Consider the following 224643-nt stretch of genomic DNA (forward strand, 5'->3'; position numbering starts at 1 on the left):
GGCTCTTCGAGGCTCTTGAGCAAGGCGTTGGCAGCGTTGATGTTCATTGCCTCGACCGGCTCGATGAGAATCACCTTGCGTCCGCCCATCTGCGCGGTCTGCACCACGAAGCTGACCAGGTCGCGCACCTGGTCGACCTTGATCGGCTTGTCGGCCTCTTCAGGCTCCAGGATGTAGTTGTCCGGGTGACTGCCCGCCTTCAGCAACTGGCACGACTTGCAGTGCCCGCACGCCTCAAGCCCCTCGGGCTGGCGGCACAGCAGAAACGCCATCAGGCGCTCGGCCAGCGCCCGCTTGCCGATGCCTTGCGGGCCGTGCAACAGGTACGCATGAGCATGCTGTGTGCGCCCGGCCAGTTGCTGCCAGAGCGTCGCCTGCCACGGGTAGGCCTCAGCCACGGCAACGCTCCAGTATCTGCGGCAGCAACGCATCCAGGGCGAGTTGAACCCGGGCCAGCGGTTGCGCGGCATCGACCAGGTGATAGCGCGCCGGGTCGGCGGCTGCGCGGGCCAGGTAGGCCTGGCGAACAGCCTGGAAAAACGCCTGGCCTTCCTGCTCGAAGCGATCCAGCCGCCCGCGCGCCGCTGCGCGCGAAAGGCCGACCTCCACCGGCAGGTCGAACACCAGGGTCAGGTCGGGGCGCAGGTCGCCCTGGACGAAGGTTTCAAGGGTGGCAATGCGCTCGACCGACAGCCCGCGGCCACCGCCCTGGTAGGCATAGGTGGCATCGGTGAAACGGTCGCACAGGACGATGGCGCCCCGCGCAAGCGCCGGGCGGATCACCTGGGCCAGGTGCTGGGCGCGCGCGGCGAACACCAGCAACAGCTCGGTGTCGGCATCCATCGTCTCATCGCTGGGGGCCAGCAACAGTTCGCGGATGCGCTCGGCCAGCGGGGTGCCGCCCGGCTCGCGGGTCAGCACCACATCCAGCCCGTGGGCGCGCAGGTGCTCGGCCAGGTACTCGCGATTGGTGCTCTTGCCCGCGCCTTCGGGACCTTCCAGGGTGATAAACAAGCCGCTCACAGGCAGTCCTTAATCAGGGTCATTGCGGGGTAGGTTCGCTGGCCGGGGGAACATCCGGCTGCACCGAGGGCTCGGCAGGCTGCGGTGCAGCCTGGGGCGCCTCGGACGCAGGAACCTCGTTCGGGGTGTCGCCGGCGCTTGGCGCCGGGCTTGAACGGTAGTCGGCACGCCGCTTGATCTGGTACTCGCGCACGGCAGAATTGTGCGCCCCCAGGTCGTCGGAGAACACATGACTGCCATCGCCCCGCGCGACGAAGTACAGGCTGCTGCCCGGCTCCGGGTTCAAGGCCGCGTGAATGGCTTCACGCCCGACCATGGCAATCGGCGTGGGCGGCAGGCCGGCGATCACGTAGGTGTTGTAGGGCGTGGGCTCACGCAGGTCGGCGCGGGTGATCTTGCCGTTGTAGCGTTCGCCCATGCCATAGATCACGGTAGGGTCGGTCTGCAGCAGCATGCCGATCTGCAGGCGACGCACGAAGACGCCGGCGATCTGACCACGCTCCTGTGGCACGCCGGTTTCCTTCTCGACCAGCGAGGCCATGATCAGCGCCTGGTAAGGGTCGCGATAGGGCGCAGCCGGGGAGCGCTCGTTCCACTCCTTGGCCAGCACCTCCTCCAGGCGCGCGTACGCCTGCTGCAGGAACTCGACATCGCTCATGCCGCGCACGAACCGATAGGTGTCAGGGAAGAAGCGCCCCTCGGGGAACACGCCCGGGTGCCCGAGCTTGTCCATGACCTCGCTGTCGCTCAGGCCATCCAGGGTCTGGCGGATCTTTTCATGTCTGGCCAGTGCCGAGCGCACCTGGCGGAAATTCCAGCCCTCGACCAGGGTCAGGCTGTACTGCACCACGTCACCACGCCGCCACGCCTCGAACAGGTCGCGCACGTTCATGCCGGGGGTCATGCGGTACTCGCCGGTATGCAAAGCCACGCTCGGCATGTTGAAGCGCCAGTAAAGGCGTAGCCAGAAGGCGTCGCGAATCACGCCGTCCTGCTGCATGCGATAGAACATGCGGTTGGGCGTGGTGCCGGTAGGAACATCGAGCAACCGCTCGCCGGTCAGGTGCAGCGGCTGCTCCAGCGCCGAGTGCACCTTCCAGGCCGAGAAGCCCAATAGCAGGCCGGCCAGGATCAACCCGGTCTCCAGCAGCACCAACAATTTACGTCTCACGAATCAAGCATCCAGTAGCGTACGGGCAATGGCCTGCAGTTTACGGGTGAGCGGCCCCGGCGACCAGTTCAGCGATGCAAATGCACGCACCGGCCATACGCCATACACGCTGTTGCACAGCAACACTTCGTCGGCCTGCTCGAGATCGGCCAGCGCCAGGTCGACCACACGGGCCGTGATACCGTGGCGCGGCGCCTCGTCCAGCAAGGCAGCGCGCATTACCCCAGCCACGCCGCAACGCGCCAGGTCGGCGGTGTACAGCACGCCATCGCGCACCACGAACAGGTTGCTGTAGACACCTTCGATCACACGCCCGGAAACATCACGCATCAAACCTTCAGCGTACTCGGCGCCCTGCCACTCGGCCCGTGCCAGTACCTGCTCCAGGCGATTGAGGTGCTTGAGCCCGGCAAGCAAGGGTTGCTCGGCCAGGCGGGTCTGGCAGGCAAACAGCCTTATCCCCTGCTCGGCGTTCTGCGGCGGGTAGCTGGCGGCGGGGCTGGCCTGAAGAATGCGACGCGGCGGTGCACCGGCAGCCGGGGCATAGCCGCGCTGACTGTCGCCACGGGTGAGAATGAGCTTGAGCACGCCATCACCCAGCAAGCCGGCATAACGGCATACCTCGTCGCGGATGAGCGGATGATCGGCGTCGATCGCCAGGCGCTGGCAACCCAGCGCCAGGCGGTCGAGGTGATACGTCAGCAGCGAGGGCTGCCCGGCCCGCACGGCGATGGTCTCGAACAGACCATCGCCATAGGCCAGCCCGCGGCTGCTCAACGTCAGGGCGTCAGCCGGCAGGCCATCGACCCAGCTGTGCATCACTCGGCGAACCGGCGGAACACCAGCGAGCCATTGGTACCGCCAAAACCGAAGGAGTTCGACAGCACGACCTCGATCGGCATGTTGCGCGGCTGGTGCGGCACGAAGTCCAGGTCGCAGCCTTCATCCGGCTCATCGAGGTTGATGGTCGGCGGCGCCACTTGCCCATTGATGGACAGCACGCTGAAAATCGCCTCTACCGCGCCGGCAGCCCCCAGCAGGTGACCGGTCATCGACTTGGTCGAGCTTACGGCCAGCTTGTAGGCGTGCTCGCCGAACACCGACTTGATCGCTGCCACTTCGGCCAGGTCGCCGGCAGGCGTCGAGGTACCGTGGGCGTTGATGTAGCCGACTTCGCTGGGGTTCACGCCCGCATCGCGCAAGGCGTTGGCCATGCAGCGGGCCGCACCGGCGCCGTTGTCGGGCGGCGAAGTCATGTGGTAGGCGTCGCCGCTCATGCCAAAACCAACCAGTTCGGCATAGATGGTCGCGCCCCGCGCCTTGGCGTGCTCGAGCTCTTCGAGCACCAGCGCACCGGCACCGTCGGACAGCACGAAACCGTCACGGCCCTTGTCCCACGGCCGGCTGGCACGGGTTGGCTCGTCGTTGCGCGTCGACAGCGCACGCGAAGCGCCAAAACCGCCCATACCCAGGCCACAGGCCGCCATCTCTGCGCCACCGGCGATCATCACGTCGGCTTCGCCGTAGGCGATATTGCGCGCCGCCATGCCGATGCAGTGCGTGCCCGTGGTGCAGGCAGTGGCAATGGCGTAGTTGGGCCCCTGTACACCCAGGTGGATCGACAGGAAACCGGAAATCATGTTGATGATCGAGCCTGGCACGAAGAACGGCGAAATGCGCCGCGGGCCTTGCTCGTGCAAGGTCCGGCTGGTTTCTTCGATATTGGTCAGGCCGCCGATGCCCGAACCCATGGCCACGCCGATACGCTCACGGTTGGCATCGGTAACTTCCAGCCCGGCATTGCGCACCGCCTGGAACCCGGCCGCCAGGCCGTATTGAATGAACAGATCGAGCTTGCGGGCTTCCTTGACCGACAGGTACTGCTCGACTTCAAAGCCCTTTACCGAGCCGCCAAAACGGGTGGAGTAGGCAGACAGGTCAGTATGCTCGATCAGACCTATGCCACTGCGGCCAGCCAGAATGCCTTGCCAACTGCTTGGCACATCCGTGCCCAGTGGCGACAGCATACCCATACCGGTGACCACGACGCGTCTACGCGACACAGCACTCTCCTTATTCTATGGTCTACATCTCATGCAAAGAAAAAACCGCACGCCAGTAACGGCAGTGCGGTTTTTCCATGACAAGAAGCGACGACTACAAAGTCTTAAGCCTGGTGGCTGGTGACGTAGTCGATGGCTGCTTGAACAGTAGTGATCTTCTCGGCTTCTTCGTCAGGGATTTCGGTCTCGAATTCCTCTTCCAGAGCCATCACCAGCTCAACGGTGTCAAGGGAATCGGCACCCAGATCTTCTACGAAGGAAGCGGTGTTGACCACTTCTTCTTCTTTAACGCCCAGTTGCTCGGCGACGATTTTCTTGACGCGTTCTTCGATGGTGCTCATACCTAGTTTTCACTCCTAATGGATATATGTCAGGCAGCTGGCCGGTGTGTAAGTTTATAGAAAGACGCCCGCTTTTCAAGCGTAATGCATCCCTCGAACCTCACACCCACCTGCCGCCTAGAATTTGGTTGCAGCTTTATAACGGATTTTAGACAGCTCGTATGACATTTTTTTGAAGCAATCCGTCACATTTAACTACATGTACATCCCGCCGTTGACCGGGACAGTCGCACCGGTCACGTAAGCTGCGCCGTCAGAGGCCAGGAACGCAACCACTTTCGCGATTTCGTCGACCTGGCCCAGACGACCCAGCGGAATCTGGTTTTGCAGCGCTTCACGCTGCGCCTCTGGCAGTTCGCGGGTCATGTCGGTATCGATGAAACCCGGCGCTACCGAGTTCACGGTGATCGCACGGGAGCCGACTTCACGCGCCAGAGCGCGGCTGAAGCCTTCCAGGCCGGCCTTGGCGGCGGCGTAGTTGACCTGGCCGACGTTACCCATGGCCCCAACGACCGAACCGATGCTGATGATACGACCCCAGCGCGCCTTGGTCATGCCGCGCAGCACGCCCTTGGACAGACGGTAGAGGCTGTTGAGGTTGGTATCGATGACGTCGAACCACTCGTCGTCTTTCATGCGCAGCATCAGGTTGTCGCGGGTGATGCCGGCGTTGTTGACCAGGATGGTCGGCGCACCGAACTGCACCTGGATAGATGCCAGGGTAGCGGTGACCGACTCGTCGCTGGTCACGTTCAGCTCCAGCCCGGTACCGGCGATGCCGTGCTCCTTGAGGGTCGCGGCAATACGCTCGGCGCCGGAGGCGGACGTGGCGGTACCGATGACGGTGGCGCCCAGACGCCCCAGTTCCAGGGCGATCGCCTGGCCAATGCCACGGCTGGCGCCGGTGACCAGTGCAACTTTACCTTGCAGGCTCATGCAAGTTTCTCCTAAATCAGGCCAGCGCCGCACGGGTGGCGGCGAAAGCATCCGGGGTATTGAGGTTGAAGGTGTTCACGCCGTCGGCGCAGCGCTTGTTCAAGCCGGCCAGCACTTTGCCGGGGCCGCACTCGACCAGTTGCACCGCGCCATTGGCAGCCAGGGTCTGCACGCATTCGACCCAGCGTACCGGCTTGTACAGCTGCTCCAGCAGGTCGCGTTTGAGGGTATCGAGATCGCCAGCCACGCCCGCACTGACGTTCTGCACCAGCGGGATCTGCGGGGCCTGCCAGTCGATGGCGTTCACCGATTCGGCAAACCGCTCGGCGGCCGGGCGCATCAGCTCGCAGTGCGACGGCACGCTGACCGGCAGCGGCAGCGCACGTTTGGCGCCGGCGGCCTTGCAGGCTTCCATGGCGCGCTCTACAGCAGCCTTGGCACCGGCAATGACAACCTGGCCCGGGGAGTTGAAGTTGACCGCACTGACCACCTCACCCTGCGCAGCCTGAGCACACAGGTCCACGACCACGGCGTCATCCAGGCCCAGAATCGCAGCCATGGCGCCCTGCCCGGCCGGCACGGCCTCCTGCATGAGCTCGCCGCGACGCTTGACCAGCTTGACCGCGTCACCCAGGCTCAGGCTGCCGGCAGCCACCAGCGCACTGTATTCACCCAGGCTGTGCCCGGAAACGAATGCAGGGCGCGCGCCACCTTCGGCCAGCCACAGGCGCCACAGGGCGATCGAGGCGGTCAGGATGGCCGGCTGGGTTTTGTCCGTCTGGTTGAGTTGTTCTTCCGGGCCCTGCTGGGTCAGTGCCCACAGGTCGTAACCGAGAGCCTCGGAGGCCTCACGGAAGGTATCGATGACCAGCGGGTACTGGGCGCCCAGCTCGGCAAGCATGCCGAGCGACTGCGAACCTTGGCCAGGAAAGACGAATGCGAGGGATGCAGACATTGAACAAGCCCCTAATGATCTTGTCGTCGAAAATAGCGCCCAGCCGGGGCTGAGCGCGAGAAAACTGACAATTGGATGGTAACGAGAACCAAGCGGTCACATTTATGCACGTCGTTGTGCCGATGCCTAAGGCAGCAGATCCTCCAGACGGCCGTGCAAGCGCTGCGGCAAGTTCTCCTGGATCTCGATCAGCGCCCGCTGTATCGCGCTCTGGAAACCCTGCACACCCGCCGAGCCATGACTCTTGATGACGATGCCCTGCAGGCCGAGAAAACTCGCGCCATTGTGGCGCGCCGGCGCAAGGTCGGCCTTCAGGCGACTGAGCAGCGGCATCGCCAGGGCCCCCACCGCCCGCGCCATCAGGCCACGCTTGAACAGCGCCTCGATGCGCCCACCGATCATGGTGGCCAAGCCTTCGCTGGACTTGAGCAGGATATTGCCGACAAAGCCGTCGCACACCACCACATCCGCTTCGCCACGGTACAGGCCATCGCCTTCGACAAAGCCGATGTAGTTGAGGCCGCGGGCATTTTGCAGCAGCGTCGCAGCCAGCTTGACCTGCTGGTTGCCCTTGATGTCTTCGGTACCGATGTTGAGCAGCGCCACACGCGGCCGGGAAATGCCCAGCGCTTGCGCCGCCACCGAGCCCATCACGGCGAACTGGAACAGGTGCTCGGCGCTGCAGTCGACGTTGGCCCCCAGGTCAAGCAGCTGGCAATAGCCGGTCTGGGTCGGTATGGCCGCCACCATCGCCGGCCGATCGATGCCGGGCAGGGTCTTGAGCACATAGCGCGACAACGCCATCAGCGCGCCGGTGTTGCCGGCGCTCACGCAGGCCTGCACCTTGCCATCACGCAATAGTTCGAGGGCCACGCGCATCGACGAGTCGGGCTTGCCACGCAGCGCCTGGGACGGCCGCTCGTCCATGCCGATCACTTCGCTGGCCGGCACAATATGCAGGCGCGCGCGATCCGCTGCCGACTGGCCAGCGATCAGATCTTCAAGGAGGGAGGGTTGACCGACGAGGGTCAGGTGCAGCGAGGGAGTAGCCGACAGGCAAGCAATGCTGGCCTGAACAATGCTGCGGGGACCGAAGTCCCCGCCCATTGCGTCAATCGCGATCTGAGCGGACAAGGATTACTCGTCAGCGCCCTTGTCGATCACTTTGCGACCACGGTATACGCCTTCTGGCGATACGTGGTGACGCAGGTGCACTTCACCAGTGGTTTTCTCTACGGACAGAGCGTTTTCCGAGAGAGCGTCGTGCGAACGGCGCATGTCACGGGCAGAGCGGGATTTTTTGTTCTGCTGAACAGCCATAATTGATTAACTCCTAAACGTTTGGGTCACGCTTTAACTGCGCCAATACACTGAACGGGTTGGACCGCGTTACCTCGTCCTTGCTCGGTTCGGGCTCATCGGCGCCCGCCGGCTGCTGGCATTCTTCCGGATGATGAGCAGGCACGATGGGCAAGGCGAGCAGAAGCTCTTCCTCGACCAATGCTTGCAGATCCAAAGGATCTTCGCCCAGTTCCAGCACGTCATAACCTTTCGGTAACGACTGGGTATTCGCACCCTCTTTCACCACAGCATATGTAGATTCGCTGTGGATCGGCAGGGTGACCAGCTCAAGACAACGCTGGCAAACCATCTTGACCTCGACGGTCAGAGCACTGTGGATAACCACGGTTTTCTGTTCGTCTCGCTCAAAATCGAATTTAGCCTGCACCGTACCGACATCGTCGGAAAGCGGGTCGCAGAGTCTCTCCAAATCGGCGAGTAGCAGCGTTCCTTCGAGAGAAACACCACGATCGGCCAATTTGCGCGGGTCAACGTGAGGTGGAATCGGGTCATTCAACATAGGCGCAGCATTCTAGGGATGCCCCCCGCCCCTGTCAAAGGAAATTCGGCCCCGTTCAACATGTTAGAATCGGCGCACCTGCTCAGGAGTTCATCATGCTGCCCTTGTTACTGGCTTCCAGCTCACCCTACCGGCGCGAATTGCTGGCGCGACTGCAACTGCCCTTTGCCTGGGCAGCGCCCGATATCGACGAACAGCGCATCGGCGAAGAGCCCGCCCCAGAGCTGGTCAAGCGCCTGGCCAGGCACAAGGCCGAGGCATTGGCTGCCAGCCATCCGGGGCATCTTATCATCGGCTCCGACCAGGTTGCCGTGCTGGGCGAACAGATTCTGGGCAAGCCACACACCTTCGAAAAGGCCTGCGAGCAATTGCTGGCTGCGAGCGGCAATCACGTCACCTTCCTGACCGGCGTGGCGCTGCTCAATACCCAGAGCGGCCATTGCGAGGTCGATTGCGTGCCATTTACCGTGCACATGCGCGAACTGGACCTGCCACGCATCGAACGCTACCTGCGCGCGGAACAACCCTACGACTGCGCCGGCAGCTTCAAGTGCGAAGGGCTGGGGGTGAGCCTGTTCCAAAGCACCCACGGCTGCGATGCCACCAGCCTGGTGGGACTGCCGCTGATCCGACTGGTCGACATGCTGCTCAAGGAAGGGGTGAGCATACCGTGAGGGCAAGCCAATACCAGCAATAAAAAACCGGCCATCTGGCCGGTTTTTCATTAATCAGCACACTCAGCGCAGTGCCGGCCCCTGAAAGCCCATCCACATGGCAAGGTGCTCGGCGACGCTGGCACCCAGGCGTTTGGAGAAGCGATCAAACGGCGACTCTTCGACGGTGAAATCAACCAGGGTCTTCTCCCCCACCACCTCACGCGCCACATAATCGGCATTGCCCAGGGCGTCCACCAGCCCCAGCTGCACGGCCTGCTCACCCGACCAGATCAGCCCGCTGAACAGCTCGGGATGCTCCTTGTCCTTGAGCCGCTCGCCGCGCCCCTGCTTCACACTGGCAATGAACTGCTTGTGGGTGGTGTCCAGCACACCCTGCCAGAAGGCCGTTTCGTCCGGTTTCTGCGGCTGGAATGGATCAAGGAAGGCCTTGTGCTCACCCGCCGTATAGGTACGACGCTCGACACCCAGCTTCTCCATGGTGCCGACAAAGCCGTAGCCAGCTGCCGTCACACCAATCGAGCCCACCAGGCTGGCCTTGTCGGCATAGATCTGGTCAGCCGCACTGGCGATATAGTAGGCACCCGACGCACCCAGGTCGCTGATGACCGCGTACACCTTGAGCGACGGCTTGGCGGCCTGCAGACGACGAATCTCGTCATAGATGTAGCCAGACTGCACCGGGCTGCCGCCCGGGCTGTTGATACGCAGCACCACCGCCTTGGTCTTGGCGTCGTCGAAGGCCGCACGCAGGCTGGCTATCACGTTGTCGGCGCTGGCCGGCTCCTTGTCCGCAATGATCCCGCGCACCTCGATCAGCGCCGTATGGCTCGCGCCACGGGCGGCGGTCTTGTCGATATCCATCAGCGGCGAAAACAGGGCCAGGATGCCGAACAGGTACACGAACGTCAGCAGCTTGAAAAAAATACCCCAGCGCCGGGCCCGACGCTGCTCCTGCACGCCCGCCAGCAAGGTCTTCTCGAGCAGCTTCCAGCTGGTGCGCTCTTCGTTCTTTTCGGCGTCAGGCGCCTTCCACTCGTCAGTCATGCTCACCTACCCTGGAAATTCGATTGCAGCGGTTCGGCCTAGCCACGCCTGCAATTGTGAAAAGTGCTGTATGGACAACTGCGGCTCGTAAACGCTCAATGCCTCGAGCGACAGCGCCCCATGCCCCACCGCCACCGAATGCATGCCGGCATTGCGCGCCATCAGCAGGTCGAACGACGAATCGCCCACCATCAACGCACGGCTCGCCGGCACCTGGCAATGGGCCAGGATCTCCTCGAGCATGCGCGGGTGCGGCTTGCCCATGGTTTCGTCGGCAGCCCGGGTAATGTCGAAGAACGTTTCCCAGCCATTGGCCACCAGCACCCGGTCCAGGCCGCGACGCGCCTTGCCGGTAGCGACTGCCAGGCGATAGCCATCGGCCCTGAACGACTCGAGGGCCTCGACCACGCCGGGATACAACGGCGACGGCTGGGTATCCAGGGCCATATAGATGTCGGCGTAATGCTGACGAAACGCCATGACTTCAGGCTGATCCAGATGCGGGTACAGCGTACTGATCGCCTCGGGCAGCGCCAGGCCGATGATGCCCTTGACCGCCTCGTCCGAGCACAGCGCATAGCCGGCACGCTCGGCCGAGCGATGCATCGCTTCGACGATGCGCCCGATCGAATCGGCCAGCGTGCCGTCCCAATCGAAGATCAGCAGGTCGTAATCACGGCGCACTCAAACGCTCCACGGTCTTGGCCCACATGTCGTCCACCGGCGCCTCCAGCTTCAGCTCGCCGCCATCGGGCAACGGCACGGTCAGCGCATAGGCATGCAGGAACAGGCGCTTGCCGCCCAGCTCGCGGATCTCGCGAGTGAAATCCTCGTCGCCATACTTGCTGTCGCCGGCGATGCAATGCCCGGCATGCAGGGTATGCACGCGAATCTGGTGGGTACGGCCAGTAATCGGGCGTGCCTCGACCATGGTCGCGAAATCGCCGAAACGGCGCAGCACGCGAAACAGGGTGAGCGCCTCCTTGCCTTCGTCGTTGATTTCCACCATCCGCTCGCCGGAACGCAGGTTGCTCTTGAGCAGCGGCGCATTGACCTGCTTCTTGGCCGTGGCCCAGTGACCACGCACCAGCGCCATGTAGCGCTTGTCGACGCCGTCACCGCGCAACGCGGCATGCAGATGGCGCAACATGCTGCGCTTCTTGGCGATCATCAGCAGACCGGAGGTATCGCGATCGAGCCGATGCACCAGCTCCAGCTCCTTGGTATCCGGGCGCAACTGACGAAAGGCTTCGATCACACCGTAGTTCAGCCCGCTGCCGCCGTGCACGGCGATGCCAGCAGGCTTGTTGAGCACGATCAGGGCCTTGTCTTCGTACACGATGGCCGCTTCGAGTCGCTGAAGCAGGCCCTGTGCCAGCGGCACCGGCTCGTCACGCTCAGGCAGACGAACGGGCGGCACGCGCACGATATCGCCGGCCTGCAATTTGTACTCTGGCTTGATCCGTCCCTTGTTCACCCGCACTTCGCCTTTGCGCAAAATGCGATAAATCAAGGTCTTGGGAACGCCCTTGAGTGCAGTGATCAGGAAGTTGTCGATCCGTTGGCCGGCAAGTTCCGGCGCGACCTCGATCAGCTGGACGCCGGAGGTCGGAGGGGTAGTAGTCGTCATTTGCGAATCATAACAATTTTTTATGGATTTGAAGCACTTAATGATTGCTGCTATAGTCGCGAACGCCGCCAAAAGCGGCTGGCCAGCGGACCAATGGCTTTGAGCCGGCCCTGACCTACGCAATTCTCGAGGACGCGAGGCCGTCCGACGGGGCTTTCGCCAGTTTACAGAAGTGCCTGGAATCGCTACCAGCGCCGATGAGAGAAGACCGATAAAAAACAACAAGAGCGGTGTTTGACCCTCCTGCACGTTTTTTTCGATGCCCACTCCTTCAGTGCAGTCGCTTTCACGCAGTCACGGCGAATGCTTCGGAAATACCAGCCTTAGCCATAGAAAGCGCGGGCTCCCGTATGGAGCTGGCGATAACTGCAACCCGTTGCGGATTCAGCGCGCGGCAGCACCCGAATTATCAGGGATACGTGTAGGGTGGAGATGCACAACCGTCGGACCGTGTAGCACTGCGTCCAGTCCACAGGCCCTCTGGCCCGCGACCGGACCCGGTCTTGATCAAGATGCCCCAGGGTGTCCACGGCCGAAGGCTGATTCCTCCTCCTGACTGAGTGCATTTGACACCACAGCTAGCAGGACGCGTCGTCGCGACTTCGGCAGCACTGGGCGACCAGTCCGACCGCAAGCCGCTGGACACGGGATGGTCCGCCACCCCTGACGCACCCTGACACCGACCGTGAGAAGTCGTGTGTGCCGAACGCCGTTTCCGGCAGCCCGGAAACCGACGGTACTACATGAAAAGAATGCTGATTAACGCGACTCAACCCGAAGAGTTGCGTGTTGCTCTGGTAGACGGCCAGCGCCTATACGATCTGGACATCGAGTCCGGTGCACGCGAGCAGAAAAAAGCCAACATCTACAAGGGCAAGATCACCCGCATCGAGCCCAGCCTTGAAGCCGCCTTCGTCGATTTCGGCTCCGAGCGCCACGGCTTTCTGCCCCTCAAGGAAATCTCCCGCGAATACTTCAAGAAGTCGCCCGAAGGCCGGGTGAACATCAAGGAAGTGCTGAGCGAAGGCCAGGAAGTCATCGTCCAGGTCGAGAAGGAAGAGCGCGGCAACAAGGGCGCCGCCCTGACCACCTTCATCAGCCTGGCCGGTCGTTACCTGGTCCTGATGCCTAACAACCCGCGTGCCGGCGGCATCTCCCGTCGCATCGAAGGCGAAGAGCGCAACGAACTGCGCGAAGCGCTCAACGGCCTGGTTGCCCCTGCCGACATGGGCCTGATCGTTCGCACTGCCGGCCTGGGCCGCAGCAGCGAAGAGATGCAGTGGGACCTGGACTACCTGCTGCAACTGTGGACCGCCATCAAGGAAGCGTCCCTCGACCGCGCAGCGCCGTTCCTGATCTACCAGGAAAGCAACGTCATCATCCGCGCCATCCGCGACTACCTGCGCCAGGACATCGGCGAAGTGCTGATCGACAGCGTCGATGCCCAGGAAGAAGCCCTGACCTTCATCCGCCAGGTGATGCCGCAGTACGCCAGCAAGATCAAGCTGTACGAAGACAGCGTGCCGCTGTTCAACCGCTTCCAGATCGAAAGCCAGATCGAGACCGCCTTCCAGCGCGTCGTCGACCTGCCATCGGGCGGCTCGATCGTGATCGACCCGACCGAAGCACTGGTGTCCATCGACATCAACTCGGCGCGCGCCACCAAAGGCAGCGACATCGAGGAAACCGCCCTGCAGACCAACCTGGAAGCGGCCGAGGAAATCGCCCGCCAACTGCGTCTGCGTGACATCGGCGGCCTGATCGTCATCGACTTCATCGACATGACCCCGGCCAAGAACCAGCGCGCCGTCGAAGAAAAGGTGCGCGAGTGCCTGGAAGCCGACCGTGCCCGCGTACAGGTCGGCCGAATTTCGCGCTTCGGCCTGCTGGAAATGTCCCGCCAGCGCCTGCGCCCTTCCCTGGGCGAAAGCAGCGGCATCGTCTGCCCGCGCTGCAGCGGCACCGGCATCATCCGTGACGTCGAATCGCTGTCGCTGGCAATCCTGCGCCTGATCGAGGAAGAAGCCCTGAAGGATCGCACTGCCGAGGTGCGTGCCCAGGTGCCGATCCCGGTCGCCGCGTTCCTGCTCAACGAAAAACGCAACTCGATCACCAAGATCGAACTGCGCACCCGGGCGCGTATCGTCATTCTGCCGAACGACCACCTGGAAACCCCGCATTTCGAAGTGCAGCGCCTGCGCGACGACAGCCCGGAAGCCCTGAACAACCAGTCCAGCTACGAAATCGCTGCGACCGAAACCGAAGAAGTGCAACCGGCTGCCGCCACCCGCACCCTGGTTCGCCAGGAAGCCGCGGTCAAGACTGCACCGGCCCGCGCCAATGCTCCGGTACCGGCTCCGGAAGCCCCTGCTGCCCCAGCCGCCCCGGTACACGCCCTGCCAGAGCCAAGCCTGTTCAAGGGCCTGGTCAAGTCGCTGGTCAGCCTGTTCGCCGGCAAGGAAGAACCTGTGGCCGCCGCACCGGTGGTAACCGAGAAGCCTGCCACCGAGCGTCCTCAGCGCAACGAGGAGCGTCGCAACGGTCGCCAGCAGAGCCGCAACCGCAACGGTCGTCGCGATGAAGAGCGCAAGCCACGCGAAGAGCGTGCCGAGCGCGCGCCACGTGAGCCGCGTGAAGAACGCCAGCCTCGCGAAGCCCGTGAAGAGACCTCGACCCGCGAAGAACGCGCACCACGCGCCCCGCGTGAAGAACGTCAGCCTCGTGCCCCACGCGAAGACCGTCGCCCACGCGAAGATCGCCCGGTACGCGAACTGCGTGAGCCTCTGGATGCCACCCCGGCCCCGGCCGTCCGCGAAGAACGTCCTGAGCGCGCCCCGCGCGAAGAGCGTCAGCCACGTGAAGAGCGTGCACCGCGTGAAGAGCGCGCACCACGTGAAGAACGTGCCCCTCGCGAGGAGCGCGCACCGCGTCCGCCACGCGAAGAGCGTCAGCCACGCCCGGCCGAGCCGGTCGAGGATGCGGCCGAAGAGCAACTGCCAAACGAAGAGCTGCTGCAGGATGACAACCAGGAAGGCGCCGAAGGCGATCGTCCACGTCGTCGCTCGCGCGGTCAGCGTCGTCGCAGCAACCGTCGTGAGCGTCAGCGTGATGCCAACGGCAATGTGGTCGAAGGCAGCGAAGACGGCACCGAAGAAGGCGCCGAACAAGCTGGCGAACAACCTGCTGCTGCGGAAAAACGCAGCGAAGGCAATGCGCAGCCTTCGGGCGTGGAACTGGCTGCCGGCCTGGCCGTGACTGCCGCCGTTGCCACCAGCAACATCAGTGCCGACGCCGAGGCCCAGGCCAACGCTCAGGCCGAGCGTGCAACTGCTGCTGTCGATGACACCCCAGCCGTCGTGGCCGAAACGCCTTTCGAGGCCGGCACCGTCGAACCAGTGGTTGTCGAAACCAGCACCGAGTCGAACGAAACAGCTCGACAGCCCGCTGCCGAAGAAGCTGTTGCTGAACAAGCGGCCATCGCCCCTGTGATCGAACAACCGTTCGAAGCACCGGTGCAGGCAGTCGAGTCGAGCATCGAGCCTGTCGTCGAAGTTGCTCCGCAACCAGTCGAGGCCCAGATCGAGGCCGAGGCCAAGGTAGAGGCTCTGGTGGAAGCACCGGCTCAAGCCCCTGAGCAGGCGCCAGCTGTCGAAGCGCCCGTCGAGGCACCTGTAGCTGCCGAGCCGGTCATCGCCCTGCCGAGCGAGCCTGAAGCGCCGGCTGCAGTCGAAGCCGAGCCGGTCATTGCCGCTGAGCCAGCACCGGTCGCCGAGGCACAGGCACCGATCGCCGAGCCTGCCGAGGTTGAGGCACCGGTCGTCACGCTGGCCAACGGCCGTGCACCGAACGACCCGCGTGAAGTGCGTCGCCGCAAGCGCGAAGCTGAAGCCGCAGCGGCCGCCGCTGCTGCCGAGCAGTCGCAGGAAGCTGCAGAAGAGCATAAACCGCTCGTCTGACGGCCATTAAAAAGCCCCGCCAGTGCAAACTGGCGGGGCTTTTTATTGCCTGATGCCTGGTGGTGGATGTGTCACCAACAACGCCGAACCCGCAGGAATCGGCGCTGCCAGCGAACAAGTCGCCCAGTCAATACAAGTTGGGTTCCATCTCCAGCGCGACGCCGAAGCGCGCCAGCACATCAGCCTGAATCCGCTGCGCCAGCGCATGCAACTGCTTGCCACTGGCCTGCCCGTAGTTCACCAGCACCAGCGACTGCAAACGGTGCACCCCGGCATCGCCCTCGCGAAACCCCTTCCAGCCCGCCTGCTCGATCAACCACCCCGCCGCCAGCTTTACCTGACCATCGGCCTGTGGATAACCTACCGCATCCGGATACGCCTCGCGCACGCGCTGCGCCAGTTCAGCGCTCACCACCGGGTTCTTGAAGAAGCTTCCGGCATTGCCCAGCTCGGCCGGGTCTGGCAGTTTTTCGCGACGAATGCTGCAGATGGCATCGCTGACATTCTGTGCGGTCGGCTGACCGATGCCCTGCTCACTCAGCCGCTGGCGTACCGGGCCGTAGTCCAGGTGCAGGTGCTCGGCGCGATTGAGCACGAAGCGAACCCGCAGGATCAGCCAGCGCCCGGGATTACGCTTGAACACACTGTCACGGTAGGCAAAATCACACTGTTCCAGCGCAAACTCGTGCAACTGGCCGGTTTCCCGATCCAGTGCCGTAAGCCCGGCAAACACGTCCTTGATCTCCACGCCATAGGCGCCGATGTTCTGCATCGGCGCCGCCCCGACGGTACCGGGGATCAGGCTGAGGTTTTCCAGCCCCGACAGTCCCTGGGCCAGGGTCCACTGCACGAAGGGATGCCAGGGCTCACCCGCCTCTGCCTCGACCACCACGCGCTGGCCATCATCCGACAGTATCCGCACACCGACACTGGCCATGCGCAGCACCAGCGCCTGGATATCGGCAGTCAGCAGCAGGTTGCTGCCGCCACCGATCACCAGCACCGGCAGGTGCTGTTCGGCTGCGTGCGCCAGCAGCTGGCGCACTTCGTCATCGTTGTGTGCCTGGGCGAAATACTGCGCCTTCACCTCGATTCCGAAGGTGTTGTAAGGCTTGAGTGAAACCTGCGATTGCACCTGCACGCTCATAGCCGGCCCTTCAGCTCGACCACCAGCTTGCTACAAGCCAGCTCAATGAGATCAAGCACCTGTTCGAAGCCCTCTTCGCCGCCGTAGTAAGGGTCGGGCACTTCATCCAGCTCACCCTCGTAGCGGCGCAGGAACAGGTCCAGTTCGGCGGTACCGGCAGACGGTTGCAGCGCCTTGAGGTGGCCGAGATTGCTGGTGTCCATAGCCAGGATCAGGTCGTACCGGCTGAAGTCCTGCGCGCTCACCTGCTGTGCACGCTGTGCGGACAGGTCGTAGCCGCGCGCCAGCGCAGCGCGGCGGGTTCGGCTGTCGGGCGGCTTGCCCACATGCCAGTCTCCCGTACCCGCCGAGGCCACTTCGACCTGATCCTCGAGGCCTGCCAGCTTCAACTGATGGCGCAACACGCCCTCGGCCGTCGGCGAGCGGCAGATGTTGCCCAGGCATACGAACAGGACGCGCATCAGGCCTCCAGCAAGCGCCGAACGCGCTCCAGGTCTTCAGGTGTGTCGACGCCCACAGGCGGCGCCTGCAAGGCATCGGCCACGTGGATGCGCACGCCATTCCACAGCGCACGCAACTGCTCCAGCGACTCGGTCTGCTCCAGGCCGCACGGGCCCCAGGCGACGAAGTCCTGCAACAGGCCTGCGCGATAGGCGTACATGCCGATATGCCGGCGATAAGGCACACTCGCCGGCAATTGCTCGCGGCTCTGGGCAAACGCATCACGCGCCCACGGCAAGGGCGCACGGCTGAAGGTCAGGGCCAGGCCGTTGCGGTCGGTGCTCACCTTGACCGCATTGGGGTTGAACAGCACTTCGACGTCTTCGATCGGCTCGGCCAGCGTGGCAATGCCCGCTTCAGGATGCGCCGCCAGGTTGGCCGCCACCTGGTCGATGATCGCCGGGGGAATCAACGGCTCGTCACCCTGCACATTGACCACGATCGCATCTGCCGACAGGCCCAGCTGGGTGGCGACTTCGGCCAGGCGGTCGGTGCCCGACTGGTGGTCCTCACGGGTCAGCAGCACCTCGGCGCCAAACCCCTGGCATGCAGCGACGATGCTCGGGTCATCGGTGGCAATCACCACGCGGGTGGCGCTGCTTCTGCGCGCCTGCTCCCAGACGTGCTGCACCATCGGCTTGCCGGCAATCGACAGCAATGGCTTGCCCGGCAGACGGGTGGAGCGCAGGCGCGCTGGAATCACAACGGTGAAATCCAGGCTCATTTGTCCAGGCGCTCGTCATCGGTCAGGGTTCGGGCTTCGCTCTCGAGCATCACCGGGATACCGTCACGAATCGGGTACGCCAGGCCGGCCCCCTTGCTGATCAGCTCGGTCTTGTCGGCGCTGAGCTTGAGCGGGCCTTTGGTGATCGGGCAAGCAAGGATGTCGAGCAATTTGGTGTCCATGGATATTCCTCAGGCCTGTGGCCGGAAAAAGAAAATGTCAGGGCTGGCGAGGCCCGGGCAGCAGACGCGCCAGCTGCGCGTCGAGCCAGGCCACGAAGGCCGGCGAAGGCAGTGCGTCGACCGCAAGATACCACCAGTCATCGGCGGCGAAAGCACGGCATTTCACCGCATCCTTCTCAGTCATGACCAGCGGCAATGACGGGGTGAAGCTCAGGGCCTGGGCGTTGTACGCCGCATGGTCGGCAAACGCATGCGGCACAGGCTGCCAGCCCAGCCCCTGCAGGGTGTTGAAAAATCGCTGAGGGTTGCCGATGCCGGCCACAGCGTGCAATGCCTGGCCCGGCGCAAAATGCTCAAGGCCTCGTCGCTCGCCGCTGCGCAGGTTGACCAGTGCCGTAGGGGCCAGGGTGAAGGCAAAGCCATCATCACGGTCGCTGAGGGCGCCGTTGTAGAGCACGGCGTCCACTTCATCCAGGCGCTCCACCGGCTCACGCAGCGGCCCGGCAGGCAGGCAGCGGCGATTGCCGAGGCCGCGGGCCGCGTCGATCAGCACCAGCTCGAGATCACGCGCCAGGCGGTAGTGCTGCATGCCGTCGTCGCACAGGATCAGGTCCAGCGGCTCGGCGTCGAGCAAGGCCCGCACGGCCTGGCTGCGATCGGGGTCGATCATCAGCGGCACGCCGGTGCGCTGCACGATCAGCAAGGGTTCGTCACCGGCCTGTTCGGCCGGTTGATCGGCACGCACGCGCCACGGCAGTTGCGGCGCAGTGGCCCCATAGCCTCGGCTGACCACCCCCACGCGCAGGCCGCGCTGGCGACAGTGCTCGATCAGAAACAGGATAAGCGGGGTCTTGCCGGTGCCACCCACGGTGATGTTGCCCACCACCAGCACCGGCACCGGTGCGCGATAGATGTCGCCCTGCCCGGCCAGAAAACGCTCGCGCTTGCCCCGCACCACCCGACGGTACAGGGCCTCGAGCGGGCGCAACAATACCAATGCCGGGTGGCCGGCATACCAGGCATGCAACAGGCGATCGGCAAGCGCCATCAAGGTGTCCCCTGGGCGGCCTCGACCGTGGTCATGCGCAACTGGCTGAAGCCGAGCTTGCCAGCGGCATCCATGGCGGTGACCACGGCCTGGTGCGGAGTCTTGCCGTCAGCGCTGATCGACAGCGGCATCTTGGTGTCGCCCTGTGATTCCTTCTGCAGGGCCTCGGTCAGGGTGCCCAGGTCGCTCTTGGGCAACAGGTGGTTGTTGACCGAGTACACGCCTTCGGCGCTGATGGTGATTTCCAGCTGCTTGGCCTCGGTGTCGGGCGCCGGAGCGCCGCTGACCGCCTCGGGCAGTTCGACACGCAACTGGGTTTCACGGGTGAAGGTGGTGGTCACCACGAAAAACAGCAGCAGGATGAACACCACGTCGATCAGCGAAGCGAGGTTGATGTCCACGGTCTCCCGTGGCTTGCGCCGGAATTTCACGCCTTGCCCTCGCTCAGGTCGACATCACGGTCCCCCTGGACCACTTCCACCAGCTTGATGGCCTCCTGCTCCATGCCCACCACCAGCTCATCGATGCGCCGTTGCAGGAAACGATGGAAGAATACCGCCGGGATACCCACCATCAGGCCGGCTGCGGTGGTGATCAACGCCTTGGAGATCCCCCCCGCCAATACCGAGGCATTGGTGGTCATGCCGGACCCGGTGAAGGCACTGAAGATATCGATCATGCCCAGCACGGTGCCCAGCAGGCCCAGCAGCGGCGCCATGGCCGCGATGGTGCCCAGTGCGTTGATGTAGCGCTCCAGCTCGTGGATGACACGGGCGGCGGCTTCCTCGATGCACTCCTTCATGATTTCGCGACCATGGCGGGAGTTGGCCAGGCCTGCGGCCAGGATCTCGCCCAGCGGCGAGTCGGCGCGCAGGGTCTTGAGCTTCTCGCTGGTGAGCTGTTTGTCCTTGATCCAGCGCCACACCTGGCCGAGCAGGTGCGGCGGGGTGACACGACTGGCGCGCAGGGTCCACAGGCGTTCGGCGACGATAGCCATGGCAGCGATGGAACTCAGAATGATCGGCAGCATCATCCAGCCACCGGACTTGACCAATTCCCACACAGTAGCGACCCCCTCGAAAAAGTCCGCCACTTTACCATAGGGGGCCACGGGGCCGAACAGCGTCATGTCGGCTCCCGCCAGAAGCGCCGCTGGCTGCGTTGCCCGACCGCCTGGCCAAAGCTGCCCAGCACCAGGCGCACCGCCCCGTGCAGGGCGCTGTCGTGCACGGTGATACCCAGCGCCTGGTAACGCGCCATCACCTGTGCGTGCGGATGCCCGAATGCATTGTGGCGCCCTCGCGAAATCAGCACGCCCCGTGGCCGGGTTCGCTCGAGAAAGGCCTGGCTCGACGAGGTGCGGCTGCCATGATGGGGCGCCTGCAACCAGTCGACCGGGTCGGCTGTCGACTCGCGCAGCCAGGCGCGCTCGGCCTGGGCATCGATGTCACCGGTAAGCAGCAGGGTTTCCCCGCCGGCATCCACGTGCAACACACAGGAGCGCTGATTGCTGTCGCCGGCCTGCTGCCAGCGCCACAGGCTGAAGAGCACGCCATCCCACTGCCATTGCTCGCCACTGGCGCAGGCCTGGGCCTGCAGTTGCCCGGGCAGCTCATCCGGGTCGCCGCCCACCACACGCACCAGCGGCACGCTGCGCTGCACCGCCAGGGCGCCGCCGGCATGGTCGGCATGGGCATGGCTGATCAGCGCCAGGTCCAGCTCGCGCACCCCCAGCTTGCGCAGAGTCGGCACGACCACCCGCTCACCCAGGTCGCTGCCACGGGTGGCCGGGCCTGCGTCATACAGCATCGCATGGTGACGGGTACGCAGCACAAACGCCTGGCCCTGGCCGACATCCAGCTGCCACACCTCCAGTTGCCCATGGGCGATCTCGTTGCGAGGCGCACAGCCGGCCAGCAGCAGCAAGGGCCAGCCCAGCACCCGCATCGGCAGCCCGCCCGGCAACAGCAGCAGTACCGCGCCACCGCCCACCATCAACCATGCCCATATCGGCAAGGCGACCGGTGTCCAGGCCGGTTGCCAATGTGCCACCTGTGCCAGTGTCCAGAACAAGGCTGCCAGCGATCCTCCAGCCAGCCACAACAGGGCCTCCCCCAGCAACGGGAGCCCCTGCAGCAGTGTGCCGGCCAGCGCCAGGGGCAACACCGCGATACTGACCCAGGGCACCGCAACCAGATTGGCCAGCGGTGCCGAGAGACTGATCGGCAGCCCCAGCGCCAGCAGCACCGGCAACAGGCCGATCGCGATCAGCCATTGGGCCCGGCACCATGCCAGCCAGGGGTTCCAGGCCCCCAGCCGGCCGCCGAACACATACACCAGCACCGCCACCGCTGCGAACGACAGCCAGAACCCCGGCTGCAGGCTGGCCAATGGCTCCACCAGCAATACACCGTTGAGGGCAAGCAGCAAGGGAATCCAGGCCCCAAGGTGGCGAAAACGCAGGCGCCACAACAGCACCACCGCCAGCATGATGCAGGCGCGTCGTACCGGTACCTGAAAGCCCGCCATCAAGCCGTACGCCAGGGCCGCCGCAAACGCCAGGCCGCACGCCCAGGGTAGCCAGGGCAGCGCCCTGGGCCATGCCCCCACACGTGCCAACCCGGCCACCAGGCCGTACACCAGACCGGCCAGCAAGCCGATGTGCTGACCGGAAATCACCAGCAGGTGCACCGTGCCGGTTGCCTGGAGCACCTGCCAGTCCTCCTGTGCCAGCGCCCCGCCGTCACCCAGCACCAGCGCCGCCAGCGCACCTTCGCGCCCATGGGCCTGAGCCCCGAGCAGGCGCTGGCGCACCGAATCACGCCACGCATGGCTGGCCGGGGCCAGTCGTTCACCTGCCCTTACGCGGCCGGTGGCACCGATTCGCCGAGCCAGCATGGCCGCTTCCTGGTCAGGCCCATGGGGGTTGAGCAGGCCGGAGGGGCGCTGCAGCTGCACCGCCAGGCGCCAACGCTCGCCACTGTTGACCGGCGGCCCGCCAAACCAGCTCAGGCTCAGCCGCTGCGGCAACTGGGCGCGGCGCGAGGAGGCTTCGGCCAGCTCGAAACGCACCGAATGTGGGCCCTGCTGCGCCAGGCCCACTACCCGACCTTCCAGCCACAGGGTGCGCCCCTCCAGCTCGGGCCGCAGTCGATCGTCCAGCGCCCATTGCGCCGAGCAACAGGCCCAGGCAAAACCAAGCAGGAACAGACCGGGCACTGCCCATCGACACACCAGGCATAACATTCCCGTTATGCCGATGCCCCAGAGCCAGCCGACCGACGGCAAGGCAGGTAGCACGTTGAGCGCCAACAGCCCCAAGGCCAGCGCCAACATCCTTGTGCGCATGGGTAAAGCTCCTGAGCAGATCTCACCCCAGAGGCTTAGATCACCCAGGCCCGCACCTTGCTTATTAATTGTCACAAAGTCTGAATTGGCGCTGTTTACAATCCGTGCATACTGGCCACTTCAGAACGCCGAGAGCCCACATGCCGCGTCGACTTTTCAAACGCTACATGCCAGATCCGACGAGCATTCGGGAACATAAATCCTTACGCTTTCTCGGCCGGCTGCTGCACGACCCCAACCTCTGGCACCTGAATCGCCATTCGGTGGCACGGGCCATGGCCGTAGGCCTTTTCGCAGCCTTCATCCCTATCCCGATGCAGATGCTGCTGGCCGCCAGCCTGGCGGTTCTGGTGCGTGGCAACATGCCCATCGCCGTCAGCCTGGTGTGGCTGACCAACCCCATCACCATGCCGCCGGTGTTCTACTGCACCTACCAGGTGGGGGCATGGCTGATGCAGATACCGCCACGCACGCTGCCTGAGGAACTCACCTTCGAATGGATCACCGACCAGCTGTCGACGCTGTGGCAGCCCTTTCTGCTGGGCTCGGTGGTGTGCGGCGTGCTGCTGGGGGCGCTGGCCTACTGCCTGACCATGCTCTACTGGCGCTGGTGGGTGGGCAGGCAGTGGCGCAGGCGCAAGCAGAAATCAGCTGCGCATTCCTCGCCCGCTGACCAGTAGGCGCACGCAGCCGATGTACAGCACCGCGGTGGCCACCAGCATGAAGGTGATGGCCACGCCGATGCGGATGTCCGAGACGCCCAGGATGCCGTAGCGGAACGAGTTGACCATGTGCAGCACCGGGTTGGCCAGCGACACGGTCTGCCAGAATGGCGGCAGCAGGGTGATGGAGTAGAACACCCCACCCAGGTACGTCAGCGGCGTGAGCACGAAGGTCGGGATGATCGAGATGTCATCGAAGTTGCGCGCAAACACTGCGTTGATGAAGCCCAGCAGCGAGAAGATCGTCGCGGTCAGCACCACCACCAGCACCGTCACGCCCAGGTGATGCACCTGCAGATGGGTGAAGAACAGCGACAGCAGGGTCACGATCACTCCCACCGCCAACCCGCGCAGCACGCCGCCCAGGGTGTAGCCGATGAGGATGGTGTGCGGCGACACCGGCGACACCATCAGCTCCTCGATCGAACGCTGAAACTTGCTGCCGAAGAAACTCGACACCACGTTGCCGTAGGAGTTGGTGATCACCGACATCATGATCAGGCCCGGCACGATGTACTCCATATAGGTGAAGCCACCCATGTCGCCGATCTGCCGGCCGATGAGGTTCCCGAAGATCACGAAGTACAGCACCATGGTGATCGCCGGGGGCAGCAGGGTCTGCGGCCAGATCCGCGTGAACCGCCGCACTTCTCGATAGACGATGGTATTGAGGGCAACCAGGTTGGCGCGCAGTTCCGAACTCATACCGCCACCTTCGCCAGGTTTTTTTCCACCAGGGACACGAACAGCTCCTCGAGACGATTGGTCTTGTTGCGCAGGCTCAGCACCTCGATGTTCTGCAGGGCCAACTGGCCGAACAGCGCGGTGATGCCCACGTCCTTGTCCACCTGCACTTCCAGGGTGTGCGGGGTGATCAGCCGGCACGGGTAGCCGGCCAGTTGCGGCGCCTGGGCCAGGTCATGCTTGAGGTCGAGCAGGAAGGTCTCCACATGCAACGTGCCCAGCAACTGACGCATGCTGGTGTTCTGCACGATGGTGCCGTGGTCGATGATGCCGATGTTGCGGCACAGCTGCTCGGCCTCTTCCAGGTAGTGGGTGGTCAGGATGATGGTGATGCCCTTCTGGTTGAGCTCGGTCAGAAAGCTCCACATCGAACGGCGCAGCTCGATGTCAACGCCAGCGGTAGGCTCGTCGAGGATCAGCAGGCGCGGTTCGTGGATCAGCGCGCGGGCAATCATCAGGCGGCGCTTCATGCCGCCGGACAGCGAGCGCGATGGCACGTCACGCTTGTCCCACAGGCCCAGCTGGGTCAGGTACTGCTCGGCGCGCTCCCTGGCCACCTTCATCGGGATGCCGTAGTAACCCGCCTGGGTCACGACGATATCGAAGGTCTTTTCGAACTGATTGAAGTTGAACTCCTGGGGCACCACGCCGATGCAGCGCTTGAGCGCGGCTGGCTCTCGGTCCAGGTCATGGCCGAACACATTCACCGTGCCGCTGGTCTTGTTGACCAGGGTCGAGAGAATGCCGATGGTGGTGGATTTGCCGGCGCCATTGGGGCCGAGCAAGGCGAAGAAATCACCTTCGGCGACATCCAGGTCGATGCCCTTGAGGGCCTGGAAGCCATTGCCGTAGGTCTTGGTTAGCTGCCGAATGGACAGAGCAGAACTCATAGCAGGTCTACACACCAGGTTGAAGGGTTCACAAGGCAGGCGGTCAGACAGGGCCGACCGCGACGAATGTGGCCATGGTGCTTGCCCAGGCCACGCAAGTACAGTGAAGTGTATCGATATTGACTATCAGGGTAATCGACAGGTTCAGGTCAGCGCGGTCATTACCGCCGCCTGGTAGGCCGGCCGTTGCCTGAGGCGCTCGTACCACGCACGCAGGTGCTTCATTTCCGGACGCTCGATGGGCATCTCGAACCAGGCATACACGAAGCAGCCCAGCGGGATGTCGCCCATGCCGATCGCTTCCCCCGACAGGTAGGGTTGCATGGCCAGGGCCTGATCGGCGATCGACAGCAGTTCGGCGCATTGCTTGTGCGCGGCGTTGATCTGCACCCAGTCCTGCTGGTCAGACGGGGTACGCAGGATGCCCCAGAACAACGGGCGGAATGGCGTAGCCAGCGATGACGTGGTCCAGTCCATCCACTTGTCTGCGCTGGCCCGGGCCGCCGGGTCGGCGGGGTACCAGTCAGTGTTTGGGGCATACCGGCCACACAGGTAGCGAACGATGGTATTGGATTCCCACAGCACCAGCTCGCCATCCTCGATCATCGGCACCCGGCCGTTGGGGTTGAGGGCACGGTAGTGGGGCTCGTCGACCACGCCGAACTCGCCACCGGCATCGATCGACTGGTAACCCAGGCCCAGCTCCTGGGCGCACCACAGCGCCTTCCTGACGTTTGACGAGTTCTTGCGTCCCCAGATCTTCAGCATGACGACTCCTGACATAGGCGGTGGGCACTCAGTCTACCCGAGCTGGCGAGGCTGACAATCGCTGGCCCGCGGCCCGAAACCGCGAACTTCCACAGGTCACGTCCTGTCACTGTTCTGACGGGTTGTTTGGCACAGGCGGTCTAAGCTCTGTCGGATAGCTATTTCTGGAGCTCACGGAGGAAAGCATATGTTGCTGTTGTGGTTAGTGGTGCTGGTGGTCGGTATTGCCTATCTGGCGCACCGGCGGGTTGCCCCCCTGCCCGTACTGGGCGTGGTTGCCGTCTACCTGGTGGCGATGGGCGCATTCAGCCATGCCCCCGGCTGGCTGTTGACGATCTTCTGGCTGCTGCTGGTGGCCACTGCCGTGCCCCTGGTGCTGCCCGATCTGCGCCGCAAATGGCTGACTGCCCCGCTGTTCGGCTGGTTTCGCAAAACCTTGCCGCCGATGTCGCAGACCGAGCGCGAGGCCATCGATGCCGGCACGGTCTGGTGGGACGGCGAGCTCTTCAGTGGCCGCCCCGACTGGAACACCCTGCTGGCCTATCCCAAGGTGCAACTGAGCGCAGAAGAGCAAGCCTTCATCGACGGGCCCACCGAGGAGCTCTGCGCCATGGTCAGCGACTGGCAGATCGGCCAGGACATGGACCTTCCCGCCGAAGCCTGGGCGCACATCAAGACCCATGGCTTCTTTGCCCTGATCATTCCCAAGGAATACGGCGGCAAGGGCTTTTCCGCCTTCGCTCATTCACAGGTCGCGATGAAACTGGCCACCCGCAGCGGCGACCTGGCCTCCACCGTGATGGTGCCCAACTCGCTCGGCCCGGCCGAACTGCTGCTGCACTACGGCACCGACGAGCAACGCAACCATTACCTGCCCCGCCTGGCCCGCGGTGACGACATCCCGTGCTTCGCCCTCACCGGTCCGCTGGCCGGCTCCGACGCCGGCGCCATGCCCGACACCGGGGTCATCTGCAAGGGCCAGTGGCAGGGCGAGGAAGTACTGGGCCTGCGCCTGAACTGGGAGAAGCGCTATATCACCCTGGGCCCGGTGGCGACGCTGCTGGGTCTAGCGTTCAAGGCCTACGACCCCGATCACCTGCTGGGTGACAAGGAGGAGCTGGGTATCAGCCTGGCTCTCATCCCGACCGACACCCCAGGTGTCGAGATCGGTCAGCGCCATCTGCCGCTGGGCGCCGCGTTCATGAACGGCCCCAACAGCGGCAAGGACGTGTTCGTCCCGCTGAGTTTTCTGATTGGCGGGCAGGAGATGCTCGGCAAGGGCTGGATGATGCTGATGAACTGCCTGTCGGTGGGACGCTCGATCTCCTTGCCGGCAGTCGGTACCGGTGCCGCCAAGTACACCAGCCTGGTAACGGGCCAGTACGCACAGGTGCGCGAGCAGTTCAACGTACCGCTGGCCGCATTCGAGGGCATTCAGGAGGCTCTGGCCCGCATCGGCGGCAATGCCTGGCTGATGGACAGCGCACGCATGCTCACCGCCAACGCGGTGGACCTGGGTGAAAAACCCTCGGTGCTGTCGGCGATCCTCAAGTACCACCTCACCGAACGGGGGCGCGAATGCATCCAGCACGCCATGGACGTGCACGGGGGCAAGGGCATCATCATGGGCCCGAACAACTACCTGGGTCGCAGCTGGCAGGGGGCACCGATCTTCATCACCGTCGAGGGCGCCAACATCCTCTCGCGCAACCTGATGATCTTTGGCCAGGGGGCGATTCGCTGCCACCCGTTCGTGCTCAAGGAGATGGCCCTGGCAGCACGTGAAGACCACGACCAGGCGCTCAAGGAGTTCGACGCCCTGCTGCTCAGGCATGTGGGCTTCGCGGTGGGTAACGCGGCCAGCACGCTGGTCCTTGGGTTGGGCCTGGGGCGCTTTGAAAAGGCACCCGGCGATGCATTGAGCCAGGGATACTTTCGCGCACTCGATCGCCAGGCGGCGGCCTTCGCCCTGCTGGCCGACCTGTGCATGATGCTGCTCGGTGGCGAGCTGAAACGCCGTGAGCGCCTGTCGGCGCGCCTTGGCGACGTATTGAGCAACCTGTACCTGGGTTCGGCAGCCCTCAAGCGCTACCACGATCTCGATTCGCCCGAGTACCTGCGGCCGCTGTTGCGCTGGGCCATGGAAGAAAGCCTGGGCCAGGCCGAAAAAGCCCTGGACCGCCTGCTCGACAACTTCCCCAATCGGTTCCTCGGTGGCGCGCTGCGCCTGGTGGTGTTCCCGTTCGGGCGCCGTCATACCGGCCCGTCGGACGAACTGGATGCCGAGGTTGCTGCGCTGCTGGGTCGCGCCAAGGGTGATCCGGCACTCGAACAACTGCTGGCTGGCTGCTATCGCCCCACCGATGCAAGCGACCCGGTGGGCGCGTTGCAACAGGCCAGCGACCTGCTAAGGGCCAGCGCCCCGCTGCACAAGAAGCTGCACCAGGCCCACAAGGGCGGCCAATTGGCGCCGGCTCCCGGCGAATCGCTGATCGACGCAGCCTTGCACGCCAACACCTTGCAGGCCGGCGAAGCTCAAAGCCTGCACGAGGCCGAAGCCGCACGGCGCCGTGTGATCGACGTGGATGCGTTCAGCAAGGACGAGCTGCTGCCCACCGAGGGCAAGGTGCGCTGAGCATCACTCCAACGGGACATCGGGCGCGGGGAGCCTTATACTCCCGCGCCCGATTTTGCTCTAGAGGATCGCCCGCATGGCCAACGCCACTGCTCAACTGGAATACCACCTCGCCCTGCTCACCCACCTGCGCACCATCCTTGCAGCCCTGGGTGAGGCCGAACAGGTACCGGAAGAAAGCCACGCGCTGTTTCTGGAGCGTTTCGACGACCTGATGCAACAGTTGCCGGTCGACCCGGAGAGCACCTACCTGGGTCAGGACCTCATCTGCCAGGTCATCCAGCGCTACCCGCAGATCGCGCACCTTATCCCCCGCGACCTGCTGTGGTTCTTTGGCGGCGATTGCCTGCACTACATGCCGGAAGAAGAACTGGCCATGTACCAGGAGCTGGAAGAACGCCGCTACGAAGCCGAGCAGAACGACGAACCGTTCGACTGGAACCAGGAGAAGCAGTTGTTGAGCATGTCGGGCGACGACAGCAAGCACTGATGCGCAAGCTACCTGTCAGCGCGGCCAGCAGAACTGGCAGGTAGCCCCCATGACCACGTCCCGCACAAAGCGCATTCACATGACTGCGTGTGCTTGAACGGGCTCAGAAGAAAAAGTACACGCCGGTATCGAGCTCGAGTGCGGTTCGCACCTGCGCCTCCACCTTCAGCAGTGCACCTACCTCGGGGCAGGCTTCGATACAGGCCGACACCAACGCACTGAATGCCGCCAACTGCACAGTACCTAGAATCCTTTCATCTTCGTACTCATCGATGTTCAGCGCCAGCGCTCGATTGGCCTGCGTGAAAAGCCCCGATCGCCACACGGCTTCGAACTCCTCTGCATCCAGCTGAACATCTAGCAGGTCTGCATCCGTACAGGTATCGGTATCCAGCCGCGACATGGCGCCTCGGCTCAACGGCACACAGATTATTTTCATGCTGCCCCCTGCCATCGCGCGGCGTTTTTTACGCAAAAAAAAACGCCGTTCATACGAACGGCGTTTTCTTTGAATTTGGAGCGGGAAACGAGACTCGAACTCGCGACCCCGACCTTGGCAAGGTCGTGCTCTACCAACTGAGCTATTCCCGCAAATGGCGTCCCCTAGGGGACTCGAACCCCTGTTACCGCCGTGAAAGGGCGGTGTCCTAGGCCACTAGACGAAGGGGACACTGCCTGAAACACCATGGTGTAGTGTTTCAGCTCCAGAAATACACCCGAAGATGCCTTCTGGTTTCACTCAGCCCTGCCGTGAAGCAAAGCTGCTTAAAATTGGAGCGGGAAACGAGACTCGAACTCGCGACCCCGACCTTGGCAAGGTCGTGCTCTACCAACTGAGCTATTCCCGCAATGGCGTCCCCTAGGGGACTCGAACCCCTGTTACCGCCGTGAAAGGGCGGTGTCCTAGGCCACTAGACGAAGGGGACACGCTACAACATTCACTCCCTGCCGCGTTTCGCTGTGTGCTTTACGCTGCAAGTGGCGCGCATTCTAGGGGTGCTTTGAGAAGTCGTCAACCCCTAGATATAAATTTATTTAAATCAATGACTTCGCCCTGCTTTACGCTGCCACGGGGGCCGCAGCGCGCCTGAGCCTTGACGATTATTTTCTGACGCACATACGCGACGCGGCCCAGTGCTGGCGGCACCTCAAGGCAAAATGCCAGCAATCCGCCCTGCTCAACTGCCAAACAGCTCTATCCGGGCAAAAGCGAAGCCACTACACTCAAACGGCAAACCTTCCTGTATGAGGCGTTAACGGTGACACCACTTCTGATCACCCTGCTTATAGTAGCGGGTATCGCACTCTTGATCGTGATTGGCTACCTGAACAATGTAGTCGAGAGCAACAAGCTGGAACGAGCCCGTCTCAAGATCGAGCTGGCCGACCGCTTGCGTCGTTGTGGCGAAATCACCGAAACCTTCCCCGGCCAGTTGATGACCCCGGCACTCAAGCTGCTGCTGACCCGCCTCGAACTGAACCTGAACCAGCGCCGCCTGGCCCTGGACAAGCACAACCGTGAAATCCAGGCACGCATCAGCGAGCTCCAGGGCCTGATTGCACTGGGCGATGGCATACCGGTGAACAACCCTCCCGGCCCGATCCAGACCGAAGCCCGTGCCAAGGATGTACGCTTTCTGCTCGAAGCCCTGCACAGCCAGGTGGTGCGCGCCTCCCAGGAAGGCTTCCTGCCGACCAACGAAGCCAAGTACTGGGTAAAGGAAATTCGCCATATCCTGGTGCTGCTGCACATCGAGTTCTTCAACAACCTGGGGCAGCATGCGCTGCAGCAGAACCAGCCGGGGCAGGCCCGCCTGGCGTTCGAACGGGGCGTGCAGTACCTGCGCAAGCAACCTGATCCGGTGCTCTACCGCGAGCAGCTCGACTATATGGACAAACTGCTGGCACGCGCCAACGCCATGGTACTGAGCCAGAACCAGCCAACCGAAGACGAGGTCAACCCACTGACCGAAGGGCTGAAGTCCGACACCGAAGAAGACTGGAAGAAGAAAGTCATCTACGACTGATTGCAACACAACCCATTCGCCAGCAGCCCCCGACAGGAGCCTTGCTGGCGAATGGGCGCAACGCCTCTACCCGCCTCAGCAGTCCGTCGAATCCAGGAAAATCCGCGCCAGACGCTCCAGCCCGGCCTGATCCTGCTCACCAAAGCGTGCAAGTACAGGGCTGTCCAGGTCCAGCACGCCGATCAGCGCACCGTCCTTGACCAGAGGGATCACCAACTCGCTGTTGGAGGCGCTGTCACAGGCAATATGCCCCGGGAAGGCATGCACATCCTCCACACGCTGGGTCTGGCGTGTAGCCGCCGCAGCCCCGCACACCCCGCGCCCGAACGGGATGCGTACACACGCAACCTGCCCCTGAAACGGCCCCAGCACCAGCTCTTCACCGCGCGCCAGGTAGAAACCTGCCCAGTTCAGGTCTTCGACCTGGCTGTACAGAAAGGCGGAAAGCTGCGCAGCGTTGGCAATGAAATCCCGCTCCCCGTCCAGTAGTGCCTCCAGCTGCGCCGCCAGCAGGTCATAGCCGCACTGGCCGCCCCCCACTGCATTCAAATCGATCATTACTGTTGCTCCAGCAGTTTCAGGCCCACCCAATAGCGGGCAAATTGATAGGCGCAGCGGCCATTGCGATTGCCGCGGCCGGTTGCCCAGCGGATCGCGGCCTTGTCCAGCTCTTCATCCCGCGCCCAGACCAGACCTGGCGCCAGCGCCAACTGGGTGATCCAGTGCTCGACCACATCAAGGAAGTGCTCTTGGGTGAACGGGTAGAACGACAGCCACAGACCGAAGCGGTCCGACAGGGCAATCTTGTCCTCGACGGCCTCGCTGGGGTGCAGCTCGCCGTCGACCATCTTCCAGTTCTCGTTGTCGCTCTGCTTTTCCGGCACCAGGTGCCGACGGTTGGAGGTGGCATACAGCAGAACGTTGTCCGGCGCCTGCTCGAGAGAGCCGTCCAGCACGCTCTTGAGCACGCGGTAGTCGCCCTCCCCGGCCTCGAACGACAGGTCATCGCAGAACAGCACGAAACGCTGTGGCAGTTTGTGCAGTTGTTCCACCACCCGCGGCAGGTCCGCCAGGTGGTCACGCTCGATCTCGATCAGGCGCAGCCCCTGTGGGGCGTACTCTGCCAGCAAGGCACGCACCAGCGACGACTTGCCGGTGCCGCGCGAGCCCCACAGCAGCGCGTGATTGGCCGGCATGCCGTCGATGAACTGGCGGGTATTGCGGCCCAGTTGTTCACGCTGCCTGTCGACACCGATCAGGTCGGTCAGGCGCATGTCCAGGCTGACCTCGAGCGGCAGCAGAAAACCGCTGCGCCCTTCGCGCTGCCAACGGGCAGCCAGGCACTGGGTCCAATCGATGCTGGGGCGCAATGCCGGCAGCAGCGGTTCCAGACGCGCCAATACCGATTCGGCGCGCTCCAGGAAAGCATTCAAGCGAGAGTCCACGTTATGTCCTCGACACAGATTCTTGGGGAAGCCTGAATGTGCGACAGTACCTGCCAGCTACCGGGGGTGATCGGCTATGCTTGCGCAGCGCACGGAAAGTGGAACTGGCTCGGGATACATGGATATCAAGTTCACCAATCGCCTGTCTTACAAGCAAGCCCGGCTGACGGTCCTGGTCGGTTTCATCCTGGGAACATTGCTCAGTCTCATCCAGATCGGCATCGATTATGCCAGCGAAGACGCCTCTATCAATCGCGAGATGCAGGCACTGCTGCAAATCAGCCACAACCCCGCCTCGCGCATTGCCTACAACCTCGATGCGGAACTGGCCAACGAACTGACCCTGGGCCTGCTCAAATCCCCCGCCATCACCCGTGCGCGCCTGATCGACAACACCGACAGCGTGTTGTCCGATGTGCAGCGCCCGCGCGAACAAAGCAGCTATCGGGTAGTGAGTGATTTTCTCTTCGGCCAGAGCCGGCAGTTCCAGGATCGCCTGATGCTCGACCAGATGCCCAGCGAATACCTCGGCACCCTGTATCTTGAAGTCGACACCTTCGCCTTCGGCAGCCGCTTTCTGAAGCGGGCCGAAGTAACGCTGCTCAACGGGTTCGTGCGCAGCCTGGTGCTGACCGGCATCCTGCTGGCACTGTTCTATTTCATGTTGACCAAGCCGCTGGTGCGGGTGATCAGCGCCCTGAGCAACAGCAATGCGCGCGCGCCCAACCAGAACAAGCTGGCCTTCCCGCCCGGTCACGAACAGGACGAGATCGGCGTGCTGGTCAAGGTCGCCAACCAGCAGTTCGTGAGCATGGCCACCGAGATCCAGCAGCGGCGCAACGCCGAAAACCGCCTGACCGACTACCTCAACGAGCTGGAAAACATCGTTTCGGCCCGTACCAACGAACTCAAGTCCAGCAACACCCGCCTGAGCCAGTCCAACGAGGAACTGGAGCAGGCGCGACGCCGAGCACTGGACATGGCCCAGGCCCGTGCCGCATTCCTGGCCAACATGAGCCACGAGATCCGCACCCCGCTCAATGGCCTGCTGGGCATGATCGCGCTGTCGCTGGACAGCCCGCTCAACGCCGAACAACGCCAGCAGCTGTCCATCGCCCACGACTCGGGCAAGGTACTGGTGGAACTGCTCAACGATATTCTCGACCTGTCCAAGTTCGACGCCGGCCAGCTGGAGCTGGAGCGCATCCCCTTCGACCTCGGCGCCCTGGTGGAAGACACCGCCAACCTGCTGTCGCAGAACGCGGCGCCCAGCGTGGAGCTGACCTGCCTGATCGATCCGCAGTTTCCCAGCAGCGTGCTGGGTGACCCCACGCGGGTGCGCCAGATCGTCAGCAACCTGCTGTCCAATGCGCTCAAGTTCACCCGTTTCGGGCGTGTCGACGTTCGCCTGGGCACCTACCCCGGCGGCGTGCGCCTGGAAGTCTGCGACACGGGCATCGGCATCCCGCTGGAAGCCCAGGTCAGGATCTTTCAGCCTTTCACCCAGGCCGGTGCCGGTATTACCCGCCAGTATGGCGGCACCGGCCTGGGCCTGGCGCTGACCCGCAACCTTTGCGAAGCCATGCAGGGGCGCCTGAGCATCAGTTCGGAAGCTGGCTTCGGCAGCCAGTTCAGTGTCGAGCTGCCGCTGGCCTCCCACACCCCGGCGATTGCACCCGCTCCCCTGCGCGGCAAGGTGGTGGCGATCAGCAGCGCCAGCAGCGGCCTTGCCGAACTGCTGCAGAGCCTGCTGCCACGTTGGGGGCTGACGTACTCGCGCCATGACAGCATCGACAGCCTGGTCGACCTGGAGCCCGACCTGCTGGTCACCGACAACCTGGATGGCCTGTTCGGCCTGCGTCCGTCACTCAAGGCGCCAATCCTGCTGGTGACCGCCTATGGCAACTTCCTGCCGGGGGAAGAAGCCGCCCAGCTGGCGCCGCTGCAGCAGCAGGCCCGCCCGCTGGCCCGCAACGCCCTGTACCAGACCTTGCAGCGCATTCTGCAGGGCAGTGACGATGCAGGCCCGGTCGCCCAGGCGGGCACCCAGACCAGCGAGCGACGTGCCCGCATCCTGCTGGTGGAAGACAACCCGGTGAACCAGCTGGTCGCCAAGGGCATGCTGGGCAAGCTGGGCTGCGAGGTGATCGTGGCCGCCCACGGCGGGGAGGCCCTGGAGCAGTTGGAGCAAGCCGCCTTCGACCTGGTGCTGATGGACTGCAACATGCCGGTGATGGACGGCTACGAGGCCAGCCGGCGCATACGCCAGAGCGGACGCTGGCCCGACCTGCCCATCGTGGCACTTACCGCCAACGCCATGCCCGAGGAGCGCGAACGCTGCCGGGCGGCAGGCATGAACGACTACCTGGCCAAACCCTTTCGCCGCGAAGAGTTGCTGGCGCTGATCGATCACTGGGTGCCGCCAACAACCCCTGAAACCTAGCGCAGCAGCTTTTCGATATCGCCCGCCAGCGCCTCGGGCTTGGTGCTGGGCGCATAACGGCTCACGGCACCCGACTGCGGATCGACCAGGAACTTGGTGAAATTCCACTTGATCGCCTGCGAACCGAACAGGCCGGGAGCCCTCTGCTTGAGCGCGGCGAACAGGGGATGCGCGCCCGCCCCATTGACCTCGACCTTTCTGAACAGGGGAAAGCTCACGCCAAAGTTGGCTTCACAGAACTGCGATATCGCCAGCTCATCGCCCGGCTCCTGCTTGCCGAACTGGTTGCAGGGAAAGCCCAACACCACCAGGCCGCGCTCGCGATAGCGCTGCCATAGCGACTCCAGGCCCTTGTACTGTGGCGTGAACCCGCACTGGCTGGCGGTATTGACCACCAGCACCGCCCTTGCCGGGTAATCCGCCAGGGTTTTCTGCTCGCCCCGCAGGGTGGTGCAGGGAATATTGAGCAAACTGTTGTCGGCCATGACCGCGTCTCCTGCGTTCGGGTGGGTTACTGTCGCGGCACCAGGTCAAGGCACACCGAGTTGATGCAGTAGCGCAGACCGGTGGGCGGCGGGCCGTCGGGAAACACATGGCCCAGATGGGCATCGCAAGTGGCGCAGGTGACTTCGGTGCGAATCATGCCATGTGAGGTATCGCGGATCTCGACCATCGCGTTGTCGGCGATAGGCTCGTAGAAGCTGGGCCAGCCGCAGCCGGAGTCGAACTTGGCTCTGGAATCGAACAGCGGCTTGTTGCAGCAGATGCAATGGTAGACGCCATCGGTGCGGGTGCTGTTGTACTTGCCGCTGAACGGGCGCTCGGTGCCCTTCAGGCGGCACACGTTGTACTGCTCGGGGTCGAGCATCGCACGCCATTCTTCCAGGGTTTTCTCGATCTTTTCCATCACCAGGCCTCGCTGAATTAAAAACCCCGCACTGCGTCTTTTCGACAACGCGGGTGGCACGTATTATTGCGCCTCATCAGACGTCAGTCTGGCACCCGCGTTACACGCATTTCAAACGTTTTCACAGCGCAATGCGCGGCGATCTTTTCTAATCGGGATCACATCATGCAGGTCAGCAAATCGAACAAGCTCGCCAATGTCTGCTACGACATTCGCGGCCCGGTGCTCAAGCACGCCAAACGCCTGGAGGAGGAAGGCCACCGCATCCTCAAGCTGAACATCGGCAACCCGGCGCCCTTTGGTTTCGAGGCGCCCGACGAGATCCTCCAGGATGTGATCCGCAACCTGCCCACCGCCCAGGGCTACAGCGACTCCAAGGGCCTGTTCAGCGCGCGCAAGGCGGTGATGCAGTACTACCAGCAGAAGCAGGTCGAAGGTGTCGGCATCGAGGACATCTACCTGGGCAACGGCGTGTCCGAGCTGATCGTGATGTCGATGCAGGCCCTGCTCAACAACGGCGACGAGGTGCTGATCCCGGCCCCGGACTACCCGCTGTGGACCGCTGCGGTGAGCCTGGCCGGCGGCAACCCGGTGCACTACCTGTGCGACGAGCAGGCCGACTGGTTCCCCGACCTTGCCGACATCAAGGCCAAGATCACCCCCAACACCAAGGCCATGGTGATCATCAACCCGAACAACCCCACTGGCGCGGTGTACTCGCGCGAGCTGCTGCTGGGCATGCTGGAAATCGCCCGCCAACACAACCTGGTGGTGTTCTCCGACGAGATCTACGACAAGATCCTGTACGACGATGCCGTGCACATCTGCACCGCCTCGCTGGCCCCCGACCTGCTCTGCCTGACCTTCAACGGCCTGTCCAAGTCGTACCGGGTGGCGGGCTTCCGCTCCGGCTGGCTGGCGTTGTCCGGGCCCAAGCAGCACGCCCAGAGCTATATCGAAGGCATCGACATGCTGGCCAACATGCGCCTGTGCGCCAACGTGCCGAGCCAGCACGCCATCCAGACCGCACTGGGCGGCTACCAGAGCATCAATGACCTGGTGCTGCCGCCAGGTCGCCTGCTGGAGCAGCGCAACCGCACCTGGGAGCTGCTCAACGACATTCCAGGGGTCAGCTGCGTCAAGCCGATGGGCGCCCTGTATGCCTTCCCGCGCATCGACCCGAAGGTCTGCCCGATCTTCAACGACGAAAAGTTCGCCCTTGACCTGCTGCTGTCGGAAAAACTGCTGATCGTGCAAGGCACCGCCTTCAACTGGCCGTGGCCCGACCACTTCCGCGTCGTCACCCTGCCACGTGTCGATGACCTGGAGCAGGCGATCGGTCGCATCGGCAATTTCCTCAAGACCTACCAGCAGTAAGCCCGAATGCCTGCCTGCGCCAGCCCTGGCGCAGGCCACGGGCCAACCTCAAGCCTGCCGCTCTGGCTCGCGCACCTGGCATTCTCCGCGCCTGCCCGCACAAGTACACAGTTTGAAATAGTCGCCCGGTTGAATACACGGAGCGCGCACCTTATATACCCCGCATACGCAAGCTTTCTATCCGTCAGGAGAACGTAACAACCATGATGCGCATTTTGCTGTTTGTGGCCACCAACCTTGCGGTCGTGCTGATTGCCAGCATCACCCTGAGCCTGTTCGGCTTCAACGGGTTCATGGCGGCAAACGGGGTTGACCTCAAGCTCGACCAGTTGCTGATTTTCTGCGCTGTGTTCGGCTTTGCCGGCTCGCTGATCTCGCTGTTCATCTCCAAGTGGATGGCGAAGATGAGCACCGGTACCCAGATCATCACCCAGCCGCGCACCCACCATGAGCAATGGCTGCTGCAGACCGTCGAAGAGCTTTCCCGCCAGGCAGGCATCAAGATGCCCGAGGTGGGCGTCTTCCCGGCCTACGAGGCCAACGCCTTCGCTACCGGCTGGAATCGCAACGATGCGCTGGTCGCGGTAAGCCAGGGCCTGCTCGAGCGTTTCTCGCGTGATGAAGTCCGCGCCGTGCTGGCCCACGAGATCGGCCACGTCGCCAACGGCGACATGGTGACCCTCGCGCTGGTACAGGGTGTGGTCAACACCTTCGTGATGTTCTTCGCACGCATCATCGGCAACTTCGTCGACAAGGTGATCTTCAAGAACGAAGAAGGCCAGGGCATTGCCTACTACATCGCGACCATCGTTGCCGAACTGGTCCTGGGTATCCTGGCCAGCATCATCGTCATGTGGTTCTCGCGCAAACGCGAGTTCCGCGCCGACGAAGCCGGCGCCCGCCTGGCCGGCACCAACGCGATGATCGGCGCGCTGCAGCGCCTGCGTTCTGAACAGGGCGTGCCTGTGCACATGCCTGACACCCTGAATGCCTTCGGCATCAATGGTGGCCTCAAGCAGGGCCTGGCAGGTCTGCTGATGAGCCACCCGCCGCTGGAAGATCGTATCGAAGCCCTGCGTCGTCGCGGCTAAGCGAGCAGCAGGCAAACAGGAAGGGCGACCCACGGGTCGCCCTTTTTCATTTCAGCGTTGCAGACGGTACACCCGCTCCAGCAGCCGATCAGCACCCGCCTTGATGAACCTGGGGCTCTGCGCCAACACGTCGTCCTGCGCGGCGATCGCCAACTGCCAATGCTCGCCGAACAGGCGCTCGACCTCTTCATCGGGCACGGCAAAGGGCGGACCGTCAGTAACCGCCTGATCGTAGTCCAGAGTAATCAACAGGCCCTTGCAAGGCGACGGCAGGAGCTGCTGCAGACGCGCCACATACCGCTCGCGCATGGCAGGCGGCAAGGCGATGATCGCGGCACGGTCGTAAAGGCCCGTACAGCCCCGCACGTCACCCGCGGTCAGTGCGAAGAAATCGCCACACCACAACTCGATGCCCTCGCTGCGGTAGACCGTGAAGGCCCCCTGCTGCGAAACCTGCGGCTCCCGCTCATGCTCGGAAAAAAAGTCCTTCACCGCCCGCTCGGACAACTCCACCCCAAGCACGTCGTGGCCTTGCGCGGCCAGCCACGCCATGTCCAGGCTCTTGCCGCACAGCGGCACCAGTACACGGGCACCAGGCGCAATGCCCAGTGCGGGCCAATGCTGCTGCAGATACGGGTTGACCTGCTGCTGGTGAAAGCCGATCAGATCGTTCTCCCAGCGGTTGTGCCAGAACGCGGGCTGCATAACCTTACCTCGATAAATTCGATTAAATACCGCAAAAACTTATATTAGATTTAGATCAATGATCTGCCTGAAGATGGCTGCATATTAACCTTCAGGACCACCCCGATGCTGCCCAGCCTGTTTATCTCCCACGGCTCTCCCATGCTGGCACTGGAACCGGGTGCCAGCGGCCCGGCACTTGCGCGCCTGGCGGCGCAACTGCCGCGCCCCAGAGCGATCGTCGTGATGTCTGCGCACTGGGAAACCACCGAACTGCGCGTGACAAGCAACCCGTACCCACCCACCTGGCACGACTTCGGCGGCTTTCCGGCCGCCTTGTATGCCGTGCAGTACCCTGCCCCCGGCGACCCACAGCTCGCCGAACAGGTAAGGCAACGGCTCAATGAAGCCGGGCTGCCCACAACACTCGACGCCAAGCGGCCTTTCGACCATGGCGCGTGGGTGCCCCTGTCGCTGATGTACCCGGCGGCGGACATACCGGTGGTGCAGGTATCACTGCCCAGCCAGCACGGCCCGGCGTACCAGCAACAGGTAGGCCAGGCACTGGCGGCCCTGCGCGAAGAAGGCGTGCTGCTGATCGGCTCCGGCAGCATTACCCACAACCTGCGCGAACTCGACTGGCATGCCGGCCCCGAGAGCGTAGAGCCCTGGGCACTGGCGTTTCGCGACTGGATAATCGACAAGCTGGCTGCGGGCGACACGCCGGCCCTGCATGACTATCGCCGGCAGGCGCCGTTTGCGGTGCGCAACCACCCGAGCGACGAGCACCTGCTGCCGCTGTACTTTGCCCGCGGCGCGGGCGAGCGGTTCGCGATCGAGCACCAGGGCTTTACCCTGGGAGCACTGGGAATGGATATCTATCGGTTCGACTGAGGCGGCAGCCCTTTCCCCGGCAAGGCCGGCCCCTACAAGCGAAACAGGCCGCCCAGGCAAAAAAAATCCCCGAACCAGTCGGGGATTTTTCATTTCACTCGAAGATCAATCTTCGCGATAACGACGCAGCTTCAGCTGCTTGCCGGCAACGCGAGTGTCCTTGAGCTTGGTCAGCAGCTTCTCGAGGCCATCTTCCGGCAGCTCGACCAGGCTGAAGCTGTCGCGCACCTGGATGCGACCGATCGCTTCGCGGGCCAGGCCGCCTTCGTTGAGGATCGCACCCAGCAGGTTCTTGGCCGCGATACCGTCACGCGCACCCAGCGCGGTACGGCAACGTGCACGACCTTCACCCAGTGGCATCGGCGCGCGACGCTCACGCTCGCCACGCTCGGAGCGCTCACCGGCAGGACGATCACCACGCGGGGCCGAAGTCGGCACCAGCGGCTGCTCTTTCTCGACGGCTTCCAGGGTCAGCGCCTGGCCATTGGTGGCCTTGCGCAGCAGGGCCGCGGCCAGGGCACGCGGGCTGCAACCGATGTCGGCAGTCAGGCGGTCGAGCAGATCACCGTGGGTAGCTTCTGCATCGGCAACCAGCGGCGCGAGGCTGTTGGTGAGCTTCTTGATGCGCGCGTCCAGTACGGCCTGGGCGTTGGGCAGACGAACTTCGGCAACCTTCTGGCCGGTCACACGCTCGATCACCTGCAGCATGCGGCGCTCACGCGGGGTGACCAGCAGCAGTGCACGACCTTCGCGACCGGCACGGCCGGTACGGCCGATACGGTGAACGTAGGACTCCGGATCGTACGGCATGTCGACGTTGAACACGTGGGTGATGCGCGGTACGTCCAGACCACGGGCAGCGACGTCGGTAGCGACGACGATGTCCAGGCGACCATCCTTGAGCGAGTCGATGACGCGCTCACGCTGGTTCTGGGCGATGTCACCGTTGAGCGCGGCAGCCTTGTAGCCTTTGGCTTCCAGGGCGCTGGCCAGGTCCAGGGTGGCTTGCTTGGTACGTACGAAGGCGATCAGTGCATCGAACTCTTCGACTTCCAGCAGGCGCAGTACCGCCGAGACCTTCTGGTCGGCGTGGACCATCAGGTGTGCCTGCTCGATGGCAGTCACGGTCTGGGTCTTGGTCTGGATCTTGACGTGTTTCGGGTCACGCAGGTGACGCTCGGCGATCGCACGGATCGACTGCGGCAGGGTGGCCGAGAACAGTACGGTCTGGCGGGTTTCCGGCATGGCCTTGAAGATGACTTCCAGGTCGTCCATGAAGCCCAGCTTGAGCATTTCGTCAGCTTCGTCGAGCACCAGGTGATTGACGGTAGCCAGCACCTTCTCGTCGCGACGCAGGTGGTCGCACAGACGGCCAGGGGTAGCGACGACGATCTGCGCGCCGTTACGGATTGCTTTGAGTTGTGGGCCCATCGGGGCACCACCGTATACCGCTACCACGGTAACGCCCGGCATCTGCTTGGCGTAGGTTTCGAATGCGGTAGCTACTTGCAGCGCCAACTCACGGGTTGGCGCCAGGATCAGGGCTTGCGGCTCGCGCTTGCTCGGGTCGATGCGGTGCAGGATTGGCAGAGCGAAGGCAGCGGTTTTACCGGTACCTGTCTGCGCCTGACCGATCATGTCATGACCGGCAAGAATAATCGGGATCGATTGCTGCTGAATGGCCGATGGCTCTTCGTAGCCAGTGGCGATAACGGCGGCAACAATACTTGGATGAAGATCGAGAGCGGCGAAGCCGCCGGTTTCCTGGGTCATGGGTCTGCCTCTAAGTGCATCCGCAAAGACCCATGCTCCAAAGCTGCACATGCCTTGTAAGACCCGAAGGTCACCCTGGCAGCTTTGTCGGCGGGGATTTGCGAAAACGATTGAAGAAAAAAAGGAACGTCAAGGCAGAGTCCGCGGTGCGGACGCGCAGCCGAAGCTGGCTTCGGGGAATTGCACTACCTGAACGAGGTCCGGTAAAAGACCGGCGCGTACTATACCCGATTTCCTGCATCGCGTGAGACTTTTTTACAGGGAAGAGAAGCCCGGAGGCCTCGAATCGACAGCCCTTGCCGATGATCGAGGCCCACGCGTCTGTTGGCGGCGCGGCCGGAGCTGAAACGATTTATTCAAGATGCCGGTCGGATCACCTCGATCAGGCGCTGCAGGGAGTAGCCCAGGCGCGGTTCAAGAGCCCGGGCGCGCGCGGTGAGCGCCTCCCGGTCGAGGGTCTGGTCGAGGTCGGCGGGCACCAGCAGGATGACGTTGCCCTCCTTCACCGGCAGCTCCCAGTAATGGCGGTGATACAGCCCGCGCAACAGCGCAGCGCCCAGCGGCTTGCCGTCATCGGTGGCCCACTGGTTGATGACCAGCCAGCCGCCGGGGTTCAGGCGCTTCTGGCAGTCCTCGAGAAACTTCCAGGCCAGGTGGCCGACGCCGGGCCCGTGGTCGGTGTAGAGGTCGACGAAGATCAGGTCGGCAGGCTCGGCCGTCTCCAGCAGCTCGACCGCATCACCCACGCGGATGTACAGGCGCGGATCATCGTCCAGCCCCAGGTACTCGATGGCCAGGCGCGGCACCTCGGGACGCAGCTCGATGGCCTCCACGTCCTCCAGGGGCAGGAACTTCAGGCAGGCCTGGGTCAGGGTACCGGCACCCAGGCCGAGAAACAGCGCGCTTTCAGGCTCGCAGTGGCACAGCGCGCCCACCAGCATGGCGCGGGTATAGTCGTACTCCAGCCAGCTCGGGTCGGCAGTGAATACGCAGCTCTGCTCGATGGCCTCGCCAAACTCGAGAAAGCGGTAGTCCTCGACTTCCAGCACGCTGATGGTGCCGAACTCGTCGTGCACCTGCGCCAGCAGCCGCTCTACCCGTTCCTCTGTCATGCTCTCTCCCGACACCTGCATGTGCCCAAGCAAAAACGACCATTGTCCGTCAATACAGGCGATGCAACAAGGCAGGGTCCAGGTGTTAGCATGTTCACAGCCCTTTTCCGATAGAAACCGAGCCTGTGATGAGCCAACCCTGGAGTCCCGATAGCTGGCGTGCCCTGCCGATCCAGCAGCAACCGCACTACCCCGATGCAGCGCACCTGCTCAAGGTCGAGCAGACCCTGGCCAGCTACCCGCCGCTGGTGTTCGCCGGCGAGGCGCGCGAGCTGCGCCGCCAGTTCGCCGAAGTGACCGAAGGCCGTGCCTTCCTGCTGCAGGGCGGCGATTGCGCCGAAAGCTTTGCCGAGTTCTCGGCAGCGAAAATCCGCGACACCTTCAAGGTGCTGCTGCAGATGGCCATCGTCATGACCTTTGCCGCCGGCTGCCCGGTGGTCAAGGTGGGGCGCATGGCCGGGCAGTTCGCCAAGCCGCGCTCGTCCAATGACGAAACCATCGGCGAGGTGACCCTGCCGGCCTACCGGGGCGACATCGTCAACGGCATCGGCTTCGACCCTGCCAGCCGCGTGCCCGACCCGGAGCGCCTGCTGCAGGCCTATCACCAGTCCACCGCCAGCCTCAACCTGCTGCGCGCCTTCGCCCAGGGTGGTTTCGCCGACCTGCACCAGGTGCACAAGTGGAACCTGGACTTCATCGCCAACTCGGCGCTGGCCGAAAAGTACAGCCAGCTGGCCGACCGCATCGACGAAACCCTGGCCTTCATGCGCGCCTGCGGCATGGACAGCTCGCCGCAACTGCGCGAAACCAGCTTTTTCACCGCGCACGAGGCGCTGCTGCTCAACTACGAGGAAGCCTTCGTGCGGCGCGACAGCCTGACCGGCGACTACTTCGACTGCTCGGCGCACATGCTCTGGATCGGTGATCGCACCCGTCAGCTGGACGGCGCCCACGTGGAGTTCCTGCGCGGGGTGAACAACCCGATCGGGGTCAAGGTGGGCTCGAGCATGAACACCGAGGAGCTGATCCGCCTGATCGACATCCTCAACCCGGCCAACGACCCGGGCCGGCTCAACCTGATCGTGCGCATGGGGGCCAACAAGGTCGGCGAGCACCTGCCGGGGCTGATCCGCAGCGTCGAGCGCGAGGGGCGCAAGGTGCTGTGGAGCTCCGACCCGATGCACGGCAATACCATCAAGGCCAGCAGCGGCTACAAGACCCGCGATTTCGCGCAGATCCTGGGCGAGGTCAAGCAGTTCTTCCAGGTGCACCAGGCCGAAGGCAGCCATGCCGGTGGCATTCACATCGAGATGACCGGTCAGAACGTCACCGAATGCATCGGCGGCGCCCGGCCGATCACCGAAGACGCGCTGTCCGACCGTTACCACACCCACTGCGACCCGCGCATGAACGCCGACCAGTCGCTGGAGCTGGCGTTCCTGATCGCCGAAACGCTCAAGCAGGTACGGCGCTGACACCTGCACGGCCCTCGACGGCCGTGCCGGCTCGACCCGCGGCGGGCTTCAGACCCTGAAGCCCAGCATCAACGCACACACCACCAGAAACACACAGAACAACGAGCGCAGGACCTTTTCCGGCAGCGCATGGGCCAGCTTCACGCCCCAGCTGATACTCAGCAAGCCGCCCAGTGCCAGCGCGATGCCCATGTTCCAGTCCACATGCTGGTGCAGCCCGTAGGTCAGCAGCGTGACCGAGGTACTGGGCGCCGCCAGTGCCAGCGACAGGCCCTGGGCAACCACCTGGGTGGTGCCGAACACACTGGTCAGCACCGGTGTGGCGACCACCGCGCCCCCTACACCGAACAGCCCGCCGACCACACCGGCACCCCCGCCCAGCACACCCAGCCAGGGCCAGGGCTGGCGCAACTCGGTCGAAGGCGGCGCGTTGCGAGTGAACATGCGCACCAGGTTCCACACCGTCAGCGCCACCAGAAACACCACGAAGCCGACGCGCATGGCCTGTGCATCCAACCCCACTGCCCAGATCGAGCCGAGCCAGGCGAACACGAAGCCGGCCAGCGACAAGGGCAATGCATGACGCAGCTCGATGCGATTGCGCTGGTGATAGCGCCACAGCGCCAGCAACACGTTCGGCACCACCATCACCAGCGCGGTGCCCTGGGCCAGTTGCTGGTCAAGGCCGAACAGCACGCCCAGCACGGGGATCGCGATCAGGCCGCCGCCGATCCCGAACAGCCCGCCCAGGGTACCCAGCCCTGCTCCCAATACGATGTACATCAACCACTCGACCATGTTCGCCTCTCTGCTCTGCAATAGCGCCATGCTACCGATGGCGGGCTAGCGGGGAAACGCACAGCAACGCACAATGGCTGTGCCCAATTCGCACAAGCAATTACCATGACCCCGGACGCCCTCACCCAACACCTGAGCCTGTTTCTCGATGTGCTCGAAAGCGGCAGCTTTTCTGCCGCAGCGCGACGCCACCCGCTGACCCCTTCGGCGGTGGCCCGACGCATCGATACCCTGGAGGCCGCCGTGGGCAGCCGCCTGTTCGTGCGCAGCACCCATGCGGTACGCCCCACGCCCGCCGGCAATGCATTCGCCGAACGCGCCCGGCGTATCGTCGAAGAGCTGCGTCTGGCCCGCGCCGAGGCCGTGTCGCTGAGCAATGCACCGGAGGGCCTGATCCGCATCGATGCGCCTTCGGCGTTCGGCCGCCGCCACCTGGCACCGGCCATCGCCGATTTTCTGGTGGCGTACCCGGGCCTGGATGTACAACTGCGCCTGATCGACAGCTTCGTCGACCTGCAGGGCGCGCACCTGGGCGAAGTCGACCTGGTGCTGCGTGCAGGCCCTCTGGCCGATACCCGGCTGGTGGCAACACCGCTGGCGTACATGGTGCGCATTGCCTGCGCCAGCCCCGCCTACCTGCAGGCCCGCGGCGTGCCTGCCAGCCCCTGCGACCTGCCAGAGCACGACGGGCTGGACTGGGATGGCCTGGCCCCACCCTTCGCCTGGCGCTTCGCGGTGGACGGGCAGATGCGTCTGCTGCGCCCCTCGCGCATGCGCATGAGCGCCAACAACGCCGAGACCCTGCTGTTCGGCGCCCTGGCGGGCCTGGGCATCGCGCACCTGCCCACCTGGCTGATCAGCGAGTACCTGCTGCGCGGCGACCTGCTGCCGCTGTTCTGCGAGAACGGGCTGCCCCCGGCCGAAACCAGCGGTGTCTATGCATTGCGCCTTGAACATGAAACGAACTCTCGCAGCCGTTTGCTGCTCGAATTCCTCAAGAGCCGCTTCAGCCCCATCCCCCCCTGGGACCTGGCACTGCAGAGCGAGCTGCGCTGGCAATAGCGCGCATAGCATGCGCGCCACCATTTCAAGGACCAGATAGAAAGGAGCCGCATGAACGCCACCTCCAAAGCGCCCGTTTACGATGAGCTGCTGCTCGACAATCAGGTGTGCTTCGCCCTGCACTCCACGTCACTGCTCATGACCAAGGTGTACAAGCCACTGCTGCAGGCACTGGGCCTGACCTACCCGCAGTACCTGGCCATGCTGGTGCTATGGGAGCAGGACGGGCTGACCGTCGGCGAAATCAGCCATCGCCTGCTGACCGACCCCGGCTCGCTCACACCCCTGCTCAAGCGCCTGGAAGCCGAAGGCCTGCTCAAGCGCACCCGCAGCCGCGAGGACGAGCGCGTGGTGATCGTGCAACTGACTGCCCAGGGGCGTGCCCTGCAAGCGCAGGCACGCTCGATCCCGCCGTGCATCCTGGGCGCCAGCGGCCACTCGCTGGAGCGCCTGCAACGCTTGCAGGCCGAGCTGCTGGCGCTGCGCGACAACCTGCAGAACAGCCTCTGACGGCGCCGCAGCCGCGCACGCAGGGCATAAAAAAACCCGGCCTTGGCCGGGTTTTCGTGTTCGCGCAGATCGCCAGGTTTAAACCTTGGCGCGGCCCTTGTAGGAGCCACCTTCGCGGGTGTCGATCTCGATCCAGTCACCGATCTCGATGAAGTCGGCAACCGACAGCTCGGTACCGTTCTTCAGTTTGGCAGGCTTCATGACCTTGCCGGAGGTATCGCCACGGGCGGAACCTTCGGTGTAGTCGACCTGACGCACGATAGTGGTCGGCAGCTCTACGGAAACCAGGCGGTCTTCGAAGAATACGGCTTCGCACACATCGGTCATGCCTTCTTCAACGAAAGGCAGAACGCTTTCGATGTCTTCGGCGTTCAGCTCGTACATGGTGTAGTCGGTGGTGTCCATGAACGTGTAGGTGTCGCCGCTGATGAAGGACAGGGTCGCTTCTTTGCGGTCGAGGATCACGTCGTCCAGCTTGTCGTCGGCGCTGTAGACGGTTTCGGTCTTGTAGCCGGTCAGCAGGTTTTTCAGCTTGGTCTTCATGATCGCGCTGTTACGGCCCGATTTGGTGAATTCAGCTTTCTGAACCAGCCAAGGGTCGTTGTCGATACGGATCACGGTACCGGGTTTCAGCTCTTTACCAGTTTTCATTGCGAGATATCCGAATTTGGATGGATTTACAAAAATCGAGGCCGCATATCATAGCGAATTTCGACAAAACTGTACCAGCGCCGTGGCAAGGTCCGGCTGAGCGGCCTGCGCGGCGCACCAGCGCTCGGCGTGGGCGCTCAGTTCCGGCCAGTGCGCCAGCAGCTCGCGCCACGCCTGGCCCATGTCGCGATCCATGTTCCAGGCCCGCCACAGCGCCACCAGCGCGGCGGCTGCCGGGGCCGACAGGCCCTGGGTGTAATGGTCCAGAAAGGCCTCGAGCTTTTCCCAGTGGGCGTACTCTTCCTGCACATAGATATGCCACAGCAGTGGCCGCCCGGCCCACTGAGCACGCACGAACGAGTCCTCGCCGCGCACCGCATTGAACTCGCAGCACCACAGCAGCCGATCATAGTCATCCTGGCTGACGAAGGGCAGGATCTGCACCGTCAGCGCCCCACGCTGCGTCACACTGCCCACCCCCAGCCCGCTCTCGCCCAGCCAGGCCTGCACATCCCCCAGGATGCGCCCCTCGGGCACCAGCAGGTGACTGGGGCGGGTGTCGGCGGCCAGCACATCGAGCCAACTGGCCAGGCCCGGGTTCTCATAGGCGAACAACGAGATCAGCCGTGCACCCTCATGCACCCTCACGCCCAGGCCGCGCAGGAATGCCTGACGGGCCTGCGGGTCGTCTTCGAACGCCTTGCGCCGCGTCAGCAACGTGGCTTCGCGCAGCAACCCGCCGGTACCGGGCGTGAACCCCGGAAAGAAGAACACCTTGCGCAGACCATTGGCCTGGGGCGACGGCAGGCCGTGGCAGCCTTCCACCCAGCCCTCGGCGCTCAGGTACTCCAGGTTCAGCCACACTGCCGGCACGGTGCGGTCCTGCATGGCCTGGACATAGGCCGCTGGCAAGTGGCAGCCGAAGGCGCCGATCACCACGTCCGGCACTGCCGTCGGCTGCCAGTCGGCCGGCCACAGGCACACCTCGACGCCTTGCTGCCATTGCTGCCGGGCCTGGGCGTCCGCCTCGGGGCACAGGCGCACGAAGGCCGCCAGTTCATCCACCCACAGGCGCACCGCCACGTCGTGTTCGGCCACCAGTTGCCGGGCCAGGCGCCAGGTGACGCCGATGTCGCCATAGTTGTCGACGACGCAACAGAAGATATCCCAGGTCGGTTTCATGGCAGGCACCTCACGTTGAGCCGGAAACAAAAAGCGCCGATTGTCCGGGTTAATCATTGCAGACAACAGTAGCGAGGCTGAATAAAACCCGCGCTGCATGCGACAATCGCCGCCATTGTCCTGGCCAGGAGGCTGCCATGTCGTACCGTGCGCGTCGCCGTGAACTGAAAATTTCGCAAAACCCGCTGCAACTGATCCTGTGCGTGGCCATCGGCCTGTGGCTGGGCTTCGTTGCCATCATGCTGACCCTGTGGCTGGGCTGGCAGTACCTGCCCGACCTGCGCCAGCCCCTGCACGAGGTGATCGCCCCGCCCGCGCCGGCCGTGGCGCCGCAGCAGTCGCCGGAGCAGAACCGCATGTTCGAGCAGTACAAGCAGATCCTGCACGATCAGGCGGTGCAGCAGGCCGAGGAGCAGGCCCAGGGCAGCCCGCGCAACCTGTCCAACCCCAGATGCCAGTTCTGGCTGCAACAGAACCGTACCGCCCCCACCGAGAAAAGCCGCGCCAATGTCCTTGAGTTCTGCAACTGAGATGAACAAGACCGACCTGCTGGCGCGCATCATCGAGCGCCTGGGCGTCGACCTCGACGTGGCGCAACGTGCTGCGCAGACCGCGTATGAGGCGGCCACTGCCGAGGAGAACATCGCCGAGAACAAGTACGACACCCTCGGCCTGGAAGCCTCGTACCTGGCCACCGGGCAGGCCCGGCGCATGGAGGAGATTCGCCAGGCACGGCTGGCGTACCAGCAACTGACCCTGCGCGACTACGACCCCGAGGCCGGCGTGCAACTGAGCAACCTGGTGCTGCTGGCCGACGAACAGGATCGCCAGCAGCGCGTGTTCCTGGGGCCGGAAGCGGCAGGGCTGAAAATCGGCGAAGGGCAGGCGCTGATCACGGTGATCACCCCGCGCTCACCTTTGGGGCAAAGCCTGATGGGCAAGCTCGAGGGCGACGAGGTGGTGCTGGTACTGGGCAATGGGCGCCAGGTCTACGAACTGGTGGAAGTGCTCTGAAGCACTTCGCTGGCTTGCCAGCGAAGTGGCCTCCACGGCTAACAGCTTGCCCTTGCCGCCAGGTTCTGCTCCAGCAACTGGACGAAGGCCCGCGCCGCCGGCGTCGGGGTGGTCGACCAGATCGCGTACAGGTGGCGCACCGGGGCATCGCACACCGGTACTGCGGCAACGCCCTTGAAGCCTGCGGCGATCCTTGCCGGTACCAGCCCCAGGGCCAGGCCACGCTGCACGAACTTCTCGATCAGGCCGATACTGCCCACCTCGAACTGCACCCGATGACGCACCCCTGCGGCGGCAAATGCCTCGTCGGTCTGTCGACGCGCGCCGCTGCCAGCCTGGAAGTCCACCAGGGGCTGGTCTTCCAGTTGCTCCAGCGCCAGACGCCCGATGCCTGCCAGCGGGTGCTGCAGCGGCAGCACCGCCACCAGCTCCTCGGCCGCCAGCAGGCGCGACGCCACCCCCGCCAGCGGCTCCCCCGGCCAGACGCCGATGAACGCCACATCCAGGCGCCGTTCGCGCACATCGGCAATCAGCAGCTCGCTCTTGCCGATCAGCCAGCGAATGTCCACCTGCGGGTACTGCCCGTGAAAACCGGCCAGCAGGTCCACCAGGTCCAGCTCGGTCAGCGAGCTGATCTCGCCGATGGACAAGCGCCCGCGCACTTCGCCACAGGCTGCGGCCACGTCCTCGGCGATGCGCCGGGTGGCCTCCAGCGCCGTGCGTGCGCTGAGCACGAAGGCTTCGCCGGCAGGTGTAAGGCGCACCCGGCGCGAGCTGCGCTCGAACAGCAAGGTGCCCAGTTGCGACTCCAGGCGCGCCACCTGATGACTCAAAGCCGACTGCACCACATGACAACGTTCGGCCGCACGGGTGAAACTACCGGTATCGGCCACCGCCAGCGCGTATTCGATCTGCTTGAGGTTCATCTTTCCATCTGTACAAGAGATTGATGGGATCTAAACGATTCATTGGCGTCATGCTAGCGCATTTTTGATAATGCACTCCCCTTCCCCCCTGACAACGAGACGGTCCATGGCCCCCGCCACAACTCACCTGAGCCGCGCCCTGATTCTGCTGATGGCCACCGCCACCGGCCTGGCCGTGGCCAGCAACTACTATGCGCAGCCCTTGCTGCACAGCATCGCTCAGCATTTCGGCCTGACCACCGCCACCGCCGGCAGCATCGTGATTGCCGCCCAGCTGAGCTACGGCGCCGGCCTGCTGCTGCTGGCGCCGCTGGGTGACCTGTTCGAACAACGCCGCCTGATCGTCAGCATGATCGCCATCGCCACGGTCGGCCTGCTGATCAGCGCCTTCGCCCCCAGCCTGATGTGGCTGCTGATCGGCACCACCCTGACCGGACTGTTCTCGGTGGTGGCGCAGGTACTGGTGCCGATGGCCGCCGGCCTGAGCGACCCGTCCGAGCGCGGGCGAGTGGTCGGCACGCTGATGAGCGGCCTGCTGCTGGGCATTCTGCTGGCGCGCACCGCTGCCGGGTTCATGGCGACCCTGGGTGACTGGCGCAGCATCTACCTGCTGGCCGCTGCGCTCATGGCCCTGAGCGCCATCGCCCTGGCCAGGGCCCTGCCCGAGCGCCACCAGCACGCCGGGCTCAAGTACCCCGCACTGATCGGTTCGGTGTTCCGCCTGTTCGTGGATGAGCCGGTGCTGCGCCTGCGCTCGTTGCTGGGGCTGCTGTCGTTCTGCCTGTTCGCGCTGTTCTGGACACCCCTGGCGTTTCTGCTGGCAGCCGAGCCTTACCACTACTCCGATGCGGTGATCGGGCTGTTCGGCCTGGCCGGTGCTGCCGGCGCCCTGGCCGCCAACTGGGCCGGGCGCCTGGCCGACCGCGGCAAGGGCTCGCTGGGCACCACCGTGGGGCTGCTGGCCCTGGTGCTGGCCTGGGTACCGCTGGCCTTCGCCCAGGTGTCGCTCGCCGCCCTGCTGATTGGCGTGCTGGTGCTCGACCTGGCGGTACAGCTGGTGCACGTGAGCAACCAGAACGCGGTGATCGCCCTGCGCCCCGAGGCGCGCAACCGACTCAATGCCGGGTACATCACCTGCTACTTCATCGGTGGCGCACTGGGCTCGCTGCTGGGTACGCAGTTGTTCCAGGCCCACGGCTGGAACGGCATCGTGGTGGCGGGGCTGGTGATCGGCGGCGTGGCGCTGGTGGTGTGGCTGTGGGTGGAGCGCCGCTCGGCTCAGGTGAAGGCCGCGTAACGGCGTTCGCCAGCAAGGCTGGCTCCTACCCGCAGGCCCCCTTCAGGTAACATGGCGCCCCGCCTGCCGGCGCGCCTGTTGCTGGCCCTCAAGGAACCTGCGCATGACCCTGCACCACCCTCGCCTGCCCCTGGGGCTGCTGAGCCTCGGCCTGGCCCTGAGCTCGTCCACCACCCTGGCCGACAGCGGCATCACCCTCGCGCCCCTGAACGTGTCCGATGTGCTCGAGGACGGCTACCAGCCGCGCCAGGCCTCGGTGGCCGGCTTTGGCGCGGCGCCGCTGCTCGACACCCCCGCCTCGGTGTCGGTGTTCACCGAACAGTTGCTGCAGGACCGCCAGGTGCACCTGCTCAGCGAGGTGCTGCAAAGCGATGCCTCGGTCGGCGAGAGCTATGCGCCCATCGGCTACTACGAGAACTTCAACGTGCGCGGCTTCGAACTGGACGCCGCCCACAGCTACACCATCAACGGCCAGACCATCGCCGGCGAGCAGAACGTGGCGCTGGAGAACAAGCAGCAGGTCGAGTTGCTCAAGGGGCTGTCGGGCCTGCAAAGCGGAGCAGCCGAACCCGGCGGGCTGATCAACTATGTGACCAAGCGCCCGCAGGACATCCGTTCGCTCACGGTATCGAGCACGGCCCTGGGCGAGCGCTACATCGCCACCGACCTGGGCGGCTGGTTTGGCAGCGAACGCCAGTTCGGCCTGCGCGCAAACCTGGCCCATGAAGATATCCGCTCCTACGTCGACCATGCCGACGGCCAGCGCGACTTCGCTTCGCTGGCCTTCGACTGGCAAGTGAACCCGGATGCGCTGCTGCAACTGGATGTCGAGTACCAGCAGCGCGAGCAGCGCTCGGTGCCCGGCTACCAGTTGCTCGGCGGCAACCGCCTGCCCCACGGCATCGACCCCGACGATCGCCTGGCCTATCAGCACTGGGCCAAGCCGGTGCAGATCGACTCGCTGAACCTCGGCGGTCGCTTCGAATACCGCTTCAGCGACACCTGGACCGGCAGCGTGAGCGCTTCGCGCAGCCGCGTGGTGATCGACGACTACAGCGCGTTCGCCTGGGGTTGCTACGGCGCCGCCAGCTGCGCAGGCTCGAAGGTGCCGAACTACTTCAGCCCCGAGGGCGACTACGACATCTACGACTACCGCAGCCCGGACGATACCCGGCGCACCGACGAGGCACAGGTCACCCTCAACGGCCAGTTTGCCCTGGCGGGCCTGGAGCACGAGCTGACGGTCGGCAGCAGCGCGCAACGGCGCACTGTCGACCAGCGACCGACGTTCAACGAGTGGATCGGCAGCGGCAACATCTACCAGCCTACGCCGGCACTGGAGCCCTTCGACGGCAGCCCGGGCCACCGCGAACGCCGCCTCGACAGCCGCCAGTACGGCCTGTTCGCCAGCGACCGGATCAGCTTCGACGAACACTGGCAGACGGTACTCGGTGCGCGCGTTGTACGCCTGGACGAGCAGGCCTTTGGTGAAGATGGGAACCTGCGCCGGCATACCCGGCAATATGAACTGCTGCCCAACGCCGCGCTGATCTACAAGCCGCGCGCGGACATTTCGCTGTACGCCAGCTACAGCAAGGGGTTGTCGTCGGGCAATGCCGCGCCGTGGTTCGCGCTCAACAGCCAGGACATCCTGGCCCCCACCACGTCACGCCAGCTCGAACTGGGTATCAAGCGTGAATGGCAGCGCATGAGCCTGAGCGCGGCGCTGTTCCAGCTGCGCCAGGGGTATCAGTATGCCCAGCCGGACGGCAGCGGTGACTTCACCTACGTGCAGCAGGGGCAGCAGAAGAACACCGGCCTGGAGCTGGCGGCCAGCGGCTGGGTAACGTCGAACCTGCAGATCAACGCCAGTGCCGCGGCCATTCGTGCACGGGTCGGCGGCAGCGGCACGCGGGCGTACGACGACCATCAGGCGCTGAACGTGCCGAATCTGCGCGCGGCGCTGCAGGCCGACTACAGCCTCCCGGGAGTACCGGGGTTGGCGCTGCTGGGTGGGGCGCGCTACAGCGCGAGCAAGTATGCCAACCAGGCAGGTACGGTGGCGGTGGGTGGCTATGCGGTGTTCGACATTGGCAGCCGCTATCGCACGCGCATCGGCGGGTATGACACGGTGCTGCGCCTGACAGTGGATAACGTGTTCGATCGGCGCTACTGGAGGGACGCGGGGGAGTATCTGGGCGACGGCTACCTGTTTCAGGGCGCGCCGCGAACTGCGCGGGTGTCGGCTGCTGTGAGCTTCTGAGAATGCGTTCGCCGGCAAGGCCGGCTCCTGCACAGGCGTTCGCGTTGCCTGCAGAAGCCAGCCTGGCTGGCGAACAGCGCGCAGCCGATCAGAACGGCTCGCTACCCTCGCGGAACTGCACTTCCAGTATCCCGGCGATTTCGCTCAGGTCGGCCGCCGCGGCCGGGGTGGTGATGAAGCCGCTGTAGCAGTCCTCCAGCGTCGACCAGTTCCACAGCACCAGGCCCTGCTTCTGAAGCTCGGCATGGACCAGCACCATCAGTTGCGACACGCTGTGGTTTTCCAGGAAGTCTTCATCTTCCGGGTCATCCACGCCAAAGGTCACCTGGGCGTCACGTGCTTCTGCCAGTTGCTGGACGCTTTGCACGAACGACTCGGTGTCCTTCCAGTCGACGTAGAACACCGACTCCCAGTCGGCGATGTCCTTGACCATCCACATCAGTTGCTTGGGATCATCCTCGAACTCTTCGATGTCATCCTCGTCCAGCTCCAGCTCGCGAAACGCCTGAAGATGCTCGGCGGCCATTTCGGGCGTGGGGCTGACAAGAGCAATCAATTGCTCGGCGGCAAGAATCTGCTGTTCGGAAAAGCACTCTGCAAGCATCTGAAACTTCCTTTTCAATGGCCCAACAAAAAGCCCCCGGACTCTTTCAAGTTCGGGGGCTCTTCGCGTATCTGAATATGGCGGTGAAGAAGGGATTCGAACCCTTGATACAGTTTCCTGTATACACACTTTCCAGGCGTGCTCCTTCAGCCACTCGGACACTTCACCGGTTCTCGCCAAGCTGTTCAGCCTGTCGAGGCGCGCTAATGTAGTCGAAAGCACTTTGAATGGCAAAGGTTTTTTTCAGAATATTCATGCGCTTAAGCCAGCAGTGGCAAAGCTGCCAATCTCTGGCGTGGTTCGGCTGTGGTCCATGCACGAAGCCCGTGGTGCCGGGGCCGGCGTGCTGCGCCTGACTCATCGGTCAGCCTTGGTGCTTTACCTGACCGCGGCAGCTGGGTAACGTCAGCCCCACTCCACCTAAAGGAACTCTGTCATGAGTGAGCTGGTTACCTACCAACTGGAAGACGGCATCGCGACGCTGACCCTGAACAACGGCAAGGTCAACGCCATTTCACCGGACGTGATCGCAGCCTTCAACGATGCACTGGACCGTGCCGTGCAGGATCGCGCCGTCGTCATCCTCACCGGCCAGCCGGGCATCCTCTCCGGTGGCTACGACCTCAAGGTGATGACCTCTGGGCCACAGGCCTCCATCGCGCTGGTGACCGCCGGCTCGACGCTCTCCCGGCGCCTGCTGTCGCATCCGTTCCCGGTGATCGTCGCCTGCCCTGGCCACGCCGTGGCCAAGGGTGCATTCCTGCTTCTGTCGGCCGACTACCGCATCGGCGTCGAAGGCCCGTTCCGCATCGGCCTGAATGAAGTGCAGATCGGCATGACCATGCACCACGCCGGCATCGAGCTGGCGCGTGATCGCCTGCGTCGCTCGGCCTTCCACCGCTCGGTCATCAATGCCGAGATGTTCGACCCGGCCAGTGCCGTGGATGCCGGCTTCCTCGACAAGGTGGTGCCGGTGGAGCAGTTGCACGCAACCGCCCTGGCAGCGGCGCAGCAACTCAAGACCATCAACATGAACGCGCACAAGAAGACCAAGCTTAAGGTGCGCAAGGCGCTGCTGGACCTGCTGGACGACGCGATCATTCGCGACCAGGAACACCCGGTCTGATAGCGGGTCGCGTCATTCGCCGGCAAGGCCAGCTCCTGCAGGGGACGCAACCGTTGCAGGAGCCGGCCTTGCCGGCGAAGCTTTAAGTTTGCCCCGGGCTGTGCACAACCGTACACTGCGCCGCGTTTTGTCCGGGGTTAACCACAATGCTGTTTCTGATCCGCATGCCCCTCCTGGGCCTGCATTTTGTTCTGGTAGGCATACTGGGTGTGCTCATCGGCCTGTGTCGGCCTTTCAACCCCGACAACAGCCGCGTGTTCGCGCGCCTGTATGGCTGGCCCGCCACCTGGCTGATGCGCCTGCAGGTACAGGCCGAAGTCGGCCCGCTGTTCGACCAGCCCCCGGGCTGCGTGATCGTAGCCAACCACCAATCCAACCATGACCTGTTCGTGCTCGGTCACGTGGTGCCGCCGCGCACGGTGTGCATCGGCAAGAAGAGCCTCAAATGGATCCCCCTGTTCGGCCAACTGTTCTGGCTGGGCGGCAATGTGCTGGTCGATCGCAGCAACGCCTACCAGGCCCGACGCGCCATGCAGACCACCACCCGCACCCTGCAGGAACAGGACACCTCGATCTGGGTATTCCCAGAGGGCACGCGCAACGCCGGCGATCGGTTGCTGGCCTTCAAGAAGGGCGCGTTCCACATGGCCATCGAAGCCGGCGTGCCCATCGTGCCGGTGTGCGTGAGCCGCTACGCCAGGCGCCTGAACCTCAACGGCTGGCGCAAGCAGAAGGTGATCATCCGCTCGCTGGCGCCGATCTCCACCACCGGCATGACCCACCAGGATGTTCCCGCCCTGGCCGAGCAGTGCCGCGAACAGATGCAACGCTGCATCGACCTGATGGAAAAAGAACTGCAGGCCAGCCGCGCAGTTGCCGATTTGTCGTAGTCATACCAAGCTAGGGGCATGACAACGGGGGAAAGGCACAACCATGGGTCGAGTCGTAGCGGCAGCGGTCTACAGCGCCGGTAGAAAAGTCACCAACATCAGCCTCGACGAGGGCGCCGAGTGGGCCAGCAAACCGGGGCACTTCGTGTGGATCGGGCTGGAAGAGCCCTCCGCGCAGGAACTGGCCAATCTGCAGCGCCAGTTCAACCTGCATGAACTGGCAATCGAGGATGCGCTGGAAAAGCACAGCCGGCCGAAGCTTGAAACCTTCGGCGATGCCTTGTTCATCGTGACCTATTCGCCGGTACGCCAGGACGGCAGGCTGGAGTTCATCGAAACGCATATCTTTGCCGGCAACGGCTACATCATCACCTGCCGCAACGGCCACTCCAAATCCTATGCCCTGGTACGCCAGCGCTGCGAGGCCCGGCCGCTGCTGCTCGAGCACGGCGAAGACTTCGTGCTGTATGCACTGCTCGACTTCGTCACTGAAAACTACCAGCCGGTGAGCGAGGCGATTCACAGCGAGATCGAAGAGCTGGAAAACAACGTACTCAGCAGTTCGCTGCAGGAAGACGATATCCGCCGCCTGCACGGCCTGCGTCGCGACATCCTGCGCCTGCGCCGCTATGTGGCACCGATGGTCGAGATCAGCGAAGAGCTGCAGCGCCTGGCCTTCCCCTTCATCGACAAGAACATGCGCCCGTATTTTCGCGACGTGCAGATCCACGTGACGCGGCAGATGGAAGACCTGTCGAGCATCCGCGACATCGCCAGCCAGACCATCGAGATCGGCATGCTGCTGGAGTCGTCACGCCAGAGCATCACCCAGCGCAAGTTCGCCGCCTGGGCGGCGATCCTGGCCTTCCCCACCGCCGTGGCGGGTATCTACGGGATGAACTTTCAGAACATGCCGGAGCTGAGCTGGCACTACGGCTACTTCACCGTGCTGGGGGTCATCGCCCTGGGCTGCACGGCACTGTTCGCCAGCTTCAAGCGCTCCGGCTGGCTGTAGGCCTCAGGCCGCGCTGCCCTGTGGCTTGTGCGCGACAAAGCGCATCATCCACTCGGCCACCGTGGTGCCCTGGTGCTGCTGGTCGAGGCTGGCCACGCCCTTGCTGTAGACCTCCGGGCCCAGGTGCTGCTGGCGCAGCTCGAGCAAGGCACGGGAATAGTCGTGGATGAACTCGGGGTGGCCCTGGAAGCACAGCACCTGGTCGCCAATGTGATAGGCGGCATAGGGGCAGAAGTCGCTGGAGGCGATCACCGTGGCGTTTTCGGGCAACTGGGTAACCTGGTCCTGGTGGCTGATCAGCAGGGTCAGTTCCTCCACCTGCGGGCTCATCCACGGCGCCTTGGCCGCCATCACGTAGCGGTGGGTTCCCACCCCCCAGCCCTGGTGCGCGCGCTCGCTGCGCCCGCCCAGCAACAGGGCCAGCAACTGGTGGCCGAAGCATACGCCCAGCAGCTTGTCGCCGCGCTTGTAGCGGTCCAGCAGAAAGGTCTTGAGCCTGGCGATCCACGGGTCGTCGCCAAACGAGTCGGCCTTGCTGCCGGTCACCAGGTAGGCGTCGAACACCTCGTCGTCGTCGGGGTATTCACCGTTCATCACGTTGTACACGCGAAATTCGGCGGCAATCGGCTGATGGGTGAACAGGTGCTCGAACATCCGTCCGTAGCCCTGATACTGATCGACCAGCTCGGGTCGCAGGACATCGGTTTCCAGGATGCAGATGCGTAACGACATAGATTTAGTCCCGAACGACATGAGGCACAAAGTGTCGCTAGAGCCTGCCGCGAATGGCGCTCGGAGGCAAGTGTTCACTCGGACGAACGGTCACACTGTGCAGGCCATGCCCCGGAGCGCACGCACGTGTCTAGCTGAAGGGATGGTCGCCGGATGGCCCTTGGCCTCATAGCCGTAGTGCCTTAGAACCCACCATTTAATACGAAAGCGTTCTAAAACACGGGTGACGTTGACCCTAAGGTTAGTTGTATATCGAAGCAAAGCAGGTCCGATGCGGGGGCAACGCGGACATTTCGACAGCGCTCGCGGGTTATCACGGACCCTGGCCAAGGACGCCACACGGCATTCAGGAATAACAACAAAAAGGCAGACCGCCATGTTCAAGCACTCCAAAGTACGTCAAGCCGGCCTCATCCTCTTCGCCACGACGCTGCTGCTGATCGTGCCCAACCTCACACGACTGTTCGGCTGAAGCCCACCCGTTCTGTAACCAGGCATCATCGCAACGCTGGTGTATCCTGCCGGCCTGAATGGTTGGAGAGCACCCGATGCGTCATTGCCTTGCCCTGATCCTGCTGTTGAGCCTGCCCCTGCACGCCGCACAGCTGACCCTGAACCTGGGCGGCGCCGAGCGCCAGTGGAGCACCGCTCAACTGCTGGCTCACCCGCAGGCGCGGGATATCCGCATCGACGGTGACGTTTCCTACAAGAAGACCATGCACTACCGCGCCGTGCCCATGGTGGCGCTGCTGGAGGGCGTAGCCCCCGGCGATCATCTGCAGGCCGTGGCGCTGGATGGCTTTGCCGCCGAACTGCCCGCTGCCCCGTTGCTCGGCAACGGCCCGGCACGCGCCTGGCTGGCCATAGAGGACCCCGCCCACCCATGGCCAGCCCTGAGCAAGGGCAAAGGCAGCGCCGGGCCCTTCTACCTGGTGTGGACCCAACCGCAGGCAGGCCGGATCAGCCCCGAACAATGGCCTTTCCAGCTTGCCACCATGCGCCGCCTGGCCCCTGTGGCATCGCGCTTCCCGGCACTGCTGCCAGACCCGCAACTGCGTGAGAACGACCCGGTCAACCTGGGCTTTGCCGTGTTTCAGAAAAACTGCCTGGCCTGCCACCGACTCAACGGTGCCGGCGATGCGCAGTTCGGGCCCGACCTGAACATGCCCTTCAACCCCACCGAGTACTTCCAGCCGGCGTTCTTGCGCCGATACATCCGCAACCCGCAAAGCCTGCGCCAGTGGCCACAGGCGCGCATGCCCGGCTTTGCCGAAACGGTGATCAGCGACGCAGAACTGGACCAGTTGCTGGGGTATCTGGCGCACATGGCCAGCCGCAAGCGGTCCGGGGTGGAAGTACCCTGAAAATGGATGGGGGCGGCATGGCCGCCCCGCGGATACACAGGCTCAGGCCAGCAGTCGCTCCTGCTTGACGCCCCAGCCCTGTATCTGGCCGCCCAAAGGGGAAACTGCCAGCTCGAAGTCATGCTCGAACTCGCCGATGCCGCCATAGGTGGCGAACATCAGTTTGCTCAACTCCAGCTGCCACCCCTCGTCGCTTTCGCGTACCTGGGTGTTGATCGATTCACCACGAAACTTGCCTGCGGCCCTGCGCGCCCGCTCCTCGTCCGGGAACACCGCATAGAACTCGATGGGATGGATCTGGGCAAAATCGAAACCGCCTTCTTTCATGCGGCGTAGAACCGTGCTGCTGATGTCCTCATACGGGCTGCTCATGAATCGTCCTCCTCGTCGCGATGGATAGACTTTCAGTGCATTACGCACTGACCCACCCTGCCAAACGTGGGTGGGCAACTCGAGCGGATGTAGCGGATGCAGCGATGGTTTAAGGGAAAAGGGCCGGCTGGGTAAATAACCCGTGACCCTGGCTGCAGACTAGCGCCAATCATAAGGGTATGCCAGTAGCGCGAGCGCTCAGGGCTGTTCTTTGATTTCCTTGATCTCCACGCCGCTGTCCTGCTTCAGCCATTCGGCAGTGGGCATCGACACGCGGCCCTCGAAATCATTGAGGTCCGCCTTGTCCACGACAGGATAGAGGTGGGCGCGAATCACCCGAGCCGCCTCTTCGATACTGGGCTGCTGCTCGGCGTCAAACGACAGCGAGGTCCTTTCGCCTTTCTGGTCAACAAAGGTAATTACCCACGCTTTCATTGGATTCTCCTCAGTAACGCGACTCAGGGTGAATCAGCCTTACCTTCCGTTGACCCCGCGCCTGGGCGGTTGTTCAGTCGGCCTGCGGCGCAAAACGATGGCCGCCCGGCAGCGCCCGGATGCTTTTCAGGGTCTGCAGCATATCGACGCGGGTGCGCTCGAACGCAAGCTGCGGCTGGGAATGATCATCGAGCACTGTCAGCCCCACGCCAGGCTGGTATCCAGTGGGCGGAGCGTCGCCGTCGAGCGTGAACGTTTCGTAATCCACCGGCTTGTGGTACGCATCATAGGCCTTGTAGCGCGCACCGCGAAGGTTGCCGTCGAGGGCGCCGACAAGCACGCGCAGCGGGCCGAAGATGTCGGTCTGGACGAGCGTCGGAAACCGCCTGGAAATCACCTGCTCCAACAGCTTCGGCATGAAATCGGCGTCTTTCCTGATCTCGCGCCCCATGCTCAGGCGGTGCAGCAGGTTCGGGTTGCCCACGGGGTTGAAGCCCAGCGTTATCGAATGATGCGGGGCGCCATCGTCGGCAATGAACCCGAACGGCAGGCAAAAGCCGCGCTGCTGCGGGATTTCGTATTGCTCGCGGGTTCGAAAGGCCGCCAGCAAGGCACGTGCCCTGGGCTCGACACGTTCCAGTGAGACCGGTACGCCGGCAGCGTCCGACCCTGCATGAAATACAAAGCGATAGATGCGCTGGTTACGCCAGAGATGGGCCGTCATCTCACCCGGCACCCAGTCGGCGAACGTATCTGCAATCCCCAGGTCCAGAAAGCGCTCTTGCTCGAACAATGCGTCGGTCGGCCACTTGGCCTGTTCCTCGAGATAAGCTGCGCGTTCAGCCTCCAGTTTGACGGTGGGGCGCCCCGTGGCCGAGAACTCGCGGATCATGTCGTTGAGTACGAACAACTCGGTGCTCACCCAGTTGATTCGCGTAATGGTGTCGTCCAGGGCGCGATGCTGTTCAAGCAACGCGGAATAGTCTTCGTCGTCAGCCTTTTTTGCATCGATCTGGGCTTGCAGCGCGTCGATCTGCGCACGTACCACGCGTGTTTGCGCCGAACCGCGATTAGGCCCGTGGATAAGCTGCAGGCGATCGAAGACATTGCGATCCGTCACGGGGCTGACTTCGATCTTCACCAGGTAGGTCTGCTCGGGTGTCACGCCCTCGCCATACATGATCTGCTGGCCACCCGGGGCGATGGTTGGGCGCACGGGGTCGAAGTCCGGCTTTTGCCAGTAGCCCCCGGCAAGGTGCCAGGCAATCTCCTTGGGCACATCGAACTGCACCCGCCCCATGCACTCGGTACGCCAACCCGGCGGCGTCTGGTAATCCGGCTCACCCAGCGCCGACAGGGGCGCTGCCAGCAACGCCAGCCACATCCAGCTCATGTGTAACGACTTCATGTACGTTTCCTTTTCTGTGCCACTTGCGGTGCGTTCGGCAGGGCCTGCACCTGCCCCAGTATCTCGACGGCTTCTGTCTCCAACAGCTTCAGGCTCAGGCCGTCGCGGCTGTGCAACTGGTCCACTTGCAGGATCATCGAAGGAACGGGCGTGGCGCCCAGGTGCGCTGCGCGCAGCTGGAATGTTTCGCGGCGATCCGTTTCGTGTTCGAGGTACCACTTGGTCAGCGTGGTGGTTTGCAGGATGGTCATCTGCCCCAGCCGGAACTGGCGTTCCGGCAGTTGCTCAAGTACGGGGAAATCAGCGCGATCGAGCGACAGGTCGGCGGCCCGCCGGGCCTCGAACTGCTCGCGCAGCGACTGGCTGGCCACCTGAAGGTCGTAGCGGACCGCCTCCTGGTGCCGCCCGAACCACGCGGCGCGCACCACATAGGGGGCTGTGCCGTCATCGGCCAGAAAGCCGAACGGCAGGCATATACCCGGTTGCCGAGGCACTTCGAAGGCGGCGCGGGGACGCAAGGCGGCGAGCACACGGCGCACATGCGGGTCCAGCCGCTGCAGCACCTGCTCGTTGCTCACTCCACGTTCGATGTAACCGAAGTTGAGCTTGTAGACGCGCGACTGGCGCCACAGCACCACGGTCAACCCATGCTCGTTGTACACCGCATAGCCATCCTCCAGGGCAAAGTCCGGCAGGACTTGCCACTTGAAGCGATCGGAGACGGGGTACCCCGCGTCTTCACGGTTGAGCCGCTCAAGCCGCGCCTGCAGCGTGTCCACTGGCCAGCCCTTGCCCGCGAAGTCGGCGATCATCGCCTCGAGCGACGCCCGCTCACCGGGGATCTTGTCGATGCGCTCGAAGGTGCGCGCTAGTGCCTTGTACCGTTCGTTCAAGGCGTAGTACTCGCTCGGCTTCTGGGCCTTTAGGTACGGGGTCATCAGGTTCCCGATGCGTGTCTGCTCGGCCATGATGTACTCGCCCTGCGCATTGGCCCGGCTCAGGACCAGACGATCCTTGAGGCGGTCGTACAGCTCACGGGTAGTGAGCGGGCTCACATCGATGGTGACCAGGTGCGATTCCCCGGAGAACACCGGCGCGCCATAGTCGGCCTGCCACGTATCGCCACCAGGCATGAAGCGGGCGAACGGCTCGCCCAGGCGAAGACCGCTCATTTGCCACTCCAGGCTGGCCGGTACCACAATGCGCGAGCGCCCTACACATTCCTGAGCCATCTGGGGCGCAGGCGATACGGCATCAGCCACCGCCTGGATCGAATGGCACAGGCAAACCAGCAACACGAACACACGCACGCAAACATCCTTTTTGCGGGACCGCTGTCGGCCCCTCTTGCTGAGGCGCGTGATTTGAGCACCCACAGCCCGAAAAGCCAAGACCCCGGCAAGCCGGGGTCCTGGTCAGTGCAACAGCCCGTGCGTCATTGCGGCGTGCTGTGAGTCACGCCGGCAGTGTTGTCCAGCAGGCTCTTGGTCGCGGTCTGGATGTAGGACTCCAGCTTGCGGCTCAATTGTGCCTGGTCCGGGCTTTCGATCACCTCGGCCTTGAAGTTGGCCCCAAGCTGGTAACGGTACATGCGCGGCGACATGTCCTTGGACTGGATCAGAATGCGATCGCCCTGCACCAGGCCGACGATCTGCTCACTGCCCGATGGCTTGATCATGCCGATGCCTTCATCACCGGCCGGCAGGTTGAGCAGGTCACGCCCCCAGCACTGATGACGGGTTTCGCCCCCCAGTCGGCCCATGATGGTCGGCACGATGTCGACCTGGGTGCCCACGGTGTGGCTGACCGCACCGAACTTTTCCTGGATGCCCGGCGCAATCAGCAGCAGCGGCACGTTGAAGCGGCCCAGGTCCAGTTCGGTGACCTGCTGGGCATTGCCGAAGCCGTGGTCGCCGACGATCACGAACAGGGTTTCCTTGAAGTACGGCTCCTTGCGCGCCTTCTCGAAGAACTGGCCCAGCGCCCAGTCCGAGTAGCGCATGGCGGTCAGGTGCTCGTTCAGGCGGCCCTGGTCGGTCACCGGCTGCACCGGCAGGTCCTTGGGCAACGCATACGGAGTGTGGTTGGACAGGGTCTGCAGCAGGGCATAGAACGGCTTCTTGCCATAGTTGTGCGCAAGCTCCTGTGCGCCGCGGTCGAACATGTCCTGGTCGGACACCCCCCACGTCGGGTCGGAGAACACCGGGTTGACGAAGTCATTGCGGCCGATGAAGGTGGTCATGCCCTGGTTGCCGAAGAACCCGGACTGGTTGTCCCAGGCGAAGTCGCCGTTGTAGACGTACACGTCGTCATAGTCGCGGGCGCTGAGCAGCGCCGGCAGGCCGGACAGCTTGTGGCCGCCTTCCGGCGTCTGCATCAGGTATTCGAAGCCTGGCAGGTTCGGGAAGCAGGCCATGGTGGCGAACATGCCCTGGTGGGTATGGGTGCCGTTGGAGAAGAAACGGTCGAACAGCAGACCTTCCTTGGCCAGCTTGTCGAAGTACGGGGTGATGTTGGTGGTACTGCCCAGCGCGCCCACCGAGTGGCCGGCGAAGCTCTCCATCAGGATTACCACGACGTTCTTGATCGGCAGGCTGTTGGCCGCAGGCGGGGTGAAGTCACGGCGGATCGCCGCACTGTCGGCATCCACCAGCTGGTCGTGCTCGGTCAGGATCATGTCGCGCACGGTCTGCTGGGCCTGGCTCTGGTCGAGGGTAGCCTTCCAGATGTTGCCGCGGTCTTCGCCAAAACGGCTGTGGGCGGCGTCGATCAGGGTCAGGGTGCCGTTAAGGCCCAACTGGTTGACGAAATTGGAGTCGGTAGTGAACGCGTCACCCCAACGCATCGGCGGGCCCTGGCGCAAGGTGCCACGGGCGGCGATCACGGCCACCAGCAGGATCACCACGAATACCGCGCCACGCAGGTACCAGGGCGCCACGCTGCGCAGGCCGGCGACGTTGCTGGAGTACTCGCCGCGCGGGCGGGTAAGACGGTCGATGCCCTTGAACAGCAGGCTCAGCACCCAGGTGCCAAAGGCCCAGGCCAGCAGGTAGCGCACCACCGGAAAACCGTACCAGAGCATGCTCAGAACGGTCTTGGGGTCTTCCTTCACATACTGGAACACCAGGCCGTTGAGGCGCTGGTGAAACTCGCGGTAGAAGTCCATCTCCATCAGGCCGAGGAACATCACCACGCTGGAAGCCAGGGTCAGCCATACGCGAAACAGGCCACGGGCGGCCATGGCGCGAGCGCTGAGGATCGCCAGCAGCAGCGGAATGCTCAGGTACACCACCACGCGCAGGTCGAAGCGCAGGCCGTTGAAAAAGCCTTCAGCGACGGTCGAGAGCGGGGTGTCACCGATCATGTCGCTGTTGTAGAGCAGCAGCGCCAGGCGCACGAGGCTCAGCATCAGCATGATCACCAGGCCGCACAGCAAGGTATAGGCGAGGTGTGATTTGAGCGTTGGTTGCAGCAACGGGCGCGAAGCGGCTCGCTGATGACTCAAGGCATCCGTGTTAGCCATGGACAGGAAGATCCCTAGGGTTCAGATTTTTATGAGGGCCGGGACATTGCGTGGCCCTTGGACGAACGGAAATTCGCGCGCGGATTGTCAGCAATCGAATGTGAAAATTATGTTGAAAACCGCGCCTCGAACAATAGCTCAGTGTTCGGGTATCGTGTGGGCCAGACATGCCCGGAGCCACTCACCATGTACTTTCGCTACCACCCCAGCCCTATCGGCCAGTTGCTGCTGGCCGGTGATGAACAAGGTCTGCACCTGCTGCACATGGACAGCGCCCACCCCTGGCAACTGGCCGAAAGCTGGCAGCCGGCGGGCGCGCAGCTGGATACGGTAGCGCGACAGCTCGATGAGTATTTCGAAGGCCGGCGCCAGCGTTTCGAGCTACCCCTGGCACCACGGGGTACCGAATTCCAACGTGCAGTGTGGTGGGCGCTGCAGCAGATTCCGTATGGCACCACCACCAGCTATGCACAACTGGCGCAGCGCGTCGGGCGGCCGAAGGCGATACGCGCGGTAGGCACGGCCAACGGCGCCAACCCGGTGGCGGTGATCGTGCCGTGCCACCGGGTGATTGGCAGCGACGGCAGCCTGACCGGGTTTTCAGGTGGCCTGGAGCGCAAGCAGCAGTTGTTGCAGCTTGAGGGCGCCTGGTTGATCTGAGCCGCCGCATCGCCGGGAGGCCCACGCCCGAGCCTGGACTGGCGCTACAGCCTAACGTTGCCCCGTGGCCCGGCAATCGCCCAGATGATAAGGCCCAGCACCGGCAGCAGCAGGATCAGCAGGATCCACAGCACCTTGGCCCCGCCACTGGCGCCGCTCTTGATCACGTTGATGATCGCCCAGATATCCAGCGCCAGAATGACCAGCCCCACCAACCCGTTGAACGTCGACCCCATGGTGATACTCCCATGATTGAACCTGCCTTCAGCGTAGCTGGCTATCGGCCCCATAGCGGCGAACCGCTCGTCGCACACGCCGCGCAGTGATTACACTCGATTGATCGACTCCGTACCACAGAGGCCTCCATGCCACCCGCCCAAAGCTCCGCCAACGCCAACCCGACCTCCCTGCGCAGCGCCTGGCTGCACCAGGTTCAGGCCACCCCATGGCTCAGTGCCGGCCTGGCCCTGAGCCTGCTCGCCGTGCTCGGCCTGCTGGTCGCCAGTGCCTGGAACGCGGTGCATGGCGACAACAAGGACAACCTGCACATGGCCCTGCTCGGCGGCCTGGCAGGGTTTGGCGCCACGGCGCTGGGCGCGGTACTGGCGGTGGTGCTGCGCGACGTCAGCGCCCGCTCGCAGGATGTGATGCTCGGCTTCGCCGCCGGCATGATGCTCGCCGCCAGTTCGTTTTCGCTGATTCTGCCGGGCCTGGAGGCTGCGCGTGAAATCACCGGCAACGGGCCTTTCGCGGCCTTGACCGTGGTGGTCGGCATGGGTCTGGGGGTGCTGCTGATGCTGGGCCTGGACCGCTTCACGCCCCATGAGCACGAAAGCACCGGCCCCTGCGGCCCACAGTCGGAACGCATCAACCGGGTGTGGCTGTTCGTGCTGGCGATCACCCTGCACAACCTGCCCGAGGGCATGGCCATCGGCGTGGGCTTTGCCAACGGCGACCTCAACGTGGGCCTGCCGCTGACCACCGCCATCGCCATCCAGGACATTCCCGAAGGCCTGGCCGTGGCACTGGCGTTGCGCGCCACCGGCCTGTCCAACCTCAAGGCTGCGCTGGTAGCGGTCGGCTCGGGGCTGATGGAGCCGATCGGGGCAGTGATCGGCCTGGGCATTTCCACCGGTTTCGCCATCGCCTACCCGGTGAGCATGGGCCTGGCGGCCGGGGCGATGATTTTCGTGGTATCCCACGAGGTGATCCCCGAAACCCACCGCAATGGCCACCAGACCTCGGCCACCCTGGGCCTGATGGGCGGCTTCGCGGTGATGATGTTCCTGGATACCGCGCTGGGCTAGACGTGTACCGCGACCCGCAGCGCCTCCAGGGCAGGCGCCGCGGCGATGCCGACCTCGGCGCACAGCTCCAGCACCCGCGGCACGTCGTTGCCGTACACCAGCACCATCTGCAATTCGTCGTCCAGCAACTGGCTGAGGTTGACCAGGGTGTAGCCGCCGTTTTCCTTATTCATGCTGCCCATCTGCACCTGGATGCGGTTGAGTGCCGTGAGCGGCTCAACCTTGACCAGTTGCTTGGGCTTGATGTTGAAGGCAACGTCCTTGCCGAACGAGTCGGTGATCTGCTGGAACAGGTCACTGTAGGTGTCGGCCTGGAACAGCACGGTATCGGGCAGGCTGCCGATCACCACCCACTCCCCCAGCGGGATCGGGAAGGTGTCGTCGTAGTTGATGTCGGGGTTGGCCGCCAGGAACGCCTGCGGGTCGGCATAGGCCTGCGCCGCTTCGTCGGCGATGCGCTCGATTTCGGCGTCCGGAAGGCAGCCGGAGCTGATTTTGCCGATGAGTTCGACCAGTTGGTTTTTCATGCGGGGGCCCTGCGAGGCGAAAAAAGTCGCCAAGGATAGCCGCAAAAGCCCCCTGGCAGTTAGCCGGCCAGCGCCTGCAACTGGGCGACGGTGTCGGGTGCGCCCATGGTTTGCGCGGCAACCAGTGCGGTGGCGCCCTGCGCGTCGCGGTGATTGGGGTTCGCGCCCTTGCCGAGCAGGTAGGTGACGATGGAGGTGCGGTTGAACATCGCGGCCAGCATCAGCGCGGTACGGCCATCGGCAGACGCTCCATCGATCAGCGCGCCCTTCTCCACCAGCAGCTCGATCATCGCCTGGTTGCCCTTGAAAGCGGCACCGGCAATCGGCAACTGGCCCTTGTCATTGGCAATCTGCGGGTCTGCGCCGTGCTCAAGCAGCACCCTTACCGCCTCAAGGTGGCCGTGGTAGCTGGCAAGCATCAGCAGCGTGTCGCCGTTACCATTGCGAAGGTTGACCGGCAGGCCTTTCTCCAGCAGACGGCCAAGCATGTCGGCGTCCCCCTTGCGCGCCCGATCGAACACTTCTTCGGCAAAGGCTGCGGCTTCATCGTCGTTCATCGGGGTGGGGGTTGGGTGGTCGGTCATCGGGAACCTCCTGGCTGCGGTAGATCCCAAGTCTTTGCCAGGGAAGGCTTTGGGTCAACCTCGCAGATCCCATGAGGACGACAGAGCGAATCTATTGGCCGCAGGGCACTGCAAAATGCACTGTGCAAATTGCACGACCATGCAGAATGCACGGCACCCATTGCGCACGACAACTTTAAGTCATTGTTTTATAAGCTTTTTTCAATCAAGGAAAACTGGCACGGTCGCTGCACCTATCACTTCATGTCTGCCACACAACAGTCAGGAGCTGATATGGACCTCATCCAGCAAAAATTCGCCTCGGTATTTTCCGCCTACGACGTCACCACCCAGGCTCGCCCTGATGGCGGTGTACTGCTGACGTTGCGCGCCGCCGACGGCAAACAGGTCAAGCGCTCGATTTCGTATGGCCAGCTGCACAGTGCCGAGCAACTGTCGTGGGCGATCAGCGCGATCCGCCGCGACCTGGCCGAGCAGGCCAGCGAGCTGCCGGTGATCTCGATGCTGCAAAGCCAACAGCGGTTCGCACTACCGACCTATCGCTGAATCGCGTAGCGGCCTTTGCTGGCAAGCCAGTGCCCACAGGATCACCTTGGTTCCTGTGAGCGCTGGCTTGCAAGCCAGTGGCCTCGGCGTGATCAATCGTCCAATCGCGCGTAGCGCTCGGCCAGCTTCTCCCCCGTGAACTGCGCCACCACCCCTTCAGGCTGATTGAACAGTCGCACCGCCACGAAGTGCGGGTTGTCCCCGCCATCGATCCATACCCGCAACCCCGCCGGCACCACGATCAGATCCCCCTTCTCGCACACCACCGCATGCACGTACTCCCCTGCCCGCACGCTGACCAGGCTGCGCCCGGCTGCGAAGAAACGCACCAGGTCATCCGAATACACATGCTCGTCCAGCAGTTCGCTCATCGGATCGCCACTGGCGCTGATCACGTCGACGGCGCGGTAACCGCCTTCGTGTTGCAGCCGGTCGATCTGCACCTGGTAGGCGGCCAGCACACCGGCCTGGCCAGTATCGGCCTGCACAGGCGACTGCGCCGTCCAGCGCTCGAACCTTATCCCCTGCTCGGCCAGTGTCGCGGCGATGTCTTCAAGGTGGGTCAGCACCTTGTTGGGAATGTCCGGGGTGGACTGGTGAAACACGCTCAGGCTGCTCATGGGGCCTTTCCTCTTTCATTCGAAACGCAATGATAACGGCTGCGACCAGCGCCGCGACGCTGGCAATACTAAAGGTGATGGTGGCGCCCAGGGCGTTCCAGCTGTAGCCCGAATACAGGGCACCCAGCGCACCGCCGGTACCCGCCAGGGCCGCATACAGCGCCTGCCCCTGGCCCTGCTGGCGAGCGCCGAAGCTGCGCTGCACGAAGGCGATGGCGGCCGCGTGAAAACTGCCGAACGTGGCGGCGTGCAGCAACTGGGCGAACAGCAGCACGCCCGGATACTCGGCAAAGGTCCCCAGCAGCCACCAGCGTAAGGCCGCCAGTAAGAGGCTCGCCAACAGCACCCGACGCAACGAGAACCGCGCCAGGATCCAGCTCATGGCCAGGAACATCAGCACCTCGGCCACCACCCCCAGCGCCCACACCATGCCGATGGTGCCGCGGGCATAGCCCAGGCGCTCCAGGTGCAGGGTGAGAAAGGTGTAATACGGGCCGTGACTCAACTGCATCAATGCCACGCACACGTAGAACGCGGCCACGCCAGGGCTGGCCAGTTGCCTGAGAAAGCCGCCACCATCGCTGCGCTCGTGCTGGCCTGGCGGCTGGGCATTGGGCACCCACAGGCTGGCCAGCACGATGCCGGCCATGATCGCCACCAGCGCCACCGGGTAGATGTCCAGGCTCAACCATTCGAACAATCGCCCCAGGGCCACCACGGTGAGGATGAAACCGATCGACCCCCACAGCCGCACCTGGCTGTAGCGCGCAGTCTGACCTTGCAGGTGGGCCAGGGTGATGACCTCGAACTGCGGCAGTACCGCATGCCAGAAGAACGCGTGCAGGGCCATTACCAGCGCCAGCCAGGCGTAGCTCTTGGCCACGAAGATCAACGAAAAGCTGGCCAGGGTGCACAAGGCCCCCAGACGCACGATCAGCAGGCGCTGGCCGCTGCGATCGCCCAACCAGCCCCACAGGTTCGGTGCCACGCAGCGCATCAGCATGGGGATGGCCACCAACTCGCCGATGCGCGCGCTGGAAAACCCCAGGTGATCGAAATACAGCGCCAGAAACGGCGCTGTCGAACCCAGCAAGGCGAAATAGAACAGGTAGAAGCTGGACAGCCGCCAGTAGGGAATCGGCGCCACGGCTCAGCGGGCCGTGGCGTCGACGTCGGGCAGGTGCACTACAGCTGGCCCAGCACCGGGGTGGCTACCCGCACATCGGCGTTCTGGCCGCGGTGGCGCAGCAGGTGATCCATCAGCACGATGGCCATCATCGCCTCGGCGATAGGGGTGGCACGGATGCCGACGCAGGGGTCGTGACGGCCCTTGGTGATGACCTCCACCGGGTTGCCATCCACATCGATGGAACGGCCCGGGGTGGTGATGCTGGAGGTTGGCTTGAGTGCCAGGTGCGCAATGATCGGCTGCCCCGAGGAGATGCCCCCCAGGATGCCGCCGGCATTGTTGCTGAGGAACCCTTCGGGGGTGAGTTCGTCACGGTGTTCGGTGCCGCGCTGGGCCACGCTGTCGAAGCCGGCACCGATCTCCACGCCCTTGACCGCGTTGATGCTCATCAGCGCATGGGCCAGCTCGGCGTCGAGGCGGTCGAAGATCGGCTCGCCCAGGCCGGGCATCACGCCTTCGGCGACCACGGTGATCTTGGCACCCACCGAGTCCTGGTCACGGCGCAGCTGGTCCATGTAGGCCTCCAGCTCCGGCACCTTGTCCGGGTCGGGGCTGAAGAAGGCGTTGTGCTCCACCGACTCCCAGGTCTTGAACGGGATTTCGATAGGGCCCAGTTGGCTCATGTAGCCGCGGATGCGGATGCCCTGGGTGGCCAGGTACTTCTTCGCGATGGCACCGGCAGCCACGCGCATCGCGGTTTCGCGGGCCGAGCTGCGGCCGCCGCCACGGTAGTCGCGCTCGCCGTACTTGTGGTGATAGGTGTAGTCGGCGTGGGCCGGGCGGAACAGGTCCTTGATCGCCGAGTAGTCCTTGGACTTCTGGTCGGTGTTGCGAATCAGCAGGCCGATGGCGCAGCCGGTGGTACGGCCCTCGAACACGCCAGAGAGAATCTCGACCTCGTCGGGCTCCTGGCGCTGAGTGGTGTGCCGGCTGGTACCGGGCTTGCGCCGGTCCAGGTCGTGCTGAAGATCGGCCAGCGAAAGCTCCAGGCCCGGAGGGCAGCCATCGACAATGGCGACCAGCGCCGGACCATGGCTTTCGCCAGCGGTGGTGACAGTGAACAGCTTGCCGTAGGTATTGCCGGACATGCAGGGCGCTCCGCGTTCAGCCTGATTTTTAACTGGATGGTAACAAGGCCAACCAGTATACGCAGGGTATACCCTTAGATCACCTCCGGGCGCGAACCTAATGCCGCCGGACGAGTCAAAACGCCACCTCCTCGCTAATGGCCTGATGATGCTGCGCACGTTCGCCCTGTTGTTCCTCCTGTTTACCGGCCTGGCCCAGGCCGCGGCCCCCACGGTACTGCAACGACCGATCAGCCTGGTGACCGACGACGGCACCCTGCAGGGCAGCCTGCTGTTGCCGCGCAGCGACACGCCGCCACCGGTGGTACTGATCATCGCCGGCTCCGGCCCCACCGACCGTGACGGCAACAATCCCGCCGGCGGACGTATCGACAACCTCAAGCGCCTGGCCCTGCTGCTGGCCAACAACCGCATTGCCAGCGTGCGCTACGACAAGCGCGGGGTGGCCGCCAGCCGCGCGGCAACCCCCGACGAACGCAACCTCAGCGTCGAGCGCTATGTGGCCGATGCCGTTGCCTGGGGCCATCTGCTCAAGGCCGACCCGCGCTTCGGCCCGCTGATCGTGCTGGGTCACAGCGAGGGCGCACTGATCGCCAGCCTCGCGGCCGAACAGGCCGGCGCCAGCGCGGTAATTTCAGTGGCAGGCAGCGGGCGCCCGGTCGATCAGGTACTGCGCGAGCAACTGGGTGAACGCCTGCCGGCGACCGAGCGGGCCCAGGCCGTACGCCTGATCGAGCAGCTCAAGGCCGGCCAGCCCAGCACCCAGGTACCGCTGCACCTGCGCGACGTGTTTCGCCCCAGCGTGCAGCCGTACCTGATCTCGCTGTTTCGCCAGGACCCGGCCGCCGCCTTCGCCCGCCTCCACTTGCCGGCGTTGATCGTGCAGGGGCGCAACGACGTCCAGGTCGAGGTCAAGGATGCCGAGAGACTGCACGCTGCCAAGCCCGACGCCGAACTGGCACTGATCGACGGCATGAACCACATGCTGCGCATCAGCCCGCGTGCCATGAGCCAGCAGCGCGACAGCTACAACAACCCCGAGCTGCCCCTGGCCAGTGCCCTGGGCGAGCGGATCGTCGAGTTCATTCGTCGATTGCCGGCGGCATGAAGCGAATTGGCGCAAATTGTGTCTCCAGTCTTGCGCAAAGCGGCCGATAAGCCGGTGCAGGCGTCGCCCTTGCGACCCGCCTGCTGTGCACAAAAGGACCGCCGTGATGACTGAAGCCACCCCCCAGGACGCCCCAGACGCGACCGACGAATCGCCAGCCCCGGAAGCGGCCCCGCTGCCCTGGGCGGACGTTGTGCCCGAGCATTTCCAGATGCTGCGCCTGTCCCCGCAGCCCACCGACCGCAACACTGGCGCGCGGCCGCTGCGCTTCGTGCAGTACGGTTATGCCGAACGGCACAACAAGACCCACAGCCTGCTGCGCATGGAAGTGCGCCTGCCTGGGCAGAAGGTGCGCAAGGAGCAGAATCGCCTGGATATCTGGGTGGACCACGAGTTGCACCAGATCAAGATCGGCCCCGACAGTGGCTTGCAGATCGAGCCGGTCAGCCGTGGCCTGGGGCGCTTCCTGTTGTCGCAGGCGGTGCACTGGGTACAGCGCAAGTGGTCGCACTACCGGGTCGAGGGCATGGCCCTGGCCAACAAGGACGCACTCAACGAAGACACACGCCTGCGCCGCGACCAGGTGCTGCGCAGTCATGGCCTGGAGGTCGAGTACGCCGATGCGCAGCACCTGAAGGGGCGCTGCGTGGAAGTCCAGGCAGGTCAGCTCAAGGGTGGCTGGAATACCGACAAGGTACAGAAGGTAGACATCCTGGATGCTGCGGGCATGCTGCAGCAGGCCGAGCAGAACCTGCAGGAGAAGGAAGCACAACTGCGCGAGCGCGATGAGCGGGTCAACAAGTACCGCCGCGAAGACAGCGGGTTGCGCTTCACCATCACCTGCCTGGTGGCCTTTGCGGTGTTCCAGGCCGGGCTGCTGATCTGGATTGCCACCAACCGCTGAAAGCGTTGCGGGTCAAGCCCGCCCCAACACGGCAATGCGGCCCTGTTGGGGCGGGCTTGACCCGCGACAGGCTTGAAATCTGTATCCCTTACACCCGCGAAGCAAACAGCGCCTGATGCTGCCGGCATTGTTCGGCCGTGAGCATGAACACCCCGTGCCCGCCACGTTCGAACTCCAGCCAGGCGAAATCCACCTCCGGGTACAACTGCTCGACATGCACCTGGCTGTTGCCGACCTCGACGATCAGCAGGCCCTTCTCGGTCAGGTGATCCGCCGCCTCGGCCAGCATGCGCCGTACCAGGTCCAGCCCGTCATTGCCGCAGGCCAGGCCCAGCTCCGGCTCGTGGTGGTACTCCTGGGGCATGTCGGCGAAATCCTCGGCATCGACATACGGCGGGTTCGACAGGATCAGGTCGAAACGCTGCCCCGGCAACCCCTCGAACCCATCGCCCTGCACGGTGAACACACGTTCCTCAAGACCATGGCGCTCGATGTTCTGGTTGGCCACTTCCAACGCCTCGAACGACAGGTCGGCCAGCACCACCTCGGCCTCGGGGAACACGTCGGCGCTGACGATGCCGATGCAGCCGGAACCGGTACACAGGTCGAGAATGCGCGCGGGTTCGGCAGCCAGCCATGGCTCGAAGCGTTTTTCGATCAGTTCGCCGACGGGGGAGCGCGGGATCAGCACGCGCTCGTCGACGATGAACGACATGCCACAGAACCACGCCTCGCCAAGCAGGTACGCGGTCGGCACGCGTTCTTCGATACGTCGCTTGAGCAGGCGCTGCAGCTTGACCAGCTCGTCGTCTTCAAGACGGCAATCGAGATAGGCGTCGGCCACTTCCCATGGCAGATGCACCGAACCCAGCACCAGCAGGCGTGCCTCGTCCCAGGCGTTGTCGGCGCCATGCCCGAAAAACAGCCCCTGCTCATGAAAACGGCTGACAGCCCAACGGATGTGGTCGCGCAGGGTGCGCAGGCGGGAAGTGATCACGGGCAGACTCCTTTAAAGACGACCGGCAATTCTAACAGCCTGGAACACAAATGGGCCCGCCAATACGCCTCTGGCCGCAATTGTGCTCATGCCTGCAGGCCGCTATCCACGCCGCATGCACGCTAAGCCATTCACATAAGTCGCCAAGCAGGGGACAATAGGTGAAAAGCCCTATCCAAAGGAGCCCCTGATGTCCGTTCCAACGACGATGTTCCACCTCAGCGGTCGCGGTTATCCGCCGGCCAAGCTGAGCAACGCCAGCCTGGTGATTATCGATGCGCAAAAGGAGTACCTGAGCGGGCCCCTGGCGCTGTCGGGCATGGACGAAGCGGTGGCCAACATCGGCAAACTGCTCGAGGCTGCACGCAAGGCCGGCCGGCCCGTGGTGCATGTGCGCCACCTGGGCACCGTGGGTGGCCTGTTCGACCCACAGGGCTCGCGCGGCGAGTGGATTCCGGGCCTGGAGCCGCAGGGCGATGAAGTCGTCATCGAAAAACGCATGCCCAACGCCTTCAAGAACACCACCCTGCACGAGACGCTGCAGAAGTACGGCCACCTGGACCTGATCGTGTGCGGCTTCATGAGCCACTCCAGCGTCAGCACCACCGTGCGCCGCGCCAAGGACTACGGCTATCGCTGCACCCTGGTCGAAGACGGCTGCGCCACCCGCGACCTGCCGTTCAAGGACGGCGTGATCCCGGCCGCACAGATCCAGCAGAGCGAAATGGCGATCATGGCCGACAACTTTGCTTGTGTCGCACCCGTCAACAGCCTGATCTGACCACCCGACAGGCAAGTGGAACCACTCTGGGGCGTTCGGGTCCAACCCCGGATACCCTTTGAGGAAAGTCGGAATGAAGTTATCCAGTTTCGACGCCAGGCGCCTGCGTCCCCGCGAACAACGCAATTGGGGCGCACGCCTGGCCACGGCGTTCTCGGCACTGCTGGCGATACTCGGCGTGCTCCTGACCATGGCCGGCGTCGCTGGCCTGCTGGGCCATGCCGAGGCGCTGGGCGAGCTCAACAACAACCGCCCCGGCGCTGCCGTGGTGCTGGGCCTGGGCTTGCTGTCGCTGTACCTGGGCGTCTGGTCCTGGCGCCGCAGCCGGCTGCGCCTGCGCCGTGCCAGGGGGCTGAACCTGTCGCCGCACCTGATGAAGAAACACGATTGACTGCAACCCTGTGGGGAGTCGCGTAAACTGCGCCGCCCAGGCGGAGGCTTACATGCAAGACGACGATTTTTCCCTGTTCAAGAGCCAGATGCACGGCGTCAAGCCGATCCGGCATGATCGCGCCGACACCGGCAAACCCAAGGCCGACCGCAAGCAGCTGGCCAGCCTGCGCCAGGCCGCGACCGTGCGCAGCGACCAGACGGTGATCGACGGCCTGTCCGATCAGTTCGTCATCGACGTGGGCCCGGAAGACGACCTGCACTGGAGCCGCGATGGCGTGCAGGAAAGCCAGATGCGCAAGCTCAAGCTTGGCCAGATCGGTTTCGAAGGCAGCCTGGACCTGCACGGCATGACCGTGGAGAAAGCCCGCGAGACCCTCTGGGCATTCCTGGCAGAGGCCACGCGCTTCGAGGTGCGCTGCGTGCGAGTCACCCACGGCAAGGCGGTGCGGCTCGATGGCAAGCGTCCGATGATCAAGAGCCACGTCAACACCTGGCTGCGCCAGCATGCCCAGGTACTGGGTTTTACCTCGTGCCAGGCGCGTCACGGCGGCACCGGCGCGGTGTATGTCATGCTCAAGCGGACCATGCTTGAAGGGCGTGACGAGTAACGCCGCGCTTGCAGCGCCGTCACAGCCGCCGTACCCTTCGCTTTTGCGATAAATCCCACAGGTAGATCCATGTCCCTGGAACAGCACTACACCGCGATTCTCGGCCAACTCGGCGAGGATGTTTCCCGCGAGGGCCTGCTCGATACGCCCAAGCGGGCTGCGAAGGCCATGAAGTACCTTTGCCGCGGCTACGACCAAACCCTGGAAGAGGTGACCAACGGCGCCTTGTTCAGCTCCGACAACAGTGAAATGGTCCTGGTCAAGGACATCGAGCTGTACTCGCTGTGCGAACACCACATGCTGCCGTTCATTGGCAAGGCGCATGTCGCCTATATCCCGAGCGGCAAGGTGCTGGGCCTGTCCAAGGTGGCGCGCATCGTCGACATGTACGCTCGCCGCCTGCAGATCCAGGAAAACCTCAGCCGCGAGATCGCCGAGGCGGTTCAGCAGGTGACCGGCGCGCTGGGCGTGGCCGTGGTGATCGAAGCCAAGCACATGTGCATGATGATGCGCGGTGTGGAAAAACAGAATTCGTCGATGATCACCTCGGTGATGCTCGGCGCCTTCCGCGACAATGCTGCCACCCGCAGCGAGTTCCTCAGCCTGATCAAGTAATCGGCCGAGGTTCTGCGAGCCGACCTGCCCAGGTCGGCTTTTTTCATTGTGAGGAGTTGCCATGATCGTCAAAGCACTGCGGGTTGGCCTTGGCCAGCTGATCGTCTTCCTCGACTGGGTCAGCCGCCCGAGCAAGCTCAAGCGTGATGCGGCCGCCCAGGCGAATGTCGAGCAGCAGGCCAAGGGGCTGAGCCTGTATCAGTTTCACGCTTGCCCCTTCTGCGTGAAGACCCGCCGTACACTGCACCGCCTGAACGTGCCGGTGGCACTGCGTGACGCGAAGAACAACGAACAGGATCGCCAGGCCCTGCTGGAGCAAGGCGGCAAGATCAAGGTGCCGTGCCTGCGCATCGAGGAAGACGGCAAGACCACCTGGATGTACGAGTCCAAGGTGATCATCGACTACCTGAACCAGCGGTTCTCGGCGGTCTGACAGCGCTTGGCCGGCAGGGCTGCTCCCTGCCGGCAAAACACCATCAATCGATCATGGGCACATGCCGCGGATGCGAGGCCACGCGTTCCAGCCAGGCGCGAATCTTCGGGTAATCATTCAGCAGGAAGCCGGCTTCGTGGGCCACATGGGTGTAGGCATACAACGCCACATCGGCAATCGAGTACTGGTCACCGACCAGGTAAGGTGTTTCCTGCAACTGTTTCTCCATCACCTTCAGCGCCTTGTGCCCGCCCTTCTGCAACGACTTGTATTCATCGACACGATCTTCGGGCATGCCCAGATAGAACTGGATGAAACGTGCCACGGCAATGTAGGGCTCATGGCTGTACTGCTCGAAGAACTGCCACTGCAGCACTTGCGTACGTAAACGCGGCTCACTCGGCAGGAACAGGCTACCTTCGGCGAGGTAGTTCAGAATGGCGTTGGACTCCCACAGATAACTGCCGTCCTCCAACTCCAGCACCGGCACTTTGCCGTTAGGGTTCTTGACCAGAAACTCAGGGCGCTCGGTCTCGCCATTGAGGATGTTCACGGGACACCATGTGTACGGAATATCAAGCAAGTGCAACATCAGCTTGACCTTGTAGCAGTTGCCCGACTGGTAATCCCCGTAGACCTTGTACATTGTTCCCCCCTCTCCAAAGCTGAAACGAAACCGCCGTCCATAGTTGGCGACTGTACGGTTAAATGCAATGGTTGCTGTATGGCAAAACTCGCCCTATCGCAGCGTAGTCTGAAAAACCCGCTTACACCCGCACAAGGATTACTGCATGCCTGACGCCACCTCTGCGCCAATGCGTCCGCTGGCCGACACCTCCCCCTCGGCGGTGGTCGCCGGTTTCATTGCCATGCTCACGGGCTATACCAGCTCGCTGGTGCTGATGTTCCAGGCGGGCCAGGCGGCCGGCCTGACCACCGCGCAGATTTCCTCGTGGATCTGGGCGCTGTCGATCGGCATGGCGGTATGCAGCATTGGCCTTTCACTGCGTTATCGCACGCCCATCACGGTCGCCTGGTCGACCCCCGGCGCAGCCTTGCTGATCACCAGCCTGGGCGGCGTGAGCTATGGCGAGGCAATCGGCGCCTACATCACCTGCGCCGTACTGGTGGTGATCTGCGGGCTCACAGGCAGTTTCGAACGCCTGGTACGGCGCATTCCGGCATCGCTGGCCGCGGCCCTGCTGGCCGGCATTCTGTTCAAGATCGGCAGCGAGATCTTTGTTGCGGCCCAGCATCGGACCGCCCTGGTGCTGGGGATGTTCTTCAGCTACCTGCTGATCAAGCGGTTGTCGCCGCGCTATGCGGTACTGACCGCGCTGGTGGTGGGCACCGCGATCGCCGCAGTGATGGGGTTGCTGGACTTCAGCGGCTTCCACCTGGAGGTGGCGACACCGGTATGGACCACGCCGTCGTTCTCGCTGGCCGCGACCATCAGCATCGGCATCCCCCTGTTCGTGGTGGCGATGACTTCACAGAACATGCCGGGTGTGGCGGTGCTGCGTGCGGACGGGTACCAGGTACCTGCCTCGCCGCTGATTTCAGTGACGGGCCTGGCCTCGCTGCTGCTGGCCCCGTTCGGCTCGCACGGCATCAACCTGGCGGCCATCAGCGCCGCGATCTGTACCGGGCCGCATGCCCATGAAGATCCGAGCAAGCGGTACACCGCGGCGGTCTGGTGCGGGATTTTCTATGGCATTGCCGGCGTGTTCGGCGCCACCCTGGCGGCACTGTTCGCCGCGTTGCCCAAGGAGCTGGTGCTGTCGATTGCCGCACTGGCGCTGTTCGGCTCGATCATGAACGGCCTGACGGTCGCGATGAGCGAGGCCAGGGAGCGCGAGGCGGCCTTGATCACATTCATGGTCACGGCCTCGGGCTTTACCCTGTTCTCGATCGGCTCGGCGTTCTGGGGGATTGTGGCGGGGGTACTGACGCTGATGATCCTGAACTGGCGCAAGCCTGCCTGATCGACACGGGAGGGCCTGGCCCTCCCCTGCCCCACCCGCTAGATAGCGGTGGCACCACCATCGATTGCCAGAGCCTGGCCAGTGGTGAATGCCGCACCGTCGCTGCACAGGTACAGGACCGCTGCAGCGACTTCCTCGACCTTGCCCACGCGGCCGACCGGGTGCATGGCGGCGGCGTATTCAGCCTTGCGTGGATCGGCCTCGTAGGCACGGCGGAACATGTCGGTGTCGATCACCGCCGGGCACACCGCATTCACCCGGATCAGTTTCTTGGCGTACTCGATGGCGGCCGACTTGGTGAGCCCGATCACGGCATGCTTGGATGCGCTGTAGATGCTCATCTTGGGCGCAGCCCCCAGGCCGGCGACCGATGCGGTGTTGACGATCGCACCGCCGCCCTGGGCGAGCATCAGCGGCAACTGGTGCTTCATGCACAGCCACACGCCCTTGACGTTGACGCCCATGATCGCATCGAATTCGGCTTCGCTGCCGTCGGCCAGGCGCCCCTGCTCGATTTCTATACCGGCATTGTTGAAGGCGTAGTCCAGACGACCGTATGCCTCGACAGTGCGCGCCATCAACTGCTGCACGTCCTGCTCGCGGGTAACGTTGCAAGGTACGAACAGTGCCTGGCCGCCGGCGGCCTGAATCAACCCGACCGTGTGTTCGCCACCGGCGACGTCCAGGTCTGCCACCACGACCTTCAGGCCTTGTGCGGCGAATGCCAGCGCCGTGGCCCGGCCGATGCCGGCGCCGGCCCCGGTGACCAGGGCAACCTGGCCGGAAAAAGTCATGCTCATCGATAACTCCCGCAACGTAGTGAGGACAATGGCGGGAGTCTAGTCATCGGCGGTGGCTCCTGGGCAGCATCATCAGGCACGCAGTGAACACACCATCGAACCGGGTGATTTTAGCTGCTAGGCTCAATCATCCAGATGGATCAATCACCATTCGCCACAAGGCTGGACCTTGCCGATTTGCCGATGCAGGCCTATCAACAGGGTTTGCCTTCCAGAGAGAACCTTGCCATGACTGACAGGACCAACCGCCGATTCCTGCTTGCCAAGCGCCCCACCGGGGCAGTGACACGTGATGACTTTACCTTTGAAACCGTGCCTGTGAGCGAGCCTGTCGAGGGACAGGTAGTGGTGAAGAACCTGTACCTGTCGCTGGACCCGGCCATGCGCGGGTGGATGAACGAGGGCAAGTCCTACATTGCGCCTGTAGGTATCGGCGAGGTCATGCGAGCACTGGGTGTCGGTGAAGTGGTGGCGTCCAGGCACCCTGACTATGCCGTGGGTGATACGGTGAGCGGAGCCCTTGGTGTACAGGATTACTTCATTGGCGAGCCCAAGGGCCTGCATAAGGTCGACCCTAGGCTGGTACCGTTGCCACGCTATCTCTCCGCCCTGGGCATGACCGGAATGACGGCCTACTTTGCCCTGCTGGAAGTGGGTGAGCCCAAGACGGGCGAAACCGTGGTGATCTCGGGTGCAGCGGGAGCGGTCGGCAGCATTGCCGGGCAGATCGCCAAGCTCAAGGGCTGTCGTGTGGTCGGGATTGCCGGCGGCGAGCAGAAATGCCGCTACCTGGTCGATGAACTGGGCTTTGACGGGGTTATCGACTACAAGGCCGAAGACGTACTGGAGGGACTCAAGCGCGAGTGCCCAAAAGGGGTGGATGTGTACTTCGACAACGTCGGCGGGGACATCCTCGATGCAGTGCTCAGTCGCCTGAATTTCAAGGCGCGGGTGGTGATCTGTGGTGCCATCAGCCAGTACAACAACAAGCAGGCGGTCAAGGGCCCGGCCAACTACCTGTCGCTGCTGGTAAACCGCGCGCGCATGGAAGGTTTCGTGGTGATGGACCATGTGGCCAAGTACGGCACCGCAGGCAACGAAATTGCCGGCTGGCTGGCCAGCGGCAAGCTCAAGAGCAAGGAGGATGTTGTCGAGGGGCTGGAGACCTTTCCCGAAGCGCTGCTGAAGCTGTTCAGCGGGGAAAACTTTGGCAAGCTGGTGTTGAAGGTATAAGGGGAACGACTTCGCCAGCAAGGCCGGCTCCTCCTTGTAGGAGCCAGCCTTGCTGGCGAAAAACCGGGTCGCTTAGCCGCGAATTTCGGCTACCACTGCAGCCAGCGCTTGAGCAGGGTCAGCCGCCTGGCTGATCGGGCGACCGATTACCAGGTAGTCGGAGCCGGCGTCCAGCGCCTGGCGCGGGGTAAGGATACGACGCTGATCGTCCAGGGCGCTGCCGGCAGGACGAATGCCCGGAGTCACCAGCTGCAACGACGGGTGCGCGGCCTTCAGGGCCGGGGCTTCCAGGGCGGAGCACACCAGGCCGTCCATGCCGGCCTTCTCGGCCAGGGCGGCCAGTCGCAGCACCTGCTCCTGCGGCTCGATGTCCAGGCCAATACCGGCGAGGTCTTCACGCTCCATGCTGGTCAGCACGGTCACACCGATCAACAGCGGCTGTGGCCCGCTGCGCTGGTCCAGCACGTCGCGACAGGCCGCCATCATGCGCAGGCCGCCAGAGCAGTGCACGTTGACCATCCACACGCCCATTTCGGCTGCGGCCTTCACGGCCATGGCGGTGGTGTTGGGGATATCGTGGAACTTGAGGTCCAGGAACACTTCGAAGCCCTTTTCACACAGGGTTTCAACGATGCCCGACGCACTGCTGGTGAACAGCTCCTTGCCGACCTTGACCCGACACAGCGCGGGGTCCAGCTGATCGGCCAGTTTCAGGGCGGCGTCACGGGTAGGGAAATCCAGGGCGACGATGATAGGCGTCTGACAGGCGGACATGGGCAGGCTCTCTGGGCAAGTCGAAATCGGCGCGCATTGTAGCCGATGCGCAGTGCCAATGGGGGCCGGTGATCGCGAATTCGCCCCCAGGTGGTGGGCCTCTTATACTTGAACCATCGACGCTCGTGTCGAGTCCAACATCACAGAGGCGGCGCCATTCGCCGTCGATAAGGAGAAGCTCATGCCCTGGTATGCCTGGTTGATCTTGCTGGTTGCCATCGGCTCGATTGTCGGTGGCTTGATGATGCTGCGTGATACGGCGAAGAAGCTGCCCTTGACCGAAGAGCAACTCAAGCGCGTGCATGAGCGCAATGCCGAAGCCGATGCCAAGGACGCGCAAGACCGATAAGCGTGGCGCTTCCCCGCCTTCTGCAGGCGCCGGCATTGCCGGCGATGAGCCCATGCCATTTGATGATAAAAACGGATCGAGCATTGCCCGACCCGCCCCTCCTCAGGTCACTTGACCGCCAGTTTGTCCCGGTTGCGCTCGATCAGCGCCTGGCCGATCCCCTTCACCTCCAGCAACTCATCCACTGACTCGAACGCGCCGTTGGCTTCGCGGTAGGCCACGATCGCTTCAGCCTTGGCCTTGCCGATACCTGCGAGCGACGACTGCAGTGTCGCCGCATCGGCAGTGTTCAGGTTGACGGTGGTTGAGGCGAGCGCTGCGCTGACTGTAGTGACTGGCAAGTCGCCCGCGGCCTTGGTGGCCGCCGCAAACGACGGCAGCGAGAGCGCGCTGAGCAGCGCGAGCAGCAGAGAAACAAGAAAGGTATTGCGCATAACGGTGGCACTCCTTGGTGTGTGAGCTTGCTAAGGCAGCGATTCCTTGGCTGCCTGTAAAACCTAGCGGCTCAAGAACAACTGATCCACAGTCAAGGTCAAAAGGATTCAAACAAGATGTGAAAGAAATGTAAAAATGTGTAGGAAATGTTACCGTTTTGGCCGTCGAAAAACTCTTACACGGGATGTGCAGCGGTGCGCGAAGGGAAGAACAAGCTGGTTGATGGATTTCCGTTTACATTCAAGCATCATCGCTCGACAGTTCATCTGAACGCGCCTGTGAGCACTGCGCTGGCGGCAACGCTTACGCTGTTGCTTGGCCAGGAACGCCCGTCAAACCGGACAAGCGCGCCACTATCTACAGGCGATAGCCCATTGTTTGCCAAGCGCCAAGCGATTGAGACCCTCCCAAAGAGGATCCGCTTTACGCGCGGTACCCGCAAAAGCTGTGGCATGTTCGACTGGCCAATCGAAGAGCTGATAAACACTGCGGAAGCGCACCGCCGCGGCGCGAGTGTGCCCGGCGTGGTTGGCTATGGGTATACCAGGTCACGCATGGGGTTGATGAATGACTTCGTCATCATCACAGAACTGTTGCAGAACTACACAGACGGCTATCAGTGGATACTCGCCAAGCCTGAAGAAGTGGAGCGGGTGATCGGTGCGGCGTTCGAGTTGTTGCTTTCGCTGAACAGCAGCGGGATCTATCACATGGATCTATGGGCGGCGAATGTAATGATGTGTAACGACGGGGTGGGGGCAACGCATGCGATCGATTTAGAGAATTGCTTTGCCGCCGCACCACGGTTTTTGAGTGAAACCCTGGGCTTTCAACTGGGGTTCTTCTATCGCAGAGAGGTAGGGGGGCTGGTTGGGGAGTCGGCGTACGACGCTTTAGTAGCGCGAGCCCTGGAAACCTGCGAGGGGATTAATCGGGAACGATTTCATGCTGTGTACCAAATGGCCAAGCACCATCATATTGGTCGCAAGGAACGACGGGATATTTTTTTGAGTGGGCGAGTGGTATTGGGGTGACGACGGGGCGCAGCCCCGCGTGACCATTCTTTTTGCGCGATCAAATCTTTATAGAGCCGGAGAGCGGAGATGGCATAATTCAGGAATACGGTAATAGTCGGTGAGTGGGTGACTTATGAGCAATCTGACGGAATTTAGGCCACTACCCGTCTCGGAGCTATAGCGGTAGCTCGAATATTAATTGAATCAATAAATTCTACCTCCTTACATCACTAATACCCCCAATGGGGATACCCTATACAAACGCCCGTCAAAAGACGGGCATTTGTTTGAGCCATTTGTTACACCATCCTTCTCTACAATTAGGGGTTGTGATTGTGCATCGTCGAGCGCCACGAGACCGCTAACAAAATTGCAATCGGAAGCCAGAATACGGTCCAGTAATCTCCTGGGCGAGTAAAGACTCGTTCGACATCTGTCATCATGGAAATCAGCGCGAAAATCAACGCAGGTGTCGCTAGACGCACCCACTTATCTTTGCGTAACTTCAACGCTTTGTAGGCGACTCCTAACAGTCCGGCAGCCATCAAAGCAAGCGAAATCAGACCACTATCATATACCTGTTGAAAATAAAGACTGTGTGCATGGGGAGAAATCAAATCCCGGTCAGGCCAAACATAATTAAATGGTGTTCCCAAACCATGCCCCACCAACCAATGTCCCGGCATGGTTGAAAAAAAGTAATCCCATATCGGGCCACGGCCAGACAACTGACGTTTAGTGACCTCAAATATTAAATTATCCCACCACATAAACGTCGCTATCGCCGCAAGAATTGCACTTCCCACAAAGAACAACCAGCCACGGCGAGAGTTTTGCAATATTACAACAGCTAGGCAGCTCGCGGCCACGCCGAACCATGCCCCGCGGGTATAGGTCAACAACACATAAATCACAAGTATGCAAAAAGCTAACAGCCAAAAAGCACAGGAAAGTATATTCCTTCTTCTATCTAATGCAAAACCCAATGCCCACGTTGCTGCCGCACCATGAAAAATACCTGCTGCTACGGGCCAGCCATAATTTGCAAAGTCCCGTATCCCCGACCGGTCGATTCGGAATGCCCGATAGGCAAGCGGTTGCTCCAATACCAAAAACTGATAAATTAAACTAACCAATGCTCCAAGCGTGATCATGGCGACACCTGCCATCAATACACGCAGTAACGTCGACTCATCACGGCGCATGAACAGTAGAATCGATACCAAATAAAGGGCAATGAATAAGCCACGCTTCATCAAGGAAAATGCTGGGTCTTCTGAACCCGTTGACCAGAGAACGCTAATCGCTCCCCAGAGCAAAAAGCACATCCAAGGAAGATACTCCCAACTGAAAGCAGAAAACGCCCTTCGAAAAGCAATGTCCAAGAAAAAAATGGCGGCAGGCAACAGCAGCCAGATGTAAACCTGAGTATTTTGAGCACTGTTTGACTCTAGCCAAACCTTTCCGCTCAGCTGAACAAACAAACCAATTGCTAATATCCAAACAACACTTCGCGACCAAAACGAACTGCCTCTATTCTGTTTCAAATCCATGCTGCCGCCTTCCCAAAGTTCCCGATAAACCGCTATCAAAAAGCATTCTTATTGATAAAACCCTTGAGCGCCGTGAGAAATATTATTCTTACATCCAACGAAAGCGACCAATTGTCAATATACCAGAGGTCAAACTCCACGCGCTTCTGCATTTTCTCCAGCGTATCAGTCTCCCCTCTATATCCGCTTACCTGTGCCCACCCGGTAATGCCTGGCTTGACTTTGTGTCTCTGCATGTAAGACTCAACCAGATCTTTATAATATTCATTGTGCGCCAGCGCATGTGGGCGCGGACCGACAATCGACATGCGCCCCTGCAGGACGTTGAAGAATTGAGGCAGTTCATCAAGGCTGGTACGGCGCAAGAACGCACCCACACGGGTCACTCGCGCGTCATTACGCTTAGCTTGGGTCAATGTTCCGCTATTTTCGTCGTGCACAACCATGGAACGAAACTTGTAAACCTTGAATCGTTTACCGTTGATCCCCATCCGCATCTGTTTGAACAGAACGGGACCTGGAGAGGTAACCTTTATTACCAGTCCAATGATCATACATAGCGGCAGAATCATCAGACTGATCAGGCCACCAATCAGGACGTCTTCCAATCTTTTAATAACTCGTGCAGGGCCATCCATCGGGCTGCAACTTAAGTCTAAAGAGTAAACACCTGCAATGCGGCTGACCTTGTGATTCAGCAAGGGTATATCACCCCACTCGGGTATAAATCGCACAGCAACGGTGTAGTGGCGCAGTGCATAGAGAATAGAGCGCACAGCACCGCCTTCGCTCAGCGGCAAGCACAACCAAACTTCATGAACGCCATGCTCATTAACTTTTTCGACTAATGTCTCCAGCCATTGACCGCCAGCATTGTACGTCAAGTTTTTCTCAACTTTGAATCCGTACTCCCCCAGAGCTTGACCTGCATTCAGTTGCCCTGCAGACTCGCCCCCCGAGTCCACCAGCAATACTGACTTGAGATTCATTCCGGATGAACGCAACTGCCTAAGAAGGAAAAAAACAAAGACTCTTAACAAGAGACACAGCGAACCACCAATAACCAATATCGCAGTGAACCAGATACGAGAATAGTTTTCGGACAACTTCAAAAAAAAGGTAAGGGATAAAATAATTCCAGTAGCGGCTAGCCAGCACATTAATAAGACACTAAACTGCCGGGCGAAGGAATACCCCCTTTGCGATCCATACACACCACCAAACGACATACATAACACCACGACAACACTGGTAACCAGGGTCGCCGTACTGTATCGACCGCTCATTTCAAATGAGTTATAACGATACCAATAGGCCAGCACGCCAGCTATTACAACCACACCCAAGTCAAGCAGAGCGACAAATAAGGGTACAGGATAGCGCTCTGCAAATGTTGGATGGTAACGCTGAATGACTTGCATGTTATCTTATAACCCTAAGATATAGATTTTTTATAAAAAAATAAAAAATACAAATTCTATAAATTACAAACGCTCGCTGACTACCTAGCTGTCCAAATGCCCTAAGGATTCAGGCACACCCAGCCTTGTACGGAAACGTCGCGAGTAGATCATGTTCACCATGAATCTAACGACGGTATCCGTTAGGGTTATTTTTTTGCCACCTCCATGCATCTTTCATCATTTCCTCTAAGCCTCGTTCCGCTCGCCAGCCTAGCTCATTTTCCGCCTTCGAGACATCTGCCCAACATTCTGCGATGTCACCGGGGCGGCGAGCCGTCACACTATAGGGTATTACCAGACCACTGGCAGCCTGAAATGCATCGAGCAGCTCAAGGACGCTGTAGCCTTTGCCCGAGCCAAAATTCCAAATATGAAAACCTGCACGCAACTCAATGGCTTGAAGTGCCTTGAGGTGGCCATTCGCAAGGTCTACAACATGCACATAGTCACGCACCCCAGTGCCGTCGCGGGTCGGGTAATCGTTGCCAAATACTTTCAGCTCAGCAAGCTTGCCAATAGCCACTTGGCCAAGGTAGGGCACGAGATTATTGGGAATACCCAAAGGGTCCTCACCAATCAACCCGCTAGTGTGTGCACCGACAGGATTAAAGTAACGAACAGTGGCGATACTCCATCGACTGTCGGCCTTGGCCATATCCGACAATATCTCCTCGACCATCAGTTTTGATCGACCATATGGATTGGTAGGGGTAGCGATGGGAGTAAGCTCACTCAGTGGCATGCGCCCTGAATCCCCATAAACCGTGGCAGATGAACTGAAGACCAGACGAAAAACGCCCGCTTTATACATGGAGTTGAATAAACTCACACTCCCAGAGACATTATTAGAAAAGTACTTAATCGGTGATTTTACGCTTTCACCTACCGATTTTACTCCGGCACAGTGAATCACTGATTCAATCTGATACGTTGCGAAGAGACGATCCAAAACCTTGGCATCACAGATGTCACCTTTTACAAAAAAAGGTGCTGCACCCGTATAGCTCCCCACACGCTCTATTGACTCGACAGAAGCGTTTGAAAGATCATCCAACACCACAACATTCAAACCACTTTCCAGCAGCGACAGGACAATATGAGAGCCTATGTAACCAGCTCCGCCGGTTACTAGAATATATTTCCCCACGCCTGTCTCCCTACCTTTTTTCATAGTTTTATCTTGATGGCTCTCTACGCAGCATGATACGTATATCACTATACGCGACCATACTTGTCTTCAAATCGCACGATGTCATTTTCACCCAAATAAGAGCCCGATTGAACCTCAATCAACTCCAGCGGAATGACGCCTGGATTCTCCAAGGCATGGACCTGGCCAATGGGTATGAAAGTCGATTGATTTTCGGTCACAAGGTACACTTTTTCGCCATTCGTGACTTTAGCTGTGCCACTGACAACAATCCAATGTTCCGCACGGTGATGATGCATCTGAACCGAAAGCTTGGCGCCCGGCTTGACGGTAATCCGCTTGACCTGATACCTGTGGCCTGCGTCAACGGAGTCATACACGCCCCAAGGGCGGTACACCTCACGATGATTGACGTGTTCATTGCGGCCCGACGACTTTAATCTGGAAATCAGGGTTTTAACATCTTGCGCACAAGACTTATCAGCGATCAGTACCGCATCCTTGGTCTCAACGATAACTAAATCCTTGACACCAAGCGTCGCGACTAGCCGATGGTCAGAGTGAATATAGCTGTCGGACGTCGCCTCGCAAATAACGTCACCCTTGCTCACATTCCCCCATTCATCTTTGCTCCCCAACTCCCAAAGTGCGGACCACGACCCGACATCACACCAGCCTGCGTCCAATGTAACCATCACGGCTTGATCAGTATGTTCCATAACAGCGTAGTCAATGGACTCATCAGGGCATTCCAGGAACGCTTCTTTGTCTACCCGTGTAAAATATAGATCCTGCGCACCTTTCGACAGCGATAAACGACAGGCTTCAAGAATATCTGGTCTGAATATTTCGAGCTCTTCCAGGTAACGTTTTGCTCGGAACATGAACATTCCACTGTTCCAATAATGCAAGCCTCCCGCCACATAGGTCTCTGCTGTTGAGATATCTGGTTTCTCTACAAACGCGTCGACAAGGAACCCACTTTCCCCAATGGACTTCCCCTGCTTGATATAACCATATCCCGTTTCCGGCTTGATCGGGACAATTCCAAACGTCACCAACTTTCCCGCCACCGCATGAGCAACAGCAGTGTTCAAAGCACCTTGGAAAGCGTTTATATCTTGAATAAAGTGATCTGCTGCCAACACCAGCAGTATGGGATCTTCTTCCTGATTGCATAAGTTCAAGGCGGCAAGCGCTATAGCGGGAGCTGTATTACGACCTTCTGGCTCAAGAATTATATTTGATTGTTCCAAGCCAATTTGGCGTAACTGTTCTGCCGCCAGAAACCGATGCTGTTCATTGCATATAATTAACGGCGGTGCCATCTCCACGCCTTTCAATCGCTGACACGTATCCTGCAGCATTGAAATGTTCTCTTTCACCAACGGTATAAACTGTTTTGGGTGAAGCTCACGTGACAATGGCCACAACCTGGACCCGTAACCACCCGCTATAACGACAGCATGTAACATAATAGATTCCTACGCTATGAAATCAAACTAGAAGCATAAACCTCTGTCATCCTACATAGTCATCAGAAACTCATAAAATAGCCCGCGCCTTCCAGCGCGGGGACATCGAAAATCCCCTCAACCCCTCACGGAGTCAATATTTTCCACGTACCATCTGTAAGCATCACGCAATCCATCTTCCAACGTGATTCGAGCTTTCCACCCCAACGATTGTATTCGTTGAACATCGAGCAACTTTCTGGGCGCACCATCTGGCTTAGAGGTATCAAACACAAGCCTGCCAGAGAAGCCCGTCACTTTGGCAAGTGTCTGCGCAAGCTCACGTATTGTGCAATCGACGCCTGTTCCAACGTTGATATGAGACAGCATATCCTGTGTTGCACCTTGATACTGCTGCCTGTCTAACTCCATCACATGCACACATGCTGCTGCCATGTCATCAACGTGTAAAAATTCCCGCATCGGACTACCACTTCCCCAGATGGAGATTTCGTCGTCCTGTCGCACTACAGCCTCGTGATAACGTCGAAGCAAGGCGGGAATCACGTGGCTATTCAGCGGGTGATAGTTATCATTAGGACCATATAGATTTGTCGGCATGACGCTGCGATAGTTTCTACCGTGTTGACGATTGTAACTTTCGCATAACTTTATTCCCGCAATCTTTGAAATAGCATAAGGCTCATTCGTCGACTCTAACGCACCGGCTAACAATGCCTCTTCGTTCATCGGCTGCGGCGCATGCTTTGGATAGATGCATGAGGAGCCTAAAAACAACAGGTTCTGCACATTATTATCATGCGCCGCACTTATAACATTCGCCTCGATCATTAAATTATCGTATATAAAATCAGCAGGGTATGTGTTGTTAGCGTGAATACCGCCAACTTTAGCTGCTGCAAGATAAACCTGATCAATTTGGTTTTCCGCGAAAAACTGTTGAACTGCGCGCTGGTCAACCAAATTCAGTTCATCTTTCGTTGCAGTCAGTATGTTGACGTAGCCTCGTTCAACCAACTGTCTTACGATCGCTGCGCCCACCATACCCCGATGACCAGCAACAAATATTTTCTGATCGAAATTCTGCATTATTTCTAGTTCTCCACTGCCACAGAAACGTCATATCCGTGCTGTTTCAGCAGCGCGTGCCGTTGGGCAATCTTCAAATCTTCCGAAACCATCTCCGCGCACATCTCTTGCACCGTTATTTCTGGAACCCATCCCAGCTTCTCTTTGGCCTTGGTAGGGTCCCCGAGAAGCGTTTCAACTTCGGTCGGCCGGAAATAACGAGGGTCCACACGCACAATGATATCCCCCACCTTGAGAGCCGGGGAGTGAGTACCATCAATTTTTTCGACAATCGCACGCTCCTCAATGCCTTCCCCTTCAAACCTGAGGGTCACACCGAGCTCTTCTGCCGACCATCGAATGAAATCTCGCACCGAATACTGAACACCGGTAGCAATTACAAAATCATCAGCTACATCCTGTTGCAACATCATCCATTGCATACGCACGTAATCCTTGGCATGCCCCCAATCGCGCAAGGCGTTGAGATTACCGAGGAACAAACATTGCTCCAATCCCAATGCGATATTCGCCAAGGCTCTGGTAATCTTGCGTGTCACGAAAGTTTCACCACGCCGGGGAGACTCATGATTGAACAGGATACCGTTACATGCGTACATACCATAGGCTTCACGATAGTTTACCGTTGCCCAGTAGGCGTACAGTTTGGCCACTGCGTAGGGGGAGCGTGGGTAAAAAGGCGTTGTTTCCTTCTGCGGTGTTTCTTGCACCAGCCCGTACAGCTCAGACGTCGACGCCTGGTAGAAACGTGTCTTCTTTTCGAGCCCCAAAAGTCGGATGGCTTCAAGAATACGCAATGTTCCTATAGCATCGACGTCAGCTGTATACTCTGGAGACTCAAAGCTAACCGCCACATGTGATTGCGCACCGAGGTTGTATACTTCGTCAGGCTGAATATCTTGAATGATACGGGTTAGGTTAGACGAATCCGTCAAGTCGCCATAGTGCAGTACAAAGTTTCGGTTATCGACATGCGGATCTTGATAGATATGATCAATACGTTGCGTGTTAAAAGAAGAGGCACGACGCTTCAGGCCATGAACTTCATAGCCTTTTTCGAGCAAGAACTCAGCGAGGTACGATCCATCTTGCCCCGTTACACCGGTAATAAGCGCCTTCTTTTTGTTCATTTTTCCATCCTGATCAATCATCAAAAATTCTATTAAGAGTGTGCTTTACTTCTTCAATAGCTGACGGACTGCGTAATAGATAAACCAGCTATTTGTCGACAGATAACGCTTAAATAAACGTTTTGGCTCACTACTAAGGCGGTGTAGCCACTCCAACCCCGAATGCTGCATCCACAGCGGCGCGCGCTTTATGACCCCTGCGTGGTAATCAAATGCCGCCCCTACTCCAATCATCACGGCATTGACTCTGTCGCGATGCTCGGCCATCCACAGCTCCTGTTTGGGGCAGCCCAAGCTAACCCAAACAGTTTTCGCACCAGATGTGTTGATAGCCTCGACGATCTGTTCATCCTCCTGCGCTGTCAGCTGACGGAACGGCGGCGAATAAGCGCCCGCGATCACCAAGCCAGGCATGCGCTCAGGCAGCACCTTGGTAAGAATGTCCAACGTTGACTGTGCACCGCCGTACAAATAGACCGGTTCACCACACGTAGCCGCTTCAGACAGGTACTTCCACATTAAATCCGGACCATTGATGCGCGCCTGCCCCTCAACGCCTAACCGACGCATCAGCCAAGCCACCGGAGCGCCGTCGGGAGTGGCCAAGTCAGCGTTGCGCACGACGTCGCCAAACTCTCGATCTTGCGTGGCCGTTACCACGGAATGCACGTTGCAAATACAGACGTAATAGCCTTTCCCCGTCTGTGCCATTTCGGCAACACTATCGAGGACGCTGGGCCAGCTCAGTACATCAATAGGCACGCCAATGACAGAGCTTGTAGTACGTTGCCTGCATCCCAATTGTTCACTCATTGCGCGAAACCCTAATTGCCTGCGTATAGATGTCCATCAACATTGAATAGTTGGCGTCTTCAGTATAATTGCTTTCAAATGCCCGCCTGGCGCCTTTACCCAAACGCTCCAATAATGTCGGCGTCGACCAGGCCTCACGTACAACCTGCAGCAGTGACTGGGGGGTCGCGGGGCGGAATACCACGCCATTGTCGCCGTCTTGTACGATAGAAGCCAGCGGTCCTATATCCGATACGGCTGCTGGTGTACCAAACGCAAAGGCCTCTCGGATCACCATCGGGAAACCTTCGAACCACTCCGACGGTAAAATTTGTAGGCACGCATGGGCAATCTGATATTCGGCTTCCTGTGACGATACTTGCCCAAGAAATCGAATGGGCAGGCCACGTGCCATCAGCTCAAGCTCGGGTCTTAGCGCTCCGTCCCCCACAATACGAAGCTCAGGTGCCGAAGCCCCCCATTCCTGCCATGCCCGCAGCAGAGAAACGACCCCTTTTTCAGCCGTCAAGCGACCGACGAATACGACATAAGGCTGGCGCTGCTCCCACGATACAACCTTAGGATTACCCGGGTAAAAGTTGGGTTTCACGTGCACTTTTTCACGTGGCAACCCTGCCGTTATCATCAGCTCTTTTTGAAACTCCGACAGCGCAATGAATGCATCTACCTGATGTGTCCAGGTACCTAAAGCACGATGCAGTTCGACGTTTATTGCCATGGGAATCGTCGCGACACGGCTATTTCGATAGCATCCGTGAAGCAGAGACGGTAACGCCGAGTGCCTATCAATGCACTCTGTACATACACGCCCCTCGCGCATCGGTATCGCAGCCGGACAAAACAATCGATAGTTGTGCAAAGTAAGGACACGAGCAGCGCGTTTGCCTATCGCATGGAAGACAGCCGGGGACAGCAAAGGAAAGGTATTGTGAACGTGCACAATATCAGGCTTGAAGGAATTAACAGCACTGCAAATGTCACGCTTTATACCAAGGCTCCAAGGTGTACCCAGTGCGGCCTTGACTACGCCAATCTTACCCTGTGCTGTAATTGCATCACTGTGCTTAGTAAAAAGTCGCACATCATCACCCCGACTAGCTAACAACATTTTCTCAGCCTCGAAAACCTGGTTTTCGCCCGAGGGAGTTGCTGAACTGTAGAAGTTATGCGTTAGAAGAACTCGCAACGTGCTGGCCCCTTATTAATTTTTCGCAAATAAAAATGGTGATAGCGCTGCCTGACTGCGTAAAAAACACTCAGCAGGCATCGTATACCACCACCTACAGCACAACCTTAACTAAACCTCACCCAGCCATCCGCGAATTGTGGGTTCATCCAACTCGCTCACATTGCTCACGTTGGTGCTGCCAAGGCTGTCAAATAGACCAGCCACCTTTCCGCGTCCACCTACCTGATAGTCAATCCCATAAACATCCAAACCACTCGACAAACCAAATATGCAGGCATGAAACCTCATCGCGAGTAAATGAGTACATTGACCCAGCATATCAAGCATGATCGGAACACCGGGCTCATACTCGACGACATAATAATCGCGACTTGGCAGGACACCCTTGACCACTTGGTAAAAGGAACTAAAGTCAGAAAAACCGTAAGTGTCTGGGTTGAACGGAATGAACACCACCGCCCACTCGGCGCCCAGTTGGTTGATCACAGAAGTCACGTTCCGGGTCATACTGTCCACTATGCGACCCACACTGCCTTCGCTACCTTTTGTAGCGTAAGCACTCCAAATAGGCCGTAAATTGACGAACAATACTTTCTCACGCCCGGCGATATAATCTTTCAGCGAAGAAAGCTCTGTTCTTTCACGAGCACTGTAATTGATCTGGGGAAGCATAAACCTGTAGTAGTGAAGGTAATCAAACGCAGGATCCTGATCAACCTTTAAAACTTCAATTTTATTGTAAAATGGCAAACTTTCAAAATTGCTCTTGCTACGCAATGTAATTTGCTTGGCAAGCAGCAACATCAAAGAAGCAAAATATTTGCTTACTGTTCTTTTGTACGGCCCTAGACCGACCCCCTCGACAACAAAAGGAATCTTTTTCCACGTAGCCAGAAGAGAGGCATAAAGATAGAAACTCAAATTAACAGGTATATCCATGATTGGCCCGCCTGCGTACACCAGACCATCGCTTTGACCCAATGCAGTTCGTAAACTGCTACGCGAAAGCTTTACCACGGAAAAATCCACGCCATCAATTTTCAACGACTGAACCCACTTTTGAGTTCGGTCGGGCCTGAAGCTGAGAATGAAAAACTTTTGAGTCTGAAATTGTTTTTTCAGCCTCAATATCACACCACCAAGAATAGCGGCATCACCAACGTGCTCCCCACCGTAGGCACCCATAATGGTGACTACCGGCATCGCGTCCAGCGCTAAACCTTTAGGTGCTTTGATTTTTCTCAGCAGTGCAAAGGGGGCAATGGCCACAGCATTAAGAAGATTATCCGCCAACCGCAAAACCTTCCTAACAACAACGGTACCTTTCCACTGATTAATTTTATAGGCGAGGATAGAAAAGGGGCTCCAGGCACCGCTTTGATCATGGATACAGCTATCACAGTATTTATTTTTTGTAACTTCTCTAGCGACTTCAATCCCCTTCTCCGAAATACTGAAGTCGGATGCTCGCAGATCCTCAACTACTGCCGTTTTAGCAACCGAACAGGGGTAGAGCGCCAATTTCGATGTTAGCAACATGCCTTGATCTTTAAAGTAGCAGGGCATGGCTCTTGCGCCACCACCGGATGAAAGCCATCGCTGCATCCGACTATAGTAAAGCTTCCTCGACAGCGACCTGGTTTGAGCTAGCAATTCGCCAGAAGAAAAGAAGTCCGCGACAAAGGAGCGCTCTTCATTATCAATGAATACTTCAGAGCGATCAGCATTGTAGAGACGCTCAATATTTGTTGCTAATCTAAAGATTATTTCTATATTTTTATCACGCGCATAATCCAATGCAAGTTGCATCGAATAAACGTTCATTGTTGAGATCGTGTACTGAAGCTGAAGCTTCACATTCAACGCTTGTGCTATCTCGATAGTTTTAGTGGCCTTTGAAAATGCACCACTGATGCCTCTAATCAGGTCATGACGCTCACCGTACCCATCAATGGATATGTTCAAACTAAACGAAATACCTCTGCGCTGAACAATCTCCTTAATCAAGGGAAGAAATCGTCTCCATCGCGAGTTACTGTAGCCGTGCGAAGTAATAGAAAGTGTTTCGAGTAATGGGAGAGCATCTACGATAGCACCGACACACCTGACGAGGTCTTTGCGTAACGTCGGCTCACCGCCTGATATCCCTAGATGCTTAACTTTCGAAAACCTTGAATGAGACAACACTTTTGTTATCTCTTCCGGGCTTATTTCGTCCACAATATTGTTCTTCCAGATGTTACACATCGTGCATCTGGAATTACAGTTGTCCGTGATAGGAAAATTAACGACCCTTACATCCCGATTCAAACCAGCATAATCCTTCAGGTATTCTAAAACCTTCAAAACTTTCAACGGGTCCACCTCGAAATTCTTTTATCGTTAACAAAAAATATATATAGGAAGAGCGCACTCAGCGCATAGGCAGCAGCCATTGAGACCAAACTATCGGTCACACCAACGCCACCCTCACCAAAGCTATAGAAGCCAAACAGAAATGATAATTTCACTGCGACCGCGACCGCCAAAGATGCGATAACACTGGCTTGCTTTCCCAGCACACGTAAATTTGACTGCAGTAAAGAAATCACAATCATTGCGAATACGATTAGCGCGAAAGCAGCCCACATGAAAATCCCCTCAGATGTACCATGCAACAATGTACCATAAAGGATAGCAGCCACCGGGGTGACAATCAGGGTAATGGTCAAAGGCGCAACCCATACTTCGAGATAAGTCACTTTATAGCCCCCCCCCTTTGAAAATACGAAATTAATCATCGCACCAGATATCTGCTGTATTGGCGACAATAGCATTAGCAGTTTTCGTACCTCCACAATCGCAGCAGGGCTTCCCAGGCTTGCAAGAAACAGGTAGATGCCGTTTGATGGAAACCATAGCAACGGCACAAGCATGACTGATTTGGCCAACGCTGGTGGGTCAGCAAATATACTGAAAACATTATCCTTGAACGATTCATTTTTTTTCTTGATCGTGAGTAGTGACAAGTAAATGAGCGCCATGCAGTTAACCAGACAAACCAGCATCAACACGTCAACATAGACATTACACACGTATGCACTTAACGATGCGAGCGTCCCGACCACCAACGTTGCAGCGACGGAATATTTAACGCGCTTACTATCAAGGACACAAACACGCCTAATGACCCATAGCACACTGCTCGTAAACATGACCATGGCAAGCCAAAATCCACCTGCATAGGTGAACCACAATAAAAAATACAGAACCACACTGGCTATAAACAGCAACATACAAAGCACAAAAAAATCATTCGCGCTAAATAAGCGATCACTGGAAAACAGCAAGCGCTCCACCTTAATAGCGAAACCGAAATTCAATAAAAACGCTGCCGCTGAGATCATGATCGCGTACTGAGCAACATCATCTACATCAAATCTATAATCAAGAACGATAAATACAATAAAATTGACCGCCGAAAATAAAAATTGATCAACTATATACAGAATCTTTTCTTTCATTTTTTGACCACGAGAACAAAGCAAGAGAAAAGAACCAAAATGTCAGCACCGTATAAACGCCTCCAAATATAGTCATTGTTACACAACCAAGAATCAACGGTAAAGACAGAGCGGCAAGGTAGATATCTGGACTATTCTGCCTGCAGGCGAGATTCCTTAGAATAAGCTTCACTGCCTTGTAGAAAACAACAGACATCAGCAGAAGTGAAAGCACACCACCGGAAAGAAAGCTTTCGATTAGCGCATTGTGAGTATGCGGGGGCAGCCAGTAACTCTGAGTGAAATTGAGTCTGTAATACTCTTTGACACCCTCAACAAAACCGACACCTAGATACCAATGATCTAACGCGCCTTGCAGACCGACCTCCGCGACAACGCTTCGATTATTAAGCGTCAGAAGGTCATACAGCGGCCGCTCACCCTTCCCAATCAATGGCAATAAACGCTCAACAAAAAACTCATAGAAAAGTAATAATAAAGGGGTGACAAATATCATACAAACCGCGCAAAGCAACGCTCTATCCATGACATTAAAGTTTAATAAAACCCATAGACAAATGGCAATTGCAACGGAAAACTGGGCCGTTCTGCTTCCTGTAAAATACAATGCCACGCCAAAAAACAAGCAACACATTAGAATCAAAAACTTTTTCAGCGTGGTGCGAGCCCTGCCCATCAAGTAGAGACTGGACAACATTCCAGAGGCGAATACCATCCCGATAAAATTTGGGCTGTATGCGTTTCCTCCAAGGCGAAAACGACCTTGCGTTTCCAAGGCATAAAAGTGATTCGGGGAAATGACTAGTCCGATGGCTATCATTATCACGATAGCAACGGCTGCCATTTGCACCCAACCAGCGAAAACTCTAACCGCCGCGTCCCGACCTTCAAGCCTGATTGTTTTATCAACTATATCTAATGCAAACAAAAGCAAAATATATTCGCACAACCGATAGAAACCTGTGACTCCAACGCCGTTCACTACGAGGCTCAACGTCAGAATAATCATGTAACAGAACAAAAGCTTCATGAGAGGAGACGGATGAGCAAACACTCGGCGAAACAATCTAGGCTTCAACAAACATACCGTAAGAATGCAAAATAAAAACCAAGCGACTCTGACCACCTTGTCAAGCGTGTTGTCAATCCCGGTGTCCAGGCCTGTCTTATCAACAACTGATAAATTGAAAGGCGTCAGCGAAATGAGAAGCACTATTAGTGTATCGACTTTCAGCTTCCATCCAGCAGTGCTGCTTTCCAGTTTTTTATCTAGATTCTCATCCACCGCACTGTCACTCACCTAGTAAATCAATCCACTGTCGTTCAACACCACGAAACGGAACAAGCAATCCAGTTTCCTAATGATTAATCGATGAAAAGTACGCCACACTGCAGGGCGTTCAAATTTTCTCCCCTGCTCCGCACCTTGGCTACTTGAGCACGCCTCTGACACTGCTCCAGAAAGCCAGTGAGCGTCACCCAGCGGCTCATCCGTCCGTTCTCCACTCGCCCATAACAAGAGGAGTGTTAACAACGGCCCAATTCCCTCCCGAGGTATACATGGCAGAACGTACCCTGGTTACTTGATCATTTGGTCGTCAAACCTAGCCAGTATGCCAACGAACGAAGCGGAAGGTGATGACTTGCTGGATACGCGGAGGACCACTGCAAAAATTCTACACCAGCTACTCGTGATGCCCTAGCCAAACAGTGTTGCCCAACGCTATCGCCATCATTATGGCATCACCTATAGAGACGGCAGTGCTAGTCTCAGCCATTGAAGCATTACAGGCTTGCGCCCTCGTCGCCTCAATGACGTTAATCTCTACAGTGCGGGTAAAGAGGAGCGAGCATCGGCAGCTACACTATGTGGCTTAGCGGCCGACTGCGTCTGACTGCCGCGGCGAGTATGGACGGCATTGCGTAGAATCGCGAGGAATAGACCTATACCCGCCCCCAGTATCAGCCCTAATGCTATCCATAAAAGTTTTTGGGGGGCGACCGGATTAACCGGTTCGACGGCAAATCGATCAATGCTCACCAAGCGTAACTGGCTCAGGTCCGTGGAAATATTTTCCAGTCGAATACGTTCAGCACGCAGGGGCTCTACCCCTTTCAGAAATATTTCTTCATTTTCACGCTTGCGCAACACTTCAACCTGCCGATTGCTGATCAACAGCGAAAGCTCTCTACGGATTTGCGCAATTCGTGGATCAGCAAAGTCATCTGACCGGCGCTTACGTAATACCTGACGCTCCGCTTCAAGCGCATCGGTACCCATGAAGTAAAGTGGTATTTGCTGGTTGTTGACCTCAGTGCGAATTACATTGCCTGATGCTTCACTATCAGCCATAGATGATGGGGTCGACGGCTTCTTCAGTCCGAGCGAGCGCGCAATATTGATGGCTTCGTCAAGCACAGAAATTCGGTCTTCCCGGCGCTGCTTAAGTTGTACACGCAGCGCCTTAAGTTCATCTTGCAACAAGGCACGACTGAGGCTGTCGCTCTCTAGCAGCTCTGCGATATTGCTTTCTTTGGTAGCATCATAATCTGCGCGCGCTGCTACCAACTTGGCATCCACTTCCTTAAGCCGATTACCGATGATAATTTTCAAGTCATCTGACACTTGACGACGCTCGTTTTCGATTGCGTAGTTGACGAGTTCGTTCAATACGTCATGCCCGCGCACCCCTTCTGGATATCGCATTTGGAAACCGATATATGCACTGAGCAAGTCTGCTTTCTTTGGATCCGGCTGTACCAACTTTAATGCATTGCGATTAAAGTCTTCAAATGCCTGCTCTGCGGTATATCCTGGTCGGGTGAACGCAGCCTGCAAATCGGGGTTAGATCGAAAATAACCAAGACGTGTTTCGTACGAGTCGAGCGCCGCTCCGACACGAATCAATGCGGTGCTTGGAGGCAAAGAGTAAATTTCAGAACGGTTCAGTGCGTCCAACTCATTCAGCGCAGCAGGACGCAATATAGTACTGACTTCATACTCAGGCGTGACGGTATAAGCGAACAGCGCTCCAATCACGCCAAAGAATAGTGAGCAGATCACAATGAGCTTTCTTTGGCGCCATACCGCTTGCAACAGGGTCAGAATATCAAATTCGTCGCTAGTCACTACTGAGGGGATACGAGAAATACTTGCCAAACGAAGGTCCGCCTGAATAAAAAGAGACATTCGCCCAGAAACAGGCACGCAACTCTTCGCTATCGACACCTTCGCCGAACTAAGCACTCGAAATCATCCCTGTCGCTAAGCGACGAGAGTATTGTGCCAGCTAACTGCGCACGTTGCCACCTGACAGTCGGCAATCAGGAATGATTTACATTAGCGGTTGCTTGTCATTTTTTTGGGGTGCTCGACCAGACGCGACGGAAAAGCGCCAATGTGATTCCTAGCCCAGCACCTGCCAACACGCCTAAAAACACGACAATAAATCTTTTGGGTTTGATGGGGCTATCAGGTAAATCGAGTGCGCCGTCCTGGCGGTACACCCCCACTACGCTAGGGTCGACTTCCAGAGAGCGATAGAACGATTCCTGAGATTGCTGCTCACGGAGGTTGCTGATAAAAGGGTCATCCGAGCCACGCTTCTGCAGATTCTCAATTTCAGCCTGTAGTGCTTTACTGCCTCGCATGTAGGTCAGGGCCCCATCCATCCCGGCGGAGACCTCAGTTGAGAGGTTCCCAGAAATGATGGGCGGTCGTTCCAGGTTAATCGATTTGGCAATCGTCAACGCTTCCTCCAGTTGCGCAATCTGGTCGTCGCGTAGTCTCTTCGCATTTTCCCTCGCCGTTGTTATCTGACGCTCAAGGTTGTTCGCTTTGACTGAAGCATCTGCCTTGAGATCCTTTAGGATTTCGAGCTTTGCTCGATACCCTGCCATTTCCCCATATTGCACCGCCCAGCTAACAGCTAGATTTGGGTCTGGCATATTGACAGTAATAGCGAAACGCGTCGGAATTTCCTTGTTCGCAATAGTCACTTTCAGCACTTTGCTCAGATCCTCATACAGCTCATCTTGGGAGCCTAGGCGCTCTTGAGCGCTCAGTGCCGGCAGGTAGACGTCCTGAAAAAACCTACGACGCAACGACTCCGACTGCAAATTACGTACATACACATCATAGACGTCCTTCACCGTCAGCATTCCCAGCTCGGAATCTCCCCCACGTCCGTAATTCAGATGCGCAATGTCATTCTGCGATGGCGGCTGCACGAACACCTTGGCCTCGTACACCGGCGTCGCCAGCAGCGCATAAGCTACAGCCGCCCCACCGACAACCAATGTCGTCAGAATGATGAGCAGCTTTTGTTGCCAGAGCCCACGGATCAGCTCAATCAAGTCGATCTCGTCATCTCTTACGACACGTTCACGGTGGTTGGACATTTATTATGTAATTCCTTAAACCCAAATTTTCGTTTGAGACCGGTGCAAGCTAAAAAGCAAGTCGTGAAAGCCTGATATCAATTGCACATCAACTTGGTTTATTTCGTTACCAAACCATAGCTTAGTGCCGTTTATCAAACCTGCACGCCCATCTGACGTATTTTCGTACGCAGCCAGCCCGATGCGGCACATCGAAATACGAGCGCGCAATCAGCCAAGAAGTTCCCTTCAACTCCTCGTCAAGTTCTCACCTACTACAACCTCGACCACCCCGCACTCATGCTATCAAAGTCTTGCAAAAAGCCTGCTCTGCGCGTGTACCCCCACGCACCAACCGAACCTGCTCAGGCCACACCTACATGCCCGTAACAAACTCGACCAACCCTGCATGCACGGAATATCCACTCAGGGTCGCCACCTTCGCCCTTTGTTTCATGCATTTCGCAATCCAGATTTACCGTTACGACACCTTGCGCATCTTCGCTGGCTTGAATCAACGCCTCTGGTTCACCCTTGCCCTGATACCCCAAAAAAACTCCTAGTGCCGCGAATCGCCAAGCATAGCTTTGAGGTAATTCACGATGTGCTCACCCTTACATATGCTATTGCCCAAGGCAGGCCCGTGATGGCCAGGTGGCTCGCACCCTGACATGCTTCGATCGTGATCAACTGACGAGAATGCAAGGGCCGCCTGCCCTACTCCAGTTGCTGGCCACGCATCGTCACCCCAGAATTCATTGAGCTCGCGATAATCCTAGGTAAAGAAGCTGGCTAGTGGCGACTCGAGATTGATCGGTAACTGCGGCCAATCTACCGCCTGCCGGTTACAGCGCAGTCGCTCATCTGCACTCAATGACCTAGATGCAGGACGACCTCGATCTCGTACAGCTGCTTCTGGGTGCGCTCTGCACTGAGAGCTGGTATGAGCAAAGTGCCGTGCCCACCATAGCCCGTTCGATCATGCGTTCAATGCGCTGACTGCGCGCTCCACATCGCGCTTGACCGAGGCAGCACCAAAGACCAACGCATCCTCTGGGACCAACGGCAGCAACTTTGCGGTAGGGTGGTTGAAATTAATCGGGCAACTGAAACCCGCAGACAGCAAATCCGGAGTAGGCCTACATTATCGAGGTGATTGCGAGTAAGCAGCGGCGCCTTAATGCCACCTATAGGAAGGTCAATGCATGCAGCTTCCGCCTGGAACAGGCTGCAGTCGATCAATATGCTGCAGTTGGCGTTTAGGTGCAGTTGATGGCAAGAGCCTGTGGCACCTTGAGTGGCGCCGTGTTCGGTGGCTGTAGGATGTATCATTAGGGCACGTTGTCCGGTGTGTTTTATGGAGGGCCATTACTCCATAAAACACGGGCACTGCCCCGTGGGCAATTCAGTCAGTAGCTGTAGGAAGGCTCTACTTTGGATAATAGATGGATGCACGCGGGCCCGATTTACTGATCACTGCGTCGCATGCGACCTCTGGCACGCACTGCAACATATGCCCCCATCACCGGCCCAACCAGCAACCCACCCACCAAGGCAACCAGCACCACAACCGACAACGGCAACGCCGGCGCAGCCCACCCAAACAGCACCAATGCCACCGACTGCTGGTTCTCCAGCACAAACAGCAGCACCACCGCCGCAACGGCCAGCACCACCAGCGCCAGCACTACACGCTTGAGGTTACGCATGACTTGCTCCTTGCTCAGCGGCCATCATGCGCCCTCCTCCTCATCGTTGACCCGATCACGCAACTCTTTACCGGGCTTGAAATGCGGCACGAACTTGCCGTCCAGACTCACCGACTGCCCCGTCTTCGGGTTACGACCCAGGCGCGGCGCCCGGTAATGCAGCGAGAAGCTGCCAAAGCCGCGGATCTCGATTCGATCCCCTGTAGCCAGGCACTGGGACATCTGCTCAAGCATGGTCTTGATGGCCAGCTCCACATCCTTCGATGAAAGCAGCCCTTGATGGGTGACAATACGTTCGATCAGCTCCGACTTCGTCATATTTTTCCCTTCTTTATCAAGCAGCTAGATCATTGCTTACTCTGTTTGTAGCACGCCCTAGCTGATTTGAACAGGGTGGTTCTTGACTTAATAAAATTTTCAAGATTTGCACACAAGGGTGACAAGTGAGTGCCGCTGCCCGCAGGTGAGGCGGGGCAAGGGATTGGCGCATTTGCTTCGCCCTGACGTGGACGAATCCGCCCTGGCGGAACACAGGAAGGCATGGGACCCCCTGCAGACTCATCCGCAAACAGACATGAATCGCAGGCACAAAAAAGGGCGACCGAAGTCGCCCTTTTTAATGATCAAGCAGAACTCAGTTCTGTTTGGCCATTGCTTCGCGCAGCAGTGCAGCCATGGTGGTATCGGCAGCAGCTTCCGGAGCGGCTTTCAGGCTCTGGATTGCTTCTTTCTCTTCAGCATCGTCTTTCGACTTGATGGAGAGGTTGATTACGCGGCTCTTGCGGTCAACGCTGATGATCTTGGCTTCAACTTCTTCGCCTTCCTTCAGGACGTTACGCGCGTCTTCAACGCGGTCACGGCTGATTTCGGAAGCTTTCAGAGTGGCTTCGATATCGTCGGCCAGGGTGATGATAGCGCCCTTGGCGTCAACTTCTTTAACGATACCTTTTACGATAGCGCCTTTGTCGTTGACAGCAACGTAGTTGGAGAACGGATCGTCTTCCAGCTGCTTGATACCCAGGGAGATACGCTCGCGCTCTGGGTCAACCGACAGGATGACGGTGTCCAGCTCGTCGCCCTTCTTGAAGCGACGTACGGCTTCTTCGCCCACTTCGTTCCAGGAGATGTCGGACAGGTGAACCAGACCGTCGATGCCGCCGTCCAGACCAATGAAGATACCGAAATCGGTGATCGACTTGATGGTGCCGGAGATCTTGTCGCCCTTGTTGAACTGGCCAGAGAAGTCTTCCCATGGGTTCGACTTGCACTGCTTGATGCCCAGGGAGATACGACGACGCTCTTCGTCGATGTCCAGAACCATGACTTCCACTTCGTCGCCGACTTGTACGACTTTCGAAGGGTGGATGTTCTTGTTGGTCCAGTCCATTTCGGAAACGTGTACCAGGCCTTCCACGCCTTCTTCCAGCTCTGCGAAGCAGCCGTAGTCGGTCAGGTTGGTGACGCGCGCCATGACGCGGGTGCTTTCTGGGTAACGTGCCTTGATAGCAACCCATGGGTCTTCGCCCAGTTGCTTCAGGCCCAGCGAAACGCGGTTACGCTCACGATCGTACTTCAGTACCTTGACGTCGATCTCGTCGCCAACGTTGACGATTTCCGACGGGTGCTTGATACGCTTCCAGGCCATGTCGGTGATGTGCAGCAGGCCATCAACGCCGCCCAGGTCAACGAATGCGCCGTAGTCGGTGAGGTTCTTGACGATACCTTTGACTTGCTGGCCTTCCTGCAGCGATTCCAGCAGAGCTTCGCGCTCGGCGCTGTTTTCGGCTTCCAGGACACTGCGACGGGAAACGACAACGTTGTTGCGCTTCTGGTCCAGCTTGATGACCTTGAATTCCAGCTCTTTGCCTTCGAGGTGGGTGGTGTCACGCACAGGGCGGACATCAACCAGGGAGCCCGGCAGGAACGCACGGATACCGTTAACGTCGACAGTGAAGCCGCCTTTAACCTTACCGTTGATAACGCCCTTGACCACTTCTTCGGCGGCGAAAGCTGCTTCCAGAACAATCCAGCACTCGGCGCGCTTGGCTTTTTCACGGGACAGCTTGGTTTCGCCAAAGCCGTCTTCGACCGCGTCCAGCGCAACGTGAACTTCGTCACCGACCTTGATGGTCAGCTCGCCAGCTTCGTTGTAGAACTGCTCGAGCGGGATGACGCCCTCGGACTTCAGACCGGCGTGGACAGTAACCCAGTCACCGTCGATATCGACAACGATACCGGTGATGATCGCACCTGGTTGAAGGTTGAGGGTTTTCAGGCTTTCTTCAAAGAGTTCTGCAAAGCTTTCGCTCATTTTAATTCCTGTAGATTAGGGCGAGACATACGCCCATCAGCCACATTCCAGACAATGTGGGTTTCGTTCATATAAAGGGAAAGCCTGCAGGACGTTGACTGGTGCCCCTGCATGCCGCCCTGTATCAGGCGATATCGCGAAGTGCGATCTCGCTTCTGATGCGTTGCAACACCTGTTCGATGGACAATTCCGTGGAATCCAGCTGGATTGCATCGGCCGCCGGCTTGAGCGGGGCCACTGCGCGCTGGGTGTCGCGCTCATCACGCGCACGTATCTCATCTAGCAGACTCGACAGACTAACATCATCGCCCTTGCCCTTCAACTGCAAGTAACGACGACGCGCCCGCTCCTCGGCGCTGGCCGTGAGGAAAATCTTCAAGGGCGCGTCTGGAAACACCACCGTCCCCATGTCGCGCCCATCGGCGATCAGGCCGGGCGACTCCTGAAACGCCCGCTGGCGCTGCAGCAGCGCATCACGCACCGCCGGCAGCGAAGCCACCATCGATGCGCCAGCGCCCACGGTTTCGGTACGGATCACATTGCTCACATCATCCCCCTCGAGGATGATCTGCTGCAACTTGCCCGGCTCGGCGGCGATGAATTGCACGTCCAGATGGGCGGCCAGCTTGACCAGCAGTTCTTCATTGGTCAGGTCGACACCGTGGTTGCCGGCGGCGAATGCCAGGAGGCGGTACAGAGCACCGGAATCCAGCAGCTTCCAGCCCAGCTCGCGGGCCAGCATGCCGGCAACGGTACCCTTGCCAGAACCGCTAGGCCCGTCGATGGTGATGACCGGTGCCAGCGCGTTCACGACTTGCCCTCTTCAGCTACGCGGATGCCGACTTCGGCACACAGCGCGAGGAAGTTGGGGAACGAGGTGGCAACGTTGGCACAGTCATGGATGCGAATCGGCGCGCAAGCGCGCAGCGAGGCGACACTGAAGGCCATGGAGATACGGTGGTCGCCATGCCCATGCACTTCGCCACCACCGATGCTGCCGCCGTCGATGATGATGCCGTCCGGGGTAGGTTCGCACTTCACGCCCAGCGCCAGCAGGCCGTCGGCCATGACCTGGATGCGATCCGACTCCTTCACCCGCAGCTCTTCGGCGCCGCGCAGCACGGTACGCCCTTCGGCACAGGCCGCAGCCACGAACAGCACCGGGAACTCGTCGATCGCCAGGGGCACCAGGTGCTCCGGAATCTCGATACCCTTGAGCCTGGCGCCGCGCACTCGCAGGTCGGCTACCGGCTCGCCGCCGACTTCACGCTGGTTTTCCAGGGTGATATCGCCGCCCATCAGTTGCAGAATGTCGATGACACCGGTGCGGGTCGGGTTGATGCCGACGTGCTCCAGTACCAGCTCCGAACCCTCGGCAATCGAGGCCGCGACCAGGAAGAAGGCCGCCGAGGAGATATCGGCCGGCACCTCGATGTGGGTGGCGGTCAGCTTGCCACCGGACTCCAGCGAGGCGGTAGGGCCATCGACGCTCACGCTGTAGCCAAAACCGCGCAGCATGCGCTCGGTATGGTCACGGGTAGGCGCAGGCTCGGTGACGGTAGTCTTGCCCTGGGCATACAGGCCGGCCAGCAACAGGCAGGATTTGACCTGGGCACTGGCCATCGGCAGTTTGTAATCCAGCGCCTTGAGCGTATGGCCACCGCGGATGGTCATCGGCGGGCGCCCCTCGGCGGCGGTCTCGATGACCGCACCCATTTCGCGCAGCGGGTTGGCCACACGGTTCATCGGGCGCTTGGACAGCGAAGCATCGCCGGTCAGCACGGTGTCGAACGGCTGCGCGGCCAGCAGGCCGGACAGCAGGCGCATCGAGGTACCCGAGTTGCCCAGGTAGATCGGGCCAGGCGGCGGCTTGAGGCCATTGAGCCCCACCCCGTGAATGGTCACGCGACCATGGTGCGGGCCTTCGATGACCACGCCCATGTCGCGGAACGCCTGCAGGGTCGCCAGCGCATCCTCACCCTCGAGGAAGCCTTCCACCTCGGTGGTGCCTTCGGCCAGGGAGCCGAGCATGATCGAGCGGTGAGAAATCGATTTGTCGCCTGGTACGCGAATACGGCCGGACAGGCGGCCACCAGGTTGTGCCAGGAAAATCAGGTCGTTGGAGTTCATAGCGTCCACATAGGCCCGACGGGCCAGGATTTTACTGAAATGCTCGCGGGCAACCCGGGCGCGGGTGAAAACGCCCAGCAGCTGGTGCCCATCCCCTGCATCGACCGCGTCGCGCAAGGCGTCGAGGTCGCTGCGAAATGTATCCAGTGTGCGCAGGACAGCCTCGCGATTGGCGAGGAAGATGTCATGCCACATGACCGGGTCGCTTCCGGCGATTCTTGTGAAATCGCGGAACCCACCGGCAGCGTAACGGAAGATATCGAGGTTTTCATTGCGCTTGGCCAGCGAATCGACCAGGCCGAAAGCCAGCAGATGCGGCAGATGACTGGTTGCCGCCAGCACTTCGTCGTGGCGCTCCACCTGCATGTGCTCGACATCGGCATCCAGTGCACGCCACAGGCGATCGACCAGCGCCAGGGCGGCAGGGTCGGTTTCTGCCAGCGGCGTGAGAATCACCTTGTGGCGACGGAAGAGGGCGGCATTGGAGGCCTCCACCCCACTCTGCTCGGAGCCCGCGATCGGATGGCCAGGTACGAAACGCGGCAGTTTCTCGGCAAAGGCTTCGCGCGCAGCACGCACCACGTTGCCCTTGGCGCTGCCCACATCAGTCAGCACCGCCGCACCCAGGTCAAGCTGCGCCAGGCGCGCCAGGAGCTTTTCCATGGCCAGGATCGGCACCGCCAGCTGGATCACGTCAGCCCCGACACAGGCCGCAGCCAGGTCCTCTTCACAACGGTCGACCACACCCAGCTCGACCGCCAGCTTGCGCGATTGCGGGTCCAGGTCGACACCGACCACCTCGCGGCACAGGCCACTTTCACGCAGGCCCTTGGCGAACGAGCCGCCAATCAGGCCCAGGCCCACCACCACCAGCCGGCCGATGACGGGCCCGCCTTGCTTTACGACTTCAACCACGGAGCAGGACCCTGTTCAGAACATCACGCATTGGCATACCTCAGAGCACCGCCTTCGGATACGAGCCCAGTACCTTCAGGGCCACCGCCTCCTGGCTGATCTGCTCCAGCACCGCCTTGATCAACGGGTCACGATGGTGGCCGACGAAGTCGATGAAGAACACGTAGGTCCACTTGCCGCTGCGCGACGGACGGGTCTCGATGCGGGTCAGGTCGATGCCGTTCTCGTGGAACGGTACCAGCAGTTCGTGCAACGCACCCGGCTTGTTGCTCATCGAAACGATGATCGAGGTCTTGTCATCACCGGTCGGCGGCACTTCCTGGTTGCCGATCATCAGGAAGCGCGTGGCATTGTCCGGACGGTCTTCGATTTTCTCCGCAAGGCGTGTCAGACCGTACAGGCCGGCCGCCATGTCACCGGCGATCGCCGCCGAATTCCACTCGCCCTTGACCCGCTTGGCAGCTTCGGCATTGCTCGATACCGCCACCCGCTCGACGTTCGGATAATGAGCATCCAGCCACTTGCGGCACTGGGCCAGCGACTGGGCGTGGGAGTAGATACGGCTGATGCTGTCGGTCTTGGTATTCTCGCCAACCAGCAGGTGGTGGTGAATGCGCAGCTCGACTTCGCCGCAGATCACCATGTCGTGCTCGAGGAAGCTGTCCAGGGTGTGGTTGACCGCACCTTCGGTGGAGTTTTCCACAGGCACCACGCCGAAATTGACCGCGCCGGCGACCACTTCGCGGAATACCTCGTCGATGGCCGCCATCGGCTTGCTGATCACGGCATGGCCGAAGTGCTTCATGGCCGCGGCCTGGGTAAAGGTGCCCTCAGGCCCCAGATAGGCGACCTTGAGCGGTTGTTCCAGCGCCAGGCACGACGACATGATTTCACGGAACAGCCGGGCCATTTCCTCGTTGCCCAGCGGGCCCTTGTTGCGCTCCATCACGCGCTTGAGCACCTGCGCCTCGCGCTCGGGCCGGTAGAACACCGGCACCTCGCCTTCTGCCAGGGTCGCGGTCTTGACCCGGGCGACTTCCTGGGCGCAGCGCGCACGGTCGCTGATCAACTCGAGGATCTTCTCGTCGAGGCTGTCGATGCGCACGCGCAGGGCCTTGAGTTCCTGTTCGGACATCAGGCGTGTTCCTTCTCGAATTCACCCATGTAGGCCACCAGTGCCTCCACGGCATCCAGGCCCAGGGCGTTGTAGATCGAGGCACGCATGCCGCCCACCGAACGGTGACCCTTGAGGTTGAGCAGGCCACGCTCGTCGGCGCCCGCCAGGAACGCCTTGTCCAGGCGCTCGTCGGCCAGGCGGAACGGCACGTTCATCCAGGAACGGGCATTGCTGCTGATCGGGTTGGTATAGAAGTCGCTCTTGTCGATGAAGCCGTACAGGCGGTCCTTCTTGGCGCGGTTGCGCTGCTCCATGGCAGCGACACCGCCCTGCTCCTTGAGCCACTCGAACACCAGGCCCGAGAGGTACCAGGAATAGGTTGCCGGGGTGTTGTACATCGAGCCGTTGTCGGCCGCGACCTTGTAGTCGAGCATGGTCGGGCAGCTGCTGCGGGCACGGCCCAGCAGGTCTTCACGCACGATCACCACCACCAGGCCGCTGGGGCCGATGTTCTTCTGCGCACCGGCGTAGATCAGACCGAACTGCGACACGTCGACCGGACGCGAGAGGATGTCCGAGGACATGTCCACCACCAGCGGCACGTCACCGGTCTGCGGCACCCAGTCGAACTCCAGACCTCCGATGGTCTCGTTCGAGGCGTAATGCAGGTAGGCGGCGTCCTTGGTCAGGTTCCACTCGTTCTGACCCGGGATGGCCAGGTAATCGTAAGGCTTGGCGCTGGCGGCGACATTGATGTTGCCATAGCGACGCGCTTCCTCGATCGCCTTTTTCGACCAGATGCCGGTCTCGATGTAGTCGGCCGTACCGCCCTCGGGCAGCAGGTTCAACGGGATCTCGGCAAACTGCTGGCTGGCGCCGCCCTGCAGGAACAGCACCTTGTAGTTGGAGGGGATGGACATCAGGTCGCGCAGGTCCTGCTCGGCCTTCTCGGCAATGGCCACGTAGTCGTCGCTACGGTGGCTCATCTCCATGACCGACAGGCCTTTGCCGCGCCAGTTCAGCATTTCTGCCTGGGCACGCTGCAGCACAGCTTCAGGAAGCGCAGCAGGGCCTGCGCAGAAGTTAAAGGCTCGTTTGCTCACATCCACTCTCGCTCTGCTCTTGATGTCTGTGGGAGCAGACACCGCAGTGGCGGGCCTGCCCGCCCCCACAGCCGCTCCCATAGGTTGCGCTACTACAATTTATTCCTGCGGCGTCTCTTCGTCAGCTGCAGCGTCCAGTGACGAACCTTCGCCGGCGTCCACGTCAGCCTCGGCATCCGCCACGAAGTCTTCGTCGTCTTCCTCGTCGGACGGCTCCTGCACCCGCTCCAGACCCACCAGGGTCTCGTCGCTGGCCAGCTTGATGAGCGTCACGCCCTGGGTATTGCGGCCCAGGCTGGAGACTTCGCCGACACGGGTACGCACCAGGGTGCCCTGGTCGGAAATCAGCATGATCTCCTCGCCTTCCTGCACCTGTACCGCACCCACCAGACGGCCGTTGCGATCGTTGCTGACCATGGCGATGACGCCCTGGCCACCACGCTTGTACTCGGGGAACTCGGCGATGGCGGTACGCTTGCCGAAACCACGCTCGGAAGCGGTGAGGATCTGGCTGCCTTCTTCGGGGATGATCATCGAAATCAGCTTCTGCCCCTCGGCCAGGCGCATGCCGCGCACACCGCGGGCGGTACGCCCCATGGCACGCACGTCGGACTCCTTGAAGCGGGTGACCTTGCCGGCATCGGAGAACAGCATGACCTCGCGCTCACCATCGGTGATGGAGGCGGAAATCAGGATGTCGCCTTCGTCCAGCTCCAGCGCGATCAGGCCGACACTGCGCTGACGACTGAACTGCTCCAGCGGGGTCTTCTTCACGGTGCCGTTGGCGGTGGCCATGAAGATGAAGTGACCTTCGGTGTATTCCTCCACCGGCAGCATGGTGGTGATGACCTCGCCCTCGCCCAGCGGCAGCAGGTTCACCAGCGGACGGCCACGTGCGGCACGCGACGCCTCGGGGATTTCGTAGGTCTTGAGCCAGTACACCTTGCCCTTGCTGGAGAACAGCAGCAGCGTGGTGTGGCTGTTGGCGACCAGCAGGTGCGAGATGTAGTCCTCGTCCTTGACGCCGGTGGCCGACTTGCCCTTGCCGCCACGGCGCTGGGCCTGGTAGGCCGCCAGCGGCTGGGTCTTGGCGTAGCCGCCGTGGGAGATGGTCACCACGCGGTCTTCTTCCGGGATCATGTCACCCAGGGTCAGGTCCAGGCGTGCATCGAGAATCTCGGTGCGGCGCACGTCGCCATACTCGGCGCGGATCAGCTCCAGCTCTTCGCGGATCACTTCCATCAAGCGCTCGGCGTTGTTCAGGATGCGAATCAGCTCGCCGATCTGCTTGAGAATCTCCTGGTACTCGGCCAGCAGCTTCTCGTGCTCCAGGCCGGTCAGGCGGTGCAGGCGCAGGTCCAGGATGGCCTGGGCCTGTTCGGGCGAAAGGTAGTACTTGCCATCACGCAGACCGTACTGCTCGTCGAGGGTTTCCGGGCGGCAGGAATCGGCGCCGGCGCGCTCGACCATCACCTGCACGGCACTGGACTCCCACGGCGTGCCGATCAGCGCTTCCTTGGCCTCGGACGGCGTCGGCGAAGCCTTGATCAGGGCGATGACCGGGTCGATGTTGGACAGTGCGACCGCCTGGCCCTCGAGGATATGACCGCGTTCACGGGCCTTGCGCAGCTCGAACACGGTACGGCGGGTGACCACCTCGCGGCGGTGACGCACGAACGCCTCGAGCAGGTCCTTGAGGTTCAGCACCCGCGGACGGCCGTCGATCAGCGCCACGATGTTGATGCCGAACACGGCCTGCAGCTGGGTCTGGGCATAGAGGTTGTTGAGGATCACCTCCGGCACTTCGCCACGGCGCAGCTCGATGACGATGCGCATGCCGTCCTTGTCGGACTCGTCGCGCAGCTCGGTGATGCCCTCGAGTTTCTTTTCCTTGACCAGCTCGGCGATCTTCTCGATCAGCCGCGCCTTGTTCAGCTGGTACGGCAGCTCGGTGATCACGATCTGCTGGCGGCCACCGACCTTGTCGATGTCCTCGACCGTCGAGCGGGCACGCATGTAGATGCGCCCGCGACCGGTGCGGTAGGCCTCGATGATGCCCTGGCGACCGTTGATGATCGCGGCAGTCGGGAAGTCCGGCCCCGGGATGAACTGCATCAGCTCATCGACCGTGATGTCGGCGTTGTCGATCAGCGCCAGGCAACCGTCGATGACTTCACCGAGGTTGTGCGGCGGAATGTTGGTCGCCATGCCCACGGCGATACCGCTGGAGCCGTTGACCAGCAGGTTCGGGATCTTGGTCGGCATGACCGCCGGAATCTGCTCGGTGCCGTCGTAGTTGGGCACCCAGTCGACGGTTTCCTTGTGCAGGTCTGCCAGCAGCTCGTGCGCCAGCTTGGTCATGCGCACTTCGGTGTATCGCATGGCCGCGGCATTGTCGCCGTCCACCGAACCGAAGTTGCCCTGGCCGTCCACCAGCAGGTAGCGCAGCGAGAACGGCTGGGCCATACGGACGATGGTGTCGTAGACCGCGATATCACCGTGGGGGTGATACTTACCGATCACGTCACCGACCACACGGGCGGATTTCTTGTACGGTTTGTTCCAGTCGTTACCCAGTTCACTCATCGCAAACAGAACGCGGCGATGCACGGGCTTCAAGCCATCACGCGCATCGGGCAGTGCACGCCCGACAATGACGCTCATCGCGTAGTCGAGGTAGGACTGTCTCAGTTCGTCTTCGATATTGACCGGTAGGATTTCTTTGGCCAGTTCGCCCATGAGAAGCCTGATTCCTTTTTCTGGTGAAACCTCGTCACATCCATATGGGACGAACGAAGCTCGCCGCTGCAAGCAGATGACCGGCAGCGACTTACGACAAATCAACGAGTTATGCCATGGATCTGCGCAGTAAAGACCGCCTCGGGAGGCGGTCTTGGAAACCGTCGGATGTTACCACAGTCCCGATAGGCTTGGGAGTATGGCAAACCGCCGCCGGATCTGAGGCCGGCTTGCCGGCAAAGGGCGCGGCGCGGACTTCAATGCAACCGCTTGCGGCACATCAACTGCGCCATCTTGGCCGCGTCCGGACGCTCGACGACGCCCTTTTCGGTCACGATCACGTCGATCAGATCTGCCGGCGTCACATCGAACACCGGATTGAAGGCCTCTACCCCGGCCCCGACCCGTTCGCCGCCCACCTCCAGCAGCTCGCTGACATCCCGCTCCTCCAGCGCCACCTCCTCGCCACTGGTCAGGTTGAGGTCGATGCTCGAACTGGGCGCCACTACCATGAAGCGAACCCCATGGTGCATGGCATTGACCGCCAGCTGGTAGGTGCCGATCTTGCTGACCACGTCGCCATTGGCAGTGATGCGGTCGGCGCCGACGATCACCCAGGTGATGCCCTTGGTCTTCATCAGGTGCGCGGCGGCGGAATCGACGCCAATGGTCACCGGCACCCCTTCGCCGGCAAGCTCCCAGGCGGTCAGCCGCGACCCTTGCAGCCAGGGCCGGGTCTCGGCCACGTACACCCGCTCCACCATGCCTTCCAGGTACGCGGCGCGAATCACCCCCAGCGCAGTGCCGAACCCGCCCGTGGCCAGCGCGCCGGCATTGCAGTGGGTGAGGATGGCCTGCTCGCTGCCCTGGTGCCTGCGAATCAGCTCGGCGCCCAGCTGGGCCATGGTCAGGTTGGCTTCACGGTCGCTCTCGTGAATGGCCTCGGCTTCGGCCAGCATGATCGCCAGCACGTCATCCCCGGCCTTGATCCGCAACAGCCGCTCGCGCATGCGGTTCAGTGCCCAGAACAGGTTGACGGCGGTGGGACGGGCTTCGCCCAGCAGCTCGAAGTCCTCTTCCAGAGCCATTTCCCAGTCATCGCCATCCGCCAGGCGCTGGCGCAGCGCCAGCACCAGGCCATAGGCCGCACTGATGCCGATGGCCGGGGCGCCGCGCACCACCATGGTGCGGATAGCCTCGGCCACCCCGACGGCATCGTTATACGCCAGCCAGCGCTGCTCGAACGGCAGCGCACGCTGGTCGAGCAGATACAGGGCACCATCCCGCCAATCGATGGCCGTCACCTTCTCCGCAGCCAACAGTCGATCGCGCATGCCTCACCCCGTCATTCGGACATCAAAAGCGCACGATTATAACGAGCCCCAGCCGCGGACGCTCGGGTATACTTCGCCCCCACCTTCCGCGATACCGGGATTTTCGCACATGCCCAAGCCTGCCCCTCCCCTCGACCTGTTGCTCCTGCCCTCGTGGCTGGTGCCCGTCGAACCGGCCGGGGTGGTTCTCAAGGGCCACGGCATCGGTATCCGCGACGGCCTGATCGCCTTCATCGGCCCGCGCGAAGACGCCCTGCGCCTGCAGGCCACCGAGGTGCGCGAGCTACCCGGCTGCCTGCTCGCCCCCGGCCTGATCAACGCCCACGGCCACGCCGCGATGACGCTGTTTCGCGGCCTGGCCGACGACCTGCCGCTGATGACCTGGCTGCAGGAGCACATCTGGCCCGCCGAAGCCCGCTGGGTCGATGAAGCCTTCGTGCGTGACGGCACCAACCTGGCCATTGCCGAACAGCTCAAGGGTGGCATCACCTGCTTCTCGGACATGTACTTCTTCCCCAAGATCGCCAGCGAATGCGTGCACGACAGCGGCATGCGCGCGCAGATCGCAGTGCCGTTGCTGGACTTCCCGATTCCGGGCGCCCGTACCTTCGACGAAGGCCTGCACCTGGGCGTGGAGCTGTTCGGCGACCTGCGCCACCATCCGCGCATTACCGTGGCCCTGGGCCCGCACGCACCGTACACGGTCAGCGACGCCAACCTGGAAAAGGTCCGGGTGATCGCCGAAGAGCTGGACGCGCTGGTGCACATGCACCTGCACGAGACCGCCTTCGAGGTGCAGCAGTCCATCGACCAGTGCGGCGAGCGGCCATTGGCGCGCCTGGCACGCATCGGCCTGCTGGGCCCGCGCCTGCAGGCCGTGCACATGACCCAGGTCAGCGACGACGACCTGGCCCTGCTGGTAGAAAGCAACACCAGCGTGGTGCACTGCCCTGAATCCAACCTCAAGCTGGCCAGCGGCTTCTGCCCGGTGGAACGCCTGTGGCAGGCTGGCGTCAACGTAGCCATAGGCACCGATGGCGCCGCCAGCAACAACGACCTCGACCTGCTGGGCGAAACCCGTACCGCGGCCCTGCTGGCCAAGGCCGTGTCAGGTTCGGCCAGCGCCCTGGATGCCCATCGCGCCTTGCGCATGGCAACCCTCAACGGCGCCCGCGCGCTGGGCCTGGAGACCGTAACCGGCTCGCTGGAGCTGGGCAAGGCTGCCGACCTGGTGGCATTCGACCTGTCGGGCCTGGCCCAGCAGCCGATCTACGACCCGGTCTCGCAACTGGTGTATGCCAGCGGGCGGGACTGCGCAAGACATGTCTGGGTGGCCGGCCGGCAACTGCTCGATGAGCGCCGCCTCACCCGGCTCGACGAACAGGCCCTGCATGCCAGCGCCTGTGGCTGGGGCCAGCGTATCGGCGGCCAGCACGAATAACCCGTCGGCAGCCACGGCTGCCGACCTGTAGCGAATTATCAAAGTTTCTGAGGACCGTTCCATGAGCAACGTCGACCACGCCGAAATCGCCAAATTCGAAGCCCTGGCCCACCGCTGGTGGGATCGCGAGAGCGAATTCAAGCCACTGCACGACATCAATCCGCTGCGGGTCAACTGGGTCGACGAGCGGGTCAAACTGGCCGGCAAGAAAGTGCTCGACGTCGGTTGCGGCGGCGGCATTCTCAGCGAGGCCATGGCCCTGCGGGGTGCCACCGTCACCGGCATCGACATGGGTGAAGCGCCGCTGGCCGTCGCCCGCCTGCACCAGCTGGAGTCCGGCGTCGAGGTGGAATACCGGCAGATCACCGCCGAAGCCCTGGCCGAGGAAATGCCCGAGCAGTTCGACGTGGTCACCTGCCTGGAGATGCTCGAGCACGTACCCGACCCCTCCTCGGTGATCCGCGCCTGCTACCGCATGGTCAAGCCCGGCGGCCAGGTATTCTTCTCCACCATCAACCGCAACCCCAAGGCCTACCTGTTCGCCATCATCGGTGCGGAATACATCATGAAGCTGCTGCCGCGCGGCACCCATGACTTCAAGAAATTCATCCGACCGTCCGAACTGGGCGCCTGGAGCCGCGAAGCGGGCCTGAGCGTCAAGGACATCATCGGCCTGACCTACAACCCGCTGACCAAGCACTACAAACTGGCCAGCGACGTGGACGTCAACTACATGATCCAGACCCTGCGCGAGGAATGAGCATGCGTTTGCGAGCAGTACTTTTCGACATGGACGGCACCCTGCTCGACACGGCGCCGGATTTCATCGCCATCTGCCAGGCCATGCTGGCCGACCGCAGCCTGCCGGCAATCGACGACGAACGGATTCGCGAAGTGATTTCCGGTGGCGCCCGAGCCATGGTCGCCGCCGCGTTCGCGATGAGCCCCGAAGCCCCCGAGTTCGAGGCGCTGCGCCTGGAATTCCTCGAGCGCTACCAGAAGGATTGCGCGGTGCACAGCAAGCTGTTCGACGGCATGGCCGAGCTGCTGGCCGACATCGAAAAAGGCAACCTGCTGTGGGGCGTGGTCACCAACAAGCCGGTACGCTTCGCCGAGCCGATCATGCAGCAGCTGGGCCTGGCCGAGCGTTCGTCGCTGCTGATCTGTCCGGATCACGTGAAGAACAGCAAGCCCGACCCTGAGCCGCTGATCCTGGCCTGCAAGACCCTGAACCTGGACCCGGCCAGCGTGCTGTTCGTGGGTGACGACCTGCGCGACATCGAGTCGGGCCGCGACGCCGGCACCCGCACCGCAGCGGTGCGCTACGGCTATATTCATCCAGAGGACAACCCCAACAACTGGGGCGCGGACGTGGTGGTCGATCATCCGCTGGACCTGCGCAAGGTGCTCGACAGCGCCCTGTGCGGCTGCTGATCGCCGACACCCGCCAAAAGCTTCGCCGGCACAGCCGGCTCCTGCAACACCGCATCGATTTGTAGGAGCCGGCCGTGCCGGCGAATGCCTCACCACGATCTCGAGGGAATCCCATGTTCGACTACACCGCCCGCCCCGGCCTGCTCAACGGCCGGGTCATCCTGGTCACCGGCGCCGGTCGCGGCATCGGCGCCGCTGCTGCCAAGGCCTACGCTGCCCATGGCGCCACGGTACTGCTGCTGGGCAAGACCGAAGCCAACCTCAACGAGGTGCACGACCAGATCACCGCAGCCGGCCATCCGGCACCGGTGGTCGTGCCCTTCAACCTCGAAACCGCCCTGCCCCATCAGTACGATGAGCTGGCAGTGATGGTGGAAAACGAATTCGGTCGTCTCGACGGGCTGCTGCACAACGCCTCCATCATCGGCCCGCGCACCCCGCTGGAGCAGTTGTCGGGCGAAAACTTCATGCGCGTCATGCACATCAACGTCAACGCCATGTTCATGCTCACCAGCACCCTGCTGCCGCTGCTCAAGCTGTCGGAGGATGCCTCGGTGGTGTTCACCTCCAGCAGCGTCGGGCGCAAGGGCCGGGCCTACTGGGGTGCCTATGGCGTATCGAAATTCGCCACCGAAGGCCTGATGCAGACCCTCGCCGACGAGCTGGAGAACGTTGCCCCCGTGCGCGCCAACAGCGTCAACCCGGGCGCCACACGCACCAGCATGCGCGCCCAGGCCTACCCTGCCGAGGCACCGGAGAACAACCCGCTGCCCGAGCAGATCATGCCGGTCTACCTCTACCTGATGGGCCCGGACAGCAAGGGCATCAACGGCCAGGCGCTCAACGCACAGTAGCCCTCAGGCACCGACCAGGGCCGAGCGCGACCGGGCAGTGGAGCCCGGCTCGGCCTGTGGGGACTGCTCCAGCTGCAGACAGCGCTCCAGAAACAGGTACATGTAGTCGTAGCTCTTGCAGATCGCACGACGCAGCTGGGTCTGCAGCGCCTGTGGTGGGTTGTTGCCCGCCAGCGTGCAGATGATCTCCAACGCCTCCCAAGGGTGCTCGTCGTCATACTGCGCGTGCATCCTCAGCCATTTCATGGCGCGCTTGCGCCCGCTTTCGGGAAAGCCGTTGGCGTAGGTATCCGTCGAACACACCAGCGCCGACCATTCCCCCACCGCGCCTTCGATCGCATAGTTGGTCGCGGCCATGGCCACGATCAGCGAATCGGCCGCACAGGTATGCCAGCACCAGTCACTCAGCGCCTGCAACTCGGTCGGCACGTTCTGCTCGTTCAGATCGTCCAGGCTGACCCCGTGCGCCTGGGCCCAGTGCACCCAGTAGTCGGCATGGTTGAGCTCGACACGGATATTGCGCATCAGCCAGCGACGCGCCATGTCTTCCCCCGGGTGGCGGGCAAAACTGGTCTTGGCCAGGTTCTGCGCCATGTACACCGAAAACTGTTCGACTACCGGCCAGCCGCCGATCAGATACTGGCGCAGGGTGCGCTGGCTCAGCTTGCCGTCGCGCAGGCGGTGATAGATTTCATGCTCTACCACCCGCTGCTTGCTCGCACTGCAATCCTCGATCAGTTTCTGAGCCCAGCGTGGGTAACTTTGCGCGTCCATCAATGGACCCACTCGCTCAAATGCATCAATCACTGTCATATCCCTACATCCTTGTGATTTGAAGTGAACGCTCAGCGAAACGTCCCCGGCGTCCTGAACAGCAAGGGTCGCGAACGGATACGCCGGCGTTGCAAGCTTTCACAGGTGAACACCTGCGGCCGCTCGATCAGGTAGCCCTGGGCGTAATCGACACCAATTTCATGCAGCGCCTGTTCGATCAGGGGCGTCTCGACAAACTCGGCAATGGTGCGCTTGCCCATGACGTGGCCAATATGGTTGATCACTTCGACCATAGCCCGGTTAATCGGATCGTCAAGCATGTCCTTGACGAAACTCCCGTCGATTTTCAGGAAGTCCACGGGCAGGTGTTTGAGGTAGGCAAACGACGACATCCCGGCGCAGAAGTCGTCCAGCGAAAAGTGGCAACCCAGCCCTTTCAATTCGTTGATGAAACGGATGGCGCTGCCCAGGTTGGCAATCGCACTGGTTTCGGTGATCTCGAAACAGATCATTTCAGGCGGTATGGCGTACTCGACGAACTGGCGCTGCAGATAATCCAGAAACTTGTCATCGCCGATGCTGCTGCCCGACAGGTTGATGGCGCACATTGCCAATGGCCCCTTTCGCCCCTCATCCAGAGCCTGGCGAATCACCTTGAACACTCTGTTCACCACCCAGCGATCCAGGGCCGTCATGAGCCCATAGCGTTCGGCGGCCGGGATGAAGCTGTCGGGCAGGATGATGCGCCCGCTCTCATCATGCAGGCGCAGCAGTATTTCCAGATGACCGGCATCCGACTCACCGGCCGCCAGTGGCGCGATTTCCTGGGCATACAGGCAGAAGCGGTCTTCCTCCAGGGCGATGTGCAGGCGCTGAATCCAGGCCATCTCGCCAAAGCGCATGGACAGCTCGGTGTCGTCGGGGTGGTACACCTGCACCCGGTTGCGCCCCTTCTCCTTGGCCATGTAGCACGCCATGTCGGCCGCACGCAGCGAGGCCTCCAGCGTATGGGGTGCCAGTTGCAGGTGGACCAGCCCCACGCTCACGGTGGTCATGAACGGGCGCCCCTTCCACACGAAGTGCAGGCTCTGCACGGTCTGGCGCAGATTCTCGGCAATGCGCTCGGCCTGCTCGGGCAGGCAGTTCTCCAGCAGGATACCGAACTCGTCGCCGCCCAGGCGCGCCAGGGTATCGCCCTCGCGAACGCCCGCCTGCAGCACCGCGCAAATGTGACGCAGCAATTCGTCGCCCGCCGCATGGCCACAGGTGTCGTTGACCAGCTTGAACTGATCCAGGTCCAGAAACAGCAGGGTGTGGCGCGCCGCCTGGCGGCCCAGGTCGCCCAGCGCCAGCTCCAGCCGGTATTCGAATTCGCGCCGGTTGGCCAGCCCGGTGAGGGCATCATGGGTGGCCTGCCACGACAGGTTGGCGATGTACTGGCGCTCCTGGGTCATGTCGTGCAGCACCAGCACGATGCCGCTGACCTGACCGTCACTGATGATCGGCGAGCCCACCAGGGCCACCGACACCGTGCTGCCGTCCAGCCGCTGGATCAGCTTGGCGTGCTCGCTGCCGCCCTTGAGGGTACCGCTCAGAATGCGCTCGGTAAGGGACAGGCTGTCTTTTTCGGCGTTGTCGTCCAGCAGGCTGAACAGCGCCGCCAGCGGCAGGCCCTGGGCCTGTCCGGCGCTCCAGTGGGTCAACTGCTCGGCGGCAGGGTTCATGTAGGCGATACAGCCCTCGACATCGGTGGTGATCACCCCATCGCCAATCGACTGCAAGGTGATCTGCGCCCGATCCTTCTCCACCTGCAGGGCACTGGCAAAGGCCTGGCGCTGCGCCAGCAGCTTGTGCGTGCGCAGGCAGGCCAGCGCAATCAGAAACAGTGCCGTGGCCAGGTTGACCACCAGCAGCAGGCGCAACAGCATGCGCGATCCTTCGCCCAGGGCATCGCTGAACGCCATGGCGGCGGGGGTTACCGCCTCGTTGATCGCGGCGATCTCACCCTTCCAGGCTGCAACCCGCTGCGCAGTGACATTCCCGGTGACGATACCCTGGTGGATCCGGTTGGCCAGCGCATCCAGCTGCTGCAGGTAGTCGTCCCCCACCGACCAGCGTTCGATGGCGCGTTCCATGTAGCTGACATGACGGAAATTCAGGTAGAGCCAGATGACGCTGTCGATGTCATCCGGGTGGTTGCCGCCCCTGAGGATGCCCTGGCGCGCAGCGGCCAGGTCCAGGGGCTTGGCATCCAGCGCGGTGCGCAGCTGGTGACCCCCCTGGGGGATGGCGATGGCCTGCCGGTACTTCTGGTAGGCCGCCTCGTCGCGGCTGTCGGTATACAGGCTCAGGAAGTAGATGGCGTCCTTCTGCCCCTTGGACCACAGGCTCTCGCCCGCCACATAACCGCGCACGGCCGACAAGGCATAGAGGCTGATGCCCCCCAGCAAGGCCTGGAACAGTACGACCGCCACAAAAGGCCAGATGATGCCCAACAACCTGGGCGCTTCGAGAGTCCGTTTCTGCTTCATGAGGTCCCTTGCAGCAATGCGCAGCCCGATGAGTCTCATCCTGCACAGACACAGCCTAGGCCATTTGCCACCTGCCATCAGGCCCTTTTTCACCTGTACAACAGTTGTACAGTAGAAGGCCCTCAGCTCTGTTGCAAATGCCCATAGAGCTTGGCGTACAACCCGCCCTCGGCGATCAGCTGCTGGTGACCGCCATCCTCGGCGACATGCCCGCCGTCGAACACCAGCACGCGGTCGGCCTGCTTCACTGCCGACAGGCGGTGAGCGATGATCAGGGTGGTACGGGCGCTGAGGAAGCGGCTCAGCGCCTGGTGCAGGTTGTACTCGGTGGCCGCGTCCAGTGCCGAGGTGGCCTCATCGAGAATGACGACCTTGGGCTCGGCCAGCACCATGCGCGCTATCGCCAGACGCTGGCGCTGCCCGCCGGACAGACGCACGCCCGAACGTCCCACCACACTGTCCAGGCCCTGCGGCAGCGCGGCGATGGTGGCGTCGAGCTGGGCAATGCGCAGCGCCTGCCAGCAGGCCTCATCGGTACTCTCGCGGCCCATGGTCAGGTTGGCGCGCACGGTGTCGTTGAACAGCGACGGGTGCTGCAACACCACCGCCACATGCTCGCGCAGGGTTTCCAGGCCGATCTCCTGCAAGGTCGAACCGCCGAAGCGGATGCTGCCGGCCTGGGCGCTGTACAGGCCCAGCAACAGCTGCACCAGGGTGCTCTTGCCGCCGCCGCTGGCGCCGACGATGGCCACCTTCTCGCCGGGTGCGATGGACAGGTTCAACTGGTCCAGCACCGGCTCCTCGCCATAGCCGAAACGCAGCCCGCGCACCTCGATGCCCACGGTGGTCTGCCCCGCGAAAGGGTCGATGCCGCCGGGATACTGCGGCTCGTCGCTGCGCGCCAGCAGCTCGTTGATCCGGCTCAGCGCACCACCTGCCGCGTAGTAGGCGTACTGCAGGTTGAGCAACTGCTCCACCGGGCCGATCATGAACCACAGGTAGCTGAACACCGCCAGCATCTGGCCGATGCTGAGGTCGGAAAACAGCACCGTGAGCATGGCCGCTGCGCGAAAGATGTCGATGCCGAACTGGAACAGCAAGCCACTGGCGCGGCTGCTGGCATCGCTCTTCCATTGCGAGGACACCGCATAGTTGCGCACCTCCTGGGCACGCATGCCCAGGCGCCCGAGAAAGTAGCCCTGGCGGTTGCCGGCACGGATTTCCTGGATCGCATCCAGGGTTTCGGTCAGTGCCTGGGTGAAGCGCGAGGTGCTGTCGTTCTCGAGTTTCTTCAGGTGCTTGACCCGCTTGCCCAACTGCACCGTGGCAAAGATCACCAGCGGGTTGAACAGCAGGATCAACAGCGCCAGCTGCCAGTGCATCCACAACAGGATCGCCGAGGTGCCGGCCAGCGTGAGCATGGCCACCAGAAAGCGGCTGAGGGTTTCACCGACGAACTTGTCCACGGTGTCCAGATCGGTGACCAGGTGCGTGGTCACCGTACCGCTGCCCAGGCTCTCGTACTCGCTCAGCGAGATGCGCTTGAGCCGCTCGATCAGGCGGATGCGCAGCCGGTAGACGATGTCCTTGGCCAGCCCGGCGAACAGCTTGGCCTGCACCACGTTGAAGGCCAGTGCCGCACAGCGCAGCGTCAGGGTGAAGACCAGCATCAGGCCGATGTAGCCGGCCGCCACCTGCCAGCTGACGGGCAGCAGGTTGTTCATCCACTTGAGCGCCGCATCGCCGTGCCCCAGCAGCACTTCGTCGACCAGCAACGGCAGCAGCAGCGGAATCGGCACACTGCACAGGGCCGCCAGCACGGCCACGCCGTTGGCAGTCCACAGGGCTTTCTTGTGGTGTTGCGCCAGGCGCCGGATCTCGGCCCAGCTCAAGCGATCGACAGGTGCCGGCGTCGGCCCGGGCACCGGGTCGGGGGAGCCAGGCAGGTCAAGCATTGACCGCATGCTCCAGCCAGCGCCCCAGCAGCGGCTGCAGCGCCCCCAGGGCCTGGTAGCCGTTGGTCAGCAGGGCCAGTTGGCCATTGCGCTCGGCGAGCAGGGTCGGGAAGCCCGCGATGCCCAGGTCCTGCACCCAGGTGAAGTCGGCGGCGGTGGCGCTGCGGGTGTCGCCGCTGCTGAAGGCCTCGGCGAAGGCGGCGCGGTCGAAACCGGCCTGCTCGGCCAGTTCCACCAGCTTGACCGGCAGGGTCACGTCTTCGCTGCGCTGGTAGAACGCCTGCTGGATCATCCCCAGCAGCGTCCAGGCCCGCTGCGGGTCGAGGCTGCGTGCAGCCACCAGCGCGCGGCAGGCAGGTTCGGTGTCGTAGACAAAGCCTTCGGGCATCGCGCCCTCGAGCTGGAACGGCTGGCCGGTGGCCTGGTTGACCGCCTGCCAGTGTTCAAGAATGTAGCGCCGGGTGGAGGCATCCAGCGCACTGCTGCCCGAGCGCAGGCCGCCGGGCACCAGGTGGGTGTCCACGCCGGCCTCGCGCGCCTGCCGTATCAGGGCCTCGGCCACGGGTGCGAAACCCCAGCACCAGGAGCACATCGGGTCCATTACATACAGCAGGCGAGCGGTCATCCATCACACCTCGGCTTTGCGATAGTTGTGGCCGATCGGGTGCGGCATGTTGCGGGCCTTGGCCAACTCGATCTGCTTCTGCCGATCGATGGCGCTGCGCCGGGTCTTCTCGCTCAGGCTGTCCCAGCAATGCGGGCAGCTGATGCCTGGCGAATAATGCTCGGAGGCCCGTTCTTCCACGCTGATCGGGGTACGACAGGCGTGGCACTGGTCGTAGTCGCCTTCGCTGAGGTCGTGACGCACGGTCACGCGGTTGTCGAAGACAAAGCAGTCGCCCTGCCAGCGCGTTTCTTCCTGGGGAACCTCCTCGAGGTACTTCAGGATGCCACCCTTAAGATGATAGACCGCTTCGAAACCCTCGCCGAGCATATAGCTGGAGGCTTTTTCGCAGCGGATGCCACCGGTGCAGAACATCGCCACCTTCTTGTGCCGGGCAGGGTCGAAGTTGGCCTTGATGTACTCGGGAAACTCGCGAAAGGTGGTGGTCTTGGGGTCGATGGCGCCCTCGAAGGTACCAATCGCCACTTCATAGTCGTTGCGGGTGTCGATCAGCAGCACTTCGGGGTCGCTGATCAGCGCGTTCCAGTCCTTGGGCTCGACATAGGTACCGACCGTCCGGTTCGGGTCCACGCCCGGCACGCCGAGGGTCACGATCTCTTTCTTGAGCTTGACCTTGGTGCGGTAGAACGGCTGTTCGTCGCAGTACGATTCCTTGTGATCGATGTCCACCAGGCGTGCATCGCTGCGCAGCCAGGCCAGCAGGCCATCGATGCCTTCGCGGGTACCCGACACGGTGCCGTTGATACCCTCTTCGGCCAGCAGCAGGGTGCCCTTGACCCCGTTGCGCTCCATGGTCTCGAGCAGCGGCTCGCGCAGCTCGACGTAATCTTTCAGGGTGACGAACTTGTACAGCGCCGCCACGACGATAGCTTGGGTCATGCCTTGATTCTCCAGGTGGTCACCCTCGCAAAGGGCGGACCGGGTCGACAATAAAAAACGCGCCGACAGGCGGCGCGTTGCGGATTCTAGCAAAAACCTGAAAGGGATTTCAGTGTTTGCTGCCTCCGGCGCAGGTGGGCGAAGCCGGCGCGCTGCCGACTTTCTGCCATTCCTGCGGGGTGTAGGTATGCAACGCCAGGGCATGGAACTGCCCCATCAGGTCACCCAGGGTGGCGTAGACCTTCTGGTGGCGCTTGACGCTGTTCAAGCCATCGAACTGTTCGCTGACCAGCACGGCCTTGTAGTGGGTCTGCTGGCCCCGGCTGTGCATGTGGCTCTCGTCCAGCACCTCGAGGTGCTGCGGGGCGAGCGCCGCCAGGCTCTGTTCGATCTTCTGCTGCATCGACATGCTGGGCTCCGCTTAAGGTTTCTTGGCCGGTGCGGCCGCCTTGCCGGCGGACGGGTCCAGCTCGTTGGTCATGTCGGCCAGCAGCTTGTTGACCACCGGCACGGCGCTTTCAAGCTTCTGCTGGGTCAGCTGGGCCGACTGCTGGGTAACGGCAGGCATCTTTTCCAGGACTTTCTTGCCCAGTGGCGACTGGTAGAAGGCGACCAGATCCTTGAGCTCGGATTCGCTGAAGGTGCTGGTGTACAGCTTGATCATGTCCGGCTTGAGCTTGTTCCAGCCGATGGCCTGGTCCAGGGCGGCGTTGGCCTTGGCCTGGTAGGTTTCAAGCACGGCCTTTTTGGACGCCGGCGCCTTGGTCTGCTCGAAGCGCTGGGCAAACATCTGCTGCACCTGCATGTAGACCGGGGTACCCAGTTTGTCGGCGTGCGCCATCACCAGGAATTTTTCAGCGCTGGCGTTGTGGCTGGCGGTATCGGCGAGTGCCTGGCCGCTGGCGCAGACCAGCGCGACAGCCGTGCAGAGGGCGCGAAGACGGGTCATCGAAATTCCTTAAAATAAAAAGAGGGCGTACCCAGAGTAGAGCATTCTGCGCCGACTGGGGCAGCCTGCTCAAGAGGGACGACAGGCAATGGAACCGCCATGCCGAATCAGGGCCTAAACTGCGCAAACAAGCCATTGAAGGAGTGCGTACCGCATGAGCCGTATCGAAACTGACAGCCTGGGCCCGGTTGAAGTTCCTGACGAGGCCTACTGGGGTGCCCAGACCCAGCGCTCGCTGATCAACTTTGCCATCGGCAAGGAACGCATGCCGCTGGCGGTACTGCACGCGCTGGTGCTGATCAAGAAGGCCGCAGCGCGGGTCAATGACCGCAACGGCGACCTGCCGGCCGACATCGCCCGCCTGATCGAACAGGCCGCCGACGAGGTGCTGGCCGGCGAGCATGACGACCAGTTCCCGCTGGTGGTGTGGCAGACCGGCAGCGGTACCCAGAGCAACATGAACGCCAACGAAGTGCTGGCCGGGCGCGCCAACGAGCTGGCCGGCAAGGGCCGCGGCGGCAAGGTGCCGGTGCACCCCAACGACCACGTCAACCGCTCGCAGAGCTCCAACGACTGTTTCCCGACCGCCATGCACATTGCCGCCGCACAGGCGGTCAACCAGCAACTGCTGCCGGCCATCGCCGAGCTGTCGGGCGGGTTGGCCGAACTGGCCGCACGCCACATGCAACTGGTCAAGACCGGGCGAACCCACATGATGGACGCCACCCCGATCACCTTCGGCCAAGAGGTCTCGGCCTACGTGGCCCAACTGGACTACGCCCAGCGCGCCATCCGCGCGGCGCTGCCGGCGGTGTGCGAACTGGCCCAGGGCGGTACCGCCGTGGGTACCGGGCTGAACGCGCCGCACGGGTTTGCCGAGGCGATCGCCGCTGAGCTTGCCGCTTTGTCGGGGCTGCCGTTCGTCACCGCGCCCAACAAGTTTGCAGCACTGGCCGGGCACGAGCCGCTGATCACCCTGGCCGGTGCGCTGAAAACCCTGGCCGTGGCCCTGATGAAGCTGGCCAACGACCTGCGCCTGCTCGGCTCCGGGCCGCGCGCGGGGCTGGCCGAGGTGCGCCTGCCGGCCAACGAGCCGGGCAGCTCGATCATGCCCGGCAAGGTCAACCCGACCCAGTGCGAGGCACTGTCGATGCTGGCCTGCCAGGTGCTGGGCAACGACACCACCATCGGCTTTGCCGCCAGCCAGGGCCACCTGCAGCTCAACGTGTTCAAGCCGGTGATCATCCACAACCTGCTGCAGTCGATCGAACTGCTGGCCGATGGCTGCCGCAACTTCCAGCAGCACTGCGTGGCGGGCATCGAGCCAGACCCGCAGCAGATGGCCGAGCACCTGGAGCGCGGGCTGATGCTGGTGACGGCGCTCAACCCGCATATCGGTTACGACAAGTCGGCGCAGATCGCCAAGAAGGCCTACGCCGAAGGCACCACCCTGCGCGAGGCAGCGCTGGAACTGGGGTATCTGACCGATGCGCAGTTCGATGAATGGGTAAGGCCGGAGCAGATGCTCGAGGCCGGCGGCAAAGGCTGAAAAAAGCTCTGCTACGCAGCCCGTCGCGGGTCAAGCCGCTCCCACAAGGCTGATGGAGTTCCTGTGGGAGCGGGCTTGCCCCGCGATGCGGCCAATGATCACTTCTTGTCTTTCTTGAACGCCGCCTCCAGCGCCTCGTTGATGGTGCGCAGCACCTTCACTCGCGCCCAACGCTTGTCATTGGCCTCCACCAGCGTCCAGGGCGCCACTTCGGTGCTGGTGCGGTCGACCATGTCGCCCACCGCCTCGGAGTACGCGTCCCACTTGTCGCGGTTGCGCCAGTCTTCCTCGGTGATCTTGAAGCGTTTGAACGGTATCTGCTCGCGCTCCTGAAAACGCTCCAGCTGGGTCTGCTCGTCGATCGACAGCCAGAACTTGACCACCACCACGCCAGCGTCGTGCAGTTGCTCCTCGAAATCGTTGATCTCGCCATAGGCGCGCATCCAGTCGGCCTGGCTGCAGAAGCCCTCGATACGCTCCACCAGCACCCGCCCGTACCACGAGCGGTCGAACACCGTGAACTTGCCGCGCGCCGGAATGTGCCGCCAGAACCGCCACAGGTAGGGCTGCGCCCGCTCCTCCTCGGTAGGGGCGGCAATCGGCACGATGCGGTACTGACGCGGGTCCAGCGCGGCGGCCACGCGCCGAATGGCACCGCCCTTGCCCGCCGCGTCGTTGCCCTCGAACACCGCCACCAGCGCGTGGCGACGCATGCGCTTGTCACGCAACAGGCCCGCCAGACGGGCCTGCTCGACAATCAGCTGCTCCTGGTAGTCGTTCTTGTCCAGACGCAGGGTCATGTCCAGGCTGCCCAGCAGGCTGCGTCCGTCGATGGATTCGCCCAGCGGCGCGATGTTGGTCTGGCGTCCCAGGGCCTTGGCCTTCAAGGCGTTCTGCAGGCCCTCGAGCAGGATCTTGCCCACTGCCAGGCTGCGGTAGTTCGGGTCCACGCCCTCGATGATGTGCCAGGGTGCATAGTCACGGCTGGTGCGGCGCAGCACCCGTTCGCCGAAGCGCACGAACCGGTCATAGGTCTGCGATTGCTGCCAGTCCAGCGGGCTGATCTTCCAGCTGTGCAGCGGGTCATCCTTGAGCGACTTGAGCCGCGCCTTCATCTGCTTCTTGGACAGGTGAAACCAGAACTTGAAGATCAGCGCGCCTTCGTCGCACAGCATCTTTTCCAGCCGTTCGGCACCGTTGATGGCCTGGTCGAGCACCGCGTCCTTGAACTGGCCATGCACCCGCCCCTGCAGCATCTGGCTGTACCAGTTGCCGAAGAAGACGCCCATGCGCCCCTTGCTCGGCAAGGCCCGCCAGTAGCGCCAGGCCGGCGGCCGGGCCAGCTCCTCGTCGGTCTGCTGGTCGAAGGTGCGCACCTCGATCAGGCGCGGGTCCATCCACTCGTTGAGCAGCTTGACGGTTTCGCCCTTGCCGGCCCCCTCGATGCCATTGATCAGCACGATGACCGCAAAGCGAGACTGCTGCTTGAGCTCGAACTGGGCTTCGAGCAAGGCTTCGCGCAACGCCGGCACTTCGGCGTCATAGGTTTCTTTGTCGATGGCGTGACCAATTTCGGCGGATTCGAACATACCAGGCTCCCTTCTTGGATAAGCAAGACTAGCGGATCACGCAGCCCTTTGTCGCAAGGCGATCGGCTAGAATGCACGCTTCGCTGTTGCCGAGCCGAACATGAACGACACCCCCGCCACCCCGACCCAGTACGCCCAGATCGAGTGGGATGAAAAGGGCCGCCCGTATTCACGCCAGTACGACGACATCTATTTCTCCAAGGAGCAGAGCCTGGAGGAAACCCGTCATGTGTTCATCGAGCAGAACGACCTGCGCCAGCGCTTCGCCGCGATGGCCGACGGCAGTTGCCTGGTGATCGGGGAAACCGGCTTCGGCACCGGCCTGAATTTCTTCTGCGCCTGGCAGGTGTTCGCCGACTGTGCACCGGCCGGGGCACGCCTGCATTTCGTCAGCGTCGAAAAATACCCCCTCAGCCATGCCGACCTGGCCAAGGCCCTGGCCCTGTGGCCCGAGCTGACGCCGTTCAGCCAGCCACTGCTGGCGCAGTACGTGGCGGTGCACGAAGGTTTCCAGCAGTTCGTCTTCGACCAGGGTCGGGTGACCCTGACCCTGATGATCGGCGATGCGCGGGAACAGCTGCCGCAGTTGGACGCACCCATTGACGCCTGGTTTCTCGATGGCTTTGCCCCGGCCAAGAACCCCGACATGTGGACCCCCGAGCTGTTCGCCCAGCTCGGACGCCTGTCGGCGCCGGGTGCCACCCTTGGCACCTTCACCAGCACCGGCTGGGTGCGTCGCGGGCTGATTGCGGTGGGCTTCAAGATGAAGCGCATTCCGGGTATCGGCAAAAAATGGGAAGTGCTGCGCGGCGCATTCACCGGCTGGCCCGCCGAGCAAGCGCCGCTCGCGCCGGTTGCCCCATGGTTCGCGCGCCCCGCGCCGCTGGCCGGCCCCCGCGAGGCGCTGGTGATCGGCGCCGGCCTGGCCGGTTGCGCCACCGCCGCCAGCCTGGCGGCGCGCGGCTGGCAGGTACGCCTGCTGGAGCGCCACGCCGCCCCTGCCGGTGAAGCCTCGGGCAACCCCCAGGGCGTGCTGTACCTGAAGCTATCGGCCCACGGCACCGCGCTGTCGCGGCTGATCGTCGCCGGCTTCGGCTACACCCGCCGCCTGCTCGAACAGTTGCAGCGCGGCACCGACTGGGACGCCTGCGGCGTGCTGCAACTGGCCTTCGACGACAAGGAAGACCAGCGCCAGATCAAGCTCGACCAAGCGTTCAGCGACACCCTGCTGCAGCGCCTCGACCAGCCGCAGGCCGAAGCCGTGGCCGGGGTCGGCCTGCCCAGTGGCGGTCTGTACTACCCCGAGGGCGGCTGGGTGCATCCGCCCGCGCTGTGCCAATGGCAGGCCGGGCAACCGAACATCACCCTGCTGCCCCACCATGACGTGGTACAGCTGCGCAAGGTCGACGGCTTGTGGCAGGCATGGGACGGCGAGCGCCTGCTGGCCAGCGCGCCGCTGGTGGTGCTGGCCAGCGCAGCGGACATCCATCGTTTCGAGCCGTGCGCCGAGCTGCCGCTCAAGCGCATCCGCGGGCAGATCACCCGCCTGCCGGCCACCAACGCCAGCCGCGCGCTGGGCACCGTGGTGTGCGCCGACGGTTACGTCGCGCCGCCGCGCATGGGCGAACACACCCTGGGGGCGAGCTTCGACTTCCACAGCACCGACCTCGCCCCCACCGCTGCCGAACATGCGAGCAACCTGGAACTGCTGCGGGAAATCTCCGGCGACCTGGCAGAACGCCTTGGCGCTGCCGAGCTGGAACCGGCCAGCCTGCAGGGCCGCGCGGCGTTTCGCTGCACCAGCCCCGACTACCTGCCGATCGTCGGCCCGTTGGCCGACAAGGCGGCGTTCAACCAGGCGTATGCCGTGCTCGGCAAGGACGCGCGACAGCTGCCGGACACTCCGTGCCCCTGGCTGGAGGGCCTGTATGTGAACAGCGGCCATGGTTCGCGCGGCCTGATCACCGCGCCTCTGGCGGGTGAACTGATCGCCGCCTGGGTCGACAACGCACCCTTGCCGGTGCCGCGCGACGTGGCCGAGGCCTGCCACCCGAATCGTTTCATGTTGCGCGAACTGATACGCGGCAAGGGCAAGCAAGGCTGAAGGCTTATAACAGATTGATCTAAAACTCACAGGATCCGCACCGGTCAGTTCCTATGTGCCCGAATTCAGGGCACCTTCCCCAACGGAAAAACCGGTAAGGACTTATGTGCGGATTAGCTGGAGAGTTTCGTTTCACCCCTGTAGCCAACACACCACGCCCGGCGGACCTGGCCGCGGTCGAACGGATGACCCATCACCTGGCGCCCCGCGGCCCGGATGCCTGGGGCTTCCATAGCCAGGGGCCCATCGCCCTGGGCCATCGGCGCCTGAAGATCATGGACCTGTCCGACGGCTCGGCCCAGCCCATGATCGACAGCCAGCTGGGCCTGTCGCTGGCATTCAACGGCGCCATCTACAACTTCCCCGAGCTGCGCGCCGAACTCGAAAGCCTGGGCTATGCCTTCTACTCGGACGGCGACACCGAAGTGCTGCTCAAGGGCTACCACGCCTGGGGCGCCGATCTGCTGCCGCACCTGAACGGCATGTTCGCCCTGGCGATCTGGGAACGCGACAGCCAGCAGCTGTTCCTCGCCCGCGACCGCCTGGGGGTCAAGCCGCTGTACCTGTCGCGCACCGGCGAACGCCTGCGCTTCGCATCGAGCCTGCCGGCCCTGCTCAAGGGCGGCGACATCAACCCGGTGCTCGACCCGGTGGCACTCAACCACTACCTGAACTTCCACGCCGTGGTGCCCGCCCCGCGGACCCTGCTGGCGAACATCGAAAAGCTGCCACCGGCCACCTGGATGCGCATCGACGCCCAGGGCCGCGCCGAGCAGCACGTGTGGTGGAACCTGCACTACGGCCCACGCACCGATGAACAGCACCTGACCCTGGAAGACTGGCGCGACCGCGTGCTCGATAGCACCCGCGAAGCCGTTGCAATCCGTCAGCGTGCGGCCGTGGATGTCGGCGTGCTGCTCTCGGGCGGCGTCGACTCCAGCCTGCTGGTCGGCCTGCTGCGTGAAGTCGGGGTCGAGGACCTGTCGACCTTCTCCATAGGCTTTGAAGATGCCGGCGGCGAACGTGGCGACGAGTTCCAGTATTCGGACCTGATCGCCAAGCACTACGGCACCCGCCACCACCAGTTGCGCATCGACGAGCGCGAAATCATCGAGCAACTGCCGGCCGCGTTCCGCGCCATGAGCGAGCCGATGGTCAGCCACGACTGCATCGCCTTCTACCTGCTCTCTCGGGAAGTGGCCAAGCATTGCAAGGTGGTGCAGAGCGGCCAGGGTGCCGACGAGCTGTTCGCCGGCTACCACTGGTACCCGCAGGTGGACGGCGCCAAGGACCCGTACGCGGCCTACCGCGAGGCCTTCTTCGACCGCAGCTACGACGAGTACCGCGACACCGTGCAGCCGGCCTGGCTGCTGGGCAATGACGCCGCCGGCGACTTCGTGCGCCAGCACTTCGCCCAGCCCGGCGCCAGCGCGGCAGTCGACAAGGCCCTGCGCCTGGACAGCACGGTGATGCTGGTCGATGACCCGGTCAAACGGGTCGACAACATGACCATGGCCTGGGGCCTGGAGGCTCGCACGCCGTTCCTCGACTACCGGCTGGTGGAGCTGTCGGCGCGGGTACCGGCCCAGTTCAAGCTGCCCGATGGCGGCAAGCAGGTGCTCAAGGAAGCCGCGCGACTGGTCATCCCCAGTGAAGTCATCGACCGCAAGAAGGGCTACTTCCCGGTACCGGGCCTCAAGCACCTGCAAGGCGCCACCCTGGACTGGGTACGCGAGCTGCTGCTGGACCCGAGCCAGGACCGCGGCCTGTTCAACCCGGCCATGCTCGACCGCCTGCTCAGCGACCCGCATGGGCAACTGACGCCGCTGCGCGGCTCCAAGCTGTGGCAACTGGCCGCGCTGAACCTGTGGCTCAGCGAACAAGGAATCTGATCGATGAAAGCCCATGCCTCACCCTATGGCCAGCGCCTGCTGCGCGGCCAGGTGCCGTCCTATGAACGCCTGCAGGCGCAACTGGCCGGCGACGGCAGCGACCCGCACGACCAGCCGCGCTGGTTGCATTGCGGTTGGGGCCGGCTGCTGATCGGCCACACCTACCCCGACCCGGCCAGCCTGGCGGCGGCCCTGGCCAAGGAGCAGCCCGGCGAGCGCGATATCGCGCTGTACGTGGCCGCCCCCCAGCAGGTACTGGCCCAGGCGCCGCAACAGCTGTTTCTCGACCCCTCCGACACCTTGCGCCTGTGGTTCAGCGACTACCGCCAGGCGCAGCGAGTGTTTCGCGGCTTTCGTATCCGCCGCGCACAGAGCGACAGCGACTGGGCAGCCATCAACGAGCTGTACGTGGCCCGTGGCATGCTGCCGGTCGACCCGGCGCTGATCACTCCGCGCCACCAGGGCGGCCCGGTGTACTGGCTGGCCGAAGACGAGGACAACGGTGCGGTGATCGGCAGCGTGATGGGCCTGAATCATCAAAAGGCCTTCGACGACCCGGAGCACGGCAGCAGCCTGTGGTGCCTGGCCGTGGACCCCAACTGCACCCGGCCCGGGGTCGGCGAAGTACTGGTACGCCACCTGATCGAACACTTCATGAGCCGCGGGCTGAGCCACCTCGACCTGTCGGTGCTGCACGACAATCGCCAGGCCAAGCGGCTGTACGCCAAGCTGGGCTTTCGCACCCTGCCCACCTTCGCGGTCAAGCGCAAGAACGGCATCAACCAGCCGCTGTTCCTGGGGCCGGGGCCGGAGGCCGGGCTCAACCCCTATGCGCGAATCATCGTCGAGGAAGCCTACAAGCGCGGCATCGATGTGCAGGTGGACGATGCCACCGCCGGGCTGTTCACACTCAACCACGGCGGACGCCGGGTGCGCTGCCGCGAGTCACTCAGCGACCTGACCACCGCCGTGAGCATGACCCTGTGCCAGGACAAGAGCCTGACCCACAAGGTGCTCGAAGCCGCCGGCCTGAGCCTGCCGGCGCAACAGCTGGCGGGCAACGCCGCCGACAACCTGGCCTTTCTGGAAGACCACGGCGCGGTGGTGGTCAAGCCGCTGGATGGCGAACAGGGCAACGGCGTGGCGGTCAACCTGACCTGCCTGCAAGACCTGGACGCCGCCATCGAGCACGCGCGCCAATACGACAGCCGCGTGCTGCTGGAAAGCTTTCATGAAGGGCTGGACCTGCGCATCGTGGTCATCGGCTACGAGGTGGTGGCCGCCGCGATTCGTCACCCGGCCTCGATCGTCGGCGACGGCCAGCACGCCATCGGTGCGCTGATCGAAGCCCAGAGCCGCAGGCGCCAGGCCGCCACCGGTGGCGAAAGCAAGATCCCGCTCGACGCCGAGACCCAGCGCACCCTGCACGCCGCCGGGGTCGACTACGACACCATTCTGCCCGCCGGCCAGCGCCTGGCCGTACGGCGTACCGCCAACCTGCACACCGGCGGCTGCCTGGAAGACGTCACCGCACGCCTGCACCCGACCCTGGTGGATGCCGCCGTGCGGGCCGCCCGCGCCCTGGACATTCCGGTGGTCGGCCTGGACCTGATGGTCAAGGCCGCCGACCAGCCCGACTACGTGTTCATCGAAGCCAATGAACGGGTCGGTCTGGCCAACCACGAACCCCAACCCACTGCCGAACGCTTCGTCGACCTGCTGTTCCCGCACAGCCGGCCGGTGCCGTGACAACGCCCCACGAGGAGTCCGCATGCCTGATCAATTGCCCGAACCGGACCTGACCTATCTGCAGAAGGTCCTGCTGGAAATGCTCGCCATCCCCAGCCCCACCGGCTTCACCGACACCATCGTGCGCTACGTGGCCGAGCGCCTGGAAGAACTGGGTATCCCCTTCGAGCTGACCCGGCGCGGCACCATCCGCGCCACCCTCAAGGGCCGCAAGAGCTCGCCCGACCGCGCCGTTTCGGCGCACCTGGACACCATCGGCGCCAGCGTGCGCACCTTGCAGGACAACGGCCGTCTGGGCCTGGCCCCGGTCGGCTGCTGGTCGAGCCGTTTCGCCGAGGGCAGCCGGGTCAGCGTGTTCACCGACACCGGCGTGTTTCGCGGCAGCGTGCTGCCGCTGATGGCCAGCGGGCACGCCTTCAATACCGCGGTCGACCAGATGCCGGTCAGCTGGGAGCACGTCGAGCTGCGCCTGGATGCCTACTGCACCACCCGCGCCGACTGTGAAACCCTGGGCATCGGCATCGGTGACTTCGTGGCCTTCGACCCGTTGCCCGAGTTCACCGAAAGCGGCCATATCAGCGCCCGTCACCTGGACGACAAGGCCGGCGTCGCGGCGCTGCTGGCCTCGCTCAAGGCCATCGTCGAAAGCGGCATCCAGCCACAGATCGACTGCCATCCGCTGTTCACCATCACCGAAGAAACCGGCTCGGGGGCCGCCGCCGCATTGCCGTGGGACGTCAGCGAATTCGTCGGCATCGACATCGCCCCGGTCGCCCCCGGCCAGCACTCCAGCGAACACGCGGTCAGCGTGGCCATGCAGGACTCCGCCGGACCCTACGACTACCACTTGTCGCGCCACCTGCTGAGCCTGGGCCGCGAGCACAACCTGCCGGTGCGCCGCGACCTGTTCCGCTACTACTTCAGCGACGCGCATTCGGCGATCACCGCCGGGCATGACATCCGCACCGCGCTGCTGGCGTTCGGCTGCGACGCCACCCACGGCTACGAGCGCACCCATATCGACAGCCTGGCTGCCCTCAGCCGCCTGCTCAGCGCCTACCTGCTCAGCCCGCCGGTGTTCGCCAGCGACTCCAAGCCCACCGGCAGTTCGCTGGAAAGCTTCAGCCACCAGCTGGAACACGACGCGCAAATGGAAAGTGATACCCGCGTACCGGCGGTGGACAGCCTGGTTGGCCAAAAAGGCTAGCCACATGCAGGCCACATGCAGGAAAGGTTTCGCGTAGCATGTGCGAAACCTTTCCTGATTCTGTAGCTTTTTTATGTTGATACCCTACGACCAGCTCGAAGCCGACACCCTCACCCGCCTGATCGAAGACTTCGTCACCCGCGACGGTACCGACAATGGCGACGACACCCCGCTGGAAACCCGTGTACTGCGCGTGCGCCAGGCGCTGGCCAAGGGGCAGGCGGTGATCCTGTTCGACCTGGACAGCCAGCAGTGCCAACTGCTCGCCAGGCATGAAGTGCCCCGCGAGCTGCTCGACGATCAGTGATCAGGCGCCCAGGCCGCCCTTGCCCAGTTGCTCGGCAATACGCCGATAGATTTCTGCACGGTGCACCTCCACATCGCGCGGTGCGCAGATGCCGAAACGCACCGTGTTGCCGTCTACCGACAGCACCTTGATCTTGATGTCGTCATCGATGGTGATGACCTCGCCGACTTCGCGCCCTATGACCAGCATTCTCCAATCCTCCACATCAGGGGAGAGTGAAGACTGAACCGGGTGCTGAAACGGTTCAACGCTCTGACAGGCAAATAGACAATTCCCACAACTTTGCGGGAATTTGCCTACAAGATCCTACCCGCTCAGCTATTTTGCAGACGTGGTCCGATCACGATGATGGTGGCGCCGATCACGCACAGCAGCGCACCGAGCCAGTCGCTGCCCATCGGCCGGGCACGCTCCACCACCGCCAGCCACAGCAGCGAAGTGACGATATAGATGCCGCCATAGGCGGCGTAGGCGCGCCCGGCGTAGGCCGCCTCGACGCGGGTCAGCAGCAGGCCGAACAGGGTCAGGCTGAGCAGCGCGGGGGCGATCCACCAGCCGCTCTTGCCCAGCCGCAGCCACATGTAGAAGGCATAACAGCCGGCGATCTCGAACACCGCCGCCAGAAAGAACCACACATAATTCATCACGTCCGCTGCTACCCGCGCAAAAGCGCCTAGCATACCGTAGCGAACAGCCTACGCCTGCGTCTGACGCCCCTTGGCACGCATTCGCACGGCCATCTCGGCCATTTCGTCATACAGCGCCTGCGGGTCGCGCTGCTTGAGCTGCCAGGCCAGGCGCCCCTGCTCGTGGGGCAGAATCATGAAGTCACCGCGCGCCACCCCCTCGTAGATACAGCCGGCAATGTCGCTGGCGCTGATCGGCGAGCTTTCCAGCAGTTTGCCCACCTGGGCCTTCATTGCCGGGGTGGGGCCGCGGAACGAATCCAGCAGGTTGGTCTGGAAGAACGACGGGCACACCACGTGCACCGCCACCTGCTGCTGGCGCAGCTCCACCAGCAGGCTTTCGGACAGCGCCACCACCCCGGCCTTGGCCACGTTGTAGTTGCTCATGGCCGGCCCCTGCATCAGCGCCGCCATGGACGCGATGTTGATGATGCGGCCCTTGCTGCGTTCGAGCAGCGGCAGGAACGCCTTGCAGCCCTTGACCACGCCCATCAGGTTGATCGCGATCTGCCAGTCCCAGTCTTCCAGCGACAGCTCGGCAAAAAAACCGCCCGACGCCACCCCGGCGTTGTTGACGATCACATCGATGCCGCCGAGCTTTTCTTCGCAGGCCTGGGCCAGGGCGGTGAGCTGGCTGTAGTCGCGCACGTCGCAACGCTGGACGAAGCCCTCGCCGCCCGCCTCGCGCACCAGCGCGAGGGTCTGCTGCAGGCCGGCCTCGCCGATGTCGCTCAGGGCCAGTTGCCAACCCTCGCGGGCCCAGCGCAGGGCAATCTCGCGGCCAAGGCCGGACCCGGCGCCAGTGATCATCATGCGGTTTTGCATAGCCGGATGCCTTGTTCCTGAAGTTGAAGGCCAGTGTAGCGAAGGGTGCAGCGACGCCCACGCTGTATCAGGATGCTGAATGGCGCGGGCAAACACATATCGAACTAAACTTTTAGTTGCCTGTGGGAGTCCGATTTAACAGGCGGACATGAACGTCATGACCGAAGAGATGGATCGCAACTGCACACGCTGATTACCGTACTCAACAAAAGGACTCTGCCATGGGCACCATACTTATCATCATCCTGATTTTGCTGTTGATCGGTGGCTTACCCGTTTTCCCGCACTCCAGAAGTTGGGGCTACGGCCCGTCCGGCATCATTGGTACCGTGCTGATCATCCTGTTGATCCTGTTGTTGCTCGGCAAGATATAGAAACCCGGGGGTGCAATGGCCCCCACATAAAAAAACGGCCCGAAGGCCGTTTTTTTATTGCTCAGGACTCAGTGCGAAACAGCACCGCTTGCCCCCAGGCCGGTTTGCGACCGGACAAACTGCGGGAAGAACAGCGCACGCTCGTCATCCGCTGCCTTGGACTTGTCGGTAACCGAGAAGAACCAGATACCGGCAAAGGCAATCAGCATCGAGAACAGCGCCGGGTACTCATACGGGTAGATGGCTTTCTCGTGACCCAGGATCTGCACCCAGATGGTCGGACCGAGCACCATCAGGCCCACCGCACTTACCAGCCCCATCCAGCCGCCGATCATGGCGCCACGGGTGGTCAGCTTCTTCCAGTACATCGAAAGCAGCAGTACCGGGAAGTTGCAGCTGGCCGCGATCGAGAACGCCAGGCCGACCATGAACGCGATGTTCTGGCTTTCGAACAGGATACCCAGGCCGATGGCCAGCACACCCAGTGCGACGGTGGTGATCTTCGACACGCGGATCTCGTCCTTGTCGTTGACCTTGCCCTTGCGCCATACGCTGGCATACAGGTCATGGGACACCGCCGAGGCACCGGCCAGGGTCAGGCCGGCAACCACTGCCAGGATGGTGGCGAAGGCCACTGCCGAGATGAAGCCCAGGAAGATGCTGCCGCCCACGGCGTCGGCCAGGTGCACCGCAGCCATGTTGTTGCCGCCCAGCAAGGCGCCTGCTGCGTCCTTGAAGTCCGGGTTGGTGCTGACCAGCAGGATCGCGCCGAAGCCGATGATGAAGGTCAGGATGTAGAAGTAGCCGATGAAGCCGGTTGCATACAGCACGCTCTTGCGCGCTTCCTTGGCGTCGCTCACGGTGAAGAAGCGCATCAGGATGTGCGGCAGGCCAGCGGTACCGAACATCAGCGCCAGGCCCAGCGAGAACGCGGAGATCGGGTCTTTGACCAGGCCGCCCGGGCTCATGATCGCCTCACCCTTGGGGTGAACCTTGATCGCCTCGGAGAACAGCGCATTGAAGTCGAAGTTGACGTGCTTCATCACCATCAGCGCCATGAAGCTGGCACCGGACAGCAGCAGCACCGCCTTGATGATCTGTACCCAGGTGGTTGCGAGCATGCCGCCGAACAGCACGTACATGCACATCAGGATACCCACCAGGATGACCGCCACGTGGTAGTCCAGGCCGAACAGCAGCTGGATCAGCTTGCCGGCGCCGACCATCTGCGCGATCAGGTAGAACGCCACCACCACCAGCGAGCCGGAGGCTGACAGGGTGCGGATCTGCTTTTGCCCGAGGCGATACGAGGCCACGTCGGCAAAGGTGTACTTGCCCAGGTTGCGCAGGCGTTCGGCGATCAGGAACAGAATGATCGGCCAGCCCACCAGGAAGCCGATCGAGTAGATCAGGCCGTCGTAACCGGAGGTGTATACCAGTGCGGAAATACCCAGGAAGGAGGCTGCCGACATGTAGTCGCCGGCAATCGCCAGGCCGTTCTGGAAGCCCGTGATTCGCCCGCCTGCGGCGTAGTAGTCAGAGGCCGACTTGTTACGCTTTGAAGCCCAGTAGGTGATGCACAGGGTGGCACCGACGAAGGCGACGAACATCAGGATCGCCGAGACGTTCAGGGGTTGTTTGTGCACCTCGCCGGTCAGGGCGTCGGCGGCCCAGACGGCAGGCGCGAAAGCGCCAAAGGCCAGTGTTGCCAGTAGACGCCGGATCATTGCTGAGCCTCCTTCAGGATCGCGTTGTTCAGCCCGTCGAACTCACCGTTGGCACGACGTACGTAGATGCCGGTCAGCACGAAAGCCGAAACGATCAGACCCACACCCAGCGGGATACCCCAGGTAATCGAGGAGCCGGGGCTGAGCTTGGCACCCAGAATCTGCGGGCCGTAGGCAATCAACAGGATAAAGGCGGCGTAGAGGCCGAGCATGATCGCCGAGAGAATCCAGGCGAAGCGTTCACGTTTTGAAACCAGCTCCTTGAACCGCGGGCTGTTTTGTATCGAGAGATAAATGCTGTCGTTCATTGTTTTTGTCCTCGCAGCACAGATTGGGTAGTACCACGCCACTTTATGCTGCCTTGGGACGCACTCCAGACGACCTTAGTCTTAGATGTAAAACTCTTTTACCGGCTACGTAACAGCCGCCCATGCAAAGGGCCGCGCGGTGGGAAAACACCGCGCGGCCCTGGAAGGTGCCAGATAGAGGCCTTAGGCCATTATTTTGCGGTCCACTCGGCGACCCGCTCGGGGTGCTTGGCGACCCACTCCTTCGCCGCAGCGTCCGGCTTTGCACCTTCCTGGATGGCCAGCATGACTTCGCCGATCTCGTCCTTGGATTGCCACGAGAACTTCTTCAGGAACGCTGCGACTTCCGGCGCCTTCGTATCGAGTTCCTTGCTGCCGATGCTGTTGACCGTCTCGGCGGCGCCGTACACGCCTTTGGGGTCTTCGAGAAAGCGCAGCTTCCACTTGGCGAACATCCAGTGCGGCACCCAGCCGGTGACCACGATGGGCTGCTGCTTGGCGTAGGCGCGCCCCAGTTCAGAGGTCATGGCAGCGCCGGAGCTGGCCTGCAGCTTGTAGCCGGCAAGGTCGTAGTCCTTGATGGCCTGGTCGGTCTTGAGCATCACCCCGGACCCGGCGTCGATGCCGACGATCTTCTTCTTGAAGCCGGCATCGCTTCCGAGGTCGGCGATCGACTGCGCCTTGACGTATTCGGGCACGATCAGGCCAATCCTGGCGTCCTTGAAGTTGGGGCCGTAGTCGACCACGTTGTCCTTGTTCTTGGCCCAGTATTCGCCATGGGTCACCGGCAGCCAGGCCGACAGCATCGCATCGAGCTTTCCGGTGGCCACCCCCTGCCACATGATGCCGGTGGCCACCGGCATCAGCTTGACGTCATAACCGAGCTTCTGCTTGATCACCTCGGCCGCCACATGGGTGGTCGCCACGCTGTCGGACCACCCATCGACGTAGCCGATGCTTACTTCCTTGGCCATGGCCAGGCTGGTGCCCATGGCCAGTATCAGGGCAGTGCCCGCCCCCAGGAGTCGTCGCATTTTCATCAAGGCATCCCCTCGTCACGTCACGGAACCTGCATCATCAACCGCCACTGGCGGCCAACCTGCTCTGTCAGCGACGTCGAAACATCGAGAAACGACATCACAACGCCAGCCAGGCCCGCTACCGGCCGGCATTTGCAGGTAGTATTGGCGGCTTTGTTTCCTGACCGGTCCGCGCCATGCCCTCGACTGCCCGCTTCCCGCTGCTGCCCTACCTGTTTGCCTGCCTGCTTGGCCTGTTCGCGTTGGGCGGGCTCTGGTACGGGCTCGGCAAGCCGGTATCGCTGCCGGACGCCGCCAGCCCCACGCACAAGCTGCAATGCGTCTCCTACACGCCCTTCGACAAGGACCAGTCGCCGTTCGACCAGCCCTTCAGCCTGCGCCCGGAGCGCGTGGAGGCTGACCTCGCCCTGCTTGCACAGCGCTTCGAATGCATCCGCACCTACTCGATGACGGGCCTGGAAGCGATCCCGCAGCTGGCGCGCAAGTACGGCCTGAAGGTGATGTTCGGGGCCTGGGTGAGTGCCGACCCGCTGGTCACGGCCAAGGAGATCAAGGCCCTGATCGCCACCGCCAATGCCAACCCGGACATCACCCGCGCCGTGATCGTGGGCAACGAGGTGCTGTTGCGCAAGGAAGTGACGGGCGATCACCTGGCCGATCTGATCCACCAGGTGAAAAGCCAGGTGCAGGTACCGGTGACCTACGCCGACGTGTGGGAGTTCTGGCTGCAGCACCCACAGATCGCGCCGCAGGTGGACTTCGTGACCATTCACCTGCTGCCCTACTGGGAAGATGATCCCAAGGGCATCGACGATGCGCTGGCCCACGTTGGCGAGATCCGCCAGGTGTTCGGCAACCGCTTCGCGCCCAAGGACGTGATGATCGGCGAAACCGGCTGGCCCAGCGAAGGGCGCCAGCGCGAGACCGCCCTGCCCAGCCGGGTCAACGAAGCGCGCTTCATTCGCGGGTTCGTCGCCATGGCCGAGCAGAATGGCTGGCATTACAACCTGATCGAAGCCTTCGACCAGCCGTGGAAGCGCGCCAGCGAAGGCGCGGTGGGCGGTTACTGGGGGCTGTACGATGCCGACCGGCAGGACAAGGGCATACTCGAAGGCCCGGTGAGCAACCTGCCGTTCTGGCCGCAGTGGCTGGGCATCGGCGTGCTGCTGTTCGCCGCCACCCTGGCCCTGGCCGGGCCGGTGCGCGGCGTGCGTGGCGCCCTGGCGCTGCCCTTGCTGGCCGCACTGGGGGCCGCCAGCCTGGGGTTGTGGGGCGAGCTGGTACGGGTCAACAGCCGCTTCGTTGGCGAGTGGTTGTGGGCCGTGCTGCTGGCGGGGCTCAACCTGGTGGTACTGGCCCATGGCGCGCTGGCGCTGGCACAGCGCAGTGGCTGGCGTGAGCGCCTGTTCGCCTGGCTGCAGGCGCGTGCCGGCTGGTGGGTGATGGCGGCCGGCTTCGCGGCGGCGGTGAGCATGCTGGCGCTGGTGTTCGACCCGCGCTACCGCAGCTTCCCGAGCCCGGCGCTGGTGCTGCCGGCGGTGGTGTACCTGCTGCGACCGGTGCGGGTAGCGCGCGCCGAGGTGGCCTTGCTGACCTTCATCGTCGGCGCCGGGATTGCGCCGCAGCTGTTCATCGAGGGCTTGAGCAGCCAGCAGGCGCTGGTGTGGGCCCTGGTGAGCGCGCTGATGGCCGCGGCGCTGTGGCGCTGCCTGCGGATCAGGCAGGGCTGAGCGTCGGCTCTTCGCCGGCAAGGCCGGCTCTGCAGGGAGACGTTGAACCCGGTAGGCGCCGGCCTTGCCGGCGAACGATACAGCGTGAGCCTCAGGCCGTGCGCCGCACCAGCCGCAACCCCGCCAGCACCAGCGCGAACGCCGCCAGGCTCACGGTGTACAGCGCCAGTGCCGGCAGCCCGAACACCAGTGACAGCACCGCCAGCCACCAGCCGGCCCGACGCGGCACCAGCGTCGCCACCACGGCCAACCCCAGGGCGACCCAGCCCAGCACCCGCAAGTGGATCATCAGGCCCAGCGTGGCGCGCAACTGGCACTCCCAGCTCACCTGGGGCGAGCTGCACACACCGACCCACCTGACATCCTCCATGAAGCCGTAACGCACCCCATAGCAGGCCGCAGCCCACAGCGACAGGCACACAAGCAAGGCAATCAGCGGCAAACGGCGGGACATGACAACTCCGGAAACAGGAAAACGGCGCCCAGCATAATCCCCCACCGGGCCTGTGCAAGGCAAAAGCGGCGGCCTGAGCTACTTTTATCAGCAAAGAAACAAAACCCGCTGTTGCCCTGGCACTGGCCCGCACGGCAACATCGGGGACGGTAAATGCCGGGGCACAAGGCAACTTTGCCGATAGCACGAGTGTCCTAGCCTGCAGTACACACTTTGCCTTGCCTTTCCTGGGGATCCGTCATGCTTCGATCACTGCGCCTTGCTGCCCTGCTGGGTGGCCTCTTGATGAGTGCGGCCGCGTCTGCGGTGGATGTCGATGCGGCCACCTATGGCTACCCGCTGACCAATCCCTTCGAGGCGACGATCGCCTCCACACCGCCCGACCTGCGCCCCGAACTGCCGACCGACGATGACATCGATCAGTCCGACTACAGCCTCAACCTGCGCCCCGAACGCGAGTTCACTCTTCCGGACAACTTCTGGGCGGTCAAGAAGCTGCGCTATCGCCTGGCCCGACAGGACCACGAGGCGCCGCTGATCTTCCTGATCGCCGGTACCGGCGCGCCCTACACCAGCAGCCTCAACGAGTACCTCAAGCGCCTCTACTACAAGGCCGGCTACCACGTGGTGCAGCTGTCATCGCCCACCAGCTTCGACTTCATCAGCGCCGCCTCGCGCTTCGCCACCCCGGGCGTGAGCGCCGAAGACGCCGAAGACCTGTACCGGGTGATGCAGGGCGTGCGCGCCCAGCACCCGCGCCTGCCTGTCAGCGAGTACTACCTCACCGGCTACAGCCTCGGTGCCCTCGACGCAGCCTTCGTCAGCCACCTGGATGAAACCCGGCGCAGCTTCAACTTCAAGCGCGTGCTGCTGCTCAACCCGCCGGTCAACCTCTACACCTCGATCAGCAACCTCGACAAGCTGGTGCAGACCGAGGTCAAGGGCGTGAACAACAGCACCACCTTCTATGAACTGGTGCTGACCAAGCTCACCCGCTACTTCCAGCAAAAAGGCTACATCGACCTCAACGACGCGCTGCTCTACGACTTCCAGCAGTCGCGCCAGCACCTGAGCAACGAGCAGATGGCGATGCTGATCGGCACCTCGTTCCGCTTCTCGTCCGCCGATATCGCCTTTACCTCCGACCTGATCAACCGCCGCGGCCTGATCACCCCGCCCAAGTACCCGATCACCGAAGGCAGCAGCCTCACGCCGTTCTTCAAGCGTGCGCTGCAATGCGACTTCGACTGCTACCTGACCGAGCAGGTCATCCCCATGTGGCGCGCGCGCACCGATGGCGGCAGCCTGCTGCAGCTGATCGACCAGGTGAGCCTGTATGCCCTCAAGGACTACCTGCAAAACAGCCCGAAAATCGCCGTGATGCACAACGCCGACGATGTGATCCTGGGCCCCGGCGACATCGGCTTTCTGCGCAGCACCTTTGGCGACCGCCTGACCCTGTACCCGCATGGCGGGCACTGCGGCAATATCAATTACCGCGTCAACAGCGACGCGATGCTGGAGTTTTTCCGTGGTTAAAAAACTTCTGATCGTGACGGCGTTGCTCGCCGCAGGCCTGGTACAGGCCGATGAGATCCCGGCGCGAGCCAGCGTGATCGAAGCCGACGGCTTCACCGATCCGCTCAAGGAACTCAAGTTCAACCCCGGCCTGGACCAGCGCGAGTTCGAGCGTTCGACCCTGACCGCGCTGAACGTCTACGACCCGTTCGAGTCGGTGAACCGCCGGCTGTACCACTTCAACTACCGCTTCGACCAGTGGGTGTTCCTGCCGGTGGTCAATGGCTACCGCTACATCACCCCAAGCTTCGTGCGCACCGGGGTCAGCAACTTCTTCAGCAACCTGGGCGATGTGCCCAACCTGCTCAACAGCCTGCTGCAGTTCAAGGGCAAGCGCTCGATGGAGATCACCGCGCGCCTGCTCTTCAACACCACCCTGGGCGTCGCCGGCCTGTGGGACCCGGCGACCAAGATGGGGCTGCCGCACCAGAGCGAAGACTTCGGCCAGACACTGGGCTTCTATGGCGTGCCGGACGGCCCGTACCTGATGCTGCCGATCCTGGGCCCGTCGAACCTGCGCGACACCGGCGGGCTGGTGGTGGACTACAGCGCCGAGAACTGGATCAACTTCCTCAACATGGCCGAGGTCAGCAGCGACAACCCGGAGGTCTGGGTACTGCGCGCCATCGACAAGCGCTATACCACCAGCTTTCGCTACGGCCAGCTGAACTCGCCGTTCGAGTATGAAAAGGTGCGCTACGTGTACACCGAGGCACGCCGCCTGCAGATCGCCGAGTAGCGCTCAGGGCCGGGGCAGCGGCAGGCCGAGAAAGCGGCACAGCTCGCCCTGCTTGGTCAGCGCGTCGCGCCGGCCCAGTTCGATCAGCTCGCTGCAATAGCCGGCTTCGAACAACAGGTAGCTGAGCACCCCGGCGCCGCTGGTCTTGGTCGCCCCCGGGCCGCGCAGGAACATGCGCAGCGCGGCGGGCAGTTCACGCCGATGGCGGGCGGCGATCTCGTCCAGCGGCTGGCTGGGCGCAACCACCAGCACCTCCACCGGGGCCAGGCCCAGGCGCCGGGGCTGCACGTCGCTGGGCAGCAGGTGGCTCAGGTGGTTGAGCCGCTGCAACAGCTCCAGGTCGTCTTCCAGGCTGTCGATGAACGTGCTGTTGAGCAGGTGCCCGCCGATCTGCGCCAGGCTCGGCTGCTTGCCGCTGAACACCCGCTCGCGTGGATCACCCGGCGTCGGCCCCTGGGGGTTGCCGCTGACCCCCACCACCAGCACGCGGTTGGCGCCCAGGTGCAGCGCCGGGCTGATCGGCGCCGACTGGCGCACCGCACCGTCACCATAGAATTCGTGGCCCAGCCTGATCGGCGCAAACAGCAACGGGATGGCCGAACTGGCCAGCAGGTGCTCGACGCTCAGGCGGGTCGGCATGCCGATGCGTCGATGGCGCAGCCACGGGTCGATGGCGCCCTTGCCCTGGTAGAAGGTCACCGCCTGGCCCGACTCGTAGCCGAACGCGGTCACCGCCACCGCGCGCAGGTGCTGCTGGTCGATGGCATGGCCGATGCCGTCCAGGTCCAGGTGCTGGTTGAGCAGTTTGCGCAGCGGCGAGCTGTCGAGCAGCGCCACCGGTACCTGGGCCCCCAGGCCCAGCAGGCTGTGGCCGACGAAGCGGCTGGCCTGGCGGATCACCCCGGGCCAGTCGCTGCGCAGCACCTGGTGGCTGCGAAAGCCCTGCCAGAAGCCGGTGAGGCGGCGGATGGCGTCGGCAAAATGCATCGCACCGCTGGCCAGGGTCACCGCATTGATGGCCCCGGCCGAGGTGCCGACGATCACCGGGAACGGGTTGCCGGCGCCGGCGGGCAGCAGGTCGGCGATGCCGGCGAGCACGCCGACCTGGTAGGCGGCACGGGCGCCACCGCCCGAGAGGATCAGGCCGGTGACCGGTTGGGGTGCTGGCATGGGGTACTCCCTCAGATCCCTATCGACTGCATCGCGGGCCAAGCCCGCTCCCACAGGTTTGTGGCTACCCTTGTGGGAGCGGGCTTGACCCGCGATAGCCACCCCACGATTGTCCTAATACAGCTTGGGCGCCCCCGGCGGGCGCGATTTGAAGCGTCGGTGTGCCCACAGGTACTGCTCGGGGCATTCGCGCAGCACCGACTCGATCCACTGGTTGATGCGCAGGCAGTCGGCCTCTTCGCTCTCCCCCGGAAAATCCTGCAGCGGCGCATGGATCACCAGCCGGTAGCCACTGCCGTCCGCCAGGCGCTGCTGGGTGAACGGGATCACCCGCGCCCGCCCCAGGCGGGCGAACTTAGTGGTGGCGGTCACGGTAGCCGCCTCGATCCCGAACAGCGGCACGAACACACTCTGCTTGGCGCCGTAGTCCTGGTCGGGCGCATACCAGATGGCGCGCCCCGAGCGCAGCAACTTGAGCATGCCGCGCACGTCCTCACGCTCCACGGCCAGCGAGTCGAGGTTGTGCCGCTCGCGCCCGCGGCGCTGCACGAAGTCGAACAACGGGTTCTTGTGCTCGCGGTACATGCCGTCGATGGTGTGTTCCTGGCCCAGCAGCGCCGCACCGATCTCCAGCGTGGTGAAGTGCAGGGCCATCAGGATGGCCCCCTGCCCGTCACGCTGCGCCGCCTGCAGGTGCTCCAGCCCCTCGATGTGCGCCAGGCGCGCCAACCGGGCCTTTGGCCACCACCAGCTCATGGCCATTTCGAAGAAGGCGATGCCGGTGGAGGCGAAGTTTTCCTTGAGCAGACGGGTTCGTTCGACAGACGGTAATTCGGGGAAACACAGTTCCAGGTTGCGCGCAGCAATGCGTCGACGGTCACCGGCAACACGGTACATCAGCGCGCCCAGCAGGCGGCCCAGCACCAGCAAAGCCCGGTAGGGCAGCTGCACGATCAGCCACAGCAGGGCCAGGCCCAGCCACAGCGGCCAGAAGCGTGGATGAAGAAAATAAAGGCGAAAACGCGGGCGATCCATTAAACATTCCGCAAAGACGATGGCCGGGCATTCTACAACGGTTCGCTGCGGGTTGCGGCTAACCGGCGTTCTCGTTATAAGTCTGAGCACTTTTTCGTAACAAGCTGCCTTATGCCAACCATGAGCCAAACCCAGACGCCAGACCAAGCCCCCGTGTTCCAGCTCAAGGGCAGCATGCTCGCCATCACGGTGCTCGAGCTTGCGCAGAACGACCTCGAAGGCCTCGATCGGCAACTGGCGGCCAAAGTCGCCCAGGCCCCCAACTTCTTCAGCAACACCCCGCTGGTGCTGGCGCTGGACAAGCTGCCGGCCGGCGAAGGCGCGGTCGACCTGCCCGGGCTGATGCGCGTATGCCGCCACCATGGCCTGCGTACCCTGGCCATTCGCGCCAGCCGTATCGAGGACATCGCCGCCGCCATTGCCATCGACCTGCCGGTGCTGCCGCCGTCCGGTGCCCGCGAACGTGCGCTGGAGCCTGCGGTGGAGGTGCCACCGGCGCCCAAGCCCGAGCCGGCCCCGGCCCCGCCGCCGGAGCCTGCGGTAAAACCGACAAAAATCATCACCTCGCCGGTGCGTGGCGGCCAACAGATCTATGCTCAGGGCGGCGACCTGGTGGTACTGGCTTCGGTCAGCCCCGGTGCGGAACTTCTGGCCGATGGCAACATCCATGTTTACGGCGCGATGCGCGGTCGCGCCCTCGCCGGTATCAAGGGCAACACCAGGGCACGTATTTTCTGTCAGCAGCTGACCGCCGAAATGGTCTCGATCGCCGGGCAGTACAAGGTGGCCGAAGACCTGCGTCGCGACCCGTTGTGGGGGGCCAACGTGCAGGTCAGCCTGTCCGGTGACGTGTTGAACATCACCCGTCTTTAACGGATACTTGCCGCCATTTTCAGCGCAACTTTTCCATATGTTGCCGGTTTGGATATTTCTGGGACCTCAACGTCCTTTTTCTTTAGGGGTGATACACCTTGGCCAAGATTCTAGTGGTTACATCCGGCAAGGGTGGTGTGGGTAAGACCACCACCAGCGCCGCTATCGGTACCGGCCTCGCACTGCGCGGCCACAAGACGGTCATCGTCGACTTCGACGTCGGCCTGCGTAACCTCGATCTGATCATGGGCTGCGAACGCCGCGTGGTGTACGACTTCGTCAACGTGGTCAACGGCGAAGCCAACCTGCAGCAGGCCCTGATCAAGGACAAGCGCCTCGAGAACCTGTACGTGCTGGCCGCCAGCCAGACCCGTGACAAGGATGCGCTCACGCTCGAAGGCGTGGAGCGGGTCCTGATGGAGCTCAAGGAGCAATTCGAATACGTGGTCTGCGACTCGCCGGCCGGTATCGAGAAAGGCGCCCACCTGGCCATGTACTTCGCCGACGAAGCCATCGTGGTGACCAACCCGGAAGTCTCCTCGGTACGTGACTCGGACCGCATGCTGGGCCTGCTGGCCAGCAAGTCGCGCCGTTCCGAACGCAACGAAGACCCGATCAAGGAACACCTGCTGATCACCCGCTACCATCCAGAGCGCGTGAGCAAGGGCGAAATGCTCGGTGTCGAGGACGTCAAGGAAATCCTCGCCGTCGCGCTGCTGGGCGTGATCCCCGAATCCCAGGCGGTGCTCAAGGCATCCAACCAGGGTGTGCCGGTGATCCTCGACGACCAGAGCGATGCCGGCCAGGCCTACAGCGACACCGTCGACCGCCTGCTGGGCAAAACCGTGGAACACCGGTTCCTCGATGTACAGAAGAAGGGATTCTTCGAGCGCCTGTTTGGAGGCAACTGACCAATGAACCTTTTTGACTTCTTTCGTGCCAACAAAAAAGTAAGCACCGCGTCGGTCGCGAAAGAGCGTCTACAGATCATCGTGGCGCACGAGCGCGGCCAGCGCAGTACTCCGGACTACCTGCCAGCCTTGCAGAAGGAACTGGTCGAGGTGATCCGCAAGTACGTCAACATCGGCTCGGATGATGTGCACGTCGCTCTGGAGAACCAGGGCAGCTGCTCCATCCTGGAACTCAATATCACCCTGCCCGATCGTTGATCGGCGCACAGGGGTAACCTGCCACGGCGGCGGCCGGGCCCGGGCTCATACAGCCCGGGCCCGGCCGCCGCCGTTGGCGTTTGCAGAGAACACGCAATGCCGCTGTCCAACGTTCACATCCTTCACCAGGATGCCGCCATCCTGGTGGTCAACAAGCCGACCCTGCTGCTGTCCGTGCCGGGGCGCGCCGACGACAACAAGGATTGCCTGATCACCCGCCTGCAGGAAAACGGCTACCCCGACGCCCTGATCGTGCACCGTCTGGATTGGGAAACCTCGGGGATCATCCTGCTGGCGCGCGACGCCGACAGCCACCGCGAGCTGTCGCGCCAGTTCCATGACCGTGAAACCGAGAAGGCCTACACCGCACTGTGCTGGGGCCAGCCTGCGCTGGACAGCGGCAGCATCGACCTGCCGTTGCGCTACGACCCGCCCACCAAGCCACGGCACGTGGTGGACCACGAGCAGGGCAAGCATGCGCTGACCTTCTGGCGCATCGTCGAGCGCTGTGGCGATCATTGCCGGGTGGAGCTCACGCCGATTACCGGGCGTTCGCACCAGTTGCGCGTGCACATGCTGTCGATCGGGCATCCGCTGCTGGGGGATCGACTGTACGCCTACCCCGAGGCCCTGGCGGCGCATGAGCGGTTGTGCCTGCATGCCAGCATGCTGAGCTTCACCCACCCGGTGAGCGGCGAGCGACTGCGCTTCGAATGCCCGGCGCCGTTCTGATACACCGCGGCGCGGCTATCGCGGGTCAACCCGCTCCCACAACGATCACCCTGAACGCTGTGGGAGCGGGCTTGCCCCGCGATAGGGCCCACGCAAATCCGTGATCAATACGTTAAACTCGCGCCACTGCTGTCTGGAGTGACCTATGCGCGATGCACTGAACCAAGGCCTGATCGACTTTCTCAAGGCCTCCCCCACGCCGTTCCACGCCACCGCCAGCCTGTCGCAGCGCCTCGAGGCCGCCGGCTACCAGCGCCTGGACGAACGTGACAGCTGGGCCACCACGCCCGGCGGACGCTACTACCTGACCCGCAACGACTCCTCGATCATCGCCATCAAGCTCGGCCGCCATTCGCCGCTGCTCGACGGCATTCGCCTGGTCGGCGCCCACACCGACAGCCCCTGCCTGCGCGTCAAGCCACAGCCCGAACTGCAGCGCCAGGGCTTCTGGCAGCTGGGCGTGGAAGTCTACGGTGGCGCCCTGCTGGCCCCCTGGTTCGACCGCGACCTGTCGCTGGCCGGGCGCGTGACCTTCCGCCGCGACGGCAAGGTCGAAAGCCAGCTGATCGACTTCAAGCAGCCCATCGCGGTGATCCCCAACCTGGCGATCCACCTCAACCGCAGCGCCAACGAAGGCTGGGCGATCAACCCGCAGACCGAGCTGCCACCGATCCTGGCCCAGGTGGCCGGTGACGAGCGCGTCGACTTTCGCGCCCTGCTCACCGAGCAACTGGCCCGCGAACATGGTCTGAACGCCGACGTGGTGCTGGACTACGAGCTGAGCTTCTACGACACCCAGGACGCCGCCGTGGTCGGCCTGCATGGCGACTTCATCGCCGGCGCGCGGCTGGACAACCTGCTGTCGTGCTACGCCGGCCTGCAGGCCCTGCTGGCCGCCGACAGCGACGAGACCTGCGTACTGGTGTGCAACGACCACGAAGAGGTCGGCTCCAGCTCCGCCTGCGGCGCCGACGGCCCGATGCTGGAACAGACCCTGCGCCGCCTGCTGCCCGACGGTGACGATTTCGTCCGGGCCATCCAGCGCTCGCTGCTGGTGTCGGCCGACAATGCCCACGGCGTGCACCCCAACTACGCCGACCGGCACGACGGCAACCACGGGCCCAAGCTCAACGCCGGCCCGGTGATCAAGGTCAACAACAACCAGCGCTACGCCACCAACAGCGAAACCGCCGGTTTCTTCCGCCACCTGTGCATGGCCGAGGAAGTGCCTGTGCAGAGCTTCGTGGTGCGCAGCGACATGGGCTGCGGCTCGACCATCGGCCCGATCACCGCCAGCCACCTGGGTGTGCGCACGGTGGACATCGGCCTGCCGACGTTTGCCATGCACTCGATCCGCGAGCTGTGCGGCAGCCAGGACCTGGCGCACCTGGTCAAGGTGCTGACCGCGTTCTACCTGAGCCGCGATCTGCCCTGACCTGACAGGCCTGCGCCCACAGCACTGCGGTGATCGCCAAACAGGCGCCGTACCTGTGGGCGCTGGCTTGCCAACGAAGAGGCCACGACTGACCCCCATCAACCCGCGCGCAAACATTTGGCGCTATGCTTGCCCATCACTACACCTCCTACAGCATAAGGACCTTGCGCATGTCCGAGTTTCAAACGATGTTCCTCCCGGTGATCGCCGGGTTGATCCTGCTCACCGTCGGCTTCAGCATGCGCGAGCGCAACAGCGGGGTGCTGATGATGTGGATCGGCATGCTGGGCATCCTGGGCATCATGGTGTGGAAGATCCTCGAGAAACTCACCTGACAAATGCTCTACACTCGGGCGATTGAGTGTTCGAGGTTGATCGTCCGGTGCCTGCCTTCCTGCGTTTCCTGTCCCTGCTGCTGATTCTGTTCCTGCCCCTGGGCCACGCACACGCGGCCGGCCTACCGGGCCTGCTTGGCGGTTCGAGCAAACCCCAGCCCGAGGCGACTGAACCCCTCGCGCAATCGCTCGACGATGTCATCAAGAACCTCGAGAACGACCAGCAACGCAGCAGGCTGCTGGCCGACCTGAAGAAGCTGCGCGACGCCACCAGGCAAGCCCAGCCCAGTGCCGAGCAAGGTGTGCTGGGCCTGATCGGCACCACCTTCAACGAACTGGAAAAGCAGTTCAGCGGCGAGGCCAGCCCGTTCAACCGCTGGAGCCGCGAACTGGAACTGGCCCAGATCGAGCTCAGTGCGCGGGTGGTGCCGGTGCATGAATGGCCGACGATCCTGTTCGGTTTCGCCGCCATCATCGCGCTCTGGAGCCTGCTGGCCTACGCGCTGAACTGGGTCAGCCACCAGGTACGCCTGCGCTTCGGCCTCACCGAAGAGCTGCCGCAACACCCGCGCACCTGGGACCTGGTGCGCTTCGCCCTGCGCAAGCTCGGGCCTTGGCTGGTGGCGCTGATCATCACCGTGTACCTGAGCTTTGCCCTGCCCTCTTCGCTGGGCAAGTCGATGGCCATGGTACTGGCCTACGCCCTGGTGGTCGGCACCTGCTTCTCGGCCATCTGCGTGATCGCCTTCTCGCTGCTCGATGGCCCGCACCGCCACCGCGCCCTGTACATCCTGCGCCACCGCGCGTTCCGTCCGCTGTGGCTGATCGGCAGCTTTGCCGCCTTCGGCGAGGCGATGAACGACCCACGCATGGCCGCCGCCCTGGGCGACCACCTGGCGCACACCCTGGCGACCCTGGCCAACATTCTGGCGGCGCTGTCCACCGGGCTGTTCATCCTGCGCTTTCGCCGCCCCATCGCGCACCTCATTCGCAACCAGCCGCTGTCTCGGCGCCTGACGCGCCGCGCCCTGAGCGACACCATCGAGATCCTCGGCACCTTCTGGTACCTGCCGGCCCTGGTGCTGGTGGGCATTTCGCTGTTCGCCACGTTCGTGTCCGCCGGCGACACCAGCACGGCCCTGCGCCAGTCGCTGATGTGCACGGTGCTGGTGGTGATGTGCATGGTGGTCAATGGCCTGGTGCGCCGCCATGCGCTCAAGCCGCAGCGGGCCAACCGGCGCCAGGCGGTCTACGCCGAACGCCTCAAGAGCTTTGGCTACACCCTGGTGCACCTGCTCATCTGGCTGGTGTTCATTGAGCTGGGCCTGCGTGTATGGGGCTTCTCGCTGATCGGTTTCACCGAGGGCGAAGGCCACGAGGTGGCGGTGCGCGTGTTCGGCCTGGCCGGCACGCTGATCGCCGCCTGGCTGGTGTGGATCCTCAGCGACACCGCCGTGCACCACGCACTCACCCGCTCGCGCAAGGGCCTGGCCAATGCCCGTGCGCAAACCATGATGCCGCTGATCCGCAACGTGCTGTTCGTGGCCATCTTCATCATCGCGGTGATCGTGGCCCTGGCCAACATGGGCATGAACGTCACGCCGCTGCTGGCCGGTGCCGGTGTGATCGGCCTGGCCATCGGCTTTGGTGCGCAATCGCTGGTGGCCGACCTGATCACCGGCCTGTTCATCATCATCGAGGACTCCCTGGCCATCGATGATTATGTGGATGTCGGCGGCCACCTGGGAACCGTCGAAGGCCTGACCATCCGTACCGTGCGCCTGCGCGACATCGACGGCATCGTGCACACCATCCCGTTCAGCGAGATCAAGAGCATCAAGAACTACTCGCGCGAATTCGGCTACGCGATCTTCCGCATCGCCATCCCCTACAACATGAGCATCGACAAGGCCATCGGCCTGGTTCGCGACGTGGGCCAGAAGATGCGCAGCGATCCGCTGCAACGGCGCAATATCTGGTCGCCGCTGGAGTTCCAGGGGGTGGAGAGCTTCGAGTCCGGCTCGGCGGTGCTGCGCGCGCGCTTCAAGACCGCGCCGATCAAGCAATGGGAGGTGTCGCGGGCATTCAACCTGGCGCTCAAGCGCCAGCTCGACGAAGCCGGGCTGGACCTGGCTACCCCGCGTCTTTCGGTGCAGGTGGTGACCGCCGGCGGTGGCCCCGCCCAGGACACCGCCCCCGTCGACAGCAACGCCTAGCCCGCCTCGGCCACGATGCGAATCGCATCGTGGCGCCAGTACTCCAGGTCGCAGTCGATCAGCCGCCCGTGCTGGTCGCTGTTGACCCGGGTGATATGCAGGCCGGCACTGCCGGCCGACACCTTCAGCGCCATCGCCGCCGCCACCGGCAACGCGGTGGGCAGCGTCTCGAAACGCACCCGGCCATAGGCGATGCCGTAGTGCAGCGCGTACAGCTCGGTCAGCGACTGGCTCAGGTCGAAATCCAGAATCCCGGCAAAGTACTCGGGGTTGAGGTAATGCTCGGCATAGAGCACCGCGCGCCCATCGATACGCCGCAGGCGGCAGATCTGGATCACGCTGGACAGCGCCGGCAATTGCAGGCGCGCACAGATCGCCGCCGGCGCCGGCTGCAGGCGGGCCGACAACAGTTCGGTAGCCGGCTGTCGACCCTGGTCGCGCACCATGGCATGGAAGTGGCTGCGCTCGATCAGGTCATAGCTCAGGCGCTGGGGCGCCACGAACCAGCCACGGCGTTCCTCGCGGTAGATCAGCCCGCAGGCCTCCAGTTGCACCAGCGCCTCGCGCAGGGTGATGCGCGTGGTATCGAACACCTCGCTGAGCTTGCGTTCGGCCGGCAACTTGCAGCCGGGCGCCAGCAGGCCATGCTCGATCTGCTCTTGCAGGGCATTGCATATGGCTGTTACTGCACGCGTGGGCAGTCGATGCATCAAGGGTTACCTATCTGGACTAGTCCAGCCTGGTGCGTGTGCCAGAACGGCGCAGCGACGATGGCCGGGCGGAGTAACCAAAGCCTAGGCAATCCACATGAACGGCACATGACAGCGCGCCGGACGGTCACGCACAGGCCCGGTCGAGTGCGGTCAAGGCGTTGCGGATCAAGCACTTGAAACTGGTCTACGCTCTATTTTCAGGGCCGCTGCACACACCTGGCGCGGCGCCTTCGACATCAAACTGTCATGCAACCGGCCTACCTTGGCTCGGGTATTGCTGACCTAGACCAACCGAATCGAAACCCTCTCAGCGTTTTGCACGGCACCCATCAAGGAGCTTCGGATGAAACAGCTTTTTCTGGCCTCACTGTTAGGCACCAGTATTGCCCTGTGCACCTCGGCCATGGCCGCGGACACCGACCTCAAGGCCCTCGAGGACGCCGCCCGCAAGGAAGGCGTCGTCAACAGCGTCGGCATGCCCGATGCCTGGGCCAACTGGAAGGGCACCTGGGCGGACCTGGCGAGCAAGTACGGCCTCAAGCACATGGACACCGACATGAGCTCGGCCCAGGAAGTGGCCAAGTTCGATGCCGAGAAAGACAACGCCAGCGCCGATATCGGCGACGTCGGCGCCGCCTTCGGCCCCATTGCGCTGGCCAAGGGCGTGACCCAGCCGTACAAGCCCAGCACCTGGGAGCAGATACCGACCTGGGCCAAGGACCAGGACGGACACTGGGCACTGGCCTATACCGGCACCATCGCCTTCATCATCAACAAGCAGCTGGTCAAGGAAGAAGACATTCCCAAGACCTGGCACGACCTGGAAAAGGGCAAGTACAAGGTCGCCATCGGTGACGTCGGCACCGCTGCCCAGGCGGCCAACGGCGTACTGGCTGCAGCCATTGCCTACAAGGGCGACGAGTCCAACATCGAGCCGGGCCTGCAACTGTTCACCAAGCTGGCCCAGCAAAAGCGCCTGTCGCTGGCCAACCCGACCATCCAGACCCTTGAGAAGGGCGAGATCGAGGTCGGCGTGGTGTGGGACTTCAACGGCCTGAGCTACCGCGAGCAGATCGACCCGAAACGCTTCGAGGTGCTGATCCCGTCCGACGGCTCGGTGATGTCCGGCTACACCACCATCATCAACAAGTACGCCAAGCATCCGAACGCCGCCAAGCTGACCCGTGAATACATCTTCAGCGATGCCGGGCAGACCAACCTGGCCATCGGCCATGCGCGGCCGATTCGTGCCGAGCACCTGAAGCTGCCGGCGGACGTGCAGGCCAAGCTGCTGCCCAACGAGCAGTACGCGCCGGCGCAGCCGATCAAGGATGCAGCGGCATGGGAAGCCACCTCCAAGGCCCTGCCGCAGAAGTGGCAGGAGCAGGTCATCATCGAGATGGAGTGAAACCATCGCGGGTCAGGCCTGCTCCCACAAGGAGCGGGCTTGACCCGCGATGTGGTCATCGCTGTCACCGGAGCCACCCATGAACCACAACGTCATCCTCATCATCCTCGACGGCCTCAACCACCAGGTGGCCCACCACGCCATGGGCCACCTGCATGCCTATGTAGAAGCAGACCGCGCCGCCCTGTACCGCCTGGAATGCGAACTGCCGGCACTGTCGCGACCACTCTACGAATGCATCCTCACCGGTGTGCCGCCGATCGACAGCGGCATCGTGCACAACAACGTCACGCGCCTGTCCACCCAACGCAGCATTTTCCACTACGCCCGCGACGCCGGGCTGTGCACCGCCGCCGCGGCCTACCACTGGGTCAGCGAGCTGTACAACCGCTCCCCTTTCGAACCGCTGCGTGACCGCCACACCCATGCGCCGAAACTGCCGATCCAGCATGGCCTGTTCTACTACGCCGACCACTATCCCGACTCGCACCTGTTCGCCGACGCCGAGTACCTGCGGCGCAAGCACGCACCGAACTTCCTGCTGGTGCATCCGATGAACATCGACGATGCCGGGCACAAGCATGGCCTGGACAGCAGCCAGTACCGCAACAGCGCACGCAGCGCCGATATCCTGCTGGCCGACTACCTCAGCACCTGGCTGCAGGACGGCTACCAGGTGCTGATCACCGCCGACCACGGCATGAACAACGACCGCTCGCACAACGGCGTGTTGCCCGAGGAGCGCGAAGTGCCGCTGTTCGTGTTCGGCGATGCGTTCAGCCTCGACCCGGCCGCCAAGCCCCTGCAGACCGAACTGTGCGGCACCGTATGCGAACTGCTCGGCATCCCCCACGACAAGCCGGTATGCCGGGAGCTGCTCTCGTGAACTCGATCACCCGTGGCAAATGGCTGGCGCTGTTGTGCCTGCTGCCCTTCGCGGTATTTTTCATCATCTTCCAGATCGCCCCGCTGACCTGGGTGGCCGTGCACAGCCTGCAGGCCGAAAGCGGCTGGGGCCTGGACAATTTCAGCAAGGTGCTGGGCTCGAAGTTCTACCGCCAGGCCATCCAGCACAGCCTGGAGATCAGCTTCTGGTCGAGTCTGTTCGGCATCCTGATCGCCATCCTGGGCAGCTATTCGCTGCGCAAGGTGGACTCGCGCCTGCGCGACTTCGTCAACGCCTTCGCCAACATGACCAGCAACTTCTCCGGCGTGCCGCTGGCCTTCGCCTTCATCATCCTGCTCGGCTTCAACGGCGCGCTGACCCTGCTGCTCAAGCAGGCCGGGATCATCGAGGACTTCAACCTCTACTCCAAGACCGGGCTGATCATCCTCTATACCTACTTCCAGATCCCGCTGGGCGTACTGCTGCTGTACCCGGCGTTCGACGCCCTGCGCGAAGACTGGCGCGAATCGGCCGCCCTGCTGGGCGCCAGCGCCTGGGATTACTGGCGCCTGATCGGCCTGCCGGTGCTGACCCCGGCGCTGCTGGGCACCTTCGTGATCCTGCTGGCCAACGCACTGGGCGCCTACGCCACGGTGTACGCGCTGACCACCGGCAACTTCAACGTGCTGCCGATCCGCATCGCCGCGCTGGTGTCCGGCGACATCTCGCTGAACCCGAACCTGGCCAGCGCGCTGGCGATGATCCTGGTGGGGCTGATGACCCTGGTCACGCTGGTGCACCAGTGGCTGTTGAAGAGGAGCTACCATGTCTCGCGCTGAATCGGGCCCGGCCGGGCTCTACCACCGCGTGGTGGTGTACGTGCTGTTCGTGATCCTGCTGCTGCCGCTGGCCGGCACCCTGCTCTACTCGTTGTCCACCAGCTGGTCGGCGAGCCTGCTGCCCAGCGGGCTGACCTTCAAGTGGTACCTGGCGCTATGGAGCGAGCCGCGTTTTCTGGCCGCCTTCGGCCAGTCGCTGCTGGTGTGCGTGGGCGCGCTGGTACTGTCGGTGCTGCTGATCCTGCCGCTGCTGTTCGTGGTGCACTACCACTTCCCCAGGCTCGACGCACTGATGAACATCCTCATCCTGCTGCCCTTCGCGGTGCCGCCGGTGGTGTCGTCGGTGGGGCTGCTGCAGCTGTATGGCTCGGGGCCGATGGCGATGGTCGGCACGCCGTGGATTTTGATCGGCTGCTATTTCACCGTGGCCCTGCCCTTCATGTACCGCGCCATCACCAACAACCTGCAGGCGATCAACCTGCGCGACCTGATGGATGCCGCCCAGTTGCTGGGGGCCAACACCTGGCAGGCCGCGTTTCTGGTGGTGCTGCCCAACCTGCGCAAGGGCCTGATGGTGGCGCTGCTGCTGTCGTTCTCGTTCCTGTTCGGCGAGTTCGTGTTTGCCAACCTGCTGGTGGGCACCCGCTACGAGACGCTGCAGGTGTACCTGAACAACATGCGCAACAGCAGCGGGCACTTCAACAGCGCGCTGGTGATTTCCTACTTCCTCTTCGTGCTGGTGCTGACCTGGGCAGCCAACCGCCTGAACAAGGACAAGACCTGAAATGAGCTTCGTCAGCATCCAGAACCTGCAAAAAAGCTACGGCGCCAGCGCGGTGTTCAACGACATCAACTGCGAGATCGGCCGCGGTGAGTTCGTCACCCTGCTCGGCCCCTCCGGCTGCGGCAAGTCCACCCTGCTGCGCTGCATCGCCGGCCTGACCGCTGTAGACAGCGGCAGGATCCTGCTCGACGGGCAGGACCTGGTACCGCAGAGCCCGCAAAAGCGCGGCATCGGCATGGTGTTCCAGAGCTACGCGCTGTTCCCCAACATGAGCGTGGAACAGAACGTCGCCTTCGGCCTGCGCATGCAGAAGATCAAGGGCCAAGACAGCCGCCCACGGGTACTCGAGGCGCTGCGCATGGTCGAGTTGCAGGACTTTGCCAGCCGCTACCCGCACCAGCTCTCCGGCGGCCAGTGCCAGCGCGTGGCCCTGGCCCGCTCGCTGGTGACCCGCCCGCGCCTGTTGCTGCTGGACGAGCCGCTGTCGGCGCTGGATGCACGCATCCGCAAGCACCTGCGCGAACAGATCCGCCAGATCCAGCGCGAGCTGGGCCTGACCACCATCTTCGTCACCCATGACCAGGAAGAGGCGCTGACCATGTCCGACCGCATCTTCCTGATGAACCAGGGCCGCATCGTGCAGAGTGGCGATGCCGAATCGCTGTACACCGCACCCGTGGATGCCTTCGCGGCCGGCTTCATCGGCAACTACAACCTGCTCGATGCCCAGAGTGCCAGCCGCCTGCTGCAACGTACGGTGAACAGCCGCCTGGCAATCCGTCCCGAAGCCATCGCGCTGAGCCTGGAAGGCGAACGCGAAGGCCTGGTGCGCAGTCACAGCCTGCTGGGCAACGTGATCCGCTACCGCATCGAAGCGCGTGGTGTGGAGCTGGTGGTGGATGTGCTCAATCGTTCAGCCGCCGATCTGCATGCGGACGGCGAGCGGGTATCCTTGTCCATCGATCCCACCGCCCTCTGCGAAGTTGCCTGAGGGCCGAACAGGAGTTTTGTTGTTATGGCTTTAGCGATTTTCGATCTGGATGAAACCCTGATCCACGGCGACTGCGCCTCGCTGTGGAGCGAGCAGATGGTGCGCCTGGGCTGGGTGGACGGTGAGTCGTTCCTGCGCAGGGACCGTGAGCTGATGGAGGCCTACGGCAAGGGGCACCTGGCGATGGAAGACTACATGGCGTTCAGCCTGGAGCCGCTGATCGGGCGCACACCAGAGGAAGTCGATCATCTGGTCGAGCCGTGGGTGGAAGACTTCATCGAGCCGATCATCTTCAGTGAGGCCACCCGCACCATTGCCGAGCACCGCAAGGCGGGGGATCGAATTCTGGTGATCTCGGCCTCGGGTGTGCATCTGGTGGGACCGATTGCCGCGCGCCTGGGGATCGACGAGTACCTGGGCATCGAGCTGGAAGTGGAAAAAGGGTTCTACACCGGCAAGACCGTGGGCACCCTGACCTACCGCGAAGGCAAGATCACCCGCTTGCTGGAGTGGCTGGACCAGCAGGAAGAGAACCTGGAAGGCGCAAGCTTCTATTCCGATTCGCGCAATGACCTGCCGTTGCTGCTGAAGGTTGACCACCCGTATGTGGTCAACCCGGACCCGGTGCTGCGCGAGCATGCCGAGAAGAATGGCTGGCCGATTCTGGCCTGGGCCTGAAAAAAGTTCGCCGGCAAGGTCGGCTCCTGCAGGAGTCGGCCTTGCCGGCGAACAGGGCCCTATACCAGGCTGTCGTCGATCACCAGCACCAACTTGCCCGATACCTGGTTGCCCGCCAGTTCGGCATACGCCGCCTCGGCGTCCTTCACCGCATAGCTGCCTACCAGTTGCGGCTTCAAGCGGCCTTCGGCGAACAGCGGCCACACCTGTTGGCCCAGGTCACTGAGCAGGTCGGCCTTGAACTGGTCATCGCGATTGCGCAGGGTCGAGCCGGTCACCTGCACCCGCTTGGCCAGTACCTGGGCCAGGTCCAGCTCGGCCTTGCGCCCGCCCATCAGGCCGATGATCACCCAGCGCCCGTCTCGGGCCAGCAGCTTGAGGTTGAGCGCCGCATAGTTGGCCCCCACCGGGTCCAGGATCACATCGAACGGGGCGAAGTCGTTCAGCGCCTCTATATCGTCACCGCGCACCACGCCACCGCTGGCGCCCAGCGCCTGACAATAGGCCAGCCGCTCGGCCGAGCCCACGCTGACCCAGCTGGGGCTGCCGAAGGCCTTGCACAGCTGGATGGCCGCCGACCCCACGCCGCTGGCGCCGGCATGCAGCAACACCTTCTCGCCCGGCTTGAGGCCGCCCAGCTGGAACAGGTTGAGCCAGGCCGTGGCGTATACCTCCGGGATCGCAGCCGCCTGCTGCAGGCTCAGGCCCTCGGGCACCGGCAGCACGTGGCGCGCGTCGACCACCACCTCTTCGGCCATGCCGCCACCGGCCAGCAGTGCGCATACCCGGTCGCCCACCTGCCAGGACACCCCGGCTCCCACTTCGCTGATCACCCCGGCACATTCCAGGCCCAGGAACTCGCTGGCGCCCGGTGGCGGCGGGTACAATCCGGCACGCTGCAACAGGTCGGCGCGATTGAGCCCGGCCGCTGCCACGCGGATGCGTACTTGACCTACATCGCAAGTTGGACTTGTCGTCTCAACCCACTCCACATGTCCGTCAACGCCTTGCAATGCCTTCACAGTGCCTCCATAGTTGAGTCATGACTGAGCCTGGCTGCCTTGGCACCAGGCTTTTTGCATTATGCGTCCGGCTCCATGGAACCGGCGAATTCAAAGACGGCCTAATATGCGTGATCAATTGCCCCTACGTCGAATCAGCATGAAGCATCTCCTGCCCAGCACTGCCCTCGCCCTGATGATCGGCCTTGGCAGCTTGCCGCTGGCCGGCGCCGCTTCGGCCGCCAACAGTTGGGACAAGTTGCAACCAGACCGCGATGAAGTGGTCGCCAGCCTGAACGTGGTCGAGTTGCTCAAGCGCCACCACTACAGCAAGCCGCCACTCAATGATGCGCGCTCGGTCATCATCTACGACAGTTACATCAAACTGCTCGATCCCTCGCGCAGTTACTTCATGGCCAGCGATATTGCCGAGTTCGACAAGTGGAAGACGCAGTTCGACGACTTCCTCAAGAGCGGCAACCTGGACCCGGGCTTCACCATCTACAAACGTTATCTGGATCGCGTGAAATCGCGCCTGGACTTCGCCCTGGCCGAGCTGAACAAGGGCGTCGACAAGATCGACTTCACCACCCAGGAAACCCTGCTGGTCGACCGCAAGGACGCTCCGTGGCTGCAGAACCAGGCCGAGCTCGACGACCTGTGGCGCAAACGCGTCAAGGACGAGGTGCTGCGCCTGAAGATCGCCGGCAAGGAACCCAAGGCCATCCAGGAACTGCTGACCAAGCGCTACAAGAACCAGCTCGCGCGCCTGGACCAGACCCGCGCCGAAGATATCTTCCAGGCCTACATCAACACCTTCGCCCAGTCGTACGACCCGCACACCAACTACCTGTCGCCCGACAACGCCGAGAACTTCGACATCAACATGAGCCTGTCGCTCGAAGGTATCGGCGCGGTGCTGCAAAGCGACAACGACCAGGTCAAGATCGTGCGCCTGGTGCCGGCTGGCCCTGCCGCCAAGACCAAGCAGGTGGCCCCGGCCGACAAGATCATCGGCGTTGCCCAGGGCGACAAGGAAATGGTCGACGTGATCGGCTGGCGCCTGGACGAAGTGGTCAAGCTGATCCGCGGCCCGAAGGGCTCCGTGGTGCGCCTGGAGGTCATCCCGGCCAGCAACGCGCCTAACGACCAGACCAGCAAGATCGTCTCGATCACCCGCGAAGCGGTCAAGCTCGAAGAACAGGCCGCCAAGAAGTCGGTGCTCAAGCTCAAGCAGGACGGACGCGACTACAAGCTGGGCATCATCGAGATCCCGGCCTTCTACCTCGACTTCAAGGCGTTCCGCGCCGGGGATCCGGAGTACAAGTCCACCACCCGTGACGTGAAGAAACTGCTCACCGAACTGCAGAAGGAAAAGGTCGACGGCGTGGTCATCGACCTGCGCAACAACGGCGGCGGCTCCCTGCAGGAAGCCACCGAGCTGACCAGCCTGTTCATCGACAAGGGCCCCACCGTGCTGGTACGCAACGCCGACGGCCGTGTCGACGTGCTCGAAGACGAAAACACCGGTGCCTTCTACAAGGGCCCGCTGGCGCTGCTGGTCAATCGCCTGTCGGCCTCGGCCTCGGAGATTTTCGCCGGCGCCATGCAGGACTACCACCGTGCCCTGATCATCGGTGGCCAGACCTTCGGCAAAGGCACCGTGCAGACCATCCAGCCGCTCAACCACGGCGAGCTCAAGCTGACCCTGGCCAAGTTCTACCGGGTTTCCGGGCAGAGCACCCAGCACCAGGGCGTGTTGCCGGACATCGACTACCCGTCGATCATCGACACCAAGGAGATCGGCGAGAGCGCCCTGCCCGAAGCCATGCCGTGGGACACCATCCGCCCGGCCATCAAGCCGGCCGTCGACCCGTTCAAGCCGTTCCTTGCGCAACTCAAGGCGCGCCACGAAAACCGCAGCGCCAAGGACCCGGAGTTCGTCTACATTCGCGATCGCCTGGCCCTGACCCAGCAGTTGATGAACGAGAAGACCGTCAGCCTCAACGAGGTGGAACGCCGCGCTCGCCATGCCGACATCGAAGGCAAGCAGCTGGCGCTGGAAAACATCCGGCGCAAGGCCAAGGGCGAAGAGCCGCTCAAGGAACTGAAGAAGGAAGACGAAGACGCCCTGCCGGTCGAGCCGGATGACACCAAGCCGGAAGATGACGCGTACCTCGCCGAAACCGGGCGCATCCTGCTGGACTACCTGGGGCTGAATTCCTCGGTGGCCAAGCACTGAAACGATAATGGCAAAATAATGTGACGGTGCCCTTTTCGGGTCATCAAACAGTCATCATTCTGTCGTGAAATAAGGGACTGGGCGCCGATGGCCCCAGTCCCTTTTTTTCAAGGTAGCCCTGCCATGACCGTGACCGAACAGCTCAGCGCGTTGAGCTCCATCCTGGCTCAAAGCGGCTTGCACAGCCTGTTCCAACCCATCGTCTGCCTGTCCGAGCGACGCATCCTCGGTTATGAAGCCCTCAGCCGCGGCCCGTCCAACAGCCCGCTGCACTCCCCCATCAACCTGTTCGCCGTGGCCCGCCATGCCGGCCGCCTGACCGAACTGGAGGTGGCCTGCCGCGAAAGCGCGTGCCGGCGTTTCAGCCAGCAGCAACTGGAAGGCAAGCTGTTCCTCAACGTGTCGCCCGAGTCGTTGCTCGAGCCGCAATACCAGTCCGGGCGCACGCTCAAGCTGCTGCAGAGCCTGGGCATCCCACCCAGCCGGGTGGTCATCGAGTTGACCGAACAAACCCCCACCGACGACTTCCAGCTGCTGTTCAACGCCCTGCACCACTACCGCGACATGGGCTTTTCGATTGCCCTGGACGACCTGGGCGCCGGCTATTCCAGCCTGCGCCTGTGGTCGGAACTGCGCCCGGACTACGTCAAGATCGACCGGCATTTCATCGACGGCATTCACCAGGATGCGGTCAAGCGTGAGTTCGTCGGCTCGATCCTGCAGATCGCCAAGGCGTCGCGGGCCAAGGTGATTGCCGAGGGCATCGAGCTGGCCGAGGAGCTGGCGGTGCTCACCGAGATGGGGGTCGACCTGGTACAGGGCTACCTGCTGTGCCGGCCGCAGGAGCAACCGCCCCGCGACGCTACCGCCATGCTGCCGTCAGCGACGCACAGTGGCGCGGTGGTGCTGGGTGAGGACGGCCGCGATCTGAGTGCGCTGCTCAACGAGCAACCGGCCGTGAGCGGTGATACGGCGACCCTGGAGGTACTGGCGCTGTTTCGCCGCCAGGCCAACCTCAACTCGCTGGCTGTGCTCGACCATGCCCAGCGCCCCTGCGGCATCGTGCACCGCCATTCGCTGTCCGACGCGCTGCTCAAGCCGTTCGCCACCGACCTGTATGCGCGCAAGCCGATCAGCCGGCTGATGAACGAGGACTTTCTGGCGGTGGAGCTCAACCAGTCGCTGCAGAAGGTCAGCCGCCTGCTGACCAGCCGCGCGCGCCAGCGCATCGAGGAAGACTTCATCATTACCCAGAACGGTCGCTACTTGGGCCTGGGGCGGGTGATCGACGTGCTCAAGCTGATCACCGAACAGAAGCTGCAGCAGGCCCGCTATGCCAACCCGCTGACCCTGTTGCCGGGCAACGTGCCGATCCAGCAATGCCTGACCCGCTTGCTGCAGCAACAGCGCGAGGCGGCGATCTGTTATGTGGACATCGACAGCTTCAAGCCCTTCAACGACATCTATGGCTATGCCAAGGGCGACGAAGTGCTGTTGAGCCTGGCCCAGTGCCTGAGCGAACGGGTCGACCCCAGCCGGGACTTCGTCGGCCATATCGGTGGCGACGACTTCATGCTGGTACTGGGTTCGAAGGATTGGGAGCAGCGCCTGAACGTGCTGCTGGACGACTTTCAGAATGCCTGTCGGCGCTTCTACCGCACCGAGCACCTGGAGGCCGGGTGCTTCATCGCGCACAACCGCCTGGGCCAGCGCCAGGAATTCCCGTTGCTGTCACTCTCGATCGGTGTGGTGCAACTGCATGCGCATACCTGCGCGCAACTGGATGCCGGCCAACTGGCCGACCTCGCCTCCCAGGCCAAGCACCATGCCAAGGATGTGCCCGGGCACAGCCTGTACCTGATCGATACGGCGCTGGCGCCTCAGGCCTGTTCGGGATAGCTGTACTCGAACACCCGTACCACTTCCGAGGCATGCCAGGATGCTGCGGCCATGCCGTCCGATGGCCCGGAAAACCGCCCCAGGCGCTCGACGCATTCGAAAAAGCCGGTACGTGGCAAACGGCTGGCCCCCTGGCTGATCACCAGCGAGCTGCGCAGTGGCTGCTCGGCGCGTGCATCGATCACCGCCAGGTACTCAAGCGCGGCGGTCAGGGTCTGCATCGCCGGGCTTGGCAGCTCCAGGCGTTCGAGCAAGGCGCGGTAGGTCAGCAGGTGGCGTTGCCGGCGTGCCACGTCCAGCTCGCCCAGCAGCCCCTCCCATTGCTGACGGCTGATCCGCACGCCGCTCACGACGGCTCGCTCCAGCCTGCCACGCCCAGCTCCCAGGCCAGGCTGCGGCGGATCGCGGCATCCGGCTCGCGCTCACCGCTTTCAATCAGCGCCAGGTACACCGGACTGATGCCCACCTTGCGCGCCAGCTGCTCGGCAGCCAGGCCCTTGGCCTCACGCAAGGCGGCCAGCTCGCCCAACGCGGGCAGGCTGGCCGGCGTGGGTGCAGCGGCGCTGGCGTTGACGCCTGCCGGCTGCGCCGTGGCGGCCGGTTGGCCTGCCGCCTTCAACAACGCTTGATAGTGCTCCCAGGGCACGACCGCGTACTCGGGTTGACCGTCTCGGCTGATAACCTGAATACCCATTACAACCCCCTTGTAAGAACCTGCGCATGTAATCGCTCGGTATAGCGCTTATGCCAAATATAGTACCAGCCGGCGCAGTATTGCAGGGTGTAACCGGATTTAGCGCTTTCCCTGCTCCAGGCGCAACGCTTCGGGGGTGTCGGGCAGGCGCTCGACCACGCGCAGTTTCTCGGGAGACTGACGATTGCGCCAGGCGCGAAAAGCCGCCAGCTCGCTGTCGAACGTCTTCAGCACCCAGGCCAGTACGGCGAGATCGTCGAGCAGGCCGATGCCGGGCAGCCAGTCCGGGATCGCGTCCAGCGGGCTGACAAAGTACAGCAGGCCGGCGACGATGGTCAGTAGCGCCCTTGAGCTGATGGCACGGTACTCGCCACGCCACCACGCCACGCACAGCGCCTGCAGCAGGCGTACGTCATCCTTGAGCTTGCCCAGGCTCGGGCCCTTGCGCGCCACGGCGAAGATCAGCGCTGGCAGGCGCCCCCGGCTCAACAGGCGCTCGGCCAGCGGCAGGAAACGGACAAAATTCCAGGGTGCTTTCATACCACCTCCAACGGCAGGGCCGGGAAGGTTATCCACAGTATTTGTGGATAACCTTGTGAACAGAGGCCATTTTCAGGCTCGGCGTGCCCGCCAGGCAAGGGCCTGGGTCAAATCGGGCGTTTTTTACACACCTGTTTCATTACGCGGTCACTTTGCGAAAGCCGTCACAGTTGCGCACGCCACCAAGGTGTGACGTCAGATCGCTCCCACGGTTCAGCCCGATCCATAAACGACAACGCCCCGTCGAGACGGGGCGTTGTGCACACAGCGGGACGCTTACTTCTCAGCAGCGTCTTCTGCTGCCTTGGCCGGGTCCTTGATGGCGATCAGTTCCAGATCGAACACCAGTACCGAGTTGGCCGGGATCATCGGGCTAGGGCTCTGTGCGCCATAGGCCAGGTCAGCCGGGATGAACAGCTTGACCTTCTCGCCCACGTGCATCAGTTGCAGGCCTTCGACCCAACCCGGAATCACGCCGCTGACCGGCAGGTCGATCGGGCTGCCGCGCTCGACGGAGCTGTCGAACACCTTGCCGTCGATCAGCTTGCCTTCGTAGTGAACAGTGACCACGTCGGTAGGCTTGGGCTGGGCGCCTTCGGCCTTCTTCACGATCTGGTACTGCAGGCCCGACGCGGTGGTGACCACGCCGTCCTTCTTGCCGTTTTCTTCAAGGAACTTCTTGCCGGCGGCGGCCGACTCTTCGCTCATCTTGACCAGGCGTTCTTCAGCACGCTTCTGCAGCGCGGCGAAGGCTTCGACCAGGTCTTCGTCCTTGATCTTCTGTTCCTTCTTGCCGACAGCGTCCTCGATGCCCTGGGCCACGGCCTTGGAGTCGAGATCGTCCATGCCTTCCTGTGCCAGGCTCTTGCCCATGTTCAGGCCGATACCGTAGGAAGCTTTCTGTGCCGGGGTCTTCAGCTCGACGCTGGTCTGCGAATCGCAACCCGCCAGTACCAGGCTAACCAGGGCAACCGCAGCCGCCAACCGATGCTGTTTCATGCTATTTCCTTGTTCATGCGCCAAAAGGGCAATCGAGTAAAGCCGCGAGCTTATCAGGCGGCCACGACCAATGGCTACCGGCATGAGAGCGACAAAAGGTCGAGAAGTTCAGCCAGGTGAAGGCTTCTTCATGCAGCCGATAAGCCAGTGGCCAGTATTGCAGCCAACGCCCCGGATCTGGATGAAATCTACGGGTAGTGTCCTTCGCGGTACTGTCCCGCCACTTCGCGCAGCACCTGGCACAACCACTGGGCCGGCAGGGCCTGTGGCAGCGCGGCATTGCTGCAGATACCCACCGAGCCACCGGGTTCGCGCACGCCCAGGTCGAGCTCGCACAGCTCGCCCCGCTGCAGGTCGACCCGCACCGCATCACGCGGGGCCACCCACACCGCATCGCTGCCCAGCACATAGCGCCGGCTCAGTGCCGGGGAAAGCGTTTCCAGACGTTGCTGCGGTTGTTCGATGGCGCATTGCACGAACAGGCTGTCGGCATGCTTGCGAATGGTGGTGCCGGCCAGGGGCAGTACCAGCGGGTACTGGCCCACCTGGTTGCGCTCGATCGGGCTGCGTGCCAGCAACGGGTGGCCGGGGCGCACCACCAGCGACATCGACTCGCTGTACAGGTGCTCGAACAGCAGGCCCTGGATCTGCGGGCTGTCGGTCATGCGCCCGATCACCAGGTCCAGCTCCCCCACATGCAGCTGCGCCAGCAGGTGCGCACTGGGGCCGGTGGCAACGCTGACCACCAGGGCCGGGTGGCGCTGGTGCAGGCGGCAGATCACTTCGGGAATGAGCAGGCTTTCGACGGTCGAGAGCACGCCGATCTTCACCTGCGGCGGCGCGTGTTCCTCGCCGCGCAGGGTACTCACCCCTTCGCGCAGGGCCTGTACGCACGGGCCGGCGTAGCGCATGAAGCGCACCCCGGCCGCAGTCAGCTCGACACCCTGCTTGCCGCGCTCGAACAATCGCGTCTGCAGCAGTTCTTCGAGCTCCTTGAGGGTCTTGGAAATCGCCGGCTGGCTGATGGCCACGGCGTCGGCGGCCTTGGCGAAACTGCCTTGACGGGCGATTTCGAGAAAGCACAGCAGGTGGCGGAACTTGATGCGGGTATCGAGGTTCATGGCCGGAGTTTATCGCAACCGCAGCCCCTTTGCGGCGCCGGCCTCGAACAACACACCGGCTATATGATATATATACGCTTCGTATACAGAGTGAGTATTGCCATGGGTATCGTCAAGATCGATGACGCACTGCATGAAGACCTGCGCATTGCCAGCGGCGCGGTGTCGCGCTCGATCAACGCGCAGGCCGAGTACTGGATTCGCATCGGCATGCTGGCCGAGCTCAACCCGCACATGACCTATCAGGAACTGTTGCGCCAGTTGCTGCGCCAGGAGCAGGCCAGCCTCAGGGAGCTGATTGCATGAGCGAGGTGATCCTGAAGAACCCGCAGCAACTGGCCTTGATGCGTACCGCCGGGCAATTGCTGACGCGGGTGTTCGAGCACCTGGACGGCTTTGTCGCGCCAGGGGTCAGCACCTTGCAGATCAACGACCGTGCCGAGGCGTACATCGTCGATGTGCTCAAGGCGCGTCCGGCCAGCAAGGGGCAGTACGGGTTCAAGTATTCGCTCAACACCTCCGTCGACCATGTGGTGTGCCACGGCGTGCCAAGTGCCGACGAGGTGCTGAAGGTGGGGTCGATCATCAATGTGGACATCACCCTGGAACAGGGTGGTTACATTGCCGACTCGTCGAAGATGTATGCGGTGGGCGCCATTGCCGACGAGGCGCGGCAATTGGTCGATACCACCTATGCAGCGTTGTGGGCGGGCATTCGTCAGGTGCGGCCCGGGGCCACGCTGGGTGATGTGGGGCATGCGATACAGCGGCTTGCCGAGGGCGCGGGTTACAACGTGGTGCGTGAGTACTGCGGGCACGGCATCGGCAGGCAGATGCACGAGGCGCCGCAGGTGCTGCACTACGGACACCGCAACAGCGGGCTGGTGCTCAAGCCAGGCATGGTGTTCACCATCGAGCCGATGATCAACCAGGGTGGGCGTGGGGTGCGTACGCTCAAGGACGGCTGGACGGTGATCACCCGGGACCGCAGCCTGTCGGCACAGTGGGAGCATACGGTGGCAGTGACGGCGCAGGGGGTCGAGGTGTTGACCTTGCGTGAGGAAGAGCGGGGCATGGTCGGGTGACTGGCTCACCATCGCACTGCTGATCGTGCTTTTGATGTTCCGGTTCTTCAGGGGGGCTTGTGGGGCGCTTGGATCACCGCCCGTGCCGGATAATCTCTCGGCCCCCTTCCCGGGGAGCGACGGTTGTAAGGTTAGCGAGCTTATCCAGCATGGACAGACACGCCGAAGGCCCCTTCCGCTCTTACAGCGGCTTACTTTTTTCTTGGAAAAAGTAAGCAAAACCGCTCCGTCCAGCATCCGGCCCTACGCTTCGCTACGGGTCCCCTCATTCCACCCACGCTCCGTGGGGCCGCGCCGTACGGGCATCCCTGCCCGTCGGCACTTTCCGGGCCATCCATGGCCCTACACCCCACTACACGCAGGCTCCATTAGGCCTCCTGAAGGACGGAAGATCAAAAGCAAAGCAACAGCAAGAGCAAGAAAACCAGCACCGGTAGACACCACTGCCGAAAAAATCTGGATCCAATTGCCCCACCCGCCCCGCCTCTCTACAATCCGCGCCATTACGGTCGACCCCGCCCATTCCCCGTCGACCCCGGAGCCTTCTATTCATGGAAGAGATTGAACAGCACTGGCTGTACGCCCTTTCTGCCCCCATGGCCGCCCTCAACGGCGCCAGCCTCACCTCCCCCCGCTACTTCGAAGCCGAAGGGGACCTGGACCTGAAAAAATGGTGGGGCATCAACAACCGCCGCGAGCTGCTCGACATGCTGCGCATGGCCGACACCGGCCACGCCGAAAAACTCAACGACGCCTACTGGCAATACCCTCGCCGCCAACCCAGCCAATGGCAGGCACTGCTTGACGAGCTGGGCCCGCGCGAGCGCGCCAACTATGAATTTGCCGCACGCACCTATGCCGATTGCGGCTTCGGCGGCACCCGCGCCTGGGACCTGGGCCGCATGGGCTACCTGCTGCGCGCCGGGGTGTTCGAGAACCTGATCACCGAGCCCGAAAGCCTCTGGCTGCACAGCCGCCTGGCCCTGCGCGCACGCCACTTCTACAACAGCTGGGACACCTACATCGCCGGCTACATGTTCGGCAAATCGCTATGGAACTGCTCCAGCCATGACGACGACGTCTACCCCTACCGTATCGACCGCCAGGGCGCCGAGCACTGGAACCGCTGCATCATCATGAACATGCTCAAGCGCGGCAAGGCACTGTTCGCCAGCCTGCCCTGGGACCTGCCGCTGGACTACCCGCCCCGGCCCGATTCGCTCGAGGAGGGCACCTGGTCATGAGTTGCTGGATAAAGCTGGGCATCGAGCCCACCAAGGACCAGGACGTCATCCGCGGCGCCTACCGCGCCCGCCTGCCGGAGTTTCACCCCGAAACCGACCCGCAGGGCTTCCAACTGCTGCGCCAGGCCTACGAGCATGCGCTCAAGCTCGCCACCCGCACGGATGACGATGACGAAGACGACGAGGACGCCGGCGAAGAACAGGCCTACGCAGAACGCCCGCCGCGCCCGCCCCGCGTGCACCCGGTCATCGCCACCTTCGCCCGCATGCTCGCCGACCCGGCCCGGCGCTACAACGTCGATGCCTGGCAGGACTACTTGCGTGAGCTCGACCAGTTGCCCCTCGAAGAACTCGAGGACGTCAGCTGGGAGCTGCTGTGGCGCCTGGAAGAAGCCGGCCAGCTGTCCAATGCCTGCGTGCAGGTACTGGCCAAGCGCCTGGCCTGGGACAAACAGTTGCTGCGCCTGGGCTTCGAAGAGGCGCAGGAAGTCGAGACGCTGCTGGCTCGCTTCGCCGCCCCCGACCCGTTCGACATGCGCCTGATGAACGACTGGTCTACGGCTGCGCAGTTGGAAACCCTGTGGTACCTGCGCAGCCTGGACCACCTCTACAACAACCGCCCGCTGTTCGAACTGGCCGCTTTCGCCCGGGAACACACCGTGGTCGCCCTGCCCCCGGACGCCGCACTGGTCGAACGCCTGCTGCTGCAGATCGGCCAGGCCGGGGTGGCCAGCCTGAGCCTGTACGCGCTGTGCGTCGAACGCCAGGCGCTACAACCCGACGATGTCGACGCGCTGTACCAGTTGGCCTGCCAGGCCAGCCTGCTGGGCAAGGAAGAAGAAGCGCTGTCGTGCTGGAGCCGCCTGTGGCTGGAATTCCGCCACCCGGTGGCCGCCCGCGAGCTGCTGGACCTGTGCACCTCGCACCAGCCGCAACGCCTGCCGCTGATGATCCAGGCCTTCGATCGCCTGGCGCCAGTGCGCACCTGGCCCGACGACCTGAGCGAAGACGAACAGACCCTGGGCAGCCCGGCGCAGCGCCCGGAAACCATGACACGCTGGTTCCAGGCCGCGCGCCTGGAACTGGACGGCATCGCGGGGCAGTTCGTCGACTGGCGGGCCACCGATGAGCGTGAGCTGGAACTGCTCGCCAGCCTGATCGACGAACACCCGGACCCGGCCCTGCAGCGTCTGTACCGTCACGCCTGGGCCCTGCACTGCGGTGACGCCGCGCTGCTGCAACAGGTGCTCGACGAACCTAAAAGCAGCCACCTGATCGATGAACTGATCCTCGACGGCTTGCGCTACCAGGCCCAACAGCAACTGGCCTGGCTGCAACAGGCGCCGATCCCGCTGGCGATCCAGGCGTTCCTGAACAGCAACTCGCCGCACCCACAACTGCCCGACGTGCTCAAGGACGGCGCCACCACCCTGTGCCGCGACTGGCTGCGCCGCCTGCGCGCCTACGACGGGCGCACCCTGGCCCGCCTGCACGAGACCTTCAGCCCGCGCGCCATGATGCCGGTACCGTTCGGCCTGGAGATGCAATGCGAGCTGGGCGCCGCAGGCGTGGTGCTGCCTCCCGCACCGGCCGGCGCCGAGTTGTGGCACTGGCACCGCCAGGCACTGTTCATGCTGGCCCTGGCCCAGGCGCCACAACGCTGGCTGGCGCTGGTGACGCCGAGCATGCTCGACACCCTGCAGTGCCCACCCGGCCATCCGTTGGCAAAGGTCCATACCCTGCTGCTGAACCTGCTGCAGGAACAAGGCAACCTCGATGGGCTGTTGGGCTGGCTGGACAGCCGCGACCCGCTGCAAAAAGCCATTGCCGACAGCCTGCCCGCGCCGGACCAGGCCCTGAGCAGTGCGCGCCTGCCCAGCACGCTGGCGTTGCTGGCCAGCTACCAGAAGGACGAAGAGGCCTTCGCCGACGACCTGCTGGGCATGATGCTGTTCTGGGCGGTGCTCTACCACGACCCGGCACTGGATGCCGAACAGCACCGCGTGCTGCTGCGCACCATGGCCGACATCTCCAGTGAAGAGCCGTGGTTCGAAGCCTTTCGCAGCGGCCTGATCAAGGGCGAGCCGAGCCGGCCGCCGCGCGAGAAACTCGATGCCTACGGCATGGACAGCGCGGTGTTCTACCAGGTCATGGATACGCTCAAGGGCCTGATCCGCTACGGCCGTGTCGGCGTACCGCGCCTCAAGGTGCTCAAGCAGCTGCAAAAGGCCAAGGATGACCCCAGCACCGGTATCGGCCTGCGCTTTGCGCTGACCGCGGTGTTGTCCTGGTGCGAGCGCCTGCTGCTGGCCCAGGCCGATCTTCAGCCAGTATCGCCCTGGGCCTTCTGGCGCTGGAACACGCGCCTGGGCCGTGGCGCATTCGTCGGCCAGCTGATGTTGTGGTTCTTCGTCACCCTGGTGCTTGCCATCACCTCCAGCGATGCGCCCGAGGCCATGGTCAAGATCGGCCTGGGCCTGGCCCTGCTGTTCGGCACCTGCCTGCGCCGGCTGCACGACATCGGCCACGGGATCGTGGTGATGGTGCTGCTGGCTGCGCTGTCGGTAGCGCTGCCGTTCCTGCCGCTGGTGCTGGTGGTGATGCCCGGCGACGTGCTGCCCAACCGCTGGGGCGTGTCGCCGGAGCATCATGACCCCGACGCTCTCAGCGGCGGGCTGCAGGCTGTGCTGCGGCGCCTGATCGGCTAGAGGTTGAGTGCGTCCAGCGCCTCGTTCAACTGCTGGCGCTGGCTGGCGATCAGGCTGGACTGCTGGGTGGCCAGCACCTGGCTGAAGTCGCTCAGCCAGGTGCCGATCTGCTCGCGCTCATCGCCCAGGCACTGCATCCAGGCGCGCTCCAGGCGCGCCGTCAGGGTTCGGTTGGGCAATGCATCGCGCGGGTGGATCTTCAGCCCGGCCAGGCGCTGATGGCTGTTCTGGCGCGCCTCTTCATCCAGCCCGGTGGGGCTGCGGTCGATGCTGTGGCTGTGGCGCTTGCCGGTGTCCACCAGGGTCACGTCGACTTCGAGCAGGCCGTTGATGTCGTAGCTGAAGCGGATGTCCAGTGACTGGATCTTGTCCATCGGGGTCAGCTCGACGACGAAGCTGTCGATGAAGATGTTGTCACGCACCCACGGCCGCTCGCCCTGGTAGACCTCGACGTTGATGGTCTTCTGCTGCTCGTGGGAGGTGTAGAAGCGCTGCACCCGCGAGGTCGGTATCACCGTGTTGCGCTCGATGATCGGCGAGAATACCCCGCTGATGTTGGCGCCGCGGGTGGTCTCGATGCCCAGGGTGTAGGGGCATACGTCGGTCAGGATCAGCTCTTCGATGGCCGAGTCGCGGGCCTTGCAGGCCGCCTGGCTGGCAGCGCCCAGGGCGACGATGGTGTCGGGGTCGAGGTGGCGGTACGGCAGGCGGCCGAACAGCTTGGCCACCATCTGCTGCACCACCGGCATGCGCGTGGCACCGCCCACCAGCACCAGGCTGTCGAGGTCGCGCGGGCTCAGCCGCGCGTCGCGCAGGGCCTGCTCGATGGGCGCGCGCACCCGGCCCAGCAGCGGCTCCCAGATCGTCTGCGCGCCCAGCTCGTCCAGGGTCCACTCGCGGGGCTCGCCGGCACCCTTCCAGTAGACCGTCTGCGGGCCTTCGCCCAGCTTGCACTTGAGCAGTTCGATGCTGTCGTACAGGCTCGCCAGCGCCTGCGGTTCGACGCTGGACAGGGTCATGCCCCAGTCCTTCAGGCAGGCCTGCAGCAGCGCTTCGGTGAAGTCTTCGCCGCCAAGAAAGTTGTCGCCGGTGGAAGCATGCACCTCGATCAGCGGCAGGGCGTATTCGAGCACAGTGACGTCGAAAGTACCGCCCCCCAGGTCGAAGATGAGTGTGCGCTCGAATTTCTGCTCGTGCAGGCCGTAGGCCATGGCCGCGGCGGTCGGTTCGTTGATCAGGCGCTGCACCTTGAGACCCGCCAGCTCGGCGGCGAACACGGTGCGCTTGCGCTGTTCATCGCTGAAATAGGCCGGCACCGAAATCACCGCCTCGTGCACCGCGCAGCCCAGAAAGGCCTCGGCGTCGTGCTTCAGCGAGCCCAGCACCAGGGCCGAGAGCTCTTCGGGGCTGAATGCCTGCCCGCCCAGCTCCATTCGCTTTTCGCTGCCCATGAAACGCTTGAATGCCGCGACGCTGCGATCGGGGTGGGTGGTCAATCGCGAACGGGCGGCGCGCCCCACCAGGATGCTGCCGTCGTCATCGATACTGACCACCGAGGGGGTAAGCACCTCGCCAAGGGCATTCGGGATCAGTTGGGCACGGCCTTGCTGCCATACGGCGATCAGGCTGTTGGTGGTGCCCAGGTCAATGCCCAGCAAGGGCGCGGCGGCGGGGGTTGCATCCTGCATATGAGGTCTCTGGCAGTGGTCGTCATCGGCCAGCGGCCGGAGCTCGCCCGGCCTGCTGAAAGGCGCCCTACTTTAACTGAACCCCCCACCTCGACAAACAACGAATGCACACACGGCGAAAAAGGCCTGACCTGTAAAAAAACATATCTATGATAGTCATTCTCATTTGAGATAAGCTTGCGCATTACGTCGCACGAGCACAATGGATGTCCACCCCAACCTCCGCCGTCAACCCGCTGGTCAGCGCCTTCCAGGAGCATTACGCCGACCTTCTGGCGTTTCTTGCACGGCGCATGGGCAATGTGGAAAAGGCCGCGGACGTGGCCCAGGACACCTACCTGCGACTGGCCAGCCTGTCCGATACGGCGCAGATTCTCGAACCGCGTGCCTTTGTCTTTCGCGTTGCCAGCAACCTTGCCATCGACCGCCTGCGCCAGGAACAGCGACGCTCGGCGCTGCATGACGACGTCAGTGACAACCTGGACGTCTGCGACCCCCTCGCCTCCCCCGAGAAGCAGTTCCTGGCTGCCGAAGCAATCGAACAACTGGACCGCAGCCTGGCCCAGTTGCCCAGCAAGGCGCGCCTGGCACTGCTGCTCAATCGCCTCGAAGGCTTGACCCATGCACAGATCGCCGTGCGCCTGGACGTGTCCGAAAGCACGGTGGGCAAGTACATTGTGCAAGCCATGCGGCACTGCCGCGATTGGCTACGTCAGTCGGAATCTATTTAGAATGCCCGGTACGCCCCCTCTGAAGGTTTCAGCAGCCCCTCATCATGACTAGACCCAACCCTTCCCAACCATCCCCTGTCGAGCTGGAGGATCAGGCCATCGAGCAGTGGGTGATGCTGATGTCGGGGAATGCCAGCGAGTCGGATCATGCCGCGTTTCGCCAGTGGCGCCAGCGCAGCCCGGCGCACGAAGCGGCGGCGCGGCTGGCCGAGCAGATGTGGCACGGGGTAGCACAGACGGCCACCGCGCAATCCTTCGTGCCGCCAGCGCCCCAACGCCGTGCAAAACCCTTGCGATGGGCTGCGCTGGCCGCCGGGCTGGCGGTGCTGGCCGTGACCCAGTTGGGGCAGCCAATGAAGGTGTACATGGCCGACCAGTCGACCGCCGTCGGCGAACGCAGGCACCTGGTGCTGGAGGACGGCAGCGAGGTCTGGCTCAACAGCGCCAGCGCACTGTCGGTGCGCTATTCGTCCACGCGTCGCGATATCGACCTGATCAAGGGCGAGGCGCTTTTCCAGGTCAGCAAGAACCCGGCGCGTCCATTCGTGGTGCATGCCGCCGCAGGCACGGCCCAGGCACTGGGCACCCGGTTCGACGTGAACCTGCTCGAACAGCAGGTGCGGGTCGGCGTCAGCGAGGGTGTGGTGCAGGTAACGTCCGGTGGCCAGAGCGCGCGCCTGGAACCGGCCCAGCAACTGGACTATGCCCAGGGCCTGCCACCGTCCTCCACGCGCCCGCTGGACCTGACCAGTGATTCGGCATGGCAGCGCGGCAAGCTGATCTTCAATCGACGCCCACTCGACGAGGTGGTCAGCGAAATCGGGCGCTATGTACCCGGCGCACTGGTGGTGACCGGGCAATTGCCGAGCACGGCGGTGAGCGGGGTGTTCAACCTGGACGACGGTGCCCAGATGTTCAGTACCCTGGCGCGCACCCAACCGCTGCGGGTCGTGCAACTGCCGTGGCTGACCCTGGTGATGAACCGCGAGAGCGTCGAAGAAAAATAAATCCGGATTTTGTTGGCAAGGTTGACGGCAATGAATCGTCGTTGGTTTGAACGCGAATACTTCTCATAAATATCGCTTCTTACCAACATTTGATGACGGACGATTTCAATGCAGGCGCTTTCCAACGCTTTTCCGTTCAGTGGCCGTACCCTGACGCTGGCCATCGCTCTGACCCTGGGTGGCGGGGTGCCGCTGACCCTGCCGCTGGCCCACGCAGCCGAAACCACCACGCGCCTGACCCTGAACCTGGCGCCCCAGGCGCTGGACCGGATGCTCACTCAACTGGCCGACCAGGCCAACGTACGTCTGGTGTTCAACTCCAGCGACCTGGCTGGCCGGTCCGGCCCGGCCCTGCAGGGTGCCTTTACCCTGGCCCAGGCCCTGGACCGGTTGCTGCAGGGCAGCGGCCATACCTGGCAGTTGCTGCACGGTCATACCCTGTTGCTGGAAAAACTGCCTGCTGCCGATGCGTCCGTGGTGCTGGGCGCCACCAACATCGACAGCCGCGCAACCGAATCGGCCTACGGCCCGGTCGACGGGATCGTGGCCAAGCGCAGCGCCACCGGCTCCAAGACCGACACGGCCCTGAGCGAGATCCCGCAGACGATCAACGTCATCACCCAGGACGAAGTGAAGATGCGCGGCGCCCAGTCGGTCACCGAGGCCCTGCGCTATACCGCCGGCATGACCGGTGGCGGCTTCGCCGACCGGGTGAAGGTGTTCGATGAACCCACCTCCCGCGGCTTCTCCCCCACCCCGCTGTACCTGGACGGCCTGCACCTACCCTACAGCGGCGGCAGCACGGGTGGCTCGCTGCAGATCGACCCCTACACCCTGGAGCGCATCGAAGTGCTCAAGGGCCCGGCGTCGGTGCTGTATGGCCAGAACCAGCCGGGCGGCATCGTCAACATGGTGAGCAAGCGCCCCACCGCCACGCCGCTGCATGAAGTGGTCATCGGTGGCGGCAGCTACGACCGCAAGTACGGGGCCTTCGACCTCGGTGGCCCGATCGACGATCAGGGTCAGTTCCTCTATCGCCTGACCGGCGTGGTCAACGACAGCAACTCGCAGATCGACTACGCCGACCAGAATCGCATGCTGCTGGCGCCCAGCCTGACCTGGCTGGCCAACGAGCGCACCACCGTCACGGTGTTCGGCCAGTACCAGAAAGACCGCGACACCCCGGAAGCCCAGGGCCTGCCGGCCAAGGGCACGGTGTACAGCACCGCCAACGGGCGCATCAGCCGCAGCCTGTTCATCGGCGAGCCGGGCCTGAACAAGTATGACCGCGAGCAGTTCGTGGTCGGCTACGAGATCGCCCACGAGCTCAACGACACCTGGACCCTCAAGCAGAACGCACGCTACGCCGACCTCGACGACCGCTACGTCGCGCCACTGCACGGCTATTCATTCGGCCCCAACCCGGTCACCGGCGCCAACGACTTCAGCTACCAGGCAGACCGCTTCGGGGTGGACTGGGCGCAGCACAACCGGGTCTACGGCATCGATAGCACCGCCCAGGCCAAGTTCAAGACCGGCGAGCTGGACCACACCCTGCTGCTGGGGGTGGACTACTACCACTTCAACTCCGAGTTCCTCGGCCGATACGACCGTCGCGGCCCGGGCATCGACCTGTACAAGCCGGTCTACGGCAGCAAGTTCACCTTCACCCAGCCTTACCGCTGGGACAACACCATTACCCAGACCGGCCTGTATGCCCAGGATCAACTGCTGTGGAACAAATGGTTCCTGACCGTGGGCGGCCGCTATGACTTTGCCGAAACCGACAACAAGACGCCGCTCAACGGCGGCCACACCAACCAGAAGGATGAAAAGTTCACCGCGCGTGCGGGGCTGGGCTACTCGTTCGACAACGGTGTGACGCCCTACGTGAGTTACGCCGAGTCGTTTTTGCCGCTGTCCGGTGTCGACGCCAACGGTTCGGGTTTCGACCCCACCAACGGCAAGCAGTATGAAGTGGGCATCAAGTACGAGCCCAGGTCGATCGACGGTTTCATCCAGCTGTCCGCCTACCAGATCGACCAGGACAACATGCTGACCAACGACCGCGACGACCCGAGCCTGAGCGTGCAGAGCGGCTCGGTGCGTTCGCGTGGTGTCGAGCTGGAAGGCAAGGTCAATGTCACCGACAACCTGAGCGTGCTGGCTGCGGTATCACGCAACCAGATCAAGTGGCGCAGCATCAACGACGGCCGCGAAGGCCGTACCCTGGCCATGCAGCCACCACTGACCGCTTCGGCGTGGGTCAACTACGACTTCGACGTTTCCACCGTACTGGCCGGGTTCGGTGTGGGCCTGGGCGCGCGCTATGTGCGCAGCAGCTACGGTTCGGACTACGTGGGCGACTCTTTCCAGATTCCGTCCTACACCGTGTATGACGCCATGGTGTCCTATGACCTGGAAAAATCGCCGCTGCACGTCAAGGGCGTGAAGCTCAAGGCCAACCTGCAGAACCTCACGGACGAGAAGTACGTGGCGGCCTGCAATGGCGGGCTGGACTGCTATTACGGCGAAGGCCGCACCCTGAGTGCAGACGTGACCTACAACTGGTAAGACGGCGCGAGGCTGTCTGGAAAAGGCGCCCTCAGCGGCGCCTTTTTCGTTGTTGGAGGGGATGCGTGGCAGGCGCGGCCAAACGCCAGGCACAAAAAAAGCGACCCTAAGGTCGCTTCGTTTGTGGCTTCAGGGAGTTCAGTGGGCCCTGAAGCTAATATATGGCGCAGCGGACGGGACTCGAACCCGCGACCCCCGGCGTGACAGGCCGGTATTCTAACCGACTGAACTACCGCTGCGCGATACACTGAGAAGTGGTGGGTGATGACGGGATCGAACCGCCGACCCTCTGCTTGTAAGGCAGATGCTCTCCCGGCTGAGCTAATCACCCTTCGTCTCGGTGTGGCGCGCATTCTACGGAGCACCTCACACTCTGGCAAGCACTTTTTTAAAATTATTTTTCAGGCCTTCCAATGACTTAGCGGGCTTGGCCTGAACACGCCGCTCGGAGAATAATGCCCTCCTTATGTACCGAGGAGAGATGCACCCCATGTGGTTCAAAAACCTGCTGCCCTACCGCCTTACCCAGGACATCCAGTTCGACGCCGAGGCGTTGGAAACCGCACTGGCCAGCAAGCCGGCGCGCCCCTGTGCCAGCCAGGAGTTGACCACCTACGGTTTCGTCGCGCCCTTCGGCAAAGGCGAAGATGCGCCCCTGGTGCATGTCAGTGGCGACTTCATGCTGATCGCGGCACGCAAGGAAGAACGCATCCTGCCCGGCAGCGTGGTGCGTGACGCGGTCAAGGAGAAGATCGACGAGATCGAAGCCGAGCAGATGCGCAAGGTCTACAAGAAGGAGCGCGACCAGATCAAGGACGAGATCATCCAGGCCTTCCTGCCCCGCGCCTTCATCCGTCGTTCGATGATCTTCGCCGCCATCGCGCCCAAGCAGGGCCTGATCCTGGTCAACTCGGCCAGCGCCAAGCGTGCCGAGGACCTGCTGTCGACCCTGCGTGAAGTGATGGGCTCGTTGCCGGTGCGCCCGGTGACCGTGAAGATCGCCCCAAGCGCGACCCTGACCGACTGGGTCAAGTCGCAGAAGGCTGCGCCCGACTTCTATGTGCTGGACGAGTGCGAGCTGCGCGACACCCACGAAGACGGCGGCATCGTACGCTGCAAGCGCCAGGACCTGACCAGCGACGAGATCCAGCTGCACCTGGGTACCGGCAAGGTGGTGACGCAGCTGTCGCTGGCCTGGCAGGACAAGCTGTCGTTCGTGCTGGACGACAAGATGGTGATCAAGCGCCTGAAGTTCGAAGAGCTGCTGCAGGACCAGGCCGAGGAAGACGGCGGCGAAGAGGCCCTTGGCCAGCTCGATGCCAGCTTCACCCTGATGATGCTGACCTTCGGCGACTTCCTGCCGGCGCTGTTCGAAGCGCTGGGTGGAGAGGAGATCCCGCAGGGGGTCTGATCGGCTTCTCTCTACATAGCTATATAGAGGCCTTGCGGGCCTCATCGCGGGTCAAGCCCGCTCCTACAGGGTCGCTGCAATCCTTGTGGGAGCGGGCTTGACCCGCGATGGGGCCGCCGATAATAAAAAAGGAGTCCCCCATGCGCGCCCTCGCCGCCCTCAGCCGCTTCGTCGGCAATACATTCGCCTGGTGGGTGCTGCTGTTTGCCCTCCTGGCCTTCTTCCAACCCGCCTGGTTCATCGGCCTGAAGGTCGCCATCGTGCCGCTGCTGGGCGTGGTGATGTTCGGCATGGGCCTGACCCTCAAGGTCGAAGACTTCGCCGCCGTGTTCCGCCAGCCCTGGCGCGTGGCCCTGGGCGTGGTCGCCCACTTCGTGATCATGCCGGGCGTGGCCTGGCTGCTGTGCCAGCTGTTCCACCTGCCCGCCGAAATCGCCGTGGGCGTGATCCTGGTCGGCTGCTGCCCAAGCGGTACTTCCTCCAATGTGATGGCGTGGCTGGCCAAGGGCGACCTGGCCCTGGCTGTGGCGATAGCCGCCGTCACCACCCTGCTCGCCCCGCTGCTGACCCCCGCGCTGATCTGGCTGCTGGCCTCGGCGTGGCTGCCGGTCTCGTTCATGGAGATGTTCTGGTCGATCCTGCAACTGGTGATGCTGCCGATCGTGCTCGGCGTGCTCGCCCAGCGCCTGCTCGGCCCGCGCGTACAGCTGGCGGTGCAGGTGCTGCCGCTGGTGTCGGTGGTGAGCATCGTGCTGATCGTGTGCGCGGTGGTGGCGGCCAGCCAGGCCAAGATCGCCGAATCGGGCCTGCTGATCATGGCGGTGGTGATCCTGCACAACACCTTCGGGTTCGCCCTGGGCTACGTCACCGGCAAGCTGTTCAAGCTGCCGCTGGCCCAGCGCAAATCCCTGGCGCTGGAAGTCGGCATGCAGAACTCCGGGCTGGGCGCGGCACTGGCCAGTGCGCACTTCTCGCCCCTGGCGGCGGTGCCCAGCGCGCTGTTCAGCGTGTGGCACAACATCTCCGGTGCGCTACTCTCGACCTGGTTCCGGCGCATGGAAGAACCCGTCGCCGAAACGGCAGCGGTCGACGCCACGCGTTGACCGCCACTTGCCCCCCGGCAAGGAAATGTGCACTATAGTGCGCACTGTGAGGACGACCTCACGACGCACCGCGTGACCGATCCGGGGACGGCCCCATCAACAGATGGAGTACTGCGCATGTCCTGGATCATCCTGTTTTTCGCAGGCCTGTTCGAAGTCGGCTGGGCCATCGGCCTCAAATACACCGACGGCTTCACCCGCCCCCTGCCCACTGTGCTCACGGTTGCCGCCATGGCGGTCAGCCTCGGCCTGCTCGGCCTTGCCATGAAGGAACTGCCGCTGGGCACCGCCTATGCGATCTGGACCGGTGTGGGCGCAGTGGGTACGGTGATCGCCGGGATCATCCTGTTTGGCGAATCCATGGCGTTGATGCGCCTGGCCAGCGTGGCACTGATCATCATCGGCCTGGTGGGGCTCAAGGTCAGCGCCAGCTGACCCTGGCCCCCGCGCCTAGCGCCAGGTGCCGCGTAGTTCGCTGACCCGCTCGCGCAACAGCGCCGGTTGCGCCGTTTCCACCGGTACGGCGCTACCGGCCACCAGGGTCACCCGCGACCACAGGCGCCGGAAAAACCCCTTGGCCGGGTCACGGCTGAAGAAACTCCCCCACAGGCCTTGCAGCGCCAACGGAATCACCGGCACCGGGGTGCGCTCCAGAATCAGGCTCAATCCGCCCTTGAATGCATCGATCTCGCCATCGGAGGTCAGCTTGCCTTCCGGGAAGATGCACACCAGCTCGCCGTCGGCCAGGTAGGCGGCAATTTTCTCGAACGCACGCTCGTAGGTCGGCAGGTCTTCGTTGCGCCCGGCAATCGGGATCGCCCCCGCAGTACGGAAGATGAAATTGAGCACCGGCAGGCGGTAGATCTTGTAGTACATGACAAAGCGGATCGGCCGGCGCACGGCCCCGGCAATCAGCAGCGCATCGACGAACGACACGTGGTTGCACACCAGCAGCGCCGCGCCTTCATCCGGGATCTTGTCCAGGTCGCGGTGTTCGACGCGGTACATGGAATGGCTGAGCAGCCAGATCATGAAGCGCATGCTGAACTCGGGCACGATGCGGAAGATGTAGGTGTTGACTGCGATGTTGAGCAGCGACACCACCAGAAACAGCTGCGGGATACTCAGCTTGGCCAGCCCCAGCAACAGCATGGTGACCACGGCCGAGACCACCATGAACAGTGCATTGAGGATGTTGTTGGCCGCGATCACCCGGGCACGCTCGTCTTCGGGGGTGCGCGACTGGATCAGCGCGTACAGCGGCACGATGTAGAAACCGCCGAAAACACCCAGGCCCATGATCGACAGCAGGATCCACCAGGCCTTGCTCATGCCCAGCAGGGCGAGCCAGTCATACGGCGCGCCGGCGGCCGGGATATCCCCCGAATGCCACCACCACAGCAGGCCGAACACCGTCAGGCCGAACGAGCCGAACGGTACCAGGCCGATCTCCACCTTGCGCCCGCTGAGGCGCTCGCACAGCAGCGACCCCACCGCGATGCCCACCGAGAACAGCGTGAGAATCAGCGTGACCACGGTTTCGTCGCCGTGCATCCACTCCTGGGCATAGGCCGGGATCTGCGTGAGGTAGATGGCACCGACAAACCAGAACCACGAGTTGCCCACGATCGAGCGCGATACCGCCGGGGTCTGTCTAAGGCCCATGCGCAGGGTCGCGACGGTCTGGCTGAAGATGTTCCATTGCAGCTTGAGTTGCGGCGACGAGGCCGCGGCACGGGGGATTGCGCGGCTGGCCAGGTAGCCCAGCACCGCCACCAGCACCACCGCGCTGGCCACGATGGGCGCGTAGTGGGTGCTGGACATCATCACCCCGGCGCCGATTGTGCCGGCCAGGATAGCCAGGAAGGTACCCATCTCCACCAGGCCGTTGCCGCCCACCAGCTCCTCTTCGCGCAGGGCCTGGGGCAGGATCGAGTACTTGACCGGGCCGAACAGCGCCGAATGGGTCCCCATCGCGAAAAGCGCCACCAGCATCATCCACAGGTGGTTATAGAGAAAGCCCGCGGCGCCCACGCCCATGATGACGATCTCGGCCAGCTTGATGGTGCGGATCAGCGCATCCTTGGCGAACTTTTCGCCGAACTGGCCGGCCAGGGCCGAGAACAGGAAGAACGGCAGGATGAACAACAGCGCGCAGAGGTTGACCAGCATCGTGCCGTCGCCGCCCAGGCTGAGCTTGTAGAGAATGGCCAGGATCAGCGATTGCTTGAACAGGTTGTCGTTGAACGCCCCCAGCGACTGGGTGACGAAAAACGGCAGAAAGCGCCGTTTTTGCAGCAGGGCAAACTGTGAGGGGTGACTCATCGTCCAGGGTCCTGAGTGGGGCTTTGTTATTGGAGGAAGCCAGCCCGCAAAAAGCCACAGATGCACGGGTAAATGCAAGCCACCGCATGAACCGCTTCGCCGACAAGGCCTTCTAGCGCCAGCAAAACCCTGCCGGAGCCGGCCTTGCCGGCGAAACTGCCACCATCGTCACTTGCCCGTGCACCCCGCAATGCACGGCGACACGAACAGCTCGCCACGCCAGGCCCCCGCCAGGGTACGGCTGGCCACCACCAGCCACAGCCCTGCCAGCGCCACCACCAGCACGTGGCCCATCACCGTGAAGAACCCCAACTGCAGCCACGCCGCCAGCTTCAACGTGGCCAGGGCATACACCCCCAGCGGAAAGGTGAAGCCCCACCAGCCCAGGTTGAACGGCATGCCATCGCGCAGATGGCGCAGCGTGATCAACACGGCAGTGAGCAACCACCACAGCCCCGCGCCCCACAGCACGATACCGGCCACCAGCCCCAGCCCGCGGGCAATCTCGCCCAGGCTGCCCAGGCCATTGGCAGCGAAGATCGCCGGTGCATCACTGCCCAGCAGCATCATGCCCAGGGCACCGGTGCCGATCGGCCCGAGTGCCAGCCAGCTCGAAGCGGCCATGCTCGCCTGGGGCAGCTTGTGCAGCGCCATGCGCAGGGTGAGGATGGTCAGGATGCTGAACGCCACCGGCAACGACACCGCCCACAGCACATAGCTGGTGATCAGTACCTGGAACTGGCGATGGACGTCCGTCAGGTGCGGGGCCAGCAGGCCGCCGCTGGCCGCCGCCACTTCGGCCGCCACCACCGGCAGCAGCCATACCGCGGTCATCTGGTCGATGCTGTGCTCCTGGCGGGTGAACATCAGGTAAGGGATCGCCACCCCGCACAGCAGCGCCAGGGCCACGTCCAACCACCACAACGCCTCGACCCACGGCAGCACCCCCGTGCCCCAGCGCTCGACTCCGAATACCAGCGCCCCATTGAGAATGGTCGCCAGGCCCATGGGTATGGTGCCGAAGAACATCGAGACCGTGGAATGCGCGAAAATCCGCCGCGCCTCATCGAAGAACATCACCCAGCGCGCGGTGTAGAGCACGCTGAACAGCACGAACAGGCCAATGGTCAGCAGCCACAGCGCCTCGGCCATACCCGACAACCCCGGCACCGCCTGCCGCAGCGCCAGCGCCAGCACGCCGGTGCCCATGGTCGCGGCGAACCAGTTGGGGGTGAACTGTCGGATCACCTCGCGCGGGTGAGCCAGGCGGCTCAGCGGGCGCAAGGGGTGGGCTATCTTGGTGCAGGTCATGGTGTCGGTCTCCTGTCCTCCGGTGAGGTGAAATCGATGTTACAACCCTATGGAATATCGATATAACGGGTAATTTCTCTAACTGTTATCTGTTTTACCTATATATAAGCCGTTCGCGAGCCTTTCAAGGCTGACGTATGCTGGCGGCTGACCTCACCGGACAAGGACGTGAACATGCTCGAAAGCCTGCGGGGCTATGGCGCCGAGGTTCGCCTGCTGCTGTGCACCACCTTCGTGCTGACCCTGGCGCGGGCCATCACCCTGCCGTACCTGGTGGTGTACCTGTCGGAGCACTTCGCCCTGGGCATCAGCGCCATCGGCCTGATGATCGGCGGTGCACTGATCGTCGGCTCGCTGCTGAGCCTGTACGGCGGCTACCTGATCGACACCCTGCGCAGCTACACGGTGATCGTGTTCTCCACCCTGGCCTTCGCCCTGGCGTTCTTCGTGGCCGTGGCCAGCCGGCAACTGGGGATGCTGTTTGCCTGCCTGGTGGTGATCAACCTCACCCTGGCAGTGGTGGACATCGCCGCCAAGGCCGGCTTCTGCGCGCTGTTGCCAGTGCAGGCACGCGGCGAGGTGTTCTCGATCAAGTACACCCTGAGCAACGTCGCTTATGCCGTCGGGCCTTTTGTGGGGGTGGCGCTGGTGCTGCTGGATGACCGGCTGCCGTTCGTGCTGTCGGCATTGCTGGGGCTGGGCATGTGCCTGAGCTATCAACGCCGGGGCGAGCGTGCGGCCCGCGCCGGGCTCGGCGGGGCGACGCTGGGCCTGCTGGCGGTCGGCAGGCACCTGCTCGGCGACCGGCGCCTGGTGTACTTCACCCTGGGCGGCGCGCTCAGCGCGGTGGTGTTCGGCCAGTTCACGGCCTACCTGTCGCAGTACCTGGTGACCACCACATCGGCCATCCAGGCCAACCAGACCGTCAGCTACCTGGTGGCGACCAACGCCATCACGGTGATCGCCCTGCAATACGCCATCGGCCGGCGCATCGGCAGTCGCCAGCTGATGCCCTGGCTGCTGGCCGGGATGCTGCTGTTCGTGATCGGGTTGCTGGGGTTCTCGCTGGCGCAGACATTGTGGGTGTGGTGCCTGGCGATGCTGGTGTTCACATTGGGCGAGATCATCGTGATCCCGGCCGAATACATGTTCATCGACAGCATTGCCCCGGAGCACCTGCGCGGGGTGTATTACGGCGCACAGAACCTGTCCAACCTGGGGGCGGCGCTGGGGCCGGTGCTGTGCGGGTTTGCGCTGGCACACCTGATGCCGACGGCGATGTTCTACCTGATGATGCTGTCGGTGGGGCTGGCGGGGCTGTTCTATTGCCTGGGGGCACGGCGCCAGGCCTGAAGGCCGGCGCCGACAAAGATCCACGCTGCTCTTGCCGCAAAACGCAGCACCACCGAGATCATATAGATCGCGCTCCGCGCATCGCCGGCAGGTTCAACACCCCCGCCACCGCGCACAACCCGACCAGCACCAGCGCATACACCTCGCTGGTGGCCACCAGCCCGAACTGGCGCACCATCAACCCGGCCGCCAGCGCAGGCACACAGAACGCCAGGTAGCTCAGCACGTAGAACGTGGCCATCAAGCCCGCCCGTTCATGGGCCTCGGCCAGTGGCAGGGTGCTGCGCAACGCACCCAGAAACCCCGCACCAAAGCCGCTGCCCGCCACCAGCGTGGCGGCGAAGAACAGCACCAGGCTGGCGTTGTGCAGCGCCAGCAGAATCAGCCCCACCCCGCCGGCCAGCAGCCCGGTGCCCAGCGCCAGCACCTGCTGTGCCGGGCGCAGGCGCAGCCGATAGATCGCCAGCGCACCACTGAGGGTCAGGGTCGCCACCAGCGCGCCACCGACCAGGCTTGAGCCCAGGCCGCTCACCTCCCGCACCAGCGACGGCCCCAGTGAGAGGAAGAACCCGCCAAGCGCCCACACCGCAATGTTAACCGGCAGCATGCGCCACACCGCGCCACGCGCCTGAGGCGGCACCAGCAGGCTCGGACGCAGGGCGCGCAGCGCGCCCGGCTGGCGGCTGACGCTCTCCGGCAAACGCCACACCAGCAGCGCCAGCACCACGAACAGCGCCAGCAGCACCCCATACACAAGGCGCAACGGCCACGGCGCGAACTCCACCAGCACGCTGGTGCCCAGCGCCCCGCAGGCCATGCCCAGCAGCGGCGCCAGGCTGTTGACCAACGGCCCCTGTTCGCGGTCGGTATCGAGCAGCGCGGCGCCCAGCACACTGGTGGCCATGCCGGTGGCAAAGCCTTGCAGCAACCGCGCCGCAAGCAGCCAGGGCACCGACTCGGCCTGGATGAACAGCAGCATCGCCACGCTCTCGAGCAGCAACGCCACGAAGATCACCGGCCGGCGCCCCAGGTAATCGGACAGCGACCCCACCGTCAGCAACGCCGCCAGCAGGCTCAAGGCATACACCGCAAACACCAGGGTCAGGGTTGCCGGCGAAAACTGCCACGCATGCTGATACAGCTGGTACAACGGCGTCGGCGCACTCGAAGCCGCCAGAAACCCGAGCAGCGCGACGGCCAGGTACACCAGCCGCAAACGCGCCGACGCCGGACGGCTGAACAATCCGATCATGTGCTTTCTCCACTAAAGCTAACCGTTAGCTTTTGCGCAGTCTGCGCGCCCTGAATCCTTAACGCAAACCCTTTGTGTTAAGGTCGCGCCATGGCGATCAAAGAAGGTATTCGCACGGGCGGTCGCAGCGCCCGTGTCCAGCAATCGGTGCACAGCGCCGTGCGGGCCCTGCTCCAGGAGCAGGACCGCGCGAGCCTGACCGTGCCCATGGTGGCCGCACGTGCCGGCGTCACCCCCTCGACCATCTACCGGCGCTGGGGTGAACTGGCGGCGCTGCTGGCCGACGTGGCGGTGGAGCGCCTGCACCCCGACAGCGAACCCCTCGACACCGGCACCTTGCGCGGCGACCTGCTGGCCTGGGCCGAGCAGTACCTGGACGAGATGAGCTCCGAACCCGGTCGACACATGATGCGCGACGTGCTCAGCAGCGCCTGCCCCGGCTACTGCACCACCCTGCTGCGCGGCCAGTTGCAGACCTTGCTGGACCGCGCGCAGCAGCGTGGCGAAGCCGGCCCCGGGGTGGAACGGCTGCTCGACCTGCTGGTGGCTCCCACGGTGTTTCGCATTCTGTTCGCCGAAGCGCCCCCGAGCCTGCAGCAGCTGCATGAACTGGTCGAACTGGCCCTGCGCGACTGAGCACTGCGACGCTCTGCCACTGCGACCTTCGTCGGCGCTGACGAAGTGAGAACGGCGTGCCAGACTGATTGATCGTGGTTGGCCGTTACCGTTTTTTCGTTCGGAGTTTTCATGTCGCTGTCCAGCGGGCTGATCGCCCTGGTCGCCCTGGCCTATATGGCCATCATGTTCGCCATCGCCTTCTACGGCGACCGGCGCAGCACCCCGCTGCCGCCACGCCTGCGCGCGTGGGTGTACAGCCTGTCGCTGGCGGTGTACTGCACCAGCTGGACCTTCTTCGGCGCGGTCGGCCAGGCCGCCGAACAACTCTGGGCCTTTCTGCCCATCTACCTGGGGCCGGTACTGCTGATGCTGTTTGCACCCTGGGTGCTGCAGAAGATGGTGCTGATCAGCAAGCAGGAGAACATCACCTCCATCGCCGACTTCATTGCCGCGCGCTACGGCAAGTCCCAGACCCTGGCGGTGGTGGTGGCGCTGATCTGCCTGGTGGGCGTGCTGCCGTACATCGCCTTGCAGCTCAAGGGCATCGTGCTGGGGGTCAACCTGCTGATCGGTGCCGGGGCCGATGCCACCGGCAGCCGCGTGCAGGACACCGCGCTGGTGGTTTCGCTGGTGCTGGCGCTGTTCAGCATCGTGTTCGGTACCCGCAGCCTGGATGTGACCGAGCACCACCGCGGCATGGTGCTGGCCATCGCCTTCGAATCGCTGGTCAAGCTGCTGGCGTTTCTCGCCGTGGGCGCGTTCATCACCTTCAGTCTTTATGACGGCTTCGACGACCTGTTCAGCCAGGCCCGCCTGGCGCCCGCCCTTGACGGCTACTGGCAGGAAACCATCAACTGGCCGTCGATGATCGTGCAGACCGGCGTGGCGATGATGGCGATCATCTGCCTGCCGCGCCAGTTCCATGTCACCGTGGTGGAGAACATCGAACCGCAGGACATGCGTCTGGCACGCTGGGTGTTTCCGGCCTACCTTATCCTCGCCGCGCTGTTCGTGGTGCCGATTGCCCTGGCCGGGCAGATGCTGCTGCCCAACTCGGTGCTGCCGGACTCGTTCGTGATCAGCCTGCCGCTGGCCGAAGCACACCCGGCGCTGGCCTTGCTGGCCTTTATCGGCGGCGCCTCGGCCGCCACCGGCATGGTCATCGTCGAGGCCGTGGCGCTGTCGACCATGGTCTCCAACGACATGCTGCTGCCCTGGCTACTGCGGCGCAACAACGCCGAGCGCCCGTTCGAGGTGTTCCGCCACTGGATGCTCACGGTACGCCGGGTGACCATCGTGGTGATCCTGCTGCTGGCCTACGTCAGCTACCGCCTGCTGGGCTCCACCGCCAGCCTGGCCACCATCGGCCAGGTCGCCTTTGCCGCCGTCACCCAACTGGCCCCGGCCATGCTCGGTGCGCTGTACTGGAAGCAGGCCAACCGCCGCGGCGTGTTCGCCGGCCTGGCCACCGGCACCTTCCTGTGGTTCTACACCCTGGTACTGCCGATTGCCGCCCACAGCGTGGGCTGGTCGCTGGAGCTGTTCCCGGGCCTGGCCTGGCTGCACGGCAACCCGCTCAACCTGCCGATCACCCCGCTGACCCAGGGCGTGGTGCTGTCGCTGGCAGGCAACTTCACGGTGTTCGCCTGGGTTTCGATCCTGTCGCGCACGCGGGTATCGGAGCACTGGCAGGCCGGGCGCTTCATTGGCCAGGAAACCAGCGCGCGCCCCAGCAGCCGTTCGCTGCTGGCGGTACAGATCGACGACCTGCTGCACCTGGCCGCGCGCTTTGTCGGCGAAGAGCGTGCGCGCCAGAGCTTCATCCGCTTCGCCTATCGCCAGGGCAAGGGCTTCAACCCCAACCAGAACGCCGACGGCGAATGGATCGAGCACACCGAGCGCCTGCTGTCCGGCGTGCTCGGCACCTCCTCGACCCGCGCCGTGGTCAAGGCGGCCATCGAAGGCCGCGACATGCAGCTGGAGGACGTGGTACGCATCGCCGATGAAGCCTCCGAGGTGCTGCAGTTCAACCGCGCCCTGCTGCAAGGGGCCATCGAGAACATCAGCCAGGGCATCAGCGTGGTCGACCAGTCGCTGCGCCTGGTGGCCTGGAACCGTCGCTACCTGGAACTGTTCAACTACCCCGACGGGCTGATCAGTGTCGGCCGGCCGATTGCCGACATCATCCGCTACAACGCCGAACGCGGCCTGTGCGGCCCGGGCGAGGCCCAGGTGCATGTGGCGCGGCGCCTGCACTGGATGCGTCAGGGGCGCGCGCACACCTCCGAGCGGCTGTTCCCCAATGGCCGGGTGATCGAGCTGATCGGCAACCCCATGCCCGGCGGCGGGTTCGTGATGAGCTTTACCGACATCACCCCCTTCCGCGAGGCCGAGCAGGCCCTCAAGGACGCCAACGAAGGCCTGGAGCAGCGCGTGGCCGAGCGAACCCACGAGCTGTCGCAACTGAACCTGGCGCTGACCGAGGCCAAGAGCCATGCCGAAGCCGCCAACAAGTCCAAGACCCGCTTCCTGGCGGCCGTGAGCCACGACCTGATGCAGCCGCTGAACGCCGCACGGCTGTTCTCCGCCGCGTTGTCGCACCAGGAAGAGGGCCTGTCGGGCGACGCCCAGCAACTGGTGCAGCACATGGACAGCGCCCTGCGTTCGGCCGAAGAGCTGATCAGCGACCTGCTGGACATCTCGCGCCTGGAGAACGGCAAGATCAACCCGGACGCCAAGCCGTTCGCCCTCAGCGAACTGTTCGACGCCCTGGGTGCCGAGTTCAAGGTGCTGGCCCAGCAGCAGGGCCTGGATTTTCGCGTGCGTGGCAGCAAGCTGCGGGTGCATAGCGACGTCAAGCTGCTGCGGCGTATCCTGCAGAACTTCCTCACCAACGCCTTCCGCTATGGCAAGAGCCCGATCCTGCTGGGCGTGCGCCGCGCCGGGGACCGCCTGTGGCTGGAAGTGTGGGACCGCGGCCCGGGCATTGCCGACGACAAGCTGCAGGTGATCTTCGAGGAATTCAAGCGCCTGGACAGCCACCAGACCCGCGCCGAAAAAGGCCTGGGCCTGGGCCTGGCGATCGCCGACGGCCTGTGCAAGGTGCTCGGCCACCCGCTGGAGGTGCGCTCATCGCCCGGCAAGGGCAGCGTGTTCCGCGTCAGCGTACCGCTGGCCAGCGCCGCGAGCCCGGCCCAGGCCAAGCCAGCCGAACAGGCCGGCCAGCCGCTGGCGGGGTTGCAGGTGCTGTGCGTGGACAACGAAGACAGCATCCTGATCGGCATGAACAGCCTGCTCAGCCGCTGGGGCTGCCTGGTGTCGACGGCGCGCAACCGCGAGGAATGCGCCGCCCTGCTCGACAAGGGCCTGCGCCCGCATCTGGCGCTGGTGGACTACCACCTGGACAACGGCGAAATCGGTACCGAACTGATGGCCTGGCTACGCACGCGCCTGGGCGAGCCGGTGCCGGGGGTGGTGATCAGTGCCGACGGCCACGGCGAGACCGTGGCGCGGGTACATGCCGCCGGCCTCGACTACCTGAGCAAGCCGGTCAAGCCGGCGGCCCTGCGCGCCCTGCTCAATCGTCATCTGAGCCTGGTGCAGTAAGGCCTTCGGCAAGGTTGTCGGTGCCGCCCATGGCGCGTTCCAGCAGGTCGGCCGGCAGGCTCTTGCTGGCCCGCGCGCCGAGCAGCTTGAGCTGCTCGCTGCGACTGATCAGGTTGCCGCGCCCCTCGCAGAGCTTGTTGCGCGCCGCGGCATAGGCCTTGTCGACCTGTTGCAGGCGGTTGCCCAGCTCGTCCAGGTCCTGGATGAACAACACGAACTTGTCGTACAGCCAGCCGGCGCGCTCGGCGATCTCGCGGGCGTTCTGGCTCTGGCGCTCCTGTTTCCACAGGCTGTCGATGACCCGCAGGGTGGCGAGCAACGTGGTCGGGCTGACGATCACGATCTGGCGGTCGAAGGCCTCCTGGAACAGGTTGGGCTCGGCCTGCAGCGCCGCCGAAAACGCCGCCTCGATGGGCACGAACAACAGCACGAAATCCAGGCTGTGCAGGCCCTCGAGGCGGTTGTAGTCCTTGCCCGAGAGGCCTTTGACATGGTTGCGCAGCGACAGCACATGCTGCTTGAGCGCAGCCTGGGCCACGTCGGTTTCACTGGCGTTTACATATTGCTGGTAGGCCGTGAGGCTGACCTTGGAGTCGACCACCACCTGCTTGTCGCCGGGCAGCATGATCAGCACGTCGGGCTGGAAACGCTCACCATCGGCGCTCTTGAGGCTGACCTGGGTCTGGTATTCGCGGCCCTTTTCGAGCCCCGCATGTTCCAGCACCCGCTCCAGAATCAACTCGCCCCAGTTGCCCTGGGTCTTCTGGCCCTTGAGTGCCTGGGTCAGGTTGGTGGCCTCGTCGCTCAAGCGCTGGTTCAACTGTTGCAGGCGCTCGAGTTCCTTGCCCAGCGAAAAGCGCTCGCGGGCTTCCTGCTGGTAGCTTTCCTCGACGCGCTTCTCGAACGACTGGATACGCTCCTTGAGCGGGTCGAGCAGTTGCCCCAGGTGCTGCTGGCTGGTCTGGGCGAAACGCTGCTCGCGCTCGTCGAAAATCTTCGTCGCCATTTCGGCAAACTGTGCACGCAGCTCGTCGCGCGAGCCCTGCAGATCGTTCAGGCGCTGCTGGTGGCTGTCCTGCTGCTCGCGCAGTTCGGCGGCAAGGCCGGCGCAGCGCGCTTCGAGGCGGCGCAGCTCGGCTTCACGGGCGTTGCGTTCAAGGTTCCAGGCATGGGCGGCATCGCGTGCGTTGTCGCGCTCGATCTGCAGCAACTCCAGCTCGCGGCCCTGAGCGGCCAGGCTGGCCTGCTTGGCGGCATTGGCCTGGCCCAGGTCGCTGATTTCGTCACGGCTGGCGTCGAGTTGCGCGCTCAGGCCCTCCTGGGCCAACAGCGCACTGCTCAGGCGCTCCTCGGCCAGTGCGGCGGCGGCCTGCCTGTCAGCCAACTGACGTTGCAGACGCACCAGCACCACCACAGCGGGCAAAGCCGCCACCACCATTCCCAGCACGATGCTGGTCAGATCCATTGCAGCCATAGACAGCATGCTCACCCCCAGGGAAATCCCCCAGAGCTTAACAGCCCCGGGCGGTCGATCAGTGGCTCGTGAGTTGCCCGAGCAGCCGCACGGCTTCTTTGGAGCCCTGCGCGGCGGCTTGTTCCAGCCAGTAACGTGCCTGCTCCGGCTCGTTGACCTGGGGCTGGGCGCACAGACGGCCATATTCGAGCTGTGCCCTGCGGTCACCGGCCCGGGCAGCCTGGCGCAGCAGCTCGTGGCCGATGCGCCGGTCACGGGCGTTGCCGCAATCGCGGCACAGCATCTGCCCCAGCCGGCTCTGCGCCACCACCACACCCTGGCGTGCCGGTTGCTTGAGCAGGCGCCCGGCGAAGTGCTTGACGTTGGGGTTGTCGCCCAGGCGCGGGCTGTCGAGCAGCCACAGGGCCACCTTCAACGAAAAACGTCGGGGCTCGGCAACGGGGGGTTGGGCAGTGGGGCTTGGGGTTTTGCTGCGAAACTTCATAAAAAACGGCGAAGGCAACTCGAGAGGCGCGCCACTCTACCGGATTTTCTCGTGCATGGCCCGAGGGAATTCGAGGCTTTTTTCCTTCAGGCGATGTTTTTTTTTGACACGTCAGTAGACATTTCGCGCGAGCCGAAATGCGCCGCGAAAATTGTCAGACACTTCCTGCATTGCTGGCACCCGCGTCCTAGAGCAGACCCGCATGACAATCCACAGAAGCTGTGGATAACTCGGTGGACAACCCCCTCCTACACCCCGCAAACCCCGGTAGAATGGGGCCCGCGCTCAAACTGACGATTTTTTCACCAGCTAAAAAAAGTGTTTTTTTTCATTGACTTGTACTTTCGAACTGGTCATCGCCAGGGCCCTGCCGCGGTGTAGCGCCACATTGACAAGAGGTGTTACAGGTGTGGACAGGTGCCCCAAAGCGAGGCACGGGATTGCACGAAAATGCTCCGCACGCGCGGTGGTGCCTCCTGGGGCCCTCTTCACAGAACAGCCTGAAATCGAGATAATGGCCGGCTTGGCGCACGAAAAGCACAAAGGGTTGCCACAACCTGGAAACTGCTGTAGTGTTGCCAGCGTTAGTACCAAGCTGAAACTCAATTCTGGCCAAAGCAGTCCTTGCAGCGTCCTGATCCGACAACGGAACAGCACCTGTTGAAACCAGGACCGGCCCACTTGATGACTCCCAGGTAACCATTACCTACTCTTGGCGAGTCACCCTGCAGATTGAACAGGATCTTCACACAGCGGCGCAGAACCTTAGCCCTGACGTGTTGCCTGTCTTCCTAGTACCTACCAGTCAGCCCTGGCGCCACCTAATCAATGCGCTTACCTCTGGCTGCCCTGTTCCAGTCAGGTTCTTCGCTCTAGCCCTAAAGCTTTGCGTTACTGGAACGTTTTATATGAACGCGGCTCTTATGCTGTGTCTTTTGCAGGAACATCTAATAACTATGAATACATCCATCCATACTCAGGCTGCCATTCGCACCCTTAGCCAGGCATTTGCCCCGTTGAACTGCATGATCCATGCGGCGCGCAAGGGCAGCTTCAGCTTTACCCTGGTCAATGAACACGGCATTGCTCGTCACAGCGAGCGTCTGTATCCGGAGCAGTACGAGAGTGCTGAGCCGCTGCAAGCGGTGATTGACCGGACTCGCCAGGCACTGGTTGCCTGATGGTCGTCTGAGACGCAAGAAGCCCTGCCGGTTGGCGGGGCTTTTTTATGCCTGAAATTCAGTGACCGCCGCGCTCGACCTGCCCTCTGCAAGGCCCGGATTCATTGGCCAAACCCCAACCACCGAAAGCGCTTTAACCCCCACGGCCTAATACCCAAGCGTCATATGGGTTATGCCAAGCCACCACAATCGATTTAAAAACAGTCCTTTACAGCATAGATATGACACTACACTTCAACTCAAGCGGCCTTGCCCGCTTCCGGCGGGCCTGACCCCGACCCACCTGCTGCCAAGCACCAGCGTCCCGCCGGCCATTTACGAAGTTCGAGGGCATTATGGCTATCGCCGCGAGCGAGTTGAGTGAATTCGTCATCCGCCCCACCCTGTTGTACCTGGGCCGCTACTGCCCCAGCGCCGAAGCCCTGCTGCTGGGCATTGCAGCCAGCCAGTCGGGCATGGGTTCGGCCCTGCACGACCGCCGTGGCCACGGCCTGTACCGCATCGGCGAACTGCGCCACCAATCGATCTGGGACCAGTTCCTGGCCCACGACCCCGAACTGGCCAGCCTGGTCCGCGGCCTCGCCAGCCAGCACGCGTTCCTCAGCGGCCCGCACCTGGAACTGACCGTCAACCTGCGCTACGCCACCGCCATCGCCTGGATGCTGGTCGAAGAAAAGGCGCTGCCGCTACCAGAATCCGACGACCTGCTAGGTCTCGCAAGAATCTGGCGTCAAACATTCCAGCCCCACGCCCGTTTACGCGACTTCACCCAGGCCTGGCAGGCATGCGTCGGCAAACCGGCACTCCAGGCCTGCTGAGAACCATTTTCAAACAACCGGATAAAATCAGCGAATCTGGTCGGATTGTCCTACAAAAACGCGGTATCTCCTGATTTAGAGCCTATAGCGCACGTCCAAAATTATTGATACTTTGCGCTCCGGTGATCCCATGGAGTTCTAATAATGAAAAAAGTAATACTCAAATCCTCACTCGGCCTCGCTGTCGCTTTCGCATCAACTCAACTCTTCGCCAGCGGTTTTGCCCTCAACGAGCAAAGCATCAGCGGCATGGGCACAGGTTTCGCGGGTCGTTCTTCTTCTGCCGATGACGCCAGCACCGTGTTTGGCAACCCTGCCGGCATGTCCCGCCTCAAACGCGAACAAGTGACCGTCGGCGGCGCGGCCATCATTGCCAAGTCCGACATCAAGGGCAGCGGCACCTTCGGCGGCAGCAACGACGGCGACATGGTCCCCGTGGTTGGCGTACCGATGGGCTACTACGTCAAGCCGATCGATGACCACTGGGCATTCGGCTTCGGGGTCTACGTGCCTTTCGGCCTGATCACCGACTACGAGCACGGCTTTGCCGGCCGCTACTTCGGCAGCAAGAGCGAAGTTCAGGTCGTGACCCTGCAACCGACCATCAGCTACGCCTTCAACGACAAGGTCTCGATCGGTTTCGGCCCGACCATCAACCGTATCGACGGCACCCTGGAGTCCGCCGCGCTGAACCGCGCCACCCCAGGCAGCAACGACGGCAAGGTCAAGATCACCGGTGACGACACCGCCGTCGGCTACAACATCGGCGTGATGGTGCAGGCCACCGACAGAACCCGCGTCGGCCTGACCTACCACTCGATGGTCGACTACAAGCTCAAGGGCGACACCAAGATCAGCGGCCCAGGCTTCGGCCCGTTCAGCGGCAGCAAGTTCGACGCCTCGCTGAAGATCAAGACCCCCGAGTCGGTCGACTTCTCGGTCACCCACGAACTGGATGACAACTGGACCCTGTACGCGGGCAGCACCTGGACCCGCTGGAGCCGCCTCGAGTCCATCGTGGTCAACAACGAGGGCACCGGGCCACTGGCACCGGCACTGGGCCAGATCGCCGAAGAACAGAACTGGCACGACACCTGGGCCCACGCCATCGGCGCTGCCTACAAGCTGAACAAGGAATGGACCCTGCGCGCCGGCTTCTCCGTCGACCAGTCGCCAGCCAACAACCAGAACCGTTCGCCACGCATCCCAACCGGCGACCGCAAGGTGTTCAGCCTGGGCGCCGGCTGGAACCCGAGCGACGACATGACCATCGACGTGGCCTACTCGTACCTGATGGAAGAAGACGTCAAGATTCACCAGAGCACCGCCATCACCGACCCTTCGTTCAAGGGCTCGTACAACGCCAAGTACGAAAACAGTGCACACGGCCTGGGTGCTTCGTTGACCTACCGCTTCTGATCGCTGTTGCATGAAAAAACCGCCTTCCAAAGGCGGTTTTTTTATGCCCGTGCGCGCACGCGCCAGGCCTGCGCCAGGCAGTCCTCCACATACGCCATGAAGGCTCGCACCTTGGGCGTCAGCGCCGAGCGGTCGGCCACGCACAGGTAGATGTCCATGGGCGAGGTCTGTGCATAGGCCTGGTGGGGTTGGGCATATTCGAACAGCGGCACCAGTTGCCCGTTCTCCAGGTAAGGCCGCGCCACGAACTCGGCCAGGCGCACGATCCCACCCCCCATCACCGCCATCTGCGCCAGCACGTCGATGTCATCGCTGATCGACACATCCCCGAACTCGGCATCGAAACGCAGGCCGTCACGCACAAAGCCCCACCGCAGAAAACGGCCGTCCACCGGGTAACGGAACACCAGGCAGCGATGCCCCTTCAAGGCTTCCGGGGTGCCGGGCCGGCCGGCACGCTCCAGGTAGGCAGGCGCTGCGCAACAGATGAACGGGATCTGGGCAACGTGCCGCGCCAGCAGGCCGTCTTCCAGCTGGGGGGTGATGCGCACACTCACGTCAATCGACTCGCGCGCGTGGTCCACACGCCGGTCGCTCGTAAGCAATTCAATTGAAAGCTGCGGATAGCGCAGGTTGAATGCCGGCATCAGGGGCGCCAGCACATAGCGCGCGAAGGCCGAAGAAGAGGATATGCACAACCGGCCCTGGGGTTCGCCGTCATCGGCCGTGACGGCCAGCTGCGCCAGCTCCAGATCACGCTCCACATGCCTGACCTTGTCGTAATAGGCGCGACCATTGGGCGTCAACGCCATGCTGCGGGTGGTGCGGGCCAGCAGGCGCACTTGCAGATGGGCTTCCAGGCGCGCGATGTTCTGGCTCACTGCGGCGGCGCTCAAGCCCAGGGTGCGGGCCCCACCGGCGATGCTGCCAGCCTCGACCACCTTAATGAAACTGCGTATCGAGCCCAACAGGTTCACGGCCAAACTCCAGGATTCGTAAGGTTCTCTTTATAAAGACCTAAGCTGGCGTCGTCTACCTCGTACCCTGGCAGCCTGCTAGTCTGGCGCCTCCCCTACCTTCAGGAGCCTGCATGACCAGCCAGACCCGCCCTCGCCCACGCCTGAAACTCGGCGTACGCGCCACCCCCTACGTATTCGCGTTCTACATGTCGTCGATCATGGCGCTGCTGATGTGCTTCGTGATCACCGCCGCCAACAGCGGCGTCGGCGAGCATTACCTGGCCAATGTGCTCAAGGCCTACCAGCTGGCCATGCCAGTGGCCTTCGCCTGCGTGCTGGTGGTACGGCCGATCGTGCTCAAGCTGGTGGCCTGGACCGTCCACCCGGGCAAGGCCTGAGCCCGCCTCAGGGCTGCGAGGCGATGGCCTTCTCGATGGCAGCCCTGAACGCCGGGTCGTCCGGCTTGGTCAGGCTGGAGAAGCTGGCCACCACCTTGCCCTGGCGATCGACCACATACTTGTAGAAATTCCACCTGGGCGCATTGCTCTGCCTGGCCAGCTCGCGAAACAGCGGCGTGGCGTCGTCGCCGCGCACCTTCTGTGGCTCGGTCATGGTGAAGGTCACGCCGTAGTTGGCATAGCACACCTTGGCGGTCTTCTCGCTGTCGGCGTCTTCCTGCTTGAAGTCGTTGGACGGCACCCCGAGCATTTCCAGGCCCTGCCCGTGATAAGCCTTGTAGGTGCTCTCGAGCCCTTCGAATTGCGGCGCGAAGCCGCAATAGCTGGCGGTGTTGATCACCACCAGCGGCTTGCCGGCGAAGCGCTCGCACAGGTTCACCTGTTCCTTGGCGCGCAGCTTGGGCAACTCGCCCTGCAGCAAGGCCGGGCAGTCGGCGGCCAGCACGGCCCCCGAACCGGCCAGGATCAATAGCGGTACCAACAGCCAGCGTGCGTACATGGTGCGTCTCCCTTGCCTGAGTGCAGGGGTTCAGCTTACGCCTAGCACACGCCCATGCCCAACTGCATCAGCGCCAGACCGCCCTGGTGCCAGCCCCACCACACCAGCGCCAGCACCAGGCCAGCCAGCACCAACGCTACCAGGCGCGCGGTCATGCCGCCTCCGGCCGCGCCTGCAGCCGCGCCACCGGGCGCTCGCGCACCGGCCAGTTGAGCGCAGCAGCCAGCAGGCTGAGCAGGATCGAGATCTGCCACACCAGGTCATAGTTGCCGGTACGGTCGTACACCACACCGCCCAGCCAGCCGCCCAGGAATGCGCCCAACTGATGGAACAGAAAGACGATGCCGCCCAGCATGGACAGGTTGCGCACCCCGAACAGGGTGGCGACGGTGCCGTTGGTCAGCGGCACGGTCGACAGCCACAGCAGGCCCATGGCGATACCGAACAGGTAGGCGCTGAACTGGGTCACCGGCGCCCACAGGAACAGCACGATCACCACCGCCCGCAGCAGGTACAGGGTGGTCAACAGACGCGGCTTGGACATACGCCCGCCCAGCCAGCCGGCGGTGTAGGTGCCGACGATATTGAACAGCCCGACCAGTGCCAGCACCGTGGTGCCGATGGTGGCCGGCAGGTGCTGGTCGACCAGGTAGGCCGGCAGGTGCACGCCGATGAACACCACCTGGAAACCGCACACGAAAAAGCCCAACGCCAGCAACCAGAAGCCCGAGTGCGAACAGGCTTCGCGCAGCGCCTGCATCAGGGTCTGTTCGTGCCCCTGGCTGGGCAGCGGGTTATCGCGCAGCATGCCCACCAGCGGCACGATGAAGGCCACCAGCAGGCCCAGCACCAGCAATGCCGCCGACCAGCCCAGCCAGCCGATCAGGCCCAGGGTGCCCGGCAGCATCGCGAACTGGCCGAAGGAGCCTGCGGCGCTGGCGATGCCCATGGCCATGCTGCGCTTGTCTGCCGGCACGGCACGTCCTACCACACCCAGGATCACCGAGAACGAGGTGCCCGACAGGCCGATGCCGATCAGCAGCCCGGCACTGAGCGACAGTGACCACGCCGAGTCCGCCATGCCCATCATCACCAGCCCCACGGCGTAGAGAATGCCGCCGGTGATCACCACCTTGGCCGCGCCCAGGCGATCGGCCAGGGCACCGGCAAACGGCTGGGCCAGGCCCCAGATCAGGTTCTGCAAGGCGATGGCGAAGGCGAACACTTCGCGCCCCCAGCCGAATTCGGCGCTCATCGGCGCCAGGAACAGGCCGAAGCCATGCCGCACCCCCAGCGACAATGCCAGGATCAGCGCCGCCCCCAACAGCACCCAACCGCTCGTGCGCCATACCGATGTCATTCTTGTTCTCCCAGACCGCCGCAAGGTTACACGGGTATATACCCGCTTATTGGTGTAATACGCTCAAGCCAACTGTTCCAACAGGCGCACCAGTTCATCGCGCTGCCCTTCGCCCAGGTTGCTCACCAGGGCATCCTGGGCCTGCTCCCAGGCAGGCGTGGCGGCCACCAGGCGCGCCAGGCCCTTCTCCGTCAGCAGTACGATGCGGTTGCGCAAGTCGACACCTTCGGCCAACGCCACCAGGCCGTCGGCTTCCAGCACCCGCACGTTGCGACCCAGCGTGCTGCGATCCAGGCCCATGGACTCGGCCAGCACCGAGATGCTGGGCTGATCGAGGCGCTGCAGATGCCGCAGCAGGGAAAACTGGGCGACATTGATGCCGAAGCCCACAAGGGCTTCGTCATAGTGCCGGCTGACCCCACGGGCGGCCCGGCGCAGATGAGTACAGATGCAATGGCTCTTCAACATAGATGCGTGTATATACCCGTAGTTATCAGGATGCAAGCGTTCAGTGGGGTGCGCCATTGAGGGCAAGGCGTTTTCGAATCGGTTCCAACAGGCTGGAGGGCGTGCGCTTGAGCGGGTCCGGCAGGCCCTTTTCGATCGCCTGCCAATAAGCCCACGGCACTTTGGCGCTGCCCAGCTCGTAGTCCATCCCGTCCCAACTGTCTTCGCGAAAGCTGTAGAAGGCCCAGTGCACCTGCTGGCGATCGAGGGTGCCCAGTACATCCTCCAGATAGGCGGTACAGCCCGCCCAGCGGCGCATGCAGCCGAACTCGCCGGCCACCAGGCGATTGGCCGGCACCGCGTGCCTACCGGCCCAGTCCAGCGGGCGCTGCAGATACTGCTGCACCCGGGCCTTGTTCCATTGCGCAACGCTACCGCCAAAGGGCGCGGGCCCAGGGTAGGCATAGGGCGTGGCGCGCTCCAGGTTGGGCGCGCTGGTGGCCGCGTAGGGTTCGTACATGTGAAAGCTGTAGAGCAGGCGCTGGTCGTCGAGCGCGCCAGGCCAGTACTCGAAGGCATCGGCCGCGGCGTACCAGCCGGCATCGAGCATGATCGGGGTAAGTGGATCGACTTCGCGTATCGCCGCCACCAACTGGCGATACAGCGCCGGCAGGTCGCGGGTGCTGCCCTGCTGCTGTCGGTACCAGGCGTGCATCTGCTCGGCGCTGGCGTGCTCGGCCAGGCCGTCGAGTTTCTCGGGCGCCGGTTCGTTGATCAGGTTGTAGGCCGCCACCGCCGGATGGTCCTTGAGCGCCCGCGCCAGGTCACGCCAGAAGTCGGCGGCCTGCGCCCAGTAGGCCTTGTCCTGCCAGAGCCGGTCATCGAACTGGCCGGCGTTGTTCTGTGCCCAGCGCATGCCGGGCAGTGAGAGGGGCGTGATAACGACCTTGAGGCCTGCGGCGTGCGCGCGGTCCAGGGTGGCCTTGAGCGTGGCAAGGTCGGCGGCCGGCAGCCCTTGGTAGGTATCGGCATTACCGAGCAGAAAATCACGCTGCGCCGCTTGCCACTTGTCATAGGACAACCGCACCCAGCTCGCCCCATAGCCGTGCAGCGCCTCGAAATAGGCCTGGTCGGGCGGCAGGCGGTTGAAGCTGTTGCCGCCATGGCGCGGCGTGTTCCAGAAGTCGATCAGGTCGGCGGCGTGGGCCGGCAGGGACGAACAGGCGATAAGGCAGGCCAGCAGTTGGTTGCGCATCGGGGCACCCCGCAAAGACAGAGGGACGTAAGGCTAGCGCTTGCGAAGGCTGACCACGTGCTGCATTCAGTTGCAAAACACTACAGATTCATGACCGCAGCGAAGAGCTCCTGACAGCCCCTTCAGAGTGCCAGGCTTACCACCACCGCCAGCTCCAGCAGCTCCAGCAACGCCCCTGCTGTATCCCCGGTGGTGCCCCCCAGGCGCTTGAGCATCACCTGGCGCAGCAGCGCGGACACCAGCAGCGCCACGCCCACGGCCAGGATACCGTTCCATCCCGCCAGCACCAGGCACCCCAAACCGGTCGCCAGCAACACGGCCTTGGCTTCGCCACGCGGCAGATGCTCGGCCAGCGCCTGTCCCAGGCCGCCTGCGCGCACATACGGCGTGCACAGGAACAACCCCAGCATCGCCGCCCGCCCCAGTACCGGTGCCAGTAGCAGGCCCACCGCCTGCCCGCTGTCGACCAGCGCGAGCAACGCGCAGAACTTGAGCAGCAGCACCAGTACCAGCGTCACCACCGCAATCGGCCCGCTGCGCGGGTCCTTCATGATCGTCAGGGTGCGTTCGCGATCGCCGAACCCGCCCAGCCAGGCATCGGCGCTGTCGGCCAGGCCATCCAGGTGCAACGCACCGCTCAACCACACCCAGATGCACAGCAGCAGGGCGGCCTGCAGCATCGGCGGGCTGCCCGCCAGCAGCGTGCTGGCGGCCCACAACACCCCGCCGAACAACAGCCCCACCAGCGGGTAGCACAGCAGGGAGCGCCCCATCTGCTCGGGCGCGGGCATGCCCGCCAGGCGCACCGGCAGGCTGCTGAGAAACTGCAGGGCAATCCAGAACGCCTGCATCAGGCGATTTCCGCGAAACGACCGTCGGCCGCGCAATGCAGACGGTGCACCGCGCCGTGCCCGACCACCACCTGCAGCAGCTGCTCGCGCGGCAGGCCGCGGGCACGGGCCAGCAGCAGGCGCATCACGCCGCCGTGGGTCACCAGCAGCACGCGCTCGCCGGCGTGGGCCTGATACGCCCGCGCCATGGCCGCCAGCACCCGCTCGGCAAACGCCGTGACCGGCTCGCCACCCGGCGGCGTGAAGGCATAAGGGTCGGCCCAGAACAGCCCCAGGCCCTGTTCGTCGGTAAGCATGAGGTCGGCGGTGCTGCGCCCCTCCCAGTCGCCGAAGTGCAGCTCCTGCAGGCCGGCCTCCAGTTGCATGGGCACGCCCACCTGACCGGCAAGTTCTTCGGCAAATCGCGCGCAGCGTTGCAGCGGCGAGCTGATGATCCGCGTCCACGGCCCGCCCTCGACCACAGCCGCACGCATCTGCGCCCAGCCAAGTTCGGTCAGCGCGTCGTCCAGGCTGCCGCGCAGCCCACCGCCCAGTTCGGTTTCACCATGACGCAGCAGGTCGACGATCATGTATCGCGGTCCGCCACCGCCGCCTCGGCGAAGGTCGCCATCTGCCCGTGCAGGTCGCAGGCCATGCGCAGCAGCGGTACCGCCAGCGCCGCCCCGCTGCCCTCGCCCAGGCGCAGGCCCAGCTCCAGCAGCGGTTGCGCCTGCAACGCTTCGAGCACCCGCTGGTGCCCGGGCTCGGCGCCGCGATGACCGAACAGCAGCCAGGTCCGGCAACCGGGGTTGATGCGCGTTGCAACCAGCGCCGCCACGGTGCAGATAAAACCGTCCACCAGCACCACGATGCCTTGCTGCGCGCACGCCAGGTACGCCCCCACCAGCGCGGCAATCTCGAAGCCGCCAAAGCACAACAGCTGCTCCAATGGGTCGTCGGCCAGCGCCGCGTGGGTGAGCAGCGCGCGTTCGATCACGCGGGTCTTGTGTTCAACACCGGCAGCATTCAGGCCAGTGCCGGGGCCGGTCAGCTCGCCAGGGGTGCATTTGAGCAATGCACTGGCCACCGCACTGGCAGAGGCCGTGTTGCCGATGCCCATTTCGCCGCCGATGAACAGTTGCGCCCCGGCATCACGCGCACGCAAGGCACTCTCGCGCCCGGCCTGCAGCGCCAGGCGCCCCTGCTCGGTGGTCATTGCCGGCACCTGGGCGAAGTTGGCGGTGCCCGCCCCGATGCGCAGATGGCGTACACCGGCAAGTTCCAGGGTCAGGTCGACCGTCCCCAGGTCGACCACCTCCAGCTGCGCACCCAACTGGCGGGCCAGCACGCTGATGGCTGCGCCGCCGCCGACGAAGTTCTGCAGCATCTGCCGCGTGACCACCTGCGGATAGGCCGAAACCCCCTCGGCCACCACGCCGTGATCGCCCGCGAAAATCGCGATCCATACCTGCCGCACGCCAGGCTTGAGCTTGCCCTGCAAGCCCGCCAGCTCCACCGCAACCTGCTCCAGCCGGCCCAGTGAGCCGGCTGGCTTGGTCAGCTCGCGCTGGCGCTCCAGCGCCTGTTCGCGCACAGCCAGATTGATCGGCTGACACGCGTTCTGCCACCAGTTTTGACTCATGTTCAGGCTCCCTTGAGCGTAAGTGGCAGGCCGGCAACAGTCAGCACCACGTGCTGGCAACGTTCGGCAATGGCCTGATGCAGCCAGCCGGCTTCATCGACGTAACGACGGGTCAGCTCGCCCATGGGCACCACGCCCAGGCCGGTCTCGTTGCTGACCAGGATGATTTCACCCGGCAACTGCGCCAGGCAGTCCAACAGTGCATCGCGCTCGGCGGCCAGGCGCTCGGGCTCTTCGAGCATCAGCAGGTTGGTCAGCCACAGGGTCAGGCAGTCCACCAGCAGGCAACGCTCGGGCGCGGCGGTTTCGCGCAGCACCTGCGCCAGCGCCAGCGGCTCCTCGATCAGCGCCCACTCGGCAGGGCGACGCGCACGGTGCAGTTGCACGCGGGCATTCATTTCACCGTCCAGCGGCTCGCTGGTGGCGATATAGGTCACCGCCAGCGCGCTGTCGACGGCGTATTGTTCGGCCAGGCGGCTCTTGCCCGATCGGGCGCCGCCAAGAATCAGCTTGAGCATGTCAGTCCAGCCCGCAGAGTTGACGAAGCCGGGCGCCGTCCAGGTGCGTGTCCACCAGGTCGGCCAGGCGTTCGATGTCCAGTTCACGCAGAGCATGGTAGTCCACCTGCTGCACATCGTTCAGGCCAGCCCAGCGCAGCAGCGCCGTGCACGAATGCGGCGACTCGAACAGGCCGTGCAGGTAGGTGGCCAGGATCTGCCCATCGGCGCTGACCGCGCCATCGCTGCGACCGTCGGCCAACTGTACGGCGGGCTGCGCCAGCGCCGGCCCGCGGGTGACCCCGGCATGGATCTCGTAGCCACTGACGGGCGCCTGCTCCAGGTTCAGCGTGCCGCTGACATTGCGCAGCTGCTTCTCGGCCTCCAGCTGCGTGCTGTAGTCCAGCCAGCCCAGGCCCGCGCTGCTGCCGGCGGCGCCTTCCAGGCCCAGTGGGTCATGCACGTGGGTCCCGAGCATCTGCAGGCCACCACAGATGCCCAGCAGTTTGCCGCCGTAGCGCAGGTGGCGGGCTATCGCCTCCTCCCAGCCGCGCTCGCGCAGGTGCGCCAGGTCGCTGCGCACGCTCTTGGAGCCCGGCAGGATGATCAGGTCGGCTGGCGGTATCGCGTCGCCCGGCCCGATGAACTGCAGATCCACCTGCGGATGCAGGCGCAGCGGGTCGAAGTCGGTATGGTTGCTGATGCGCGGCAGCACCGGCACGATCACCTTGAGCACCTGCGCGGCTTTCTGGCCCTGGCGCCGGTCCAGGCCATCCTCGGCTTCCAGATGCAGGTCCAGCACATACGGCAGCACGCCCAGCACCGGCTTGCCGGTACGCGCCTCGAGCCAGTCCAGGCCGGGCTGCAGCAGGGCGATGTCGCCACGAAAGCGGTTGATCACGAAGCCCTTGACCCGCGCCTGCTCGCTGGGCGACAGCAGCTCCAGTGTGCCGACCAGGTGTGCGAACACCCCGCCGCGGTTGATATCGGCGATCAGGATCACCGGGCAGTCGACCGCCTCGGCAAACCCCATGTTGGCGATGTCCCCGGCCCGCAGGTTGATTTCGGCCGGCGAGCCCGCGCCCTCCACCATCACCACCGGGTAGGCGTCGCTCAGGCGCTGGTGCGAGGCCAGTACCGCCTGCATGGCGATGGCCTTGTAGTCGTGATAGGCCACCGCGTTCATGCTGGTGACCGCGCGGCCATGCACGATCACCTGGGCTCCGGTCTCGCTGTTGGGCTTGAGCAGTACCGGGTTCATGTCGGTGTGCGGCGCCAGCCCGGCGGCCTGGGCCTGCACCGCCTGGGCACGGCCGATTTCGCCGCCGTCGGCCGTCACCGCACTGTTGAGTGCCATGTTCTGCGGCTTGAACGGCACGACACCCACGCCCTGGCGCGCCAGCCAGCGGCACAGCGCGGTCACCAGGGTGCTCTTGCCGGCATCGGAGGTGGTGCCTTGCACCATCAGGGTGGTCATGGGTGTTCCTTGCGGTAGTCGTCCAGCGCCTGGACCAGGCGCTGCCAATCGGTGTCGGTGGCCGGCAGGCCGAAACGCAGGCTGCCCAGGTGCTCGAACAGGCGCAGCAGGATGCCGCGCCGCGCCATGAACTGGTGCAACTGCGCGGTGTGGGCAAGCTCCAGGTACTGGAACAGGTCGCAGCCGCCGGCCGGCGTGAAACCGGCAGCATCGAGTACCTGCGCCAGGCGTGTGCTGGCCTCGGCACAGCGGGTGATCTGGCGCTGCTGGGCGCCATGGTCGAGCAGGCAGGCCTGGCCCAGCACCCGCGTGGGCCCGGCGATCGACCAGGGCCCCAGTTGTTCGGCCAGCAGCTGCAGCAGTTGACGTTCGGCCAGCACGAAGCCCAGGCGTACACCGGCCAGGCCGAAGAACTTGCCGAACGAGCGCAGCACGATCAGCCCGTTGCGCCAGGTTTCGGCGGCGATGCTGTGTTGCGGGGTGTTGTCCATGAACGCTTCATCCACCACCAGCCAGCCACCGCGCTGGGCCAGGCGGGCGTGCCAGCCCAGCAGGCGCTCGGCGCTCAACAGACGCCCGGTGGGGTTGTTGGGGTTGACCACCACCAGCACATCGAGGCTGTCGAGAAAGAACTCCACCTCGGCCTCGCCGACTTCACGCACGCGGTGCCCGGCGCGCCGCCAGCCCTCGGCATGTTCGGCGTAGCACGGCGACAGCACACCGACCTTGCCACTGCGACGCAAGCGCGGCAGGGCCTGGATGGCGGCCTGGGACCCGGCCACCGGCAGCAGTTGCGGCACGCCGTAGTACTCGCGGGCCGCCTGCTCCAGGCCATCGTCGGTTTCGGGCAGGCGTGCCCAGGCGCGCAACGGGATCTCGGGGATCGCGAAGGGCCACGGCGCGATGCCGCTGGACAGGTCGACCCAGTCCTGCACTGCGATGCCGTACTCCAGCACCGCCCGTTGCAAACGACCACCGTGTTCAAGCATAGAATTGCGCCCCCACGCACAACAGCAGCAACCACAACCACACGCCCTTGCACACCAGTTGCCAGCCACGCTCGATGGCGTCGGCATCGGCCGGCGGGCCTTCGCCCAGTTGCGGGCGCTGATGCAGCTCGCCGTGGTACACCGCCGCGCCGCCCAGCTCGACACCCAGCGCACCGGCGCCAGCTGCCATCACCGGGCCGGCGTTGGGGCTGTCCCACAACGGCGCCTGGCGACGCCAGCAGCTCAGTGCCAGGCGCGTCCTGCCCAGCACCGCGTAGGTCAGGGCCACCAGCCGCGCCGGAATATAGTTGAGCAAATCGTCGATGCGCGCTGCGGCCCAGCCAAAGCGCTCGAAGCGCTCGTTGCGATAGCCCCACATGGCATCCAGGGTATTGCTCAAGCGATACAGCACCACACCTGGCGCCCCCGCCACCACGAACCAGAACAGGGCGGCGAACACTGCATCGCTACCGTTCTCCAGCACCGATTCGGTGGCGGCACGCGCCACGGCGGTGTCATCCAGTTCGCCGGTTTCACGGCTGACCAGGTAGCCCACGCGGCGGCGCGCTTCGTCCAGGTCGCCGCCACGCAGCGCCTCGGCCACGGGCCGTACATGTTCGCCAAGGCTGCGCAGGCCCAGCGCGCAGTACAGCGCCAGTATCTCCACCAGCCAGCCGATGTAGGGCAGCCACGACAGCACAGTGACCAGCAGGGTCAGGGGCACCACCGCCAGAAACCACGCGGTGACGCCATGGCTGCGCCAGCCACGACCGCCGGCATTGAAGCGTTGTTCCAGGCGTCCGGCATAACGGCCGAACGCGACCAGCGGGTGCGCACGCCGGGGCTCGCCCAGCAAGGCATCCAGCGCCACCCCGGCCACACTCAGCAAGGCCACACTCATCAACGCTCTCCCCAATGGTTTTCGTAGAGCATCTCGCTCAATGGCCGCTCGCGGGCCCAGCCTTCGAGCACCAGCATGGGCGCCTCGTAGAACGCCTCGACCGGGCCCAGGCACAGTACCGCCAGCGGTTTGGCACCGGCCGGCATGCCCAGCAGGTCGGCCAGTGCCTGCGGTTCGAACAGCGACACCCAGCCCATGCCCAGGCCCTCGGCACGGGCCGCCAGCCACAGGTTCTGGATGGCGCACGACAGCGAGGCCAGGTCCATTTCCGGCAAGGTGCGACGGCCGAAGATGTGCGCCTCGCGCCCGTCCATCAGCGCCGCCACCAGCACCTCGGCGCAATCGTTGATGCCCTCGACCTTGAGCCGCATGAAATCGTCAGAACGCTGCCCCAGTGCCTCGGCGGTGCGCACCCGCTCCTGCTCCACCAGCGCCTGGATCTGCTGGCGCAGCTCGCGACGGGTGATGCGGATGAAACGCCAGGGCTGCATCAGACCCACGCTCGGGGCCTGGTGCGCCGCCTGCAGCAGGCGTGCCAGCAGCTCGGGGGCCACCTCGCCGCCGCTGAAATGGCGCATGTCGCGGCGCTCGCCGATGGCGCGGTAGACCGCCGCGCGCTCGGCGTCGTTGAAGGCCTGGTCGCTCATGGTGCCAGCAGCGCCGCCAGCGCAGACGGGTTGGACGGGAAGTAGAAATGCACATACGAGGCCGTCAGCCGGCCGCAACGGTACACCGCCTCGGCGCCGCGCCCGCCGTTGGGGCTTTGCCCGCGGGCGATGGGTTCGAGCGCGGTGCTGGTCAGCGAATGGTGATAGGTATGCCCGCGCAGGGTGCCCTCGGGTAGCTCTACCGCTTGCAGGGCCAGGGCCGCCAGGCGCTTCTGCATCACCGCCTCGCCCGGCAGCAGGCCGGCCAGTTCGGCCCGTTCGCCGGCCACATCGGTCAGTGCATCGAGCAGGTAGAGCATGCCGCCGCATTCGGCCAGCAAGGGCTTGCCGGCCTGGTGATGGGCCCGGATCGCCGCCAGCATCGGCGTGTTGGCGGCCAGCGCATGGTGGTGCAGCTCAGGGTAGCCGCCGGGCAGGTACAGGCTGTCGCAGTCTGGCAGCAGGCGGTCGTGGATCGGCGAGAAGAAGCTCAGCTGTGCGCCCATCTCGCGCAACAGGTCCAGGCTGGCGCCATAGGTGAATGCGAAGGCTTCGTCGCGCGCCACGCCGATCCGCACGCCGGCCAGCAGTGGCTCGATGCTGCGCGGCTGCGGCGCATCGAAGGCCACCGCCGGCGGCAGGGCCGACTCGCAGCTGTCGCCCAGGGCGTTGGCGGCGGCGTCCAGGCGCAGGTCCAGGTCGGTCAGTTCACTGGCCTGCACCAGGCCCAGGTGGCGGCTGGGCAGTTCGATGCCGGTTTCCCGCGACAGCCCGCCGTACCAGCGCAGGCCTTCGGTCAGGCTGCCTTCGAGTAGTTGCGCGTGACGCAGCGAGCCCACCCGGTTGGCCAGCACGCCGGCAAACGGCAGGTCGGGCTGGTAGCGCGCCAGGCCCAGGGCCAGCGCGCCGAAGGTCTGGGCCATGGCCGTGCCGTCGATCACCGCCAGCACCGGCACGCCGAAATGCCGCGCCAGGTCGGCGCTGGACGGCGTACCGTCGAACAGCCCCATCACCCCTTCGATCAGGATCAGGTCGGCGTCGGCGGCGGCTTCCCACAGCAGGCGCCGGCTTTCCTCGGCGCCGACCATCCACAGGTCCAGCTGGTACACCGGTGCGCCACTGGCGCGCTCCAGAATCATCGGGTCGAGAAAGTCCGGGCCACACTTGAACACCCGGACCTTGCGCCCCTGGTTGCGGTGCAGGCGCGCCAGTGCGGCCGTCACCGTGGTCTTGCCCTGGCCAGATGCAGGTGCCGCGATCAGCACCGCCGGGCAATGACGGGTTTGCCTCATAGTTCCACGCCCTTCTGGGCACGGATGCCGGCCTGGAAGGCATGCTTGACCATGCCCATCTCGGTCACGGTGTCGGCCAGCTCGATCATCTCGGGCTTGGCGCCGCGGCCGGTGACGATCACATGCTGCATCGGTGGGCGTGCCTGCAGGTCGCCGAGCACCTGGTCGAGGTCGAGGTAGCCGTGCTTGAGGGCGATGTTGAGCTCATCGAGCACTACAAAACCGATGGCCGGGTCCTGCAGCAACTGGCGCGAAACCGCCCAGGCAGCCTCGGCGGCGGCGATGTCGCGCTGGCGGTCCTGGGTTTCCCAGGTAAAGCCCTCGCCCATCACGTGGTAGCGCACCTGTTCGGGGAAGCGGCGGAAGAACAGCTCCTCGCCGGTGCTGTTGCGGCCCTTGATGAACTGCACCACGCCGCATTGCATGCCGTGGCCCAGGGCCCGCGCCAGCATGCCGAAGGCCGAGCTGCTCTTGCCCTTGCCGTTGCCGCTGAGTACCAGCAGCAGGCCGCATTCATTGGGCGAGTTGGCAATGCGTTCGTCGATTACCGCTTTTTTGCGCAGCATGCGCGCCAGATGGCGTTCGTCGCGATCGGTGGTGTCGGTCATCGGAGGCTCCGTGGGCAACTGGCGCGCACAGGGACCGGGGGGATCGAGTCGGCGCGACAGCAGGTTGGCGATGGCACACGGAAAACGCGCAGGCCCTGCCACTGGCCGGGAGAACCGCGCATCACCCTCCGTGATGCCGTTGATCTGTGACAGGCCGGTCTCCGGGCTCATGGGCGGGTCTGATCGACCCGGATCGCGCGCCTTCCCGGGCTGTTGCACCCAGTGGCCCTGCGCGATCCCGACTCATTTACCGTTGCGGGGGCAGCGCCGGAATCGCACGTTGCACGTGCCCACCGGCTTCCCTGTTTCACCCTGCCGGCACCTTGGCCGCAGAGCACCTGAAACAAGTCGCGAAGGTTAGAGGGTTGGGCCATGAGCGTCAATCAAAGGCGCTGCGAAGCGGTCTGGATCAATGGCATTTATGTCATCTTGTGTCACACTCACTGCAGTGATATCACATAGCCATTATCCGCACCTCTCCGATCCACAATAACAATGGAGCACGGCATGCAAGGTCTGATCATCAACAACCCGCGTCTGGAGTTCCTGCGCCCCGCCCTGGAACGTTGGGCCGAGTGCCTGGAGCGCTACAACCAGACCCTGGGCGACAGCGACGCCCCCTACTGGCAAGGCGTGCAAAGCAACCTTGGCGTGCTGAGCGCGGCGGCCTGGCAGGCGGAGCTGGTGACCTTGCAGGGTGCGCAGACCAAGAAGCAGCGCGACGAAGGCGAGCGTGCGGCGCACTGCGACCTGGTGATCGCCAGCAAGGAAGAGACCGCCTACCTGCAAGCCACCCAGCGCTGGCCACGGGTCGGCAAGCTCGACCTCACCGATGCCCTGCAGGAGAGCGTCGCCCAGGCTCGCCTGGTGGGCTATGCCAGCCAGCTCAAGGTCGCCGCACTGTTCGTCAGCCCGTACAAGGCCGGGCAACACGCCAGCCCCGAAGAGCTTCAGGACCTGGTCGACGACCTGCAAAAGCACAATGCATGCGCCATCGCCTGGGTGTTCCCCTATGGCTACCGCAAGCTGCACGACGACGTGGGCCGCTACCACCCCGGCATCGCGCTGCTGCTCAAGCAGGCCTGAGCCCCTGTCGAGGGAACCTCGCCGACGTGCCCGCCTCTACCTTACTGGACACGGCCAACTTCGCGAGGGACACCGATCATGGGCAACATGCGCATTGCTGTACTGCTGGCACTCACCACCGGGCTGGTGGCCTGCGGCGAGAACGCCCGCCTGGACGTCACCGATGGCACCGGCCCGTCGCCGCGCCTGCCCGAACCGAACAAGACCCTGATCCCCACGGTAAACATCGCGCCGGCCATCGGCTGGCCAGAGGGCGGCAAACCCAAGGCTGCGGCAGGCACCCAGGTGTTGGCCTTCGCCGACAAGCTCGACCACCCGCGCTGGCTGTACGTGCTGCCCAACGGCGACGTGCTGGTGGCCGAGACCAACGCGCCGCCCAAGCCCGATGACGGCAAGGGCATCAAGGGCTGGGTGATGGGCAAGGTGATGGGCCGCGCCGGCGCCGGAGTGCCCAGCCCCAACCGCATCACCCTGCTGCGTGACAGCGACAAGGACGGCGTGGCCGACACCCGCACCACCTTCATCGAGGGGCTGAACTCGCCGTTCGGCATGGCCCTGGTGGGCAACGACTTCTATGTGGCCGACACCGATCGTCTGCTGCGCTTCACCTACGAGCCAGGCGCCACCCGCCTGCAGGGCAGCGGCACCAAGGTGGTCGACCTGCCGGGCGGCACGCTCAACCACCACTGGACCAAGAACGTGATCGCCAGCCCCGACGGCAAGAAGCTGTACGTGACCGTGGGCTCCAACAGCAACGTGGCCGAAAACGGCATGGAGCAGGAGAAAGGCCGCGCCGCGATCTGGGAGGTCGACCCGGCCACCGGCAGCCAGCGCCTGTTCGCCACCGGCCTGCGCAACCCCAACGGCCTGGCCTGGGAACCCCATAGCCAGCAGCTGTGGACGGCGGTGAACGAACGTGACGAGATCGGCAGCGACCTGGTGCCGGACTACATCACGTCGGTGAAGGACGGCGCCTTCTATGGCTGGCCCTACAGCTATTACGGGCAGCATGTGGATGAACGCGTACAGCCGCAGGATGCAAAGCTGGTGGCCAGCGCGATTGCGCCGGACTATGCGGTGGGGCCGCACACCGCCTCGCTGGGGCTGGCGTTTACCGTGCCGAACGCCTTGCCGGCGCCGTTCGACCAGGGCGCGTTCATCGGCCAGCACGGCTCATGGAACCGCAAGCCGCACAGCGGCTACAAGGTGATCTTCGTGCCGTTCAGCACGGCGGGCAAACCGTCGGGCAAGCCCATTGATCTGCTGACCGGGTTTCTCGACGAGGACGGCAAGGCCATGGGGCGCCCGGTCGGCGTGGTGAACGATCAGCGTGGCGGGGTGCTGGTGGCCGACGACGTGGGCAATGTGATCTGGCGGGTGAGCAAGGCGCAGTAGCACTGCGCTGACGTGTTCGCCGGCAAGGTCGGCTCCTGCTGGAGCCGGCTTTGCAGGCCACGCTGTCAGGGATTGCGCGCCAGGTGCGCCGGCTGCAGCACGCGCTTGGCGTTGAGGTAGGTCTTCTGCCAGTAGCTGTTGGACAGGTAGTCCAGGCGCACCGTACCGCCCGTTGACGGTGCATGCACGAAACGCCCCTCGCCCACGTAGATACCGGCATGGCTCACCTGGGTACCGCCATTGGTGGCGAAGAACACCAGGTCGCCCGACTGCAACGCACCCTTGTCGATGTCCGGGGCACGAATGCCGATCATCTCGCGGGTTGAGCGCGGCAGGGCGATACCCGCCGCGTCCCGGTACACGTAGCCAATCAGCCCGCTGCAATCGAACCCCGAGTCCGGGGTATTGCCGCCCCAGCGGTAAGGCGTGCCCACCAGGCCCAGGGCCCGGAACAGCACATCCTCGGCCACTGGCGAGAAATACACCTGGGGCGCCATCACCTTCGGCTCGACCACCTGAGGTGTCTGCGGGGCATGGCTGGAGCAGGCACCCAGCAGGGCCGCCAGGGAAAGTACAGCAACGCGCGCGAGTATCGACATAGTCAGAACATCCTGTCTGAAGCCGCCCGACCCCAAGTCGGAAATAGGTGAGAATTTAGATTAGACGTTTTCTGTAAACACGCACGGCGGCGAGCTTTTCAGCTACGCCGCCGTGCGGGACATCACGCGCAGACTCAGTTACGCGACAGGGTAGTCGGTGCCATGGCCAGCGCGCGCTTGGCTTCGATGAAGGTCTTGCTCCAGTAGCGGTCACCGAGATTGTCGATGCGCACGCCACCGCTGCGGCGGCTGCTGGAGTGGATGAACTGATCGTCGCCCAGATAGATGCCGGCGTGGCTGACGCGGCCGCGACCATTGGTGCTGAAGAACAGCAGGTCGCCTGGCTTGAGCTTGTTGCGCGCAACCAGCGGGGCTTTCACGTTGATCATTTCGCGGGTGGAACGCGGCAGGTTCATGCCGGCCTCTTCGCGGAACAGGTAGCCGATGAAGCCGCTGCAGTCGAAGCCGGACTTCTCCGAGGTGCCGCCGAAACGGTAGCGGGTACCGATCAGGGACATGCCACGTTCGAGAATGTTGTCGGCCAGGGCTGGCAGTTCGTAGGGCTTGGTGCTGGAGGAGAACGCTTCCAGGTCCTGCTCGGTGGCCAGCTCTTCTTCGAACACCGACGCAGCGGTGGAAGGCTTGGCGGCAGCCTGGGCAGCAACTGGAGCGGGAGCCTGCTGGTGGGTGACGGGACCGGTGGTCGCGCAGCCGAACAGCAAGGTCACAAGTGCGAGGGGCACGAGGGGTGCGAAGCGATTTAGCATGGGCACGACCGTGGCTTGAATTTGATGAAGCCGAGACTATGCCTTCTATCGGATCGATTTGCAAATTCAATCGAAAAAAATGTGACTTTTATGTGCCGAGGCTCTGGGCCGGCCCTACCAGCCCAATGTCTCTTTCAAAAACGGGATGGTCAGCTTGCGCTGCGCCTGCAGTGAAGCCTGGTCGAGGCGTTCGAGCAGGTCGAACAGTGCGCTCATGCTGCGCGTGCCTCGGGTCAGGATGAAATGCCCGACTTCGTCGGTGAGGTGCAGGCCCCGGCGCGAGGCGCGCAATTGCAGGGCACGCAGCTTGTCTTCATCCGACAGGGCGCGCATCTGGAAGATCAGCGCCAGGGTCAGGCGCGACTTCAGGTCGGCCAGCTTGATCGGCAATTCCCGGGGGGAGCTGGACGCTGCCAGCAGCAAGCGGCGGCCGCTGTCGCGCAGGCGATTGAACAGGTGGAACATGGCCTCTTCCCAGTCCGGCTTGCCGGCAATCACATGCAGGTCGTCCAGGCACACCAGTTCGTACTGTTCCAGGTTGTCGAGCAGTTCCACGCCGCGATCGAGCAGTTGCGCCAGAGGCAGGTACACCGCAGGCTCGCCCAGTTGCTCGAAGCGCAGGCACGCGGCCTGCAGCAGGTGGGTACGCCCTACGCCCTGCTTGCCCCACAGGTAGATCAGGCTTTCGGTCCAGCCGGCGTCGGCTTCGCAGAGTCGCTCGACGTAGCCCAATGCGGCGGCGTTGGCACCCGGATAGTAGTTGATGAAGGTGGCGTCATCACGCAGACGCACACCCAGGGGCAACTGGATCGGTTTCATGCTGGCTGGGCAGTCCCGAGGAACCGCAAGGGGCCTTTGGTGAAAAGTCCGCAAAGTCTATACCCGTGACGCCAACCGCACAATGCGTTAGCAAAATCAAAGGCTTGCGCGGCATATGGGGCAGGCATGGGTCAATCCTCCAGCAGTTCCTCTGCACTCAGGCGAAACAGCTCCACGGTGTTGATGCTCGCCCCTTCGAGCGAGCCTTCCTTATCCAGTACCTGGTTGGCCGCGTTCATCTCCGAACTGCGCCCGGCAACGCGCTGGAAGGTGCTGCGCGGTAGTGCGGCGCTCCAGCCATTCTCGAAGGTGTTGTAGGCCAGGGTCAGCGCCGCGGTGAAGTAGTGCTGATTGGCGACCGGGATCCGCACCGCATTGTCGTCCTGGTCATAGGCCGTGAAATGACTGGGCAGCGCCTTGAGCCCCAGACGCTTGAGCACCACCCAGGAAAACGCCGAGGGTACGAACATCGTGAGCTTCTCGGCCGCGTGCCGCGAGTAGCCCTGCTGCTGCAGGGCCGCTGCCACCTCATCCTCGTCGAGGTCATCGGCCAGCAGCGGCAATGCATCCATCACGCCTGCCAATGCACAGGCGTGGTCGGTTTCATGCTCCATCACTCAGGGTGTCCTTCAAAGGTCCGGGTCGATTTCACCAGCATACATGTCCGACTCTTTATAGAGGTCGTGCATGTGCCGCAGCAACACCATGATCACCGCCGCCACCGGCAGCGCCAGCAGCACCCCGGTGAACCCGAACAGCTCGCCGCCGGCCAGGATCGCGAAGATCACCGCCACCGGGTGCAGACCGATGCGGTCGCCCACCAGCAACGGGGTGAGCACCATGCCTTCAAGGGCCTGGCCGACCATGAACACCGCGACGATGCCCAGCATCGGGTACAGGTCGCCGCCGAACTGGAACATGCCGGCGATCAATGCCGCGCCGATGCCGATGATGAAACCCATGTACGGCACGATGGCCGCAAGCCCGGCCATGATACCGATCAGCAGGCCCAGTTCGAGGCCCACCAGCATCAACCCGGCGGCGTAGATCACCCCCAGCGCCAGCATCACCAGCAACTGCCCGCGCACGAACGCACCGAGCACCTCGTGGCATTCCAGGGCCAGCGACACCACCTGCTCTTCGCGCTGGCGCGGCAACAGGCGGCGCAGCTTGGCCATCATCAGGTCCCAGTCGCGCAGCAGGTAGAAGCCCACCACCGGGATCAGCACCATGTTGGCCAGCCAGCCGATCAGCGCCAGCCCTGACGCGGTAGCCTGGCTGAGCACGATGCCGACGATGTCGGTGGTCTGGCCCATGTGCTCGCTGATCGCCGACTTGATCTTGTCGAACTTCCAGAAGCCATCGGCCAGCCCCAGGCGCGTCTGCACCCACGGCAGCGCCACGTGCTGCAACCAGTCGAGCATCTGTGGTGCCAGCTCGTACAGGCGCACCAACTGCTTGGCCAGCATCGGGATCAGCACCAGCAGCATCGCCATGAACACCAGGGTGAACAGGGCGAACACCACCACCACGCCCCAGGTGCGTGACAGCCCGGCGCGCTCCAGCCGGTCGACCAGCGGGTCGGCCAGGTACGCCAGGCCGATACCTATAAGGAAGGGCGAGAGGATCCCGTGCAAGAAGTACAGCAGCGTGCCGATTACCAGCACCCCCAACACCCATACCCAACGGCGTGTATCCATCATTCAGTCACGCTCCCTGCCAACGAAACCGCAAACCGGTGAACGGTGCGGGCGCAGCCACCTGGGCCTCGCCTGGTGCTGCGGGTGCGACCGGCGCTGGGGCGGCGGCCTCTGCCGGCACCTCCTGCAGCCTGGCCAGGCTCAGTTGCGCACGCACCTGTTCGGGGGTGCCGCTGACGGTGTAGGTCAGGGTATCGCCGTCCACATAGGTCAGGCGCCCGCCCAGCGGCTCAAGGGTCTGCAAAAGCTGCGCATAGCGCTCCAGGGTCATGCCCTGCACCTGTATCTGGTTTTCGCCACCGGTGCCCGGCCGCGCGACAAAGCGCGGCGCCAGGCGCGTGCTGACGGCCAGCATCACCGCATCGGCCAGGGCGGCCTGATCGGCGCCTTCGACCTTGCCCTGCTCGCGCTGGTCGCCCAGCCACAGGCGCCAGGTACCCTGCCATTTGCCCTCGCCCTCGGTGGCATGCACCGCCAGCAACGCATCGGCCGCGTAGCGTTCGGAGGCCTCGCGCAGGGGCGCGGGGTCGGTGCCTTCGAGGTTCTTGGCAGTGGCCACCAGTTGCTCGTTCAGGTCGCCCATGGGCAGGCGCAGCGGCAAGCCACGGTGTTGCGCGGCGCGGCGCAGCGGTTCGGCGCTGCTCTGGCCATCGCCCACCAGGCTCGAACCGCCCACGCTGTCGTTCAACCACCAGCCGAGGATGGCCGGCCGGTTGCTGCCCCACAGGGCCAGCCCGGCCTGGCGCAGCGCCCGGTCGGTGCTGCCGGGGTCGAAATCCACCAGCACGGTTTCCGGCGGGCCGGCCTCGAAACCGAACTGGCTGATGATTTGCTGCGGGTCCTTGCGTAGCCCTGCCAGGCCCGCACTCTGCGGCGCCTTGGGGTCGCCCGTGAGGCGCACCACCAGGGTACTCAGGGCGTTCTGGGTGGCCTGGGCGCGGGCTTCGGTGCCCTCGCCGCTGACCGGCTCGCGCACCTGATAAAGGCCAGTGAGGGTTTCGGCCTGAACGCTCAGGCCAAACAGGGCAAGGCAGCCAACGGCCAGGTATGAACACAAACGCATGGAGGATTCCTGTCCAGGTAAATAGAAAGCGCGGTCAGTGAAAAGTGAAGCTCTGACCACCCCCGCGGGTAAAACATTCAGCCCTGCGGTCAAATTTCATTACCTATACCTTATACAGCCCATGGCGCGGCAACCAGCGGCCGTACCGAATCAATGTTTTTATGTCGAATGAGGCCCTGCCCGTCGGCCTGAGGATGGCCGCTACCGGGTAACCCTGATAAAATCGCGCGCCTTCGCAGACCGGCGACGCTCAGGCAGCAGGAAAACCCTCGCAATGCCTGGCAGGTGCCGGTCGATTCCCCCGAATCCCTCCCCCTAAAGGCCTGGATCATGAGCAAGCAACCCTCCCTGAGCTACAAGGACGCCGGTGTAGACATCGACGCCGGTGAAGCATTGGTCGAACGCATCAAAGGCGTCGCCAAGCGCACGGCGCGCCCGGAAGTCATGGGCGGCCTGGGGGGCTTCGGCGCCCTCTGCGAAATTCCGGCCGGCTACAAGCAGCCGGTGCTGGTTTCGGGCACCGACGGCGTGGGCACCAAGCTGCGCCTGGCACTGAACCTGAACAAGCACGACACCATCGGCCAGGACCTGGTCGCCATGTGCGTCAACGACCTGGTGGTGTGCGGCGCCGAGCCGCTGTTCTTCCTCGACTACTACGCCACCGGCAAGCTCAACGTCGACACCGCGGCTGACGTGGTCACCGGCATCGGCGCCGGCTGCGAACTGGCAGGCTGCTCGCTGGTAGGCGGCGAAACCGCTGAAATGCCGGGCATGTACGAAGGCGAAGACTACGACCTGGCCGGCTTCTGCGTCGGCGTGGTGGAAAAGGCCGAGATCATCGACGGCTCCAAGGTGGCTGCCGGTGACGCCCTGATCGCCCTGCCATCGTCGGGCCCGCACTCCAACGGTTACTCGCTGATCCGCAAGATCATCGAAGTGGCCGGCGCCGACATCCAGAACGTCCAGCTCGACGGCAAGCCGCTGACCGAACTGCTGATGGCCCCGACCCGCATCTACGTCAAACCGCTGCTCAAGCTGATCAAGGACACCGGCGCGGTCAAGGCCATGGCCCACATCACCGGTGGCGGCCTGCTCGACAACATCCCGCGCGTGCTGCCAAAAGGCGCCCAGGCCGTGGTCGACGTGGCCAGCTGGCAGCGCCCGGCGGTATTCGACTGGCTGCAGCAGCAGGGCAACGTCGACGAGACCGAAATGCACCGCGTACTCAACTGCGGCGTGGGCATGGTGATCTGCGTGGGTCAGGATCAGGTCGACAACGCCCTGAACGTGCTGCGCGAAGCCGGCGAGCAGCCTTGGGTGATCGGCCAGATCGCCACCGCTGCCGAAGGCGCCGCCCAGGTCGAGCTGAAGAACCTCAAGGCGCACTGATGCCGAGCACGTCTTGTGATGTAGTGGTGCTGCTGTCCGGCACCGGCAGCAACCTGCAGGCCCTGATCGACAGTACCCGCACCGGCGACAGCCCGGTGCGGATCCGCGCGGTGATCTCCAACCGCGCCGATGCCTACGGCCTGCAGCGCGCCCGCGATGCGGGCATCGACACCGCCGTGCTCGACCACAAGGCCTTCGACGGCCGCGAGGCCTTCGACGCGGCGCTGGTCGAGCTGATCGACGGCTTTGCCCCGCAGCTGGTGGTGCTGGCCGGCTTCATGCGTATCCTCAGTGCCGGTTTCGTGCGCCATTACCACGGCCGCCTGCTCAATATCCACCCTTCCCTGCTGCCCAAGTACAAGGGCCTGCATACCCACCAGCGGGCGCTGGAAGCCGGGGATGCCGAGCATGGCTGCAGTGTGCACTTCGTCACCGAGGAACTCGATGGCGGGCCACTGGTCGTACAGGCTGTGATACCGGTAGTCTCGGATGACACGCCGGCGCAACTGGCCCAGAGGGTTCACAGCCAGGAACACCTGATTTATCCGCTGGCGGTGCGCTGGTTCGCCGAAGGCCGTTTGCGCCTTGGCGAGCACGGTGCTCTACTGGATGGCCAGCCCTTGGCGGCCAGCGGCCACTTGATTCGACCCTAGGAGATTTTATGCGTCGTGCCCTGCTCTTCGCACTTGCCGTGCTTGCACTGCCGCTTCAGGCAGCCGATCTGAAGCCTTTTTCGGCCAGCTACACCGCCGACTGGAAGCAACTGCCCATGAGCGGCACCGCCGAGCGCAGCCTGGCCAAGAACGCCAACGGGACCTGGAGCCTCAACTTCAAGGCCTCGATGATGATTGCCAGCCTGACCGAGCAAAGTACCCTGCGCCTGGACAAGGACACCCTGCTGCCGCAGACCTACCACTTCGAACGTGGCGGCCTGGGCAAGGCCAAGAAGGTCGACCTGGACTTCGACTGGTCGAGCAAGAAGATCACCGGCTCCGACCGTGGCGACGCGGTCAACCTGCCGCTCAACCGCGGCGTGCTGGACAAGTCGTCCTACCAGCTGGCCCTGCAGCATGACGTGGCAGCCGGCAAGAAGAGCATGACCTACCAGGTGGTGGATGGCGACGAGATCGACACCTACGACTTCCGCGTGCTGGGTACCGAAAAGGTCAGCACCAAGACCGGCCAGGTCGATGCGATCAAGGTCGAGCGCGTGCGCGACCCGAGCCAGAGCAAGCGCGTCACCGAGCTGTGGTTCGCCAAGGACTGGGACTACCTGCTGGTGCAACTGCGCCAGGTCGAGACCGACGGCAAGGAGTACGTGATCGTGCTGCAGGACGGCACGGTCGACGGCAAGTCGGTCAAGGGCAGCTGACAGGCCGCTAGCGTGCATTACCCGAAACCCCGCCTTGTGCGGGGTTTTGTTTTTGTGGCGTGGCCCTCCCTGCAGACACCAGCCTTGCTGGCGAAGGAGTCGCCTCGACCGTGCGGCATGAAAGATGTTTCATGCGCCAAGCATTTACTTAGGCTGCTAACAAATTCTATAAAAGAGACCTGCGACACGGTGCCGCAGTTAACTGGATTTGGAGTTAGCAGATGACTGTCAAAGTAACTGAGCGCGATGAATCGAAACTGTCCCACGAAGGCCTGGCCGCAGGCGTGCGTATCTGGGATGTGCATCAGCAGGACCAGCTGGTCGGCATGTTCCACAACGAACAGGAAGCCCACAGCTACCGGATCGAACTGGAGTACCTCGAAGCCAAGCGCCAACCCCAGTAATTCCCCGTCTTCAGAAACAGCAAACCCCGCCGAGGCGGGGTTTGTCGTGTCTAGCCCAGCAGGCTTACCACATCAGGTCATCCGGGATGACGTAGGCGGCGTACGGGTCGTCCGCATCCGGCGCTTCGACCTGGGTGTTGAGCAGCACGATGCGCTGCGGGTCGCGCTCCTGGATCTTCAGCGCGGCCTCGCGCGGGATCACCTCGTAGCCACCGCCATGCTGCACGATCGCCAGCGAGCCGCTGCTCAGCTTGCTGCGCATCAGCGCGTTGACCGACAGGCGCTTGACCTTCTTGTCGTCGACGAAGTTGTAGTAGTCCTCGGTGGTCAGCTTGGGCAGGCGCGACACCTCGATCAACTGCTTG

The 224643-nt window shown here is 63.0% G+C and carries 215 protein-coding genes, 7 tRNA genes, 2 pseudogenes and 1 riboswitch (2 of these 225 cut by a window edge); of the genes and pseudogenes, 87 read left to right on the forward strand and 137 right to left on the reverse strand.

Annotation, left to right across the window (positions count from 1 at the left end):
* From N0B28_RS18665 to N0B28_RS18715, 11 genes are all read right to left on the reverse strand, one after another.
* Window positions 1-398: the beginning of a DNA polymerase III subunit delta' gene (locus tag N0B28_RS18665; RefSeq protein WP_058541076.1), read on the reverse strand. 589 nt of this gene lie to the left of the window's left edge; 398 of the gene's 987 nt are visible here — the first part of the coding sequence; its start codon is at window positions 396-398; its stop codon lies beyond the left edge, outside the window.
* On the reverse strand, window positions 391-1023 hold the full coding sequence (tmk, locus tag N0B28_RS18670) for a dTMP kinase (RefSeq protein ID WP_054915807.1): 633 nt from the start codon (window positions 1021-1023) through the stop codon (window positions 391-393). Before tmk ends, N0B28_RS18665 begins: the two co-directional genes overlap by 8 nt.
* A 19-nt stretch (window positions 1024-1042) precedes the next feature.
* Window positions 1043-2194 carry an endolytic transglycosylase MltG gene (gene mltG, locus N0B28_RS18675; protein ID WP_054915808.1) on the reverse strand — a complete coding sequence of 384 codons (1152 nt, stop codon included), beginning with the start codon at window positions 2192-2194 and terminating at the stop codon, window positions 1043-1045.
* A 3-nt stretch (window positions 2195-2197) separates the two neighbouring features.
* Window positions 2198-3013 carry an aminodeoxychorismate lyase gene (pabC, locus tag N0B28_RS18680; protein WP_275728030.1) on the reverse strand — a complete coding sequence of 272 codons (816 nt, stop codon included), beginning with the start codon at window positions 3011-3013 and terminating at the stop codon, window positions 2198-2200.
* On the reverse strand, window positions 3013-4257 hold the full coding sequence (gene fabF / locus N0B28_RS18685; protein WP_043862876.1) for a beta-ketoacyl-ACP synthase II: 1245 nt from the start codon (window positions 4255-4257) through the stop codon (window positions 3013-3015). The genes pabC and fabF overlap by 1 nt, the downstream gene beginning before the upstream one ends.
* A gap of 104 nt (window positions 4258-4361) precedes the next feature.
* Window positions 4362-4598 (reverse strand): acyl carrier protein, encoded by a 237-nt coding sequence (gene acpP / locus N0B28_RS18690; RefSeq protein WP_003175607.1) that lies wholly within the window; start codon window positions 4596-4598, stop codon window positions 4362-4364.
* A gap of 195 nt (window positions 4599-4793) precedes the next feature.
* Complete coding sequence (gene fabG, locus N0B28_RS18695) at window positions 4794-5534, reverse strand: 3-oxoacyl-ACP reductase FabG (RefSeq protein ID WP_043862877.1); 741 nt, start codon at window positions 5532-5534, stop codon at window positions 4794-4796.
* A gap of 16 nt (window positions 5535-5550) precedes the next feature.
* Window positions 5551-6489 carry an ACP S-malonyltransferase gene (gene fabD, locus N0B28_RS18700; protein ID WP_100634427.1) on the reverse strand — a complete coding sequence of 313 codons (939 nt, stop codon included), beginning with the start codon at window positions 6487-6489 and terminating at the stop codon, window positions 5551-5553.
* A 126-nt stretch (window positions 6490-6615) separates the two neighbouring features.
* Window positions 6616-7596 (reverse strand): phosphate acyltransferase PlsX, encoded by a 981-nt coding sequence (gene plsX, locus N0B28_RS18705; protein ID WP_043862879.1) that lies wholly within the window; start codon window positions 7594-7596, stop codon window positions 6616-6618.
* Between the two features lie 30 nt (window positions 7597-7626).
* A complete protein-coding gene (gene rpmF / locus N0B28_RS18710; RefSeq protein WP_010223221.1) occupies window positions 7627-7809 on the reverse strand; it encodes a 50S ribosomal protein L32 in 183 nt (60 codons plus the stop codon).
* Between the two features lie 13 nt (window positions 7810-7822).
* Window positions 7823-8350, reverse strand: coding sequence for a YceD family protein (locus N0B28_RS18715; protein ID WP_054915811.1), 528 nt, complete (start codon window positions 8348-8350; stop codon window positions 7823-7825).
* Between the two features lie 95 nt (window positions 8351-8445).
* Here N0B28_RS18715 and N0B28_RS18720 point away from each other — a divergent pair, with 95 nt between their 5' ends.
* Window positions 8446-9024: a nucleoside triphosphate pyrophosphatase gene (locus tag N0B28_RS18720; RefSeq protein ID WP_058541072.1), complete on the forward strand. Its 579-nt coding sequence runs from the start codon at window positions 8446-8448 to the stop codon at window positions 9022-9024.
* A gap of 63 nt (window positions 9025-9087) precedes the next feature.
* Here the strand turns inward: N0B28_RS18720 and sppA are convergent, their stop codons facing one another.
* Genes sppA through rluC form a run of 3 tightly spaced genes read right to left on the reverse strand, consistent with a single transcriptional unit; the run spans window position 9088 to window position 11701 of the window.
* Window positions 9088-10071: a signal peptide peptidase SppA gene (sppA, locus tag N0B28_RS18725; RefSeq protein WP_275728035.1), complete on the reverse strand. Its 984-nt coding sequence runs from the start codon at window positions 10069-10071 to the stop codon at window positions 9088-9090.
* Between the two features lie 6 nt (window positions 10072-10077).
* The gene (locus N0B28_RS18730) at window positions 10078-10755 is read right to left on the reverse strand and encodes an HAD-IA family hydrolase (RefSeq protein ID WP_054915813.1); all 678 of its coding nucleotides are present in this window, start codon (window positions 10753-10755) and stop codon (window positions 10078-10080) included.
* On the reverse strand, window positions 10745-11701 hold the full coding sequence (rluC, locus tag N0B28_RS18735; protein ID WP_043862884.1) for a 23S rRNA pseudouridine(955/2504/2580) synthase RluC: 957 nt from the start codon (window positions 11699-11701) through the stop codon (window positions 10745-10747). The genes N0B28_RS18730 and rluC overlap by 11 nt, the downstream gene beginning before the upstream one ends.
* A gap of 743 nt (window positions 11702-12444) precedes the next feature.
* Here rluC and rne point away from each other — a divergent pair.
* Window positions 12445-15657, forward strand: a complete 3213-nt coding sequence (rne, locus tag N0B28_RS18740) for a ribonuclease E (protein WP_043862885.1) — start codon at window positions 12445-12447, stop codon at window positions 15655-15657.
* A gap of 127 nt (window positions 15658-15784) precedes the next feature.
* Here rne and murB read toward each other — a convergent pair whose 3' ends face one another.
* From murB to N0B28_RS18780, 8 genes are all read right to left on the reverse strand, one after another.
* Window positions 15785-16804: a UDP-N-acetylmuramate dehydrogenase gene (murB, locus tag N0B28_RS18745; protein ID WP_043862886.1), complete on the reverse strand. Its 1020-nt coding sequence runs from the start codon at window positions 16802-16804 to the stop codon at window positions 15785-15787.
* On the reverse strand, window positions 16801-17265 hold the full coding sequence (locus N0B28_RS18750) for a low molecular weight protein-tyrosine-phosphatase (RefSeq protein WP_054915815.1): 465 nt from the start codon (window positions 17263-17265) through the stop codon (window positions 16801-16803). The genes murB and N0B28_RS18750 overlap by 4 nt, the downstream gene beginning before the upstream one ends.
* The gene (kdsB, locus tag N0B28_RS18755; RefSeq protein ID WP_078479737.1) at window positions 17265-18029 is read right to left on the reverse strand and encodes a 3-deoxy-manno-octulosonate cytidylyltransferase; all 765 of its coding nucleotides are present in this window, start codon (window positions 18027-18029) and stop codon (window positions 17265-17267) included. Before kdsB ends, N0B28_RS18750 begins: the two co-directional genes overlap by 1 nt.
* The gene (locus N0B28_RS18760) at window positions 18026-18211 is read right to left on the reverse strand and encodes a Trm112 family protein (protein ID WP_003247142.1); all 186 of its coding nucleotides are present in this window, start codon (window positions 18209-18211) and stop codon (window positions 18026-18028) included. Before N0B28_RS18760 ends, kdsB begins: the two co-directional genes overlap by 4 nt.
* Window positions 18212-18248: 37 nt before the next feature.
* Window positions 18249-19259: a tetraacyldisaccharide 4'-kinase gene (gene lpxK, locus N0B28_RS18765; RefSeq protein ID WP_043862889.1), complete on the reverse strand. Its 1011-nt coding sequence runs from the start codon at window positions 19257-19259 to the stop codon at window positions 18249-18251.
* Window positions 19259-19690: a biopolymer transporter ExbD gene (locus N0B28_RS18770; RefSeq protein ID WP_078479738.1), complete on the reverse strand. Its 432-nt coding sequence runs from the start codon at window positions 19688-19690 to the stop codon at window positions 19259-19261. Before N0B28_RS18770 ends, lpxK begins: the two co-directional genes overlap by 1 nt.
* Complete coding sequence (locus N0B28_RS18775) at window positions 19687-20322, reverse strand: MotA/TolQ/ExbB proton channel family protein (RefSeq protein ID WP_162484877.1); 636 nt, start codon at window positions 20320-20322, stop codon at window positions 19687-19689. The genes N0B28_RS18770 and N0B28_RS18775 overlap by 4 nt, the downstream gene beginning before the upstream one ends.
* A gap of 62 nt (window positions 20323-20384) precedes the next feature.
* The gene (locus N0B28_RS18780; RefSeq protein WP_177346315.1) at window positions 20385-22607 is read right to left on the reverse strand and encodes a DNA internalization-related competence protein ComEC/Rec2; all 2223 of its coding nucleotides are present in this window, start codon (window positions 22605-22607) and stop codon (window positions 20385-20387) included.
* Window positions 22608-22747: 140 nt separating this feature from the next.
* On the opposite strand from N0B28_RS18780, the gene N0B28_RS18785 reads away from it, so the two are divergent.
* Window positions 22748-23287 carry a DUF2062 domain-containing protein gene (locus N0B28_RS18785; protein ID WP_043862892.1) on the forward strand — a complete coding sequence of 180 codons (540 nt, stop codon included), beginning with the start codon at window positions 22748-22750 and terminating at the stop codon, window positions 23285-23287.
* Here N0B28_RS18785 and N0B28_RS18790 read toward each other — a convergent pair.
* The 3 genes from N0B28_RS18790 to N0B28_RS18800 form a co-directional block, all read right to left on the reverse strand.
* Window positions 23255-24034: an ABC transporter permease gene (locus N0B28_RS18790; protein WP_058541067.1), complete on the reverse strand. Its 780-nt coding sequence runs from the start codon at window positions 24032-24034 to the stop codon at window positions 23255-23257. The two genes, N0B28_RS18785 and N0B28_RS18790, sit on opposite strands and share 33 nt — an antisense overlap.
* A complete protein-coding gene (locus tag N0B28_RS18795) occupies window positions 24031-24963 on the reverse strand; it encodes an ABC transporter ATP-binding protein (protein WP_043862894.1) in 933 nt (310 codons plus the stop codon). The genes N0B28_RS18790 and N0B28_RS18795 overlap by 4 nt, the downstream gene beginning before the upstream one ends.
* A gap of 144 nt (window positions 24964-25107) precedes the next feature.
* Entirely contained in the window at window positions 25108-25731 is a 624-nt protein-coding gene (locus N0B28_RS18800; protein ID WP_054915819.1) for a glutathione S-transferase, read from the reverse strand.
* Between the two features lie 187 nt (window positions 25732-25918).
* Between N0B28_RS18800 and N0B28_RS18805 the strand changes: the two genes are divergently transcribed.
* Both N0B28_RS18805 and N0B28_RS18810 read left to right on the forward strand, forming a co-directional pair.
* The gene (locus tag N0B28_RS18805; protein WP_229590043.1) at window positions 25919-28366 is read left to right on the forward strand and encodes an acyl-CoA dehydrogenase; all 2448 of its coding nucleotides are present in this window, start codon (window positions 25919-25921) and stop codon (window positions 28364-28366) included.
* A 76-nt stretch (window positions 28367-28442) separates the two neighbouring features.
* Window positions 28443-28856, forward strand: coding sequence for a PA2817 family protein (locus N0B28_RS18810; RefSeq protein ID WP_043862897.1), 414 nt, complete (start codon window positions 28443-28445; stop codon window positions 28854-28856).
* Between the two features lie 103 nt (window positions 28857-28959).
* On the opposite strand, the gene N0B28_RS18815 is transcribed toward N0B28_RS18810, so the two are convergent.
* From N0B28_RS18815 to N0B28_RS18835, 5 genes are all read right to left on the reverse strand, one after another.
* Window positions 28960-29295 (reverse strand): hypothetical protein, encoded by a 336-nt coding sequence (locus tag N0B28_RS18815; RefSeq protein ID WP_063612007.1) that lies wholly within the window; start codon window positions 29293-29295, stop codon window positions 28960-28962.
* Window positions 29296-29371: 76 nt separating this feature from the next.
* A tRNA-Gly gene (locus tag N0B28_RS18820) sits at window positions 29372-29447 on the reverse strand.
* A gap of 3 nt (window positions 29448-29450) precedes the next feature.
* Window positions 29451-29526: transfer RNA gene (locus N0B28_RS18825), tRNA-Glu, on the reverse strand.
* A gap of 102 nt (window positions 29527-29628) precedes the next feature.
* Window positions 29629-29704 (reverse strand) — tRNA-Gly (locus tag N0B28_RS18830).
* 2 nt (window positions 29705-29706) lie between these two features.
* Window positions 29707-29782, reverse strand: a tRNA-Glu gene (locus N0B28_RS18835).
* 333 nt (window positions 29783-30115) lie between these two features.
* Here N0B28_RS18835 and N0B28_RS18840 point away from each other — a divergent pair.
* Window positions 30116-30883: a hypothetical protein gene (locus N0B28_RS18840; RefSeq protein WP_043862749.1), complete on the forward strand. Its 768-nt coding sequence runs from the start codon at window positions 30116-30118 to the stop codon at window positions 30881-30883.
* 75 nt (window positions 30884-30958) lie between these two features.
* On the opposite strand, the gene N0B28_RS18845 is transcribed toward N0B28_RS18840, so the two are convergent.
* Window positions 30959-31441, reverse strand: a complete 483-nt coding sequence (locus N0B28_RS18845) for a GAF domain-containing protein (RefSeq protein WP_054915824.1) — start codon at window positions 31439-31441, stop codon at window positions 30959-30961.
* A complete protein-coding gene (locus N0B28_RS18850; RefSeq protein WP_058541064.1) occupies window positions 31441-32328 on the reverse strand; it encodes an ATP-binding protein in 888 nt (295 codons plus the stop codon). The genes N0B28_RS18845 and N0B28_RS18850 overlap by 1 nt, the downstream gene beginning before the upstream one ends.
* Before the next feature lie 76 nt (window positions 32329-32404).
* On the opposite strand from N0B28_RS18850, the gene N0B28_RS18855 reads away from it, so the two are divergent.
* Window positions 32405-34771: a response regulator gene (locus N0B28_RS18855; protein ID WP_275728055.1), complete on the forward strand. Its 2367-nt coding sequence runs from the start codon at window positions 32405-32407 to the stop codon at window positions 34769-34771.
* Here the strand turns inward: N0B28_RS18855 and N0B28_RS18860 are convergent.
* Window positions 34768-35256, reverse strand: a complete 489-nt coding sequence (locus N0B28_RS18860; protein ID WP_043862745.1) for a glutathione peroxidase — start codon at window positions 35254-35256, stop codon at window positions 34768-34770. The genes N0B28_RS18855 and N0B28_RS18860 overlap by 4 nt on opposite strands.
* A gap of 26 nt (window positions 35257-35282) precedes the next feature.
* Entirely contained in the window at window positions 35283-35678 is a 396-nt protein-coding gene (gene msrB, locus N0B28_RS18865) for a peptide-methionine (R)-S-oxide reductase MsrB (protein WP_043862744.1), read from the reverse strand.
* Window positions 35679-35843: 165 nt separating this feature from the next.
* Here msrB and N0B28_RS18870 point away from each other — a divergent pair, with 165 nt between their 5' ends.
* Together N0B28_RS18870 and htpX are read left to right on the forward strand one after the other, a co-directional pair.
* Window positions 35844-37055, forward strand: a complete 1212-nt coding sequence (locus tag N0B28_RS18870) for a pyridoxal phosphate-dependent aminotransferase (protein ID WP_043862743.1) — start codon at window positions 35844-35846, stop codon at window positions 37053-37055.
* A 203-nt stretch (window positions 37056-37258) separates the two neighbouring features.
* A complete protein-coding gene (gene htpX, locus N0B28_RS18875) occupies window positions 37259-38146 on the forward strand; it encodes a protease HtpX (RefSeq protein ID WP_043862742.1) in 888 nt (295 codons plus the stop codon).
* A 51-nt stretch (window positions 38147-38197) separates the two neighbouring features.
* On the opposite strand, the gene N0B28_RS18880 is transcribed toward htpX, so the two are convergent.
* Window positions 38198-38851, reverse strand: a complete 654-nt coding sequence (locus tag N0B28_RS18880; RefSeq protein ID WP_229590042.1) for a thiopurine S-methyltransferase — start codon at window positions 38849-38851, stop codon at window positions 38198-38200.
* A gap of 105 nt (window positions 38852-38956) precedes the next feature.
* Between N0B28_RS18880 and N0B28_RS18885 the strand changes: the two genes are divergently transcribed.
* Complete coding sequence (locus tag N0B28_RS18885; RefSeq protein WP_229590041.1) at window positions 38957-39724, forward strand: class III extradiol ring-cleavage dioxygenase; 768 nt, start codon at window positions 38957-38959, stop codon at window positions 39722-39724.
* Between the two features lie 105 nt (window positions 39725-39829).
* On the opposite strand, the pseudogene N0B28_RS18890 reads toward N0B28_RS18885, so the two are convergent.
* A pseudogene (locus N0B28_RS18890) lies at window positions 39830-41531 on the reverse strand (DEAD/DEAH box helicase).
* A 322-nt stretch (window positions 41532-41853) separates the two neighbouring features.
* A complete protein-coding gene (locus tag N0B28_RS18895; protein ID WP_043862738.1) occupies window positions 41854-42609 on the reverse strand; it encodes a spermidine synthase in 756 nt (251 codons plus the stop codon).
* A 128-nt stretch (window positions 42610-42737) separates the two neighbouring features.
* Between N0B28_RS18895 and N0B28_RS18900 the strand changes: the two genes are divergently transcribed.
* Window positions 42738-44084 carry a 3-deoxy-7-phosphoheptulonate synthase class II gene (locus N0B28_RS18900; RefSeq protein ID WP_229590040.1) on the forward strand — a complete coding sequence of 449 codons (1347 nt, stop codon included), beginning with the start codon at window positions 42738-42740 and terminating at the stop codon, window positions 44082-44084.
* 48 nt (window positions 44085-44132) lie between these two features.
* On the opposite strand, the gene N0B28_RS18905 is transcribed toward N0B28_RS18900, so the two are convergent.
* Window positions 44133-44882, reverse strand: coding sequence for a sulfite exporter TauE/SafE family protein (locus N0B28_RS18905; protein WP_043862736.1), 750 nt, complete (start codon window positions 44880-44882; stop codon window positions 44133-44135).
* Between the two features lie 105 nt (window positions 44883-44987).
* Here N0B28_RS18905 and N0B28_RS18910 point away from each other — a divergent pair, with 105 nt between their 5' ends.
* A complete protein-coding gene (locus N0B28_RS18910; protein ID WP_054915829.1) occupies window positions 44988-45944 on the forward strand; it encodes a LysR family transcriptional regulator in 957 nt (318 codons plus the stop codon).
* A gap of 51 nt (window positions 45945-45995) precedes the next feature.
* Entirely contained in the window at window positions 45996-46454 is a 459-nt protein-coding gene (locus tag N0B28_RS18915) for a MarR family transcriptional regulator (protein WP_043862734.1), read from the forward strand.
* 78 nt (window positions 46455-46532) lie between these two features.
* On the opposite strand, the gene N0B28_RS18920 is transcribed toward N0B28_RS18915, so the two are convergent.
* Both N0B28_RS18920 and earP read right to left on the reverse strand, forming a co-directional pair.
* Entirely contained in the window at window positions 46533-47105 is a 573-nt protein-coding gene (locus N0B28_RS18920) for an elongation factor P (protein WP_043862733.1), read from the reverse strand.
* 48 nt (window positions 47106-47153) lie between these two features.
* Window positions 47154-48287, reverse strand: coding sequence for an elongation factor P maturation arginine rhamnosyltransferase EarP (gene earP, locus N0B28_RS18925; protein WP_043862732.1), 1134 nt, complete (start codon window positions 48285-48287; stop codon window positions 47154-47156).
* A gap of 137 nt (window positions 48288-48424) precedes the next feature.
* On the opposite strand from earP, the gene N0B28_RS18930 reads away from it, so the two are divergent.
* Complete coding sequence (locus tag N0B28_RS18930) at window positions 48425-48817, forward strand: hypothetical protein (RefSeq protein WP_043862731.1); 393 nt, start codon at window positions 48425-48427, stop codon at window positions 48815-48817.
* A 1-nt stretch (window position 48818) separates the two neighbouring features.
* Window positions 48819-49301, forward strand: a complete 483-nt coding sequence (locus N0B28_RS18935) for a GreA/GreB family elongation factor (protein ID WP_043862730.1) — start codon at window positions 48819-48821, stop codon at window positions 49299-49301.
* A gap of 38 nt (window positions 49302-49339) precedes the next feature.
* Here N0B28_RS18935 and N0B28_RS18940 read toward each other — a convergent pair whose 3' ends face one another.
* Complete coding sequence (locus N0B28_RS18940) at window positions 49340-50227, reverse strand: LysR family transcriptional regulator (protein WP_078479744.1); 888 nt, start codon at window positions 50225-50227, stop codon at window positions 49340-49342.
* 106 nt (window positions 50228-50333) lie between these two features.
* Between N0B28_RS18940 and N0B28_RS18945 the strand changes: the two genes are divergently transcribed.
* Window positions 50334-51524, forward strand: a complete 1191-nt coding sequence (locus tag N0B28_RS18945) for an MFS transporter (protein ID WP_043862728.1) — start codon at window positions 50334-50336, stop codon at window positions 51522-51524.
* Between the two features lie 103 nt (window positions 51525-51627).
* Window positions 51628-53787 carry a TonB-dependent siderophore receptor gene (locus N0B28_RS18950; protein ID WP_275728065.1) on the forward strand — a complete coding sequence of 720 codons (2160 nt, stop codon included), beginning with the start codon at window positions 51628-51630 and terminating at the stop codon, window positions 53785-53787.
* Between the two features lie 88 nt (window positions 53788-53875).
* Here N0B28_RS18950 and N0B28_RS18955 read toward each other — a convergent pair whose 3' ends face one another.
* The 3 genes from N0B28_RS18955 to N0B28_RS18965 all read right to left on the reverse strand — a co-directional run bounded on the left by N0B28_RS18955 (window position 53876) and on the right by N0B28_RS18965 (window position 54752).
* Complete coding sequence (locus N0B28_RS18955; RefSeq protein ID WP_078479746.1) at window positions 53876-54391, reverse strand: hypothetical protein; 516 nt, start codon at window positions 54389-54391, stop codon at window positions 53876-53878.
* Window positions 54392-54469: 78 nt separating this feature from the next.
* Window positions 54470-54559: transfer RNA gene (locus N0B28_RS18960), tRNA-Ser, on the reverse strand.
* A complete protein-coding gene (locus tag N0B28_RS18965) occupies window positions 54555-54752 on the reverse strand; it encodes a hypothetical protein (RefSeq protein WP_143516616.1) in 198 nt (65 codons plus the stop codon). The genes N0B28_RS18960 and N0B28_RS18965 overlap by 5 nt, the downstream gene beginning before the upstream one ends.
* Window positions 54753-54827: 75 nt before the next feature.
* Between N0B28_RS18965 and N0B28_RS18970 the strand changes: the two genes are divergently transcribed.
* The 3 genes from N0B28_RS18970 to N0B28_RS18980 all read left to right on the forward strand — a co-directional run bounded on the left by N0B28_RS18970 (window position 54828) and on the right by N0B28_RS18980 (window position 57422).
* Window positions 54828-55517 (forward strand): crotonase/enoyl-CoA hydratase family protein, encoded by a 690-nt coding sequence (locus N0B28_RS18970; RefSeq protein WP_043862725.1) that lies wholly within the window; start codon window positions 54828-54830, stop codon window positions 55515-55517.
* 146 nt (window positions 55518-55663) lie between these two features.
* Window positions 55664-56407, forward strand: coding sequence for a 1-acylglycerol-3-phosphate O-acyltransferase (locus tag N0B28_RS18975; RefSeq protein WP_043862724.1), 744 nt, complete (start codon window positions 55664-55666; stop codon window positions 56405-56407).
* 43 nt (window positions 56408-56450) lie between these two features.
* Window positions 56451-57422, forward strand: coding sequence for a magnesium and cobalt transport protein CorA (locus N0B28_RS18980; RefSeq protein WP_043862723.1), 972 nt, complete (start codon window positions 56451-56453; stop codon window positions 57420-57422).
* A gap of 3 nt (window positions 57423-57425) precedes the next feature.
* Here N0B28_RS18980 and N0B28_RS18985 read toward each other — a convergent pair whose 3' ends face one another.
* Window positions 57426-58154, reverse strand: coding sequence for an amidotransferase (locus N0B28_RS18985; RefSeq protein ID WP_043862722.1), 729 nt, complete (start codon window positions 58152-58154; stop codon window positions 57426-57428).
* A 548-nt stretch (window positions 58155-58702) separates the two neighbouring features.
* On the opposite strand from N0B28_RS18985, the gene N0B28_RS18990 reads away from it, so the two are divergent.
* Window positions 58703-59518: a cytochrome c gene (locus tag N0B28_RS18990; protein WP_078479747.1), complete on the forward strand. Its 816-nt coding sequence runs from the start codon at window positions 58703-58705 to the stop codon at window positions 59516-59518.
* 42 nt (window positions 59519-59560) lie between these two features.
* Here N0B28_RS18990 and N0B28_RS18995 read toward each other — a convergent pair whose 3' ends face one another.
* The 5 genes from N0B28_RS18995 to N0B28_RS19015 all read right to left on the reverse strand — a co-directional run bounded on the left by N0B28_RS18995 (window position 59561) and on the right by N0B28_RS19015 (window position 65256).
* A complete protein-coding gene (locus N0B28_RS18995; protein WP_043862720.1) occupies window positions 59561-59890 on the reverse strand; it encodes a ribonuclease E inhibitor RraB in 330 nt (109 codons plus the stop codon).
* Window positions 59891-60088: 198 nt separating this feature from the next.
* A complete protein-coding gene (locus N0B28_RS19000; RefSeq protein WP_043862719.1) occupies window positions 60089-60325 on the reverse strand; it encodes a hypothetical protein in 237 nt (78 codons plus the stop codon).
* Between the two features lie 73 nt (window positions 60326-60398).
* Entirely contained in the window at window positions 60399-61733 is a 1335-nt protein-coding gene (locus tag N0B28_RS19005) for a T6SS immunity protein Tli4 family protein (RefSeq protein ID WP_157811463.1), read from the reverse strand.
* On the reverse strand, window positions 61730-62905 hold the full coding sequence (locus N0B28_RS19010) for a hypothetical protein (RefSeq protein ID WP_152644119.1): 1176 nt from the start codon (window positions 62903-62905) through the stop codon (window positions 61730-61732). The genes N0B28_RS19005 and N0B28_RS19010 overlap by 4 nt, the downstream gene beginning before the upstream one ends.
* Before the next feature lie 263 nt (window positions 62906-63168).
* Complete coding sequence (locus tag N0B28_RS19015) at window positions 63169-65256, reverse strand: LTA synthase family protein (protein WP_078479749.1); 2088 nt, start codon at window positions 65254-65256, stop codon at window positions 63169-63171.
* A 186-nt stretch (window positions 65257-65442) separates the two neighbouring features.
* Here N0B28_RS19015 and N0B28_RS19020 point away from each other — a divergent pair, with 186 nt between their 5' ends.
* Entirely contained in the window at window positions 65443-65916 is a 474-nt protein-coding gene (locus N0B28_RS19020; RefSeq protein ID WP_054915836.1) for a methylated-DNA--[protein]-cysteine S-methyltransferase, read from the forward strand.
* A 44-nt stretch (window positions 65917-65960) separates the two neighbouring features.
* On the opposite strand, the gene N0B28_RS19025 is transcribed toward N0B28_RS19020, so the two are convergent.
* On the reverse strand, window positions 65961-66152 hold the full coding sequence (locus N0B28_RS19025; RefSeq protein WP_043862715.1) for a PLDc N-terminal domain-containing protein: 192 nt from the start codon (window positions 66150-66152) through the stop codon (window positions 65961-65963).
* 129 nt (window positions 66153-66281) lie between these two features.
* Between N0B28_RS19025 and N0B28_RS19030 the strand changes: the two genes are divergently transcribed.
* A complete protein-coding gene (locus N0B28_RS19030) occupies window positions 66282-67223 on the forward strand; it encodes a ZIP family metal transporter (RefSeq protein WP_043862714.1) in 942 nt (313 codons plus the stop codon).
* Here the strand turns inward: N0B28_RS19030 and N0B28_RS19035 are convergent.
* Both N0B28_RS19035 and N0B28_RS19040 read right to left on the reverse strand, forming a co-directional pair.
* Window positions 67220-67750, reverse strand: coding sequence for a hypothetical protein (locus tag N0B28_RS19035; RefSeq protein WP_100634499.1), 531 nt, complete (start codon window positions 67748-67750; stop codon window positions 67220-67222). The genes N0B28_RS19030 and N0B28_RS19035 overlap by 4 nt on opposite strands.
* A gap of 59 nt (window positions 67751-67809) precedes the next feature.
* Window positions 67810-68334 (reverse strand): ankyrin repeat domain-containing protein, encoded by a 525-nt coding sequence (locus N0B28_RS19040; RefSeq protein WP_054915837.1) that lies wholly within the window; start codon window positions 68332-68334, stop codon window positions 67810-67812.
* Between the two features lie 273 nt (window positions 68335-68607).
* Here N0B28_RS19040 and N0B28_RS19045 point away from each other — a divergent pair, with 273 nt between their 5' ends.
* On the forward strand, window positions 68608-68880 hold the full coding sequence (locus N0B28_RS19045; RefSeq protein WP_043862711.1) for a DUF3509 domain-containing protein: 273 nt from the start codon (window positions 68608-68610) through the stop codon (window positions 68878-68880).
* Between the two features lie 92 nt (window positions 68881-68972).
* Here N0B28_RS19045 and N0B28_RS19050 read toward each other — a convergent pair whose 3' ends face one another.
* The 3 genes and pseudogenes from N0B28_RS19050 to aroC all read right to left on the reverse strand — a co-directional run bounded on the left by N0B28_RS19050 (window position 68973) and on the right by aroC (window position 71777).
* Window positions 68973-69500: an acireductone dioxygenase gene (locus N0B28_RS19050; RefSeq protein WP_078479751.1), complete on the reverse strand. Its 528-nt coding sequence runs from the start codon at window positions 69498-69500 to the stop codon at window positions 68973-68975.
* 10 nt (window positions 69501-69510) lie between these two features.
* Window positions 69511-70647, reverse strand: a pseudogene (locus tag N0B28_RS19055) (MFS transporter); the annotation flags it as partial.
* A gap of 38 nt (window positions 70648-70685) precedes the next feature.
* Complete coding sequence (aroC, locus tag N0B28_RS19060; protein ID WP_043862708.1) at window positions 70686-71777, reverse strand: chorismate synthase; 1092 nt, start codon at window positions 71775-71777, stop codon at window positions 70686-70688.
* Between the two features lie 145 nt (window positions 71778-71922).
* Between aroC and N0B28_RS19065 the strand changes: the two genes are divergently transcribed.
* Together N0B28_RS19065 and N0B28_RS19070 are read left to right on the forward strand one after the other, a co-directional pair.
* Window positions 71923-72885 (forward strand): alpha/beta fold hydrolase, encoded by a 963-nt coding sequence (locus N0B28_RS19065; protein ID WP_078479752.1) that lies wholly within the window; start codon window positions 71923-71925, stop codon window positions 72883-72885.
* 106 nt (window positions 72886-72991) lie between these two features.
* Window positions 72992-73789 (forward strand): hypothetical protein, encoded by a 798-nt coding sequence (locus N0B28_RS19070; protein ID WP_054915840.1) that lies wholly within the window; start codon window positions 72992-72994, stop codon window positions 73787-73789.
* Between the two features lie 88 nt (window positions 73790-73877).
* Here the strand turns inward: N0B28_RS19070 and prmB are convergent, their stop codons facing one another.
* A complete protein-coding gene (gene prmB, locus N0B28_RS19075) occupies window positions 73878-74786 on the reverse strand; it encodes a 50S ribosomal protein L3 N(5)-glutamine methyltransferase (RefSeq protein WP_078479753.1) in 909 nt (302 codons plus the stop codon).
* A gap of 190 nt (window positions 74787-74976) precedes the next feature.
* On the opposite strand from prmB, the gene N0B28_RS19080 reads away from it, so the two are divergent.
* From N0B28_RS19080 to N0B28_RS19100, 5 genes are all read left to right on the forward strand, one after another.
* Window positions 74977-75567 (forward strand): cysteine hydrolase family protein, encoded by a 591-nt coding sequence (locus tag N0B28_RS19080; protein WP_054915842.1) that lies wholly within the window; start codon window positions 74977-74979, stop codon window positions 75565-75567.
* Between the two features lie 73 nt (window positions 75568-75640).
* Entirely contained in the window at window positions 75641-75958 is a 318-nt protein-coding gene (locus N0B28_RS19085) for a hypothetical protein (RefSeq protein WP_043862703.1), read from the forward strand.
* Between the two features lie 52 nt (window positions 75959-76010).
* Complete coding sequence (locus N0B28_RS19090; protein WP_043862702.1) at window positions 76011-76568, forward strand: Smr/MutS family protein; 558 nt, start codon at window positions 76011-76013, stop codon at window positions 76566-76568.
* A gap of 69 nt (window positions 76569-76637) precedes the next feature.
* Window positions 76638-77183, forward strand: a complete 546-nt coding sequence (gene folE / locus N0B28_RS19095; RefSeq protein WP_054915843.1) for a GTP cyclohydrolase I FolE — start codon at window positions 76638-76640, stop codon at window positions 77181-77183.
* Between the two features lie 61 nt (window positions 77184-77244).
* On the forward strand, window positions 77245-77616 hold the full coding sequence (locus tag N0B28_RS19100; protein WP_043862700.1) for a glutathione S-transferase N-terminal domain-containing protein: 372 nt from the start codon (window positions 77245-77247) through the stop codon (window positions 77614-77616).
* A 43-nt stretch (window positions 77617-77659) separates the two neighbouring features.
* Here N0B28_RS19100 and N0B28_RS19105 read toward each other — a convergent pair whose 3' ends face one another.
* Window positions 77660-78262, reverse strand: coding sequence for a glutathione S-transferase family protein (locus N0B28_RS19105; protein ID WP_043862699.1), 603 nt, complete (start codon window positions 78260-78262; stop codon window positions 77660-77662).
* Between the two features lie 145 nt (window positions 78263-78407).
* On the opposite strand from N0B28_RS19105, the gene N0B28_RS19110 reads away from it, so the two are divergent.
* Window positions 78408-79601 (forward strand): benzoate/H(+) symporter BenE family transporter, encoded by a 1194-nt coding sequence (locus N0B28_RS19110; RefSeq protein WP_078479755.1) that lies wholly within the window; start codon window positions 78408-78410, stop codon window positions 79599-79601.
* 38 nt (window positions 79602-79639) lie between these two features.
* Here the strand turns inward: N0B28_RS19110 and N0B28_RS19115 are convergent, their stop codons facing one another.
* Window positions 79640-80401: an SDR family oxidoreductase gene (locus N0B28_RS19115; protein WP_054915845.1), complete on the reverse strand. Its 762-nt coding sequence runs from the start codon at window positions 80399-80401 to the stop codon at window positions 79640-79642.
* A 228-nt stretch (window positions 80402-80629) separates the two neighbouring features.
* Here N0B28_RS19115 and N0B28_RS19120 point away from each other — a divergent pair, with 228 nt between their 5' ends.
* The gene (locus tag N0B28_RS19120; protein ID WP_054915846.1) at window positions 80630-81634 is read left to right on the forward strand and encodes an NADP-dependent oxidoreductase; all 1005 of its coding nucleotides are present in this window, start codon (window positions 80630-80632) and stop codon (window positions 81632-81634) included.
* A 72-nt stretch (window positions 81635-81706) separates the two neighbouring features.
* Here the strand turns inward: N0B28_RS19120 and pyrF are convergent, their stop codons facing one another.
* Entirely contained in the window at window positions 81707-82408 is a 702-nt protein-coding gene (gene pyrF / locus N0B28_RS19125) for an orotidine-5'-phosphate decarboxylase (RefSeq protein WP_054915847.1), read from the reverse strand.
* A gap of 181 nt (window positions 82409-82589) precedes the next feature.
* Between pyrF and N0B28_RS19130 the strand changes: the two genes are divergently transcribed.
* Window positions 82590-82757 (forward strand): DUF2897 family protein, encoded by a 168-nt coding sequence (locus tag N0B28_RS19130; protein WP_078479756.1) that lies wholly within the window; start codon window positions 82590-82592, stop codon window positions 82755-82757.
* A gap of 107 nt (window positions 82758-82864) precedes the next feature.
* Here the strand turns inward: N0B28_RS19130 and N0B28_RS19135 are convergent, their stop codons facing one another.
* The gene (locus N0B28_RS19135; RefSeq protein ID WP_078479757.1) at window positions 82865-83191 is read right to left on the reverse strand and encodes a helix-hairpin-helix domain-containing protein; all 327 of its coding nucleotides are present in this window, start codon (window positions 83189-83191) and stop codon (window positions 82865-82867) included.
* Between the two features lie 195 nt (window positions 83192-83386).
* On the opposite strand from N0B28_RS19135, the gene N0B28_RS19140 reads away from it, so the two are divergent.
* Entirely contained in the window at window positions 83387-84226 is an 840-nt protein-coding gene (locus tag N0B28_RS19140; protein ID WP_238596409.1) for a hypothetical protein, read from the forward strand.
* 302 nt (window positions 84227-84528) lie between these two features.
* On the opposite strand, the gene N0B28_RS19145 is transcribed toward N0B28_RS19140, so the two are convergent.
* The 22 genes from N0B28_RS19145 to mtnA all read right to left on the reverse strand — a co-directional run bounded on the left by N0B28_RS19145 (window position 84529) and on the right by mtnA (window position 115311).
* Window positions 84529-85761, reverse strand: a complete 1233-nt coding sequence (locus N0B28_RS19145; protein ID WP_078479759.1) for an O-antigen ligase family protein — start codon at window positions 85759-85761, stop codon at window positions 84529-84531.
* A 35-nt stretch (window positions 85762-85796) separates the two neighbouring features.
* Window positions 85797-87182 (reverse strand): undecaprenyl-phosphate glucose phosphotransferase, encoded by a 1386-nt coding sequence (locus tag N0B28_RS19150; RefSeq protein ID WP_078479760.1) that lies wholly within the window; start codon window positions 87180-87182, stop codon window positions 85797-85799.
* Window positions 87183-87348: 166 nt separating this feature from the next.
* The gene (gene galE, locus N0B28_RS19155) at window positions 87349-88395 is read right to left on the reverse strand and encodes a UDP-glucose 4-epimerase GalE (RefSeq protein ID WP_078479761.1); all 1047 of its coding nucleotides are present in this window, start codon (window positions 88393-88395) and stop codon (window positions 87349-87351) included.
* Between the two features lie 44 nt (window positions 88396-88439).
* Window positions 88440-89849 (reverse strand): mannose-1-phosphate guanylyltransferase/mannose-6-phosphate isomerase, encoded by a 1410-nt coding sequence (locus N0B28_RS19160; protein ID WP_275728089.1) that lies wholly within the window; start codon window positions 89847-89849, stop codon window positions 88440-88442.
* Between the two features lie 117 nt (window positions 89850-89966).
* Window positions 89967-90941 (reverse strand): GDP-L-fucose synthase, encoded by a 975-nt coding sequence (locus N0B28_RS19165; RefSeq protein ID WP_275732084.1) that lies wholly within the window; start codon window positions 90939-90941, stop codon window positions 89967-89969.
* A 2-nt stretch (window positions 90942-90943) separates the two neighbouring features.
* Window positions 90944-92068, reverse strand: a complete 1125-nt coding sequence (gene gmd, locus N0B28_RS19170; RefSeq protein WP_078479808.1) for a GDP-mannose 4,6-dehydratase — start codon at window positions 92066-92068, stop codon at window positions 90944-90946.
* Window positions 92069-92113: 45 nt separating this feature from the next.
* Entirely contained in the window at window positions 92114-92881 is a 768-nt protein-coding gene (locus N0B28_RS19175; RefSeq protein WP_078479764.1) for a WecB/TagA/CpsF family glycosyltransferase, read from the reverse strand.
* Complete coding sequence (locus N0B28_RS19180) at window positions 92874-93989, reverse strand: glycosyltransferase family 4 protein (protein ID WP_078479765.1); 1116 nt, start codon at window positions 93987-93989, stop codon at window positions 92874-92876. The genes N0B28_RS19175 and N0B28_RS19180 overlap by 8 nt, the downstream gene beginning before the upstream one ends.
* 189 nt (window positions 93990-94178) lie before the next feature.
* Window positions 94179-96434, reverse strand: a complete 2256-nt coding sequence (locus N0B28_RS19185; protein WP_078479766.1) for a radical SAM protein — start codon at window positions 96432-96434, stop codon at window positions 94179-94181.
* Window positions 96422-97573 (reverse strand): hypothetical protein, encoded by a 1152-nt coding sequence (locus N0B28_RS19190; protein WP_148071536.1) that lies wholly within the window; start codon window positions 97571-97573, stop codon window positions 96422-96424. The genes N0B28_RS19185 and N0B28_RS19190 overlap by 13 nt, the downstream gene beginning before the upstream one ends.
* Window positions 97545-98873, reverse strand: coding sequence for an O-antigen ligase family protein (locus N0B28_RS19195; RefSeq protein WP_275728091.1), 1329 nt, complete (start codon window positions 98871-98873; stop codon window positions 97545-97547). The genes N0B28_RS19190 and N0B28_RS19195 overlap by 29 nt, the downstream gene beginning before the upstream one ends.
* Before the next feature lie 525 nt (window positions 98874-99398).
* Window positions 99399-100820 (reverse strand): Wzz/FepE/Etk N-terminal domain-containing protein, encoded by a 1422-nt coding sequence (locus N0B28_RS19200; RefSeq protein WP_238596411.1) that lies wholly within the window; start codon window positions 100818-100820, stop codon window positions 99399-99401.
* 107 nt (window positions 100821-100927) lie between these two features.
* A complete protein-coding gene (locus N0B28_RS19205; protein WP_078479770.1) occupies window positions 100928-101974 on the reverse strand; it encodes a Wzz/FepE/Etk N-terminal domain-containing protein in 1047 nt (348 codons plus the stop codon).
* A gap of 1445 nt (window positions 101975-103419) precedes the next feature.
* Entirely contained in the window at window positions 103420-103662 is a 243-nt protein-coding gene (locus tag N0B28_RS19210) for a lipopolysaccharide assembly protein LapA domain-containing protein (protein WP_210014289.1), read from the reverse strand.
* Between the two features lie 24 nt (window positions 103663-103686).
* The gene (gene ihfB / locus N0B28_RS19215; RefSeq protein WP_043862681.1) at window positions 103687-103980 is read right to left on the reverse strand and encodes an integration host factor subunit beta; all 294 of its coding nucleotides are present in this window, start codon (window positions 103978-103980) and stop codon (window positions 103687-103689) included.
* A 316-nt stretch (window positions 103981-104296) separates the two neighbouring features.
* On the reverse strand, window positions 104297-105973 hold the full coding sequence (gene rpsA, locus N0B28_RS19220) for a 30S ribosomal protein S1 (protein WP_043862680.1): 1677 nt from the start codon (window positions 105971-105973) through the stop codon (window positions 104297-104299).
* Between the two features lie 124 nt (window positions 105974-106097).
* Window positions 106098-106784, reverse strand: coding sequence for a (d)CMP kinase (gene cmk / locus N0B28_RS19225; RefSeq protein WP_043862679.1), 687 nt, complete (start codon window positions 106782-106784; stop codon window positions 106098-106100).
* The gene (locus N0B28_RS19230) at window positions 106781-109018 is read right to left on the reverse strand and encodes a bifunctional prephenate dehydrogenase/3-phosphoshikimate 1-carboxyvinyltransferase (protein ID WP_043862678.1); all 2238 of its coding nucleotides are present in this window, start codon (window positions 109016-109018) and stop codon (window positions 106781-106783) included. The genes cmk and N0B28_RS19230 overlap by 4 nt, the downstream gene beginning before the upstream one ends.
* 40 nt (window positions 109019-109058) lie before the next feature.
* Window positions 109059-110153: a prephenate dehydratase gene (gene pheA / locus N0B28_RS19235; protein ID WP_043862677.1), complete on the reverse strand. Its 1095-nt coding sequence runs from the start codon at window positions 110151-110153 to the stop codon at window positions 109059-109061.
* Entirely contained in the window at window positions 110153-111238 is a 1086-nt protein-coding gene (gene serC / locus N0B28_RS19240) for a 3-phosphoserine/phosphohydroxythreonine transaminase (RefSeq protein WP_043862751.1), read from the reverse strand. Before serC ends, pheA begins: the two co-directional genes overlap by 1 nt.
* Before the next feature lie 99 nt (window positions 111239-111337).
* A complete protein-coding gene (gyrA, locus tag N0B28_RS19245) occupies window positions 111338-113977 on the reverse strand; it encodes a DNA gyrase subunit A (RefSeq protein WP_275728112.1) in 2640 nt (879 codons plus the stop codon).
* Between the two features lie 257 nt (window positions 113978-114234).
* Window positions 114235-115311 carry an S-methyl-5-thioribose-1-phosphate isomerase gene (mtnA, locus tag N0B28_RS19250; protein WP_100634473.1) on the reverse strand — a complete coding sequence of 359 codons (1077 nt, stop codon included), beginning with the start codon at window positions 115309-115311 and terminating at the stop codon, window positions 114235-114237.
* 109 nt (window positions 115312-115420) lie between these two features.
* Here mtnA and N0B28_RS19255 point away from each other — a divergent pair, with 109 nt between their 5' ends.
* The 4 genes from N0B28_RS19255 (at window position 115421) to N0B28_RS19270 (ending at window position 119040) form a co-directional block, all read left to right on the forward strand.
* On the forward strand, window positions 115421-116752 hold the full coding sequence (locus tag N0B28_RS19255; RefSeq protein ID WP_275728115.1) for a TRZ/ATZ family hydrolase: 1332 nt from the start codon (window positions 115421-115423) through the stop codon (window positions 116750-116752).
* Between the two features lie 61 nt (window positions 116753-116813).
* Complete coding sequence (gene ubiG, locus N0B28_RS19260) at window positions 116814-117512, forward strand: bifunctional 2-polyprenyl-6-hydroxyphenol methylase/3-demethylubiquinol 3-O-methyltransferase UbiG (RefSeq protein WP_043862673.1); 699 nt, start codon at window positions 116814-116816, stop codon at window positions 117510-117512.
* Window positions 117513-117514: 2 nt separating this feature from the next.
* Window positions 117515-118186, forward strand: a complete 672-nt coding sequence (gene mupP / locus N0B28_RS19265; protein WP_043862672.1) for an N-acetylmuramic acid 6-phosphate phosphatase MupP — start codon at window positions 117515-117517, stop codon at window positions 118184-118186.
* Window positions 118187-118299: 113 nt separating this feature from the next.
* Window positions 118300-119040, forward strand: coding sequence for a YciK family oxidoreductase (locus tag N0B28_RS19270; protein WP_054915860.1), 741 nt, complete (start codon window positions 118300-118302; stop codon window positions 119038-119040).
* A 3-nt stretch (window positions 119041-119043) separates the two neighbouring features.
* Here N0B28_RS19270 and N0B28_RS19275 read toward each other — a convergent pair whose 3' ends face one another.
* The 7 genes from N0B28_RS19275 to N0B28_RS19305 all read right to left on the reverse strand — a co-directional run bounded on the left by N0B28_RS19275 (window position 119044) and on the right by N0B28_RS19305 (window position 126813).
* Window positions 119044-119847 carry an iron-containing redox enzyme family protein gene (locus N0B28_RS19275; protein ID WP_123752888.1) on the reverse strand — a complete coding sequence of 268 codons (804 nt, stop codon included), beginning with the start codon at window positions 119845-119847 and terminating at the stop codon, window positions 119044-119046.
* A 38-nt stretch (window positions 119848-119885) separates the two neighbouring features.
* A complete protein-coding gene (locus N0B28_RS19280; RefSeq protein ID WP_043862670.1) occupies window positions 119886-122345 on the reverse strand; it encodes an EAL domain-containing protein in 2460 nt (819 codons plus the stop codon).
* A gap of 122 nt (window positions 122346-122467) precedes the next feature.
* Entirely contained in the window at window positions 122468-124300 is a 1833-nt protein-coding gene (locus N0B28_RS19285; RefSeq protein WP_100634467.1) for an ABC transporter ATP-binding protein, read from the reverse strand.
* The gene (locus tag N0B28_RS19290; protein ID WP_043862668.1) at window positions 124293-124925 is read right to left on the reverse strand and encodes a DsbA family protein; all 633 of its coding nucleotides are present in this window, start codon (window positions 124923-124925) and stop codon (window positions 124293-124295) included. The genes N0B28_RS19285 and N0B28_RS19290 overlap by 8 nt, the downstream gene beginning before the upstream one ends.
* Before the next feature lie 3 nt (window positions 124926-124928).
* Window positions 124929-125864 (reverse strand): rhodanese-related sulfurtransferase, encoded by a 936-nt coding sequence (locus tag N0B28_RS19295; RefSeq protein ID WP_043862667.1) that lies wholly within the window; start codon window positions 125862-125864, stop codon window positions 124929-124931.
* A gap of 109 nt (window positions 125865-125973) precedes the next feature.
* Window positions 125974-126273 carry a BolA family protein gene (locus N0B28_RS19300; protein WP_043862666.1) on the reverse strand — a complete coding sequence of 100 codons (300 nt, stop codon included), beginning with the start codon at window positions 126271-126273 and terminating at the stop codon, window positions 125974-125976.
* Window positions 126274-126285: 12 nt separating this feature from the next.
* The gene (locus tag N0B28_RS19305) at window positions 126286-126813 is read right to left on the reverse strand and encodes a DUF2059 domain-containing protein (RefSeq protein ID WP_043862665.1); all 528 of its coding nucleotides are present in this window, start codon (window positions 126811-126813) and stop codon (window positions 126286-126288) included.
* Between the two features lie 154 nt (window positions 126814-126967).
* Between N0B28_RS19305 and N0B28_RS19310 the strand changes: the two genes are divergently transcribed.
* Window positions 126968-128362, forward strand: a complete 1395-nt coding sequence (locus N0B28_RS19310) for a class II fumarate hydratase (RefSeq protein ID WP_043862664.1) — start codon at window positions 126968-126970, stop codon at window positions 128360-128362.
* A gap of 98 nt (window positions 128363-128460) precedes the next feature.
* On the opposite strand, the gene pap is transcribed toward N0B28_RS19310, so the two are convergent.
* Complete coding sequence (gene pap, locus N0B28_RS19315; RefSeq protein WP_058541032.1) at window positions 128461-129951, reverse strand: polyphosphate:AMP phosphotransferase; 1491 nt, start codon at window positions 129949-129951, stop codon at window positions 128461-128463.
* A gap of 100 nt (window positions 129952-130051) precedes the next feature.
* On the opposite strand from pap, the gene mnmC reads away from it, so the two are divergent.
* The 5 genes from mnmC to N0B28_RS19340 all read left to right on the forward strand — a co-directional run bounded on the left by mnmC (window position 130052) and on the right by N0B28_RS19340 (window position 137210).
* The gene (mnmC, locus tag N0B28_RS19320) at window positions 130052-132055 is read left to right on the forward strand and encodes a bifunctional tRNA (5-methylaminomethyl-2-thiouridine)(34)-methyltransferase MnmD/FAD-dependent 5-carboxymethylaminomethyl-2-thiouridine(34) oxidoreductase MnmC (protein ID WP_275728130.1); all 2004 of its coding nucleotides are present in this window, start codon (window positions 130052-130054) and stop codon (window positions 132053-132055) included.
* Between the two features lie 104 nt (window positions 132056-132159).
* A complete protein-coding gene (locus N0B28_RS19325; protein WP_275728133.1) occupies window positions 132160-133947 on the forward strand; it encodes an N-acetylglutaminylglutamine amidotransferase in 1788 nt (595 codons plus the stop codon).
* 3 nt (window positions 133948-133950) lie between these two features.
* Window positions 133951-135696, forward strand: coding sequence for an N-acetylglutaminylglutamine synthetase (gene ngg / locus N0B28_RS19330; protein WP_058541030.1), 1746 nt, complete (start codon window positions 133951-133953; stop codon window positions 135694-135696).
* 22 nt (window positions 135697-135718) lie between these two features.
* Window positions 135719-136903 (forward strand): osmoprotectant NAGGN system M42 family peptidase, encoded by a 1185-nt coding sequence (locus tag N0B28_RS19335; RefSeq protein WP_043862659.1) that lies wholly within the window; start codon window positions 135719-135721, stop codon window positions 136901-136903.
* Between the two features lie 73 nt (window positions 136904-136976).
* A complete protein-coding gene (locus N0B28_RS19340; RefSeq protein WP_043862658.1) occupies window positions 136977-137210 on the forward strand; it encodes a YheU family protein in 234 nt (77 codons plus the stop codon).
* Here the strand turns inward: N0B28_RS19340 and csrA are convergent, their stop codons facing one another.
* The 3 genes from csrA to N0B28_RS19355 form a co-directional block, all read right to left on the reverse strand.
* Window positions 137211-137399 carry a carbon storage regulator CsrA gene (gene csrA / locus N0B28_RS19345; RefSeq protein ID WP_043862657.1) on the reverse strand — a complete coding sequence of 63 codons (189 nt, stop codon included), beginning with the start codon at window positions 137397-137399 and terminating at the stop codon, window positions 137211-137213.
* A gap of 125 nt (window positions 137400-137524) precedes the next feature.
* Entirely contained in the window at window positions 137525-137857 is a 333-nt protein-coding gene (locus N0B28_RS19350; RefSeq protein WP_054915866.1) for a YnfA family protein, read from the reverse strand.
* A 48-nt stretch (window positions 137858-137905) separates the two neighbouring features.
* Complete coding sequence (locus N0B28_RS19355; protein WP_253087225.1) at window positions 137906-138721, reverse strand: SDR family oxidoreductase; 816 nt, start codon at window positions 138719-138721, stop codon at window positions 137906-137908.
* A gap of 221 nt (window positions 138722-138942) precedes the next feature.
* Here N0B28_RS19355 and N0B28_RS19360 point away from each other — a divergent pair, with 221 nt between their 5' ends.
* Window positions 138943-139095, forward strand: a complete 153-nt coding sequence (locus N0B28_RS19360; RefSeq protein ID WP_010224169.1) for a DUF3309 family protein — start codon at window positions 138943-138945, stop codon at window positions 139093-139095.
* A gap of 68 nt (window positions 139096-139163) precedes the next feature.
* Here N0B28_RS19360 and N0B28_RS19365 read toward each other — a convergent pair whose 3' ends face one another.
* From N0B28_RS19365 to N0B28_RS19375, 3 genes are all read right to left on the reverse strand, one after another.
* The gene (locus N0B28_RS19365; protein WP_043862654.1) at window positions 139164-140822 is read right to left on the reverse strand and encodes a cation acetate symporter; all 1659 of its coding nucleotides are present in this window, start codon (window positions 140820-140822) and stop codon (window positions 139164-139166) included.
* On the reverse strand, window positions 140819-141130 hold the full coding sequence (locus tag N0B28_RS19370; RefSeq protein ID WP_275728147.1) for a DUF485 domain-containing protein: 312 nt from the start codon (window positions 141128-141130) through the stop codon (window positions 140819-140821). The genes N0B28_RS19365 and N0B28_RS19370 overlap by 4 nt, the downstream gene beginning before the upstream one ends.
* A gap of 191 nt (window positions 141131-141321) precedes the next feature.
* A complete protein-coding gene (locus N0B28_RS19375) occupies window positions 141322-142170 on the reverse strand; it encodes a glycine betaine ABC transporter substrate-binding protein (protein WP_054915868.1) in 849 nt (282 codons plus the stop codon).
* A 176-nt stretch (window positions 142171-142346) separates the two neighbouring features.
* On the opposite strand from N0B28_RS19375, the gene N0B28_RS19380 reads away from it, so the two are divergent.
* Entirely contained in the window at window positions 142347-143900 is a 1554-nt protein-coding gene (locus tag N0B28_RS19380) for a beta (1-6) glucans synthase (RefSeq protein WP_275728151.1), read from the forward strand.
* Between the two features lie 91 nt (window positions 143901-143991).
* Here the strand turns inward: N0B28_RS19380 and N0B28_RS19385 are convergent, their stop codons facing one another.
* On the reverse strand, window positions 143992-144354 hold the full coding sequence (locus tag N0B28_RS19385; protein ID WP_043862650.1) for a hypothetical protein: 363 nt from the start codon (window positions 144352-144354) through the stop codon (window positions 143992-143994).
* Between the two features lie 240 nt (window positions 144355-144594).
* Here N0B28_RS19385 and N0B28_RS19390 point away from each other — a divergent pair, with 240 nt between their 5' ends.
* Both N0B28_RS19390 and N0B28_RS19395 read left to right on the forward strand, forming a co-directional pair.
* Window positions 144595-145893: a serine/threonine protein kinase gene (locus N0B28_RS19390; RefSeq protein WP_043862649.1), complete on the forward strand. Its 1299-nt coding sequence runs from the start codon at window positions 144595-144597 to the stop codon at window positions 145891-145893.
* The gene (locus tag N0B28_RS19395) at window positions 145886-146671 is read left to right on the forward strand and encodes a VacJ family lipoprotein (RefSeq protein ID WP_054915870.1); all 786 of its coding nucleotides are present in this window, start codon (window positions 145886-145888) and stop codon (window positions 146669-146671) included. The genes N0B28_RS19390 and N0B28_RS19395 overlap by 8 nt, the downstream gene beginning before the upstream one ends.
* A 3-nt stretch (window positions 146672-146674) precedes the next feature.
* Here the strand turns inward: N0B28_RS19395 and N0B28_RS19400 are convergent, their stop codons facing one another.
* Entirely contained in the window at window positions 146675-147841 is a 1167-nt protein-coding gene (locus tag N0B28_RS19400) for a patatin-like phospholipase family protein (RefSeq protein ID WP_043862647.1), read from the reverse strand.
* 114 nt (window positions 147842-147955) lie between these two features.
* A complete protein-coding gene (locus N0B28_RS19405) occupies window positions 147956-148876 on the reverse strand; it encodes a lipid A biosynthesis lauroyl acyltransferase (protein WP_043862646.1) in 921 nt (306 codons plus the stop codon).
* 111 nt (window positions 148877-148987) lie between these two features.
* On the opposite strand from N0B28_RS19405, the gene minC reads away from it, so the two are divergent.
* From minC to N0B28_RS19440, 7 genes are all read left to right on the forward strand, one after another.
* On the forward strand, window positions 148988-149749 hold the full coding sequence (minC, locus tag N0B28_RS19410) for a septum site-determining protein MinC (RefSeq protein WP_043862645.1): 762 nt from the start codon (window positions 148988-148990) through the stop codon (window positions 149747-149749).
* A 98-nt stretch (window positions 149750-149847) separates the two neighbouring features.
* Window positions 149848-150660 (forward strand): septum site-determining protein MinD, encoded by an 813-nt coding sequence (minD, locus tag N0B28_RS19415; protein WP_043862644.1) that lies wholly within the window; start codon window positions 149848-149850, stop codon window positions 150658-150660.
* Window positions 150661-150663: 3 nt separating this feature from the next.
* Window positions 150664-150918 (forward strand): cell division topological specificity factor MinE, encoded by a 255-nt coding sequence (gene minE / locus N0B28_RS19420; protein WP_019693048.1) that lies wholly within the window; start codon window positions 150664-150666, stop codon window positions 150916-150918.
* A gap of 96 nt (window positions 150919-151014) precedes the next feature.
* Complete coding sequence (locus N0B28_RS19425; protein WP_054914663.1) at window positions 151015-151650, forward strand: RluA family pseudouridine synthase; 636 nt, start codon at window positions 151015-151017, stop codon at window positions 151648-151650.
* A 145-nt stretch (window positions 151651-151795) separates the two neighbouring features.
* Window positions 151796-153085, forward strand: a complete 1290-nt coding sequence (locus N0B28_RS19430) for a M18 family aminopeptidase (protein ID WP_054914664.1) — start codon at window positions 151796-151798, stop codon at window positions 153083-153085.
* Window positions 153086-153255: 170 nt separating this feature from the next.
* Window positions 153256-153420 (forward strand): hypothetical protein, encoded by a 165-nt coding sequence (locus N0B28_RS19435; RefSeq protein ID WP_167400231.1) that lies wholly within the window; start codon window positions 153256-153258, stop codon window positions 153418-153420.
* Between the two features lie 47 nt (window positions 153421-153467).
* A complete protein-coding gene (locus N0B28_RS19440; RefSeq protein WP_275732087.1) occupies window positions 153468-155636 on the forward strand; it encodes a mechanosensitive ion channel family protein in 2169 nt (722 codons plus the stop codon).
* Here the strand turns inward: N0B28_RS19440 and N0B28_RS19445 are convergent.
* Window positions 155633-156346 (reverse strand): UTRA domain-containing protein, encoded by a 714-nt coding sequence (locus N0B28_RS19445; RefSeq protein WP_043859984.1) that lies wholly within the window; start codon window positions 156344-156346, stop codon window positions 155633-155635. The genes N0B28_RS19440 and N0B28_RS19445 overlap by 4 nt on opposite strands.
* Before the next feature lie 346 nt (window positions 156347-156692).
* Here N0B28_RS19445 and N0B28_RS19450 point away from each other — a divergent pair, with 346 nt between their 5' ends.
* From N0B28_RS19450 to N0B28_RS19475, 6 genes are all read left to right on the forward strand, one after another.
* On the forward strand, window positions 156693-157757 hold the full coding sequence (locus N0B28_RS19450) for an ABC transporter substrate-binding protein (protein WP_043859983.1): 1065 nt from the start codon (window positions 156693-156695) through the stop codon (window positions 157755-157757).
* Between the two features lie 79 nt (window positions 157758-157836).
* The gene (locus tag N0B28_RS19455; protein ID WP_275728178.1) at window positions 157837-158643 is read left to right on the forward strand and encodes an alkaline phosphatase family protein; all 807 of its coding nucleotides are present in this window, start codon (window positions 157837-157839) and stop codon (window positions 158641-158643) included.
* Complete coding sequence (locus N0B28_RS19460) at window positions 158622-159482, forward strand: ABC transporter permease subunit (protein WP_162484863.1); 861 nt, start codon at window positions 158622-158624, stop codon at window positions 159480-159482. Before N0B28_RS19455 ends, N0B28_RS19460 begins: the two co-directional genes overlap by 22 nt.
* Complete coding sequence (locus N0B28_RS19465) at window positions 159469-160266, forward strand: ABC transporter permease (RefSeq protein ID WP_054914667.1); 798 nt, start codon at window positions 159469-159471, stop codon at window positions 160264-160266. The genes N0B28_RS19460 and N0B28_RS19465 overlap by 14 nt, the downstream gene beginning before the upstream one ends.
* A gap of 1 nt (window position 160267) precedes the next feature.
* Entirely contained in the window at window positions 160268-161257 is a 990-nt protein-coding gene (locus tag N0B28_RS19470; protein ID WP_043859980.1) for an ABC transporter ATP-binding protein, read from the forward strand.
* Window positions 161258-161281: 24 nt separating this feature from the next.
* The gene (locus N0B28_RS19475) at window positions 161282-161935 is read left to right on the forward strand and encodes an HAD family hydrolase (RefSeq protein WP_043859979.1); all 654 of its coding nucleotides are present in this window, start codon (window positions 161282-161284) and stop codon (window positions 161933-161935) included.
* Between the two features lie 59 nt (window positions 161936-161994).
* Here N0B28_RS19475 and N0B28_RS19480 read toward each other — a convergent pair whose 3' ends face one another.
* Window positions 161995-162957, reverse strand: a complete 963-nt coding sequence (locus tag N0B28_RS19480) for an NAD(P)H-quinone oxidoreductase (protein WP_043859978.1) — start codon at window positions 162955-162957, stop codon at window positions 161995-161997.
* A gap of 139 nt (window positions 162958-163096) precedes the next feature.
* Between N0B28_RS19480 and N0B28_RS19485 the strand changes: the two genes are divergently transcribed.
* Window positions 163097-165178: a carboxy terminal-processing peptidase gene (locus tag N0B28_RS19485; protein ID WP_167400229.1), complete on the forward strand. Its 2082-nt coding sequence runs from the start codon at window positions 163097-163099 to the stop codon at window positions 165176-165178.
* A gap of 123 nt (window positions 165179-165301) precedes the next feature.
* Window positions 165302-167077, forward strand: coding sequence for a GGDEF domain-containing protein (locus tag N0B28_RS19490; RefSeq protein WP_054914669.1), 1776 nt, complete (start codon window positions 165302-165304; stop codon window positions 167075-167077).
* Here the strand turns inward: N0B28_RS19490 and N0B28_RS19495 are convergent.
* The 5 genes from N0B28_RS19495 to pcaQ form a co-directional block, all read right to left on the reverse strand.
* Complete coding sequence (locus N0B28_RS19495) at window positions 167059-167427, reverse strand: hypothetical protein (RefSeq protein ID WP_043859975.1); 369 nt, start codon at window positions 167425-167427, stop codon at window positions 167059-167061. The two genes, N0B28_RS19490 and N0B28_RS19495, sit on opposite strands and share 19 nt — an antisense overlap.
* Window positions 167424-167771: a helix-turn-helix transcriptional regulator gene (locus N0B28_RS19500; RefSeq protein ID WP_058541022.1), complete on the reverse strand. Its 348-nt coding sequence runs from the start codon at window positions 167769-167771 to the stop codon at window positions 167424-167426. Before N0B28_RS19500 ends, N0B28_RS19495 begins: the two co-directional genes overlap by 4 nt.
* A gap of 99 nt (window positions 167772-167870) precedes the next feature.
* Entirely contained in the window at window positions 167871-168311 is a 441-nt protein-coding gene (locus N0B28_RS19505) for a YkvA family protein (RefSeq protein ID WP_275728190.1), read from the reverse strand.
* Between the two features lie 276 nt (window positions 168312-168587).
* On the reverse strand, window positions 168588-169310 hold the full coding sequence (locus tag N0B28_RS19510; protein WP_054914671.1) for an FKBP-type peptidyl-prolyl cis-trans isomerase: 723 nt from the start codon (window positions 169308-169310) through the stop codon (window positions 168588-168590).
* Window positions 169311-169498: 188 nt separating this feature from the next.
* Window positions 169499-170431 (reverse strand): pca operon transcription factor PcaQ, encoded by a 933-nt coding sequence (pcaQ, locus tag N0B28_RS19515; RefSeq protein WP_043859971.1) that lies wholly within the window; start codon window positions 170429-170431, stop codon window positions 169499-169501.
* Window positions 170432-170533: 102 nt separating this feature from the next.
* Between pcaQ and N0B28_RS19520 the strand changes: the two genes are divergently transcribed.
* From N0B28_RS19520 to N0B28_RS19535, 4 genes are all read left to right on the forward strand, one after another.
* The gene (locus N0B28_RS19520) at window positions 170534-170737 is read left to right on the forward strand and encodes a ParD-like family protein (protein WP_043859970.1); all 204 of its coding nucleotides are present in this window, start codon (window positions 170534-170536) and stop codon (window positions 170735-170737) included.
* Entirely contained in the window at window positions 170734-171516 is a 783-nt protein-coding gene (gene map, locus N0B28_RS19525; RefSeq protein ID WP_123752767.1) for a type I methionyl aminopeptidase, read from the forward strand. Before N0B28_RS19520 ends, map begins: the two co-directional genes overlap by 4 nt.
* A gap of 551 nt (window positions 171517-172067) precedes the next feature.
* Window positions 172068-172760 (forward strand): DUF1266 domain-containing protein, encoded by a 693-nt coding sequence (locus tag N0B28_RS19530; protein ID WP_043860023.1) that lies wholly within the window; start codon window positions 172068-172070, stop codon window positions 172758-172760.
* Window positions 172757-175468: a molecular chaperone DnaJ gene (locus N0B28_RS19535; protein WP_275728196.1), complete on the forward strand. Its 2712-nt coding sequence runs from the start codon at window positions 172757-172759 to the stop codon at window positions 175466-175468. Before N0B28_RS19530 ends, N0B28_RS19535 begins: the two co-directional genes overlap by 4 nt.
* Here N0B28_RS19535 and N0B28_RS19540 read toward each other — a convergent pair.
* Window positions 175465-177156 (reverse strand): molecular chaperone HscC, encoded by a 1692-nt coding sequence (locus N0B28_RS19540; RefSeq protein WP_229590010.1) that lies wholly within the window; start codon window positions 177154-177156, stop codon window positions 175465-175467. The two genes, N0B28_RS19535 and N0B28_RS19540, sit on opposite strands and share 4 nt — an antisense overlap.
* A gap of 206 nt (window positions 177157-177362) precedes the next feature.
* Here N0B28_RS19540 and N0B28_RS19545 point away from each other — a divergent pair, with 206 nt between their 5' ends.
* The 3 genes from N0B28_RS19545 (at window position 177363) to N0B28_RS19555 (ending at window position 181468) form a co-directional block, all read left to right on the forward strand.
* Window positions 177363-177887, forward strand: a complete 525-nt coding sequence (locus N0B28_RS19545) for a sigma-70 family RNA polymerase sigma factor (protein ID WP_043860021.1) — start codon at window positions 177363-177365, stop codon at window positions 177885-177887.
* A gap of 44 nt (window positions 177888-177931) precedes the next feature.
* A complete protein-coding gene (locus N0B28_RS19550) occupies window positions 177932-178894 on the forward strand; it encodes a FecR domain-containing protein (RefSeq protein ID WP_043860020.1) in 963 nt (320 codons plus the stop codon).
* A gap of 108 nt (window positions 178895-179002) precedes the next feature.
* Window positions 179003-181468, forward strand: a complete 2466-nt coding sequence (locus N0B28_RS19555; RefSeq protein WP_275728198.1) for a TonB-dependent siderophore receptor — start codon at window positions 179003-179005, stop codon at window positions 181466-181468.
* 162 nt (window positions 181469-181630) lie between these two features.
* Here the strand turns inward: N0B28_RS19555 and N0B28_RS19560 are convergent.
* A tRNA-Asp gene (locus tag N0B28_RS19560) sits at window positions 181631-181707 on the reverse strand.
* 16 nt (window positions 181708-181723) lie between these two features.
* Window positions 181724-181799 (reverse strand) — tRNA-Val (locus tag N0B28_RS19565).
* A 159-nt stretch (window positions 181800-181958) separates the two neighbouring features.
* Here N0B28_RS19565 and rdgC point away from each other — a divergent pair.
* From rdgC to sugE, 3 genes are all read left to right on the forward strand, one after another.
* Window positions 181959-182879, forward strand: coding sequence for a recombination-associated protein RdgC (gene rdgC / locus N0B28_RS19570; protein ID WP_043860018.1), 921 nt, complete (start codon window positions 181959-181961; stop codon window positions 182877-182879).
* A 140-nt stretch (window positions 182880-183019) separates the two neighbouring features.
* Window positions 183020-183982 carry a bile acid:sodium symporter family protein gene (locus N0B28_RS19575; protein WP_104572062.1) on the forward strand — a complete coding sequence of 321 codons (963 nt, stop codon included), beginning with the start codon at window positions 183020-183022 and terminating at the stop codon, window positions 183980-183982.
* A 117-nt stretch (window positions 183983-184099) separates the two neighbouring features.
* Window positions 184100-184417: a quaternary ammonium compound efflux SMR transporter SugE gene (gene sugE / locus N0B28_RS19580; protein WP_043860016.1), complete on the forward strand. Its 318-nt coding sequence runs from the start codon at window positions 184100-184102 to the stop codon at window positions 184415-184417.
* 15 nt (window positions 184418-184432) lie between these two features.
* Here sugE and N0B28_RS19585 read toward each other — a convergent pair whose 3' ends face one another.
* Window positions 184433-186307, reverse strand: a complete 1875-nt coding sequence (locus tag N0B28_RS19585) for an MFS transporter (protein ID WP_123752769.1) — start codon at window positions 186305-186307, stop codon at window positions 184433-184435.
* A gap of 168 nt (window positions 186308-186475) precedes the next feature.
* Entirely contained in the window at window positions 186476-187618 is a 1143-nt protein-coding gene (locus tag N0B28_RS19590) for a TDT family transporter (protein ID WP_058541019.1), read from the reverse strand.
* A 174-nt stretch (window positions 187619-187792) separates the two neighbouring features.
* On the opposite strand from N0B28_RS19590, the gene N0B28_RS19595 reads away from it, so the two are divergent.
* Complete coding sequence (locus N0B28_RS19595) at window positions 187793-188971, forward strand: MFS transporter (protein WP_123752770.1); 1179 nt, start codon at window positions 187793-187795, stop codon at window positions 188969-188971.
* Between the two features lie 58 nt (window positions 188972-189029).
* On the opposite strand, the gene N0B28_RS19600 is transcribed toward N0B28_RS19595, so the two are convergent.
* The gene (locus N0B28_RS19600; RefSeq protein WP_078479788.1) at window positions 189030-190223 is read right to left on the reverse strand and encodes an MFS transporter; all 1194 of its coding nucleotides are present in this window, start codon (window positions 190221-190223) and stop codon (window positions 189030-189032) included.
* A gap of 90 nt (window positions 190224-190313) precedes the next feature.
* Here N0B28_RS19600 and N0B28_RS19605 point away from each other — a divergent pair, with 90 nt between their 5' ends.
* Both N0B28_RS19605 and N0B28_RS19610 read left to right on the forward strand, forming a co-directional pair.
* Window positions 190314-190859, forward strand: coding sequence for a TetR/AcrR family transcriptional regulator (locus tag N0B28_RS19605; protein ID WP_043860011.1), 546 nt, complete (start codon window positions 190314-190316; stop codon window positions 190857-190859).
* 111 nt (window positions 190860-190970) lie between these two features.
* Complete coding sequence (locus N0B28_RS19610) at window positions 190971-194447, forward strand: hybrid sensor histidine kinase/response regulator (protein ID WP_043860010.1); 3477 nt, start codon at window positions 190971-190973, stop codon at window positions 194445-194447.
* Here N0B28_RS19610 and rmuC read toward each other — a convergent pair.
* Together rmuC and N0B28_RS19620 are read right to left on the reverse strand one after the other, a co-directional pair.
* The gene (gene rmuC / locus N0B28_RS19615) at window positions 194419-195804 is read right to left on the reverse strand and encodes a DNA recombination protein RmuC (protein WP_162484864.1); all 1386 of its coding nucleotides are present in this window, start codon (window positions 195802-195804) and stop codon (window positions 194419-194421) included. The genes N0B28_RS19610 and rmuC overlap by 29 nt on opposite strands.
* 175 nt (window positions 195805-195979) lie before the next feature.
* The gene (locus N0B28_RS19620) at window positions 195980-196405 is read right to left on the reverse strand and encodes an SEL1-like repeat protein (protein ID WP_100635013.1); all 426 of its coding nucleotides are present in this window, start codon (window positions 196403-196405) and stop codon (window positions 195980-195982) included.
* Between the two features lie 956 nt (window positions 196406-197361).
* Here N0B28_RS19620 and N0B28_RS19625 point away from each other — a divergent pair.
* The 3 genes from N0B28_RS19625 (at window position 197362) to N0B28_RS19635 (ending at window position 199823) form a co-directional block, all read left to right on the forward strand.
* A complete protein-coding gene (locus tag N0B28_RS19625) occupies window positions 197362-197586 on the forward strand; it encodes a hypothetical protein (protein ID WP_043862639.1) in 225 nt (74 codons plus the stop codon).
* A 335-nt stretch (window positions 197587-197921) separates the two neighbouring features.
* Entirely contained in the window at window positions 197922-198404 is a 483-nt protein-coding gene (locus N0B28_RS19630) for a hypothetical protein (RefSeq protein ID WP_054914682.1), read from the forward strand.
* 144 nt (window positions 198405-198548) lie between these two features.
* Entirely contained in the window at window positions 198549-199823 is a 1275-nt protein-coding gene (locus N0B28_RS19635) for an outer membrane protein transport protein (protein ID WP_043862525.1), read from the forward strand.
* A gap of 41 nt (window positions 199824-199864) precedes the next feature.
* Here N0B28_RS19635 and N0B28_RS19640 read toward each other — a convergent pair whose 3' ends face one another.
* The gene (locus tag N0B28_RS19640) at window positions 199865-200800 is read right to left on the reverse strand and encodes a LysR family transcriptional regulator (protein ID WP_054914683.1); all 936 of its coding nucleotides are present in this window, start codon (window positions 200798-200800) and stop codon (window positions 199865-199867) included.
* Between the two features lie 113 nt (window positions 200801-200913).
* On the opposite strand from N0B28_RS19640, the gene N0B28_RS19645 reads away from it, so the two are divergent.
* Window positions 200914-201180, forward strand: coding sequence for a DUF2798 domain-containing protein (locus N0B28_RS19645; RefSeq protein ID WP_043862527.1), 267 nt, complete (start codon window positions 200914-200916; stop codon window positions 201178-201180).
* Window positions 201181-201187: 7 nt separating this feature from the next.
* On the opposite strand, the gene N0B28_RS19650 is transcribed toward N0B28_RS19645, so the two are convergent.
* The 14 genes from N0B28_RS19650 to cobO form a co-directional block, all read right to left on the reverse strand.
* Entirely contained in the window at window positions 201188-201739 is a 552-nt protein-coding gene (locus N0B28_RS19650) for a glutathione peroxidase (protein ID WP_043862528.1), read from the reverse strand.
* A gap of 151 nt (window positions 201740-201890) precedes the next feature.
* Entirely contained in the window at window positions 201891-203099 is a 1209-nt protein-coding gene (locus N0B28_RS19655) for an MFS transporter (protein WP_275728212.1), read from the reverse strand.
* Between the two features lie 63 nt (window positions 203100-203162).
* Window positions 203163-203567 (reverse strand): MarR family winged helix-turn-helix transcriptional regulator, encoded by a 405-nt coding sequence (locus tag N0B28_RS19660; protein ID WP_043862530.1) that lies wholly within the window; start codon window positions 203565-203567, stop codon window positions 203163-203165.
* A gap of 40 nt (window positions 203568-203607) precedes the next feature.
* Window positions 203608-204801 carry a cellulase family glycosylhydrolase gene (locus N0B28_RS19665; protein ID WP_058541013.1) on the reverse strand — a complete coding sequence of 398 codons (1194 nt, stop codon included), beginning with the start codon at window positions 204799-204801 and terminating at the stop codon, window positions 203608-203610.
* 122 nt (window positions 204802-204923) lie between these two features.
* Complete coding sequence (locus N0B28_RS19670; RefSeq protein WP_058541012.1) at window positions 204924-205652, reverse strand: adenosylcobinamide-GDP ribazoletransferase; 729 nt, start codon at window positions 205650-205652, stop codon at window positions 204924-204926.
* Window positions 205652-206221 carry an alpha-ribazole phosphatase family protein gene (cobC, locus tag N0B28_RS19675; RefSeq protein WP_058541011.1) on the reverse strand — a complete coding sequence of 190 codons (570 nt, stop codon included), beginning with the start codon at window positions 206219-206221 and terminating at the stop codon, window positions 205652-205654. The genes N0B28_RS19670 and cobC overlap by 1 nt, the downstream gene beginning before the upstream one ends.
* Window positions 206218-207273 (reverse strand): nicotinate-nucleotide--dimethylbenzimidazole phosphoribosyltransferase, encoded by a 1056-nt coding sequence (gene cobT / locus N0B28_RS19680; protein WP_058541010.1) that lies wholly within the window; start codon window positions 207271-207273, stop codon window positions 206218-206220. The genes cobC and cobT overlap by 4 nt, the downstream gene beginning before the upstream one ends.
* 2 nt (window positions 207274-207275) lie before the next feature.
* Window positions 207276-207791, reverse strand: coding sequence for a bifunctional adenosylcobinamide kinase/adenosylcobinamide-phosphate guanylyltransferase (cobU, locus tag N0B28_RS19685; RefSeq protein ID WP_058541009.1), 516 nt, complete (start codon window positions 207789-207791; stop codon window positions 207276-207278).
* Between the two features lies 1 nt (window position 207792).
* Window positions 207793-209247, reverse strand: coding sequence for a cobyric acid synthase (locus tag N0B28_RS19690; RefSeq protein WP_058541008.1), 1455 nt, complete (start codon window positions 209245-209247; stop codon window positions 207793-207795).
* Entirely contained in the window at window positions 209244-210236 is a 993-nt protein-coding gene (cobD, locus tag N0B28_RS19695; protein ID WP_058541007.1) for a threonine-phosphate decarboxylase CobD, read from the reverse strand. Before cobD ends, N0B28_RS19690 begins: the two co-directional genes overlap by 4 nt.
* A complete protein-coding gene (cbiB, locus tag N0B28_RS19700; RefSeq protein WP_043862538.1) occupies window positions 210229-211137 on the reverse strand; it encodes an adenosylcobinamide-phosphate synthase CbiB in 909 nt (302 codons plus the stop codon). Before cbiB ends, cobD begins: the two co-directional genes overlap by 8 nt.
* Window positions 211137-211784: a 5,6-dimethylbenzimidazole synthase gene (gene bluB / locus N0B28_RS19705; protein WP_043862539.1), complete on the reverse strand. Its 648-nt coding sequence runs from the start codon at window positions 211782-211784 to the stop codon at window positions 211137-211139. The genes cbiB and bluB overlap by 1 nt, the downstream gene beginning before the upstream one ends.
* Window positions 211781-213076 carry a cobyrinate a,c-diamide synthase gene (locus N0B28_RS19710; RefSeq protein ID WP_043862540.1) on the reverse strand — a complete coding sequence of 432 codons (1296 nt, stop codon included), beginning with the start codon at window positions 213074-213076 and terminating at the stop codon, window positions 211781-211783. The genes bluB and N0B28_RS19710 overlap by 4 nt, the downstream gene beginning before the upstream one ends.
* Window positions 213073-213684 carry a cob(I)yrinic acid a,c-diamide adenosyltransferase gene (gene cobO, locus N0B28_RS19715; protein ID WP_054914693.1) on the reverse strand — a complete coding sequence of 204 codons (612 nt, stop codon included), beginning with the start codon at window positions 213682-213684 and terminating at the stop codon, window positions 213073-213075. The genes N0B28_RS19710 and cobO overlap by 4 nt, the downstream gene beginning before the upstream one ends.
* 134 nt (window positions 213685-213818) lie before the next feature.
* Window positions 213819-214041: riboswitch (cobalamin riboswitch) on the reverse strand.
* 150 nt (window positions 214042-214191) lie between these two features.
* Between cobO and N0B28_RS19720 the strand changes: the two genes are divergently transcribed.
* Together N0B28_RS19720 and N0B28_RS19725 are read left to right on the forward strand one after the other, a co-directional pair.
* Entirely contained in the window at window positions 214192-214770 is a 579-nt protein-coding gene (locus N0B28_RS19720) for a hypothetical protein (protein ID WP_058541005.1), read from the forward strand.
* A gap of 78 nt (window positions 214771-214848) precedes the next feature.
* The gene (locus N0B28_RS19725; protein WP_275728226.1) at window positions 214849-216165 is read left to right on the forward strand and encodes a sorbosone dehydrogenase family protein; all 1317 of its coding nucleotides are present in this window, start codon (window positions 214849-214851) and stop codon (window positions 216163-216165) included.
* A gap of 65 nt (window positions 216166-216230) precedes the next feature.
* Here the strand turns inward: N0B28_RS19725 and N0B28_RS19730 are convergent, their stop codons facing one another.
* The 6 genes from N0B28_RS19730 to N0B28_RS19755 all read right to left on the reverse strand — a co-directional run bounded on the left by N0B28_RS19730 (window position 216231) and on the right by N0B28_RS19755 (window position 221113).
* Window positions 216231-216764: a C40 family peptidase gene (locus N0B28_RS19730; protein ID WP_275728229.1), complete on the reverse strand. Its 534-nt coding sequence runs from the start codon at window positions 216762-216764 to the stop codon at window positions 216231-216233.
* 134 nt (window positions 216765-216898) lie between these two features.
* Entirely contained in the window at window positions 216899-217531 is a 633-nt protein-coding gene (locus tag N0B28_RS19735; RefSeq protein WP_043862545.1) for an NlpC/P60 family protein, read from the reverse strand.
* 114 nt (window positions 217532-217645) lie between these two features.
* On the reverse strand, window positions 217646-218350 hold the full coding sequence (gene hda, locus N0B28_RS19740; protein ID WP_043862546.1) for a DnaA regulatory inactivator Hda: 705 nt from the start codon (window positions 218348-218350) through the stop codon (window positions 217646-217648).
* Window positions 218351-218481: 131 nt separating this feature from the next.
* Entirely contained in the window at window positions 218482-218964 is a 483-nt protein-coding gene (locus tag N0B28_RS19745) for a hypothetical protein (protein ID WP_043862547.1), read from the reverse strand.
* 15 nt (window positions 218965-218979) lie between these two features.
* A complete protein-coding gene (locus N0B28_RS19750; RefSeq protein WP_043862548.1) occupies window positions 218980-220053 on the reverse strand; it encodes an AI-2E family transporter in 1074 nt (357 codons plus the stop codon).
* 4 nt (window positions 220054-220057) lie between these two features.
* Window positions 220058-221113, reverse strand: a complete 1056-nt coding sequence (locus N0B28_RS19755) for a DUF2066 domain-containing protein (protein WP_275728236.1) — start codon at window positions 221111-221113, stop codon at window positions 220058-220060.
* 330 nt (window positions 221114-221443) lie between these two features.
* Between N0B28_RS19755 and purM the strand changes: the two genes are divergently transcribed.
* The 4 genes from purM to N0B28_RS19775 all read left to right on the forward strand — a co-directional run bounded on the left by purM (window position 221444) and on the right by N0B28_RS19775 (window position 224278).
* Window positions 221444-222502 (forward strand): phosphoribosylformylglycinamidine cyclo-ligase, encoded by a 1059-nt coding sequence (gene purM, locus N0B28_RS19760; RefSeq protein ID WP_043862550.1) that lies wholly within the window; start codon window positions 221444-221446, stop codon window positions 222500-222502.
* Window positions 222502-223155, forward strand: a complete 654-nt coding sequence (purN, locus tag N0B28_RS19765; protein WP_054914698.1) for a phosphoribosylglycinamide formyltransferase — start codon at window positions 222502-222504, stop codon at window positions 223153-223155. Before purM ends, purN begins: the two co-directional genes overlap by 1 nt.
* An 8-nt stretch (window positions 223156-223163) precedes the next feature.
* Window positions 223164-223874: a DUF3108 domain-containing protein gene (locus N0B28_RS19770; protein WP_043862552.1), complete on the forward strand. Its 711-nt coding sequence runs from the start codon at window positions 223164-223166 to the stop codon at window positions 223872-223874.
* A 221-nt stretch (window positions 223875-224095) separates the two neighbouring features.
* Window positions 224096-224278, forward strand: coding sequence for a hypothetical protein (locus N0B28_RS19775; protein WP_043862553.1), 183 nt, complete (start codon window positions 224096-224098; stop codon window positions 224276-224278).
* Between the two features lie 64 nt (window positions 224279-224342).
* Here the strand turns inward: N0B28_RS19775 and N0B28_RS19780 are convergent, their stop codons facing one another.
* On the reverse strand, window positions 224343-224643 hold the 3' portion of the coding sequence (locus N0B28_RS19780) for a DUF2058 domain-containing protein (protein ID WP_043862554.1). It continues 239 nt past the right edge of the window; the window shows 301 of its 540 coding nt (coding positions 240-540); its start codon lies off the right edge, out of view; its stop codon occupies window positions 224343-224345.

Origin of the sequence: Pseudomonas sp. SD17-1 (assembly GCF_029201585.1) — a bacterium.
In the GTDB taxonomy this organism is placed as follows: Bacteria; Pseudomonadota; Gammaproteobacteria; order Pseudomonadales; family Pseudomonadaceae; genus Aquipseudomonas; species Aquipseudomonas palmensis.

Excerpts from the sequence above, each read along its gene's own strand:
- pabC (WP_275728030.1), bottom strand. The coding sequence starts at position 3,013 with ATGCACAGCTGGGTCGATGGCCTGCCGGCTGACGCCCTGACGTTGAGC.
- acpP (WP_003175607.1), bottom strand. The coding sequence starts at position 4,598 with ATGAGCACCATCGAAGAACGCGTCAAGAAAATCGTCGCCGAGCAACTG.
- fabG (WP_043862877.1), bottom strand. The coding sequence starts at position 5,534 with ATGAGCCTGCAAGGTAAAGTTGCACTGGTCACCGGCGCCAGCCGTGGC.
- fabD (WP_100634427.1), bottom strand. The coding sequence starts at position 6,489 with ATGTCTGCATCCCTCGCATTCGTCTTTCCTGGCCAAGGTTCGCAGTCG.
- plsX (WP_043862879.1), bottom strand. The coding sequence starts at position 7,596 with ATGGGCGGGGACTTCGGTCCCCGCAGCATTGTTCAGGCCAGCATTGCT.
- rpmF (WP_010223221.1), bottom strand. The coding sequence starts at position 7,809 with ATGGCTGTTCAGCAGAACAAAAAATCCCGCTCTGCCCGTGACATGCGC.
- N0B28_RS18715 (WP_054915811.1), bottom strand. The coding sequence starts at position 8,350 with ATGTTGAATGACCCGATTCCACCTCACGTTGACCCGCGCAAATTGGCC.
- N0B28_RS18720 (WP_058541072.1), top strand. The coding sequence starts at position 8,446 with ATGCTGCCCTTGTTACTGGCTTCCAGCTCACCCTACCGGCGCGAATTG.
- sppA (WP_275728035.1), bottom strand. The coding sequence starts at position 10,071 with ATGACTGACGAGTGGAAGGCGCCTGACGCCGAAAAGAACGAAGAGCGC.
- rluC (WP_043862884.1), bottom strand. The coding sequence starts at position 11,701 with ATGACGACTACTACCCCTCCGACCTCCGGCGTCCAGCTGATCGAGGTC.
- rne (WP_043862885.1), top strand. The coding sequence starts at position 12,445 with ATGAAAAGAATGCTGATTAACGCGACTCAACCCGAAGAGTTGCGTGTT.
- murB (WP_043862886.1), bottom strand. The coding sequence starts at position 16,804 with ATGAGCGTGCAGGTGCAATCGCAGGTTTCACTCAAGCCTTACAACACC.
- N0B28_RS18750 (WP_054915815.1), bottom strand. The coding sequence starts at position 17,265 with ATGCGCGTCCTGTTCGTATGCCTGGGCAACATCTGCCGCTCGCCGACG.
- kdsB (WP_078479737.1), bottom strand. The coding sequence starts at position 18,029 with ATGAGCCTGGATTTCACCGTTGTGATTCCAGCGCGCCTGCGCTCCACC.
- N0B28_RS18760 (WP_003247142.1), bottom strand. The coding sequence starts at position 18,211 with ATGGACACCAAATTGCTCGACATCCTTGCTTGCCCGATCACCAAAGGC.
- lpxK (WP_043862889.1), bottom strand. The coding sequence starts at position 19,259 with ATGGCGCTTGCCGATCGCCTGTTGCATGCCTGGTATGCCGGCCACCCG.
- N0B28_RS18780 (WP_177346315.1), bottom strand. The coding sequence starts at position 22,607 with ATGCGCACAAGGATGTTGGCGCTGGCCTTGGGGCTGTTGGCGCTCAAC.
- N0B28_RS18785 (WP_043862892.1), top strand. The coding sequence starts at position 22,748 with ATGCCGCGTCGACTTTTCAAACGCTACATGCCAGATCCGACGAGCATT.
- N0B28_RS18790 (WP_058541067.1), bottom strand. The coding sequence starts at position 24,034 with ATGAGTTCGGAACTGCGCGCCAACCTGGTTGCCCTCAATACCATCGTC.
- N0B28_RS18795 (WP_043862894.1), bottom strand. The coding sequence starts at position 24,963 with ATGAGTTCTGCTCTGTCCATTCGGCAGCTAACCAAGACCTACGGCAAT.
- N0B28_RS18800 (WP_054915819.1), bottom strand. The coding sequence starts at position 25,731 with ATGCTGAAGATCTGGGGACGCAAGAACTCGTCAAACGTCAGGAAGGCG.
- N0B28_RS18805 (WP_229590043.1), top strand. The coding sequence starts at position 25,919 with ATGTTGCTGTTGTGGTTAGTGGTGCTGGTGGTCGGTATTGCCTATCTG.
- N0B28_RS18810 (WP_043862897.1), top strand. The coding sequence starts at position 28,443 with ATGGCCAACGCCACTGCTCAACTGGAATACCACCTCGCCCTGCTCACC.
- N0B28_RS18815 (WP_063612007.1), bottom strand. The coding sequence starts at position 29,295 with ATGAAAATAATCTGTGTGCCGTTGAGCCGAGGCGCCATGTCGCGGCTG.
- N0B28_RS18845 (WP_054915824.1), bottom strand. The coding sequence starts at position 31,441 with ATGATCGATTTGAATGCAGTGGGGGGCGGCCAGTGCGGCTATGACCTG.
- N0B28_RS18855 (WP_275728055.1), top strand. The coding sequence starts at position 32,405 with ATGCTTGCGCAGCGCACGGAAAGTGGAACTGGCTCGGGATACATGGAT.
- N0B28_RS18860 (WP_043862745.1), bottom strand. The coding sequence starts at position 35,256 with ATGGCCGACAACAGTTTGCTCAATATTCCCTGCACCACCCTGCGGGGC.
- msrB (WP_043862744.1), bottom strand. The coding sequence starts at position 35,678 with ATGGAAAAGATCGAGAAAACCCTGGAAGAATGGCGTGCGATGCTCGAC.
- N0B28_RS18870 (WP_043862743.1), top strand. The coding sequence starts at position 35,844 with ATGCAGGTCAGCAAATCGAACAAGCTCGCCAATGTCTGCTACGACATT.
- htpX (WP_043862742.1), top strand. The coding sequence starts at position 37,259 with ATGATGCGCATTTTGCTGTTTGTGGCCACCAACCTTGCGGTCGTGCTG.
- N0B28_RS18880 (WP_229590042.1), bottom strand. The coding sequence starts at position 38,851 with ATGCAGCCCGCGTTCTGGCACAACCGCTGGGAGAACGATCTGATCGGC.
- N0B28_RS18885 (WP_229590041.1), top strand. The coding sequence starts at position 38,957 with ATGCTGCCCAGCCTGTTTATCTCCCACGGCTCTCCCATGCTGGCACTG.
- N0B28_RS18895 (WP_043862738.1), bottom strand. The coding sequence starts at position 42,609 with ATGACAGAGGAACGGGTAGAGCGGCTGCTGGCGCAGGTGCACGACGAG.
- N0B28_RS18900 (WP_229590040.1), top strand. The coding sequence starts at position 42,738 with ATGAGCCAACCCTGGAGTCCCGATAGCTGGCGTGCCCTGCCGATCCAG.
- N0B28_RS18905 (WP_043862736.1), bottom strand. The coding sequence starts at position 44,882 with ATGGTCGAGTGGTTGATGTACATCGTATTGGGAGCAGGGCTGGGTACC.
- N0B28_RS18910 (WP_054915829.1), top strand. The coding sequence starts at position 44,988 with ATGACCCCGGACGCCCTCACCCAACACCTGAGCCTGTTTCTCGATGTG.
- N0B28_RS18915 (WP_043862734.1), top strand. The coding sequence starts at position 45,996 with ATGAACGCCACCTCCAAAGCGCCCGTTTACGATGAGCTGCTGCTCGAC.
- N0B28_RS18920 (WP_043862733.1), bottom strand. The coding sequence starts at position 47,105 with ATGAAAACTGGTAAAGAGCTGAAACCCGGTACCGTGATCCGTATCGAC.
- earP (WP_043862732.1), bottom strand. The coding sequence starts at position 48,287 with ATGAAACCGACCTGGGATATCTTCTGTTGCGTCGTCGACAACTATGGC.
- N0B28_RS18930 (WP_043862731.1), top strand. The coding sequence starts at position 48,425 with ATGTCGTACCGTGCGCGTCGCCGTGAACTGAAAATTTCGCAAAACCCG.
- N0B28_RS18935 (WP_043862730.1), top strand. The coding sequence starts at position 48,819 with ATGAACAAGACCGACCTGCTGGCGCGCATCATCGAGCGCCTGGGCGTC.
- N0B28_RS18940 (WP_078479744.1), bottom strand. The coding sequence starts at position 50,227 with ATGAACCTCAAGCAGATCGAATACGCGCTGGCGGTGGCCGATACCGGT.
- N0B28_RS18945 (WP_043862728.1), top strand. The coding sequence starts at position 50,334 with ATGGCCCCCGCCACAACTCACCTGAGCCGCGCCCTGATTCTGCTGATG.
- N0B28_RS18950 (WP_275728065.1), top strand. The coding sequence starts at position 51,628 with ATGACCCTGCACCACCCTCGCCTGCCCCTGGGGCTGCTGAGCCTCGGC.
- N0B28_RS18955 (WP_078479746.1), bottom strand. The coding sequence starts at position 54,391 with ATGCTTGCAGAGTGCTTTTCCGAACAGCAGATTCTTGCCGCCGAGCAA.
- N0B28_RS18965 (WP_143516616.1), bottom strand. The coding sequence starts at position 54,752 with ATGAGTCAGGCGCAGCACGCCGGCCCCGGCACCACGGGCTTCGTGCAT.
- N0B28_RS18970 (WP_043862725.1), top strand. The coding sequence starts at position 54,828 with ATGAGTGAGCTGGTTACCTACCAACTGGAAGACGGCATCGCGACGCTG.
- N0B28_RS18975 (WP_043862724.1), top strand. The coding sequence starts at position 55,664 with ATGCTGTTTCTGATCCGCATGCCCCTCCTGGGCCTGCATTTTGTTCTG.
- N0B28_RS18980 (WP_043862723.1), top strand. The coding sequence starts at position 56,451 with ATGGGTCGAGTCGTAGCGGCAGCGGTCTACAGCGCCGGTAGAAAAGTC.
- N0B28_RS18985 (WP_043862722.1), bottom strand. The coding sequence starts at position 58,154 with ATGTCGTTACGCATCTGCATCCTGGAAACCGATGTCCTGCGACCCGAG.
- N0B28_RS18990 (WP_078479747.1), top strand. The coding sequence starts at position 58,703 with ATGCGTCATTGCCTTGCCCTGATCCTGCTGTTGAGCCTGCCCCTGCAC.
- N0B28_RS18995 (WP_043862720.1), bottom strand. The coding sequence starts at position 59,890 with ATGAGCAGCCCGTATGAGGACATCAGCAGCACGGTTCTACGCCGCATG.
- N0B28_RS19000 (WP_043862719.1), bottom strand. The coding sequence starts at position 60,325 with ATGAAAGCGTGGGTAATTACCTTTGTTGACCAGAAAGGCGAAAGGACC.
- N0B28_RS19005 (WP_157811463.1), bottom strand. The coding sequence starts at position 61,733 with ATGAAGTCGTTACACATGAGCTGGATGTGGCTGGCGTTGCTGGCAGCG.
- N0B28_RS19010 (WP_152644119.1), bottom strand. The coding sequence starts at position 62,905 with ATGAGCGGTCTTCGCCTGGGCGAGCCGTTCGCCCGCTTCATGCCTGGT.
- N0B28_RS19015 (WP_078479749.1), bottom strand. The coding sequence starts at position 65,256 with ATGGCTAACACGGATGCCTTGAGTCATCAGCGAGCCGCTTCGCGCCCG.
- N0B28_RS19020 (WP_054915836.1), top strand. The coding sequence starts at position 65,443 with ATGTACTTTCGCTACCACCCCAGCCCTATCGGCCAGTTGCTGCTGGCC.
- N0B28_RS19025 (WP_043862715.1), bottom strand. The coding sequence starts at position 66,152 with ATGGGGTCGACGTTCAACGGGTTGGTGGGGCTGGTCATTCTGGCGCTG.
- N0B28_RS19030 (WP_043862714.1), top strand. The coding sequence starts at position 66,282 with ATGCCACCCGCCCAAAGCTCCGCCAACGCCAACCCGACCTCCCTGCGC.
- N0B28_RS19035 (WP_100634499.1), bottom strand. The coding sequence starts at position 67,750 with ATGAAAAACCAACTGGTCGAACTCATCGGCAAAATCAGCTCCGGCTGC.
- N0B28_RS19040 (WP_054915837.1), bottom strand. The coding sequence starts at position 68,334 with ATGACCGACCACCCAACCCCCACCCCGATGAACGACGATGAAGCCGCA.
- N0B28_RS19045 (WP_043862711.1), top strand. The coding sequence starts at position 68,608 with ATGGACCTCATCCAGCAAAAATTCGCCTCGGTATTTTCCGCCTACGAC.
- N0B28_RS19050 (WP_078479751.1), bottom strand. The coding sequence starts at position 69,500 with ATGAGCAGCCTGAGCGTGTTTCACCAGTCCACCCCGGACATTCCCAAC.
- aroC (WP_043862708.1), bottom strand. The coding sequence starts at position 71,777 with ATGTCCGGCAATACCTACGGCAAGCTGTTCACTGTCACCACCGCTGGC.
- N0B28_RS19065 (WP_078479752.1), top strand. The coding sequence starts at position 71,923 with ATGATGCTGCGCACGTTCGCCCTGTTGTTCCTCCTGTTTACCGGCCTG.
- N0B28_RS19070 (WP_054915840.1), top strand. The coding sequence starts at position 72,992 with ATGACTGAAGCCACCCCCCAGGACGCCCCAGACGCGACCGACGAATCG.
- N0B28_RS19080 (WP_054915842.1), top strand. The coding sequence starts at position 74,977 with ATGTCCGTTCCAACGACGATGTTCCACCTCAGCGGTCGCGGTTATCCG.
- N0B28_RS19085 (WP_043862703.1), top strand. The coding sequence starts at position 75,641 with ATGAAGTTATCCAGTTTCGACGCCAGGCGCCTGCGTCCCCGCGAACAA.
- N0B28_RS19090 (WP_043862702.1), top strand. The coding sequence starts at position 76,011 with ATGCAAGACGACGATTTTTCCCTGTTCAAGAGCCAGATGCACGGCGTC.
- folE (WP_054915843.1), top strand. The coding sequence starts at position 76,638 with ATGTCCCTGGAACAGCACTACACCGCGATTCTCGGCCAACTCGGCGAG.
- N0B28_RS19100 (WP_043862700.1), top strand. The coding sequence starts at position 77,245 with ATGATCGTCAAAGCACTGCGGGTTGGCCTTGGCCAGCTGATCGTCTTC.
- N0B28_RS19105 (WP_043862699.1), bottom strand. The coding sequence starts at position 78,262 with ATGTACAAGGTCTACGGGGATTACCAGTCGGGCAACTGCTACAAGGTC.
- N0B28_RS19110 (WP_078479755.1), top strand. The coding sequence starts at position 78,408 with ATGCCTGACGCCACCTCTGCGCCAATGCGTCCGCTGGCCGACACCTCC.
- N0B28_RS19115 (WP_054915845.1), bottom strand. The coding sequence starts at position 80,401 with ATGAGCATGACTTTTTCCGGCCAGGTTGCCCTGGTCACCGGGGCCGGC.
- N0B28_RS19120 (WP_054915846.1), top strand. The coding sequence starts at position 80,630 with ATGACTGACAGGACCAACCGCCGATTCCTGCTTGCCAAGCGCCCCACC.
- pyrF (WP_054915847.1), bottom strand. The coding sequence starts at position 82,408 with ATGTCCGCCTGTCAGACGCCTATCATCGTCGCCCTGGATTTCCCTACC.
- N0B28_RS19130 (WP_078479756.1), top strand. The coding sequence starts at position 82,590 with ATGCCCTGGTATGCCTGGTTGATCTTGCTGGTTGCCATCGGCTCGATT.
- N0B28_RS19135 (WP_078479757.1), bottom strand. The coding sequence starts at position 83,191 with ATGCGCAATACCTTTCTTGTTTCTCTGCTGCTCGCGCTGCTCAGCGCG.
- N0B28_RS19145 (WP_078479759.1), bottom strand. The coding sequence starts at position 85,761 with ATGGATTTGAAACAGAATAGAGGCAGTTCGTTTTGGTCGCGAAGTGTT.
- N0B28_RS19150 (WP_078479760.1), bottom strand. The coding sequence starts at position 87,182 with ATGCAAGTCATTCAGCGTTACCATCCAACATTTGCAGAGCGCTATCCT.
- galE (WP_078479761.1), bottom strand. The coding sequence starts at position 88,395 with ATGAAAAAAGGTAGGGAGACAGGCGTGGGGAAATATATTCTAGTAACC.
- N0B28_RS19160 (WP_275728089.1), bottom strand. The coding sequence starts at position 89,849 with ATGTTACATGCTGTCGTTATAGCGGGTGGTTACGGGTCCAGGTTGTGG.
- gmd (WP_078479808.1), bottom strand. The coding sequence starts at position 92,068 with ATGAACAAAAAGAAGGCGCTTATTACCGGTGTAACGGGGCAAGATGGA.
- N0B28_RS19175 (WP_078479764.1), bottom strand. The coding sequence starts at position 92,881 with ATGAGTGAACAATTGGGATGCAGGCAACGTACTACAAGCTCTGTCATT.
- N0B28_RS19180 (WP_078479765.1), bottom strand. The coding sequence starts at position 93,989 with ATGTTGTTAGCTAGTCGGGGTGATGATGTGCGACTTTTTACTAAGCAC.
- N0B28_RS19190 (WP_148071536.1), bottom strand. The coding sequence starts at position 97,573 with ATGAAAGAAAAGATTCTGTATATAGTTGATCAATTTTTATTTTCGGCG.
- N0B28_RS19205 (WP_078479770.1), bottom strand. The coding sequence starts at position 101,974 with ATGTCCAACCACCGTGAACGTGTCGTAAGAGATGACGAGATCGACTTG.
- N0B28_RS19210 (WP_210014289.1), bottom strand. The coding sequence starts at position 103,662 with ATGCGTAACCTCAAGCGTGTAGTGCTGGCGCTGGTGGTGCTGGCCGTT.
- ihfB (WP_043862681.1), bottom strand. The coding sequence starts at position 103,980 with ATGACGAAGTCGGAGCTGATCGAACGTATTGTCACCCATCAAGGGCTG.
- rpsA (WP_043862680.1), bottom strand. The coding sequence starts at position 105,973 with ATGAGCGAAAGCTTTGCAGAACTCTTTGAAGAAAGCCTGAAAACCCTC.
- pheA (WP_043862677.1), bottom strand. The coding sequence starts at position 110,153 with ATGTCCGAACAGGAACTCAAGGCCCTGCGCGTGCGCATCGACAGCCTC.
- gyrA (WP_275728112.1), bottom strand. The coding sequence starts at position 113,977 with ATGGGCGAACTGGCCAAAGAAATCCTACCGGTCAATATCGAAGACGAA.
- mtnA (WP_100634473.1), bottom strand. The coding sequence starts at position 115,311 with ATGCGCGATCGACTGTTGGCTGCGGAGAAGGTGACGGCCATCGATTGG.
- N0B28_RS19255 (WP_275728115.1), top strand. The coding sequence starts at position 115,421 with ATGCCCAAGCCTGCCCCTCCCCTCGACCTGTTGCTCCTGCCCTCGTGG.
- ubiG (WP_043862673.1), top strand. The coding sequence starts at position 116,814 with ATGAGCAACGTCGACCACGCCGAAATCGCCAAATTCGAAGCCCTGGCC.
- mupP (WP_043862672.1), top strand. The coding sequence starts at position 117,515 with ATGCGTTTGCGAGCAGTACTTTTCGACATGGACGGCACCCTGCTCGAC.
- N0B28_RS19270 (WP_054915860.1), top strand. The coding sequence starts at position 118,300 with ATGTTCGACTACACCGCCCGCCCCGGCCTGCTCAACGGCCGGGTCATC.
- N0B28_RS19280 (WP_043862670.1), bottom strand. The coding sequence starts at position 122,345 with ATGAAGCAGAAACGGACTCTCGAAGCGCCCAGGTTGTTGGGCATCATC.
- N0B28_RS19285 (WP_100634467.1), bottom strand. The coding sequence starts at position 124,300 with ATGCTTGACCTGCCTGGCTCCCCCGACCCGGTGCCCGGGCCGACGCCG.
- N0B28_RS19290 (WP_043862668.1), bottom strand. The coding sequence starts at position 124,925 with ATGACCGCTCGCCTGCTGTATGTAATGGACCCGATGTGCTCCTGGTGC.
- N0B28_RS19295 (WP_043862667.1), bottom strand. The coding sequence starts at position 125,864 with ATGACCCAAGCTATCGTCGTGGCGGCGCTGTACAAGTTCGTCACCCTG.
- N0B28_RS19300 (WP_043862666.1), bottom strand. The coding sequence starts at position 126,273 with ATGTCGATGCAGCAGAAGATCGAACAGAGCCTGGCGGCGCTCGCCCCG.
- N0B28_RS19305 (WP_043862665.1), bottom strand. The coding sequence starts at position 126,813 with ATGACCCGTCTTCGCGCCCTCTGCACGGCTGTCGCGCTGGTCTGCGCC.
- N0B28_RS19310 (WP_043862664.1), top strand. The coding sequence starts at position 126,968 with ATGAGCCGTATCGAAACTGACAGCCTGGGCCCGGTTGAAGTTCCTGAC.
- pap (WP_058541032.1), bottom strand. The coding sequence starts at position 129,951 with ATGTTCGAATCCGCCGAAATTGGTCACGCCATCGACAAAGAAACCTAT.
- mnmC (WP_275728130.1), top strand. The coding sequence starts at position 130,052 with ATGAACGACACCCCCGCCACCCCGACCCAGTACGCCCAGATCGAGTGG.
- N0B28_RS19325 (WP_275728133.1), top strand. The coding sequence starts at position 132,160 with ATGTGCGGATTAGCTGGAGAGTTTCGTTTCACCCCTGTAGCCAACACA.
- ngg (WP_058541030.1), top strand. The coding sequence starts at position 133,951 with ATGAAAGCCCATGCCTCACCCTATGGCCAGCGCCTGCTGCGCGGCCAG.
- N0B28_RS19335 (WP_043862659.1), top strand. The coding sequence starts at position 135,719 with ATGCCTGATCAATTGCCCGAACCGGACCTGACCTATCTGCAGAAGGTC.
- N0B28_RS19340 (WP_043862658.1), top strand. The coding sequence starts at position 136,977 with ATGTTGATACCCTACGACCAGCTCGAAGCCGACACCCTCACCCGCCTG.
- csrA (WP_043862657.1), bottom strand. The coding sequence starts at position 137,399 with ATGCTGGTCATAGGGCGCGAAGTCGGCGAGGTCATCACCATCGATGAC.
- N0B28_RS19355 (WP_253087225.1), bottom strand. The coding sequence starts at position 138,721 with ATGCAAAACCGCATGATGATCACTGGCGCCGGGTCCGGCCTTGGCCGC.
- N0B28_RS19360 (WP_010224169.1), top strand. The coding sequence starts at position 138,943 with ATGGGCACCATACTTATCATCATCCTGATTTTGCTGTTGATCGGTGGC.
- N0B28_RS19365 (WP_043862654.1), bottom strand. The coding sequence starts at position 140,822 with ATGATCCGGCGTCTACTGGCAACACTGGCCTTTGGCGCTTTCGCGCCT.
- N0B28_RS19370 (WP_275728147.1), bottom strand. The coding sequence starts at position 141,130 with ATGAACGACAGCATTTATCTCTCGATACAAAACAGCCCGCGGTTCAAG.
- N0B28_RS19375 (WP_054915868.1), bottom strand. The coding sequence starts at position 142,170 with ATGAAAATGCGACGACTCCTGGGGGCGGGCACTGCCCTGATACTGGCC.
- N0B28_RS19380 (WP_275728151.1), top strand. The coding sequence starts at position 142,347 with ATGCCCTCGACTGCCCGCTTCCCGCTGCTGCCCTACCTGTTTGCCTGC.
- N0B28_RS19385 (WP_043862650.1), bottom strand. The coding sequence starts at position 144,354 with ATGTCCCGCCGTTTGCCGCTGATTGCCTTGCTTGTGTGCCTGTCGCTG.
- N0B28_RS19390 (WP_043862649.1), top strand. The coding sequence starts at position 144,595 with ATGCTTCGATCACTGCGCCTTGCTGCCCTGCTGGGTGGCCTCTTGATG.
- N0B28_RS19400 (WP_043862647.1), bottom strand. The coding sequence starts at position 147,841 with ATGCCAGCACCCCAACCGGTCACCGGCCTGATCCTCTCGGGCGGTGGC.
- N0B28_RS19405 (WP_043862646.1), bottom strand. The coding sequence starts at position 148,876 with ATGGATCGCCCGCGTTTTCGCCTTTATTTTCTTCATCCACGCTTCTGG.
- minC (WP_043862645.1), top strand. The coding sequence starts at position 148,988 with ATGCCAACCATGAGCCAAACCCAGACGCCAGACCAAGCCCCCGTGTTC.
- minE (WP_019693048.1), top strand. The coding sequence starts at position 150,664 with ATGAACCTTTTTGACTTCTTTCGTGCCAACAAAAAAGTAAGCACCGCG.
- N0B28_RS19425 (WP_054914663.1), top strand. The coding sequence starts at position 151,015 with ATGCCGCTGTCCAACGTTCACATCCTTCACCAGGATGCCGCCATCCTG.
- N0B28_RS19430 (WP_054914664.1), top strand. The coding sequence starts at position 151,796 with ATGCGCGATGCACTGAACCAAGGCCTGATCGACTTTCTCAAGGCCTCC.
- N0B28_RS19435 (WP_167400231.1), top strand. The coding sequence starts at position 153,256 with ATGTCCGAGTTTCAAACGATGTTCCTCCCGGTGATCGCCGGGTTGATC.
- N0B28_RS19445 (WP_043859984.1), bottom strand. The coding sequence starts at position 156,346 with ATGCATCGACTGCCCACGCGTGCAGTAACAGCCATATGCAATGCCCTG.
- N0B28_RS19450 (WP_043859983.1), top strand. The coding sequence starts at position 156,693 with ATGAAACAGCTTTTTCTGGCCTCACTGTTAGGCACCAGTATTGCCCTG.
- N0B28_RS19455 (WP_275728178.1), top strand. The coding sequence starts at position 157,837 with ATGAACCACAACGTCATCCTCATCATCCTCGACGGCCTCAACCACCAG.
- N0B28_RS19460 (WP_162484863.1), top strand. The coding sequence starts at position 158,622 with ATGCCGGGAGCTGCTCTCGTGAACTCGATCACCCGTGGCAAATGGCTG.
- N0B28_RS19465 (WP_054914667.1), top strand. The coding sequence starts at position 159,469 with ATGTCTCGCGCTGAATCGGGCCCGGCCGGGCTCTACCACCGCGTGGTG.
- N0B28_RS19470 (WP_043859980.1), top strand. The coding sequence starts at position 160,268 with ATGAGCTTCGTCAGCATCCAGAACCTGCAAAAAAGCTACGGCGCCAGC.
- N0B28_RS19475 (WP_043859979.1), top strand. The coding sequence starts at position 161,282 with ATGGCTTTAGCGATTTTCGATCTGGATGAAACCCTGATCCACGGCGAC.
- N0B28_RS19485 (WP_167400229.1), top strand. The coding sequence starts at position 163,097 with ATGAAGCATCTCCTGCCCAGCACTGCCCTCGCCCTGATGATCGGCCTT.
- N0B28_RS19490 (WP_054914669.1), top strand. The coding sequence starts at position 165,302 with ATGACCGTGACCGAACAGCTCAGCGCGTTGAGCTCCATCCTGGCTCAA.
- N0B28_RS19500 (WP_058541022.1), bottom strand. The coding sequence starts at position 167,771 with ATGGGTATTCAGGTTATCAGCCGAGACGGTCAACCCGAGTACGCGGTC.
- N0B28_RS19505 (WP_275728190.1), bottom strand. The coding sequence starts at position 168,311 with ATGAAAGCACCCTGGAATTTTGTCCGTTTCCTGCCGCTGGCCGAGCGC.
- N0B28_RS19510 (WP_054914671.1), bottom strand. The coding sequence starts at position 169,310 with ATGAAACAGCATCGGTTGGCGGCTGCGGTTGCCCTGGTTAGCCTGGTA.
- pcaQ (WP_043859971.1), bottom strand. The coding sequence starts at position 170,431 with ATGAACCTCGATACCCGCATCAAGTTCCGCCACCTGCTGTGCTTTCTC.
- N0B28_RS19520 (WP_043859970.1), top strand. The coding sequence starts at position 170,534 with ATGGGTATCGTCAAGATCGATGACGCACTGCATGAAGACCTGCGCATT.
- map (WP_123752767.1), top strand. The coding sequence starts at position 170,734 with ATGAGCGAGGTGATCCTGAAGAACCCGCAGCAACTGGCCTTGATGCGT.
- N0B28_RS19530 (WP_043860023.1), top strand. The coding sequence starts at position 172,068 with ATGGAAGAGATTGAACAGCACTGGCTGTACGCCCTTTCTGCCCCCATG.
- N0B28_RS19535 (WP_275728196.1), top strand. The coding sequence starts at position 172,757 with ATGAGTTGCTGGATAAAGCTGGGCATCGAGCCCACCAAGGACCAGGAC.
- N0B28_RS19540 (WP_229590010.1), bottom strand. The coding sequence starts at position 177,156 with ATGCAGGATGCAACCCCCGCCGCCGCGCCCTTGCTGGGCATTGACCTG.
- N0B28_RS19545 (WP_043860021.1), top strand. The coding sequence starts at position 177,363 with ATGTCCACCCCAACCTCCGCCGTCAACCCGCTGGTCAGCGCCTTCCAG.
- N0B28_RS19550 (WP_043860020.1), top strand. The coding sequence starts at position 177,932 with ATGACTAGACCCAACCCTTCCCAACCATCCCCTGTCGAGCTGGAGGAT.
- N0B28_RS19555 (WP_275728198.1), top strand. The coding sequence starts at position 179,003 with ATGCAGGCGCTTTCCAACGCTTTTCCGTTCAGTGGCCGTACCCTGACG.
- rdgC (WP_043860018.1), top strand. The coding sequence starts at position 181,959 with ATGTGGTTCAAAAACCTGCTGCCCTACCGCCTTACCCAGGACATCCAG.
- N0B28_RS19575 (WP_104572062.1), top strand. The coding sequence starts at position 183,020 with ATGCGCGCCCTCGCCGCCCTCAGCCGCTTCGTCGGCAATACATTCGCC.
- sugE (WP_043860016.1), top strand. The coding sequence starts at position 184,100 with ATGTCCTGGATCATCCTGTTTTTCGCAGGCCTGTTCGAAGTCGGCTGG.
- N0B28_RS19585 (WP_123752769.1), bottom strand. The coding sequence starts at position 186,307 with ATGAGTCACCCCTCACAGTTTGCCCTGCTGCAAAAACGGCGCTTTCTG.
- N0B28_RS19590 (WP_058541019.1), bottom strand. The coding sequence starts at position 187,618 with ATGACCTGCACCAAGATAGCCCACCCCTTGCGCCCGCTGAGCCGCCTG.
- N0B28_RS19595 (WP_123752770.1), top strand. The coding sequence starts at position 187,793 with ATGCTCGAAAGCCTGCGGGGCTATGGCGCCGAGGTTCGCCTGCTGCTG.
- N0B28_RS19600 (WP_078479788.1), bottom strand. The coding sequence starts at position 190,223 with ATGATCGGATTGTTCAGCCGTCCGGCGTCGGCGCGTTTGCGGCTGGTG.
- N0B28_RS19605 (WP_043860011.1), top strand. The coding sequence starts at position 190,314 with ATGGCGATCAAAGAAGGTATTCGCACGGGCGGTCGCAGCGCCCGTGTC.
- N0B28_RS19610 (WP_043860010.1), top strand. The coding sequence starts at position 190,971 with ATGTCGCTGTCCAGCGGGCTGATCGCCCTGGTCGCCCTGGCCTATATG.
- N0B28_RS19620 (WP_100635013.1), bottom strand. The coding sequence starts at position 196,405 with ATGAAGTTTCGCAGCAAAACCCCAAGCCCCACTGCCCAACCCCCCGTT.
- N0B28_RS19625 (WP_043862639.1), top strand. The coding sequence starts at position 197,362 with ATGAATACATCCATCCATACTCAGGCTGCCATTCGCACCCTTAGCCAG.
- N0B28_RS19630 (WP_054914682.1), top strand. The coding sequence starts at position 197,922 with ATGGCTATCGCCGCGAGCGAGTTGAGTGAATTCGTCATCCGCCCCACC.
- N0B28_RS19635 (WP_043862525.1), top strand. The coding sequence starts at position 198,549 with ATGAAAAAAGTAATACTCAAATCCTCACTCGGCCTCGCTGTCGCTTTC.
- N0B28_RS19645 (WP_043862527.1), top strand. The coding sequence starts at position 200,914 with ATGACCAGCCAGACCCGCCCTCGCCCACGCCTGAAACTCGGCGTACGC.
- N0B28_RS19650 (WP_043862528.1), bottom strand. The coding sequence starts at position 201,739 with ATGTACGCACGCTGGCTGTTGGTACCGCTATTGATCCTGGCCGGTTCG.
- N0B28_RS19655 (WP_275728212.1), bottom strand. The coding sequence starts at position 203,099 with ATGACATCGGTATGGCGCACGAGCGGTTGGGTGCTGTTGGGGGCGGCG.
- N0B28_RS19660 (WP_043862530.1), bottom strand. The coding sequence starts at position 203,567 with ATGTTGAAGAGCCATTGCATCTGTACTCATCTGCGCCGGGCCGCCCGT.
- N0B28_RS19665 (WP_058541013.1), bottom strand. The coding sequence starts at position 204,801 with ATGCGCAACCAACTGCTGGCCTGCCTTATCGCCTGTTCGTCCCTGCCG.
- N0B28_RS19670 (WP_058541012.1), bottom strand. The coding sequence starts at position 205,652 with ATGCAGGCGTTCTGGATTGCCCTGCAGTTTCTCAGCAGCCTGCCGGTG.
- cobC (WP_058541011.1), bottom strand. The coding sequence starts at position 206,221 with ATGATCGTCGACCTGCTGCGTCATGGTGAAACCGAACTGGGCGGTGGG.
- cobT (WP_058541010.1), bottom strand. The coding sequence starts at position 207,273 with ATGAGTCAAAACTGGTGGCAGAACGCGTGTCAGCCGATCAATCTGGCT.
- cobU (WP_058541009.1), bottom strand. The coding sequence starts at position 207,791 with ATGCTCAAGCTGATTCTTGGCGGCGCCCGATCGGGCAAGAGCCGCCTG.
- N0B28_RS19690 (WP_058541008.1), bottom strand. The coding sequence starts at position 209,247 with ATGACCACCCTGATGGTGCAAGGCACCACCTCCGATGCCGGCAAGAGC.
- cobD (WP_058541007.1), bottom strand. The coding sequence starts at position 210,236 with ATGCTTGAACACGGTGGTCGTTTGCAACGGGCGGTGCTGGAGTACGGC.
- cbiB (WP_043862538.1), bottom strand. The coding sequence starts at position 211,137 with ATGAGTGTGGCCTTGCTGAGTGTGGCCGGGGTGGCGCTGGATGCCTTG.
- bluB (WP_043862539.1), bottom strand. The coding sequence starts at position 211,784 with ATGAGCGACCAGGCCTTCAACGACGCCGAGCGCGCGGCGGTCTACCGC.
- N0B28_RS19710 (WP_043862540.1), bottom strand. The coding sequence starts at position 213,076 with ATGAGGCAAACCCGTCATTGCCCGGCGGTGCTGATCGCGGCACCTGCA.
- cobO (WP_054914693.1), bottom strand. The coding sequence starts at position 213,684 with ATGACCGACACCACCGATCGCGACGAACGCCATCTGGCGCGCATGCTG.
- N0B28_RS19720 (WP_058541005.1), top strand. The coding sequence starts at position 214,192 with ATGCAAGGTCTGATCATCAACAACCCGCGTCTGGAGTTCCTGCGCCCC.
- N0B28_RS19725 (WP_275728226.1), top strand. The coding sequence starts at position 214,849 with ATGGGCAACATGCGCATTGCTGTACTGCTGGCACTCACCACCGGGCTG.
- N0B28_RS19730 (WP_275728229.1), bottom strand. The coding sequence starts at position 216,764 with ATGTCGATACTCGCGCGCGTTGCTGTACTTTCCCTGGCGGCCCTGCTG.
- N0B28_RS19735 (WP_043862545.1), bottom strand. The coding sequence starts at position 217,531 with ATGCTAAATCGCTTCGCACCCCTCGTGCCCCTCGCACTTGTGACCTTG.
- hda (WP_043862546.1), bottom strand. The coding sequence starts at position 218,350 with ATGAAACCGATCCAGTTGCCCCTGGGTGTGCGTCTGCGTGATGACGCC.
- N0B28_RS19745 (WP_043862547.1), bottom strand. The coding sequence starts at position 218,964 with ATGGAGCATGAAACCGACCACGCCTGTGCATTGGCAGGCGTGATGGAT.
- N0B28_RS19750 (WP_043862548.1), bottom strand. The coding sequence starts at position 220,053 with ATGATGGATACACGCCGTTGGGTATGGGTGTTGGGGGTGCTGGTAATC.
- N0B28_RS19755 (WP_275728236.1), bottom strand. The coding sequence starts at position 221,113 with ATGCGTTTGTGTTCATACCTGGCCGTTGGCTGCCTTGCCCTGTTTGGC.
- purM (WP_043862550.1), top strand. The coding sequence starts at position 221,444 with ATGAGCAAGCAACCCTCCCTGAGCTACAAGGACGCCGGTGTAGACATC.
- purN (WP_054914698.1), top strand. The coding sequence starts at position 222,502 with ATGCCGAGCACGTCTTGTGATGTAGTGGTGCTGCTGTCCGGCACCGGC.
- N0B28_RS19770 (WP_043862552.1), top strand. The coding sequence starts at position 223,164 with ATGCGTCGTGCCCTGCTCTTCGCACTTGCCGTGCTTGCACTGCCGCTT.
- N0B28_RS19775 (WP_043862553.1), top strand. The coding sequence starts at position 224,096 with ATGACTGTCAAAGTAACTGAGCGCGATGAATCGAAACTGTCCCACGAA.